Origin of the sequence: Pseudarthrobacter sp. WHRI 8279 (assembly GCF_040224115.2) — a bacterium.
Taxonomy (GTDB): domain Bacteria; phylum Actinomycetota; class Actinomycetes; order Actinomycetales; family Micrococcaceae; genus Arthrobacter.
Window position 1 is genome coordinate 455188 of record NZ_CP168162.1, and the last position, 230686, is coordinate 685873.

201 protein-coding genes, 3 tRNA genes, 1 pseudogene and 2 riboswitches (2 of these 207 running past the window's edge) are annotated in these 230686 nt (G+C 66.5%); of the genes and pseudogenes, 149 read left to right on the plus strand and 56 right to left on the minus strand.

All coding sequences use genetic code 11. The features are described from left to right. The 3 genes from ABRP28_RS02070 to ABRP28_RS02080 all read left to right on the plus strand — a co-directional run. Nucleotides 1–776, plus strand: partial view of an NAD(P)H-quinone dehydrogenase gene (locus tag ABRP28_RS02070; protein ID WP_350003760.1) — the 3' portion only. Its footprint begins 640 nt before the window's first position; only the last 776 of its 1416 coding nucleotides appear in the window; the start codon falls outside the window, past its left edge; the stop codon is at nt 774–776. Between the two features lie 134 nt (nt 777–910). Further along, complete coding sequence (locus ABRP28_RS02075) at nt 911–1171, plus strand: hypothetical protein (RefSeq protein ID WP_231454381.1); 261 nt, start codon at nt 911–913, stop codon at nt 1169–1171. Nucleotides 1172–1180: 9 nt separating this feature from the next. Further along, the gene (locus tag ABRP28_RS02080) at nt 1181–1366 is read left to right on the plus strand and encodes a PspC domain-containing protein (RefSeq protein ID WP_231454382.1); all 186 of its coding nucleotides are present in this window, start codon (nt 1181–1183) and stop codon (nt 1364–1366) included. A gap of 51 nt (nt 1367–1417) precedes the next feature. On the opposite strand, the gene ABRP28_RS02085 is transcribed toward ABRP28_RS02080, so the two are convergent. Then, nucleotides 1418–1711 (minus strand): hypothetical protein, encoded by a 294-nt coding sequence (locus ABRP28_RS02085; RefSeq protein WP_350003759.1) that lies wholly within the window; start codon nt 1709–1711, stop codon nt 1418–1420. Between the two features lie 193 nt (nt 1712–1904). On the opposite strand from ABRP28_RS02085, the gene ABRP28_RS02090 reads away from it, so the two are divergent. Together ABRP28_RS02090 and ABRP28_RS02095 are read left to right on the plus strand one after the other, a co-directional pair. Then, nucleotides 1905–2501 carry a flavodoxin domain-containing protein gene (locus tag ABRP28_RS02090; RefSeq protein ID WP_350003758.1) on the plus strand — a complete coding sequence of 199 codons (597 nt, stop codon included), beginning with the start codon at nt 1905–1907 and terminating at the stop codon, nt 2499–2501. After that, a complete protein-coding gene (locus ABRP28_RS02095) occupies nt 2498–3109 on the plus strand; it encodes a hypothetical protein (RefSeq protein ID WP_350003757.1) in 612 nt (203 codons plus the stop codon). Before ABRP28_RS02090 ends, ABRP28_RS02095 begins: the two co-directional genes overlap by 4 nt. Here the strand turns inward: ABRP28_RS02095 and ABRP28_RS02100 are convergent, their stop codons facing one another. Genes ABRP28_RS02100 through ABRP28_RS02110 form a run of 3 tightly spaced genes read right to left on the minus strand, consistent with a single transcriptional unit; the run spans nt 3110 to nt 8359 of the window. Further along, on the minus strand, nt 3110–4666 hold the full coding sequence (locus ABRP28_RS02100) for an FAD-dependent oxidoreductase (protein ID WP_350003756.1): 1557 nt from the start codon (nt 4664–4666) through the stop codon (nt 3110–3112). Then, nucleotides 4663–6885, minus strand: a complete 2223-nt coding sequence (locus tag ABRP28_RS02105) for a molybdopterin oxidoreductase family protein (RefSeq protein ID WP_350003755.1) — start codon at nt 6883–6885, stop codon at nt 4663–4665. Before ABRP28_RS02105 ends, ABRP28_RS02100 begins: the two co-directional genes overlap by 4 nt. A gap of 1 nt (nt 6886) precedes the next feature. Then, nucleotides 6887–8359, minus strand: a complete 1473-nt coding sequence (locus tag ABRP28_RS02110) for an MFS transporter (protein ID WP_350003754.1) — start codon at nt 8357–8359, stop codon at nt 6887–6889. Nucleotides 8360–8635: 276 nt separating this feature from the next. Between ABRP28_RS02110 and ABRP28_RS02115 the strand changes: the two genes are divergently transcribed. Further along, nucleotides 8636–10045, plus strand: coding sequence for an MFS transporter (locus ABRP28_RS02115; RefSeq protein WP_350003753.1), 1410 nt, complete (start codon nt 8636–8638; stop codon nt 10043–10045). A 150-nt stretch (nt 10046–10195) separates the two neighbouring features. Here the strand turns inward: ABRP28_RS02115 and ABRP28_RS02120 are convergent, their stop codons facing one another. The 6 genes from ABRP28_RS02120 to ABRP28_RS02145 form a co-directional block, all read right to left on the minus strand. Continuing rightward, a complete protein-coding gene (locus ABRP28_RS02120; RefSeq protein ID WP_350003752.1) occupies nt 10196–10927 on the minus strand; it encodes a glutamine amidotransferase in 732 nt (243 codons plus the stop codon). 35 nt (nt 10928–10962) lie between these two features. Continuing rightward, on the minus strand, nt 10963–11397 hold the full coding sequence (locus ABRP28_RS02125; protein ID WP_350003751.1) for a nuclear transport factor 2 family protein: 435 nt from the start codon (nt 11395–11397) through the stop codon (nt 10963–10965). Nucleotides 11398–11412: 15 nt separating this feature from the next. After that, on the minus strand, nt 11413–13227 hold the full coding sequence (locus ABRP28_RS02130) for a biotin carboxylase N-terminal domain-containing protein (RefSeq protein ID WP_350003750.1): 1815 nt from the start codon (nt 13225–13227) through the stop codon (nt 11413–11415). Nucleotides 13228–13381: 154 nt separating this feature from the next. Beyond that, the gene (locus ABRP28_RS02135) at nt 13382–14035 is read right to left on the minus strand and encodes a nucleoside triphosphate pyrophosphatase (RefSeq protein WP_350003749.1); all 654 of its coding nucleotides are present in this window, start codon (nt 14033–14035) and stop codon (nt 13382–13384) included. Nucleotides 14036–14044: 9 nt separating this feature from the next. Continuing rightward, nucleotides 14045–16585 carry an MMPL family transporter gene (locus tag ABRP28_RS02140; RefSeq protein ID WP_350003748.1) on the minus strand — a complete coding sequence of 847 codons (2541 nt, stop codon included), beginning with the start codon at nt 16583–16585 and terminating at the stop codon, nt 14045–14047. 18 nt (nt 16586–16603) lie between these two features. After that, nucleotides 16604–17308, minus strand: coding sequence for a TetR/AcrR family transcriptional regulator (locus tag ABRP28_RS02145; RefSeq protein WP_350003747.1), 705 nt, complete (start codon nt 17306–17308; stop codon nt 16604–16606). 163 nt (nt 17309–17471) lie between these two features. On the opposite strand from ABRP28_RS02145, the gene ABRP28_RS02150 reads away from it, so the two are divergent. Next, nucleotides 17472–18035: a hypothetical protein gene (locus ABRP28_RS02150; protein WP_350003746.1), complete on the plus strand. Its 564-nt coding sequence runs from the start codon at nt 17472–17474 to the stop codon at nt 18033–18035. Nucleotides 18036–18206: 171 nt separating this feature from the next. Here ABRP28_RS02150 and ABRP28_RS02155 read toward each other — a convergent pair whose 3' ends face one another. The 4 genes from ABRP28_RS02155 to ABRP28_RS02170 form a co-directional block, all read right to left on the minus strand. Further along, entirely contained in the window at nt 18207–19664 is a 1458-nt protein-coding gene (locus tag ABRP28_RS02155) for a dicarboxylate/amino acid:cation symporter (protein WP_350003745.1), read from the minus strand. Nucleotides 19665–19917: 253 nt separating this feature from the next. Further along, nucleotides 19918–21603, minus strand: a complete 1686-nt coding sequence (locus ABRP28_RS02160; RefSeq protein ID WP_350003744.1) for a DUF885 domain-containing protein — start codon at nt 21601–21603, stop codon at nt 19918–19920. Nucleotides 21604–21635: 32 nt separating this feature from the next. Beyond that, a complete protein-coding gene (locus ABRP28_RS02165) occupies nt 21636–21872 on the minus strand; it encodes an acyl-CoA carboxylase subunit epsilon (RefSeq protein ID WP_350003743.1) in 237 nt (78 codons plus the stop codon). After that, complete coding sequence (locus ABRP28_RS02170) at nt 21869–23452, minus strand: acyl-CoA carboxylase subunit beta (protein WP_350003742.1); 1584 nt, start codon at nt 23450–23452, stop codon at nt 21869–21871. Before ABRP28_RS02170 ends, ABRP28_RS02165 begins: the two co-directional genes overlap by 4 nt. A gap of 222 nt (nt 23453–23674) precedes the next feature. Between ABRP28_RS02170 and ABRP28_RS02175 the strand changes: the two genes are divergently transcribed. The 21 genes and pseudogenes from ABRP28_RS02175 (at nt 23675) to ABRP28_RS02275 (ending at nt 61355) form a co-directional block, all read left to right on the plus strand. Then, entirely contained in the window at nt 23675–24562 is an 888-nt protein-coding gene (locus ABRP28_RS02175; RefSeq protein ID WP_350003741.1) for an NAD(P)-dependent oxidoreductase, read from the plus strand. 75 nt (nt 24563–24637) lie between these two features. Then, nucleotides 24638–25546, plus strand: coding sequence for a biotin--[acetyl-CoA-carboxylase] ligase (locus tag ABRP28_RS02180; protein WP_350003740.1), 909 nt, complete (start codon nt 24638–24640; stop codon nt 25544–25546). Beyond that, nucleotides 25539–26138 carry a PH domain-containing protein gene (locus ABRP28_RS02185; protein WP_350003739.1) on the plus strand — a complete coding sequence of 200 codons (600 nt, stop codon included), beginning with the start codon at nt 25539–25541 and terminating at the stop codon, nt 26136–26138. Before ABRP28_RS02180 ends, ABRP28_RS02185 begins: the two co-directional genes overlap by 8 nt. Further along, nucleotides 26128–27252, plus strand: coding sequence for an adenylate/guanylate cyclase domain-containing protein (locus tag ABRP28_RS02190; RefSeq protein WP_104185299.1), 1125 nt, complete (start codon nt 26128–26130; stop codon nt 27250–27252). The genes ABRP28_RS02185 and ABRP28_RS02190 overlap by 11 nt, the downstream gene beginning before the upstream one ends. A gap of 117 nt (nt 27253–27369) precedes the next feature. Beyond that, nucleotides 27370–33537, plus strand: a complete 6168-nt coding sequence (locus ABRP28_RS02195) for an Ig-like domain-containing protein (RefSeq protein WP_350003738.1) — start codon at nt 27370–27372, stop codon at nt 33535–33537. Nucleotides 33538–33694: 157 nt separating this feature from the next. Next, a complete protein-coding gene (locus ABRP28_RS02200) occupies nt 33695–39820 on the plus strand; it encodes an Ig-like domain-containing protein (protein WP_350003737.1) in 6126 nt (2041 codons plus the stop codon). Between the two features lie 81 nt (nt 39821–39901). After that, a complete protein-coding gene (locus ABRP28_RS02205) occupies nt 39902–40873 on the plus strand; it encodes a MoxR family ATPase (protein WP_350003736.1) in 972 nt (323 codons plus the stop codon). 50 nt (nt 40874–40923) lie between these two features. After that, nucleotides 40924–42255 (plus strand): DUF58 domain-containing protein, encoded by a 1332-nt coding sequence (locus ABRP28_RS02210; protein WP_350003735.1) that lies wholly within the window; start codon nt 40924–40926, stop codon nt 42253–42255. Beyond that, nucleotides 42252–44885, plus strand: a complete 2634-nt coding sequence (locus tag ABRP28_RS02215; RefSeq protein WP_350003734.1) for a transglutaminase domain-containing protein — start codon at nt 42252–42254, stop codon at nt 44883–44885. Before ABRP28_RS02210 ends, ABRP28_RS02215 begins: the two co-directional genes overlap by 4 nt. After that, nucleotides 44882–44962: pseudogene (locus tag ABRP28_RS02220) on the plus strand (zinc-ribbon domain-containing protein); the annotation flags it as partial. The gene ABRP28_RS02215 and the pseudogene ABRP28_RS02220, both read left to right, overlap by 4 nt. A 237-nt stretch (nt 44963–45199) precedes the next feature. After that, the gene (locus ABRP28_RS02225; protein ID WP_350003815.1) at nt 45200–46414 is read left to right on the plus strand and encodes an RDD family protein; all 1215 of its coding nucleotides are present in this window, start codon (nt 45200–45202) and stop codon (nt 46412–46414) included. Then, complete coding sequence (locus ABRP28_RS02230; protein ID WP_350003733.1) at nt 46411–47397, plus strand: protein phosphatase 2C domain-containing protein; 987 nt, start codon at nt 46411–46413, stop codon at nt 47395–47397. The genes ABRP28_RS02225 and ABRP28_RS02230 overlap by 4 nt, the downstream gene beginning before the upstream one ends. Next, the gene (locus tag ABRP28_RS02235; protein WP_350003732.1) at nt 47384–49351 is read left to right on the plus strand and encodes an FHA domain-containing protein; all 1968 of its coding nucleotides are present in this window, start codon (nt 47384–47386) and stop codon (nt 49349–49351) included. Before ABRP28_RS02230 ends, ABRP28_RS02235 begins: the two co-directional genes overlap by 14 nt. Further along, nucleotides 49348–51099, plus strand: coding sequence for a serine/threonine-protein kinase (locus ABRP28_RS02240; protein WP_350003731.1), 1752 nt, complete (start codon nt 49348–49350; stop codon nt 51097–51099). Before ABRP28_RS02235 ends, ABRP28_RS02240 begins: the two co-directional genes overlap by 4 nt. A gap of 145 nt (nt 51100–51244) precedes the next feature. Continuing rightward, the gene (locus tag ABRP28_RS02245; RefSeq protein WP_231454414.1) at nt 51245–51949 is read left to right on the plus strand and encodes a hypothetical protein; all 705 of its coding nucleotides are present in this window, start codon (nt 51245–51247) and stop codon (nt 51947–51949) included. Then, complete coding sequence (locus ABRP28_RS02250) at nt 51946–56391, plus strand: FtsK/SpoIIIE domain-containing protein (RefSeq protein ID WP_350003730.1); 4446 nt, start codon at nt 51946–51948, stop codon at nt 56389–56391. Before ABRP28_RS02245 ends, ABRP28_RS02250 begins: the two co-directional genes overlap by 4 nt. Before the next feature lie 132 nt (nt 56392–56523). Next, the gene (locus ABRP28_RS02255; RefSeq protein WP_350003729.1) at nt 56524–57123 is read left to right on the plus strand and encodes a hypothetical protein; all 600 of its coding nucleotides are present in this window, start codon (nt 56524–56526) and stop codon (nt 57121–57123) included. Nucleotides 57124–57147: 24 nt separating this feature from the next. After that, the gene (gene ligA / locus ABRP28_RS02260) at nt 57148–59496 is read left to right on the plus strand and encodes an NAD-dependent DNA ligase LigA (RefSeq protein ID WP_350003728.1); all 2349 of its coding nucleotides are present in this window, start codon (nt 57148–57150) and stop codon (nt 59494–59496) included. Then, on the plus strand, nt 59493–60302 hold the full coding sequence (locus ABRP28_RS02265) for an inositol monophosphatase family protein (protein ID WP_350003727.1): 810 nt from the start codon (nt 59493–59495) through the stop codon (nt 60300–60302). The genes ligA and ABRP28_RS02265 overlap by 4 nt, the downstream gene beginning before the upstream one ends. A gap of 119 nt (nt 60303–60421) precedes the next feature. After that, nucleotides 60422–60925: a GNAT family N-acetyltransferase gene (locus ABRP28_RS02270; RefSeq protein ID WP_350003726.1), complete on the plus strand. Its 504-nt coding sequence runs from the start codon at nt 60422–60424 to the stop codon at nt 60923–60925. 46 nt (nt 60926–60971) lie between these two features. After that, on the plus strand, nt 60972–61355 hold the full coding sequence (locus ABRP28_RS02275) for a RidA family protein (RefSeq protein ID WP_350003725.1): 384 nt from the start codon (nt 60972–60974) through the stop codon (nt 61353–61355). Between the two features lie 46 nt (nt 61356–61401). On the opposite strand, the gene ABRP28_RS02280 is transcribed toward ABRP28_RS02275, so the two are convergent. Both ABRP28_RS02280 and ABRP28_RS02285 read right to left on the minus strand, forming a co-directional pair. Next, nucleotides 61402–62067 carry a response regulator gene (locus ABRP28_RS02280; protein WP_350003724.1) on the minus strand — a complete coding sequence of 222 codons (666 nt, stop codon included), beginning with the start codon at nt 62065–62067 and terminating at the stop codon, nt 61402–61404. Beyond that, on the minus strand, nt 62060–63781 hold the full coding sequence (locus ABRP28_RS02285; RefSeq protein ID WP_350003723.1) for a sensor histidine kinase: 1722 nt from the start codon (nt 63779–63781) through the stop codon (nt 62060–62062). The genes ABRP28_RS02280 and ABRP28_RS02285 overlap by 8 nt, the downstream gene beginning before the upstream one ends. Before the next feature lie 169 nt (nt 63782–63950). Here ABRP28_RS02285 and ABRP28_RS02290 point away from each other — a divergent pair, with 169 nt between their 5' ends. The 5 genes from ABRP28_RS02290 to ABRP28_RS02310 all read left to right on the plus strand — a co-directional run bounded on the left by ABRP28_RS02290 (nt 63951) and on the right by ABRP28_RS02310 (nt 69806). Continuing rightward, nucleotides 63951–65444 (plus strand): CitMHS family transporter, encoded by a 1494-nt coding sequence (locus ABRP28_RS02290; RefSeq protein WP_350003814.1) that lies wholly within the window; start codon nt 63951–63953, stop codon nt 65442–65444. Between the two features lie 146 nt (nt 65445–65590). Then, nucleotides 65591–65887: an Asp-tRNA(Asn)/Glu-tRNA(Gln) amidotransferase subunit GatC gene (gene gatC / locus ABRP28_RS02295; RefSeq protein ID WP_059319419.1), complete on the plus strand. Its 297-nt coding sequence runs from the start codon at nt 65591–65593 to the stop codon at nt 65885–65887. A 3-nt stretch (nt 65888–65890) separates the two neighbouring features. Continuing rightward, complete coding sequence (gatA, locus tag ABRP28_RS02300) at nt 65891–67471, plus strand: Asp-tRNA(Asn)/Glu-tRNA(Gln) amidotransferase subunit GatA (protein WP_350003722.1); 1581 nt, start codon at nt 65891–65893, stop codon at nt 67469–67471. Further along, a complete protein-coding gene (gene gatB, locus ABRP28_RS02305) occupies nt 67471–68979 on the plus strand; it encodes an Asp-tRNA(Asn)/Glu-tRNA(Gln) amidotransferase subunit GatB (protein WP_350003721.1) in 1509 nt (502 codons plus the stop codon). Before gatA ends, gatB begins: the two co-directional genes overlap by 1 nt. 203 nt (nt 68980–69182) lie before the next feature. Then, nucleotides 69183–69806 carry a hypothetical protein gene (locus ABRP28_RS02310; protein WP_350003720.1) on the plus strand — a complete coding sequence of 208 codons (624 nt, stop codon included), beginning with the start codon at nt 69183–69185 and terminating at the stop codon, nt 69804–69806. Nucleotides 69807–69863: 57 nt separating this feature from the next. Here ABRP28_RS02310 and ABRP28_RS02315 read toward each other — a convergent pair whose 3' ends face one another. Continuing rightward, nucleotides 69864–70775: a LysR family transcriptional regulator gene (locus ABRP28_RS02315; protein WP_350003719.1), complete on the minus strand. Its 912-nt coding sequence runs from the start codon at nt 70773–70775 to the stop codon at nt 69864–69866. Nucleotides 70776–70904: 129 nt separating this feature from the next. Here ABRP28_RS02315 and tdh point away from each other — a divergent pair, with 129 nt between their 5' ends. From tdh to ABRP28_RS02345, 6 genes are all read left to right on the plus strand, one after another. Continuing rightward, nucleotides 70905–71951, plus strand: coding sequence for an L-threonine 3-dehydrogenase (gene tdh, locus ABRP28_RS02320; protein WP_350003813.1), 1047 nt, complete (start codon nt 70905–70907; stop codon nt 71949–71951). Between the two features lie 8 nt (nt 71952–71959). Further along, nucleotides 71960–73165, plus strand: coding sequence for a glycine C-acetyltransferase (locus tag ABRP28_RS02325; RefSeq protein ID WP_350003718.1), 1206 nt, complete (start codon nt 71960–71962; stop codon nt 73163–73165). Between the two features lie 31 nt (nt 73166–73196). Then, the gene (locus ABRP28_RS02330) at nt 73197–74330 is read left to right on the plus strand and encodes an FAD-dependent oxidoreductase (protein WP_350003717.1); all 1134 of its coding nucleotides are present in this window, start codon (nt 73197–73199) and stop codon (nt 74328–74330) included. Between the two features lie 11 nt (nt 74331–74341). Then, nucleotides 74342–75553, plus strand: coding sequence for an imidazolonepropionase (gene hutI / locus ABRP28_RS02335; protein WP_350003716.1), 1212 nt, complete (start codon nt 74342–74344; stop codon nt 75551–75553). A gap of 95 nt (nt 75554–75648) precedes the next feature. Further along, complete coding sequence (locus ABRP28_RS02340; protein ID WP_350003715.1) at nt 75649–76437, plus strand: DeoR/GlpR family DNA-binding transcription regulator; 789 nt, start codon at nt 75649–75651, stop codon at nt 76435–76437. Between the two features lie 105 nt (nt 76438–76542). Next, nucleotides 76543–77322 carry a CPBP family intramembrane glutamic endopeptidase gene (locus ABRP28_RS02345; RefSeq protein ID WP_350003714.1) on the plus strand — a complete coding sequence of 260 codons (780 nt, stop codon included), beginning with the start codon at nt 76543–76545 and terminating at the stop codon, nt 77320–77322. Between the two features lie 57 nt (nt 77323–77379). Here ABRP28_RS02345 and ABRP28_RS02350 read toward each other — a convergent pair whose 3' ends face one another. From ABRP28_RS02350 to ABRP28_RS02360, 3 genes are all read right to left on the minus strand, one after another. Further along, the gene (locus ABRP28_RS02350; RefSeq protein WP_350003713.1) at nt 77380–79002 is read right to left on the minus strand and encodes a DUF222 domain-containing protein; all 1623 of its coding nucleotides are present in this window, start codon (nt 79000–79002) and stop codon (nt 77380–77382) included. A 216-nt stretch (nt 79003–79218) separates the two neighbouring features. Beyond that, nucleotides 79219–79857 carry a VOC family protein gene (locus ABRP28_RS02355; protein WP_231454438.1) on the minus strand — a complete coding sequence of 213 codons (639 nt, stop codon included), beginning with the start codon at nt 79855–79857 and terminating at the stop codon, nt 79219–79221. A gap of 275 nt (nt 79858–80132) precedes the next feature. After that, nucleotides 80133–81959, minus strand: a complete 1827-nt coding sequence (locus tag ABRP28_RS02360; RefSeq protein WP_350003712.1) for a S8 family serine peptidase — start codon at nt 81957–81959, stop codon at nt 80133–80135. 248 nt (nt 81960–82207) lie between these two features. Beyond that, a riboswitch (SAM riboswitch) is annotated at nt 82208–82323 on the plus strand. A 42-nt stretch (nt 82324–82365) separates the two neighbouring features. Between ABRP28_RS02360 and ABRP28_RS02365 the strand changes: the two genes are divergently transcribed. The 4 genes from ABRP28_RS02365 (at nt 82366) to ABRP28_RS02380 (ending at nt 87851) form a co-directional block, all read left to right on the plus strand. Beyond that, on the plus strand, nt 82366–83691 hold the full coding sequence (locus ABRP28_RS02365; RefSeq protein ID WP_350003711.1) for a bifunctional o-acetylhomoserine/o-acetylserine sulfhydrylase: 1326 nt from the start codon (nt 82366–82368) through the stop codon (nt 83689–83691). Between the two features lie 120 nt (nt 83692–83811). Further along, nucleotides 83812–83927: riboswitch (SAM riboswitch) on the plus strand. A 13-nt stretch (nt 83928–83940) separates the two neighbouring features. Next, nucleotides 83941–85056 (plus strand): homoserine O-acetyltransferase, encoded by a 1116-nt coding sequence (locus tag ABRP28_RS02370; protein WP_350003710.1) that lies wholly within the window; start codon nt 83941–83943, stop codon nt 85054–85056. Between the two features lie 181 nt (nt 85057–85237). Continuing rightward, the gene (locus tag ABRP28_RS02375) at nt 85238–86620 is read left to right on the plus strand and encodes an MFS transporter (protein ID WP_350003709.1); all 1383 of its coding nucleotides are present in this window, start codon (nt 85238–85240) and stop codon (nt 86618–86620) included. Nucleotides 86621–86732: 112 nt separating this feature from the next. Next, nucleotides 86733–87851: an alcohol dehydrogenase catalytic domain-containing protein gene (locus ABRP28_RS02380; protein ID WP_350003708.1), complete on the plus strand. Its 1119-nt coding sequence runs from the start codon at nt 86733–86735 to the stop codon at nt 87849–87851. Between the two features lie 83 nt (nt 87852–87934). Here ABRP28_RS02380 and ABRP28_RS02385 read toward each other — a convergent pair whose 3' ends face one another. Continuing rightward, nucleotides 87935–88834, minus strand: coding sequence for a LysR family transcriptional regulator (locus ABRP28_RS02385; RefSeq protein WP_350003707.1), 900 nt, complete (start codon nt 88832–88834; stop codon nt 87935–87937). A 134-nt stretch (nt 88835–88968) separates the two neighbouring features. Here ABRP28_RS02385 and mmsB point away from each other — a divergent pair, with 134 nt between their 5' ends. Together mmsB and ABRP28_RS02395 are read left to right on the plus strand one after the other, a co-directional pair. After that, nucleotides 88969–89871, plus strand: coding sequence for a 3-hydroxyisobutyrate dehydrogenase (gene mmsB / locus ABRP28_RS02390; RefSeq protein WP_350003706.1), 903 nt, complete (start codon nt 88969–88971; stop codon nt 89869–89871). A gap of 66 nt (nt 89872–89937) precedes the next feature. Then, the gene (locus tag ABRP28_RS02395; RefSeq protein WP_350003705.1) at nt 89938–91422 is read left to right on the plus strand and encodes a CoA-acylating methylmalonate-semialdehyde dehydrogenase; all 1485 of its coding nucleotides are present in this window, start codon (nt 89938–89940) and stop codon (nt 91420–91422) included. 98 nt (nt 91423–91520) lie between these two features. On the opposite strand, the gene ABRP28_RS02400 is transcribed toward ABRP28_RS02395, so the two are convergent. Beyond that, a complete protein-coding gene (locus tag ABRP28_RS02400) occupies nt 91521–92054 on the minus strand; it encodes a hypothetical protein (RefSeq protein WP_350003704.1) in 534 nt (177 codons plus the stop codon). A 58-nt stretch (nt 92055–92112) separates the two neighbouring features. Next, on the minus strand, nt 92113–92982 hold the full coding sequence (locus tag ABRP28_RS02405; RefSeq protein ID WP_374152912.1) for an SGNH/GDSL hydrolase family protein: 870 nt from the start codon (nt 92980–92982) through the stop codon (nt 92113–92115). A gap of 78 nt (nt 92983–93060) precedes the next feature. Between ABRP28_RS02405 and ABRP28_RS02410 the strand changes: the two genes are divergently transcribed. Then, nucleotides 93061–93711: an alpha/beta hydrolase-fold protein gene (locus ABRP28_RS02410; protein WP_350003703.1), complete on the plus strand. Its 651-nt coding sequence runs from the start codon at nt 93061–93063 to the stop codon at nt 93709–93711. A gap of 42 nt (nt 93712–93753) precedes the next feature. Here the strand turns inward: ABRP28_RS02410 and ABRP28_RS02415 are convergent, their stop codons facing one another. Then, entirely contained in the window at nt 93754–93981 is a 228-nt protein-coding gene (locus ABRP28_RS02415) for an RNA-binding S4 domain-containing protein (protein ID WP_139028643.1), read from the minus strand. 33 nt (nt 93982–94014) lie between these two features. On the opposite strand from ABRP28_RS02415, the gene ABRP28_RS02420 reads away from it, so the two are divergent. The 3 genes from ABRP28_RS02420 to ABRP28_RS02430 all read left to right on the plus strand — a co-directional run bounded on the left by ABRP28_RS02420 (nt 94015) and on the right by ABRP28_RS02430 (nt 97621). After that, on the plus strand, nt 94015–95022 hold the full coding sequence (locus ABRP28_RS02420; protein WP_350003702.1) for a DMT family transporter: 1008 nt from the start codon (nt 94015–94017) through the stop codon (nt 95020–95022). Nucleotides 95023–95198: 176 nt separating this feature from the next. After that, nucleotides 95199–96584 carry a glycine--tRNA ligase gene (locus ABRP28_RS02425; protein WP_104185255.1) on the plus strand — a complete coding sequence of 462 codons (1386 nt, stop codon included), beginning with the start codon at nt 95199–95201 and terminating at the stop codon, nt 96582–96584. Nucleotides 96585–96586: 2 nt separating this feature from the next. Beyond that, nucleotides 96587–97621, plus strand: a complete 1035-nt coding sequence (locus ABRP28_RS02430; protein ID WP_350003701.1) for a GNAT family N-acetyltransferase — start codon at nt 96587–96589, stop codon at nt 97619–97621. A gap of 66 nt (nt 97622–97687) precedes the next feature. Here ABRP28_RS02430 and ABRP28_RS02435 read toward each other — a convergent pair whose 3' ends face one another. Continuing rightward, on the minus strand, nt 97688–98512 hold the full coding sequence (locus tag ABRP28_RS02435) for a lysophospholipid acyltransferase family protein (protein WP_350003700.1): 825 nt from the start codon (nt 98510–98512) through the stop codon (nt 97688–97690). 9 nt (nt 98513–98521) lie between these two features. Continuing rightward, a complete protein-coding gene (locus ABRP28_RS02440) occupies nt 98522–99274 on the minus strand; it encodes an alpha/beta fold hydrolase (RefSeq protein ID WP_350003699.1) in 753 nt (250 codons plus the stop codon). Nucleotides 99275–99416: 142 nt separating this feature from the next. On the opposite strand from ABRP28_RS02440, the gene ABRP28_RS02445 reads away from it, so the two are divergent. The 6 genes from ABRP28_RS02445 (at nt 99417) to ABRP28_RS02470 (ending at nt 105702) form a co-directional block, all read left to right on the plus strand. After that, complete coding sequence (locus ABRP28_RS02445) at nt 99417–100808, plus strand: YibE/F family protein (protein ID WP_350003698.1); 1392 nt, start codon at nt 99417–99419, stop codon at nt 100806–100808. An 88-nt stretch (nt 100809–100896) separates the two neighbouring features. Further along, entirely contained in the window at nt 100897–102075 is a 1179-nt protein-coding gene (dusB, locus tag ABRP28_RS02450; protein ID WP_350003697.1) for a tRNA dihydrouridine synthase DusB, read from the plus strand. Then, nucleotides 102059–103357: a deoxyguanosinetriphosphate triphosphohydrolase gene (locus ABRP28_RS02455; protein WP_231455322.1), complete on the plus strand. Its 1299-nt coding sequence runs from the start codon at nt 102059–102061 to the stop codon at nt 103355–103357. Before dusB ends, ABRP28_RS02455 begins: the two co-directional genes overlap by 17 nt. An 82-nt stretch (nt 103358–103439) precedes the next feature. Next, on the plus strand, nt 103440–105380 hold the full coding sequence (dnaG, locus tag ABRP28_RS02460) for a DNA primase (RefSeq protein ID WP_350003696.1): 1941 nt from the start codon (nt 103440–103442) through the stop codon (nt 105378–105380). 52 nt (nt 105381–105432) lie between these two features. Next, nucleotides 105433–105505, plus strand: a tRNA-Asn gene (locus ABRP28_RS02465). A 124-nt stretch (nt 105506–105629) separates the two neighbouring features. Beyond that, a tRNA-Asn gene (locus tag ABRP28_RS02470) sits at nt 105630–105702 on the plus strand. Nucleotides 105703–105755: 53 nt separating this feature from the next. On the opposite strand, the gene ABRP28_RS02475 is transcribed toward ABRP28_RS02470, so the two are convergent. The 3 genes from ABRP28_RS02475 to ABRP28_RS02485 all read right to left on the minus strand — a co-directional run bounded on the left by ABRP28_RS02475 (nt 105756) and on the right by ABRP28_RS02485 (nt 107668). Next, nucleotides 105756–106163, minus strand: a complete 408-nt coding sequence (locus ABRP28_RS02475; RefSeq protein WP_350003695.1) for a hypothetical protein — start codon at nt 106161–106163, stop codon at nt 105756–105758. 85 nt (nt 106164–106248) lie between these two features. Beyond that, on the minus strand, nt 106249–106440 hold the full coding sequence (locus tag ABRP28_RS02480; protein ID WP_231455325.1) for a hypothetical protein: 192 nt from the start codon (nt 106438–106440) through the stop codon (nt 106249–106251). Between the two features lie 4 nt (nt 106441–106444). After that, nucleotides 106445–107668: a multidrug effflux MFS transporter gene (locus tag ABRP28_RS02485; RefSeq protein WP_350003694.1), complete on the minus strand. Its 1224-nt coding sequence runs from the start codon at nt 107666–107668 to the stop codon at nt 106445–106447. A gap of 177 nt (nt 107669–107845) precedes the next feature. On the opposite strand from ABRP28_RS02485, the gene ABRP28_RS02490 reads away from it, so the two are divergent. From ABRP28_RS02490 to ABRP28_RS02510, 5 genes are all read left to right on the plus strand, one after another. After that, nucleotides 107846–108697 (plus strand): phage holin family protein, encoded by an 852-nt coding sequence (locus tag ABRP28_RS02490; RefSeq protein ID WP_350003693.1) that lies wholly within the window; start codon nt 107846–107848, stop codon nt 108695–108697. Nucleotides 108698–108793: 96 nt separating this feature from the next. After that, on the plus strand, nt 108794–109417 hold the full coding sequence (locus ABRP28_RS02495; protein ID WP_350003692.1) for a CDP-alcohol phosphatidyltransferase family protein: 624 nt from the start codon (nt 108794–108796) through the stop codon (nt 109415–109417). Beyond that, on the plus strand, nt 109417–110325 hold the full coding sequence (locus tag ABRP28_RS02500; RefSeq protein ID WP_231455329.1) for a DMT family transporter: 909 nt from the start codon (nt 109417–109419) through the stop codon (nt 110323–110325). Before ABRP28_RS02495 ends, ABRP28_RS02500 begins: the two co-directional genes overlap by 1 nt. A 130-nt stretch (nt 110326–110455) precedes the next feature. After that, nucleotides 110456–111652 (plus strand): glycosyltransferase, encoded by a 1197-nt coding sequence (locus ABRP28_RS02505; protein WP_350003691.1) that lies wholly within the window; start codon nt 110456–110458, stop codon nt 111650–111652. Nucleotides 111653–111723: 71 nt separating this feature from the next. Beyond that, nucleotides 111724–111797 (plus strand) — tRNA-Ile (locus ABRP28_RS02510). Here ABRP28_RS02510 and ABRP28_RS02515 read toward each other — a convergent pair. After that, nucleotides 111757–114537 carry an AAA domain-containing protein gene (locus ABRP28_RS02515; RefSeq protein ID WP_374152965.1) on the minus strand — a complete coding sequence of 927 codons (2781 nt, stop codon included), beginning with the start codon at nt 114535–114537 and terminating at the stop codon, nt 111757–111759. The two genes, ABRP28_RS02510 and ABRP28_RS02515, sit on opposite strands and share 41 nt — an antisense overlap. 274 nt (nt 114538–114811) lie before the next feature. Here ABRP28_RS02515 and ABRP28_RS02520 point away from each other — a divergent pair, with 274 nt between their 5' ends. Then, a complete protein-coding gene (locus ABRP28_RS02520; RefSeq protein WP_350003690.1) occupies nt 114812–116002 on the plus strand; it encodes an acyl-CoA dehydrogenase family protein in 1191 nt (396 codons plus the stop codon). A gap of 37 nt (nt 116003–116039) precedes the next feature. On the opposite strand, the gene ABRP28_RS02525 is transcribed toward ABRP28_RS02520, so the two are convergent. Next, a complete protein-coding gene (locus tag ABRP28_RS02525; RefSeq protein ID WP_350003689.1) occupies nt 116040–116618 on the minus strand; it encodes a M23 family metallopeptidase in 579 nt (192 codons plus the stop codon). Between the two features lie 466 nt (nt 116619–117084). Here ABRP28_RS02525 and rpsB point away from each other — a divergent pair, with 466 nt between their 5' ends. The 6 genes from rpsB to ABRP28_RS02555 all read left to right on the plus strand — a co-directional run bounded on the left by rpsB (nt 117085) and on the right by ABRP28_RS02555 (nt 122074). Continuing rightward, nucleotides 117085–117951, plus strand: coding sequence for a 30S ribosomal protein S2 (gene rpsB, locus ABRP28_RS02530; RefSeq protein WP_350003688.1), 867 nt, complete (start codon nt 117085–117087; stop codon nt 117949–117951). A 128-nt stretch (nt 117952–118079) separates the two neighbouring features. Continuing rightward, complete coding sequence (gene tsf, locus ABRP28_RS02535) at nt 118080–118916, plus strand: translation elongation factor Ts (protein ID WP_350003687.1); 837 nt, start codon at nt 118080–118082, stop codon at nt 118914–118916. A 139-nt stretch (nt 118917–119055) separates the two neighbouring features. Then, nucleotides 119056–119793 carry a UMP kinase gene (pyrH, locus tag ABRP28_RS02540; RefSeq protein WP_174178863.1) on the plus strand — a complete coding sequence of 246 codons (738 nt, stop codon included), beginning with the start codon at nt 119056–119058 and terminating at the stop codon, nt 119791–119793. 127 nt (nt 119794–119920) lie between these two features. After that, nucleotides 119921–120478, plus strand: coding sequence for a ribosome recycling factor (frr, locus tag ABRP28_RS02545; protein WP_066274709.1), 558 nt, complete (start codon nt 119921–119923; stop codon nt 120476–120478). After that, the gene (locus tag ABRP28_RS02550; protein WP_350003686.1) at nt 120478–121401 is read left to right on the plus strand and encodes a phosphatidate cytidylyltransferase; all 924 of its coding nucleotides are present in this window, start codon (nt 120478–120480) and stop codon (nt 121399–121401) included. The genes frr and ABRP28_RS02550 overlap by 1 nt, the downstream gene beginning before the upstream one ends. An 88-nt stretch (nt 121402–121489) precedes the next feature. Next, a complete protein-coding gene (locus ABRP28_RS02555; protein ID WP_350003685.1) occupies nt 121490–122074 on the plus strand; it encodes a DivIVA domain-containing protein in 585 nt (194 codons plus the stop codon). A gap of 23 nt (nt 122075–122097) precedes the next feature. On the opposite strand, the gene ABRP28_RS02560 is transcribed toward ABRP28_RS02555, so the two are convergent. The 4 genes from ABRP28_RS02560 to ABRP28_RS02575 form a co-directional block, all read right to left on the minus strand. Next, nucleotides 122098–123564, minus strand: a complete 1467-nt coding sequence (locus ABRP28_RS02560) for a cation acetate symporter (RefSeq protein WP_350003684.1) — start codon at nt 123562–123564, stop codon at nt 122098–122100. Between the two features lie 7 nt (nt 123565–123571). After that, a complete protein-coding gene (locus ABRP28_RS02565) occupies nt 123572–123922 on the minus strand; it encodes a hypothetical protein (RefSeq protein ID WP_350003683.1) in 351 nt (116 codons plus the stop codon). After that, entirely contained in the window at nt 123919–124635 is a 717-nt protein-coding gene (locus ABRP28_RS02570; RefSeq protein ID WP_350003682.1) for a LytTR family DNA-binding domain-containing protein, read from the minus strand. The genes ABRP28_RS02565 and ABRP28_RS02570 overlap by 4 nt, the downstream gene beginning before the upstream one ends. A 66-nt stretch (nt 124636–124701) precedes the next feature. Beyond that, nucleotides 124702–125898 (minus strand): histidine kinase, encoded by a 1197-nt coding sequence (locus tag ABRP28_RS02575; protein WP_350003681.1) that lies wholly within the window; start codon nt 125896–125898, stop codon nt 124702–124704. 182 nt (nt 125899–126080) lie between these two features. Here ABRP28_RS02575 and ABRP28_RS02580 point away from each other — a divergent pair, with 182 nt between their 5' ends. Both ABRP28_RS02580 and ABRP28_RS02585 read left to right on the plus strand, forming a co-directional pair. Continuing rightward, nucleotides 126081–126461 carry a DUF485 domain-containing protein gene (locus ABRP28_RS02580; RefSeq protein WP_066274718.1) on the plus strand — a complete coding sequence of 127 codons (381 nt, stop codon included), beginning with the start codon at nt 126081–126083 and terminating at the stop codon, nt 126459–126461. Further along, nucleotides 126458–128074, plus strand: coding sequence for a sodium/solute symporter (locus tag ABRP28_RS02585; protein WP_350003680.1), 1617 nt, complete (start codon nt 126458–126460; stop codon nt 128072–128074). The genes ABRP28_RS02580 and ABRP28_RS02585 overlap by 4 nt, the downstream gene beginning before the upstream one ends. 100 nt (nt 128075–128174) lie before the next feature. On the opposite strand, the gene ABRP28_RS02590 is transcribed toward ABRP28_RS02585, so the two are convergent. Together ABRP28_RS02590 and ABRP28_RS02595 are read right to left on the minus strand one after the other, a co-directional pair. Continuing rightward, nucleotides 128175–128726 carry a hypothetical protein gene (locus ABRP28_RS02590; protein WP_350003679.1) on the minus strand — a complete coding sequence of 184 codons (552 nt, stop codon included), beginning with the start codon at nt 128724–128726 and terminating at the stop codon, nt 128175–128177. 165 nt (nt 128727–128891) lie between these two features. Continuing rightward, complete coding sequence (locus ABRP28_RS02595) at nt 128892–129365, minus strand: Lrp/AsnC family transcriptional regulator (RefSeq protein ID WP_350003678.1); 474 nt, start codon at nt 129363–129365, stop codon at nt 128892–128894. 195 nt (nt 129366–129560) lie between these two features. Between ABRP28_RS02595 and pdhA the strand changes: the two genes are divergently transcribed. The 4 genes from pdhA to ABRP28_RS02615 all read left to right on the plus strand — a co-directional run bounded on the left by pdhA (nt 129561) and on the right by ABRP28_RS02615 (nt 134499). Further along, nucleotides 129561–130730, plus strand: coding sequence for a pyruvate dehydrogenase (acetyl-transferring) E1 component subunit alpha (gene pdhA, locus ABRP28_RS02600; protein WP_350003677.1), 1170 nt, complete (start codon nt 129561–129563; stop codon nt 130728–130730). Then, complete coding sequence (locus ABRP28_RS02605) at nt 130730–131740, plus strand: alpha-ketoacid dehydrogenase subunit beta (protein ID WP_350003676.1); 1011 nt, start codon at nt 130730–130732, stop codon at nt 131738–131740. The genes pdhA and ABRP28_RS02605 overlap by 1 nt, the downstream gene beginning before the upstream one ends. A gap of 8 nt (nt 131741–131748) precedes the next feature. Then, a complete protein-coding gene (locus ABRP28_RS02610) occupies nt 131749–133227 on the plus strand; it encodes a 2-oxo acid dehydrogenase subunit E2 (protein WP_350003675.1) in 1479 nt (492 codons plus the stop codon). Between the two features lie 87 nt (nt 133228–133314). Then, nucleotides 133315–134499: an IS30 family transposase gene (locus tag ABRP28_RS02615; protein ID WP_374152913.1), complete on the plus strand. Its 1185-nt coding sequence runs from the start codon at nt 133315–133317 to the stop codon at nt 134497–134499. A 73-nt stretch (nt 134500–134572) separates the two neighbouring features. On the opposite strand, the gene ABRP28_RS02620 is transcribed toward ABRP28_RS02615, so the two are convergent. Then, nucleotides 134573–135244: a TetR/AcrR family transcriptional regulator gene (locus ABRP28_RS02620; protein ID WP_350004720.1), complete on the minus strand. Its 672-nt coding sequence runs from the start codon at nt 135242–135244 to the stop codon at nt 134573–134575. Nucleotides 135245–135388: 144 nt separating this feature from the next. Here ABRP28_RS02620 and ABRP28_RS02625 point away from each other — a divergent pair, with 144 nt between their 5' ends. Genes ABRP28_RS02625 through ABRP28_RS02655 form a run of 7 tightly spaced genes read left to right on the plus strand, consistent with a single transcriptional unit; the run spans nt 135389 to nt 143484 of the window. Then, entirely contained in the window at nt 135389–136996 is a 1608-nt protein-coding gene (locus ABRP28_RS02625; RefSeq protein ID WP_350004718.1) for a carboxyl transferase domain-containing protein, read from the plus strand. A gap of 8 nt (nt 136997–137004) precedes the next feature. Next, nucleotides 137005–139269, plus strand: coding sequence for a biotin carboxylase N-terminal domain-containing protein (locus tag ABRP28_RS02630; protein ID WP_350004716.1), 2265 nt, complete (start codon nt 137005–137007; stop codon nt 139267–139269). Between the two features lie 2 nt (nt 139270–139271). Continuing rightward, nucleotides 139272–140447 carry an acyl-CoA dehydrogenase family protein gene (locus tag ABRP28_RS02635; protein ID WP_350004714.1) on the plus strand — a complete coding sequence of 392 codons (1176 nt, stop codon included), beginning with the start codon at nt 139272–139274 and terminating at the stop codon, nt 140445–140447. 49 nt (nt 140448–140496) lie between these two features. Beyond that, nucleotides 140497–141306, plus strand: a complete 810-nt coding sequence (locus ABRP28_RS02640) for a CoA transferase subunit A (RefSeq protein WP_350004713.1) — start codon at nt 140497–140499, stop codon at nt 141304–141306. 2 nt (nt 141307–141308) lie between these two features. Then, nucleotides 141309–142076, plus strand: a complete 768-nt coding sequence (locus ABRP28_RS02645; protein WP_350004711.1) for a CoA transferase subunit B — start codon at nt 141309–141311, stop codon at nt 142074–142076. Continuing rightward, entirely contained in the window at nt 142073–142648 is a 576-nt protein-coding gene (locus ABRP28_RS02650) for a MaoC family dehydratase (protein WP_350004709.1), read from the plus strand. Before ABRP28_RS02645 ends, ABRP28_RS02650 begins: the two co-directional genes overlap by 4 nt. After that, nucleotides 142645–143484, plus strand: coding sequence for a CoA ester lyase (locus ABRP28_RS02655; protein ID WP_350004707.1), 840 nt, complete (start codon nt 142645–142647; stop codon nt 143482–143484). Before ABRP28_RS02650 ends, ABRP28_RS02655 begins: the two co-directional genes overlap by 4 nt. A gap of 24 nt (nt 143485–143508) precedes the next feature. On the opposite strand, the gene ABRP28_RS02660 is transcribed toward ABRP28_RS02655, so the two are convergent. Continuing rightward, on the minus strand, nt 143509–144978 hold the full coding sequence (locus ABRP28_RS02660) for a lipase maturation factor family protein (RefSeq protein WP_350004705.1): 1470 nt from the start codon (nt 144976–144978) through the stop codon (nt 143509–143511). 101 nt (nt 144979–145079) lie between these two features. Here ABRP28_RS02660 and ABRP28_RS02665 point away from each other — a divergent pair, with 101 nt between their 5' ends. From ABRP28_RS02665 to ABRP28_RS02725, 13 genes are all read left to right on the plus strand, one after another. Then, nucleotides 145080–145823: a TSUP family transporter gene (locus ABRP28_RS02665; RefSeq protein ID WP_350004703.1), complete on the plus strand. Its 744-nt coding sequence runs from the start codon at nt 145080–145082 to the stop codon at nt 145821–145823. 117 nt (nt 145824–145940) lie between these two features. Next, complete coding sequence (locus ABRP28_RS02670) at nt 145941–147026, plus strand: FAD-binding oxidoreductase (protein WP_350004702.1); 1086 nt, start codon at nt 145941–145943, stop codon at nt 147024–147026. Between the two features lie 34 nt (nt 147027–147060). Beyond that, nucleotides 147061–148245 carry a 1-deoxy-D-xylulose-5-phosphate reductoisomerase gene (dxr, locus tag ABRP28_RS02675; RefSeq protein WP_350004700.1) on the plus strand — a complete coding sequence of 395 codons (1185 nt, stop codon included), beginning with the start codon at nt 147061–147063 and terminating at the stop codon, nt 148243–148245. A gap of 17 nt (nt 148246–148262) precedes the next feature. Beyond that, nucleotides 148263–149594 carry a site-2 protease family protein gene (locus tag ABRP28_RS02680; RefSeq protein ID WP_350004698.1) on the plus strand — a complete coding sequence of 444 codons (1332 nt, stop codon included), beginning with the start codon at nt 148263–148265 and terminating at the stop codon, nt 149592–149594. Between the two features lie 55 nt (nt 149595–149649). Further along, nucleotides 149650–150330 carry a hypothetical protein gene (locus ABRP28_RS02685; protein WP_350004696.1) on the plus strand — a complete coding sequence of 227 codons (681 nt, stop codon included), beginning with the start codon at nt 149650–149652 and terminating at the stop codon, nt 150328–150330. A gap of 87 nt (nt 150331–150417) precedes the next feature. Continuing rightward, nucleotides 150418–151095, plus strand: coding sequence for a MarR family transcriptional regulator (locus ABRP28_RS02690; protein ID WP_350004694.1), 678 nt, complete (start codon nt 150418–150420; stop codon nt 151093–151095). Continuing rightward, nucleotides 151092–151607, plus strand: coding sequence for a hypothetical protein (locus tag ABRP28_RS02695; protein ID WP_350004692.1), 516 nt, complete (start codon nt 151092–151094; stop codon nt 151605–151607). The genes ABRP28_RS02690 and ABRP28_RS02695 overlap by 4 nt, the downstream gene beginning before the upstream one ends. 91 nt (nt 151608–151698) lie before the next feature. Next, nucleotides 151699–151992, plus strand: coding sequence for a YciI family protein (locus ABRP28_RS02700; protein WP_231455361.1), 294 nt, complete (start codon nt 151699–151701; stop codon nt 151990–151992). Nucleotides 151993–152025: 33 nt separating this feature from the next. Continuing rightward, complete coding sequence (gene ispG, locus ABRP28_RS02705; protein ID WP_013600504.1) at nt 152026–153192, plus strand: flavodoxin-dependent (E)-4-hydroxy-3-methylbut-2-enyl-diphosphate synthase; 1167 nt, start codon at nt 152026–152028, stop codon at nt 153190–153192. After that, complete coding sequence (locus ABRP28_RS02710; protein WP_350004730.1) at nt 153155–154045, plus strand: GNAT family N-acetyltransferase; 891 nt, start codon at nt 153155–153157, stop codon at nt 154043–154045. Before ispG ends, ABRP28_RS02710 begins: the two co-directional genes overlap by 38 nt. A 330-nt stretch (nt 154046–154375) precedes the next feature. After that, nucleotides 154376–156187 carry a proline--tRNA ligase gene (locus ABRP28_RS02715; protein WP_350004689.1) on the plus strand — a complete coding sequence of 604 codons (1812 nt, stop codon included), beginning with the start codon at nt 154376–154378 and terminating at the stop codon, nt 156185–156187. Between the two features lie 7 nt (nt 156188–156194). Further along, nucleotides 156195–156989 (plus strand): TSUP family transporter, encoded by a 795-nt coding sequence (locus tag ABRP28_RS02720; protein ID WP_350004687.1) that lies wholly within the window; start codon nt 156195–156197, stop codon nt 156987–156989. A gap of 55 nt (nt 156990–157044) precedes the next feature. Next, complete coding sequence (locus ABRP28_RS02725; protein ID WP_350004685.1) at nt 157045–158436, plus strand: pyridoxal-dependent decarboxylase; 1392 nt, start codon at nt 157045–157047, stop codon at nt 158434–158436. Nucleotides 158437–158491: 55 nt separating this feature from the next. Here the strand turns inward: ABRP28_RS02725 and ABRP28_RS02730 are convergent, their stop codons facing one another. The 3 genes from ABRP28_RS02730 to ABRP28_RS02740 form a co-directional block, all read right to left on the minus strand. Further along, on the minus strand, nt 158492–159532 hold the full coding sequence (locus ABRP28_RS02730; protein ID WP_350004683.1) for an aminoglycoside phosphotransferase family protein: 1041 nt from the start codon (nt 159530–159532) through the stop codon (nt 158492–158494). Nucleotides 159533–159600: 68 nt separating this feature from the next. Next, on the minus strand, nt 159601–160368 hold the full coding sequence (locus ABRP28_RS02735) for a VIT1/CCC1 transporter family protein (RefSeq protein ID WP_350004682.1): 768 nt from the start codon (nt 160366–160368) through the stop codon (nt 159601–159603). A 199-nt stretch (nt 160369–160567) separates the two neighbouring features. Next, nucleotides 160568–161872 (minus strand): DUF4439 domain-containing protein, encoded by a 1305-nt coding sequence (locus tag ABRP28_RS02740; protein ID WP_350004680.1) that lies wholly within the window; start codon nt 161870–161872, stop codon nt 160568–160570. A 107-nt stretch (nt 161873–161979) separates the two neighbouring features. Between ABRP28_RS02740 and rimP the strand changes: the two genes are divergently transcribed. The 5 genes from rimP (at nt 161980) to rbfA (ending at nt 167917) form a co-directional block, all read left to right on the plus strand. Next, a complete protein-coding gene (gene rimP / locus ABRP28_RS02745) occupies nt 161980–162594 on the plus strand; it encodes a ribosome maturation factor RimP (protein WP_350004678.1) in 615 nt (204 codons plus the stop codon). Then, on the plus strand, nt 162594–163574 hold the full coding sequence (nusA, locus tag ABRP28_RS02750) for a transcription termination factor NusA (RefSeq protein ID WP_350004674.1): 981 nt from the start codon (nt 162594–162596) through the stop codon (nt 163572–163574). Before rimP ends, nusA begins: the two co-directional genes overlap by 1 nt. Before the next feature lie 179 nt (nt 163575–163753). Continuing rightward, nucleotides 163754–164095, plus strand: coding sequence for a YlxR family protein (locus tag ABRP28_RS02755; protein WP_374152914.1), 342 nt, complete (start codon nt 163754–163756; stop codon nt 164093–164095). 152 nt (nt 164096–164247) lie between these two features. After that, nucleotides 164248–167163 (plus strand): translation initiation factor IF-2, encoded by a 2916-nt coding sequence (infB, locus tag ABRP28_RS02760; RefSeq protein ID WP_350004670.1) that lies wholly within the window; start codon nt 164248–164250, stop codon nt 167161–167163. A gap of 244 nt (nt 167164–167407) precedes the next feature. Further along, on the plus strand, nt 167408–167917 hold the full coding sequence (gene rbfA, locus ABRP28_RS02765) for a 30S ribosome-binding factor RbfA (RefSeq protein ID WP_350004668.1): 510 nt from the start codon (nt 167408–167410) through the stop codon (nt 167915–167917). Between the two features lie 72 nt (nt 167918–167989). On the opposite strand, the gene ABRP28_RS02770 is transcribed toward rbfA, so the two are convergent. Next, on the minus strand, nt 167990–169117 hold the full coding sequence (locus ABRP28_RS02770; protein WP_350004666.1) for a ScyD/ScyE family protein: 1128 nt from the start codon (nt 169115–169117) through the stop codon (nt 167990–167992). 180 nt (nt 169118–169297) lie between these two features. Here ABRP28_RS02770 and ABRP28_RS02775 point away from each other — a divergent pair, with 180 nt between their 5' ends. Further along, nucleotides 169298–169783: a nucleoside deaminase gene (locus ABRP28_RS02775; RefSeq protein WP_350004663.1), complete on the plus strand. Its 486-nt coding sequence runs from the start codon at nt 169298–169300 to the stop codon at nt 169781–169783. A gap of 2 nt (nt 169784–169785) precedes the next feature. Next, the gene (trxA, locus tag ABRP28_RS02780; protein WP_350004661.1) at nt 169786–170223 is read left to right on the plus strand and encodes a thioredoxin; all 438 of its coding nucleotides are present in this window, start codon (nt 169786–169788) and stop codon (nt 170221–170223) included. A gap of 54 nt (nt 170224–170277) precedes the next feature. Here trxA and ABRP28_RS02785 read toward each other — a convergent pair whose 3' ends face one another. Next, a complete protein-coding gene (locus ABRP28_RS02785) occupies nt 170278–171435 on the minus strand; it encodes a pyridoxal phosphate-dependent aminotransferase (protein ID WP_350004659.1) in 1158 nt (385 codons plus the stop codon). A 93-nt stretch (nt 171436–171528) separates the two neighbouring features. Here ABRP28_RS02785 and truB point away from each other — a divergent pair, with 93 nt between their 5' ends. The 12 genes from truB to ABRP28_RS02845 all read left to right on the plus strand — a co-directional run bounded on the left by truB (nt 171529) and on the right by ABRP28_RS02845 (nt 183216). Continuing rightward, nucleotides 171529–172467: a tRNA pseudouridine(55) synthase TruB gene (truB, locus tag ABRP28_RS02790; protein ID WP_350004657.1), complete on the plus strand. Its 939-nt coding sequence runs from the start codon at nt 171529–171531 to the stop codon at nt 172465–172467. 2 nt (nt 172468–172469) lie between these two features. Continuing rightward, on the plus strand, nt 172470–172823 hold the full coding sequence (locus ABRP28_RS02795; protein WP_350004655.1) for a hypothetical protein: 354 nt from the start codon (nt 172470–172472) through the stop codon (nt 172821–172823). A gap of 19 nt (nt 172824–172842) precedes the next feature. Next, nucleotides 172843–173301, plus strand: a complete 459-nt coding sequence (locus tag ABRP28_RS02800; protein WP_350004653.1) for a hypothetical protein — start codon at nt 172843–172845, stop codon at nt 173299–173301. A 195-nt stretch (nt 173302–173496) separates the two neighbouring features. Beyond that, nucleotides 173497–174528 (plus strand): TerC family protein, encoded by a 1032-nt coding sequence (locus ABRP28_RS02805; RefSeq protein WP_350004651.1) that lies wholly within the window; start codon nt 173497–173499, stop codon nt 174526–174528. Between the two features lie 21 nt (nt 174529–174549). Then, complete coding sequence (locus ABRP28_RS02810) at nt 174550–174915, plus strand: winged helix-turn-helix domain-containing protein (RefSeq protein WP_350004650.1); 366 nt, start codon at nt 174550–174552, stop codon at nt 174913–174915. 121 nt (nt 174916–175036) lie between these two features. Further along, nucleotides 175037–176020 (plus strand): bifunctional riboflavin kinase/FAD synthetase, encoded by a 984-nt coding sequence (locus ABRP28_RS02815; protein ID WP_350004648.1) that lies wholly within the window; start codon nt 175037–175039, stop codon nt 176018–176020. A 37-nt stretch (nt 176021–176057) separates the two neighbouring features. Continuing rightward, entirely contained in the window at nt 176058–176912 is an 855-nt protein-coding gene (kynA, locus tag ABRP28_RS02820; protein WP_350004647.1) for a tryptophan 2,3-dioxygenase, read from the plus strand. A 62-nt stretch (nt 176913–176974) separates the two neighbouring features. Continuing rightward, a complete protein-coding gene (kynU, locus tag ABRP28_RS02825) occupies nt 176975–178195 on the plus strand; it encodes a kynureninase (RefSeq protein WP_350004645.1) in 1221 nt (406 codons plus the stop codon). A 185-nt stretch (nt 178196–178380) separates the two neighbouring features. After that, nucleotides 178381–178650 (plus strand): 30S ribosomal protein S15, encoded by a 270-nt coding sequence (rpsO, locus tag ABRP28_RS02830; protein WP_013600532.1) that lies wholly within the window; start codon nt 178381–178383, stop codon nt 178648–178650. Between the two features lie 242 nt (nt 178651–178892). Continuing rightward, entirely contained in the window at nt 178893–181154 is a 2262-nt protein-coding gene (locus tag ABRP28_RS02835; protein WP_350004728.1) for a polyribonucleotide nucleotidyltransferase, read from the plus strand. Nucleotides 181155–181279: 125 nt separating this feature from the next. Then, a complete protein-coding gene (locus ABRP28_RS02840; RefSeq protein ID WP_350004642.1) occupies nt 181280–182623 on the plus strand; it encodes a pitrilysin family protein in 1344 nt (447 codons plus the stop codon). Nucleotides 182624–182691: 68 nt separating this feature from the next. Beyond that, complete coding sequence (locus ABRP28_RS02845) at nt 182692–183216, plus strand: DUF1579 family protein (protein WP_350004641.1); 525 nt, start codon at nt 182692–182694, stop codon at nt 183214–183216. Between the two features lie 47 nt (nt 183217–183263). Here ABRP28_RS02845 and ABRP28_RS02850 read toward each other — a convergent pair whose 3' ends face one another. Then, on the minus strand, nt 183264–183530 hold the full coding sequence (locus ABRP28_RS02850) for a MoaD/ThiS family protein (RefSeq protein ID WP_350004639.1): 267 nt from the start codon (nt 183528–183530) through the stop codon (nt 183264–183266). Nucleotides 183531–183535: 5 nt separating this feature from the next. Further along, nucleotides 183536–184663 carry a GTP 3',8-cyclase MoaA gene (gene moaA, locus ABRP28_RS02855; protein WP_350004638.1) on the minus strand — a complete coding sequence of 376 codons (1128 nt, stop codon included), beginning with the start codon at nt 184661–184663 and terminating at the stop codon, nt 183536–183538. 105 nt (nt 184664–184768) lie between these two features. Here moaA and ABRP28_RS02860 point away from each other — a divergent pair, with 105 nt between their 5' ends. The 7 genes from ABRP28_RS02860 (at nt 184769) to ABRP28_RS02890 (ending at nt 190553) form a co-directional block, all read left to right on the plus strand. Further along, nucleotides 184769–186364: a molybdopterin-dependent oxidoreductase gene (locus ABRP28_RS02860; protein ID WP_374152915.1), complete on the plus strand. Its 1596-nt coding sequence runs from the start codon at nt 184769–184771 to the stop codon at nt 186362–186364. Between the two features lie 23 nt (nt 186365–186387). Further along, the gene (glp, locus tag ABRP28_RS02865) at nt 186388–187707 is read left to right on the plus strand and encodes a gephyrin-like molybdotransferase Glp (protein WP_350004636.1); all 1320 of its coding nucleotides are present in this window, start codon (nt 186388–186390) and stop codon (nt 187705–187707) included. Continuing rightward, nucleotides 187695–188189, plus strand: coding sequence for a cyclic pyranopterin monophosphate synthase MoaC (gene moaC, locus ABRP28_RS02870; RefSeq protein WP_350004634.1), 495 nt, complete (start codon nt 187695–187697; stop codon nt 188187–188189). Before glp ends, moaC begins: the two co-directional genes overlap by 13 nt. Next, nucleotides 188186–188716: a MogA/MoaB family molybdenum cofactor biosynthesis protein gene (locus tag ABRP28_RS02875; protein ID WP_350004632.1), complete on the plus strand. Its 531-nt coding sequence runs from the start codon at nt 188186–188188 to the stop codon at nt 188714–188716. The genes moaC and ABRP28_RS02875 overlap by 4 nt, the downstream gene beginning before the upstream one ends. Continuing rightward, a complete protein-coding gene (locus tag ABRP28_RS02880) occupies nt 188706–189185 on the plus strand; it encodes a molybdenum cofactor biosynthesis protein MoaE (protein ID WP_350004630.1) in 480 nt (159 codons plus the stop codon). Before ABRP28_RS02875 ends, ABRP28_RS02880 begins: the two co-directional genes overlap by 11 nt. 114 nt (nt 189186–189299) lie before the next feature. Beyond that, the gene (dapB, locus tag ABRP28_RS02885; protein WP_350004628.1) at nt 189300–190070 is read left to right on the plus strand and encodes a 4-hydroxy-tetrahydrodipicolinate reductase; all 771 of its coding nucleotides are present in this window, start codon (nt 189300–189302) and stop codon (nt 190068–190070) included. A 3-nt stretch (nt 190071–190073) separates the two neighbouring features. Further along, entirely contained in the window at nt 190074–190553 is a 480-nt protein-coding gene (locus ABRP28_RS02890; protein WP_231456904.1) for a hypothetical protein, read from the plus strand. 20 nt (nt 190554–190573) lie between these two features. On the opposite strand, the gene ABRP28_RS02895 is transcribed toward ABRP28_RS02890, so the two are convergent. Beyond that, the gene (locus ABRP28_RS02895; protein ID WP_350004626.1) at nt 190574–191809 is read right to left on the minus strand and encodes a heparan-alpha-glucosaminide N-acetyltransferase domain-containing protein; all 1236 of its coding nucleotides are present in this window, start codon (nt 191807–191809) and stop codon (nt 190574–190576) included. A gap of 86 nt (nt 191810–191895) precedes the next feature. Between ABRP28_RS02895 and ABRP28_RS02900 the strand changes: the two genes are divergently transcribed. The 7 genes from ABRP28_RS02900 (at nt 191896) to ABRP28_RS02930 (ending at nt 200097) form a co-directional block, all read left to right on the plus strand. After that, on the plus strand, nt 191896–192270 hold the full coding sequence (locus ABRP28_RS02900; RefSeq protein ID WP_350004624.1) for a hypothetical protein: 375 nt from the start codon (nt 191896–191898) through the stop codon (nt 192268–192270). A 356-nt stretch (nt 192271–192626) separates the two neighbouring features. Continuing rightward, nucleotides 192627–193535, plus strand: coding sequence for a 4-hydroxy-tetrahydrodipicolinate synthase (gene dapA, locus ABRP28_RS02905; protein WP_350004622.1), 909 nt, complete (start codon nt 192627–192629; stop codon nt 193533–193535). 41 nt (nt 193536–193576) lie between these two features. Next, nucleotides 193577–195268 (plus strand): ribonuclease J, encoded by a 1692-nt coding sequence (locus ABRP28_RS02910; protein WP_231456908.1) that lies wholly within the window; start codon nt 193577–193579, stop codon nt 195266–195268. 135 nt (nt 195269–195403) lie between these two features. Next, entirely contained in the window at nt 195404–198334 is a 2931-nt protein-coding gene (locus tag ABRP28_RS02915) for a DNA translocase FtsK (RefSeq protein ID WP_350004620.1), read from the plus strand. A gap of 23 nt (nt 198335–198357) precedes the next feature. Then, nucleotides 198358–199002 carry a CDP-diacylglycerol--glycerol-3-phosphate 3-phosphatidyltransferase gene (gene pgsA, locus ABRP28_RS02920; RefSeq protein WP_350004618.1) on the plus strand — a complete coding sequence of 215 codons (645 nt, stop codon included), beginning with the start codon at nt 198358–198360 and terminating at the stop codon, nt 199000–199002. Then, entirely contained in the window at nt 198999–199493 is a 495-nt protein-coding gene (locus ABRP28_RS02925; RefSeq protein ID WP_350004616.1) for a CinA family protein, read from the plus strand. Before pgsA ends, ABRP28_RS02925 begins: the two co-directional genes overlap by 4 nt. A 151-nt stretch (nt 199494–199644) precedes the next feature. Further along, nucleotides 199645–200097 (plus strand): helix-turn-helix transcriptional regulator, encoded by a 453-nt coding sequence (locus ABRP28_RS02930; protein ID WP_350004614.1) that lies wholly within the window; start codon nt 199645–199647, stop codon nt 200095–200097. A 79-nt stretch (nt 200098–200176) separates the two neighbouring features. Here the strand turns inward: ABRP28_RS02930 and ABRP28_RS02935 are convergent, their stop codons facing one another. Continuing rightward, entirely contained in the window at nt 200177–200707 is a 531-nt protein-coding gene (locus tag ABRP28_RS02935; RefSeq protein WP_350004612.1) for a MarR family transcriptional regulator, read from the minus strand. Between the two features lie 41 nt (nt 200708–200748). Here ABRP28_RS02935 and ABRP28_RS02940 point away from each other — a divergent pair, with 41 nt between their 5' ends. The 6 genes from ABRP28_RS02940 to dapF all read left to right on the plus strand — a co-directional run bounded on the left by ABRP28_RS02940 (nt 200749) and on the right by dapF (nt 206304). Beyond that, a complete protein-coding gene (locus tag ABRP28_RS02940; RefSeq protein ID WP_231456913.1) occupies nt 200749–200973 on the plus strand; it encodes a DUF3046 domain-containing protein in 225 nt (74 codons plus the stop codon). A 190-nt stretch (nt 200974–201163) separates the two neighbouring features. Continuing rightward, nucleotides 201164–202219, plus strand: a complete 1056-nt coding sequence (recA, locus tag ABRP28_RS02945; RefSeq protein WP_079595873.1) for a recombinase RecA — start codon at nt 201164–201166, stop codon at nt 202217–202219. A gap of 135 nt (nt 202220–202354) precedes the next feature. Beyond that, nucleotides 202355–202846: a regulatory protein RecX gene (locus ABRP28_RS02950; RefSeq protein WP_350004724.1), complete on the plus strand. Its 492-nt coding sequence runs from the start codon at nt 202355–202357 to the stop codon at nt 202844–202846. A gap of 18 nt (nt 202847–202864) precedes the next feature. Further along, the gene (miaB, locus tag ABRP28_RS02955; protein WP_350004609.1) at nt 202865–204424 is read left to right on the plus strand and encodes a tRNA (N6-isopentenyl adenosine(37)-C2)-methylthiotransferase MiaB; all 1560 of its coding nucleotides are present in this window, start codon (nt 202865–202867) and stop codon (nt 204422–204424) included. Nucleotides 204425–204427: 3 nt separating this feature from the next. After that, nucleotides 204428–205327: a tRNA (adenosine(37)-N6)-dimethylallyltransferase MiaA gene (gene miaA / locus ABRP28_RS02960; RefSeq protein WP_350004607.1), complete on the plus strand. Its 900-nt coding sequence runs from the start codon at nt 204428–204430 to the stop codon at nt 205325–205327. Between the two features lie 32 nt (nt 205328–205359). Continuing rightward, nucleotides 205360–206304 carry a diaminopimelate epimerase gene (gene dapF, locus ABRP28_RS02965; RefSeq protein WP_350004605.1) on the plus strand — a complete coding sequence of 315 codons (945 nt, stop codon included), beginning with the start codon at nt 205360–205362 and terminating at the stop codon, nt 206302–206304. On the opposite strand, the gene ABRP28_RS02970 is transcribed toward dapF, so the two are convergent. Next, on the minus strand, nt 206276–206899 hold the full coding sequence (locus ABRP28_RS02970) for a class I SAM-dependent methyltransferase (protein ID WP_231456917.1): 624 nt from the start codon (nt 206897–206899) through the stop codon (nt 206276–206278). The two genes, dapF and ABRP28_RS02970, sit on opposite strands and share 29 nt — an antisense overlap. A 447-nt stretch (nt 206900–207346) precedes the next feature. Between ABRP28_RS02970 and hflX the strand changes: the two genes are divergently transcribed. Both hflX and ABRP28_RS02980 read left to right on the plus strand, forming a co-directional pair. Next, nucleotides 207347–208930, plus strand: a complete 1584-nt coding sequence (gene hflX, locus ABRP28_RS02975; RefSeq protein ID WP_350004603.1) for a GTPase HflX — start codon at nt 207347–207349, stop codon at nt 208928–208930. Beyond that, nucleotides 208923–210980, plus strand: a complete 2058-nt coding sequence (locus ABRP28_RS02980) for an ATP-dependent DNA helicase (RefSeq protein ID WP_350004601.1) — start codon at nt 208923–208925, stop codon at nt 210978–210980. Before hflX ends, ABRP28_RS02980 begins: the two co-directional genes overlap by 8 nt. A 98-nt stretch (nt 210981–211078) precedes the next feature. Here the strand turns inward: ABRP28_RS02980 and lexA are convergent, their stop codons facing one another. Beyond that, entirely contained in the window at nt 211079–211813 is a 735-nt protein-coding gene (gene lexA / locus ABRP28_RS02985; RefSeq protein ID WP_350004599.1) for a transcriptional repressor LexA, read from the minus strand. A gap of 323 nt (nt 211814–212136) precedes the next feature. Here lexA and ABRP28_RS02990 point away from each other — a divergent pair, with 323 nt between their 5' ends. The 8 genes from ABRP28_RS02990 (at nt 212137) to ABRP28_RS03025 (ending at nt 218441) form a co-directional block, all read left to right on the plus strand. Further along, a complete protein-coding gene (locus ABRP28_RS02990) occupies nt 212137–212553 on the plus strand; it encodes a LysM peptidoglycan-binding domain-containing protein (protein WP_350004598.1) in 417 nt (138 codons plus the stop codon). Nucleotides 212554–212683: 130 nt separating this feature from the next. Next, on the plus strand, nt 212684–213802 hold the full coding sequence (locus ABRP28_RS02995) for a histidinol-phosphate transaminase (RefSeq protein WP_350004596.1): 1119 nt from the start codon (nt 212684–212686) through the stop codon (nt 213800–213802). Nucleotides 213803–213862: 60 nt separating this feature from the next. Then, a complete protein-coding gene (gene hisB, locus ABRP28_RS03000; protein WP_066274905.1) occupies nt 213863–214489 on the plus strand; it encodes an imidazoleglycerol-phosphate dehydratase HisB in 627 nt (208 codons plus the stop codon). Next, nucleotides 214486–215253, plus strand: coding sequence for an imidazole glycerol phosphate synthase subunit HisH (gene hisH, locus ABRP28_RS03005; protein WP_350004594.1), 768 nt, complete (start codon nt 214486–214488; stop codon nt 215251–215253). Before hisB ends, hisH begins: the two co-directional genes overlap by 4 nt. Next, complete coding sequence (locus ABRP28_RS03010) at nt 215254–215412, plus strand: hypothetical protein (protein ID WP_181038237.1); 159 nt, start codon at nt 215254–215256, stop codon at nt 215410–215412. A gap of 39 nt (nt 215413–215451) precedes the next feature. Then, nucleotides 215452–216198: a bifunctional 1-(5-phosphoribosyl)-5-((5-phosphoribosylamino)methylideneamino)imidazole-4-carboxamide isomerase/phosphoribosylanthranilate isomerase PriA gene (gene priA, locus ABRP28_RS03015; protein WP_231456923.1), complete on the plus strand. Its 747-nt coding sequence runs from the start codon at nt 215452–215454 to the stop codon at nt 216196–216198. Nucleotides 216199–216212: 14 nt separating this feature from the next. Then, complete coding sequence (locus tag ABRP28_RS03020; protein ID WP_350004592.1) at nt 216213–217088, plus strand: SseB family protein; 876 nt, start codon at nt 216213–216215, stop codon at nt 217086–217088. A gap of 54 nt (nt 217089–217142) precedes the next feature. After that, on the plus strand, nt 217143–218441 hold the full coding sequence (locus tag ABRP28_RS03025; protein WP_350004590.1) for an MFS transporter: 1299 nt from the start codon (nt 217143–217145) through the stop codon (nt 218439–218441). Nucleotides 218442–218618: 177 nt separating this feature from the next. Here ABRP28_RS03025 and ABRP28_RS03030 read toward each other — a convergent pair whose 3' ends face one another. Beyond that, nucleotides 218619–219017: a DUF1844 domain-containing protein gene (locus ABRP28_RS03030; protein WP_174180349.1), complete on the minus strand. Its 399-nt coding sequence runs from the start codon at nt 219015–219017 to the stop codon at nt 218619–218621. A 387-nt stretch (nt 219018–219404) separates the two neighbouring features. Here ABRP28_RS03030 and infC point away from each other — a divergent pair, with 387 nt between their 5' ends. From infC to ABRP28_RS03050, 4 genes are all read left to right on the plus strand, one after another. Next, complete coding sequence (gene infC, locus ABRP28_RS03035) at nt 219405–220400, plus strand: translation initiation factor IF-3 (protein WP_374152966.1); 996 nt, start codon at nt 219405–219407, stop codon at nt 220398–220400. A gap of 115 nt (nt 220401–220515) precedes the next feature. Then, a complete protein-coding gene (gene rpmI, locus ABRP28_RS03040; RefSeq protein ID WP_009358635.1) occupies nt 220516–220710 on the plus strand; it encodes a 50S ribosomal protein L35 in 195 nt (64 codons plus the stop codon). Between the two features lie 119 nt (nt 220711–220829). Continuing rightward, nucleotides 220830–221216 (plus strand): 50S ribosomal protein L20, encoded by a 387-nt coding sequence (rplT, locus tag ABRP28_RS03045; RefSeq protein ID WP_066274920.1) that lies wholly within the window; start codon nt 220830–220832, stop codon nt 221214–221216. A 63-nt stretch (nt 221217–221279) separates the two neighbouring features. Next, a complete protein-coding gene (locus tag ABRP28_RS03050; protein WP_350004583.1) occupies nt 221280–222191 on the plus strand; it encodes an RNA methyltransferase in 912 nt (303 codons plus the stop codon). Nucleotides 222192–222310: 119 nt separating this feature from the next. On the opposite strand, the gene ABRP28_RS03055 is transcribed toward ABRP28_RS03050, so the two are convergent. After that, nucleotides 222311–222586, minus strand: coding sequence for a GlsB/YeaQ/YmgE family stress response membrane protein (locus ABRP28_RS03055; RefSeq protein WP_009358633.1), 276 nt, complete (start codon nt 222584–222586; stop codon nt 222311–222313). Nucleotides 222587–222739: 153 nt separating this feature from the next. Further along, nucleotides 222740–223948: an MFS transporter gene (locus tag ABRP28_RS03060; protein WP_350004582.1), complete on the minus strand. Its 1209-nt coding sequence runs from the start codon at nt 223946–223948 to the stop codon at nt 222740–222742. A 162-nt stretch (nt 223949–224110) separates the two neighbouring features. Here ABRP28_RS03060 and ABRP28_RS03065 point away from each other — a divergent pair, with 162 nt between their 5' ends. Beyond that, a complete protein-coding gene (locus ABRP28_RS03065; protein WP_350004580.1) occupies nt 224111–224560 on the plus strand; it encodes a (deoxy)nucleoside triphosphate pyrophosphohydrolase in 450 nt (149 codons plus the stop codon). Here the strand turns inward: ABRP28_RS03065 and ABRP28_RS03070 are convergent. The 3 genes from ABRP28_RS03070 to ABRP28_RS03080 form a co-directional block, all read right to left on the minus strand. Further along, nucleotides 224557–225690, minus strand: coding sequence for an Rv2578c family radical SAM protein (locus tag ABRP28_RS03070; RefSeq protein ID WP_350004578.1), 1134 nt, complete (start codon nt 225688–225690; stop codon nt 224557–224559). The genes ABRP28_RS03065 and ABRP28_RS03070 overlap by 4 nt on opposite strands. 82 nt (nt 225691–225772) lie before the next feature. After that, nucleotides 225773–226465 carry an SIMPL domain-containing protein gene (locus ABRP28_RS03075; protein WP_350004574.1) on the minus strand — a complete coding sequence of 231 codons (693 nt, stop codon included), beginning with the start codon at nt 226463–226465 and terminating at the stop codon, nt 225773–225775. 3 nt (nt 226466–226468) lie between these two features. After that, nucleotides 226469–226954 (minus strand): hypothetical protein, encoded by a 486-nt coding sequence (locus ABRP28_RS03080; RefSeq protein ID WP_350004572.1) that lies wholly within the window; start codon nt 226952–226954, stop codon nt 226469–226471. A gap of 212 nt (nt 226955–227166) precedes the next feature. On the opposite strand from ABRP28_RS03080, the gene pheS reads away from it, so the two are divergent. Together pheS and pheT are read left to right on the plus strand one after the other, a co-directional pair. After that, a complete protein-coding gene (gene pheS / locus ABRP28_RS03085) occupies nt 227167–228228 on the plus strand; it encodes a phenylalanine--tRNA ligase subunit alpha (RefSeq protein WP_174180341.1) in 1062 nt (353 codons plus the stop codon). A 2-nt stretch (nt 228229–228230) separates the two neighbouring features. Continuing rightward, nucleotides 228231–230686, plus strand: the 5' portion of a protein-coding gene (pheT, locus tag ABRP28_RS03090; RefSeq protein WP_350004567.1) for a phenylalanine--tRNA ligase subunit beta. The gene runs 88 nt beyond the window's last position; the window shows 2456 of its 2544 coding nt (coding positions 1–2456); the start codon lies at nt 228231–228233; the stop codon falls past the right edge of the window.

Sequence of the window (230686 nt, forward strand, 5' to 3'; positions counted from 1 at the left end):
TTTCCAGCCGTGACAGGGTGCTTCCCGGGTCCGATGTGGATGCGGCAGTAGTCCTGGAGGAAGTGTTCGAGCGCCGCGGCGTCCGGGTCCTGTCCCGTTCCCGCGCCGAGACGGTGGAACGGACGGACGACGGCGTTGTGGTCACGCTCAGCGACGGGTCCAAGGTCACCGGCAGCCACTGCCTGCTGTGCCTGGGCTCCATTCCCAACACCGCCGGGATCGGCCTCGAAGAGGCCGGCGTGGCGGTCAGCGAGAGCGGCCACATCAAGGTGGACGGCGTCTCCCGCACCTCAGCCCCCAACATCTACGCCGCCGGTGACTGCACCGGCGTGCTGCCGCTCGCCTCCGTGGCGGCCATGCAGGGGCGCATCGCGGTGGCGCACTTCATGGGTGACACCGTCACCCCGCTCAAGCTGCACCAGGTGGCATCGAACATCTTCACCTCCCCGGAAATTGCGAACGTGGGCGTCTCCGAAGCCGAGATTGATTCGGGCAAGTACCAGGGCGACATCATCAAGCTCTCGCTGCGCAGCAACGCCCGCGCCAAGATGCGGAACCACAAGGACGGTTTCGTAAAGATCTTCGCCCGCAAGGGTTCCGGCACCGTCATCGGCGGCGTGGTGGTGGGACCGAACGCCTCGGAGCTGATCTTCCCCATCTCCATCGCGGTGAAGCAAAAGCTGCACGTGGACGACGTCGCCAGCACCTTTACCGTCTACCCATCCCTGAGCGGATCGATTTCCGAAGCGGCGCGGCGCCTGCACGTCCACCTGTGAGGCGTTTATAGGGGCTCCTGAGTCTGGACCCCTCCCACGCCACGTGCATAGACTCCTCAAAGGAACGGCCGGGAACTCCGTCAGCGGACTTTCCCGGCCGTCCCTGGCCCAGCCACCAACGCAAGGAGCAGCCCGTGGAACTGAATGACGTCAAGTGGAACGAACAGGCGCGCGAAAAGATCCTCCTGGACGCTGACCGGGCCCTGCAGGAAGCGGTCCGTGAAGCAAGCTCGTCCTTGGCGGACGCTGATAAGGACGAAGTGTACAAGTTCCTGTTTGAGCAGCTGAAGGACCAGTTCGTCGACTTCCAGCCCGGCCCGGACCTCACCCGCTACGCGGAGGCGGTAGCAAACGGTGACTTTGGCTCCAACGGTTCAACCGGCACGGAAAGCTAGGTGGGGGCAGTGACAACAGCTCTCGTCAGGCCCCGCAGCGGCAAGATCATTGGCGGGGTGTGCGCGGCCCTCGCAGCCCGCTTCGGGCTCCCGAAGTTCCTGGTCCGGCTTGGCTTCATCATTTTTGGCCTGGTGGGGGTTGGGGAACTGGCCTACATTGTGCTCTGGATCCTCATTCCCAAGGCCCCGGCCTGACCGGGCCGTGTCGAAGGGTTGGCCCCCAAAGCGGGGGCCAACCCTTTGGCGTTAGTGCTCCTCCATCGGGGGAGTGTTCGGGTTGCAGGCCAGGCCGGGATTCGGGAATTCGGCTTTGACGCCCCGCTTAACCAGTTGGCCGTACGACTGGACCAGTCCGTCGAACGGGAAGGCCTCCTCGGGATCGTCATTGAGCCCCGAGTAGGCACAAATGGACTTTGCCGTGTCCACGCCCTGTTCCACCTGCCCGGGGACGTCGTGTCCTGCGGCTGACGCCGGGCCCGCGCCCAGGCCCACGAGGGCGAGCGCACAGACAGCAGCGCCGAGTAAAGACTTTTTGTGCATGGCATTCCTCAATCTCTAGGAGTTCTCCACCGAACCGGGACGAGGCCCGTGCCGGGAAGCCTACGGGGGCCCGGCCGCAAGGGGTATGAGGCGGGAGCCGCCCTGTGGAAAGCCGCAGAAAGTGTGCGGCCTGCCGTCCCTGCCAGGCCGTTGGTCCCTGTTGCCCGCAGGCACCCCAAGGGCACAGTTGAGTATGGCCACAATCTATATTGCGTACGGCAGCGTTGAAGGGCAGACAGCCCATATCGCCGAGTACATCGCCGAGGTGATCCGGGCGCACGGGCACCAGGCCGAAACCGCGGACCTCAAGCATTCCGCGGACACCATTCCGGCCGGACAGGACGGCGTCATCGTGGCGGCGTCGGTGCACGTGGGCAAGCACGAGGGCTATGTGGCCGATTTTGTCCGCAGGAACCGCGGCGACCTGGAAACTCTACCTTCCGCCCTGGTGTCCGTCAGTCTGGCTGCCCACGGCGACGAGGCAGGCGCCGAGGGCTACGTGGCAAGGTTCGAGGAGGAGACCGGCTGGCATCCCCGCCAGGTAGCGATGTTTTCCGGTGCGCTCCAGTACACCCAGTACAACTTCCTCAAACGCCAGCTGATGAAAAAGATCGCCAAGGACAAAGGCTCCCAGGACCTGGACACCTCCCGTGACTACATCTACACCGAGTGGGACGGCGTAAAGCACTTCACGGAGGAGTTCCTGGCCGGCGTGGCTGCCCCCGGAGGCCAGGGTACCGGGACAGCTCCACCAGAAATTCCTGGGTCCCCGGCAGGCTTCAACCCGTGAGAAGCCCCGCAGCCGTACCCGTCCTGGTCCTTGCTGCGTCCGCTGTTCTTGGCGGATGTTCACAGCACGGGAACCAGGTTGAGCCGGCACCCGGCACCTCCACCGGTGCAACCAGCCCTGCCTGTGACCTCATCACGCCCGAAATCGCGGCGAAAGTCGTACCCGGGATCATGCCTGCAGGCCAGAACAGCAGCGACAGGCCGCCCGGAAGCAAGGCCTATCTCTGCACCTATTCGAGTAAGTCCATGGAGGGAGGCCTAACAGCATTGTCGGTGGCCCTCATCTCGCCCGCTTCCCCGCAGGACATCTCCGAAGCCGAGTCGGCGTCCGACTGCTCACCCCTCACCGGAATCGGTGACTTCGCCTGCCTGCAGTGGACCGGCTACTTCCGCGGTGAGGCCGGGGGCGCGTCCGCGAACGTTGTCCTCACGGCTGTCCGGGGCGACGAGACGCTCGAAATGCCCTATGTAACCTCCGCGCCCATGAACGGCGCGCCTGCGCCCGACGGCGACGCGATGGCCCGCGCTCTTGCACAGGCAGCAGTGGACGCGGGTTGGGGCAACGGCACCCCGCTCGGCGTTCCCGCTGCCCCAGCCCCAGCTTCCTAGTCAGGCGGCCTGGACCGCCCGGAAGTGTTTTTCGATAAGCCCCTTGATGTCCTCATGGCAGCCGCCGCAGCCGGTTCCGGCGCGCGTTGCCTTGGAGACCTCGGCCACGGTTGAGCAGCCCTCTTCCACGGCGCCCTGAATGGAGGATCCGCTGACTCCGGCGCACCGGCACACGGTGCCGGTGGGATCAGCGGCACCCGTACCCGGCAGCTGGTCCGGGCCGTCAAGCCGCAACAGCAGGGACCTGTCCGCGGGGAGTTCGGCACCGCGTTCGAACAACCCCACAAGCTCGGCTGCCGTGCGGGGCATGCCCACCGCCACCAGGCCCTCTAGCACCCCGCCACGGGTGGTCATTTTGACGTAGCGTCCGTGCTCCGGGTCCGCCCATTGCGAAACCTGGAGGCGCGGGCGCCCGTTCACCGCGCCGGCAGCGAGGGCGTCCTCGTCCCAGGGCTCCGCCGAATTGTCACCGGCCACGGCCATGTTCATGCCGCGTGCCTTCAGGACAATGACACCCGGCTGCTCCGCCGGCAGCGCCGGCAGCAGGGCGGAGTCCCCGCCGTCAGCCAGCAGGGTCAGGTATTCGGCGAGCCACTCGGCCTGCCGCCAGCCCGGCCCCACCAGGCCAGAGGGTCCCTTCGCGTAGCGGCAGGGCGCGCACTCCGGATCCGGGCAGCGCACCTCGGCGCAGTCACCAATGGCAAAGATGTGCGGCTCGTGGTGGGCGCGGAGCTTGTGGTCCACCAGGATGCCCGCCCCCGTGGAGAGCCCGCAGCCCTCGGCGAGCTCAGTGCGGGGACGGACACCGCAGGAGAGCACCAGGAGGTCGCCGTCAATCGCGGACCCGTCGTCGAGCAGCAGCGCCGAGAAACCGCCATCGGGCGCGTTGTGCTCCACGCCCGTGGAGCGCGCGTTGCCGGCCATCCGGACGCCGCAGCGGCGCAGGCTCGCCGCCAGCACTGAACCGCCGCCGCGGTCGATGTTGCGGCCCAGCGGATGCGGGCCGTTGTGCACCACCGTGACGGTGGCTCCTTCTTCGGCCGCGGCCAGCGCTGTCTCCAGGCCCAGGACGCCGCCGCCCAGCACCACCACCCGCTTGCCGCCATCCACGGCCTGGCGCAGCACCCCGGCGTCGCGAAGGTCGCGGAGCGCGGTGACGCCGGCGGGGAGGACCGGGTGGGTGGGGTCGGGGTTGATGCCCGTGAGGTTGGGAATGACCGGGCGCGAGCCCGTGGCAAAGACCAGCCGGTCGTAGTGGACGGCGCCGCCGTCGGACAGCAGGACCTGTTGCCGGGCCCGGTCCACGCGCTTCACCCGCACACCCAGGCGGATGTCCACGCCGTCCCCGGCCAACTCCGCGGCGTCGGAGAGCGCCAGCGCCTCGGCGGTGGTGCGGCCCACGCCGAGATCGGCTACGAGCACGCGGTTGTAGGCGGCTTCGGCTTCCTCGCCCACCACTGTCATGCCCACCTTGCCGCTGCGGACGGCAGGCAGGAGTTCGTCGACCAGCCGGGCCGCCACTGGGCCGAATCCCACAATGACAATCTGCTCGCTCATGAGGCCTCCGTCGTTTGAAGCACGCTGGTGGAAAGGGGCGCGGCCACGGGCCGGACCCACACAGTGTTGAATTTGAACTCCGGCATCCCGGAGATGGGGTCCGTGGCCGCTTCCGTGAGGCGGTTCGCGCTCTCGAGCTCGGGGAAGTGGAACGGCAGGAAGACAGTCTCGGGGCGGATGGTGGTGCTGAGCTGCGCCCGGCACTCCACCTCGCCGCGCTCGTTGGCCACGGACACGAGCGCCCCTTCGGTGATGCCCATGGACGCCGCGGCTGCCGGATGGATCTGCACCCTTGCTTCCGGCTGCGCCGCCAGCAGTTCCGACACCCGCCGGGTCTGCGCGCCGGACTGGTAGTGCTCCAGGAGGCGGCCGGTGATGAGGGTCATGGTTTTGGCGGCGGCTGTGCCGTCTCCTGCAGGTGGCCCGGCAGGAGTACGACGGCGGCGGGGCGTCACCGGGGTCATCACGGCTTTGCCGTCCGGGTGCGCGAAGTTGTCCTGGAACAGCCGGGGCGTTCCGGTGCTGCCGGTGGGGTAGGGCCAGTAGGCAGCCTCTCCGCGGTCAAGCATGGCGTAGTCGATTCCGGAGTAGTCCGCCAGGCCTCCGGCGGAAGCGAGGCGGAGTTCCTCGAACACGGTCTCGGGGTCCTCGCTGTACGTGGACGGGGCGTTAAGGGCCTCGGCCAGCCGCGCCATGATCCACAGCTCACTGCGGGCGCCGGCCGGCGGCGTCAGGGCCCGGCGGCGGCGCAGCACACGGCCCTCGAGGTTGGTCAGGGTTCCCTCCTCCTCAGCCCACTGGAGAACAGGAAGGATGAGGTCCGCCTCTGCGGCGGTCTCGGACATGAAGAAGTCACAGACCATCAGGAAGTCCAGGCTCCGGAGTCCTTCGATCACGGCGTTGGCGTCGGGGGAAGCCACCGCGATGTTGGAGGCGTGGACAAAAAGGCAACGGACGCCGTCGGCCTTGCCCAGCGACTGAAGCAGCTGGACGGCCGGCAGGCCGGGGCCGGGAATGAGGTCCTCGGCCACGCCCCAGACCTTCGCCACATGGGCGCGGGCGGCGGGGTCGGTGATCTTGCGGTAGCCGGGGAGCTGGTCCGCCTTCTGGCCGTGCTCGCGCCCGCCCTGCCCGTTGCCCTGGCCGGTCAGGGTGCCGTAGCCGCTCCGGGCCGAGCCGGGCAGGCCCAGCAGGAGGCTGAGGTTGATCGCTGCCGTGGCGGTGTCGGTGCCGTCCACGTGCTGTTCCACACCGCGGCCCGTGAGGATGTAGCTGCCGCCTTCACGTGCGCCCCGGGCCAGTCGGCGTGCTGTTTCGCGGATGAGTTCGGCCGGGACGCCGGTGAGGGACTGGACCCGTTCTGGCCAGAAGGAGTTCACGCTGCGGGCTACGGCGCTGTAGCCGGAGGTGCGTTCAGCAAGGTACGCGGCATCCACCAGGTTCTCGTGGATGACCACGTGCGAGATGCCCAGGAGGAGGGTGAGGTCGGTGCCCGGAAGGGGCTGAAGGTGCAGGCCGCCGCCGTCGGCCGTGAAGGCGGCTGTGGCGGAACGGCGCGGATCCACCACGATCAGCCCGCCGGCGTCGCGCGATCCCTTAAGGTGCTGCACGAACGGCGGCATGGTTTCGGCAACGTTGGAGCCGAGCATCAGGATGGTGCTGGCCGTGTCCAGCGCTTCGAGGGGGAAAGGGAGCCCGCGGTCAACGCCGAAGGCCCGCATCCCTGCCGCTGCGGCCGAGGACATGCAGAACCGGCCGTTGTAGTCGATGCGGGAGGTGCCAAGGGCAAGCCGGGCGAACTTGCCCAGCATGTAGGCCTTTTCGTTGGTGAGCCCGCCGCCGCCGAAAACGCCCACCGCGTCAGCACCGTAGCGGGCCCGGGCGTCCTTCACCGCGGACACGGCGAGGTCTAGGGCCTGGTCCCAGCTGATGGGCCGGTGGACGCCGTCGGGGCCCTTCAGGAGCGGCTCGGTGATCCGGCCGGGATGGTTCAGGAGACTGGGGGACGTCCAGCCCTTGCGGCAGAGGCCGCCGCGGTTGGTGGGGAAGTCCCGGCCGCTTACTTCGAGGGGTGCCGCCAGGGGGATTCCGGGGGCGGCAGCTCCCGGCACGGGGACTGACCCCGGCTGTGAAGCCGGGGTCAGTGCCGTGGGAGACGTGAGCGTCATGGCGCACTGCAGGGCGCAGTAAGGGCAGTGCGTGTCGGCGCTTTTGGTCATGTTAGACGTGTCCCATCGCATTTCGGTTGGCGTTGCGGATGTAGCAGGCCCAGCACACCACCAGCATCAGGACGTAGGCCCCGACGAAGCCGTAGAAGGCGGGGGTGTAGGAGCCGCTGGCGGAGTTGGAGGCGTTCAGCACCTGCGGGATCACGAAGCCGCCGTAGGCGCCGATGGCGGAGATGAGGCCCAGGGCGGAGGAGGCGAGGCGCTGGGTGGCCACCGAGCTGGCACCGTTCCGGGCAGCGCGGCTGTTGGTGGCAAAGATGATGGGGATCATCCGGTAGGTGGCGCCGTTTCCGAAGCCGCTGGCGGTAAAGAGCATCAGGAAGAGGACCAGGAAGAGCCAGAAGTTCTTCAGCGGGAGGGTCCAGACCATGGTGAGCGTGATGACGGCCATGGCGGCGAAGGCGGCCACGGTCATGCGGGCGCCGCCCATCCGGTCAGCCATGCGTCCGCCATACGGGCGGGCCAGGGAGCCTACCAGCGGGCCGAGGAAGGCCAGGGACAGCGCCACGGTGCCCACTCCGATGGAGGAGAAAGCCGGGAAATAGTCCTTGATCAGCTTGGGGAAGACACCGGCGAAGCCGATGAAGGAGCCGAACGTGCCGATGTAGAGCAGTGCCATGATCCACAGGTGCGGTTCTTTCAGCGCTGCGATCGAGCCTGCCACGTCGCCCTTGGCACTGGTGAGGTTGTCCATGAACTTCCAGGCACCGAAGGCGGCGACCAGGATGAACGGGACCCACATCCAGCCGGCCAGGGGCAGGTTGACGGTGCCCACGGCGAGGAGGGTGATGGCGATCGGTACGGCCAGCTGTGCCACGGCGGCACCCATGTTTCCGCCGGCGGCATTCAGGCCCAGGGCCCAGCCCTTTTCGCGGGCGGGGTAGAAGAAGGTGATGTTGGCCATGGAGCTGGCGAAGTTGCCGCCGCCGAAGCCTGCCAGGGCGGCCACCAGGAGCATGACGCCGAACGGGGTTTCCGGGTTGGAGACGCACAGGGCCAGGCCGATGGAGGGGATCAGGAGCAGCAGGGCGGAAACGATGGTCCAGTTGCGGCCGCCGAAGCGGGGGACCATGAAGGTATAGGGGATGCGCAGGGTGGCACCCACCAGGCTGGGCATGGAGATCAGCCAGAAGATCTCGGAAGTGGAGAAGGTAAAGCCTGCTGCGGGGAGCTGGACCACCACGATGGACCAGAGCTGCCATACGACAAAGCCGAGGAACTCGGCGAAGATTGACCAGTTGAGATTGCGGCGTGCAATGGAGCGGCCTGCGGTCTCCCACTGTTCCTTGTTCTCGGCATCCCAGTTGGCGATCCAGCGGCCGGGGCGGAATTCAAGGGCGGGGGCGACTGTGGTGCGGGTAGGGCCGGGCTGTGCGCTGGCGGATGCGGCGGTTCCGGGCATGGCGGAATCTTCGAGATCAAGGGAACTTCCGGTGCCGGCATCGGCGGTGCGGTCAACAGTCACGGGGTACCTCCTTCTGGGGGATGTTGTTCCTCCAAGGTAGGGAAGCCGCGTTTCATGGACCGACGCCGCGTGTTAACGCGCTGTGACATTTGCCTATCGGCGGGCGTTGGGGGACGTGAGGCGGGCAGGTTGGACCAGTAAGTGAGACGCACCGCACAGGTCCGCATACTGGACCTTACGTCCATTGACTGGACTGGGGGAACTAATATTGAACTCTGACTATTTCGAGCCGTTCCCTTGCCCGGGTCCGGCCGGTCCTCACGAAAGCGTTTACCTATGTCATCCACCCATACCTCCACGGTGCCCGGGTCCCAGCCGGTGAACTCACGCGGACGCGTGATTGTTGCCAGCCTCATCGGCACCACGGTCGAGTTCTACGACTTCTACGTCTACGCCACCGCTGCGGTGCTTGTTTTCCCGCAGCTGTTCTTCCCCAACCAGAACGAAACAACCCAGCTCCTGAGCTCGTTCGCAGTCTTCGGCGTGGCCTTCGTCGCCCGCCCGCTCGGCTCGATCGTCTTTGGCCACTTCGGCGACAAGTTCGGCCGCAAGGGCACCCTGGTGGCATCCCTCCTGACAATGGGTATTGCGACGTTCCTTATCGGCTGCCTGCCCACCGCCCTTGTGCCCGGCTGGGAGTTCTGGGCTCCGGCCCTGCTGGTGGTCATGCGTTTCGCCCAGGGCCTGGCCCTGGGTGGCGAATGGAGCGGCGCCGCGCTGCTGGCCACGGAGAACGCCCCCGCCAACAAACGCGCCATCTACGGAACCTTCCCGCAGCTGGGCGCCCCCATCGGCTTCATCATCGCCAACGTGATCTTCCTGGTGTTCAGCTACGCGCTCTCTCCGGCAGACTTCCAGGCCTGGGGCTGGCGCGTGCCGTTCCTGCTCAGCGCCGTCATGGTGATCATCGGCCTGTACGTCCGCCTGAAGCTGATCGAAACGCCCGCCTTCACCAAGGTGATCGAGTCCAACGAGGTAGCCAAGCTTCCGCTGGGCCGGGTATTCAAGACCAGCTGGCGCCAGCTCATCCTGGGCACGTTCATCATGCTCGCCACCTACGTGCTCTTCTACCTGATGACCACCTTCACCCTCACCTACGGCACCCGGCCCGCCACGCTGGACGCAGCCCGGGCGGCGGCGGAAAAGGCCGGAAAGCCGATGTCGGAAGCGGCTGCTGCCGCGTTCGTCCCCGGCCTGGGCTACACCCGCAACGACTTCCTGTGGATGCTCATTGCCGGCGTCGTGTTCTTCGGCATCTTCACCCTCGTCTCCGGGCCGCTGGCCGAGAAGTACGGCCGCCGCAAGATGCTCCTGGCCGTCACGGGCGGAATCTTCGTCTTCGGCCTGCTCTTCGTCCCGCTGTTCAGCGGCGGATTCGTGGGCACCATGGCGCTCCTGGTGATCGGCTTCTCCCTGATGGGCCTGACGTTCGGGCCCATGGGTGCGCTCCTGCCGGAACTGTTCCCCACCAACGTCCGGTACACCGGGTCCGCCGTGAGCTACAACTTCTCCAGCATCCTCGGCGCAGCGGTGGCACCGTTCATCGCCGTCGCGCTGTGGGAACTCGCGGACGGCAGCCCCGTCCTGGTGGGCATCTACCTGACCTCCATGGCCGTGCTGACGCTCATTGCCCTGTTCGTGAGCAAGGAAACCCGCGACCTGGACTACGAAAACAACGTGGCCTAGCTTCACAGGCTGTACGTTCCAGCCCGGTTCGTGGCTGAGGTGCCCGGTGCGTTTCCCGTCAAAAGGGGAGTGCGCCGGGCACTTTTGTGTCCAGGAGCGGAGCAAGCGGGCGGGAACGCACGACGGCGGCGCTCGGGGCCGTCCGCGAGGTTACCGGGCGTAGCGGTCCACGAAGTTCCGCAGCACCTTCATGGGTTCGGTAACAGTAAACTGCCGGGCATTCTCCATCAGGTCTTCAGCCGACTCCGGTGGGAAGTAGCCGGCGTTGCGGTAGATGTCGATGCGGGTGACCAGGCCGTCCACGTCCAGCTCGGGGTGGAACTGGGTGGCATAGAGATTCGTCCGGATCCGGAACATGTGCACCGGGCAGGCCTCGGAGCGGGCGAGCAGCACGGCGTGCGGCGGCAGGGCGGTGCAGGCCTCCTTGTGTCCCGTGAAGGCGGTGAAACTGCCCGGCATCCCCTTCAGGACCGGGTCCTCGAGCCCTGCCTCCGTGAGCTCAATTTCCACTCCGCCCAGGGGCTCGCCGTAGGTCCTGTCGATGACGGCGCCCTGGTGCGTTCCCAAGGTGCCCACGCCGTAGCAGGCGCCCAGGAACGGGAAGTCCCGGGCCACCAGCACGTCCAGCAGCCCGGACAGCTCACGCTCCACCCGATGCTGGACGGGGGACTTCTGTTCCGGCGGATCGCTGGAGGTGAAGGGGCTCCCGCCCACAATCACGCCCGAGTACTGCGCAAGGTCCAGGTCCGGCAGCGGGGCAGCCTCCAGCCGGACGCGGCGCAGCTCCCGCTCTTCCAGCCCGCCATACCGCAGGTAGGCGGCGTACTCGTTGTCGGCGGCGGCGTCCTCCGCCCGGGAGGCGAGGAGCAGGAAAGGCAGCATCTGCTAAGTGTGCCGGTTCGGGCCGGACCTGTCAGCTAGGCCGGGGGCTGGGTGAGGGAGCGGCGGGACTGTGGCCGCGCGGCAGGATCAGCGTGCCGGTGGACGAGCTTCCAGTAGCCTTCCTCACGCCGGAAGATGCTGGTGACCCGGAGCGCAAACTCCTCCACGGCACTCCCGTCCAGGCGGGCACGGAAGTGTTCGGTCTCCACCAGGTAGGCGGTATCCCGTGCAGTGTAGGACGTGATGGTGTCGAACCCCAGCATCTCGCCGTCCTGGAACTGCCGGGCAGCCTGGTCCAGCCTTGCCTCCACCTGCGCCCAGCCGCGCGCGATGCCGCCAAAAGGATTGGCCAGCGTGACGTCGTCAAGCCTGGAATAAAGCTCCTTGACGGGCTCGGGATTGCCCCGGGTAATTTCGGGGACGGCCAGGTGGTACCGGCCCACTTCTTCCTGGAAACTGGGTGCGAGCATGGGTGCCTCCGGCGCTTACTGGTCTTCGATGATGGCGATGATGGCGCCGGCGGACACTGTTTCGCCGGATGACGCCTCAAGCCCGATGACGATTCCGGAGCGGTGCGCCGTCAATGGCTGCTCCATCTTCATCGCCTCGAGGACCACCACCAGGTCGCCCTCGGAGACGACGTCGCCGTTGGATACGGCAACCTTGACGATGGTTCCCTGCATGGGGGACGTCAGGGCATTGCCGGTGGCCGCTGCAGGACCGCCGGAGCGGGAGCGCTTCTTCGACTTTGCCGGCTTCGCAGCCGCCGCCCCTCCCGTCCCCAGGGAACCCAGGGATGCGGGCAGGACCACTTCCAGGCGCTTGCCGCCCACTTCGACCACCACGCGCTGGCGGTCTTCTGCCACAGCGTCGGCATCGGCGGAGCCGTCCGGAGTCCAGGCCGGAAGGTTGTTGACGAATTCTGTTTCAATCCACCGGGTGTGAACCGTGAACGGGCCCTCGGCCGGGGCGAACGCAGGATCGGACACCACCGCGAGGTCGAACGGGATGACGGTGGGGATACCCTCCACCACCATTTCCTCAAGCGCGCGGCGGGCACGCTGCAGGGCCTGGGGGCGGTTGGCCCCGGTGACGATCAGCTTGGAAAGCATGGAGTCGAAGTTGCCGCTGATCTCGTCACCCTGTTCGACGCCGGAGTCGATGCGGACTCCAGGGCCGGTGGGGTTCTTCAGCACGCGAATGGTACCGGGGGCAGGCATGAAGTTCCGGCCCGGGTCCTCGCCGGTGATGCGGAATTCGAAGGAGTGCCCGCGCACCTCGGGATCGCCGTAACCGAGCTCTTCGCCGCGGGCCAGCCGGAACTGCTCGCGCACCAGGTCGATGCCGGTCACTTCCTCGGAGACGCAGTGCTCCACCTGCAGGCGGGTGTTCACTTCAAGGAAGGAGATGGTGCCGTCCTGGCCCACCAGGAATTCACAGGTGCCGGCGCCCAGGTAGCCTGCCTCCTTGAGGATCGCCTTGGAGGACTCGTAGAGCCGGCGGTTCTGCTCTTCGGTGAGGAACGGCGCCGGGGCTTCCTCGACGAGCTTCTGGTTGCGGCGCTGGAGCGAGCAGTCACGCGTGGAAACAACCACCACGTTGCCATGGGCGTCCGCCAGGCACTGGGTCTCGACGTGCCGGGGAGCGTCAAGGAAGCGCTCGATGAAGCACTCGCCACGGCCGAACGCGGCGATGGCCTCCCGCACGGCGGATTCAAACAGTTCGGGGATTTCCTCGCGGGTGCGCGCCACCTTGATGCCGCGTCCGCCGCCGCCAAAGGCAGCCTTGATGGCCACGGGCAGGCCGTGCCGGTCCACGAATTCCAGGATTTCCTCGGCGGACTCCACGGGGTCAGCGGTGCCGGGAACCTGCGGGGCGCCGACCTTCTCTGCAATGTGGCGGGCCTGGACCTTGTCGCCGAGGGCGGAGATGGCTTCGGGGGAGGGGCCGATCCAGGTGATGCCCGCGGCGATCACCTTCGCGGCGAACTCGGCGTTTTCCGCCAGGAAGCCGTAGCCGGGGTGGATGGCGTCGGCACCGGACTGGCGTGCGGCGTCGATGATCTTGTCCATGACCAGGTAGGACTCCGCGGCGGTGTTGCCGCCCAGGGCGTAGGCCTCGTCAGCGAGGCGGACGTGCAGGGCGTCACGGTCCGGGTCTGCGTAGACGGCCACTGAGGCGATGCCTTCGTCGCGGGCGGCCCGGATGATGCGGACGGCAATTTCACCGCGGTTGGCGATCAGCACCTTTGTGAGGGTCGACTGCGTGGTTCGTGCGGACTGCTCCAAATTTGCTGACAAGGCGTCTCCTTCTTTCCTTCAGGGAGCCTAGCGCGGTTTTGAGGGTTCCGCCGATATTACTTGCGGAATCCGCGTGTAAACCGGCCAAGCTTTGTAGGGAAGCTACAAGGGCCCGCCAATTGCGGCGTTTTTGTTGCAGGCGGTGCAGGTAGCGTCAGCCGTGCCACAGGTCCGTGATGCGCACGTTGGCGGCGGCAAGCAGGCCGCGGAGCGTGGAGACGGAAAGTCCGACGACGGTGTGCGGGTCCCCGTCGACCTTACGGATGAACGCCCCGCCCAGGCCGTCGATGGTGAAGGAACCGGCACAGTGCAGCGGCTCGCCCGTGGCGATGTAGGCGTCAATTTCGGCCGGATCCATCTCCAGGAAGGTGACCTCGGCTGAGGCCACCGTCCCGAGGGTGGCGCCGGTGCCTGCACCGTCGTCGTCGTCGTCGTCGTCGTCCGTATCCGTGTCCCGGCAGTCCACCAGCCAGTGGCCGGTATGCAGCACCCCGGCATTGCCGCTCATCCGCAGCATCCGCTCGCGGGCGACGGCGGCGGTGTAGGGCTTGCCGTGCGCCTCGCCGTCGAACTCGAAGACGGAGTCGCAGCCCAGGACCAGCGCCCCTTCAGCTTCCGGCAGCGCCGCCACGGCCTCGGCCTTGGCCCGGGCCAGCAGCAGCGCGGTGTCGTGCGGATCAGTGACGCCGTAATGGGCCTGGACGGCGTCCTCGTCCACGTCGGACACCAGGATGGAGTGCCGGATGCCGGCCTCGGCCAGGAGCTTGGTGCGGGCGGGGGACTGGGATGCGAGAATCAGGCGGACCACAAATCCAGCCTAATTGACCGGTCCGGCCTGGTGGACCAGTTCCCCGGACACCGGTGCCGCCTCGGTCCGGTTGAGCTTGGCGCCCTCCACATCGACGTCAGGCAGGATCCGGTCCAGCCACCGCGGCAGCCACCAGGACTTTTCACCCAGCAGGTACATCACGGCCGGGACGATGGTCATGCGCACCACGAAGGCGTCCAGGAGCACACCGAACGCCATCGCAAAGCCCAGCGGCCGGACCATGGTGAGGTGGCTGAAGATGAAGCCGGCGAACACGCTGACCATGATGATCGCGGCAGCGGTGACCACAGCGGCCGCGTGGCGGAAGCCCACCCGGACGGCCTCCTTGGCGGTGGAACCGTGCATGTACGCCTCGCGCATGCCGGAGGCGATGAACACTTGGTAGTCCATGGCCAGGCCGAACAGCACGCCGATCAGGATGATCGGCAGGAAACTCAGCACCGCGCCGGGATTGGCGACATCGAACACGCCGCCGAGCCAGCCCCACTGGTACACGGCAACCACGGCGCCGAAGGCTGCGGCGAGCGAAAGCAGGAATCCGCCCGTTGCCAGCAGCGGCACCACGATGGAGCGGAACACCAGCAGCAGCAGGATCAGGGAAAGTCCGACGACGATCGCCAGGTAGGGCGGAAGGGCGTCGCCCAGCTTGGTGGAGACGTCGATGTTGCCGGCCGTCTGCCCCGTCAGGCCCATTGCCACCCCGTGCTCGGACTGGATTTCATCATTGAGGCCGCGGAGTTCGGACACCACGTTGACGGTGCTGGCGCTGGCCGGGCCTTCCTTGGGGATGACCTGGAAGACGGCTGTCCGGCGGTCCTCGCTGAGGGCGACCGGTACGGCAGCAACCACATTGTCCACGGCGCGGAGCTTGTCGGCGACGTCGTACTGCAGGGTCTGTGCCTGGGCCTCATCGAGGCCGGCCGGGAACTCGCCTACCGCGACGATGGGGCCGGTGACGCCTTCGCCGAAGCGCCGGGCCGTGAGGTCGTACGCCTGGTAGGCCTCGGAGTCCACAGGTTCGGATCCGCCGTCGGGCAGTGCGAGCTGCAGCTGGGTTGCCGGCAGCGCAAGGGTGCCCAGGAGGAGCACGCCGGCCAGAAGCGCCAGGATGGGGTGCCGGGTGACCAGGCCGCCCCAGCCGCGGGTGCTGCGCTCGCGGTCCTTGGCTTCATCGGCTGCTTCATGGCCGGGCTCCGCGTTGTGGGCATTGGCCTTGGCCCAGGCACGCCGGGAAATGATGCGGCGGTCGATCAGGGACAGCATGGCGGGCGTCAGGGTGATGGCCACCAGGACGGCCACGGCAACGGTGCCGGCCGCGGCCAGGCCCATGACGGTGAGGAACGGCAGGCCGGGGACTACGAGTGCGGCGAGCGCGATGATGACGGTCAGGCCGGCGAAAACCACGGCGTTGCCTGAGGTGCCGGTGGCCCGCGCCACGGATTCCTCCGGGTCCATTCCGGCAAGGAGCTGGGTCCGGTGGCGGTTGACGATGAAGAGGGAGTAGTCGATGCCCACGGCCAGGCCCAGCATGAGGGCCAGCATGGGGGAGATGGAGCTCATGTCGAAGAGGCCGGACAGCGCGAACGTGATGCCGACACCCACGCCGACGCCCACCACGGCCATCAGCAGCGGCAGCCCGGCGGCAACCAGCGTGCCCAGCATCAGGATCAGGACCAGGGCCGCGACGGCAATGCCGATGACCTCGGCAGCGCCGAAGAGTTCCGAGATGTCCTCAGTGATTTCCTTGCTGGCGTAGGCGGTGACGCCGGCAGCGGACGTCTCGTGGGCGATGTCCTGGACCTGCTGGCGGACCTCGGGGCTGAGGCCGTTGATGGAGGTGTTGAACTGCACCTGGGCCACTGCCGCCTGTCCGTCTTCTGATACGAACCTGATGGCGGAGGACGCTTCGGCCTGGCGCTTGCCGAGTTCGAGCTTTGCCTTGCTGGACTCCAGCTCCTGGACGCCTGCCTCGAGCCTGGCCTGGCCTTCGGCCAGTGCGGCCTTTTGCTGGCCCAGCTGGGCCTCGATGAGGGCCGCTGGCGCGCCGGCTGCGGCAAGCTGCTGTTCTGCTGCGGCCAGCTGTGCCTGGCCGGCTTCAAGCTGGGCGCGGGAGGCGTCCAGCTGGGCCTGGCCCGCGGCAAGCTGCTGCTCGCCGTCGGCAATGGCCTGTCCGGCCTGGTCCACCTGGGCCTGCGTGGCGAAGGGATCCACGGTGCCGCGGACGTCCGGAATGGCCTCAAGTTCCTTGAGGGAGTCGGTGACTGCGGCCCGGCTCTCGGCGGTAAAGCCGCCGTCGGGAGCTTCAAAGACGATGGTGGCGGTGCCTCCTGAAGCAGAGGGGAGCTCTTCCTTCAGCTTGTCCGCGATCCGCTGCGTCTCCGTGCCGGGAATCTGGAAATTGTTGGACAGCGTCCCGTGGAAGGCTGCGGCGGCACCGCCCACGGCCAGCAGGGCGGCAAGCCAGAGCGAAATGACCAGCCAGCGCCGGCGGTAGGAAAACTTGCCCAGGCGGTAAAGGAACAGTGCCATGTGAGGTGACCGATCTGATCAGGAGGGACGGGAGGCTGGGGATGAGGGGGCGGGCGTGGTGCCCGTGGTGAAACCGGAGCCGAGCAGCGCCATGGCGTCGATCAGGAGGTGCCGGAGCTCGGCGAGGGATGCAGGGGAAAGGTCCGCGCCCCGGCGGGAGAACCAGACCTCCATGGCGGCCTTGCCGCAGGAAATCACGGATCCCGCCAGGGCGCGGAGGTAGAGCTCGTCCACTGCGCCAGGTGTTGCGGCCGCACGCTCGCGGGCTACTTCGGTGATCTGTTCCCGGCAGTGGTCCCAGGCTTCCAGCTCGGAATGGGACATCAGGCTGCTCTGCTGGGTCAGCGTGAACAGTTCAGCCAGCGGGGCCACCGTCATCGGATCCGCAAGCGCCATCAGCGCCTCCTGGGCGGACTGGAGGATGGGTTCGTCCGCGGGCCGGAGTTTGAACTGCTGGATGGCGTTGTCCAGGAATCCATGGGTGACCGAGGCCAGTGCGGCATCGGTGCTGCCGAAGTAGTTAAAGAAGGTTCGGCGCGAAATGCCGGCGGCGTCTGCGATGTCCTCGGCGGTGAAGTTCCCTGGCCCCTTGCTGCGCAGGAGGGTCAGGGCGGCGTCCGTGATGGCCTGGCGGGTGGCGGCTTTGTTCAGCTCACGGCGTGAGAGCGGCACGGATTCGTGGGGGGAGGGCCCGGCCGAAGCCTGGCCTGCGGAAACTGTCACGCTTTTACACTACGTGCAACTTTGCACTCTGGGCAACTTGCTTTCATAGGAGAATGAAAGGTTCCGGACAGCTCTCCCATGACTTGCCCGCGGATGCTGGAAATGTCCCGAAAAGGACTAACGATCAGCAGCCGTCCCGGACGGCAGTACCAGGAGACAAGAAATGTCACGCACAAAGAAAATGACCCTCGGCCTGTCAGCTACGGCGCTGGCCCTTGCTTCCGGAATCGGCCTCGCCGGCATGGCCTCCGCTACAACACCGGCTCCCGCCCCGAGCGCGAGCTCCAGCGCCTCGGCTGACGGGAGCACCAGCACCATGCCCGGCGGCGGCATGGGCAAGCACGGCGGCCGGGGCGGTGAGCGGGGAATTGCCCAGGCGTCCGCACTGGCGGAGAAGCTGGGCGTTGAGGAAGCAAAGGTGACGGAGGCCCTGCAGGCCTTCCGCGAGGCCAACAAGCCCGCCGGTCCTCCGGCGGAGGGGGAGAAGCCTGATGCAGCGACCCGCGAGGCTGCCCTTGCAAAGTCGCTGGCCGAATCGCTTGGGATCGAGGAGTCAGCGGTCACTACGGCGCTGGAGGAACTCCGCAGCGAACGGCAGGCAGAGAAGGCGGCGGGGCTGAAAACCCGGCTGGACCAGGCCGTCGCGGACGGGAAGCTGACCCAGGCCGAGGCGGATGCCGTCACCAAGGCGGTGGAGAACGGCGTGATCGGCGGAGGCGGGCACTGACCGCACTCCCTGCTGGATAGCCCGGGCACAGAACCCAGTGCCTGGCACGGAACCCAGCGCCGGGCACGGAGCCTAGCCCCCTGTACGGAAAATAGCGCCCACACAGAAAGAAGTCCCCGGGGAACGGTCCAGTTCCCGGGGACTTCTTTCGTGATGGGTGAGCAGGGACCCTTAGGCCTTCGCGTCCTCCAGATGGCGCGGAGCGGTGTCCGTGGTGGTCCCGTCCGACGGTGCGGCGGCCGGCGTACCGGAGTCGGCAGCGTCGAAGCTGTCGTCAACAAACGGCGTGCCGTTGCGGGGAGCGTTGTACAACTGCTCGTCCAGGATGCCCTGGCGCTTGGCCACAATGGTGGGGACCAGGGCCTGGCCGGCCACGTTGACCGCGGTGCGGCCCATGTCAAGGATCGGATCGATGGCCAGGAGGAGACCGACGCCGGCCAGCGGCAGTCCCAGCGTGGACAGCGTCAGCGTAAGCATCACCACGGCGCCGGTGGTGCCGGCCGTGGCAGCGGAACCCAGCACGGAGACCAGGGCGATCAGGAGGTACTGGGTGAAGTCCAGCTGGATGCCGAAGAACTGGGCCACGAAGATGGCGGAGATCGCGGGGTAGATCGCGGCGCAGCCGTCCATCTTGGTGGTGGCGCCCAGCGGCACGGCGAAGGACGCGTAAGCGCGGGGGACGCCCAGGCTGCGTTCGGTGACGCGCTGGGTCAGGGGCAGGGTGCCCACGGAGGAGCGGGAGACGAAGGCGAGCTGGACGGCGGGCCACACGCCGGAGAAGTACTGCTTGACGGAGAGGCCGTGGGCACGGATCAGGATGGGGTACACCGCGAAGATGACCAGGGCCAGGCCCACGTAGATGGCGAAGGTGAACTTGCCCAGGGAACCGATGGTGTCCCAGCCGTAGACGGCAACGGCGTTGCCGATGAGGCCCACGGTGCCGAGCGGCGCGATGCGGATGATCCACCACAGCACCTTCTGGATGACGGCCAGCGCAGAAGCGTTCAGGTTCAGGAAGGGTTCGGCAGCCTTGCCCACCTTGAGCGCGGCAACGCCCACGGCGATGGCGATCACGAGGATCTGGAGCACGTTGAAGCTGACGGAGGTGGTGACGGCGCCGGATTCGGCAACGGTGGAGCTGGCGCCCAGCCCAAGGAAGTTCTTGGGGAACAGGCCCACCAGGAAGGCCCACCAGTCACCGGACTTGCCTGAGTACTTGGCTTCCTCGGAGATGCCGGTATTGGCGCCGGGCTGAAGCAGGACGCCCAGGCCGATACCGATCAGCACGGCGATCAGGGACGTGATGGCGAACCACAGCAGGGTGTTCCAGGCGAGCTTGGCAGCGTTGGACACCTGGCGCAGGTTCGAGATGGAGCTGACAACTGCGGTGAAGATCAGGGGTACGACGGCAGTCTGCAGCAGTGACACATAGCTGGAGCCGATGGTCTGCAGGGTGGCGCCGAGGGCATTGGGGCTGGCCTTGGTGCTGCCGGTGTACTTGGCCAGCAGGCCGAGGCCAAGCCCCACGATGAGGGCGGCAATGATCTGGAAGCCGAACGAGCCAGCCCACTTGGGCAGCTGGAAGCCGGTCTTTCCTGCGGGGGAAGGGGTGCTTATCTGAGTGCTCACCCGAATACGCTAGGGCCACGGCGCATATCACGGCGAACGAACATTGAGAAATATTACGCGCCTTGAGTTTCCGCCCTGACCTAATTTCCCCGTGAGGACAAGGGTTTCAGCCAGCTATGTTAAGTATTCCCGCCCCGGGTGTGCTTAACATCTCCCGCAGCAGCGGCAGCGAGGGGCCCGTCCGGCAGCGCGCGTCAGGGCGACGAAGGAGCAGCGCGCCGAGGACGGGCCCCTGGGGGCCGCGGAGTCAGGACTAGGAAAGCAGCGCCCGCCGGAGCGTGTCCAGTCCGACCGAACCTACGTTCAAAGCCTTCGTGTGGAACTCTTTCAGGTCGAAACCGGGGCGGGCCTCGAGTTCGGCGCGGATCTGTTCCCAGAGCCGCTGCCCGACTTTGTAGGAGGGCGCCTGGCCCGGCCAGCCCAGGTAGCGGGTGAACTCGAAGTTGAGTTGTCCTTCGCTGATGGGCAGGTTCTCCTTCAGGAATTGGTAGCCCTTGTCCGGGGTCCAGGTGCCGGAGCCCCAGCGTTCCGGGACTTCGAGTTCAAGGTGGACGCCGATGTCGAAAACCACGCGGGCGGCCCGCATCCGTTGCATGTCCAGCATGCCCATGTGGTCGCCGGGATCGTTCAGGTAGCCCAGTTCCTGCATGAGCTTTTCAGCGTAGAGCGCCCAGCCTTCGCCGTGGCCGGAAGTCCAGCAGACGTTGCGCCGCCACTTGTTCAGCAGTTCCCGGCGGTAGGTGGCGGTGGCCACCTGGAGGTGGTGGCCCGGCACGCCCTCGTGGTACACCGTGGTGGTTTCGGCCCAGGTGGTGAAGGTGTCCTCGCCGGCGGGCACGGACCACCACATGCGGCCGGGGCGGCTGAAATCATCGGAGGGGCCCGTGTAGTAGATGCCGCCCTCGTCGGTGGGGGCAATCAGGCATTCCAGCTTCTTCATGACGTCCGGGATGTCGAAGTGGACGCCGGCGAGTTCGGCCACGGCTTTGTCCGAAAGCTCCTGCATCCACTCCCGCAGCGACTCCTTCCCTTTCAGCTGGCGCTCGGGATCGTTGTTGAGGATCTCCTTGGCCTCGGCGATGGTGGCACCGGCCTTGATGGTGTCCGCCACCTGTTCCTGCCGGGCGATGAGCCTGTCCAGTTCCTCCACGCCCCAGGCGTAGGTCTCTTCCAGGTCAACTGTCGCGCCAAGGAACGAGCGGGAGGCGAGGGCGTAGCGCGCCCTGCCCACGGCGTCCTTCTCGGGCGCGGCGGGCAGCAGCTCCGTCCGAAGGAACTCCGCCAGCCCGGAGTAGGCGGCCCGGGCGGCGGCAGCGCCGGCGTCGAGCTCTTCCTGGACGGAGGCGGGCAGCGGCCCGGCCGCTGTGGCTGCCCCTGCCGCCAGCTTCGCAAAGAAGCCGTCCCCGGCGGCGTACTTGGTGACCTGCTCAATGACGATCTCTACCTGGCGCACCGCGGCAACCCGGCCGGCGTCTTTCGCCTGCCGCAGTGATTCGGTGTACCCGGCGATGGCGGCGGGTACGTTGGAGGCGCGGCCGGCAATGTGCTGCCAGTCCTGCACGGTCTCCGTGGGCATGAGGTCGAAGATGGCGCGGATGTCCTGTGCCGGGGAGGCGATGTTGTTCAGGTCGGCGTAATCCCAGCCCGAGGCGTGGATCAGCAGCTGCAGGCCCAGCCGCTCCTGCATGGCGTCCAGCGTGACGGCGTCAACATCGTCCTCCGGTTCGAGGCCCTCGAGGTCGGTCAGCGCCTTGCGCGCGGCCTCTGCGAATTCGGCGATGCCCGCGGGGGAGAAGTCCTGGTATTCGGTTTCGTGCCCGGGAACGCCGAGGGTGGTGGCGAAGGACGGGTTGAGCTTGATAAGGGTGTCGGTGTAGTCATCTGCGACGGCGTCGATGCGGGTGTGCGGGCGGGCGGCAGGAGAGGTGTCTGTAGTCACACTCCGAGACTAGCGCCTCGGGATGTGGGGATTCAGCCGCGGCTCCGCTTCCACGCGCCGGGACCCGGGGTGGGATCCAGCCGCAGCTGCTGGCGGCGGACCCAGTGCCGGACCGGCGGCTTGTCCGTCCCGGTTTGCTGGACTCCGCCAAGGGACAGCACGACGGCGGTGAGCGCCGCCAGCTCCTCGGCTGTCGGCTGCCCCTTTACCACCGAGAGAAGGGGCGCGGCGGGTGCGTTGCTTTCGTCAGCAGGCTCGGTGGGGGTCACAGCGGAATGTTCCCATGCTTCTTGGTGGGGAGGCTTGCGCGCTTGTCGCGCAGCGCGCGCAGGCCCCTGATGATCTGCAGCCGGGTCTCGGAGGGGGCGATCACAGCGTCAACGTACCCGAGCTCCGCCGCCTGGTAGGGGTTGAGGAGCTCTTCCTCGTACTGCCGGATAACCTCGGCGCGCCGTGCCTCGACGTCGCCGCCGGCTTCCGCCACTGCCGCGAGGTCGCGGCGGTACAGGATGTTGACGGCGCCCTGTGCTCCCATGACGCCGATCTGGGCGGTGGGCCAGGCCAGGTTCAGGTCCGCGCCGAGCTTCTTGGAGCCCATCACAATGTAGGCGCCGCCGTAGGCCTTGCGGGTGATCACGGTGAGCTTGGGAACCGTGGCCTCGGCGTAGGCGTACAGGAGCTTGGCCCCGCGCCGGATGATGCCCTGGAATTCCTGGTCCTTGCCGGGCAGGAAGCCGGGCACGTCCACCAGGGTGATGATGGGAATGTTGAACGCGTCGCAGTGCCGGACGAACCGGGCCGCCTTTTCCGAGGCTGCGATATCCAGGGTGCCGGCGAACTGCAGGGGCTGGTTGGCAACGATGCCCACCGTGTGGCCCTCCACCCGGCCGTAGCCGATCATGACGTTCGGTGCGTACAGCGCCTGCATTTCCAGGAAGTGGCCGTCGTCCACGATCTGCTCAACCACCGTGCGCATGTCGTAGGGCTGGTTGGCGGAGTCGGGGATGAGCGCGTCCAGGGCGAGGTCGTCGTCGCCAAGTTCCATTTCCTGGGTGTGCTCCAGGACGGGCGCCTCGGACAGGTTGTTGGAGGGCAGGAAGTCCAGCAGTTCGCGCACGAACTCGATGGCGTCGCCTTCATCGGAGGCAAGGTAGGTGGACGTTCCTGTGGTGGCGTTGTGCTGCCGGGCGCCGCCGAGGGTTTCCATGTCCACGTCCTCGCCGGTCACCGTTTTGATGACGTCCGGGCCGGTGATGAACATGTGGGAGGTCTTGTCCACCATCACCACGTAGTCGGTGAGGGCGGGGGAGTAGGCGGCACCGCCGGCCGAGGGGCCCATGATGAGGGAGATCTGCGGGACGACGCCGGAGGCGTGGACGTTGTTGCGGAAGATGTCCGCGAACATCGCCAGGGAGGCCACGCCTTCCTGGATGCGGGCTCCGCCGCCGTCAAGGATGCCGACGACGGGGCAGCCGTTGCGCAGCGCAAACTCCTGGACCTTGACGATCTTTTCGCCGTTGACCTGGCTGAGCGAGCCGCCATAGACGGAGAAGTCCTGGCTGTACACGGCCACCAGGCGGCCGTCCACGGTGCCGTAGCCGGAAACCAGGCCGTCGCCCAGGGGCTTTTTCTTCTCCATGCCGAACGCGGTGGAGCGGTGCACGGCCAGGGCGTCGAACTCCACGAAGGAGTCTTCATCCAGCAGGAGGCCGATGCGCTCGCGGGCGGTGTTCTTGCCGCGCGCGTGCTGCTTTTCGATTGCTTCGGGGCCGGAGGGCTGTTCGGCACGCGCCTGGCGGTCGCGGAAATCGGCGATCTTTCCCGCTGTCGTTGTCAGATCGTGGCTCATCAAGTGTCTCCGGCTCTGTAGCAGATTGATTCTGTGGTGCTAAGTTTGCTGGCCGGCTGTTGTGCGGGGGTTAAGTAGCTTCCACACAAAAGACGAACCCTGCTGGCAAGTCTAGTGACGCTTCAGGCCGCCGCAGCTGTAGGGAACCTACAATTTTCTGCGCCGTCATCGCCAGCAATGTCATGTTACTCATCAGTAACTTAGCTGGGTTAGAGTGGTGCCATGACTTCGAGCAATGACGCTTCCCACGCTCCCGCGGGCCCGTACCAGGCTGCCGGCTCCCTTTCCGGGCGGACCCTCCTTGTCTCCGGCGGAAGCCGCGGAATCGGCCTCGCCATTGCCCTTCGGGCAGCCCGCGACGGCGCCAACATCGTCCTGATGGCCAAGACGGGGGAGCCCCATCCCAAGCTCGCCGGGACCGTCTATACAGCGGCCCGGGAGATCGAGGCTGCCGGCGGACAGGCCCTTCCCCTGGTGGGCGACGTCCGCGACGACGGCGATGTGGCCCGCGCGGTCTCCTCCGCCGTCGAGCGCTTCGGCGGCATCGACGCAGTCATTAACAACGCATCCGCCATCGACCTTTCCAACACGGACGACGTGGACATGAAAAAGTACGACCTCATGCAGGACATCAACGTCCGCGGCACGTTCCTGATGTCCAAACTCGCGCTGCCGGCGCTGCGGGCCTCGGATGACGCCCATATCCTCACGCTCTCGCCTCCCCTGAACCTCAGCCCGCACTGGGCCGGGAAACACCTGGCGTACACCATGGCCAAGTACGGCATGAGCCTGACCACCCTGGGGCTCGCCGAGGAATTGAAGGCGGATGGCATCAAAGTGAATTCGCTGTGGCCGTGCACCCTGATTGATACAGCGGCCATCCGGAACATGCCTCATGGGGAGCGCATTGCCCAGGCGGCGCGCGGCCCGGAGATCATGGCTGACGCGGCACATGCAGTGCTCACCGGCAGCAACCTGGAAAGCGGCGGCCGGCCCAGTGGAAACTTCTACACGGACGAAGCCGTGCTCACGGCCGCTGGAGTCACTGATTTCCAGCCGTACAGCCTGGGGGCTCCGGAAGACCGCCTGGCGCCGGACATCTTCCTCTAGCCCGGTCCTGGGCCCGTCCCGCAGGTCCACCCACGGCAGGCAGCCGGGACCGGGCCGGGTCGGTACAGTTTAGGTATGGACGACGCACATGCCCCCGGTACCCCGCTGGACCGGAGCGATCTCGCGGACCAGGACTTCCTGTCCGCCACCGGCATCGCACGGCTCGACGTGGTGGACTCCACCGGATCCACCAATGCGGACCTGCTCCGGTGGGTGACCGTGGATCCGTCGGCCTGGCCGGACATGTCTGTGCTGACTGCGGAATACCAAACGGCGGCCCGGGGGCGCCTGGACAGGCATTGGGAAGCGCCGCCCCTGAGTTCGGTCTCCGTTTCGGTGGTCCTGAGGCCCGCGAACGCCGAAGGCAGGCCGCTCCCCACCCAGAGCTACTCCTGGCTGTCCCTCATCGGGGCCCTGGCGCTGCGCGAAACCCTGCTGGAAACGGCCGGTCTGCCCGCGGAGCTGAAATGGCCCAACGACGTCCTGGTCCGCGGCAAGAAGATTGCCGGAATCCTGGCCCAGCTGGGTCCCATGGTGGATGGCTCGGTGCCGCCCGTCATCCTCGGAACCGGCCTGAACGTCACCCTCCGGCAGGAGGAGCTCCCGGTGCCCACCGCCACGTCCGTGGTCCTGGAGGCGCCGCGGACGGCGGACCGGACCGAACTGCTCAAGAGCTACCTTTCGCACTTTGCCGTGCTCTACCGCAGCTTCTGCAACGCCGACGGCGATCCTGCAGCGGGCCTGGCCGGCGGACCGTCGCTGCATAAGCGGATTGAGGCCGTCATGACAACACTGGGCAAGCAGGTGCGGGCCCAGCTTCCCGGCGACCACGAAATTATTGGCCACGCTTCCCGGCTGGACGAGTACGGCTCACTGCTGGTGGTTGACCGCGAGTCCCGCGAGCACGTGGTGACCGCCGGCGATGTTGTGCACCTGCGTCCGTGGACCTCACCGGATGCCTCCGGCCAGGGCGGTTATGCGTAAAGACCTCGTCCCGGGCGAGCAAGTGATTGTCACCACCCGCCCGCAGCCGAGGAAGCTGGCCGGGGCAGCAGCGGCCTTCATACTGTCTCCGGCACTTGCCGCGTTCGCTTCCGCATGGGTGGTCCGCGGGGAAGCCGTAAGGGTCATCCCGGGCCTCGAAGCCCGGTGGACACCGGCGCTGGTGGCAGGATGCATCCTTGCTGCCGCCGGCGTTTGGCTGGGTTACTGCCTTCCGCGGCTCCTCCGGTGGCAGGGTACCCGGTACACGCTCACCAGCCGCAGGATCATTTCCCGGTCCGGCCTGGTGCGGCGGCAGGACCAGCAGGTGAACCTGGCCTCCGTGCGGCACCTGACTGTCCACGAGTCGGTACTTCAGCGCCTGTTGCGCTCCGGGAATATATCCTTGGAAACCGGGTACCAGGGTGTCGTGACTTTCCGGGATGTGCCGGAGGTTGCCAGGTTCCGGGATTTCATCCTTGATGCCCTGGAGGACCTGCCCGACGAACGCGACGGCCAGTCCGGCGGGGAAAAGGACTACCCGGCCGGAGCATTGCCATGGGAACTGAGAGAAGGTGGACGGGATGAACGATGAGGACCAGCAGGAACGCGTGGACTCCATCACGCCCCCGCCCGCGATGGATGCCCATCCCGCCACGGGCACCATGTCAGCCGAAAGGCTCGCCATGAAGGCGCTGGAAGCGCGCCTGCTCGGCGGGGAACGCAAGCTCCGCCGTCGTGAAGTCGCCGCCGGCGCGGGTCTCTCCCTGTTGTCCGCACGCAAGCTGTGGCGTGCCCTGGGCTTTCCCAACTTCGGCGATGAGGACGTCGCCTTTACCGAACGCGACCAGGCCGCCCTCTCCACCGTGGTGGACCTGGTGCGCTCCGGCAAGCTGACGGAGGAGGCCGCCATCTCCGTCACCCGCTCCATCGGGCAGATGACGGACCGGATGGTGGTGTGGCAGATCGAAGCCCTGGTGGAGGACATGGTCCACGAGCAGGGGGTCACGGACGCCGTGGCTCGCAAGCGGCTGGTCAACGAACTGCCCGCGCTGGTGGACGCCCTCGAGGAAGTGCTGGTGTATTCCTGGCGGCGCCAGCTGAACGCCGGCGTTCAACGGCTCGCCGTCCGCGCGGAGGCCGGGCTCCAGGCCAGCGAGGAAGGCCGGGAGGGCGATGAGGACGACGCGCCGCTGCCGCTGGCACGCGCCGTAGGTTTCGCGGACCTGGTCTCCTATACCAGCCTGTCCCGGCGCATGAACGAAAAGACCCTCGCCCGGCTGGTCCAGCGCTTCGAGAACAAGTGCGCGGAAATCATCTCCGTAGGCGGCGGCAGGCTGGTGAAAACCGTGGGGGACGAAGTCCTCTACATAGCTGAAACCCCCGCTGCCGGCGCCGAGATCTCCCTTGCCCTGGCCCAGGCCTTCACGGAGGACGAAATCCTTCCCGAAGCGCGGGTGGCCATGGTGTGGGGAAGGATCCTGTCCAGGCTCGGGGACATCTACGGTCCCACCGTGAACCTGGCAGCCCGGCTTACCACGCTTGCCGACCCCGGGACTGTGCTGGTGGATTCAATGACGGCCTCGGCGCTCGAGCATGACGAACGCTTCGTGCTGGAGCCGCAGCCGCCCGAAAACGTCCGCGGCTTCGGCGAGATCCGCCCGGTGCGCCTGGAGCGCGGGCTTGGCAAGGGGCTCGTCCTGGACTAGGACACCGGGAAGCCGGGAGTTTATCCATTTGTTGGCCAATCACGCTATATTTGTTGTGCCCGGCTTTCGCAAGCCGGAAGCCGGCCATCGCCGGGATCTACCTGGGGGAACCGATCAATGAATTTTCGCGGACGAACACGCGCGCAGGGCGCCGCATCCGCAACGGCGTTCCGCGGCCGAATCCTTCGCTCCCGGCTCTTCAGCGGCACAGTATATGGGCTGGTGCTCACTGTCGTGGTGACCGGCGCCGTGCTCTATCCGGGGTTCAAGACCACCGAGGTGGAGCTGAACGACGGCGGCGTGTGGGTGGTCTCGAAGTCCAAGAACGCGGTGGGGCGGCTGAATTATCCTTCGCGTGTTCTTGATGGGGCGGTGACGCCGGCGTCGACGACGTTCGACATCCTGCAGGACGCGGGTGATGTCTTTGTCGACGATGAGACGGGCTCGACGCTGAACCAGGTTTCGCCGGCGAACATGCGGTTGGGCGGGGACAAGCAGCTGCCGGGGTCGGCGGACGTCAGTTTCGGCTCCGAGGTGATCTCGGTGACGGACGCGGCATCGGGCAAGGTGTGGGCGGTGTCACCGTCCACGGTGAACGGTTTTGACGAGGAATCGTCCGAGCCTGTCATGGTGGGTTCGGAGGGCATCGTCTCGGCGGTGGGCGATGATGACCGGATTTATTCGGCGGATCCCAAATCCGGTGTTGTGACGGTGACGGCTGTTGAGGCCAACGGTGAAGTGACGTCTTCGGAGTCTGAGACCTGGGCGGAGCTTAAGGGTTCTGGGGACCTGCAGATCACGGTGGTGGGGGACAGCCCGGTTCTCCTCGATGCGGCCGCCGGAAAGCTGTTCCTGCCGGGCGGCAAGCGCCTGCAGCTGGACAACGCGCGCGAGGCCAAACTGCAGCAGGGCGGCCCCGCCAGCGGCTTTGTTGCCATTTCCACGCAGAAGGCGTTGCTGAAGCAGCCGCTGGACGGGTCCACAGCAAACACGGTGACGTTCGACGGCGAGGGTGTGCCGGCTGCGCCTGTCCAGTTGGGCGGGTGTGTTCATGCGGCGTGGTCCGGTGCGAACAAGTATGTCCGGGACTGTGTGAACGATGCCGATGACAAGAACGTCGACGTGCCCAAGGCGAGTGCTTCGCCGTCGTATGTGTTCCGGGTGAACCGTGACCTGGTGGTCCTGAACGATGTGAATTCCGGCAACGTGTGGCTGGTCAACCGGAACATGCAGCTGGTCAACAACTGGGACGACGTCATTCCGCCCAAGGAAACCTCCGACGACGCCGACAAGGACTCCGCGGATGAGGTCCAACAGACGGTCCTGCCGGACCGCACGAAGCCCAACACCCCTCCGGTGGCCAACCCGGACACGTTCGGCATCCGTGCCGGAAGGACGGTCATCCTGCCCGTCCTGGATAACGACACAGACGCCGACGGCGACATCCTGACGGTCCGTGCCGACCCCATCGAGTCCGGAGTGCTTGCCCCGATCTACGGCTCCACGGGTTTCCAGGTCACCGTGCCGGCGGACAGGTCCGGTTCCGAGACTTTCCCATACACAGTGGACGACGGGCGCGGTCTCTCCGCCTCTTCCAGCGTCACCCTCAACATCATTCCTCCGGGGGAAAACTCCGCCCCGCGGCAGAAGCCGAACCGCAACACCACCCTGGTGCTGCAGGCCGGGAAAAGCCTCTCGCAGAACATCCTTTCCGACTGGAGCGATCCGGACGGCGATGACCTCTATGTCGTGGGCGCCACGGGCAGCGACCCCCGCGACCAGGTCAAGGTGCGGCCGGACGGGCTCCTGAGCTTCCAGGACTCAGGTTCGGAGCCGGGCCGCAAGACCATCACCGTGACAGTTTCCGACGGCCAGTCGACAACGGACGGCCAGGTCACCGTTGACATCCGTCCGGCCGGGGCACTTCCACCCGTCGCCAACGCGGATCACGTGGTGGCAGTCGCGGGTGTAGACACCGTCGTTGCACCGCTCAAGAACGACCTTGACCCCCAGGGCGGCGGGCTTCGCCTGGCCCAGGTGACACCGGACGGGAATTCCACGGTGTCCATGGGGGCGGACCAGCAGACGTTTACTTTCAACTCCACGGGCCAGGGAGCGCACTATGTGTCCTACCTCGTGACCAACGGCCCCGCCAGCGCCCAGCAGCTGGTCCGCGTGGATGTGGTGCCCGGCAACGGCAGCGGCGCTCCGGTTGCGGTGCGGGATACGGCGCTGCTGCCCAGCGGTGGAAGCGTTTTGGTGGACGTCCTCGGCAACGATTCGGACCCTTCCGGCGGCGTCCTGGTGGTCCAGTCCGTTACCGCCGCGGACGGACTGCCCGTCAGCGTCTCCGTGCTTGACCATTCAGTGGTCCGAATCACCGATGTCCGCGCCCAGGGCACGCTCAACGTCAACTACACCATTTCGAACGGAACAGCGTCGGCGAGCGGCGACATCGCAATACTGGTGGTTCCCGCACCGGCCAAGCTCCAGGCCCCGCAGGCCAAACCGGATGAGGTCTCGGTGCGTGCAGGTGACGTTGTCACCATCCCGGTACTTGCCAACGACACGGACCCCAACGGCGGCAAGCTCACCCTTGAGCCCGAACTGGCGCAGAAACCTGATGAAACCGCCGGGCGGATCTTCCAGTCAGGCAGCACGCTGCGCTTTCTTGCCGGCGGGACGCCCACAACGGTTTACGCCATCTACAAGGTCACCAACGAGTCGGGCCAGTCGGACTCCCAGCAGGTCGCCATCCGCATCCGTGCCCGGGATGACGAACGGAACACCCGGCCCGAGCCGGGGAACCTGACCGCCCGGGTCATCGCCGGAATGGCAGTGCGCATCCCGGTCCCGCTGGACGGCATCGATGCCGACGGCGACTCGGTCCAACTGGTCGGTATAGACAAAGCCCCCGCCATGGGCACCGCAGTGGTCAAGGACGGGTACCTGGAGTTCACTGCCACCGGAACCGCCGCCGGCACGGATACCTTCACCTACCGTGTCCGTGACCGGATCGGCGCCGAGAACACAGGCACGGTGATCGTCGGCATTGCACCAGCGGCGGCCAACAACCAAAAGCCCATCGCCGTGGACGACGCCGTGGATGTCCGCCCCGGCCGCAAAATTGCAGTGGAGGCGCTGGTTAACGACACCGACCCCGACGGGGATCCGATCGGGCTGGTGGCTGACGCCTTCGAGGCCAGGCCCGAACTAGGGGTTGAGACGGCGGATGGGGGCAAAGTACTGCTCACGGCGCCGGGTGCCGCAGCCAACGAAAGCGTCAGCTACAAGATCCAGGACGACAAAAAAGCCCAGGGCAGCGCAGTGATCCGCGTCCTGGTAAGCCCTGACGCCGCACTCAAAGCTCCGGCTGCCAAGGACGACGTCGTCACCCAGGCCGAGACGCTCGGTAAGTCGGCCGTCGACGTCCCTGTCCTCAAGAACGACTCCGACCCAGACGGTGTGGCTGCAGACCTCAAAATCAGCCTCCCGGACGGCAACCCCAATGCACGCGTCGGAACCGACGGAAACGTGGTGGCCGCCCTCACGCAGGCAGACCAGTTGATTCCCTACACCGTGACTGATCTTGACGGCCAAGGCGCAACGGCCGTGATCTGGGTGCCCGGCCAGGGCGAACAGCACCCCACCCTGGCCCGGACCGACGTCATCGAGGTCATGGCCGGCCGGGAAGAGACCATAGATCTCCGCGAATATGTCCGGGTGCGGGAGGGCCGGACGCCGCGCATCACCCAGGCTGACAAGGTCCGTGTGCAGGGCGGGGACGCCGGCAACGTCATCGCAGGCAATGGCGATGTGCTGCGGTACTCGGCCTTGCCGGACTATGTGGGCCCCGGCTCCCTCACTTTCGAGGTCACCGACGGCTCCGGCCCCGAGGATCCCCAGGGCCTGAAATCCACCCTGACCCTTATCACCAGGATTGTGCCGGACCCCGACGCGAACCATGCGCCCACGTTCAGCGGCTCCGGGCTTGAAGTTCCGGTGGCGGAAGCTGCCAGCCTGGAGCTTGGCAACCTCGCAAGGGACGTGGATGCCGGTGACCAGGAGAAACTTGAGTTCGCCATCGATGGTGCCCTCCCTGAGGGGTTCGCGGCCTCGATTGAAGGACAGAAACTCACGGTCAGGCCGGCGCCCGGGTTGTCGGCAGGCCGCAAGGGAACCATTCCGCTGAAGGTCACGGACAACCGGTCGGATCCGGTAAGGGCAGCCGTAGAGGTTACCGTCGTGGCCTCCACCCGTCCGCTCCCCACGGCCAACGAAGATGTTGTGGAGAAGGCCAACGCGGGCCGGAGCGAAACCGTCAACGTGCTGGCCAACGATTTCAACCCTTTCAGCGAGACCCCGCTGAAGATCGTTTCAGCGGCCGTGGAAACAGGTTCGTCCGCCGCGCCGCCGGCCATCGGCGGGGATTCCATCACCTTTACACCTGCAGACGGGTTCAAGGGTGTGATGGTGATCCGGTACACCGTTGCAGACAAGACTGACGATCCGTCCCGCCAGGTCAACGGCAGGGTTCGTGTCACGGTGCGGGACAAACCGGACGCGCCCTCAGCCCCGGCGGCCACCGATGTGCGCAGCAGGACCGCAGTACTGAAGTGGTCACCGCCCTCGGACAACGGGGCACGGATCACCAAGTACACGGTGCGCTCCAACGGTTTCAGCCAGGAATGCCCCACCACCACTTGCACGCTCACCGGCCTGACCAATGACGTCAAGTACGTCTTTACCGTCACCGCCACCAACGAGGTCAACGAGTCCGAGCCCTCGCCTCCCTCCAACGAGATCCGGCCCGACGAAAAGCCGTCACCGCCGGAGGCCCCCGCGGTCAAGGCCGGCGATAAAACCATGGAGATCACCTGGGCGCCGGCCCGGACTGAAGGGTCGGCCGTCAAAAGCTACAACCTGGAGATCTCTCCGCCTCCTGCCGGCGGGATAGCGGCGAAAAACGACGTGACCGGCCTTAACTACACATGGCCGGGACTCACCAACGGTGTCCGGTACAAGGTGCGGGTCCAGGCTGTCAATGAGCTCGGACCATCCGAGTGGGGACTGTTTTCAAGCGAGGACAACCCCGCCGGCGTCCCAGCTGCTCCTGCCGCCCCGACGTCTTCAGTGGCCTCCTCCGTGGGAGCCACCAACCAGCTGCGGGTGAACTGGTCCGAGCCCGACACCAACGGTGACGCCATCAGGAGTTACTTTGTGACGATGAACGGAGGCGGCGCAGCTCCGCAGACGCAGGTGGTTGCCGGTACGGTGCGCACAGCCAACTTCACGGCAAATAACTCCGAAACGGGCTACACCTTCACGGTCCAGGCGGAAAACAAAGCCGGAAAGGGAGCCGTCAGCCAGCCGTCCGCGCCGCGGCGCGCCACGGGCAAGCTGGGCCAGGTTTCTGGAGTCACTGCAACGCCGGCCGACACTGGGGGAGCCGGGCGGCAGGTGACCATCAGCTTCAAGGAACTGACCGCGGCGGAGCGCAACGGCTCCGCCCAAAGTGAGGTTACATACAGCTACAACTCCAGCACCGGCCAAAGCGGTCCCATCAGGCCGGGCCAGACCGTTGCCGGGTTCACCAACGGGGCAGCCACCACCATCACGGTGATCGCGCATTCAACCGCGGCCCCGAGCTCCGATGCCAGTGCCGGGGCGCCGGCAACACCTTACGGGTCCCCCGGTATACCGTCCGCCTCCGGACAAGACGGCGCAAGGAACCAGAAATCCCTCACCTTGAGCTGGGCCTCACCTTCCACCGCCACCAACGACGTCGCTGCCACGCTGATCAGGATCGACAACGGCGGATGGGAACGTGTTGCCGCGTCCGGGAGCAGGGTCATCAACACGGGCGGCTTCAGTGAGACCCACCGCATCGAGGTCAAAACGGTCAACTCGCTGGGGTCGGAAAGCGGCGTCGTCTCAGCATCAGCCGCGTCGGGTGCGCAGGGAGAGTGGATCACCACCGTCGTCAAGGGCACCGACCTGGTGCGGACCTGCACGTTCGAGTACGGGAAGGCCAGCTACCGGCCGGCACCCTACTTCGATTGCCAGGGAGTCAACAACGGGGATACCCCGCCCTGGTACTACGTCAACACCGGCGAGCGGATCGTTGTCCATTGCTACGTCATGATGAACGACCACTGGACGAACACTCCGGACCAGCCGTTTTATCGGATCGAACCGGGGTCCAACCGAAACGTGGGCTACTACATGGTTGCCGGACACTCGCAGCTCGGCCAGCCCTACTCCCACGGGATCCCGCGATGCTGATTACGGGAATGAACGCATGCGCAGGCGGTGGGGAGCTCTGCCCATCGCAGCCCCGAGGCGCGTTGGGTAAGCTGGCCCGGGGAACGGAGAGCCTTGTACCGGCTTTTCAGGGGTGCGGGCCTGAGGGCCATCGCAACAAATCGAGGGAATTTACGCTGTGACAAGTCTGCTGGGGAAACTTGGGCTCAAACGGCGCCACAAAAAGATCGTCAACGGCACCGCGTTCGGTGTAGCCGTGGCTGTCGTGGTGACCGGCGCCGTGCTCTATCCGGGGTTCAAGACCACCGAGGTGGAGCTGAACGACGGCGGCGTGTGGGTGGTGTCGAAGTCCAAGAACGCGGTGGGGCGGCTGAATTATCCTTCGCGTGTTCTTGATGGGGCGGTGACGCCGGCGTCGACGACGTTCGACATCCTGCAGGACGCGGGTGATGTCTTTGTCGACGATGAGACGGGCTCGACGCTGAACCAGGTTTCGCCGGCGAACATGCGGTTGGGCGGGGACAAGCAGCTGCCGGGGTCGGCGGACGTCAGTTTCGGCTCGGAGGTGATCTCGGTGACGGACGCGGCATCGGGCAAGGTGTGGGCGGTGTCGCCGTCCACGGTGAACGGTTTTGACGAGGAATCGTCCGAGCCTGTCATGGTGGGTTCGGAGGGCATCGTCTCGGCGGTGGGCGATGATGACCGGATTTATTCGGCGGATCCCAAATCCGGTGTTGTGACGGTGACGGCTGTTGAGGCCAACGGTGAAGTGACGTCTTCGGAGTCTGAGACCTGGGCGGAGCTTAAGGGTTCTGGGGACCTGCAGATCACGGTGGTGGGGGACAGCCCGGTTCTCCTGGATGCGGCCGCCGGAAAGCTGTTCCTGCCGGGCGGCAAGCGCCTGCAGCTGGACAATGCGCGCGAGGCCAAACTGCAGCAGGGCGGCCCCGCCAGCGGCTTTGTTGCCATTTCCACGCAGAAGGCGTTGCTGAAGCAGCCGCTGGACGGGTCCACGGCAAAAACGGTGACGTTCGACGGCGAGGGTGTGCCGGCTGCGCCTGTCCAGTTGGGCGGGTGTGTTCATGCGGCGTGGTCCGGTGCGAACAAGTATGTCCGGGACTGTGTGAACGATGCCGATGACAAGAACGTCGACGTGCCCAAGGCGAGCGCTTCGCCGTCGTATGTGTTCCGGGTGAACCGTGACCTGGTGGTCCTGAACGACGTGAATTCCGGCAACGTGTGGCTGGTCAACCAGAACATGCAGCTGGTCAACAACTGGGACGACGTCGTTCCGCCGAAGAACGAGTCCGACGAGCAGGACCAGGAGTCCGCGGACAACAACACCATCAACGTCCTCCCGGACCGCACCAAACCCAACCGTCCGCCGGAAACCAAGCCCGACGCCGTCGGGGTGCGCCCCGGACGCACCACCATCCTCAGCGTCCTGGACAACGATTCGGACCCCGACGGCGACGTGCTCACCGCGGCCGTGGGAACCTCCGGACCCCAGGCCGGGAGCCTCCAAAACATCTACGGCGGCACCGCCTTCCAGGTCTCGGTGCCCGCTGACGCGAAACCCGGCACTGAAACATTCAGCTACAGCGCCTCGGACGGCCGCGGGCTCTCCGCAACCGGCCAGGTCACGCTCAGCGTGGTTGGTGCGGACGAAAACAAGCCGCCGCAGTTCAAACGCGGCGACAACGCCACCACCATGCTGGTTGAGCAGGGCAAGACAGTCAGCCAGAACATCCTCACGGACTGGATCGATCCCGACGGCGACGACCTGGTGCTGCTCGACGCAAAGGCAGACAACGACCAGGACCAGGTAAAGGTCCGCCGGGACGGCCTGCTCACCTTCCAGGACTCCGGCGCAACAGCCGGCAAGAAGACCGTGGAAGTCACCATCTGGGACGGCCGGGACACCGTTACCGGAAAAGTCGTGGTCAACGTCCAGCCGCCGGGAGCCCTTGCGCCCGTTGTCAACGCCGACCACGTCACGGCGGTGGTTGGCCAGGACCTGGTCATCTCTCCGCTGAAGAACGACGTAGACCCCAACGGCGGCGCCCTCCGGCTGGCGCAGGTCGAGGCCAACGGCCCCGCGGAACTGGGTCCTGTGACCGACGGCGGCACGTTCACTTTCCGCAGCACCACCCCCGGCCCGGTCTACCTGACATACATCGCCAGCAACGGCCCGCAAAGCAGCCAGGGGCTCATCCGGGTTGACGTGGAATCCGGAGACGAGGCCGGCGACCCCGTCGCCGTCCATGACGTGGCCCTGATGCCCACCGGCGGCAGCGTGCTGCTGGACCCGCTGGCCAACGACTCCGACCCCTCCGGCGGCGTCCTGGTGCTGCAGTCCGTAAAGCTGCCCGAGAATTCGACCGCGTCGGTCAGCGTGATCAACCACGGTGTCCTGCGCATCACCGACATCCTGGGCACCAAGGACCCGATCCTCTTCGAATACACCATGTCCAACGGGAAGAAGTCGGCCACGGGCAGCGTCTCCGTGGTCCCCGTCCCGGCCCCCGCCGTCGTGGAAGCACCCCAGCCGAAACCTGACGAGGTCAACGTGCGGGTCAACGACGTCGTCACCATTCCCGTACTCGAAAACGACACCCACCCGCAGGGCCAGGAGCTCACGGTGGATCCTGTCCTGCCGCAGGGCGTGGACCCCGTGGACGGAAAGAGCTTCGTCTCCGAGAACACGCTGAGGTTCATCGCCGGCCCGCAGCCCAAGACGGTCCGTGCCATCTATAACGCCGTGGACCCGCAAGGCCAGAAGAGCGCCGCCGCGGTGACCATCCACATCCTTCCGCTCGAAGGCGCCGAGAACTCCCGTCCGCAGCCGCGCAACCTGACCGCCCGTGTGGTGGCCGCCGGCACAGTGCGTATTCCCGTCCCCCTGGACGGCATCGATCCGGACGGCGACTCGGTCCAGCTGACCGGCATCGACAGCACGCCGTCGATGGGAACGGCTTCCGTGGGCAGCAACTTCATCGACTTCACGGCTGCCGGTGACGGCGCCGGAACCGACACGTTCCGCTACAAGGTGGTGGACCGGCAGGGCGCCGTTAACACCGGCACCGTCACCGTGGGCATCGCGCCCCGCGGCGAGGTCAACCAGAAACCCACCCCCGTGGACGACGAGGTAAGGGTCCGCCCGGGCCGCCAGATCGCCGTCGACGCCACCGGCAACGATACCGACCCCGACGGCGACCTCATCCGCATCCTCAGCGACGGCATCGAAGCCGACCCCGCGCTGCAGGCCACCGTGAGCAAAACCAGTGGCCGGATCATCCTGCTGGCGCCGGAAGAAGCCGGAACCGTCAACGTCCGCTACACCATCGCCGACGACCGGGACGCCACCGCGCAGGCCACCATCCGCGTGGTGGTGGACAACGAGGTGCCCCTCAAGGCACCCGTCGCCCGTGATGACAGGGTGACCTCCGCCCAGACCATGGGGAAGACCGCCGTGGATGTCCCCGTCCTGAAGAACGACGAGGACCCCGACGGCGTCGGCGAAAACCTGAAGATCAGCACCGAGGCCGCCACCGCCAGGCCCGGGCCGGACGGCACCATGATCGTTGACCTCACCGAGCAGCCGCAGCTCATCCCGTACAACGTGGAGGATGTTGACGGCCAGCAGTCCACGGCCGTGATCTGGGTGCCGGGCCTCGGCCAGCAGGTGCCCACCCTGGCCAAGGACGAAGTCATCGAGGTCGTCGCCGGGCAATCAGCGGACGTTGACCTCGACGAGTGGGTCAAGGTGCGTGAAGGCCGCTCGCCGCGGCTCACCCAGACCGACCGCATCAAGCTCATCGGTGCAGACGGCGGCGATCCTGTCATCGCTGACGGCACGGGCCTGAAGTACACGGCCGGCACCGACTATGTGGGTCCCGGCTCGCTCACCTTCGAGGTCACGGACGGTACCGGCCCGGACGACCCCGAAGGCCTCAAATCCACCCTCAGCATCCGCACCAAGGTCCTGCCCGACCCCAACAAGAACAATCCGCCTGAGCTGCTGGGCGCAAACGTGGACGTGCCCAAGGGGGACTCCGCCAGCGCCGACCTGGGCAAGCTGACCTCGGACCCGGACGCGGACGACGTCGAAAAGATGAAGTACGAACTGGTGGGCGGAGCGCCTGCCGGGTTCAACGCCAGCATCGACGGCAGGACCCTCAAGGTCTCCGCGGCCGATTCAAGCGGCTCCGGAACCACCGCCGCCGTCCAGGTCAAGGCCAGGGATCCCCGCGGGCTTGAAGCCACTGCCACCTTCCAGCTGAAGGTGACTGCCTCCAACCGGCCGAAACCGGTGGCGAACGACGACGTGCAGGACAACGTTGCCGCGGGCAAACCCGTGACAGTCAACGTGCTTGCCAACGACGCCAACCCGTTCCCGGAGACGCCGCTGAAAATCATTGCGGCCGCCGCGGAAACCGGCAGCGGCAACGTGGACGTGAACGGCGATTCCATCACGGTGACTCCCGCGCCAGGCTTCACCGGCACCATGGTGGTCTCCTACACGGTGGCGGACAAGACGGAGGACCCCTCCCGCCAGGCAACAGCCCGCGTCCGCCTTACGGTCAAGGACAAGCCGCAGGCCCCCGCCACCCCGCAGGCCCAGAGCGTGGGGGACCAGACGGCCCTCCTGAACTGGACGGCGCCCGCAGACCGTGGCTCGCCCATCACCACGTACACCGTGTACGGCGAGAACGGGTTCGAGCAGGATTGCCCGGCCAACACGTGCACGCTCAACGGGCTGGTCAACAACACCAAGTACCACTTCCAGGTCACGGCAACCAACGAGTTTGGCGAGTCGGACAGGTCGCCGGCTTCTGCCGAAGTGCGTCCCGACGTGAAGCCCGACACCCCGCTGGCGCCGTCCATGAAGTTCGGCGACAAGGAGCTGTCCATCAACTGGTCTGCCCCTGCCAGCAAGGGCTCACCGGTGAAGTCCTATGACCTGGAGATTTCGCCCCCTCCCGCCGGGCAGAACGCCCAGATCCAGAACCTGACAGCGGTCAGCTACGTCTGGAAGGGACTGCAGAACGGCGTCTCCTACAAAGTCCGGGTCCTGGCGCGCAATGATGCCAAGGAACCGTCCGAATGGAGCCCGTACTCTGCAGCCGAGGTTCCCGCCGGCGTTCCGGCTACGCCTGCTGCACCATCTGCGGCGCAGGCGGGTTCAGTGGGTTCACAGAGCCAGCTGAAGGTGAGCTGGGCAGCCCCGAACAACAACGGCGACGCCGTCTCCGCCTACACCCTGACCACCCTCCGGGGCGGCGCGGTGGTGGCCAGCCAGCAGGTCACCGGTACATCGCAGAACGTGACGGTGGACAACTCCGAAACGAACTACACCTTTACCGTGTCCGCCACGAACAAAGCGGGCACCAGCGGCACGAGCGCCCAATCGGCAGCCATCCGGGCAGTAGGTAAACCGGGAATGGTAGGCACGCCTACCGCCACACTGGTGGACACAGGAGGGAATGGCGGAAAGATCGATGTCCGGTTCCCGGTATTGAACGCCGCCCAGCGCAACGGTTCGACCGCCGACGAGATTACGTACAAGTACAGCCTGACGTCGGGCGGGGGCAGCGGCAACATCCCTGCAGGCGGCGGGACTGTGGCGGCAGCCAACGGCACCCAGACGGCCGTTGTGGTGTGGGCCGTGTCGTCCCGCAGCTCTACGGCCGGCGATGCCAGCCCTGCGTCGAATTCCGTCAATCCCTACGGCCTCGCTTTCGCTCCGAATGTTACTGGCAGCAACAGCAGCGGCGTAGGGGACAAGACGGTGTCCTGGACGTGGAACCAGCCGGACGGCAACGGCCGCGCGGTGACCGGTTACCAGTACAGCCTGGACGGCGGCAACTGGCAGGACACGCAGGAGCGGCGCTTCTCCAAGACCGTAGGGTTCAGCGAGACGCACACTCTCCGGGTTCGTGCCATCAGTGCTGGTCAGCCCGGCCGGATCGGCAGCGACACGTCCCGCAGTGGCGCGGAACCGCCGCCTCCGGTACCCACCTCGTGGAACATCACGGCAACCCCGGTCCGCAGCTGCACCGAACCCCGCAAGGGGACCGACAGCTACGTCGCCGGCAACCCGTCACAATGCAACGGCGAGGGCAAGTGGCTGGACGCCGGGGCTGCAGCAACGACGGACCGCTACCAGGTCTGGTACAAGACGTCCAACAACCCCAGCGGCATCTGGTACCACCTGACCTCCGGCATGGCGGCTGGCAACTGGATCCGTTGCGACACCTCGAACCTTGGGTGCAACCCGCCCAACGGCATGCCAAACCGCTAGTCCACCACCTCCGCGACGCTGGGGCCCGGCCTTCCGGGCCCCAGCAAGAACTTGAAACCTTGAGAAGGAAGAAGCCACACCATGACCATGACCCCCGAGCAGGCCGCCTGGTTTGCAGACACCTTCGAGAAGCTCGTTGCCAACGTGGGCCAGGCCGTGTTGGGCAAGGAGCACGTCATCCGGCTCACCTTCACGGCCATGCTGGCCGAGGGCCACGTGCTGTTCGAGGACGCTCCCGGCACCGGCAAGACCTCCCTGGCCCGGGCACTGGCCGCCACCGTGCAGGGCTCCAACAACCGCATCCAGTTCACCCCGGACCTGCTCCCTTCGGACGTCACCGGTGTGACCATCTACGACCAAAAGACGCAGAAGTTCGAGTTCCACAAGGGCCCGATCTTCAACAACATCGTCCTCGCGGACGAAATCAACCGCGCCTCGCCGAAGACCCAGTCGGCGCTGCTGGAAGTCATGGAAGAGTCCCGGGTCACGGTGGACGGCGTCACCTATGAGGCAGGGCGGCCGTTCATGGTGATGGCCACGCAGAACCCCATCGAGCAGGCCGGCACCTACCGTTTGCCGGAGGCGCAGCTGGACCGCTTCCTGATCAAGACCTCCATTGGCTACCCGGACCACGCCTCCACCGTCCGGCTGCTGGGCGGCTCCAACCTCAAGGACCGGTCCCAGGAACTCTCCGCCGTCATCACCACCCAGGCGGTGGCCGACATGGCAGACCTCGCTGCCACCGTTCATGTGGATACCGCTGTGCTGGAGTACATCTCCAGGCTCTGCGAAGAGACCCGCAACGCTCCCGAAACCCGGCTTGGCGTCTCCGTGCGTGGCGCCCTGGCCATGGTCCGGGCAGCAAAGGTCTGGGCAGCCGGGCAGGGCAGGAACTTCGTCCTCCCGGACGACATCAAGGAACTGGCTCCCGTGGTGTGGACCCACCGCTTTGTCATGGATCCCGAAGCGGAGTTCTCCGGAGCCACCGCCGATGCGGTGCTGGCGCGGATCCTGGCGGACATCGCAGCTCCCCAGCAGCGCACCAACGCCTGACCCCCGGCCCGGACCCCCACCACTTTCCACGCAACAACGAAGGCACACATATGTCCAGCGGCACCCCGTTGACCCGGCTCACGGAGCGTCTGAAGCAACCTTTCGCCAGGAACGGCAGTCCCGGCGCCCTGCACCCCTCAGCCGTCTGGGCCGAGGCCAGGAACACCGCAGCCATGGCGTCGGCGCCCGCCTGGCGTGCCGTCCGGACCGTGTGGCTGACGTATGCCTGGCCCGTGCTGTCAGTGGTCAGCGTCCTGGGCTGGTCGGTCCTCGCGGCCGCAATCCTGCTCTGGGGAACAGGGCAGGCGTTCGGCTGGCAGGAGGCCAAGGCAGCTGCCATCGCGGCGTTCGTGATGTTCGTGATTGCGGTGGCGTTCGTCCTGGGCCGCTCGTCCTACGGCGTAGTCCTTGACCTGGCTCGCACCCGGGTGGCCGTGGGCGACAGCGCTGTGGGCAGTATCGCGGTGTCCAACACTTCCGCCCGGCCGCTGCTGCCGGCAGCCCTGGAACTGCCTGTGGGCAGTGCCACCGCCGTGTTCCACCTCCCGCGGATGAAACCGCAGCAGGTCCACGAGGACCTCTTCACCATTCCCACCGCGCGGCGTGCCGTGATCGTCGTGGGCCCCGTGAGGTCGGTCCGGGCAGATCCGCTGCACCTTTTGCGCCGCCAGGTCCTCTGGACCGAACCCGAGGACCTGTTCGTCCACCCGCGCACAGTGGCACTTGCCGGATCGGCTGCTGGATTCATCCGGGACCTCGAAGGCATGCCCACCACGGACCTCTCCAGCGCCGACGTATCCTTCCACGCGCTGCGCGACTACGTGCCGGGGGATGACCGGCGGCACATCCACTGGAAAACAACGGCACGGACCAACAAACTCATGGTGCGCCAGTTCGAGGAAACCCGCCGCGCCCACCTGGCCATCTCACTGTCCATCAACACCGACGAATACGCGTCGGAAACCGAGTTTGAGATGGCCATCTCCGCCGCTGCCTCCATCGGCAGGCAGGCCATCCGTGAGCAGCGCGAGCTGGACGTCCTCACCCAGAAAGGCCCGCTGCGCTGCGAAACCGGGCGGAATCTGCTGGACGACATGACCCGGATTGTCGGCGCTCCCATGCGCCGGACCGCCGTCGACCTGGCCAGGACCCTGGCCGACACCGTCCCCAACGCCTCCGTGGTGTTTTTTGTGGTGGGCAGCAATGTGACCGCCACGCAGCTGCGTTCCGCAGCAGCCTCCGTGCCGCCGGGGGTCCGCAGCCTCGCGGTCCGGGTAGAGGCCGGCGCCTCGCCCACGCGGGCAAACATCGCAGACCTCACCGTGCTGACGCTCGGCGACCTGACTGACCTGGCCATTGTGCTAAGAAAGGCCGCAGCATGAGCTCCACAGAAGGCATGCGCCCGCGCAGCACGCGCCCCCGCACTAAACAAACCCGCACCAAACAAGCCCGCTCCGCGCAGCCACGCACCATCCGCACCGCACCCCGGGACCAGGCGGACTCCGCCTTTGCCAACGGGCAGCCGTTGTGGCACTTCATGCTCGACGCCGGCGCGCTGACGGTGCTGCTCGGGCTGGGCCTGCTCGGGTTTGGGCTCAGCTTCGGAGGGGACCCCTATTACCTGCTGTCCGGCTTCGGCGGGATTATCCTGGGGCTGGCACTGGGCGCCCTGAACGCGCACCTGCGTCTGGGGCTGCTTATCACCACGGCCCTGGCCCTGGGCGCCTACCTGGTCTTCGGCACGCTGCTGGCGGTTCCAGATTCCGCCATCGCCGGTTTCGTCCCCAGCCTGGACTCGCTCCGCATCCTCCTGCTGGGCATCGTGTTCGCCTGGAAGGACATGCTGACGGTCGGTGTCCCTGTCGGTACGGCGGGCGGTGTGCTGATCGTTCCGTTCCTGAGCTCCATGATCACCGCGCTGGTGGCCGCCGTCCTGACCTGGCGGCTTCGAAGCCCGTACTTCCCGCTCCTTCCGGTGCTGGTCCTGTTCGTCACCGGCATCGCTTTCAGCACCAACGCCGCCTTCCTCACTGTGGAACGCGGCATCGGCCTCACCGTGCTGGGGATCGCCTGGGCCACCTTCCGCAGGGACGCGCTCCGGAAGAACTCCACCCGAAGGGTGTCCGTCAACAACCCGCAGACGGACACCGCCACCGCGCAGCGTGCCAGGCTCCGCCGGCTGGGAATGGCGGCAGGCGTGATCGCCGTCAGCGTGGCCGTGACGGCGCTCGCCGCACCCCTGGTCACGGCGGGCAATGACCGGAAAGTCCTCCGGAATGTCGTGGTCCCGCCGTTCGATCCCAAGGACTACATCACACCCCTCGCCAGCTTCCGGACCTTCGTCAAGGACAAGAAGGACGACACCCTGTTCGTGGTCAAGGGTCTGCCCCGCGACGGCCGTGTCCGGCTGGGGGCTCTGGATGCCTTCAACGGCACCAATTACACGATGGACCCGAACGGTTCGGGAAACTTCAGCAAAGTGGGGGACACCGAATCGATCAACACCCTTGCCGATACCTCGGGTGTTGTTCCCACCAACGATTACGCCATCAACATCACTGTTGAGGACTACCAGGGTTTCTTTGTTCCCGGCGGCCGCAAGACCACCGGGCTGAGCTTCGACGACTCCGCTTCCGCCGCGGCGTCGGGCCTCTACTTCAACTCCGGCACTGACACCGCCGTCACCACCAACGGGCTCTCCCGCGGCGATTCCTACAGGGTCCAGGTCTCGGACCCCGTGAAGCTGGAACACGGGCAGCTGGCGCAGTACGACTTCGCTAAACTGTCCCTTCCCGATGCCGTGGAAGTGCCACCGGTGGTGGGGGCGCAGGCCAACGACCTCTCCTCCGATGCGCCCACGCCCATTGACCGGGTGCGCCAGGTTGAGGCCCATTTCCAGAAGACCGGGGCCTTCAGCAACGGGCTGGTCAGCGAAGGCCAGCTTCCCAGCGTCTCCGGGCACGGATCTGCCCGGATCAGGAACCTCCTCACGGCCAAGCAGATGCTCGGCGACGACGAGCAGTACGCCGTGGCCATGTCCCTGATGCTGCGCCACCTCGGCATCCCGTCCCGCGTGGTGATGGGTTTCTACCCTGAACCCACCAGCCCCGAAAACGGTGCGGGCGAGGTCAGGATCACCGGCAAGGACGTCCACGCCTGGGTTGAAGTGGCGTTTGAACGGGTTGGCTGGGTGAGCTTCGATCCCACCCCTCCCAAGGACAACATCCCCATCCCGCCGGATCCGGAGAACAAGTCCAAGCCCAAACCACAGGTGCTGCAGCCGCCGCCTCCGCCGCAGGAACCGGCGGACCTCCCGCCGGACTCGTCACCGGACGCGCTGGACGCCGATGAGAAGAAAAACAACCCCTGGCTCTTCTGGGGTGCCCTGCTGGGCGCGCTGGGCATCGTCCTGATCCCGCTGGCCGTCCTTGCGCTGCCGCTGCTGCTGATCGCACTGCTGAAATCCCGGCGTCGGAAGTCGCGGTTCACCGAGGGCCACCCTGCGCAGCGTGTGGGCGGAGGCTGGAGCGAGGTAGTCAGTTTGGCCACGGACATGGGCGCGGCGGTTGATTCCCGGGCCACCCGCCGCGAAAGCGCCGCAGTCCTTGCCGAGGCGTTTCCCGCAGCGGGCAGCACCACTACCGTGCTGGCCAGGCGTGCGGACGCGTCCATCTTTGGCGCGGGCCAGCCGAGCGAGGACGAAGTTCGCGAGTACTGGACCATCGTGGACAGCTCCCTGAAGGAGATGACCTCGACGGCCGGCTTCTGGCGCCGGCAGCAGGCGAGGTTCTCGCCGCGCTCGCTCCTGGCGGACGCGCGGAACGCCCTGGCCCTGCGGGGCCCGCTGGCACTTCCGTCCCTCAATGCACTCAACCCGGCGTCCCGGCGTCGTAAGGGCACGGCGGCCCCAGGACCGCACGGGACTGCACCGCAGGGGAACGCGCCGCAGGGGACTGCGGAACAGGAACGCACGACGCCGGAACCTCCCACGCAGGGACCCACGGCCCAGTGACGGCGGAGCTTCAGACATGCCCCCGCTGCCGGCAGTCCATCCGCGCGGGGGCGGCGTTCTGCACCTCCTGCGGAGCGCCCCTGCCCAACCGTGCGGCGCGCAGCAACCGAACTCTGCACCCCGGCGGGACTGCCGGCGGTGAACCCCTGCCGGGGGCTCCGGCTGCCCATGGAACAGGGATTCCCGGTACTATCCCGGTAGTACAAAGATCCCCGGCATCCCAGGCTGCGGATCCAGCACACGCAGGCACCGGGCGGGGGAGCGCCGGCGGTTTCACCGCGAAGTCGGTTGCCGTCCCAGGGGGAGGAACGGGAATGGGAGTGAACCTTCAGCTTGTCCCGGCCACGGCCGGCAAGCGGCTTGGCGCTGCCGTCATTGACTGGCTGCCGCCGCTGGCTGTCCTGGTGGTGACGTTCGCCATCGGCTTTGCCGGGATCACCCGTACCCGCAGCGGCCAATACATCACCTATGACACGGCATCACTGGTCTTGTCCGGCGGCATCGGCCTGGGACTGACGGTTGTGTACCTCTTTGCTGTCATGGGGATCGAGGCCCGGACAGGCAAGACGCCCGGGAACCTTCTGATGGGGATCCGCAGCGCGGACAACGACGGCTATGCGCCGGGCGCCGGCACCGTGTTCCTCCGCGGACTTATGACCGGTGCCGGGATCATCCTTTCGCTGCTGGCCGCTATCCTTGTAGTGGTCTTCAGGTGGTTCGAACCCGCCCTGTTCATCCTTGCGCCCCTGGTGTTAGCCGGCGCTGCCTGGGCTGTGCTGGTGGTGGTGTCCAACCACTGGGACAAAAACAGCGGCCTGCGCGGCTGGCACGACAAAGCAGCCAAGGCCCTCGTCTTCGATGTGAAGGCCGGCCGCGATCCCATCACCACCGGCGGCATCCAGGGCCCGTACAGCTTCGCCCCGCTGGACCTTCCTCCTGTGCAGCAGGTGCTGTCCCCGGTGGCTGGTCCCCAGTCCGCTTCGGGGCAGGCAGCGCCGCCAGCAGTCCCTTCCGTGCACCCCTCGCCTGCCCGGACACCGTCGCAGACCATGCCGTACGCCGCGCCGGCGTCCTTCGCGCCGCCGGGGACTGACGCGCCCGCCGGCCCGCCTATTCCCGTCCAGGGCGGGCAGCACCACGTGGACGACGACGTCGAACGCACCCAGGTGCGTCCGGGCTCCGGCGGCCCGGCGCCTGTAGCTGTGCTGCGCATCCGCCTGGACGACGGCCGCGACTTCCAGCTGGACCGGAGCGTCCTGGTGGGCCGCAACCCCGTGGGCCAGTCCGGCGAACAGCACGCCCAGCTCCTCGCCGTCGACGACCCCGGCCGCTCTATTTCCAAAACCCACCTCCACCTGCTGACAGACGGCGCGGGGATCTGGGTGACGGACAGGAATTCCACCAACGGCAGCGCCGTAACCACCCCCAACGGCGCCAGGACACCCCTTGCCCCGGGGGTCCCCACTTTCGTTACGCCGGGATCCAGTGTCCACTTCGGAGACCGGACCTTTTACCTAGGACAGGCATGAACCAACAGCCCGCCAGCGTTCCCTCCACCTTCCAGCCGGGCCTCAGCCTGAGCTACGGCTACGGGACAGACCGGGGACTCCGCCGGGAGCTGAACGAGGACTCCTACATCGCTTCCGATCCTGTGTTTGCCGTGGCGGACGGAATGGGAGGCCATGAGGCCGGCGAAGTGGCCTCCGGCATGTGCGTCCGGGCCCTCGCTGCGATACCGCAGCTCGCCACCGGTGAACGGAGCGTCACCGCAGCCATCCTGCAGCAGTACCTGCTCCAGGCGGACACCTCCATCCGCGAGGCCACCGGTGCACGCGCCGGAACCACCCTGGCCGGAGCCGTGGTGGTGGAACAGATGGGCATGCCGTACTGGCTGGTCATGAACATCGGCGATTCCCGCACCTACCGCCTCAGCCAGGGCCGGTTTGAGCAGATCAGCGTGGACCACTCCGAGGTGCAGGAACTTGTGGACGCAGGCGAGATCACCGCGAAACAGGCCACCGTGCACCCGCGCCGCCACGTTGTGACCCGCGCGCTTGGCACGGGAGACGAGACCGAGGCCGATTATTGGCTGCTTCCCGTGGAGGAAGGCGACCGGGTCCTGGTCTGCTCCGACGGCCTCACCGGCGAGCTGACGGACGAGCACATCCTCCGTATCCTCAGCACGGTGGGAGACCCGCAGGACGCCGCCGACGCCCTGATCCAGGCCGCGCTCCGGAGCGGGGGCAGCGACAACATCACGGTGATCGTGGTTGACGCGAGGAATGTCCTGAACGACGCCGGTGCAGCCACCACCGCACCCCGTCGCGACCCCGACGTGGTGGATGAAGATACGCTGCCCCGGGCGCAGGCGGGACAGAAGGCGCAGGCGGAGCAGGGACAAAAGGCACAGGCGGAGCAGGGACAGAGGGCGCAGGCGGCGCAGGCTGAGCCCCTACACGGCAGCGACGATGCCGCGGACCAGGACGGGGAGCCCTCCGATGACCGGCACTAGTTACGTTCCGGGCACCTGGCTGGGAATAGTCCGTGGACGCACAGCCGTCCTCCTCGGCCCCGACACTCCGCCGGCCCTCGCGGGTGCGGTGTGGGACCTGCTGGGCACCGATCCCGAAGTCCATGAGGTACTCCACGCCGTCACCAGCAGTTCAGGGGGCTCGCTGGCGCAGATGCCGTCCTTTGGCATCCTCGATGCCACCGGACCCTTGCGCGTGTTCCTCCGCGGCGACCTCGACCTTGCAGTGGACCTGCCGGACGGCAGCGTGGAGCTCGACGGGCGGGACGTCACCACCTGGAACGAGCGCCGTTTTGCCCTCCCGGGGTCATGCCGGCTTGCCATTCCGGCTGCCGGCCCCGCAGGGCAGCCGGAACTGCCGCTGGGGGAGGGTGTTGTCCTGCTGCAGTCGCTGGCGCTGGTCCTGGCCCCGCGCCAGCCGGAACTCGCACCGCCCTCAGCACCCCCGGCCTCTGTTGTGGTGGACTCCGCAGGCATCGCCGACGTCAGGGATGCGGATACCGATGCCGACGGCTCGGCGGAGCTGACCATTGCGCCGGATCACGAGGCATCGGCGGAGACCGTTGCGCCAGAACACGGAGCCTCAGCTGAGACTGTTGTCGGCGTGCTCGACGACGACGACCTGCCAGCCGGCGACGGTCAACTGGAAGCGGAGGAAAGCGGCGCACAGGCGGAAAATGACGGTGCGACCGTTGACCCGGCGAACTCCGGCGCGGAGAACAAACGTGGTCATGAGCCTTCATCCGGCTCCCCGGCGGCAGACCCACTTCCGGCAGAAGCCTTGGCGGAGGTCCATCAGGCAGAATTCCAGCAGGCGGGATCCGTTCCCGTGGAGCCGGCAGTTCCCGCAGAGGCGGCGCCCCCCGCCAGCGACCACACCAGTTCCTACGACCACCTGTGGGAACGGACTGTCGTGCGGAGCATCGAGGACGCTGCGGTGCGGGACGACGCCGATGCAGAAATCGACGGAACACCCGACGCAGGTGCGGAGGCCGGGGAACAGGCCGCAGCCCCCGTCCCCGGGCAGCCCGAGGAACAGGAACTTCCGATGCCGGCAGCTGCGGCGGGTGCGGATGCGCCGGCTGCCCCTCCTGTACCTCCCGGCACTTCCGCCTTTGCGGCGCCTCGCCCCGCTGCCGGGGTGCTCATCGACTCCGTTCCGTGGAAGAAGGCTGGGGGCAACGCCGAGGGCAGCGCCCCGCAAGTGCACGTCCCGCAAGGAACTACCCCGCAGGCAAATGTCCCGCACGCCAGCGCCGAGCCACGGCCCGCCCCGGCACCAGCTGGCGTCCTGCCTTCCGCAGCGGGTGCCCCGTCGTCCGCGGCTGGCGGTGTTGCGCCGGCCGCTGCCGTACAACACCCCCATCCTGGCGGCGCCGTCTTCGACGCTGACCACGACGGCCAGACGGTCATGAAGAGCAGCCTCGCGTCCTCGGCCGGACAGCCTGCCAGGCCGGTGGCGGAGGATCCGGCTGCCGGGCCCACCGTCCTTGCCAGGGTCTGCAGCCAGGGACATGCCAACCCGCCCACCCGGGCGCAGTGCACCGCGTGCGGCGCCGGGCTGCTCCCGGACGCCGTCCAAGTGGCCCGCCCCCGGCTGGGACGGGTGCGGGTATCCACCGGGGAACTTCTGGACCTCGACCAGTCGCTGGTCATCGGACGGCAGCCATCAGTGTCCCGGGTCCAGGGCGGAGTTATGCCCCGGCTGGTCCAGGTTCCAAGCCCCGAAGGCGATATCTCCCGGTCCCATGTGGAGGTCCGGCTGGAGGGCTGGCACGTCATGCTGTGTGACCTCAAGGCCACGAACGGTACGGTCCTGGTGCGTGAAGGCCAGTCTCCCCGCCGCCTGGCACAGAACGAGATGGCCATCCTGCTCGATGGTGACATCGCTGAACTGGGCGACAACATTTCGCTGCGTTTTGAGGAGATTCCTTGAGTTCCAAACGGCCCGTCGCGCCGCCTCCCCGCATCCAGGGGTTCACATACATCAGCCTGCTCGGCTCCGGCGGGTTCTCCGACGTCTACCTTTACGAACAGGACCGGCCGCGCCGCAAGGTCGCAGTCAAGGTGCTGCTCTCGGACCTGAAGACGGAAGGTGCCCGGCGCAGGTTCGAATCCGAGGCGAACCTGATGGCCCAGCTGTCCTCGCATCCGTACATTGTCACCATCTTTGAAGCGGAAGTGACCGACGACGGACACTCGTACCTGGCAATGGAGTACTGCTCCCGGCCCAGCCTGGACGTCCGGTACCGCAGGCAGCGTTTCAGCGTGGATGAAGTCCTGGCCGTCGGCATCCAGGTGGCCTCCGCCGTCGAAACCGCCCACCGCGCCGGCATCGCCCACCGCGACATCAAACCCGCCAACATCCTGGTCACGGACTACAACCGCCCTGCCCTCACGGACTTCGGCATCTCCGGCACCCTGGCGGGGGACACCGACGAAGATTCAGGGATGTCCATCCCCTGGTCCCCGCCCGAGCAGTTCACCGACGGTGCGGTGGACGGGGTCATGGTGGATGTGTGGGCCCTCGGCGCCACGCTCTACACCCTGCTGGCAGGGCGGTCGCCGTTTGTGATGCCGGGGGCGGACAACTCGCAGCGGGAACTGATCAACCGCATCAGCAACACGCCCGTACCGCGCCTGGGCCGCGCTGACGTCCCCGAATCCCTGGAGCTTGCCCTCTCCACCGCAATGGCAAAGTCGCCGCAGTCCCGCTACTCCTCTGCGCACGCCTTCGCCCTTGCCCTGCAGCGCATCCAGGCGGAACTCAACCTCTCCGTCACCCCCTTTGAAGTGTTGGAAGAGCCGCACCACGAGGACAGCCAGCTGGACGACGGCGTCGAGGAGACCCGGGTCCGGAGCATCGCGGCGATTGATCCGGAACGGACCGGCAGCGCCCCCACCTTCCCTGCGCGCACCTGGCCCCAGGCCGGTAGCGGCCCAAGCGGTGGCGCGCAGGACCGGGGCCGGCAGGACCGGATCGGGCAGGGCACCGCAGCCGGGGCCCCGCCGTCGGGCTCTACCCCCACGCCCGCGCCGGCCCCGTTCCAGCCCCCGGCCGCCTCGGCCCCGCAGCCGCAGGAATGGGCCAACGCAACGGTCCTGCGCGGTTCCGGCGGCAACGCCGGTGCAGGCAGGGATGAGGGCACGCTGCCCGGAAGCCGTCCCGTCGCTGGCGCCGACGCCGCGGACACTACCGTCCACCGGCCAGCCAGGGTGGAGGAGCCCGCAGCTGCGGGTCCCACCACGGACCACAGCAAGCGCAACCTCTGGCTGGCAATCTCCGGCGGCACGCTGCTGGCTGTCTCTGCGGTGGTGGGCCTGGTGGTAGCCAACGCCTCGCCCGAAAAGCCTGTGGCAGTGGAGACCCAACAGGCCAGCAGGCCGCCGGCCGATGCGCTGGACAACGGGACCGTGCCGGACGTCGAAGGCCTCACGGGGACAGCGGCAGGGGACGGCAATGCCTCCTTCACCTGGGTGAACCCGCAGCCCAAAGAGGGAGACACCTACAAGTGGCGGGTCTACACCATTGGCGGCGGCGGCGAATACCAGTCCATCGACCAGCCGCCGGTCAAGGTCACGGCCAATCCGTCGGGGGAGACCTGCATCCAGGTCATGATCGTGCGGTCGGACGGGGCATTCTCCCCGCTGGAGGAAGGCTCCATTGCCTGCACCGGCACATGAGCCGAAGCTCCCATCCCAGCAGCAATACGACGACGAAACGCACCATATGGCCGAACGGCAGGTCGCCGGCCGGCAGCATGTCCAGGAAATTTTGCACGGTGAAACTTTGCACGGTGAAGTTTTGCCCAACGAGGAGGCACAGAAAATGGGGGATCTAGCAATAGATTTCTGTGGTGAGTGGTATGAGCCATCGGACGAGGACGTCTTCAACATCGGGCGCGAGGGCGACCTCGAAGTTGACGACAACCCGTACCTGCACCGGCAGTTCCTGCAGGTGGCCCGCTACGACGGGATCTGGTGGCTCAGCAACGTGGGCAGCATGCTTTCGGCCACGGTGGCGGACGCCTCCGGCGGAATGCAGGCCTGGCTTTCACCGGGCGCCCGGATCCCGCTTGTCTTCAGCCACACCAACATCATCTTCACAGCGGGGCCTACTACCTACGAGTTCGCGGTGCACCTGAAAACGCCGGCCTTCCGGCAGGAGTCGCGCGAGGGCGACAGCAACGGCGACACCACCATCGGCCCGGTGGTGTTCACGGACTCCCAGAAAGCCCTCATCGTGGCGCTCGCTGAACCCATGCTGCGGAGGGAAGGAACCGGCTTCAGCGCCATTCCCTCCTCGGCCGCAGCCGCCAAGACCCTGGGCTGGGCCCTGACCCGCTTCAACCGGAAGCTGGACAATGTATGCGACAAACTCGACCGCGTGGGTGTGGTGGGACTGCGGGGAGGCGGGGGAAAACTGGCCACCAACCGGCGCGCCCGGCTGGTGGAGCACGCCGTGACGTCGCACCTGGTGACCCCTGAGGACCTGTACCTGCTGGAGCGGATGAGGGGCGTGGACGAAGGATGAGGATACGCCTGACCCTTCGCAGGGATCCTGCGGAAACCAAGGACCTGGCCGTCACGGTGGACGGCCTGGCCACGGTGGCCGATACCGCTGCCGTGCTCTGGGCCGCGGACCCGGGCCGCAAGGGCATCCCGGCCCCGGACAACCTCTCCCTGCGGATCGAGGAAGCCTTCGTGGGCGCGGGCCTGAGCGGGAACGTGCTCACCAGGACCGACAACCTCCTGGAGTCCGGCCTGCGCCCCGGCTCCGTGGTGTCGCTGGCACAGGTGAGCACGCAGTTCGACGTGCCCGGTGCGGGCCGCGGTCCGGCCGCGGCCACCCTCCGGGTCCTCTCCGGCCCTGACGCCGGCCGCGAGTTCTCCCTGCCCACCGGCACCAGCTACATCGGCCGGGACCGCGGCGTGGACATCCGGCTCTCGGACCCCCTGACGTCCAAGCGGCACGCCCGGATCACGGTGGGCGACGGCGTGGAAATCGTGGACACCAACTCCGCCAACGGACTTTTGATGGACGGGCTTCCGGTAACCCGTGCCACCCTGAATTCCTCGGACACGGTCACCCTGGGCGACACCACCGTGACCGTAGTGCCGCTGGGGCACAGCCACGCGGCAGCACCGACGTCGCCCCTGGTCAGCTTCAACCGGTCACCCCGGGTGGTTCCCCGCTTCGAGGAGCCAAAGCGCGTGGTCCCGTCCGGACCCAAACCGCCCGAGGACAACCCGTTCCCCTACATCATGATGATCGCCCCGCTGATGATGGGCGCCGTGATCTTTGCCGTCACCGGCAACCCGCTCTCGGTGCTGTTCATGCTCATGATGCCGCTGTTCATCCTGGGCCATTACGTGGACCAGAAGATGCGGACCAGGCGCCAGCAGAAGGAACAGCTCAAGCAGTTCCGCGCCTCCATGGCCGCCTTCCGCCAGGACCTCACTGAAGTGCAGCAGGTGGAACGCGCCGTCAGGCTCCAGGAGGCACCTTCGGTCAGCGACACCGTTGACGCCATCTACAAACTGGGTCCGCTGCTGTGGACCCACCGCCCGGAACACCGCGGGTTCCTGGGCCTTCGGTTCGGCCTGGGCACGGCACTTTCCCGGGTCCTCCTTGAGGAGCCGCAGAACAACGACACAGAGGTCCAGTACGCCAGGGAAATCCAGGACTGCCTGAAGCAGTTCCGCGACATTGAAGGCGTTCCCGTGGTCTCGCAGCTGCGGACCTCCGGCTCCCTGGGCGTTGCAGGTGCCCGCGGCCTGGTGGATGACGTGGCCCGCGGCATGGTGCTGCAGCTCGTGGGGCTCCACTCGCCCGCGGAAGTGGTCCTCACGGCCATCACGTCGGCCCAGTCGCGGGAACGGTGGAACTGGCTGCAGTGGCTGCCGCACGTGGGCTCGGGCCACAGCCCCCTCGCCGGCGACCACCTGGCAGCCGGCTCGGCCGGCGGGGCATCCCTGCTGGCCCGGCTCGAGGACCTCCTCGACGCCAGGGAAGCGGCGGCCAAACGGTCCGGCGCCGACCTCCGGCCGGAACTTGACCCCACCAAGCATGACGTGGCGGAACCGGTGCTGCCGGCCGTATTGGTGATCGTGGAGGACGACGCCCCGGTGGACCGCGGCCGGCTCACCCGGCTTGCAGAGCGCGGCCCCGACTCCGGCGTCCACGTGATCTGGGTGGCCACCGACATCCAGTCGCTTCCCGCAGCCTGCCGCGACTTCATGGTGGTGGACGGCGACCACGGCACCACCACCGGGCAGGTCCGCCTGGGCAGGCACACGTACCCCGTCAGCTGCGAGAGCGTTGACGCGGACCTGGCTGCCCAGCTGGCCAGGATGCTGGCGCCCGTCATGGATGTGGGCAAGCCCGTGAACGACGACTCCGACCTTCCGCGGGCTGTTTCCTATGCCACCCTGATTGGCAAGGACTTCCTGGACAACCCCCAGTCCGTCGCCGAACGCTGGACGGAAAACAACTCAGTGCACGCCAGCGCCGTGGCCAACCGCAAGGACAACGGAACCCTGCGGGCTTTGGTGGGCTCCAAAGGCGTCGAACCGCTGTACCTGGACCTGAAGAACGAGGGGCCGCACGCGCTGGTGGGCGGCACCACCGGTGCGGGCAAGTCCGAATTCCTGCAGTCCTGGGTCATGGGAATGGCCGCCGCCTACAGTCCGGACCGGGTCAGTTTCCTGTTCGTGGACTACAAGGGCGGCGCCGCGTTCGCCGACTGCATCAACCTGCCCCACACCGTGGGCCTGGTGACCGACCTTTCGCCGCACCTGGTCCGGCGTGCCCTGACCTCGCTGCGCGCCGAACTGCACTACCGCGAGCACCTGCTGAACCGGAAGAAGGCCAAGGACCTGCTGGCCCTGCAGCGCGAGGCCGACCCCGACGCGCCGCCCTACCTGGTGATCGTCGTCGATGAGTTTGCGGCGCTGGCCAACGAGGTGCCTGAATTCGTTGACGGCGTTGTGGACGTCGCAGCCCGCGGGCGGTCCCTGGGGCTGCACCTCATCCTTGCAACCCAGCGCCCGGCGGGCGTCATCAAGGACAGCCTGCGGGCCAACACCAACCTGCGGGTGGCCCTGCGGATGGCTGATGAGGACGACGCCACGGACATCCTGGGCGTGCCGGACGCCGCCTATTTCGATCCGTCCATTCCCGGCCGCGGCGCCGCGAAGACCGGGCCGGGCCGGATCCAGGGCTTCCAGACCGGCTACGCGGGCGGCTGGACCACGGAGAAGCCGCAGCGGCCGCAGATCGACGTTGTTGAGATGGCCTTCGGCTCGGGACCCAGCTGGGAGGCGCCGGCTCCGGAGAAACCCGAGGCGGCAGGGCCCACCGGCCCCAACGACATTGCCAGGATGACCGCAACCATCGTCCGCGCCGCCGACAATCTCGCCATCAACGCCCCGCGCAAGCCCTGGCTGGATGAACTGGCCAAGACCTACGACTTTTCCAGGCTGCCGAACCCCCGCACGGACGAACAGCTCCTCCTCGGCGTTGCGGACGACCCCGCCCGCCAGTCACAGCCCACCGTGTTCTACGAACCCGACAAGGACGGGAACATGGCCATCTACGGCACCGGCGGGTCAGGAAAGTCCGCCGCGCTGCGCGGCATCGCCATTGCCGCGGCCATCACGCCGCGCGGCGGGCCGGTGCACGTCTACGGCATCGACTGCGGCTCCTCCGGGCTGGGGATGCTGGAAGAGCTTCCCCACGTGGGCGGCATCATCAACGGCGACGACGTCGAACGCGTCGGGCGCCTCCTGCGCCTGCTGCGGGACATCGCGGAGCAGCGCTCTGCCCGGTTCGCCGAGGTCCGCGCCGCCACGATCGTCGAATACCGCAAGCTCGCCAACAGGCCCGACGAAAAGCGCATCTTCGTGCTGGTGGACGGCATGTCCGCGTTCCGCGAGGCCTACGAACACAGCAGGCTCTCCGCGCTGTGGGACATCTTCCTCCAGCTGGCAACTGACGGCCGTGCCGTCGGTATCCACCTTGTGGTCACCGGCGACAGGCCGAACGCCGTGCCGGCGTCGCTGCTCGCCTCCATCCAGCGCCGCCTGGTGCTGCGGCTGTCCTCCGAGGACGACTACATGTCCCTGGATGTGCCCCGGGACGTCCTCAACGCCGCCTCGCCGCCCGGACGCGGACTGCTGGACGGGCTCGAAGTCCAGCTGGCCGTCCTCGGCGGGAACTCCAACCTTGCGCTGCAGGCCCGCGAGGTGCACAAGCTCAGTGAGGCCATGCAGCGTCAAGGACTGGATGCCGCCCCCGTCATCGAGAGGCTGCCGGAACAGGTGGACCTGGAGGTCCTGCCCGCAGGCAGCCAGGGCCTTCCGGTCATTGGCGTCGACGACGAAACGCTGCAGCCTGCCGAGATCCTGGCCCGGGGACCGCTGCTCCTGGCAGGCCCTCCGGGCGCGGGGCGTACGGTGGCCCTGGTGACCCTCGCCTACGCGCTGCGGCGGTCCAGCCCGGACACGGAGCTGATCTACGTCGGATCGCGGCGCTCCGCCGTCGCCTCCCTGCCCATCTGGAACCGTTCCATAGTGGGCGCGGACGACCTCGCGGAGGTGGTGGAGGACCTGGTTGAACACTCCTCCGGGAATCCGGGCGCCCTGGGCATCTTCATCGAAGGCCTCACCGAGTTCACTGACACCCTGGCGGAATCGGGCATCGCACAGCTGGTGACCGCCTCCATCAAGGCGGACCAGTGGGTGGTGGGGGAATCCGAAACCTCCACCTGGTCCTCTGCCTGGTCCCTGGCACAGCCGTTCAAATCCGGCCGCCGCGGGCTGCTGCTGAACCCCGGCGACATCGAAGGCGACAGCCTGCTCAACACCTCGCTGGGCCGTGTCAGCCCGGACTTCATTCCGGGCCGCGGCTACGTGGTGGGGCGCGGCAAGGCCCGGAAAATCCAGGTGGCGCTGCCCCCTGAAAACCGGGACTGACGCACCTCTTCGTCCCCGGCGTCAGGGAGGGCCGCAGGTCCGGCGGATTTGCGGCCCTCCCTGAAGGTATAGAAAACTACCGGGGACACCAGAAAGCCGCAGTGGGGGACTGCGCGCATCGAAAGGTAGCAAATGTCCCCGTCCTTCCCAGTACTCCGCGGTGTTCCGGCGGCGGCATCGGCAGCCGTCCTGGCGCTCGCAGTGAGCCTGTCCGCGGCCGGGGCCGCAGCGGCTGACTCTCCCGATCCCACCGCCACAACGAGCCCCACCTGCGGTGAATCCTGCGCGGCGGAGCCCACCGAAACGAAACCCGGCGAAGGCCGGACGGACAAGCCAAAGGGATCCGACGAGCCGCCTGGACAGCCCGGCGGACCCGTGCCGGCGCCCCCGGCGGTGTCCCAGCCTCCTGCAACCTCCTCCGAGGCACCCCCGCCCGCCGCGACGGCTCCCGCGGCTCCTGACCCCGCGGAGGCGTTGCCCGAGGAGACCACCACCCCGGAGCCGACGGCTGCCGCACCCGGCACCACGCCGTCGGCCCCTCCCTCCACGGAATCAAACTGGACCAAGCCCGTCACCAGGCCGGCCAGAACCCAGGCCGCAGCCGTTTCCCCCGCCGGCGGTCCGGGACCGGGAGGACCGGATCCCCTGACCATCACGGCCGGTGTCCTGCTGGTGGGAGCCGCGGGACTTGCGTTCGCCTGGTGGGGCAGGACCCGCTTCCGGGCACACTGACGGACGGTGAGGCAAGATAGGTCTGTGACTACAGGACCTGGCCCCGCAGAAAAGACCGCCTCGATGTCCCCGCACCGGACACCCGGTGCCGGAACAGCCACCGGCCGGACACCAAAGGAACCTGAAGCCGTCCCCACCGAAGCGGTCCGCGAGGAATACGAGAACCTCGTGGACCTGGTCAGGAAGTACCGGTTCGCGTACTACCAGGAAGACGCACCGCTGGTTTCCGATGCGGAATTCGATAACCTCTTCCGCCGGCTCGAGGAGATCGAGGCCCTCCACCCCGAACTCGTGGCGAACGACTCGCCAACCCAGGAGGTGGGCGGGGAAGTCTCCGCCGCCTTCGCCGCCGTGCAGCACCTGCAGCGGATGTACAGCCTTGAGGATGTGTTTTCCCTCGAGGAACTGGAAGCGTGGCTCGCGAAGGCGGAGGCCGGCATCGGCAAGCTGGGCGACGGGACCCCTGCCGCAGCCTGGCTGACGGAGCTCAAGATCGACGGCCTGGCCGTGAATCTCCTGTACCGCGACGGGAAGCTGGTCCGGGCAGCCACCCGGGGCGACGGCACCACCGGTGAGGACATCACCCACAACGTCCTCACCATCAAGGAAATCCCGCAGCAGCTCCAGGGCGGGGATTTTCCGGCCGAAATGGAAATCCGCGGGGAAGTGTTCATCCCGTCCCAGGCCTTCGCCGAATTCAACGAAGCCTTGATTGAAGCCGGCAAAGCGCCCCTGGCCAACCCCCGCAACGCCGCCGCGGGTTCGCTCCGGCAGAAGGATCCGGCCGAGACAGCCAAGCGTCCGCTCAAAATGTTCGTCCACGGCATCGGCGCCCGCGAAGGGCTCCAGGCGCACAGCCAGTCGGAGACCTACAGCCTGCTCAAGGAGTGGGGCCTTCCCGTCAGCCCCTATTCGGAGGTGCTGGGAAGCCCCGGGGAAGTCCTGGATTTCATCAAGCGCTACGGCGAGCAGCGCCACAAGCTGCTGCACGAAATCGACGGCATCGTCATCAAAGTGGACGACTTCGCCACGCAGCGGGCCCTGGGCTACACCACCCGGGTTCCGCGCTGGGCTGTGGCGTACAAATATCCGCCTGAGGAAGTGCACACCAAGCTGCTCGACATTTTGGTCAACGTGGGCCGGACCGGCCGCGTAACGCCCTTCGGCATGATGGAACCGGTCAAGGTGGCCGGCTCCACGGTGGAAATGGCCACCCTCCACAACCAGGACGTGGTCAAGGCCAAGGGCGTGAAGATCGGCGACATCGTGATCCTGCGCAAGGCGGGGGATGTCATTCCCGAGATCGTGGGCCCAGTCCTGGCGCTGCGCGACCAGCAGGATCCGCCGGTGCGGGACTTCCTTATGCCCACCGAATGCCCCTCCTGCGGCACGCCGCTGGCTCCGGCCAAGGAGGGCGACGTGGACATCCGCTGCCCCAACGCGAAATCCTGCCCGTCCCAGCTGCGTGAGCGGGTGTTCCACCTGGCCGGCCGGGGAGCCTTCGACATCGAGGCCCTCGGCTGGGAGGCCGCAATAGCGCTGACCCAGCCTGCCGAGCCGGAGGTTCCGCCGCTCACTTCCGAAGCCGCGCTGTTCGACCTCACCCGCAAGGACCTGGCGGAGGTCCGCATCCGGCGGGAGAAGCGGTCCAAGGGCGTCCCCACCGGCGAATACGAACTGGTGCCCTACTTTTACAGCAAGGGCACGGCCAAGGAACCGTCCAAGCCCACGGCCACCACGGAAAAGCTCTTCAAGGAACTGGAGAAGGCCAAAACCCAGCCGCTGTGGCGGGTGCTGGTTGCGCTTTCCATCCGGCACGTGGGTCCGCGGGCCTCCCGTGCCTTGGCGACGGCCTTCGGCACCATGGACGCCATCCGCCAGGCGTCGGAGGAGGACCTGGCGCACGTTGACGGGGTGGGCCCCACCATCGCTGCGGCCCTGAAGGAGTGGTTCGCGGAGGACTGGCACCAGGAGATCGTGGACCGCTGGGCCGCCGCGGGGGTCCGGATGGCGGATGAACGCGACGAGTCCATGCCGCGCACGCTCGAAGGGCTGACGGTGGTTGTCACCGGCTCACTGCCGAACTTCAGCCGGGATGAGGCCAAGGAAGCCATCCTGGTCCGGGGCGGCAAAGCGGCGGGTTCCGTTTCCAAGAACACCAGCTACCTGGTGGCCGGCGAGAGCGCCGGAACCAAGCTGGACAAGGCCGAGCAGCTGGGTGTCCCCGTGCTGGACGAGGACGGCTTCCGCCAGCTCCTGGCCGGCGGGCCGGCAGCACTGGAGGCCGGCGCTGAACCGGAGGCCGGGGTTGAAGGAGAGGGGCCTGAATCTGCGGCCCCTTCAGAACACACTGACGCGGAGGTAACAGCATGACCAGTCCTGCAGCCCTGTTGGAGGTGGCGAAAGCGGCAGCGGCGGCCGGCGCCGCGGTGCTGGCCGGCCGCAACACCGAGGCCCTCCAGGCCAGCAACAAGGGCGACGCCGGCGACTGGGTTACGGCGTTCGACGTCGCGGCAGAGCACGCAGTCCGGGACGTCATCGCGGCCGCCCGCCCCGGGGATGCCATCACCGGCGAGGAACACGGCACCACCAGGCCTGCCGAGCCCACCGGCTACCGCTGGTCCATCGACCCCCTGGACGGCACCACCAACTTCATCCGCAACATCGTCTACTACGCCACCTCCGTGGCAGTCGCCGATGCCGACGGCGCCTGGCTGGCCGGCGTCGTCAACGCCCCTGCGTTGAGCCGCGTCTATTACGCCGCACGCGGCCAGGGAGCCTGGCTGGAAGAAGCAGGCAGGGTGACCAGGCTTGAGGGGCCCGTCCCGGGCCGGAAGGGCCAGATCCTGGCCACCGGATTCAGCTACGATCCCGGGGTCCGGGCCGAGCAGGCCGCCTTCCTGGCCGGACTGATGGACGGCTTCGCCGACGTCCGGCGGCTGGGATCTGCCGCCCTGGACTTGTGCCTCGTGGCAGACGGGACCCATGATGCCTACGGTGAACGGGGCCTGAACGAGCACGATTTCTCGGCCGGCGCCCTCATCGCGGAAGAAGCCGGCTGCTGGGTCCGGCGGCCGCGCCTTGCCAGCCCCCTGGAGGGCGGGCCCGCCGACGCCGACCGCCTCGAGGCCTGGACCTGCGCCGGCGGCCTGGAACTGTCGGGCAAATTCCCGCTGTGACGCCCGGTACTGTCCTGGAAGTCCGGACTTGGTGAGTGCCTGCCCACCACACTGATAGTTCGCTCACGAAAAGCGCAGGTTTGCCAGGTGTTACCGGCGGGTACCACTACCATTGACGGGTGCAGCCGCAGATAAGAGTCCGTCCCGCCGTCGAAGCAGATTACGACGCCGTTGCCCGCATCACGCGCGATTCCTACCTCGCTGCGGGCTACTTCGAGGACGCCGACCACCCCTACATGCGCAAAGTCCAGGACGTTGCGCTGCGGGCCGGGCATGCCACCATCTGGGTGGCCGAGCGGGACGGAGTAGTGGTGGGCTCGGTGACACTGGCCCGCGCGGGGGAGCCGTACGCAGACATCGCCCTTGAGGATGAGCTGGAGTTCCGCATGCTGGTGGTGGATCCTGCCGTGCAGCGGAGCGGCGCAGGCAAGGCCATGGTGGAAGCCATCCTGGACTACGCCAGGCGGCTCGAGGGCGTTAATGCCGTTGCGCTCACCACCGGCCAAACCTGGGAAAGCGCCCACGGCCTGTACCGCAAAACAGGCTTCCACCGGGTGCCCGAGCGTGACTGGCTGGTCCCCGGAACTGACATAAAGCTGCTGGTTTACCGCCTCGACGTGTAGCCGCCCTACAGTGGTGCCGACCCAATCCAGCAGTGAAAGGCCCACCATGCGCAAAACCTTCGGCACCGGCTCCGTCTGGGAACAGACCCTCGGCTACTCCCGGGCCGTCCAGGTGGACAACACCCTCTACATCTCCGCCACCGCCGCAAGCGGCGAGGACGGAATCGTGGGGGACGACTTCTATACCCAGACGCAGTACATCCTGCAGAAACTCGGCAAGGTCCTGGCTGACGCCGGCTTCGGCTTCGAGGACGTCGTCCAGTCCAAGCTCTACCTCACTGACATCAGCAAGTGGGAAGACGCCGGCCGGGCCCACGGCGAGGTCTTCGGTGACATCCGCCCCACCCTGTCCCTGGTGCACGTCCTGCCGTTCCTCGACCCGAAGATGCTCGTCGAGATCGAGCTGGTGGCGCAGAAGAGCAGCAGCTAGGAGACCTGCCCTGGACGGGGGCTTGGCAGGAACCTGCCGGACCCCTCTAGGGCGTGGCGGGGAGCCCGTAGCGGTGCTCCGGCCTCCCCGTCGTTCCGTAACGCAGCTGGATGTCCACGGCGCCGTCGTCCGCCAGGGAGGACAGGTACCGCTGCGCGGTGGCGCGGGAAACCCCCACCCGCCCGGCCACCTCGGCGGCCGAGTACTGCTCGCCGGGTACCAGGGATTCCAGCACTGCCGCCTCGGTGGCCGAGCGCGGCCTTGACGACGGCGTGACGTCCCCGGGGATCAGGGCGCGCTTGGCGCGCTCCACCGCCTCCTGGTCCAGGGCGCCGGGGTGCCCCAGCAGGCGCCGGTACCGCGCATACGACCGCAGCTGCTGGGACAGGGCATCGGAGGTGAATGGCTTCAGCAGGTAACCCAGCGCGCCCCGGCGGAAGGCCACCCGGACAGAGACGGCGTCGGAGGCAGCCGTGAGCATAATGGTGTCCACATCCAGCTGCTGGAGCAGGTCCAGCCCGGACGCATCCGGAAGGTAGACGTCCAGCAGCACCAGGTCCGGCCTCAGGCTGTGGATGGACTGCAGCGCCAGCGACGCGGTGCCCACCGGGGCCAGCGCCATGAACCCGGCCACGGAGTCCACGTAGGCGGCGTGCAGCTTGGCTACGTGGAAGTCGTCGTCAACGATCAGCACCCGAAAATCTTCAGGCATTGGTGTCCTTTCCGGCTGTGGTTGTCCTGCCCGGCGTTCCTGCCGTGGTTCCCGGCAGGGTGGCCATGAATACTGCGCCCGGTCCGCCCGGGCTGCCGGGCTCCAGGACTTTGACGACCCCGCCGCGCCGCCGGGCCAGCTGGCGCGCGAGGGCCAGCCCGAACCCCTGGCCGCCGCTGCCGTTCCGGGCAAGCGGTCCGGACGCGGTGCTGAAGCCTTCCGCAAAGATAGCCTCCGGGTCCGTTCCCTGCGCCAGCCCGTCGCCGGAGTCGGCGACGACGATGTGCAGCGTGCCGCCGTCGTCGTCCGGCTCGTCCAGCACCTCAAGCTCCACCCAGCGGTCCGTCGAGGAGCCCGCCACTGCGGCGTTCACCGCGTTGTCGATCAGGTTGCCGAGCACTGTGGTGACGTCCTGGGCCTCCGCCACCTGGCCCCTGACCAGGGTCTCCGGGCCGATCCGCAGCGCCACACCGCGCTCATCCGCCTCCACACCCTTCGCGCCCACGAAGGCCTGCAGGTACGGGTCCTGGAGCAGCTCGGCCTGGTCCACCGGGAATTTCAGCGGCCCGGTGGCTGCCAGCCGGGCCAGGTATTCCCGGGCCTGCTGGTGCTGGCCGATGCTCATGAACCCGGCAATGGTGTGCAGCTGGTTGGCGAACTCGTGGCGCTGGGCCCGCAACGCCGTGGACATGGTTCCCACGGCATCGAGCTGCCGGGTGAGCTGCTGAAGCTCCGTGCGGTCGCGGAGCATCACCACCCAGCCGAGGTCCTCCCGCCGGTGAAGGGCTTTGCGCGCATTGGCCACCAGCACGCGCCCGCCCGCCACCAGCTCAACCGCGCCGGCGCTGGTGGAGCCTGCCCGGGTGAGGGACTTCAGCTGGTAGGGCACCGGAGCGTCCTCCCAGCGGCTGCCGGCCAGGTCCGGCAGTTCCAGCAGCCGTTGGGCGGCGGCGTTGAACACCGTGATCCGGCCGTCGGCGGAGACGCCGATGACGCCGTCGTCCACGCCCTGGAGGACCGCCACCTGGTCATGGACCAAGGTGCTGATCTCCTCAGGCTCCAGCCCCAGGGTGAGCCGCTGCAGCCGGCGGCGCAGCAGGAAGGAACCCAGCACGCCCGCCAGCAGCGCCCCGGCTGCGGTGAGGGCAACGGGGCCGATATCCCGTGCCACGCTCTGGCCCACCGTTTCCATGGAGTAGCCCACGCTGACCTCGCCCACCACGGTGCTGCTGCCCGGCGCGTAGACGGGAACCTTCGCCCCGGCGGAGGGCCCCAGCGTTCCCGTGTTGCGGGTGGTGACCTCCCGGCCGGCCAGGGCCTCGGACGGATCGGTACTGACCTTTTCGCCCAGGCGCTCCGGGTCCGGGTGGGCCAGGCGCAGGCCGGTCTCGTCCGTGATCACCACGAACAGGGCGCCCGTGCGGACCCGGGCCGCTTCGGCCGCTTCCATCAGGGGGCCCGCCGCGAGCTCGGCCGGCGGGGGAGTGCCGGGCTGCTCGCTGATCGCCAGCACGTCCGCCCGCACCGAGGCATCGGAGGCCACGGTCCGCGCCAGTGTCAGGGCCTGGTTCTCCGCTTCGCTGCCAATCCTGTCGTAGGTGAGCCAGGCGTGTACGGCGGCGCTGAACAGCACAGCCAGCAGCACCACGGACAACTGGAGCAGGAGGGTCTGGGTGGAGAACCGCAACGGCCGGCGGGGCGCGGAACGCTGCATGATCCTCCTTGACGGTTTTCGCGGCAGGGCCGGCGGCAGGCGCTGGCAGCACAATGAGCGGGTGAGCACAATGAGCAAAATGCTCCCAATAAGCAGTATGCCAATCAATTGAGCCAAAGGCACGGCCGTGACGGCCGCCACCCTACAGTCTGTAGCACGCGTCACACCGCTGTGCCGCTGTTCACATAGTAAGGAGCCGGCCGTGCTGGTATTACTTGGATTCGCAATGATCGCGGTATTCATGGTGCTGATCATGACGAAGAAGTTGACGCCAGTGCTGGCGTTGATCATCGTCCCCACTGTTTTTGGCCTCTTCGCCGGGGCCGGCCTGGGCATAGGCGACATGGTCATGGAGTCCATGAAGTCCATGACCTCAACCGCAGCCCTGCTGATGTTCGCCATCATCTACTTCGGCCTGATGATCGACGTCGGACTGTTCGACCCCCTGGTCCGGTTCATCCTCCGCAAGCTCGGCAACGACCCCGCCAAGGTGGTCCTGGGAACCGCCATCCTCGCAGCTGCCGTCTCCCTCGACGGCGACGGCTCCACCACCTTCATCCTCACCACCGCAGCCATGCTGCCCATCTACCTCCGGCTGAAGATGAGCCCCGTGGTCCTCACCTGCGTGGCCGGCCTGGCCAACGGCACCATGAACATCGTGCCGTGGGGCGGCCCCACCGCCCGCGCCGCCAGCGCCCTGAACATCGACGTCAACGACGTCTTCGTCCCAATGATCCCGTCCCTCCTGGCCGGCATCACCGTGGTCTTCGCCTTCGCCTGGCTGCTCGGCCTGCAGGAGCGCAACCGCCTCCGGGCCACCCAGCCGGAAATCTGGGGAGTGCCTGATACCGCTGAGGCGTTCGACGGCGACAAGCCCGCCGGCGGCGCAGGTACCGGCCGCGGACGCAACGGGACCAGCCCCGGCGGAGCAGCCCCCGCCGTCGGAAGTTCTTCCGTTGCCGTCCTGGAACGCACCGAGGACCTGGTGGACGACCACGACACCGCCATGGCGGACACCGCCCTGGACCCTAACCGCAAGACCCTGCGTCCCAAGCTGCAGTGGTTCAACCTGGGCCTCACTGTCGCCGTCATGGGCATGCTGATTGCCGACCTCGTGCCGCTGCCGTACGTCTTCATGGTGGGTTCCGCGATCGCCCTGCTGGTCAACTTCCCCAACGTCAAGGACCAGGCCGCGCAGATCGTGGCCCACGCACCGTCTGTTGTCGCCGTGGTGAGCATGGTCATGGCCGCCGCAGTCCTCACCGGCGTCCTCACCGGCACCGGCATGGTGGAAGCGATGTCCGCGTGGCTGGTCCAGATCATCCCCTCCAGCATGGGCCCGCTCATGGCCGTCATCACCGGCGTCCTGAGCATCCCCATGACGTTCTTCATGAGCAACGACGCCTTCTACTTCGGTGTGCTGCCCGTCCTCAGCGAGACGGCCGGCCACTACGGAATCAGCGCCGCCGAGATGGCCCGCGCCTCCATCACGGGCCAGCCGTTCCACATGCAGAGCCCGCTGGTTCCCGCCATCCTGCTGCTGGTATCACTGGCCAAGGTTGACCTGGGCGACCACCACAAGAAGGTTCTGTGGCGCAGCGCCGTGGTCTCCCTGGTCATGCTGGGAATTGGCATGCTGACCGGAGCCATCGGAATCGGTTAGTCTATAGCTGCCGTGCTGACGCCATTCGTTGGCGGAACCCGGCATAAAGGTGCCCGTCTGACGCCCGCTGGGGGATGTCAGACGGGCATCATTGTTTCCCCACTAGAATGGATCGGAAATCAATTCGAACTTTGCAGGGGAGATCCATGGCTGCGATCAACCGTGACGACGTCGCGCATCTCGCGCGGCTCGCTCACATTGAGATGAGTGACCAAGAGCTGGACAGGATGGCCGGAGAACTCGCCGTCATCGTCGATTCGGTCAAATCCGTCAGTCAGGCCGCCGGAGACGATGTCCCGGCCACCTCACATCCCATCCCGCTGAGCAACGTGTTCCGCGAAGACGTTGTGGGCCACACCTTCACCGCGGAACAGGCGCTCTCAGGAGCCCCGGATTCCGATGACAACCGTTTCAAGGTCCCGGCAATCCTGGATGAGGCATAACCCATGACTGAAACCCACGAACTGATCCGCCTCTCTGCAGCGGAGCTTGCGGAAAAGCTGGCAGCCGGCGAGGTCACCTCCGTCGAGGTTACCCAGGCCTACCTGGACCGGATTGCGGAGGTCGACGGCGGCGAACGCGGCGTCAACGCCTTCCTGCACGTCAACGCCGAGGAGGCGCTCGCCGTCGCCGCCGAGGTGGACGCCATCCGCGCCGCCGGCGGCGCCGGGGCCGAGGCGCTGCATGTCCTGGCCGGCGTCCCCATCGCCGTCAAGGACCTCATCGTCACGGTGGGACAGCCCACCACCGCGGGCTCCAAGATCCTCGAGGGCTGGCACAGCCCGTACGACGCCACCGTGGTGGAACGCCTGCGCGCGGCGAAGATGCCCATCCTGGGCAAGACCAACCTGGACGAGTTCGCCATGGGCTCCTCCACCGAGCACTCGGCGTACGGTCCCACCCGCAACCCGTGGGACCTGGACCGCATTCCGGGCGGCTCCGGCGGCGGTTCCGCGGCTGCGGTCGCCGCCTTCGAGGCACCCCTCGCACTGGGCACGGACACCGGCGGCTCCATCCGCCAGCCCGGTGCCGTCACCGGAACAGTGGGCGTCAAGCCTACGTACGGCAGCGTGTCCCGGTACGGCGCCATCGCCATGGCGTCCTCCCTGGACCAGATCGGCCCTGTATCACGGACCGTGCTGGACTCCGCGCTCCTGCACCAGGTCATAGGCGGGCACGATCCCCGCGACTCCACCTCGCTCCCGGACCCGCTGGCGGACCTCGTGGCCGCAGCCAAGACCGGCAACGTTGAGGGCATGCGGATTGGCATCATCAAGGAACTGCACGGCGAGGGTTACCAGGCCGGCGTCGAAAACCGCTTCAATGACTCCCTGGAGCTCCTCAAGGAAGCCGGCGCGGAAATCGTTGAGGTCTCCTGCCCCAACTTCCAGTACGCCCTGGGCGCCTACTACCTGATCATGCCCTCCGAGGCCTCCTCCAACCTCGCCAAGTTCGACGGCGTCCGGTACGGCCTGCGCGTCCTGCCAGAGGATGGCCCCATGACCATCGAACGCGTCATGGGTGCCACCCGCGCCGCCGGCTTCGGCGACGAAGTCAAGCGCCGCATCATCCTGGGCACCTACGCGCTGAGCGCCGGCTACTACGACGCCTACTACGGCTCGGCCCAGAAGGTCCGTACTCTGGTGCAGCGCGACTTCGACGCCGCGTTCACCGTGGCGGACGTGCTGATTTCCCCCACCGCCCCCACCACGGCCTTCCGCCTCGGCGAAAAGCTGGACGACCCCCTGGCCATGTACCTCAACGACGTCGCCACCATCCCGGCGAACCTCGCCGGCGTGCCAGGCCTGTCCCTGCCCGGCGGCCTTGCAGACGAGGACGGCCTGCCCGTGGGCATCCAGTTGTTGGCCCCCGCCCGCGAGGACGCCCGCCTGTACCGCGTGGGCGCCGTGCTCGAGTCGCTGCTTGAAGCCAAGTGGGGCGGACCCCTTCTGGCGCAGGCACCCGAGCTTGCCGCCGCCGCGGCCGGGCCCGTCGACACCCTTGTTGGAAGCCAGGAGGCAAAGTAATGAACACAGAGGCAATCCTGAGCTTCGAAGAAGCCATGGAGAAGTACGATCCCGTCCTGGGGTTCGAGGTCCACGTGGAGCTCAACACCAAGACCAAGATGTTCTCTTCCGCGCCCAACGTCTTCGGTGACGAGCCCAACACCAACGTCAACGAGGTGGACCTGGGCATGCCCGGCGTCCTGCCCGTGGTGAACAAGACGGCGGTGGAGTCCTCCATCAAGATCGGCCTGGCGCTCAACTGCAAGATCGCCGAGAACTGCCGGTTTGCCCGGAAGAACTACTTCTACCCGGACACCCCCAAGAACTTCCAGACGTCCCAGTACGACGAACCCATCGCGTACGACGGCTACCTGGACATCGAACTCTCCGACGGCACCGTGTTCCGGGTGGAGATCGAGCGCGCCCACATGGAGGAGGACGCCGGAAAGCTGACCCACATGGGCGGCGCCACCGGCCGCATCCACGGCGCAGACTTCTCCCTGGTGGACTACAACCGCGCTGGCGTCCCGCTCGTGGAAATCGTCACCAAGCCCATTGAGGGAGCAGGCTCCCGGGCGCCCGAACTGGCCAAGGCCTACGTTGCGGCGGTCCGGGAGATCGTCAAGAACCTCGGCGTCTCCGATGCCCGGATGGAACGCGGAAACGTGCGCTGCGACGCCAACGTTTCGCTGCGCCCGCACGGCCGTGAAAGGTTCGGCATCCGGTCCGAAACCAAGAACGTGAACTCGCTGCGCGCCGTCGAACATGCCGTCCGCTACGAGATCCAGCGCCACGCCGCCGTCCTGGACGCCGGCAACCCGGTAGTGCAGGAAACCCGCCACTGGCATGAGGACACCCGGACCACCACGTCCGGCCGGCCCAAGTCCGACGCCGACGACTACCGCTACTTCCCGGAACCGGACCTGGTTCCCGTGGTGGCCTCGCGCGAATGGGTTGAGGAACTGCGCGCCACCCTGCCCGAGCCGCCGGCCGCCCGCCGGAAGCGCCTGCAGGCCGACTGGGGCTACTCGGACCTCGAATTCCGCGACGTGGTGAACGCCGGCGTCATGGACGAGATTGAGGAAACCATTGCCGCCGGGGCCTCGGCCTCCGTGGCACGCAAGTGGTGGATGGGCGAGATCGTGGGCCGTGCGAAGAACGCGGACGTCGACCCCGGCCAGCTCGGCGTCCAGCCCGCCACCATCGTGGAGCTCGCACGCATGGTGGAAGAGGGCAAGATCAACAACAAGATGGCCACGGAGGTCCTGGACGGCGTCCTGGCCGGCGAAGGCACCCCGGCTGAGATCGTGGAGAAGCGCGGCCTGGCCGTGGTCTCCGACGACGGGCCCCTGCTCGAAGCCATCGACGCCGCGCTGGCCGCCCAGCCCGGCGTCGCGGACAAGATCCGCGGCGGCAAGGTCCAGGCTGTTGGCGCGATCGTGGGCGGAGTCATGAAAGCCACCCGCGGCCAGGCCGACGCCGCCCGCGTCCGGGAGCTTATCCTGGAGAAGCTGGGCGTCACCGCCTAGCCCCTCCTGCCCAACCGGGTAGCAGCAGACGTCGTTTGAGCCTTCATAGCGACACCTGCTGCTACCCGGTTTTGTTTAAGTAGTACTCGCATCCCACTGCCCGCGCACTACTCGTGTGCGGCGGTGCAGCGCGGCCCTACACTGAACCACCAGGGCGCAGGGCCAAGGGAAAATGCCCTGCCGTTGTTGTGGGAGGTATGGGTATGCCGGTAAGGAAGCCGCTGGGATTCCGCAAGGCTGCGCTCGGTGGAGCGGTGGCACTCGCGCTGACCGGAACTGGGGTGGTGTTCGCCTGGGCCGCGAACGAGCCTCCGCCGCCTGCACCGCCGTCGTCCTCGCCGCCGGGAAAGTCAGGCAATGCCCCTGGACAGAACAAAGTGCCGGACCAGGGCAAGGCGCCGGGGCGGGACAAACCGGACAAGGCCCCGCGCCCGCAGCACCTGCACAGTGAGAGCGTGGTCAAACAGGCTGACGGGACTTTCGAAACCGAGGTGAGCCAGCGCGGGACGGTGGAGTCAGTCAGCGACACCTCCATCACTGTCAGGAGTGAGGACGGCCATACCCAGGCTTACGCCGTCAACGCCGAGACGAAGGTGGCACAGATGCCACCTGCCCCGGCGGACGGCGCGGCTGCAAAGGACGACGGCGGCAAACGGCTGAAGCCTTCAGCCGGTACCATCGCGGACATCGCCACGGGCGACGTTGTCCGGATCTTCGGAGCGAAGAACGGCGAAACCGTGACGGCGCAGCGGATCATCGAAGGTGCAGGCGGGGGTCCCGGATTGGGACTGGGCCGCGGCCAAGGACACGGCAGGGGCCCCAAGTAGGTAGCAGCAAATATCGTACTCAGCCTCATAACGACATCAACTGCTACCCGGTATGGGTCAGCCCTGTTCCACCAGCTCCGCCATGATGCCCTGCAGCGCCTCGCACACCATGGTTACGGACCGCCGCTTCAGGTTTTCCGGCCTGGCCAGCAGGTCGATCCGGCGCCGCGTGCTGATTCCTTCGAGCGGCCGCAGCACGATGCCGGGGTTCAGTACCGGCCCCGCCGTGTATCTGGGGAGCAGACCCACCACGCCGCCGGCGGCAACCAGGGCTGCCACCGTGGAGTAATCGTTGATCCGGTGGACAATGTTCAGTTCGCGGCTGGAAACGGCGGCGACGGCGGTCAGCACATCGGCGGGGGAGTAGCCGGCGTGGCTGGTCACCCAGGCCTCACCGCCGACGTCGTCCGCTGTCACGGCGGCCTTGGCGGCGAGGGGGTGCCCGGCAGCCAAAGCCACATCCAGGGGTTCGTGGGCCAGCGGGATCACTGTCACCCGCTCAGCAGGCCAGCGGGGGCTGTGGTCCATGCGGTGCGCGAGCACCAGGTCATAGCGTGCGGTAAGGGCGGGAAAGTCCTGCTGGGCCACGTCCTCGTCCGAGAGTCCTATCCGTGGCTGTCCCGGGGCGGCGAGGATCCGGGCAAGCGGGGCGAAGAGTGCCTGCCCGGCGCTGTGGAATCCGCAGAGGCTTACTTTGCCGGCAGCGGAACCGTGGTAGTTCCCGATCGCATCCTTGGCGTCTGCCATGGCGCTGACGACGGCGGCCCCCGCGTCGGCGAGCACCTGGCCTGCCTCCGTGAGCACCAGGGTGCGGCCCTCCTTGCGGGTGAGGGGCACCTCGACTTTCCGCTGCAGCAGGGCCAGCTGCTGGGAAACCGCAGAGGGGGTCACCATGAGGGTGTCGGCCACTGCCTTCACGCTTCCGAGGGCGCCCAGTTCCCGAAGGATTTCAAGCTGGTGGATCTCCATTCCAGCATTTTACGCATTAGGAATAGCTACATCGTCGATTGAGTATTTTGCTGTTGTGCTAAAGCTTCTTCCTCGCTGTAATGAGGGAGGCAGGACCTGCCAATGATCAGAGAAAGAGTGAGGAAGCCGATGAAGGCCTTGTACAAGCCAGGACCGCAGGCCGGCTTCGAGCTGGTGGACCGCCCCGAGCCCGTGGCTGGGCCGGCTGATGTGAAGATCCGGGTCATGACCACGGGCATCTGCGGCACCGACCTCCACATCCAGTCGTGGGACTCCTGGGCGCAGGGGATCATTGAAGCTCCCCTCATCCCGGGCCACGAGTTCTATGGCGAAGTGGTGGAAATCGGCGAGGACGTCCGGGACGTCAAAGTAGGCGACCGTGTGTCCGGCGAAGGCCACGTGGTGTGCGGGATCTGCCGGAACTGCCGCGCCGGCAGGCGGCAGATGTGCATCCACACCGTCAGCGTGGGCGTCCAGCGTGACGGTGCGTTCGCGGAATACGTGGTGATCCCCGAAACCAATGCCTGGGTCCACCATGATCCCTCGGTCACTCCCGAGCTCGGTGCCATCTTCGATCCCTTTGGCAATGCCGTGCACACCGCACTGAGCTTTCCCCTGGTTGGCGAGGACGTGCTCATCACCGGTGCCGGACCCATCGGGCTGATGGCCATCGCCGTCGCCCGCCACGCAGGCGCCCGCAAAATCGCTATCACCGATGTCTCGCGTCCGCGCCTTGAGCTTGCCCGCCAGCTGGGAGCGGACCTAGCCATCGACGTTTCCACCACCCGCGTGCGGGATGCCCAGCGGGACCTGGGCATGCGTGAGGGCTTTGACATCGGCATGGAAATGTCCGGCCACCCGGGGGCGCTGCCGGAGATGATCGACAACATGAACCACGGCGGCCGGATCGCCATGCTGGGACTTCCCAGCCAGGACATCATCATCGACTGGGGCAAGGTGGTCACCCACATGCTCACGCTCAAGGGCATCTACGGCCGTGAAATGTACGAAACCTGGTACGCCATGAGCGCCATGCTCTCGTCCAACCCCGTGCTGCATGCCGGGATTTCCGCCGTCGTCACGGACACGCTCCCTGCCGGCCAGTGGGAAAAAGGCTTCGACCTTGCCCGCAGCGGCGCAGGTGGCAAAGTTGTCCTCGACTGGACCCAACTCTAAGGAACACCATGTACACCTCGATCAAGGACCAGCTGCGCACCGAGCTGGACGACATCCGCAGCGCGGGCCTCTTCAAGACCGAACGCCGCATCAGTTCCCCGCAGTCCAGCCACATCACGGCCGGACAGATCGGGCAGCCGGGCGCTGACGTGCTGAACTTCTGCGCCAACAACTACCTGGGCCTGGCGGACCACCCGGACATCATCCAGGCGGCCAAGGCGGCCATGGACGAGCGTGGCTTCGGCATGGCCAGCGTGCGGTTCATCTGCGGCACCCAGGACCTGCACCTGGACCTCGAATCCCGGGTCTCCCGGTTCTTGGGCACCGAGGACACCATCCTGTTCTCCAGCTGCTTCGACGCCAACGGTGGGGTCTTCGAATCGCTCTTCGGGCCTGAGGATGCCATCATCTCGGATGCGCTGAACCACGCGTCCATCATCGACGGGATCCGCCTCTGCAAGGCACAGCGGTACCGGTACGCCAACCAGGACATGGCGGACCTCGAGGCGAAGCTCGTTGAGGCGAAGGATGCCCGCCGCAAGATCATTGTCACGGACGGCGTCTTTTCCATGGACGGTTACCTGGCCCCGCTGCAGGCCATCTGCGATCTCGCCGAGAAGCACGACGCACTGGTCATGGTGGATGACTCCCACGCCGTCGGCTTCATGGGTGCCACCGGCGCCGGCACGCCCGAACACGCAGGCGTGTCCCACCGGGTGGACATCTACACCGGCACGTTCGGCAAAGCGCTGGGCGGAGCGTCCGGAGGATACGTGTCCGGCCGCGGGGAAGTGGTGGCCATGCTCCGGCAGCGGGCCCGCCCGTACCTCTTCTCCAACTCGGTTGCTCCGGCCATTGTCGCGGCCACCATCAAAGCCCTGGACCTCGTGGAGAACTCGGCGGGCCTGCGGCGCACGCTTTTCGAGAACGCGGCCCTGTTCCGGCGCCGGATGACCGACGAGGGCTTCGACCTCCTGCCCGGCGAACACGCCATTGTGCCGGTGATGTTCGGAGACGCCGTGCTGGCCGCGAAGGTGGCTGACCGGATGCTGCAGCACGGCGTCTTCGTCACAGCCTTCAGCTTTCCCGTGGTTCCGCGGGGCGCCGCGCGGATCCGTGTGCAGCTATCGGCCGCGCACTCAGCGGACGACGTCGAAACCTGCGTGCGTGCTTTCGTCGCCAGCCGTGACGAGGCGGCAGGCCAGGAACAGTAGCGCTGGAAGCCAAGTCTGCGAGGATGGAGAAATGGCAGCACATTACGATGTCCTGATTGTCGGCGGCGGCATTGCCGGACTGTCCCTTGCGTCCGCGCTGGCTGGCAGGTGCAGCGTGGCGCTGGTGGAGGCGGAGCAGGAACTGGCGTACCACACGTCGTCCCGCTCGGCCCGGCAGTTCATTCCCAGCTACGGCCCGCCCGTGGTCCAGGAACTCACTGTCCGGACCCTTGAGCTGCTCGCCGCGCGTGATGCTGAACTGCCCGAACCCATCCTGACGCCCCGCAGCTTCATGCTGATCGGCACGGAGGACGGGGTGGCCGCGGAAGGCAGCGGACTGATGCGTTCCATTACCCCCGCTGAGGCGTTGGAGCTGTGCCCGGCGCTGGTCCCCGGAACGTTCCAGGCCGCAGGACTGGATGAGGGGTCCTTTGGCTGCGATGCGCCGCTCCTGCTGGCAGACCACCGGCAGCGCGCTGAGGCTGCCGGGGTGGACATCATTACCGGCGCCAGGGTGCACACAGCCCAACGTCTTGGTTCCGGGTGGCAGGTGGGTGCCGGCACCGAGGGCTTCCAGGCAGGTGTCATGGTCAACGCTGCCGGAGCCTGGGCGGACGAGCTTGCCGTCATCAGCGGCGTGGAAAAGCTCGGACTCCAGCCGTACCGGCGCACGGCGGCGATTGCCGCCGTCGACCATCCCCTGCCTGAACACAGCCCGATGGTGGCGGCGGCGGACAAATCATTCTATTTCCGGCGCGACGGGGACGACGTGCTCATTTCGCCCTCCGAATCGGAGCCCAGCGGGCCTGAGGATGCCCGGCCCCGGCCCGGCGACATTGAGCGGCTGGTGGGCAAGTTGAACGAAATCACCACGCTGGGAATCACGGAAGTCCGCAGGGCATGGACGGGGCTGCGCACGGAGGCGGCCGACGGTGTACCGGTGGCGGGGTTCGACGCCGAAGCGCCGGGCTTCTACTGGCTCGCCGGCCAGGGCGGCTATGGCTTCCAAACGTCCTCGGCCATGGCTGAGCTCGCGGCCGCCCAGATTTTGGCGGGCCAGGGCGGTGCGGGACAAGGGACTGCAGCCCCGGCAGCCGGGACGGCGGGTCCGGAATCCCGGACAGCGCAGGCACTGGCAGCCACCCGCTGGTCCGTGCGGCGCTGAAGAATGGCTTTATGAGTACCTTGATCACCAATATCGCCGAGTTGATGACGCAGGACCTGGAACACCGGGTCCTGAAGGACGCTGCGGTGGTGATTGAGGGCGAGCGGATTTCATGGATCGGCGCCGCTGCCAGTGCCCCGGCCGCCGATGACGCCGTGGATGCGGGCGGCCGGGCCGTGCTGCCCGGCTGGGTGGACTCCCACACGCACCTGCTGTTCGCAGGGGACCGGACTGCCGAGTTCGAGGCGCGGATGGCGGGGGAGTCCTATGCGGCCGGCGGCATCGCGGTCACTATGGGCGCTACCCGGGGCACCTCGGATTTTGACCTGACCCGCCTGGCGCTTGGCCGTGTTGACGAGGCCGTGTCGCAGGGGACCACCTATGTTGAGACGAAGACCGGCTACGGCCTGGACGTTGAGCACGAAACCCGGAGTGCACGGATTGCCTCCACCGTGGCGGACCAGGTCACGTTCCTGGGGGCCCACCTGGTTCCCGCCGGGCAGGACCCGGAGGAATACACCGACCTGGTCTGCGGTCCCATGCTGGCGGCTGTCCGGCCTTTTGTGCAGTGGGCAGACGTCTTTTGCGAGGAAGGCGCCTTCACGGCGGAACAGTCCCGGCGGGTCCTGCTGGCTTGCCGTGACGCCGGCCTGGGGCTCCGGGTCCATGGAAACCAGCTGGGTGAAGGCCCGGGCGTGCAGCTCGCGGTAGAGCTCGAAGCCGCCAGCGTGGACCACGTGAACTACCTCAACGCCAGGGATGTTGACGCTTTGGCCGGGACCTGGACCGGCTGGGATGCGGCAACCGGCAGTGGCAGCCGAGGCACGGTTGCCACCTGCCTGCCGGCCTGCGACCTTTCCACCCGCCAGACGCTGGCTCCTGCCCGTGCGCTCCTGGATGCCGGCGTCCAGGTTGCGCTGGCGTCCAACTGCAATCCCGGCACGTCCTACACGAGTTCCATGGCGTTTTGTGTGGCCACAGCCGTGCTGCAGATGCGCCTCAGCGTCCATGAAGCTGTCCGGGCGGCCACGTACGGGGGTGCCCTGGCGTTGCACAAGGACAAAGGGAACGACGCCGACGGCGAGCGGGCGGTGGGGTCCCTCGCCGTCGGCCATCGGGCGGATCTGCATGTCCTCAATGCGCCGTCGGCCACGCACCTGGCTTACCGGCCGGGCATGCCACTGACATACGCTGTATGGCGGGCGGGGAAACAGGCGCGGTAAGCGCCCGGCTCGTATGACGTTAGGTGATCGTTTTGGGTCTGTTACGATCAGAAAACGTCATCTAAATGGGTGGCGGGAGTATCTGGAGGCCCTGCATGACCCGCACCGATCGATTGACGGCAATCCTCGACCTCCTCGCGCGGACCGGCCAGGTGGAAGTCGAAGAGATTGTCACCACCCTGAATGTCTCGCCGGCCACCGCCCGGCGCGATCTGGACAGCCTTGCCAAACGCCGGCTGCTCACCCGGACCCGAGGCGGTGCCACCACCGGAGCCCTTGCCTACGACCTGCCTGGCCGCTACAACCGTGAGGATCACGCCGAGGCCAAGGAACAGATTGCCCAGGCTGCTTCAGCGCTGATAGCCCCAGGCGCCGTCATCGGATTGTGCGGCGGGACTACCAGCACCGCACTGGCGCAGATCCTGGCAACCCGGGAAGACCTTAACGCACCTTCCAACCAGCCCACGCTGACAGTTGTTACGAACGCCATCAACATCGCGTCGCAGTTGGCGGTCCGGCCCAGCATCAAAGTGATGGTTACAGGCGGGATCCTCAATCCACGGTCCTATGAGCTGGTGGGTCCGTACACGGACATCATCATGCAGAAGGTGGTGCTGGACATCGCCTTTATCGGCGTGAACGGCATTGATCCCGAAGTGGGGCCAACCAACACGGGAGAGGGTGAGGCCTCAGTTAACGCCCTCCTTGCAAGCAGGGCACGGGTGTCCTATGTCCTGGCGGATTCGTCCAAGGTGGGCGTGCGCGCCTTCGCCACTATGGACGGGTACAACTTCACCCGGCTGATTACGGATTCCGGAATCTCGGCGCAGGACAAGGCTGCCTTCGAAGCCAACGGCACGGAAGTGATCGTCGCCGCCGGCTGACCGGCACCCGGCCCTGCGGTTCCCCTGGTGGCATACAGGCCTGTGCCTGCGTGACACTGGAAGGGCAATCAGCCCTGATCCAGAAACTGAAGGCAAGATGGGAACATGCTGGTTCCCTCCCGCCGTCGCCTGCGGCTTGAAGTCTGGATTGTCCTGGGCCTGTCTTTGGGGCAGTCTGCTGTGTACTCCGTGGTGCAGCTCCTGGACAAGATGACCCGGGCGCCGCTGGCTGAAGGCACCTCTACGCTTAACCGCTCGCAGAGCACCCGCGAATATTTTGACCTGACGTACCAGTTGCTGGACATCCTCTTCGCGCTGGTTCCCGTGCTGCTGGTGCTCTACTTCCTCACCGACCAGCGGCAGGCGCCGTCCGGCCATGGCAGCAACCCGGGTTCAGCCTTCCAGAAGCTGGGCTTCAACTTCGCCCGCCCCCGCCGGGACCTGCTCCAGGGCCTGGGTCTGGCAGCCCTGATCGGCGTTCCTTCCCTGGGCCTGTACGCCGCAGGCAGGGCCTTGGGGATTACGACGGCCATCATTCCCAGCGCACTGGACGCTTACTGGTGGACGGTGCCGGTGCTGATCCTGTCCGCGCTCCGCCATGCCGTGGTGGAGGAGGTCATCGTGGTGGGTTACCTGATGAACCGCTTCGGAAGGTTCGGCTGGAGCATTCCGCTGTCAATCATGGCAAGCTCGCTGCTTCGCGGCACCTACCACTTGTACCAGGGCTTCGGCCCCTTTATCGGCAACGTGGTGATGGGCATCGTCTTCGCGTGGCTGTACACCCGCACTCGCCGTGTGATGCCGCTTGTCATAGCCCACGCGCTGCTCGACATCGTGGCCTTCGTGGGCTTCAGCCTGTTCGGCAAGGCTGTCGGCCTGGGCTAAGCCTTCGCGGCAACCTCAGGCACTTTTGTCAACACGACGGCGGGCAGGAGGTGCCGGCTAAGTCAGTGCCGGGTCCCGGTCCCTGATCGGGTCCCAGTCGCTCATGGGGTCCTGGGGCAGGACGGGCGGCAGGGCGTAGAAGTCGTCCCAGAGGGGGTCGTCCACGGGTATGTCGTCCAGGTCTATGAGGTTGTCATCTTCAGGTTCCTCTAGTGGTGGTTCCGGGTATGGGAGGTCTGCGGCAGGGCAGGCACACGCGCCGGGCATGGGCGGGTAGGGCAGCATGCCGGGGACTTGCCCGTTGTGATGCTCCCCCGGATTCAACCCCGCCGGCATGGCGGACAGGACAGATTCGGGCCAGTGGGGTGGTTCCCAGTCCTGGTGTTCGCTTTTGTAGTGCCGGCCGGTGGGTGAGGTCCAGCCGGGTGGTTCAGTTTTGGTGGCTGGTGTCGGTGTCCAGCCGGTGGTTTGTCTGAGTTTGTGGTGTTTGGGGCAGGGTTGTCCGAGGTTGCTGATCCCGGTGGTCCCGCCGTGCTGCCAGGCGAGGAGGTGGTCTGCCTCGTTATCCAGTGAGTTGTTGCTGCAGCCGGGGAAGGGGCATTTGCCGTCCCGCAGCCGCAGCCAGTTCCGCATCGCCTTGGTGACCCGGTAGCTGGTCCGCCCGATCTCCAACGGCGCCCCATCCCTAGGGTCGACAAGGACCCGGTGGAACGAATCGGCACCATTCGCAACCAGGTCCCTCGCCATCGACGGCGGGATCGGCCCGAAGCCGTCGAGCATGGCCGGCTCATCGGTCTCTCCCGTCAGGGAGAATACCGGCACGGTGACGAGGACCTGCGCACGGACCGCCGACGAGTGGGCAGGATTGCTGCCGCTGGTGAGGATCGCTTCGGCGAACTCGTCTGCCCGGATCTGGGTGAGGGTGCGGGGCTCGTCGGGTCCTTGTGCGGCCCGGGCGAGGGCGTTAAGCCGGTTCCAGCCCGCCACGGCCTGATGCGCGGGGAGGTAGGCCGAAAGCCAGGCCATGCCGTCCTGGTCCGGCCGGCACTCAACCCGCCGGTCCGCCACGCCCCTGGCGTGGCGCTTCTCGATCGATTCGGGATGGTGGCGTTCACGCCAGGTCCTGGCCTTGGCCTTGAACCGGTAGGCGGGCATCTCCCCGACCGTGGCGGCGGTGGCGGGTCTTGGTGTGTTGGGGTCGAGGAAGTGGGCCTCGAGGGCCGCGGCGCCGGCGGGGTCGAGGGTGGCGGCCTCGTCCGCCAGGGCCAGTGCGTGCTGCCACGAGATTGCTCCGGCCTGCAGGGCCGAGAGGGTCAGGGGCAAGGTCGTGTCCAGGGCGTGGGACGCGACCAGGAACGAGCTTGCGGCCCGCGGCCCGATGGCCAGTACTGCGCCGATTTCCGCGGTGATGGACATTTCCTGCGCCTGCACCGGCGCCCCGGGAGGGGCAAGGGCATGGGCGGTGTCCGCGTACTTCATGGCGGCGCGGGCTTTCAGGCCTGCGAGCCCGGCTTCGGCCTCCTTGGCACCGGCGAGAATATCCAGGGTCCCATCGGCCAGCCCGGCCAACGGATCAGCAGCCGAGAACGGCTCTGAACCACACGCGTCCACCTCAGCGTTGAGCACAGCGAGGGCGGCGCGGATGTCCGCAAACGCCTTCTCCACCGCTTCGCTGCCCATGCACTAATCATGGGGGGAGGGTCTGACATTTACGCCGGAAGAGGCCGGGCGCGCGGGAAACCAGGCAAACCAGATCTGCTCGGAGACGAATTCGGCCGCCATCGGCGGGTGACGCCGTTGTCACCTGCTGATGGCGGCCGAAGCTTAGGCGGGCAGTCTCAAGTATCTGCCCGGGTTGATACCCGGCGGGGGCGAACCCATGCCGGGAGGGGAGAATCAGATAGTGACTGCCCCGTTGGCGGTCTCGAAAGTCACCGAAAGGATTCCGGGTGTTCCGTGCGGTGCCACCCACTCCACGGCAACGTCTTCCAACGGCTTCTCCACGGGTTCACCCAGCCACTCGGTTACCCGGGCGGCAGAGCCGGCTATGGTGAGGCAGCTCATCTTGACGTTGCTCTCGTAAGCGTTGGAGGGGTGCAGGGAAGGATCGCCCTCCCACTTGAGCATGTACGGGACCTGTGGGTCTGCGATCAGGCCGAGGATGCCGATCTGCTTCCAAACGAGTTCGCGGCCGTCAGGGAATTTACGGTTGCCGTTGACTGAGGAGCGGCCCAGGCGTTCCTCGAAGGGGGCCAGGTCATCTACCTCGACGCACCAGCCCATCCAACCGCCGCCGGCTGCAGACCGTGCACGCACTGCCTGGCCGAAGGGCGCCTTGTCCGAAGCCGGGTGGTCCAGGACCTCAACGACCTCAAGGTACTTGTGCCCCGCGAGTGGGATGATCATATTCCGGGTTCCGAACCGCGGGTGGACTCCACCCTTTACTGCCTCGACGCCGAGGGCAGAGGAAATCCGGTCAGTGGTGGCAGCCAGGCCATCGTGTTCACAGGCGTAAGAGACGTGATCCATGCGCATGGCAACATCTTGGCACTTTGTGATCGGGCTCTCAGCTAAGGGTAGCCTTACTGGGCTCCGGGCTTTCAGTCGTGCTGAAATTCACGCCCACAACAAGCCGAGGGTCCGATTGTTGCCAGCCCTGGACACTGTTACCAGACGTGCTGGCGATGAGGCGGACGGTGCCGCTGCAACTCCTGCAGCTGGCATCTGTGGGGCTGCCCGGGGGGCACGCCGGTAGTTTTGAGCGATTGTCGTCGCTTCGCCGGCATCGCAACGGCACGCCATCAACACCTTTAGAGCCGTTCGGTCCATATGCTTCCGTTGGACCAGTAGATGATGCCGTTTTCGAAGCGCTGGGCACGAGTATACGTATTCAAGGAGTACTCGTCCGTGACCGGGCGCCCGATAAAGGCGTAGCCTCCTCTCCGCTCATACTCCCAGCGGATGGCCCCCTGCAGCAGCCTGGTTCCATACTGAGGTGTGAAGTAAAAGGTTCCACCCTGGAAAGCCTGGACCGCACCTCCCTCAAGCCAGCGGCTCTCATCGGACACAGGGTAACCGGCTACGCCGGTCTGGCCGCCCTTATTCCACCATGCCTCCCGGATTCCGGCGCCGATGTAGTGAAGGCCAATTTGCGGTGTGTAGTACATGGTTCCATTCGTGAAGTGCTGGGCTATGGCTCCGCCGCCCAGAGACTCCTCGTCCCGGATGGGGTAGCCCGAGTCATGCCCGTTGAACCACTTCTTCTCAATGGCACCCCACAGCGGGTGTGCCCCACCTGCAGGCGACCAGAAAATCAACCCATATTGGAACTGTTGCTGCGCTCCGCCCTGGACTGTTTGTTCCTGGCTGATGGCCGCGCCCAGCTGGGACGCTGGTCCGCCCAGTGAGTCGTACTTGGCCCCGATCGCCCCCGCCACCGAAAAGTTGTTGACGGAAGCTGATCCGGTGTACAGCAGACGGTTCGGCGTTCCACTTCCGGATCCTGCAACCTTTCCTCCGGTCGCGGACGAGAGCAGCCGATCGGTCACCTGGCTGGGTGTCAAAAGCGGGTTGCCTGAGAGGAGGACAGCGGCAGCACCAGCCACATGCGGCGTAGCCATGGACGTTCCGCTGAGTGACGCCGTGGCCGTTGCGGAAGTATGCCAGGCGGAGCTGACGCCGACACCCGGCGCGTAGAGGTCAACGCATTTGCCGAAATTGGAGAAGGAGGCCTGGCGGTCCGAAGAATCGCTTGCCGCGACCGTGATCGCCGACGTCGTGCGGGCTGGAGAAGCCGTGCAGGCGTCAACGGCGTTGTTCCCCGCTGAGACAATGGCCGGGAGGCCGTTGGTGATGACGGCCTGGACTGCTGCGTCGAGCACGCTGCTGGTGGGTCCGCCGATGCTCAGGTTAACTACGGCCGGGGTGCCAGGGCGGTGGTGATCTGCAATCCAGTCCAGCCCTGCGATGATGTCCGAGTAGAGGCCGGAGCCATCGCATGCGAGTGCCCGCACCGGAATGAGGGTGGCGGATTTGGCCACGCCATGGACGGCGCCGCCGATGACTCCTGCCACGTGCGTGCCATGGCCGTTGCAGTCGCTTGATCCCAGGCCGTCAGCCTTTGCTGTCCATCCGGCGCTGACCCGGCCGCCGAAATCGGCGTGGGATGCCAGGATCCCGGTGTCTACTACGTAGACGCTGACGCCCTGGCCGGAGGCGGCAGGTGTGTAGGAGCCGGAGAGGGGCAGCGCCTGTTGATCGATCCGGTCGAGGCCCCAGGGGGCATTGCGCTGCACCTCGGAGACCGTGACCGCGTGGTCCGGCTCCACTGTTGCGGCCCGGCCTGAGCGCAGCAGGGCGGCAGCCTGCCCCGGCGTGGCCTCGATGGCCGCGCCCTTCACCGCCTTCGTAAATGTTCTGTTGACGCCGATTCCCTGGGCGCGGAGGGCTGCCGCCTCGGCCGCGACGTCCTTGCCCGGAGCGAATTGCACAAGGTAGCGGCCGCCATCGTCCACAGCGGCAGAAGGAGCGGCGTGTGCTGCGGATGCCGGCCAGGGACCGGCTGCCACCGCGCCTGAGCAGAGGGCGACGGCGGAGAGCAGGACGGTGCGACGTGCCAGGCGAGAGAACTGGGGCAACTGAAGTGTTCCTTTGGTATGGAAGCTGAAAGGCGATGAGACGGGTTCCCGGCTCAAATCTAACGGGGGACCGGTGGCAAACGGCCAAACTTCGCGCAATCCTGCGCATCTTCTGCGGAACCTTGGGAAATCAACATACGGTGCCTCCCAGCGCTGCGTCCGGCGGGGTGCGTCCCGCAGGAGGGCGGGGAAGTCACAACCGGTCACACTCATGGCGGCGGGCACATGCTGTTCCTACACTGGGCTCAGGTCATGAGCGCCAGCACCAAGCCCCGGCTTGCTGGCCGGCAACCCTCCTTCCGCGGTGGGGTGCCCCGGGTGAGGACCTGGCTGTCCGGCAAAGGCCGGACAGCAAGCGCGGCCCGCGGTGCTTTGAGCATGCCGGGCCCAGTCAAAGGAGCCTTAGATGTCCAACGGATGGTCATTCGAAACCCGCCAGATCCACGCAGGCCAGGAGCCGGACAGTGCCACGGGCGCCCGTGCACTCCCTATCTACCAGACCACGTCCTTCGTGTTCCCCAGCGCCGAGAGCGCCGCCAACCGTTTCGCCCTTGCTGAACTGGCACCTATCTACACCCGCATCGGCAACCCCACCCAGGAAGCCGTGGAACAGCGGATCGCCAGCCTTGAAGGCGGGCTCGGGGCACTGCTGCTCAGCTCAGGCCAGGCCGCTGAAACCTTCGCTGTCCTGAACATCGCGGAAGCCGGCGACCATATCGTCGCAAGCCCCAGCCTTTACGGCGGAACCTACAATCTCTTTGCCCATACCCTGAAGAAGTTCGGCATTTCGGTCACCTTCGTGGCGGACCCGGACAACCTGGAGCAGTGGCGCGACGCCGTGCAGCCCAACACCAAGCTCTTTTTCGGGGAAGTGGTCTCCAACCCCCGCCAGGACGTCCTGGACATAGAAGGTATCTCCCAGGTGGCCCACGATGCCGGGGTGCCCCTCATTGTGGACAACACCCTGTCCACCCCGTACCTGATCCGGCCGCTGGAATGGGGAGCGGACATCGTGATCCATTCGGCAACCAAGTACCTGGGCGGCCACGGTTCCGCCATTGCCGGCGTGATCGTGGACTCCGGGAAGTTCGACTTCGGCAAGGACCCGGCGAAGTTCCCGGGCTTCAACACCCCGGACCCCACCTACAACGGGCTGGTGTACGCCCGGGACCTCGGCAAGGACGGTGCCCTGGGCGCCAACCTGTCCTACATCCTCAAAGCGCGCGTCCAGCTGCTCCGGGACCTTGGTTCCGCCGTCTCCCCGTTCAACGCCTTCCTCATTGCCCAGGGGCTGGAAACGTTGAGCCTGCGCGTGGAGCGTCACGTTGCCAACGCCCTGGACGTGGCGCAGTGGATGGAAGCGCGTGACGACGTCGAATCGGTCGCCTACGCGGGGCTGCCCTCCAGCCCCTGGTACGAGAGGGGCCGCAAATATGGCCCCAAGGGCACGGGCGCGATCGTGTCCTTCAACCTCGCCGGCGGGGCGGAGGCCGGCAAGCGCTTCGTGGACGCGCTCGAACTGCACTCCCATGTGGCCAACATCGGTGACGTCCGCTCCCTTGTCATCCATCCCGCGTCGACCACCCACAGCCAGCTCTCCCCGGAGCAGCAGGCGGTGGCCGGGGTAACGCCCGGCCTGGTCCGGTTGTCTGTGGGAATCGAACACATCGATGACATCCTGGCCGACCTGGAAGCGGGCTTCCGTGCCGCCAAGGCGGCCACGGGCGCCTGAGCAGGAGCAAGGGCCGACGGCGGGGTCCCGGGCCGGGCGGGCGTGCCTGCCGGGCCCGGGACCGTCACAACCAGTCACACTCTTGGCGGCAGGCGGGTGCTGTTTCGTACACTCGAACCAGGTCATGAGTGCCAGTGACAGCCCCGGCTTGCTGGCCGGCAACCCTCCTTCCGCGGTGGGGTGCCCCGGGTGAAGACCTGGCCTGCCGGTCATTCGACGGCAGGCAAGCGCGTAAGAAGAGGTCTTGCCATGACGGTTACCGTCGCCCGTACCACCGTTTCCGGACACGGAATAGTCCGCTATGCCTCCATTGGGGGACTGGAACTTGAAGCCGGCGGCTACCTGCCGGACGTCACGCTGGCTTATGAAACCTGGGGCACCCTCAACGAGGACGCCAGCAACGCAGTCCTGATCGAACATGCACTGACCGGCAGTACGCACGTCACCCGTGGCGATACCGACGAACAGGGCTGGTGGGAGCAGCTGGCCGGGCCGGGTGCTCCGGTGGACACGGACCGTTTTTTTGTAGTGTCCATCAACATTGTGGGCGGTTGCTACGGATCCACGGGGCCGTCCTCGCCGGCACCGGACGGGGTTCCCTGGGGATCCCGGTTTCCCCTGGTCACGCTGCGGGACAGCACTGCGGCGGAAGCCCGGCTGGCCGACCAGCTGGGAATCAAGAACTGGTTTGCGGTGCTGGGGGGTTCCATGGGCGGAGCCCGCGCACTTGAGTGGGCCATCACCTTCCCGGAACGGGTGCAGCGCTGCGGAGTGATCTCCATCGGCGCGGCCAGCACGGCCGAGCAGATTGCCTTTGCCCAGGCACAAACCCTGGCGATCCGCCAGGATGCGAATTTCAACGGGGGCGATTACTACGGCGGCCCCTTTCCCGAGGATGGCCTGGCCCTGGCCCGGCGGATTGCGCACATCACCTACCGCTCCGCGGCGGAACTGGAAGGCAGGTTTGGCCGCGCACCCCAGGCTCCGGAGTCACCCCTGCAGGGCGGGGTCCTGGCCAACCGAGGCCGCTACCAGGTGGAAAGCTACCTGGACCACCAGGGGAACAAGCTGGTCCGGCGGTTTGATGCCAACAGCTACATCGCCATCACCGAGGCCCTGATGAGCCACGACATCTGCCGGGGGAGGGGGCCGCTTCCCGAGACCCTGGCGCGGTCAGGTGCGCGTTTCTTCGTGGCAGCCGTGGACTCGGACCGCCTCTACTTCCCGGCCCAGTCCCGCGAACTTGCCGCAGCCCTCCCCGGAGAAGTGGACGTGCACCTCATCACAGCGCCGATAGGCCATGACGGCTTCCTGACGGAAATAGGCCAGCTGGGCCACCAGCTCAGGGCACATCTCTCGGACTAAAACCGAGGTTCGCGGGCAAGTGGATGTGCATTTATGCAGATAGCCTCTGCATGATTCGCCGTTGAGCTTGGCGTTCAGGCGGACCATACTCGTTGGGACCCGGCGGTTCGTGGCCAAAATCACACGTATCCGCCACAGCCTGTCCCAGTGGTGTCGAAGAAGACGCCGAAGGAGTTCATCAATGAGTACGGAAAAGTCCGCCGCGCGGCGGCCCGAGGAAACCGATGTCAAGGCCTCCGGCCTGAAGAAAGTCGTCACGGCCTCCATGGCCGGCACCGTGGTTGAGTGGTACGAGTTCTTCCTTTACGCCTCCGCCGCCACCCTGGTGTTCGGCAAGCTGTTCTTCCCCAACTCCGGAACAGAGCTGGACGGCATCATTGCAGCCTTCGTCACCTACGCCGTCGGCTTCGTTGCCCGCCCCATCGGTGGCATCGTCTTCGGCCACTTTGGCGACAAGTTCGGCCGCAAGCAGTTGCTGCAGCTGAGCATCATCCTGGTGGGTGTTGCCACCTTCCTCATGGGCTGCCTGCCCACATTTGCGCAGATCGGCTACTGGGCCCCTGCCCTGCTGGTGTTCCTGCGCTTCGTCCAGGGCTTCGCAGTAGGCGGCGAATGGGGCGGCGCTGTGCTGCTCGTCGCCGAGCACAGCCCGAACAAGTCCCGCGGTTTCTGGTCCAGCTGGCCGCAGTCCGCCGTCCCCATGGGCAACCTGCTCGCCACGGCCGTGCTGTTCACCCTGTCCTCCACCCTTTCCCCCGAAGCCTTCCTCGGCTGGGGCTGGCGCGTAGCCTTCTGGCTCTCCGCAGTGATCGTCATCATCGGCTACTACATCCGCACCAAGGTCCAGGACGCGCCAATCTTCCTGGAAGCCCGCAAGGAAGTCACCGTCGAGAACAAGGGCTACGGTGTGGCCGAGGTCTTCCGCCGGTACCCGCGCGGCGTGTTCACCGCCATGGGCCTGCGCTTCGCGGAGAACATCCTCTACTACCTTGTTGTCACGTTCTCCATCACCTACCTGAAAGTGGTTGTGCAGACGGACACGTCCCGCATCCTGCTCCTCCTGCTGGTGGCACACTTCATCCACTTCTGCGCAGTCCCGCTGGTGGGCAAGATGTCGGATTCCCTGGGACGCCGCCCGGTCTACATGGCCGGTGCAATCCTCGCCGGAACCTGGGGCTTCTTCGCTTTCCCCATGATGGACACCGCCAACGATCTCATCATCCTGGCTGCCATCACCATCGGCCTGCTGTTCCACGCCCTGATGTACGCCGGCCAGCCGTCCATCATGGCGGAAATGTTCCCCACCCGCATGCGGTATTCCGGCGTTTCCCTCGGTTACCAGGTGACCTCCATCGTGGCCGGTTCCCTGGCGCCGATCATCGCCAGCTCGCTGCTGGGCAGCTTCGGTTCGTCCCTTCCGGTGGCGTTCTACCTCCTGGGCGCCTGCGTGGTCACCGCGGTCTCCGTCTTCTTCCTCAAGGAAACCCGCGGCATCTCACTTCATGATGTCGATGCCGCCGACGCGAAGGGCACGGCCGATCTTCTGGCCGCCGCCAAGAAATAAAGCCGACAGGCATTCCTCACGGCACAGCACCACGGACAGGGCGGCTGCCCGGACCTGCACGCACCGCAGGTCCGGGCAGCCGCGTGTCCACACACCTAAGGTCAGGAACACCATGCGAGCAGCAGTCCTCTATTCCACAGTTCCTTCAGGCACCAGCTATGCCGAAGCGCAGCCCCTGGTGGTCCAGGAGCTCAGCCGTCCCGAACCGCGCGCGGGCGAGCTGGGTGTCACAATCACCTACTCCAGCCTGTGCCACTCAGACCTGTCGGTCGTGGACGGATCCCGCGTCAGGCCGCTTCCCATGGCGCTGGGCCACGAGGCCGTGGGGCGGGTGGCCTCGGTGGGCGAGGGCGTCACCGACGTGTCCGTGGGGGACCACGTGGTCCTTGTCTTCGTTCCCAGTTGTGGCTCCTGCCGGGCCTGCCGGGCAGGGCGGCCTGCGCTCTGCCACCGGGCCGCCGAGGTCAACGGCTCCGGTGACCTTTTGCACGGCGAAGCCCTGCTGCGCACGCCTGCGGGCGAGCGCATCAACCACCACCTTGGGGTTTCGGCCTTCGCGGATTATGCGGTGGTTGCCCGCGAGTCAGTGGTGGTGATTGACGACGACGTCCCCGACACGGTCGCGGCGATGTTCGGCTGCGCCGTGCTCACCGGAATGGGCGCAGTCCTCAACACGGCCGCCATCCAGGAAAGCCAGTCCGTGGCAGTTTTCGGGCTCGGCGCGGTGGGGCTTTCGGCCGTTATGGCTGCGGCGCTCGCCGGTGCTTCCGCCGTTATTGCGATTGATCCCAACACCGCCAAGCATGGGCTGGCCATGGAGTGCGGTGCAACAGCGGTGGGGACTCCGGAGGACGCCGCCCGCCTGATCGCCGAAGCCGCCGGTGACGGTGTGGACATCGCAGTTGAGGCCGTGGGCTCGGCCCGGGTGATCGCGTCCTGCCTTGGGCACGTGACGAGGGGCGGCGCCGTCGTCTCCGTCGGCCTCCCGCACCCCACCGCAGAGCTGACAGTACCTGCCCTGCAGTTCGCCGGGGCGGGCAAGCGGCTGCTGGGCTCGTACATGGGCGACGCTGTACCGGACCGGGACATTCCCCTCTACCTGGGGTACTGGCGCGACGGCCGGTTGCCCGTGGAGCTGCTGCACACCGACACCAGGCCCCTCGCCGAGATCAACGAAGGACTCGACGCGCTCGCAGCCGGGCAGGTGGTGAGGCGGCTTTTCCAGGCGTGAAGCGTGGCCGGCTGCCAGCTCCCTGGTGGCTGACTCCCAGGTCGCTGAAGGACAGGTTACTGGCACGTCAAGCCGCCAGCAGGTCACGCGGCCAATAGATCCTGGCGTTCCGCCACCTCCTGCTGAAGCGCACCAATCACGGCCTGGACCCGGGCGGACCGCAGCGATTCCGGCCGTGCCACTGCCCAAATGGGGACCTGGCGCTGGAAGGCGTCAGCGAGCACCGGAACGAACTCCGGGTTGTGCGCCACCATGAAGTTCGGCAGCAGGCCGATTCCGGCGCCCCGGCGCACCGCCTCCACCTGGGCAAAGATGCTCGTTGCCTGGAAACTTGATTTCGGCATGGGCAGCTGGGAGGAGCGGTGCCCCAGCTCGGCAACCTGGAGCGCCGACTCAACGTAGGAGACGAATCCGTGCTGCCCCACGCCGTCGGGCGTCTCCGGCAGGCCGCGCTCCGCGGCGTAGGCGGGGCTGGCGTAGAGCCGGAGGAAGTAGTTGGTCAGGAAGATGGCCTGCGCGTTGCTCACATCGGTGCTGCCCACCACCACCTCCAGGTCCACACCGGAGCGGTTCTGGCTGACCCGCCGCGTGGCGCTCAACATCTCCACGTTCAGCATCGGGTGCCGCTGCTGGAGGCGGACCAGCGCGGGCGTTACGAATTCGGCGCCAAAACCGTCCGAGGTGCTGATGCGCACCATGCCGGACAGGGCGTCCCGGTCCCGGTTTGTGGCAGCGGCCAGGGAGCCGAGCGTTTCCTCGATCCTTTCCGCCGCGGCCACGGCTGAAGCCCCGAGCTCCGTCAGTTCCCACCCGTGCGGGCTGCGCTCCAAGGTGCGGCCGCCCAGTTGCCTGTCCAGTGCCAGGATCCGGCGCGAGATGGTGGTGTGTGTTGTGCCCAGCGTTTCGGCAACGGCGTTAAAACGCCCAAGCCGGGCCACCGTCAACAGAATGAGTAAGTCGTCCGGACTCGGAAGCTGTGCCATCCCTACCTCCCAGCCGTGTGCATCCATGCACATGGCCTCTGTGAATTTTTACCTTGATTGCACTTTAGCGGGATGTGAGGGTGGACACAGACCTTGCGGCCGTCGGCCGGAGAAAAAGCGAAGGAGCTTATGCCATGGCAGTCATTGGTTGGATCGGTTTGGGAAACATGGGCGGTTCCATGTCGGCGAACCTCGCAAAGGCCGGGCACGACGTACGGGGGTTCGACCTCAACCCGGCCGCCCTCGCCGCCGCGGTAACCGGAGGGGTTAAGCCGGCCGGCAGCATCGCAGAAGCCGTGGCGGGCGCCGACGCCGTCTTCACCATGCTTCCGAAAGGCGAGCACGCAAAGGCGGTCTACCTCGGCGGGGACGGGGTGCTGGCGCACGCCGACGCGCGTACCCTCCTCATCGATTCCTCCACCATCGATATCGCCGCGGCGAAGGAACTGCACGACGCCGCCGCTGCCGCCGGCTTCCGCTTCGTCGACGCCCCGGTTTCGGGCGGGATGAGCGGCGCAAAGGCCGCAACCCTGACGTTCATGGTAGGCGGCGAACCTGGCGCCGTGGAGGAGGCCAGCAGCTTCATCGAGCCGATGGCCGCCAATGTCATCCCCACCGGCGGACCCACCACGGGGCAGGCGGCCAAGATCTGCAACAACCTGATGCTCCTTATCAACCTGGCGTCCACGGCGGAGGGTGCCGTGCTGGCCGACAGGCTGGGCCTGGACAAGAAGGTGTTCTGGGACATCGCCTCGGTCTCCTCCGGCGACAGCTGGGCGCTGCGGACCTGGTATCCCGTTCCGGGCGTCGTTCCCACCGCCGCGTCCAACAATGATTTCGCACCAACGTTCACCGCGGAACTGGCGAACAAGGACATCGGCCTGGCCATCAGCGCCGCCGAGGACACCGGCACACCGCTGGAAATCGGCAGGCACGTGCAGCAGCTGTACCAGCGCCTCATTGACGCAGGCGAGTCCGGAAAAGACTGCTCCATGATCATCAGGCTTGCCGATGGATCGCTTGATCCAGCGAAGTAGCCGCCTTGGCGGGGACCCGTCCGCAGGCACCACAGCCATTCTGAACTCCCTTAGAAAGAGACCTCCGTGCACACCATTCCGCATTACATCAACGGCAGCCGCGTCACCGATGCCGAGCGGTTCGGCCCCGTCTTCAACCCTGCCACCGGCAAGCAGGAAAAGCAGGTGGCGCTTGCCTCAGCGGCCAGGGTTGAGGAAGCCATCGCCGCCGCCAAAGCCGCGCTGCCGGCCTGGCGGGCTGCGAGCCTCGCCAAGCGGACCAACATCTTTTTCCGCGTCCGCGAAATACTCAACGATCGCAAGTCCGAGCTCGCCGCCATCCTGACCAGCGAGCACGGCAAAGTCCTCTCCGACGCCGAGGGGGAGATCTCCCGCGGACTGGAGAACATCGAGTTCGCCACCGGCCTCTCCCACATGCTCAAGGGCGAACGCTCCGAACAGGTGTCCAGCGGCGTGGATGTCCACTCCGTCCGGCAGCCCGTGGGCGTGGTGGCCTGCATTACGCCGTTCAACTTCCCCGCCATGGTGCCGCTGTGGATGATCGGCAGCGCCCTGGCCTGCGGCAACACGGTGCTTTTGAAGCCCAGCGAGAAGGACCCGTCCTCCGCCGTGTTCATCGCAGAGGTCTTCGCCGAGGCAGGACTTCCGGCCGGTGTGCTGAACGTGGTCCAGGGTGATAAGGAAGCTGTTGACACTCTCCTGGAACATCCGGAGGTCAAAGCGGTCAGCTTCGTTGGATCAACGCCCATCGCCCAGTCGATCTACAAGAGGGCAGCGGACCACGGCAAACGCGTCCAGGCCCTGGGCGGAGCCAAGAACCACATGGTGGTCCTGCCAGATGCGGACCTGGACATGGCAGCGGACGCCGCCATCTCCGCGGCCTATGGCTCTGCGGGCGAGCGATGCATGGCAGTGAGTGTGCTCGTGGCCGTGGGCAGCATCGCCGATGACCTCGTGGCTGCGGTCAAGAGCCGGATGGCCACCCTGAAAATTGGACCCGGCACGGACCCGGCTTCCCAGATGGGTCCGCTGATCACGGCCGAACACCGCGAGAAGGTTGCCTCCTACGTTGCCGGCGCCGAAAACGAGGGCGCCACCGTAGTTGTGGACGGGCGAACACAGCAGTTCGATTCGAACGGGTTCTTCATCGGCGTCAGCCTGGTGGACCACGTCAAGCCCGGCATGAAGGTCTACGACGACGAAATCTTCGGCCCGGTCCTGTCCGTGGTCCGGGTGGACAGCTACAGTGACGCTGTCCGCCTGGTCAATGACAATGAGTTCGGCAACGGAGTTGCCATTTTCACCCGCGACGGCGGCGCAGCGCGGCAGTTCGAGTTCGACGTCGAGGCCGGGATGGTGGGCGTGAATGTGCCCATTCCGGTGCCGGTTGGCACCTTCTCTTTCGGCGGCTGGAAGAACTCCCTGTTCGGTGACACCCACATGTACGGGCCGGACAGCATCCGGTTTTACACCCGCGGCAAGGTAGTGACAACCCGCTGGCCGGACCCGGCAACGTCGGTCATCGACCTGGGTTTCCCGCAGGTGGATTGAGTCAGCAAGTGGACTAGGTCAGCAGGTGGACTAAGCCGGCGGAGCTGGATCCCGGAGCTACGCGCACGCTGCTCGTGTCCGGTGGCAGTCAGTGGCAGTCAGCCGTTCATGATCTCGCTGCGGCGGGTCATGTACTCCTCGACGGACAGCTCACCGTTGCTGTACTGCTGGTCCAGTTCCGCGAGCTTGCGCGCCCGGAACCCCTGCGGGGCCGACGGCGGCGGGGGAGTGGCCGGGGCTGAAGGCTGCTGCGGGGCTTCTTCGTGCTGGTTCTGCCCGTAGGGCTGCTGCCCGTACGGCGGAAACTGCTGGTCCGTGGGCGGGAACGGCGGGACGGGCTGGATCGGCGGCAGGGGCTGGTTGGGCGGGAGCGGCGCAGGCCGCTCTATCTGGCGGAAACCGCCCGCGAGGTAGTCCTGCTGGGTGAAGCCGTCCCGCGGTTGCTTGCTCTGCGGACCGTTGGAGCCAAAGCCTCCAGCCCCGGGGAATTGACCGGCGCCGGGGAACTGCTCCGGGTACCGCCCCGAGAAGGTTTGCTCCTGGTTCCGGCGGGCCACAGACTTCCGGTACATCCGCATGGCCATCGGAATCACGAATGACAGGATGATGATCCAGAAAAACAGGTTGCTCACGGTGCTAAGCCTCTCGTGTGTGTCCCTCCAGCTTAACCCCGGCGCGTTAACAACGGACTCAGTTCCGGCTTCCCGCGGCCTGCCCCAGCGGACCCTCGCCGGACCCCAGGGGAACGCCCGGACCAAAGACGGGACCCGGCGTCGGCCGCTTTGCCGTGATGCCGTCCCCTGACGACTGGTTGCGCAGCCGGCGCAGCACCCATGGCACAAAATACTGGCGGGCCCACACCAGGTCCCCGGACCGCGCCTCCCGCCAGCTCCGGGGCGGGAACGGCTTTGGCTGGAGGGGCTGCAGGGTGTGCTCCACGTTCAGTGAATCAAGCACCATGGCGGCAATCGTGTGGTGGCCCAGGGGCGAGAAATGAAGCCGGTCCTCGTCCCACATCTGGGGGTCGCCGAGCTGGCGGAGGGACCACATGTCAGCAATGACGGCGTCGTGCCGGGCGGCGACAGTCCGCAGGTTCTCGTTGTAGATGGCCACCTTGCTGCGGATCCTGCCGAGCACGGACGTGCCGGTGTCCGGGCCGTTGAAAAGCACCACCGTGGCACCGCCCATGGTGAGGATCTGAACCACGGAGTCCAGTTTCCCGGCGAGGACATCCGGATCCCCGCCCCGGCGCAGGAGGTCGTTGCCGCCCGCGGAGAGGGTAACCAGGTCAGGCTTCAGCGCAAGGCACGGGGCGAGCTGCTGGTCCACGATCTGCTGCAGCAAACGGCCCCGGACCGCAAGGTTGGCATAGGCGAAGTCCGGCTGGATCCGGCCCAGTTCCTCGGCAACGCGGTCCGCCCAGCCGCGGTAGCCGCCCGGGCTTGAAGGCTCGGGATCCCCGATGCCCTCCGTGAAGGAGTCACCCATGGCCACATACCGGGTCCACGGGTGGGAGCCGGCGGTCATGGATGGGGTCTCGATGGCGCTTGTGTCACTCACGGTCCTATCCTGCCTTTCGCTTCCCTGGCTACGCCAACGTAGGTAGTTACCTGTGGGTAACTGGTATGAATGGAAACCATGACTGACGCCGAAGTATTTCCTGCCCCTGTTGTCCTGTGGTCCCATCCGGAGGACCAGCGCGATGGCAAGCCCCTGCTGGTGCTTTTGCACGGCTATGGCGCAAACGAACAGGACCTGCTGAGCCTGGCCGACCTGCTGCCCGGAGGCTTTGCCGTCGCGTCCGTCCGCGCCCCCATCGCCATGGGTCCGGGGTTCACCTGGTTCCCGCTCACGGCCTCCATCGACTACTCGCTGGACCGCGTCAAGGAAGCATCGGCCTACGTGCTCGAATGGATCGACGCCATCAAGCCAGGGCACCCGTCCGTGTCCCTGCTGGGCTTCTCCATGGGCATGGCCATGGCCACCACGCTCCTGCGCCAGCGGCCCACGGACTTCGCCGCCGTCGTCGGACTTTCAGGCTTCGTGGTGGACGCCGGCGACGATCCCAGCTTCAAGGACTCCGAGCTGGACGGCACCGTGCCCCTGTTCTGGGGCCGGGACCAGCAGGACCCCGTGATCACGCCGGACAAGATCGACTTCACCATGGGCTGGGTGCGCAAGCACGTCAAGCTCACCAAGGTCCTCTACACCGGCATGTGGCACGGTATCAACCAGCAGGAGATCGGGCACGTGGGGGAGTTCCTCACCCACGAGGTCCTGAAGAAGTAGGAAGAACGACGGCGGGCGGCGGCCCAGTGCCGCCCCGCGCCGTCAGGCTGCGGGCGCCACCACGCGCACGGTCTGGCCGTTCACCGTCACGGTGTCGCCATTGTGCAGCTGCCGGCCGCGGCGGTCGTCGATCTCCCCGTTGACCTTGACCAGCCCGTTCTTGATGAGCTCCGCGGCCTCCACGCCGTCCTCCACCAGGTTGGCGAGCTTCAGGAGCTGGCCCAGGCGGATCATGCTGTCGCGGATGGTGATCTCTTCAACATTGCTCATAGAAGCAATGATGCCTGACGTAGGGTTGATTCAATGACTTCCAGCCCCCGCCTGCCGCTGCTCGCAGGCCTTCCGCTCGCGGTGGGCGCGGGCCTCGCCATTCCCGTCCAGGGCCGGATTAACGGCGCCCTCGGCACACGCCTCGACGACGGCATCGCCGCTGCGGTGGTGAGCTTCAGCACAGGCCTGGTGGTGATGGTCCTGGTCTCGCTGCTCCTGCCGAGCGGCAGGGCCGGCCTGGCCAGGATCCTGCCCGCGGTCCGCAGCAGGGCGTTTCCGCGCATCTATGTCCTTGCCGGCGGCATCGGTGCGCTCTTCGTCTTCGCGCAGTCCTTCACGGTGGGCATCCTCGGCGTGGCGCTGTTTACCGTGGCAACTGTCACCGGCCAGACGGTCAGCGGCCTGCTGGTGGACAAGCTGGGCATTGGACCGGCGGGCCGGAAGCAAGTCACGGCCATCCGCGTCATCGGCTGCCTCCTGACCATCGCCGCCGTCGCCTGGGCTGTGTCACCACGGTTCGCCGCAGCAGGCGGCACTCCGGGCGTGGCGGCCGACGGCGGGGCAGGGCCAGGCGGCCCCGCAGCGCTCCTGGTCCCGCTCCTCCTGCCGGTGGCGGCAGGGTTCCTGATGAGCTTCCAGCAGGCCATGAATGGGACGGCCACCGTCCATTACGGCACACCCATCGCGGCCACCCTGGTCAACTTCATTGCGGGGTCCGTTGTGCTGTGGACGGCTTACGCGGTGAAGGTTACGGTGGCCGGACCGGGGAACCCTCTGCCCGCTGAGTGGTGGTACTACCTTGGCGGTCCCATGGGATGCGTTTTCATCGGCCTTGGTGCGCTGCTGGTCCGGAGCCTGGGCGTGCTGGTCACCGGGCTGGGCATGATCGCCGGGCAGTTGCTCGGCTCGCTTGCCCTCGATGTGGTGCTGCCAACGCCGGGATCAATCGTGGCACCGGCCACGGTCCTGGGCACCGTCCTGACCCTCGCCGCCATCATCCTGGCCACCCTGCCCTGGCCGCGGGGCGCCCTGCGCAGGTAGCGCCTGCCCAGATAACACCCGGGCAGGCAGCGGCCGGTAGGCTAGGGCACGCAGCTCTCTCGCATTTTTCCTTCACCCGCCCCGCCCCGCAGCCAGAGGTATTCCGCCGCTGGCTTCGCCGGGGCCAGAAACCGCGGACCGCACCCAGCGGCCCTGTAGAAATTGGAGTTACCCCCATGGCAGCAAAATCCGTACTCGACCAGGTCATCTCCCTCTCCAAGCGCAGGGGATTCGTGTTCCAGGCCGGTGAGATCTACGGAGGTTCGCGCTCTGCCTGGGACTACGGGCCCCTCGGCGCCGAGCTGAAGGAAAACATCAAGCGCCAGTGGTGGCAGTCCATGGTCCGCGGCCGCGAGGACGTGGTGGGCCTGGACTCCTCCGTGATCCTGCCCCGCCAGGTCTGGGAGGCCTCAGGCCACGTTGAGGTCTTTTCGGATCCGCTCGTAGAATGCCTTTCCTGCCACAAGCGCTACCGCGCGGACCACCTCGAGGAAGAGTACGAGGAAAAGAAGGGCCGCCCCGCCGAGAACGGCCTCAAGGACATCGCCTGCGCCAACTGCGGCACCCGCGGCGAATGGACCGAACCGCAGGAATTCTCCGGCCTGCTCAAGACCTACCTGGGTCCCGTTGCCAGCGAAGAGGGCCTGCACTACCTGCGCCCCGAAACGGCGCAGGGCATCTTCGTGAACTTCAACAACGTGCTCACCACGTCCCGGAAGAAGCCGCCGTTCGGCATCGGCCAGATCGGCAAGTCCTTCCGCAACGAGATCACCCCGGGCAACTTCATCTTCCGCACCCGCGAGTTCGAGCAGATGGAAATGGAGTTCTTCGTCGAGCCCGGCACGGACGAAGAGTGGCACCAGTACTGGATGAAGGAGCGCATGGCCTGGTACACCGGCCTGGGCATCCGGGAAGAGAACCTGCGCTTCTTCGAGCACCCGCAGGAAAAGCTCAGCCACTACTCCAAGGGCACCACGGACATCGAGTACCGCTTCGGCTTCCAGGGTTCCGAGTGGGGTGAGCTGGAAGGCATCGCCAACCGCACCGACTTTGACCTCTCCACCCACGCCAAGGCCTCCGGAACGGACCTGAGCTACTTCAACCAGGCCACCAACGAGCGCTACACCCCGTACGTGATCGAGCCTGCCGCGGGCCTGACCCGCTCCTTCATGGCGTTCCTGGTGGACGCCTACACCGAGGACGAGGCCCCCAACGCCAAGGGCGGCGTGGACGTCCGCACCGTCCTGAAGCTGGATCCGCGGCTGGCGCCGGTCAAGGCCGCAGTCCTGCCGCTGAGCCGCAACGAGGACCTGTCCCCGAAGGCGAAGGACCTCGGCGCCCAGCTGCGCAAGAACTGGAACATCGACTTCGATGACGCCGGCGCAATCGGCCGCCGCTACCGCCGCCAGGACGAGATCGGCACCCCGTTCTGCATCACCGTGGACTTCGACACCCTCGAGGACCAGGCCGTGACCATCCGCGAGCGGGACACCATGAGCCAGGAACGCGTCTCCCTGGACAAGGTGGAAGGCTACCTGGCCGCACGCCTGATCGGCGCCTGAGCATGGCCATCGAATACCGCGAATGGCGTGAAGGCGACGACCTGGCGCTGCTGGAAATCTGGGGCGGCCCCGAAACCCACCAGGCGCGCCAGTTCCGCGGCGCCCTGGCGGTTTCCTCTGCCGGGACCAACGGCACGCCGTGGCGGCGCTGCATTGTGGCCGAGGACGTGATCGACGGCGTCGGGATTCCGGTTGCCGCCGGCGTCGTTTACGAAGCCTCCCTGCATCCCGAGCGGCTCTGGGCCTACATAGAGGTGGCGCGGGACCACCGGCGCTCCGGCATTGGTGCCACCCTGCTGGCGATGTTGCGCCGCGAAGCTGAGCACTCGCCGTCGGGCGTTACCAAGCTCCGCGCCAAGGTGGAGCCGGGCACCCCGGGGGCCGCCTTCGCTGAAGCCTTCGAACTGGCACCCATCCAGCGGTCCCGGCTGGTGGTCATTGAACCGGGAGCCCTGCGGTTGCCGGTGTTTCCTGCCGACAGCAACGGCGGCGGGCCGGCCAACGACGAGAACGCCGGCTCCGACGTCGTGATGGACCTGGCCACGGGCTCCGTGGAGCTGACCGATGTGGTGGGCAGGTACTACACCTCCATCCACGGCTGGGATTCACCGGGCGTGCTGTCGGTGGGACAGGTGCAGAAGCTTTTCCTGGACGACCTCACCGGTGCGCACGGCGCAATCGTGCTGCGTGCCCGGCCCGAATCGGCTTTCGGGGCGGGAGTTGCTCCCAGCAAGAAGGGCCGGATCCGGGCTTTCGCCGTGAGCTATGCCGCGCCGGCAGACCCGGATGCGGCACCGGGCCAGGAGGATACCGGGGCGGAAACACCCACGGATGTCTTCGTCGGCCACGAGCCCGCGCTGGCCCCGGACGACGCCGCTGAAGCCGTCCGCGACATGCTCGCGCTGATCGCGTACCAGCACCCGGTCATGCTGGAACTGGACGACTCCATGGCCGCCCTCCGTGCCGCCGTCGAGCCCCTGCTCGACAACGGCAAGGCCCGGCTGGCAGGCGCGGAGACCCTAGTGGTCTCGGACTAGGCGCCGTTACCCAACCAGGCCGCAGCAGGTGTCGTTATGGAGCCCCATTTCGACACCTGCTGCTGCCTAGTTTGGGCGGGGATCACGACGGCGGCCCCTGGCTGCGTCCTGCGCGTCGAGTAGCTGCCGCTCAGGTTCGGTCGGTGCGCTGCCATCCAGGTGGGCGGGCATCCACCATGCGCCGGGCTCCGGCTGCAGCGGAAAGTCCACAATGCACTTCCCGATCCCGTCCTGGAGGCGGGCACGGAGTTCCTTAGTACCGGCCTCAACATCGTCGCCCGGCGCGAAGGCCAGCGGCTCACCCACATGGATCCGGACCGGTGCCCGCCATGTCCTTCCGGCCGAAAAACCGTGGCCGCGGGTAAGGACCCGGTGGGCGCCCCAGACGGAGACGGGGATGACCGGAACCCCGGCTTCGGCCGCCATCCGGACCGCGCCGGTCCTGCACTCGCGGACGGTGAAGCTGCGGCTCACGCCCGCCTCCGGGAACACGCCAACATACTCCCCGGCGCGCAGCTTGGCCACCGCGGCATCATAGGCGTCTGAACGGCCGCTGTACCCCACCACCACGTGGCCGGCAGCACTGATGGCCGGTCCGGCAAGCCAGTGATCGGCGGCGCCCTGATGGACCAGGAACCGCAGCTCCGCGCGCGAGTGCTCCCACAGCAGGAGCTCGGCGACGGCAAAATCGACGTAGCCAAAGTGCGTGATGGCAAAAACGGCGCCGTTGCCCGGAACCACAGCCCTGGAGGTGCCGGTCCTCGTCCCCGGAGGCGGCAGGTGTTCCGTCCCGCTGCTGATGATCCGGATCCGGAAGACCCGTCGAAGCAGGAGTGCACAGCGGACGATCACACGGTAGAAGGGGTCATTGGGTGCGGGACGCCATGCCATGGAAAGTCCCTACAGGGTCACCTGGACGGACGATTCCGGCAGCAGCCTGGTGAAGTCCGCGGGAAGGGGGAGCTCCTTGCCGATGCTTTCGGAGAATGCCTTCATCACAAAGCCGGTGGTCAGCGTCTGCCACACCCCGATTTTGCGGAGCATGAAGTGGCCTGCACCCTTGAGGGCAACGTACTGCATGCTGGCGGCCTCGGCGGAGGCGCGCCGCGCGAAGAGCAGGGACGCCGAAGCGCTGGTCCACCTGTCCGTGGTCCCGTGGACAATAAGCACCTTGCGGTTGGCGACGCCGGACGTGGGAGTTGACGGGTTGAGCCAGGGGGCAAGGGCGACGACGGCCTCCACCCCTGGGTGGTCCGCGGCGCACACGGCGGTGAGCCCGCCCATGGAATGGCCCACCAGGAACACCGGCACGTCAGGGTGCTGCTCCCGGATCCTTGCAAGTGCCCAGCGGGCGTCCTGCAGCGGGGACATGTCCGGGCCGTTCCAGCCGCGGACGCTGTTGCGGAGCGACCACACAGCCAGCCCGTGCTTCCGGCCGGCGCGGTGCAGGTCCCAGGCGAAGGGCACCATCCTGGCCGGGCTCAGGTGCCTGGCCTCCACGGGCTCACGGCTTTGGGACTTGCCCCCGTGCAGGACCAGGGCAACTCCCCGGGTGGGACCTGACGACTCCCGAACGCTGAGCACTGCCTCGTGGGCAGTGCCGGATGTTTCAGACGGGCGCGGGGCCCCCTTTTCCGAATTGCTGTTGGCCATACCTGGTACCTCCCAGTCCCCGATAATCCATTTATAAACCCTACGGTGCCGGACGTAGAGTTCAACGTATGAGGTTCTACAGCTGATGGGGTCCGGTCACTCCCACGCTTCCACAGGTCATTCGGAGCCGACGCCGCAGGCGATGGCTGCCCGGCGGAAGGCAAACCGCATCCTCGCGGCAGTGCTGATTCCGCTGACGCTCCTCACCCTCGCGGGGATGGCCATGCTCTGGCCCTCGGGCAGCAAGGAGGGTATTTCCCTGGCCAACCCCTACTCTGCGGCGCCCGGGGTCACTTTCGACACCGGCACCATCCAAAGCGTGGTGACGGAAAACTGCATGCAGGGCATTGCCCAGCAGGGCCCGGACGGCCAGGCCCAAAACCAGCAGGGCCAGCAAAGCCAACAGGGGTCCGACTGCACGTTTGCCTTTACGGAGCCGGACAAGGGCGGAAGCCCGGTCAAGGTGGTGATCAACCCGGACGTGGCCAAATCCCACGGGGTGAAGACCGGCGACCAGATCCGATACCTGAACCTGTCCAACGCCCAGGGCGCGTCCGCCGCCCAGGGGTCGCCCGCCTTCATCTTCGTTGACTTCGTGCGGACCCTGCCGATCGTCCTGCTGGCACTGCTGTACGCAGCGGTGGTGATAGCCGTGGCCCGCTGGAGGGGACTGCGCGCCCTGATCGGGCTTGTGGGCGCCTACTTCGTGCTGGCAAGCTTCATGCTTCCCGGGCTGGTGGAAGGAAAACCGCCGCTCCTGCTGGCCCTGGTGGGATCCACGGTAATCATGATCGGGGTCCTGTACTTCGCCCACGGCTTCTCCGCCCGGACCTCCACCGCACTGCTGGGCACCATGTTCGGGCTGGGGATCACGGCGCTCCTGGCCGCGTGGGCAACCGGTGCCGCCAACCTTGCCGGGGTGGGGAACCACGAGGCAACCACCCTGGTGAACACTTCCGCCAACATCTCGATTTCGGGCGTCATACTGTGCGGGCTCATCATCTCCGGCCTGGGCGTCCTCAACGACGTGACCATCACCCAGTCCTCCGCTGTGTGGGAGCTCTACGAACTGGCGCCGGGCAGCAGTGCCCGGAAACTCTTCACCTCGGCCATGCGGATCGGGCGGGACCACATCGCGTCCACTGTGTACACCATCGCCTTCGCGTACGCCGGCGCGGCCCTGCCCATCCTCATCATCGTGATGCTCTACGACCGCCCGCTCGCCGACACCCTTACCAGCGCGGAGCTCTCCGAGGAAGTCATCCGCACCCTTGTGGGCTCCATCGGCCTGGTCCTGGCCATTCCGGTCACCACGCTGATCGCCGTGCTGGTGGTCAAAGCCACAGGCGTCCGGGCAGGGGTCCCGGAGGCGCCGGCACCGCGGGCGCCGGAAGCAATCAGCCAGGATGAACCGGGGGTGACTGACACCGGGTCGCTGGCCGCCGCGGCCCTTGACCGCCAGTCACGCCTTCCCGCCGGAGACCAGGACGACGCACCAGCCACCAGACGGGGACGCCGGGCGGACCGCGGTTGAGCCACTCCGGTTGGCTCCACCTTCTGGCCACTTCAGTTGACCAACCCGGCCGGCAGCCCGATTTGCCCGGCTTTGCAACAATGGACAGGTGACTGTTGCAGCAACTCCTCCCGCCCCCAAGCTGGAACTCCCGCCCCTGAAGCTGGGTCCCATCACCGTGGACACGCCAGTGATCCTGGCGCCCATGGCCGGCATCACCAACTCCGCCTTCCGCCGCCTCTGCCGTGAATACGGCGGCGGAATGTACGTGGCGGAGATGGTGACGTCCCGCGCCCTGGTGGAACGGACGCCGGAATCGCTCCGCATCATTTCGCATGACGACGACGAAAAGGTCCGGTCTGTCCAGCTGTACGGCGTGGACCCGGTCACGGTGGGCAGCGCCGTGCGGATGCTGGTGGAAGAGGACCGCGCAGACCACATCGACCTGAACTTCGGCTGCCCGGTGCCCAAGGTCACCCGCCGGGGCGGCGGCTCGGCCCTGCCCTGGAAGATCGACCTTTTCACCTCCATCGTGCAGACCGCCGTCAAGGAAGCGTCGAAGGGCAATGTCCCGCTGACCATCAAGATGCGCAAGGGCATCGACGACGACCATCTCACGTACCTCGACGCCGGCCGCATCGCCCGCGATTCCGGGGTCGCCGCCGTCGCCCTTCACGGCCGCACGGCCGCGCAGTTTTACTCCGGACAGGCCGACTGGTCCGCCATCGCACGCCTGCGTGAGGCCCTGCCGGACATCCCGGTGTTGGGCAACGGTGACATCTGGTCCGCGGAAGACGCGGTCCGGATGGTCCGCGAAACCGGTGTTGACGGCGTGGTGGTGGGCCGCGGCTGCCAGGGCCGGCCCTGGCTCTTCGGTGACCTGCAGGCGGCCTTTGAAGGCAGCGACATCCGGCACAAGCCGAATCTGGGCCAGGTTGCCCAGGGCGTCTACCGGCACGCCGAACTGATGGTGGAGACCTTCGATGACGAGGGCAAGGCGCTGCGGGAGATCCGCAAGCACATCGCCTGGTACTTCAAGGGCTACGTGGTGGGAGGCGAACTCCGTACCCGGATGGCGCTGGTGAACAGCCTCGAGGAGCTGCGCGCCGCCCTGGACGAACTGGACACCGCCTCTCCCTACCCGGGTGTCGATGCCGAAGGCCCCCGCGGCCGCGCCGGCTCACCCAAGCGCCCCGCGCTGCCGAAGGACTGGCTCGAGTCCCGGGCCCTCAACGCCGACCAGTCGCGGGACATTTCCGCGGCGGAACTGGATGTTTCCGGTGGCTGAAACGCGCACTGCCGCCCCCGTCCTGCCGGGCTACGACACCCACGACTCTGCCCGGTGGGTGGAGGAGCCGCCCAAAAACGTCTACCGTTCCGACTTTGAACGGGACCGTGCCCGGGTGCTCCACTCCTCGGCGCTCCGCCGGCTGGGCGCAAAAACCCAGGTGGTGGCACCGGACACGGATGACTTCGTCCGCACCCGCCTGACCCACAGCCTCGAGGTCGCCCAGGTGGGCCGCGAGCTGGGGCGCTCCCTGGGCTGCGATCCGGACGTCGTGGACACCGCCTGCCTCAGCCACGACCTCGGCCATCCGCCGTTCGGACACAATGGGGAATCGGCGCTGAACGAGGTGGCCCACGCCATCGGCGGCTTCGAGGGCAACGCCCAGACCCTGCGGCTGCTGACCCGGCTGGAGCCCAAGGTGCTGACGCCCGACGGCCAGCCCGCAGGCTTGAACCTCACCAGGGCCAGCCTGGACGCGGCAGCCAAATACCCGTGGTCCGCGCTGGAAGCTCCGGTGATCCACGGCCAGCGCACCAGCAAGTTCGGCGCCTATGAGGACGACCTGCCGATCTTCAACTGGATCCGGGAGGGGGCTCCGGAGCGCCGCTCCTGCCTGGAGGCCCAGGTGATGGACCTTGCTGACGACATCTCCTACTCGGTGCACGACGTCGAGGACGCAATCGTGGCGGGGCACTTCCAGCTGCGCTGGATGGACAACCCGGACCACCGCGCCCGGGTGGTGGGGTACGCCAAGCAGTGGTACCTGCCGCACAACGATCCCGCCGCCATCGACGCCGCCCTGGCCCGGCTTGAAGCCACGGACGTGTGGGTGCGCGAGGCCGACGGCAGCCGCAAGTCCATGGCGGCCCTGAAGAACATGACCAGCCAGCTGATCGGCAGGTTCTGCCAGAGCGCGCTGGAAACCACCCGCGCCGTGTACGGTCCGGAGAACCTGACGCGCTTCAACGCCGAACTCATGGTTCCGGATGAGACCGTCATGGAGATTGCCGTCATGAAGGGCCTGGCCACCACGTTCGTGATGACCACCGAACACCGCCAGCCCATCTACGAGCGCCAGCGGGAGGTGCTCCACGCCCTGGTCACGGCCCTGAGCGCCACCGGTGACCGCCACCTGGAACCGATGTTCGCGGCGGACTGGCGGGACGCGCCCGACGACGGTGCACGCCTTCGCGTGGTGATCGACCAGGTGGCGTCGCTGACCGACGGCTCGGCACTGGCCATGTACGAGCGGCTGGTGGGGAGCCTGCCGTCACTGTGGTGATTGACGCTGTGGTGATGGGCGCTGTGGTGAGGTATCCCACGTGGCACCCGTCGCCGTCGTACCCCAAGGCTAGGATGGCTCTGTGCCAGGGCTGATCAAACGCGAAGATATTGACGAAGTACGCCAGCGCACGGACATCAAGGAAGTGGTTGACGGGTACGTCACGCTCAAGGGCGCCGGGCTGGGGACCTTCAAAGGCCTGTGCCCCTTCCACGACGAACGTTCCCCTTCCTTCACTGTCCGGCCGCAGGTTGGCCGGTACCACTGCTTTGGCTGCGGTGAGGACGGCGACGTCATCGCGTTTGTGCAAAAGCAGGATCACAGTTCGTTCCAGGAAGCCGTGGAGAAGCTGGCCGCCCGGATCGGCTACGAGCTGCGGTATGAGGACGGCGGAACCGGGCCCAACCGGGAGGAAGTGGGGCGCCGGCAGCGGCTGCTGGATGCCCACAAGATCGCCGACGAGTTTTTCCAGGGGCAGCTGCTGACGCCCGGGGCCGCGGAAGCGCGCACCTTCCTGCATGGGCGCGGCTTCGACCGGGCAGCCGCAGAGCAATTCGGCGTCGGGTACGCACCGCAGGGCTGGGACGCGCTCCTCAAGCACCTCCGCGGCCGGGGCTTCACTGACGCTGAGCTGAAGCTGACGGGCATGTTTTCCGAAGGCAACCGGGGGATTTACGACCGTTTCCGCGGTCGCCTGATCTGGCCCATCCGGGACATTGCGGGGGACACCATCGGCTTCGGCGCCCGCAAGCTGTATGAGGACGACCAGGGTCCCAAGTACCTCAACACCCCCGAGACCGCCCTCTACAAAAAATCCCAGGTGCTGTACGGCATCGACCTCGCCAAGCGCAGCATCGCCAAGGAGCGGCAACTGGTGGTGGTGGAGGGCTATACGGACGTGATGGCCTGCCACCTTGCAGGAATCACGACGGCGGTGGCCACCTGCGGCACCGCGTTCGGCACCGAGCACATCAAGATTGCCCGCCGCCTGCTCTCCGACGACGGCACCGGGGGAGAGGTCATCTTCACCTTTGACGGCGACGCCGCCGGGCAGAAAGCCGCTCTGCGCGCCTTCGAGGAGGACCAGCGCTTCACCGCCCAGACCTACGTGGCGGTGGAGCCCTCCGGCGCGGATCCCTGCGACCTGCGCCAAAGCAGGGGCGATGAAGCCGTGCACGCCCTGGTGCAGTCCCGCCGGCCGCTTTTCGAGTTCGCCATCCGGACCACCCTGAAGCAGTTCAACCTGGACACCGTGGAGGGGCGCGTCCAGGGCCTGAAAGCCTCCGTGCCGGTGGTTGCCGCCATACGGGACGCCTCCACCCGGACGGGCTACTGCCAGGCGCTCACGGGCTGGCTGGGGATGCCGGACCCCAACGAGGTGCTGCGCCTGGTCACGACAGAAGTCAAAAATGCCGCCAAGCGCGGCGACCAGGGTGGGGCCCCCGCTCCCGCGACCCGGACCTCCGCGACTCCCTCCGCCCCCGCAGCCGCACCGGGAGGTCCCGGCGTTGCTGCAGGGCCGCCGTCGGGAGCCGTGCCGTCCTACCACCGGCCCGACCCCCGGGACCCCGTGGCCTCCATGGAACGGCAGGCGCTGGAGGTTGCCCTGCAGGAGCCCGCGCTCCTGGTTGGCGGCGTCTGGGAACGCTTTTCGGCTGCCCGCTTTGCCACCCCCGCTTTCCAAGCCGTCCACGACGCCATGCGGGCCACGGACCCGGCCCTCGCCGCCGACCCCGTCCGGTGGGTCGAGCACGTGATGCACGAGGTTCCGGAACCGTTGCGCCCCCTGGTGTCCGAGCTTGCTGTTGTTCCGCTGCCCGCCAGCACCGAGGAAGCGGTGCAGAAGTATTGCCGGGACATCCTCTCCCGGCTGTTCGAGCTTCAGATCACGCGGGTCAAGGCGGACAAGATGGGCCAGCTCCAGCGGCTGGACCCTGCGGCTGACCCCGAAACGTACCAGCGACTCAACCGCGAACTCATGATGCTGGAGATGGAACGCCGGGCGCTCAGGTCTGATGCCTGACCCCCGATTTCGCTTCCAGCCGGGGTCTTTGCTAGGCTAATACCCGCTTCATTCCTCCTTAGCTCAATTGGCAGAGCATTCGACTGTTAATCGAAGGGTTGCTGGTTCAAGTCCAGCAGGAGGAGCGCGCAATCCCCGTTCCGGCCTCCGGAACGGGGATTTTTTTATGCCGGAAGCTGCCCTCCAGGGCCGTGGGGATGCCGATTTCACTTTGTCCGGAATCCTTTGCTAATGTCATACCTGCTTCATTCCTCCTTAGCTCAATTGGCAGAGCATTCGACTGTTAATCGAAGGGTTGCTGGTTCAAGTCCAGCAGGAGGAGCAAACCAAAAGAATCCCCGTTCCTCGCCTGTGAGGGACGGGGATTTTTGTTTTCTAGACGAAGTCCATTTCCACCTGGAGGAAGCGCTCCGCCTCCACGATCGCGCCCAGGAACGCCTCTTTCTCGGTGGGTGACTTCCGGGGCTGGCGGGGATTCCACTCGTGGGGGGCCGAATGGATGCGGACCACTCCTGCGTCTGGTGGCGCGTAGAAGATCCCGAAGCGCTGCACGGGCCATTCGGGGGAGGTCTCGGGGGCTACCAGCAGGGCGGCGTTGAAGGCGGGGTTGAACCACTGCGCGATGGGCCGGCGGCGGTCCTCAGTGAACAGCCCGGCGGCATAGAGCGCTGCAGACTGTTCGCCTGTCTGGGCACACAGCCGCTCCCACCACAGTGGCAGTATCCGGTTATCGCACCGTTGCCATGTGGCCGGAAGCGGCGGTTGTTCCTGCCAGGTGGGCACAAACACCATTTTATCGCGGGTACCCTGCAGGCGGCAGGCCATCCACGTCCGCCGCGCGCTTTGCCTGCTCCCGGTTGCGGCGGCGTCAGGGTCGGTTCCAGGGCCCCGGGTTGACCCGGTACAGCAGCGCCGAACCTGCAATCATGCCCAGGACAATGCCCATGGCGGGGTTGCCCATGGCCCTGCCCGCAAAGTAGCCCGCGACGGCGCCCAACACCGCGCCGAGGAAGAGTCCCCGGCGATTCCGGTGCGGCCTGCGCTTTGAGGTGTCCTTCATGGCGTCAGTGGATCGAGGGAACGGTACGTGGCCGGACCACCAGCCACAGGGCTGCCATGGCAAGCAGGATGCACGCTCCCTGCACCGCGCCCATGGGTGCGGCGCTGGTGATGCCCAGCCAGCCGACAACCGGGGAAATGAGCCCTGCCATCATGAACGTCGAGAATCCGAGCAGGGAAGCTGCGGTGCCGGCCTGGCCCGCATGGCCGGCCAGGGCGAGCACCTGAACGCAGGGGAACATGAAGCCAGTCCCCAGGATGTAGAACCACAAGGGAACCAGCACGCCCCAGAGGCCGAACCCCAGCTGGTCGAACACCACGATCAGCGTGGCCATCACGAACATCCAGGCAGTGGCAGCAGCGATGATCCACTGCGGCGGCACCCGGCGGATGAGGCGGGAGCTGGTTTGGATGCCGGCCACGATGCCCAGCGAGTTGATGCCGAACAGCAGGCCGTACTCCTGGGGCGAAAAGCCGAAAACGTCCTGGAACAGGAACGGGGAAGCGGACAGGTACGTGAACAGGCCGCCAAAGTTCAGCCCTGCCACAAACAGCAGCCCCACAAAGACCCTGTCGTTGAAAAGGATCCGGTAGCGCTGGCGGGCGGTCAGGCCGCTCTGGCGGCGCTTTTCAGGAGGCAGGGTCTCGCGGACCAGGAACAGGGCAGAGACGATCACCAGGGTCCCGTAGGCGGCAAGGAACACGAAGATCCCGGGCCACTCCATCACCAGGAGCAGCTGTGAACCGATCACCGGCGCCAAAATGGGTGCCAGGCCGTTCACCAGTGCCATGCGGGAAAACATCTTCACCATGGCATAACCCGAGAAAAGGTCCCGGACCATTGCCATGGCTACAACGCCGCCGCCGGCAGCCCCCACGCCCATCAGGACGCGGGAAATGCCCAGCATGGTGATATCCGTGGACAGGGCGGCACCCACGGACGCCGCGATGTGCAGTGCCGTTGCCAGGATGAGCGGGGTCCGGCGCCCGAACCTGTCGCTGAAGGGGCCCACCACCAGCTGGCCGATGGCGAAGCCCACGGTGGTGCCGGCCAGGGTCAGCTGGACCTGGGCCTCGGTCACGCCGAGGCTCTCCTCCAGGGCCGGGAACGCGGGAAGGTAAAGATCGATCGTGAACGGACCCAACGCCGTAAGGGCGCCGAGCAGCAGGATGTAAAGGAGTTTCCGGCGGCGGCTCAACAGGTCGCCCGGATTGCTGGGAATGGTCACGGAGATCAATCCTAGGCCCGGCGCTGCCTAATTTTGCAGCGTTGTAGGGCACGCCGCACGGCAAGCCCCGAAGTTCGCCCTTAACCTGAATGATAGTTTTGGTGCGGGGACTGTGCAGCTGCACTTTCCTGCAGCATACGGAAGCCGATTCGACCCATAACCAGTAAGGCGGAACCGATGAGCGGACGTCACAGCGGGCGTACCAGCCAGGGATTGCGCATCACTGCGCTGCCCAGGACGCTTAAACTCCTTTTCCGGTTGGCGCCGCGCCAGCTCAACGACGAAATCGCCTTCGCGAAGATCGAGCTCAAGCGCAAGGGAATCCAGGTCGGGGTTGCCGCTGCCTTTTTCGCCGTCGCCCTCGTTTTCCTTCTCTTCCTGGTGGTGGGCCTCATCGTCGCAGCCATCATGGGACTGGCAACCATCATGCCCGCCTGGCTGGCAGCCCTCCTGGTGTCCGCGGCCTTCCTCCTGATAGCGCTGATCGGCGGCCTGATCGGCGCCCGCAAGTTCAAGAAGGCCATGCCGCTCATGCCGGAGGAGACCATCCGCGGCATCAAACACGATATCGGTGTGGCCAAAGAAGGCTCTTCGTTCAACCCCGCTGTCCTTGATCCCAACAGTCCCGAGGCCAAGGCCGCGAAGGCCGCAAAGGATGAAGCGGCTGCCAAGGCCAAGGCCGAGAAGGCAGCCAAGGCCGCTGAGCACGACAAGGAATTCCCGCACGCCTCCGAGCCCGAGCTGGTACGCCGGCTCAGCCAGCGCCGCCACCACCTCACCGAAGTGCGCGACGAACTCGGCACCGAGCTGGACGTCAAGACCCAGGGAAGGTACCTGCTGGCAACGGCCCAGGACAAACTGCGGGAGGGCCAGGCCCTGGCCGGCCACGGCCGGGACATCGCCGGGCAGAAGTTCGCAGCATTGTCCGGATCCGCAGACCTGGAACAACGCTGGAAGCCGCTGGCAGCCTTCATCGCCGCGGGAACCGTCTTCCTGGTCCTGGTGCGCAAGCTCCTCCGGACGTACTAGCACCGGTAGCGGGCGGGCGTTCCGGCAGCCCGCGGAAGTTCAGGGAAAAACGGCAATAGCGCTCGCAGGGGGCAGCAGGAAGGAAAGGGGGACGGGGTGAAGTTCATTGGTGCCGGCTCCCGTCCCGGACGCCCCCAGGTTGACCACGACCTCGTGTTCACCATTCCCAACCTGCTCACCGTGGTGCGTTTCATGGGGGTGCCGCTCTTCATTTGGCTTGTCCTGGGCCAAAAGGAATACGGTGCCGCCGTTGTGGTCCTGGCCGTCATGGCCAGCACCGACTGGGTTGACGGGTACATCGCCCGCCGCTTCGACCAAACCTCCAAACTCGGCAGGGTCCTGGACCCCATCGCCGACCGCCTGGCGCTCATAGCGGTGGCTGTCACGCTGGTGATTGCCGGCGTCGTCCATTGGCTTTACCTGGCCGCCCTGGTGGTCCCGGACGCTGTCCTGCTGACCATGACGCTGTTCTTCTTCCGGGGCCACCCGGACCTTCCCGTCAGTGTGGTCGGCAAGGTGCGCACCGGCCTGCTGCTGCTGGGAACCCCTCTGCTGGTCCTCTCACGGCTGGACACAGGGTTCTCCACTGCATTGTTCGTCGCCGCGTGGATAGTCCTGGGCCTGGGCCTGGTTGGCCACTGGATTGCTGCCTACAACTACTTCTGGGCCATCCTGCGGAAGGGCAGAATGCAGGCACATCACGACGACGGGGCCGCCTGATGGTGTGGATGGCAGTCGGTCTTGCGCTGCTTGGCGCCTTCTGCCTCGCCCTTGGTGCGCAGCGCCAGGGGAGTGCCGTCAAAGCCGACACCGGCGGCCTTGCCCTGAGCTCCAATGGCTTCCTGCGCCTGCTCCGGAATCCGCGCTGGGTGTTCGGCCTGCTGCTGCTGTGTGCCGGCATGGCCATGAACGCCGTGGCGCTCGTTTCGGCCCCGCTGACGGTTGTGCAGCCCATAGGCGCCATCGCCCTGGTGATCACCACGATCATCAATGCCAAGGACCAGGACCTCACCATCAACCGGGCAACCGTGGTGGCTATCGCGGCGTGCGTGACCGGCTCCGCGCTCTTCGTCCTCCTGGCTGTCAACGTCACGCAGGAAAACCACGATGTAACCCTCGCCGACGAGGTCACCATCGTGCTGCTGCTGGCGCTCGCCGTCGGACTCTTCGGCACTCTGGCCGTTATGTTCAGGCACAGGATCAACGCTTTCGTCTATATCCTGGGTGCCGGGGTCCTCTTCGGGTTCGTGGCCGTCCTGACCCGGATCATCGGTAAACACCTGCTCGATCCCAACGGGCTGTTCCTGCTGAACGTGCAGTGGTACTCCGTGGTGGCCCTGATCGCGGCGGGCGGGCTGGGGTCGTGGTTCGTCCAGAGCGCCTACTCGTCGGGTCCGCCGGACCTGGTGATCGCAGGGCTCACCGTGATCGATCCGCTGGTGGGCATTGCGATCGGCATTGTGATCCTCGGCGAACTGCGGCCGGATGTCCACGCCGTGATGGCCATTGCCATGGGAACCGCCGCCTCCCTTGCTATCGTTGGGGTGATCGCCCTTTCCAGGCACCATCCTGAGGTCACGAAGCGCAAGAAGGACGCGCGGAAGGCCGTGGGCAGGGCGAGCCGCTAGCCACTGTCCACCCGATCCCATCCCTCATTCCGCAAGCAAGATTCACCACGAGGCCAGGCGCCACCGCGCCGCCGGCCAACTGTGCTGCCAGTACATGCTGTCCGCACCGTGACCATCAGGAGCTCTCCACGTGACCACGCCCGCAGACCAGCGTCCCCTGACCATCCTGATCGCTGCAGACACCTATCCGCCGCACGTCAACGGAGCGGCGCAGTTCGGCTACCGCCTGGCCAAGGGTATGACCGGCCGCGGGCACGACGTCCATGTGCTGGCCTGCCGCGCGGACAACGGAAAGAGCTTTACGGAGTTCCGGCCTGAGGGGACGGTCCACAGGCTCCGTTCCCACGGCGTCCCCACGCACGAGTACTTCCGTATTTCCCTGCCCTGGGAGATCAAGAAGGAAATCAGCCTCCTTTTTGACCGGGTAAAGCCCGATGTGGTGCACATCCAGAGCCACTACATGATCGGCGAGCACGTCCTGTACGAGGCCGTGAAGCGCGGCGTCCGGATTGTTGCCACCAACCATTTCATGCCGGAGAACCTTAACCCGTTCCTGCCGTTTCCGCAGTGGTTCAAGGACATTATCGGGAAGATCTCCTGGAAGGACATGGGCAAAGTGATGGGCAAGGCGGACGTGGTCACCACGCCCACCCCGCTTGCCGCCAAGGCCATGCACCAGCACGCCTTCCTGCGCAAGGTCCTGCCGTTGTCCAACGGTATTGACTCCGCCGCCTACGAACTCCAGCCCGGCGAGCAGATCGAACCCCATGAGCACCCCACCGTGATGTTCGCCGGCCGGCTGGCCGAGGAAAAGCACGTGGACGTGCTCATCGAAGCCGTCAGCAAGACTCCGCCGGAACTTAACGTCCACCTCGAGATTGTCGGCGGCGGCGAAGTCCGGTCCTCCCTGGAAGATGTGGTCCGCCGGCTGCGGATGACCGACCGGGTGAAGTTCCTGGGCCTCGCCAGCGACGAGGAGCTGCGCCGGGCCTACATCCAGGCCGATCTGTTCTGCATGCCAGGAACGGCAGAGCTGCAGTCCCTGGTTACGCTCGAGGCGATGTCTGCCTCCACCCCTGTGGTGCTGGCCGATGCCATGGCCCTGCCGCACCTGGTGCGCGACGGCGAAAACGGCTACCTGTTCACGCCGAATGACAGTGACGACCTTGCCAAGAAGATCACCATGGTCCTGGAGCTGCCGGCGGACCAGCGCGCCGCCATGGGCCAGGCCAGCCGGCAGATGGTGGAACCCCACAGCATCGAGGGCACGTTGCAGACTTTCGAGGACCTGTACCGTGGAGCACGCTTCGAAGACAAAGTGGTCTGAACGCTTTCCCGGATTTGCTAGAGTAATTTTGCCCTGCCACCGCGTACCGATCGCGGGCGGCCCGGGCATGGGGGGCTATAGCTCAGCTGGTTAGAGCGCGGGACTCATAATCCTAAGGTCCTCGGTTCAAGTCCGAGTAGCCCTACTTTCTGATACCGGCCGTTGGGCAGGGCTGTCGCAGCCGAGAGCCGCTGGCGAATCAGATGCGGTTCCCCGCTTCCGGTGGTCGGTAGCCGCAACAGCTGGATCCCGTGCGTACGGCAGATCTCGTCCTTCAGGTGGTCCCGGGCCTTCTGTGTCTGGTCGTCTTCATGGAAGGCAAACCCGTCAACCTCGATCGCGAGGACCGGCCTGTTGGTGATGCGGTTGTAAACCATGAAGTCAACGCTGGCCCGGTTCCGGACAAAGGTGGCCTGCTTGGTGGTGAGCCTGGACAGGTCAGGCAGCAGGTTACCCAAGAGGACCTGCGGGGCTACGGCCAAGTCCTTGAATGGCTCCTCGGCAATTATGTCGAGCAGCACTGTCCACATGATGTTCTCGGAAGCGAAAGTGGAAGTTGTCTGCAGACGGGCGGCTAAAGGCTGAAGCGATGCTGAATATTCTTTGTACAGGAGGTCGAAAACAGAAAGGACCCCACTCTCGAAGACACCGTCGTCTGGATCCTGGTAGTGGATGAAATGGACCAGGTCACGAAGATGGCGGCTGGCAGGGAGCATGTCGTGATTTGTCACCAGGACAAAACGCTTGATGGCCCGGGAAACCGCTACGTTGACCAGTTGTGGGCTATCCACGAAGTCGACCCCGGAGTTCCCGTCCCTGGTCTCGTCCAGGACCGTGCTCATTATGATGATTTCTTTTTCACGGCCCTGGAACTTATGGACTGTGTCAGCCTGGATGCTGTTGAGCAGGGCATCCGCCACTTTGTCCACCTGCCTGCGGTACGGGGTGACCACGCCGATATCCTCGTGCCGGGTGCCTGAGCAGAACCGTTCCAGAACTTCCTTCGCAATGACATCGGCTTCGCGCTGGTTGGTCCGCCCTCCGCCCAGGTGCTGCCGCATGTGATTACCGGGGGCCGTGCGCACCACTGCAAGTGCCGTCCCTTCTGGGTCACTCTTGGTGTAGGGCACAAGCTGCCCGCCGTAAAACTTCCTGTTGCAGAAGTCGATGATCGCAGGATCGCAGCGGTAGTGTTCGCGAAGCATCGTCCGGGGAACGTCGGCCCCGAAGCGCTCGATGATAGAAGACAGGATGTTGTGCCGCCCGTAGTCGTAGCTCGGCGCCGGTGCTGGGCTGGCACGTTTGGCAGCTCCCAAGTCTGCAATGTGTTGAAGCTGCTGCAGGTCTCCGACGACTAGCACATTGCGCGCGCAGGAGAGCGCCAGGCCTGCAGCGAGCAGGTCGACTTGGGAAGCCTCATCGATAATCAAGTAATCGAACAAGTATCCGTCAGGGACGCTTCTCCGCAAGGAGTGGCAAGTACTCAACACCACTGGATAGCTGTTGGTAAACGATGTGAACTGCCGGAGGTAGGAGTTGTCTGTGTAGTCCTGTGGCCGGACGCCGGCATAGCGGCGATACAGACTTGCCTTGAGCGACTCCTGCGATACATGCCGCAATTCATCCTCGAGCGCGGCAAAGTCGTTTTCGGCCAGATGTATGGCGGCCTGCTCAATCTGCTTATCCAATTCCGCAATCTTGATGTCGTAGTAGGCTGCCTGAAGACGCATGACTACGTCGGTGTCACCGTGATCTATGGTCCGGGTGGATCCGTACCGGAAACGGCTCCTTATTTTGCGAAACAGCCGTCGTAGCGGGGCCTCGTTCGCTGAAATTGAAGCTGTCTCAGCCAGGAACTCAAGGATGCGACTGGACGGCCCCTGCAGCAGGGCCAGGGCCGGCAGGGGAGCCGGATCGTGCTTGGCGACGTGGTGGCCGAAGTGGCGCTGTTCAAGCTTGTAGGCATCAAGTTCCTGGCGCTTTACTGCCAGTTCCCTGGCCACTACTTGTAACCGCTGCAGGCGCGAGTCGAGTTCCGATATCCCGCCAGCGTCTGGCATTGCAACAGGAGACGCTCCCGCGCTGCGTTGCATAGCCATATTCTGGGCGTGCTGTTGCTCGAAGAAATCGCGTCTTAGATCGGTCCGCCTCAAGTCTGCAACAACGTGACCGAATCCCTCCTTGGCCAATTTGTCGCGAACATTTTCCACGGCGGCATTGTTAGAGGACACGATGCCCACGCTCTTCCCCGGGTAGCGAATGATGTTTGCCACCAGGTTGAGGATTGTCTGTGTTTTTCCCGTGCCCGGCGGTCCGTCGATCACTGAGATACGGTGGGTGAGACCCTTTCTGAGGGCTTCCCGCTGGCTGATGTTGGAAGAGAACGGAAAGATATAGCCCTCACCCTCAGCCTCAGGATCGGGAGCGTGCCCGTGAAGGTAGAGATTGAGGACGCTTTCCTGCGGGACTGTGCGAAAGTTCGCGTAGGGTCCGCGCAGTGGATCGTCCTGCGCCAAGTGGGACACGACGTCCTGCCAGTAGCTCAGGATCTTGTGTGCATCACTCCCGGTGTCAGGGTTTTGGGCGATGCTGACTTCTTCATGACGACAAGTCCGGTAACTCTCGCCGGCCCTGTCTGGGAAGAAAGCCCTCCACCATGTCCCGGCCGGTCCGCGAAAGCACAACAGGTCAGTGACCCCATGGAGGGTCTGGCCGTTGAAACGCACGGAGGTCCCGCGGTCAATGTTTGTGCTGACGGGGTCACGGAGGATCGTCACGTTCCGTTCCGCATACCTGTAGCCACGGGGGCCCTTCGCCGTCCGGAAGGTGATGTGGATGACGTCCCCGTCGACTTCGTAATCCAGCACTTCAGACGTCTTGTCCACAATGCCCTGTTGGTCCCTGCGGCGGATCAGGACTGCCTCGCGGCGCGGATCAATCAAGACATTTCCCCCCAAGTGAAGTGTTTGCTCCGTTGCGCTCCGACGTTACAGAACTTCCTGGCACGATTCATCCGGAGGACCGTCCGCTGCGAGCCGGGGCGCGGGTTCACTGAGCCGTTGCGGCAGCGATATACATGCGGTAAGTTACTCACCAGTAACTTAGTGGGTCCAAAGGACCAATCCGGAGACCCTGCCGCTGATCACTTGTGAGGTAACCATGTCCACCACCGCTGCCGACCTCAACGACCTTCCCTATGCCGATGGCGACTTCTACGCCTTCGAGCAACTGCTCAGCGACAAAGAGCGGGACCGGCTGGCGGAGATCAGGGAATTCCTGGCCCGCGAGGTGCGGCCCATCGCGGTGGACTTCTGGAACCGGGGAGAATTCCCCATGGACCTCATCCCGAAGCTCGCTGATATCGACCTCGTCAGCCCGGTGCGCCGGCAGGGCCACTCGAACCTGTTCGCCGGCCTGCTCCACGCTGAGGTGACCCGGGCCGATGCTTCCATCGCCACCTTCATGGGAGTCCATGACGGACTGTTCACCGGTTCCATTGAAGCTCTGGCTTCGCAGGAGCAAAAGGATGCCTGGCTCCCGGACGTCTACAGCATGAAGAAGATCGGGGCTTTTGGCCTCACGGAGCCGCTTGGCGGCTCGGACGTTGCAGGCGGAACCCGCACTACCGCGCGCAGGGAGGGAGACTCCTGGATCCTGAACGGGGAAAAGCGCTGGATCGGAAATGCAACCTTCTCCGACTGGGTGGTGGTCTACGCCCGCGACCTGGCCGATGACAAGGTCAAGGGCTTCCTGGTTGATACGGCACTCGATGGTTTCAGCGCCAGCAAAATCGAGAACAAGATTGCGCTCCGCACCGTCCAGAACGCCGACATCAAGCTGGACAACGTGGTGGTGTCCGACTTCTTCAAGCTTGCCAACGCCAACAGCTTCCGCGACGTCAACAAGGTCCTGAAGGTCACCCGGCTCGGTGTCGCATGGCAGGCCGTCGGCCAGCAACTGGCTGCTTTCGACGTGGCCCGGCGCTATGCCGTGGAGCGCCACCAGTTTGGGCGGCCCCTGGCTTCCTTCCAGCTGGTGCAAAGCCAGCTGGTCCAGATCCTGGGCAATGCCGTCAGCTCCATGGGCATGATGGTCCGGCTCTCCCAGCTGGAGGACGCCGGGGAGGCCAAGGACGAGCAGTCCGCCCTGGCCAAGGCGTTCACCACTGCCCGGATGCGTGAAAGCGTGGCCATCGGCAGGAGCCTCCTGGGCGGCAACGGCATTGTGACGGACTTTGAGATGGCCAAAATCTTCGCCGATGCGGAGGCCATCTATTCCTACGAAGGAACGCATGAGATCAATACGCTGGTGACCGGCCGGGCGATCACCGGGATCTCCGCCATCGTCTAAGGCCCGCCCGGACGGCATGCTCCCCGGCCTGCTGCCGTTACCTGTCCAGCGGCAGCAGGATCGATGGCCTCAGGTCCATCACGAACTGCAGTGGATCCACGTAGTCTTCCCCGCGCCGGACACCCCAATGGACGCAGGGCGCGGCGGCGCAGTGCCCCGGGCGCACCGTGCCCATGACCTGCCCGGCTGCCACGGGTGCGCCCGCGGCCAGGGAGCTGTCAACCGGTTCAAAGCTGCTCCGCAGCCCATCCCCATGGTCGACGGTGATCACCGGCCGGTCCACCACCACGCCCACGAAGCTGACCGTGCCTGCCGCCGGGGCGGTGACCGGTGCGCCGTCGGCCGCTGCACCCAGGTCAACGCCCCGGTGGCCGCTGAGCCACGGCTTGGGTGGGGGATCGAAGTCCCGGAGCACCTGCGGGCGGGGAGCGAGCGGCCATTGCCACGAGGGTGCGGCGGTCTCCGAGAGTACAGCGGTCTCCGAGGGTGTGGCAGGCGCCGCGTGGTGACCCGCCTCTTGCGGGGAGTAGGCGGGTCCGTACGCCAGGGGCTCGCCTGCCGGGGACAGGGAGGCCGGCAGCAGGAGAAGGGCTGCGAGCCGCAGTGGTGGTTTCATGCCCCCAGAATGCTCCTGCTGTGAAGGCACCGGGAGAGCCCGCCTGGGCTATGTGGACAAGCCCCCTGCCGGCGTCGTTTCCGTCCCTGTCGGTGTCCTCCGGCTGAAGGTGCCTGTAGTACACTTGGTGGAGCAGTTTGCTGCGCCCTCAATGCTTTCGGTCCGGCGGATATCCCAGTGGTTTTTCCAACGGTATATGCCCGTGTCCGGAATGCGTCGGCACATCTCATTCAGGAGTGTGGGGGAGCAACGGCTGACTACGCGCATCCAGCCCTCCAGAAGCGACGCTCCGGCCTCGCCGACGGGGGATCAGGCCTCCTGCGGTCAGGACCATCGTCCTGATGGGAAGCATGGTGGATGCCAGGAGCACGGCCCAGCCTGGGCCACGCTAATCAACCGTCAACTATTGGCAGGGTAAGAAGCCTCCGGGCTCTCTCATGAATGACCTGCCGGAAGGAGCGTCGGCATGCCCGTCGTAACCATGCGCCAGCTGCTTGACAGCGGCGTCCACTTTGGACACCAGACCCGCCGTTGGAACCCGAAGATGAAGCGCTTCATCTTCACCGAGCGCAACGGCATCTACATCATCGACCTTCAGCAGTCGCTGTCCTACATCGACCGCGCCTACGAGTTCGTGAAGGCCACCGTTGCACACGGCGGCACCGTACTCTTCGTCGGCACCAAGAAGCAGGCCCAGGAAGCAATTGCCGAGCAGGCAACCCGCGTTGGCCAGCCGTACGTGAACCAGCGTTGGCTCGGCGGTATGCTGACCAACTTCCAGACGGTCGCCAAGCGCATCCAGCGCATGAAGGAACTCGAAGAGATCGACTTCGACGACGTCGCCGGTTCCGCGTACACCAAGAAGGAGCTGCTGCTCCTCAAGCGCGAACTCACCAAGCTGGAGTCCAACCTCGGCGGTATCCGCAACCTGACCAAGGCACCTTCCGTGCTCTGGATCGTGGACACCAAGAAGGAGCACCTCGCCGTTGACGAGGCCAAGAAGCTGAACATCCCGGTTGTGGCCATCCTGGACACCAACTGCGATCCTGACGAAGTCGACTTCCCGATCCCGGGCAACGACGACGCCATCCGCTCCGTGAACCTCCTCACCCGCGTTGTTGCAGACGCCGTTGCCGAGGGCCTGATCGCCCGTAACCAGCGCGCCACCGGCACCACGGAAGCCCCGGAAGAGCCGCTGGCTGAATGGGAGCGCGAGCTCCTCGAAGGCAGCAAGGCTGAAGAGGCTGCCGCTCCGGCCGCTGAAGAGGCTGCTGCTCCGGCTGCCGAGGAAGCTCCGGCCGCTGCCGAGGCTCCCGCCGAAGACGCCAAGTAACACAAGTACATCCGGATTTTCCGGCGCTGCCTGCAGCGCCGGAGCTGCTGACAGGATGGCGGCCCACCCGTGGGCTGCCGTCCTGTCAGTCCGTACACCACAACACATTTCTAGACAGAGGGGTTCACATGGCGAACTACACTGCCGCGGACATCAAGGCCCTGCGCGAGCGCACCGGCGCCGGCATGATGGACGTCAAGAAGGCTCTTGACGAGGCCAACGGTGACGCCGAGAAGGCCATCGAGATCATCCGCATCAAGGGCCTCAAGGGCGCTACCAAGCGCGAGGGCCGCTCCACCGCCGAAGGCCTGGTGGCCGCAAAGGTCAGCAACGGCGTCGGCGTCATGATCGAAGTCAACTGCGAGACCGACTTCGTGGCCAAGGCTGACAAGTTCATCCAGCTGGCTGACAAGGTCCTGGCCGTTGCCATCGAGTCCGGCGCTGCCGACCTCGAGACCCTGCTCGCCACCGATGTTGACGGCAAGCCCCTCTCCGAGGTCGTCGTCGAAGAGGGCGCCATCCTGGGCGAGAAGGTTGTTGTCCGCCGCATCTCCCGCATCGAGGGCGCAACGGTTGACGCTTACCTGCACAAGACCTCCAAGGACCTCCCGGCCCAGGTTGGCGTGCTGTTCGCTGTTGACGGTGAAGGCGAAGCCGCTGCCACCGCAGCCCACGACGTCGCAGTCCACATCGCTGCCATGGCTCCGAACTACCTGACCCGCGAGGACGTCCCGTCCGACCTGGTCGAGTCCGAGCGCCGCATCGCCGAAGAGACCGCCAAGGCCGAGGGCAAGCCCGAGGCTGCGCTCACCAAGATCGTGGAAGGCCGCGTTACCGGCTTCTACAAGGGTGAGGTCCTGGTTGACCAGGCATTCGCGAAGGACGCCAAGAAGTCCGTGGCACAGGTCCTCACGGAGGCCGGTGTCAAGGGAACCGCGTTCACGCGTTTCCGCGTCGGCTCCTAGTCGAAACTGCGAGGGGGTGGCCACTTCGGTGGCCGCCCCTTTTGCATGCGCGGGGGAGGCACCTGTGGGAGAGGCCCGTATAGGACCTTTGGCCGCGCAGCAGGATAACCTTTTTAGAGTCCACCAACGGGAAGGCATCATGGAAGCCGTCAACACTGTAATCCAGCCAGAGAAAAGCCGACGCCGGGTCCTCTTGAAGCTCTCGGGTGAAGTCTTCGGCGGCGGAAAGCTGGGCGTTGACCCTGAGACCGTCCGCGACGTCGCCAAGCAGATCGCCGCAGCCGTCCCCCAGGTGGAGGTGGCCATCGTCGTCGGCGGCGGCAACTTCTTCCGCGGCGCGGAGCTTTCCCAGAGCGGCATGGACCGTTCCCGCGCAGACTACATGGGCATGCTCGGCACCGTGATGAACTGCCTTGCCCTCCAGGACTTCCTTGAACAGGCCGGCGTCGAAACCCGGGTCCAGAGCGCCATCACCATGGGGCAGGTCGCCGAGGCCTACATTCCCCGCCGCGCCATCCGCCACATGGAAAAAGGCCGCGTGGTCATCTTCGGTGCCGGTGCAGGCCTGCCCTACTTCTCCACCGACACCGTCGCCGCCCAGCGTGCCCTCGAGGTCCACGCCGACGTGGTCCTCATGGCCAAGAGCGGCGTGGACGCCGTCTACACTGCCGACCCCAAGAAGGACCCCACCGCCGAGCGGCTGGAAACCCTCAGCTACGACGACGCCCTCCGCCGCGACATCCGTGTCATGGACCAGACCGCCATGACCATGTGCAAGGACAACGACCTTTCCATGGTGGTCTTCGGCATGGAAGGCGAAGGCAACGTCACCAGGGCCATCCTCGGCGAAAAGCTGGGCACGCTGGTCACCGCCTAGCTCCGGCTAGGATGATTTCAGGACTGTTCCGTCCCTGCCCCCGCGGGCAGGGACGGGCCAGCATCAAAGAACCACGATTGTGCATGGACCCGGCGCCCCGGACTGCACCAGAATCTGAGGAGAGACCGTGATCGAAGAAACCTTGCTCGAAGCCGAAGAAAAGATGGACAAGGCCGTAGAGGTAGCCAAGGAAGACTTCGCTTCCGTCCGCACCGGGCGCGCCAACCCGGGCCTGTACAACAAGGTCCTGGTGGAGTACTACGGTTCCCCCACCCCGCTGCAGCAGCTCGCCTCGTTCGCCATCCCGGACGCCCGCACCATCCTCATCACGCCCTTCGACAAGACGGCGCTGCGCGACATTGAGCGTGCGCTCAGTGATTCCGAGGTCGGTGCCAACCCGTCCAACGACGGCAACGTCATCCGGATCACCATCCCCGAACTGACGAAGGAACGCCGCAAGGAGTACGTCAAGATCGTCAAGACCAAGGGCGAGGACGCCAAGGTCTCCATCCGCAACATCCGCCGCAAGGCCAAGGAGACCCTGGACCGCCTGGTCAAGGACGGCGAAGCCGGTGAAGACGAAGGCACCCGGGCCGAAAAGGAACTGGACAGCCTCACGAAGGCGCATGTGGACGGCATCGATGAGCTGCTCAAGCGCAAGGAAGCAGAGCTGCTCGAAGTCTGATGGGCCAGGCAGATCAGGCCCCGGCACCCAGGGCGCGCACGCGGGGGAAGCAGCCCAGGAGCAACCCGACGCCGAAGGCAGGGAGGAACCTTCCGGCCGCCGTCGTGGTGGGCCTGGCCATGCTGTTCGCCGTACTGGGCGGACTGCTGCTGCTCCCGCTTGCCTTCGTTGCCGTAACCACCACGTTCGCCATTTTCGGCGTCTGGGAAATCTACCGTGCCCTGGAGGCCAACGGCACCAGGATGCCCATCATTCCGGTCATGAGCGGTACCGTGGCCATGCCGTTCGCCGCCTACCTCGGAGGCATCGAGAGCCTCCTTTTCGCGATGCTGCTGAGCTCCGTGGCCGTTCTCCTCTGGCGGTCCATCGAAAGTGCGGCCGGTTCAGCCAACAGCATCTTCGCTGGCGTCTTTGCGCTCGGCTGGGTGCCGTTCTTCATCAGCTTTGCGGTCCTGCCGCTGCACGCGGCCGGCGGTGCAACGCCGCTTGGCCTCTGGCCGGGCGGAACGGTTCCCGACGGTGCGTGGCAGGTGGCCGTGATGCTCCTGCTGGTGGTTTCCAACGACACCTTCGGATACCTGGTGGGGGCGTCCCTCGGCAAGCACCCCATGGCCCCCAAGATCAGTCCCAAAAAGTCCTGGGAGGGATTCGCCGGCTCCATCGGCGGCGCCATGCTGATTGGCATCCTGGCCTGCCTTTTCGTGCTGGACAAGCCCTGGTGGGTGGGTGCGGTGCTGGCGGTTGGCCTGGTTGCGGCGTCCACCGCCGGTGACCTGGCAGAGTCCATGGTCAAGCGCGAACTAGGCATCAAGGACATGAGCAGCATCCTGCCCGGGCACGGGGGAGTCATGGACAGGCTCGATTCAATCGTGTTCGCGTCCCCGGCCGCGTTCATCCTGTACGGACTGGTATCCGGCGCCTGAGACAAATCCTGCCGGATCCACCGAGGACCCCCGGCACAAATAAGCTGGTGCAGAAGCACTCCGGCTGAAGAGCATTGAAGGAAGCAAAGTGGCATTGGACATTCATCGGCAGATCCCTGCGTCCTTTGAGCGCGTGCAGCGCGGTGAGTACGGCTACAACGCCAAGCAGGTGGACCAGTTCCTGCAGCAGGCGCGGGTATCACTGGAGGAGCCGGAATCAGCGCCGCAGCCCCTCAACAGCGCGGACGTGAGGGCTGTTTCCTTCGACCCTGTAAAAGGCGGGTATTCCGCCGCCATCGTGGACGCCGCACTGGACCGGCTCGAGGATGCCTTCGCCCGCCGGGAGCGGGATGAGCTGATCGCTGCCCGCGGCGAAGAAGCCTGGCTCCGCGAGATCGGACACCTCTCAGGCATCCTGCGCGGCCGCCTGCACAGGCCGGACGGCGACCGCTTCCGCCGCCCCGCCAAGAAAAAGGTCCGCAGCTACAACACGGCCGACGTCGACAGGCTGTGCCGCGAACTGATCGCCTACCTTGAGCAGGACAAGCCGCTCAGCGTGGACAGCGTCCGCCGGGCGGTCTTCCGCCCTGCCGTGGGCCGGGACGGGTACGAGGAAGCCCAGGTGGACGCGTTCCTGGACAGGGTGGTCGAGCTGATGGCTGCCATCGACTGATCCTGCCGGCCCCGGCTCCGGGCTCACCGTTCGGTGGCGAGCGGCCGCTCGGGGGTATGCAGCCGGGTCATCACCTTCGACATGGTTTTCGGGATCCGCTGAGACGTTGCGCGGGACACGGTGACCATCACCGCAAAAGCCGCGGGAACCGTCCAGGCCGCCGGCTGGGCGAGCCAGCCGGGCGTGCTGGCCGCCCCGGCCAGGGCTCCGGTGATCATTGCCCCGCCGCACAGAACTGCGCCGGTGAGCATGCCGGCGATTGCGCCGGCGTCGGTAAGCCCGCGCCACCAGATGCCCAGCAGCAGCACCGGGCAGACGGTGGACGCTGTGAACGCAAAGACCAGCCCGACGCTCCCTGCGAGGGCGAACGAGTCGGTCATGAAGGCGAAGCCCAGCGGCACAACAGCGGAAATCACTGCCGCCAGCCGGAAGCTCCCCACACCTGCCCCCAGGACGTCCTGGCTGATCACGCCGGCCAGGGAAACCACCAGTCCCGACGTCGTGGACAGGAACGCGGCGAAGGCTCCCGCCACCACCAGTGCGGACAACAGGTCGCCTGCCGTCCCGCCCACCAGTTCCCCGGGGAGCAGCAGCACCATGGCGTCCGCCTGGCCGGCGGTGGCAAGGCCGGGAGCGAACATCCGTCCCACCAGCCCGTAAGCGGTAGGGAACAGGTAGAACACGGACAGCAGCCCCAGGACGATCAGCGTGGTGCGGCGGGCGGACTGCCCGTCCGGGTTGGTGTAGAAGCGCACCAGGACGTGCGGCAGGCCCAGGGTTCCGAATAGCAGGGCCACCAGGAGTGAGGCGTTCTGGTAGAGGCCGGCAGGCGGCGCCCCCGTGGGATTGGCCGACGGCGGTGCAAGCGCGGCGGTGCCGTTCCCGGCAAGGACGAAGATGATGAACAGGATGGGCACGGCCAGCGCCGTGAGTTTCAGCCAGTACTGGAACGCCTGGACGAACGTGATGGAGCGCATGCCGCCCGCCACCACGGTAAGGCACACCACGATCACCACCGCCACCGAGCCCACCCAGGACGGCAGTCCCGTGGTGATGCGGATGGTGAGGGCAGCACCGTGCAGCTGGGGCACGATGTACAGCCAGCCCACCAGCACCACCACCAGGCTGGTCACTTTGCGTACCGGCAGGGAGTCAAGCCTTGCCTCGGTGAAATCGGGAATGGTGTAGGCCCCGGACCGCCGCAGCGGCGCCGCGACGAACAGCAGCAGCATCAGGTATCCGGCCGTGTACCCCACCGGAAACCACAGCGCATCCGTCCCGGACAGCAGGATCAGGCCCGCTACGCCCAGGAAGCTCGCGGCCGAAAGGTACTCGCCGCCGATGGCCGAGGCGTTCCACCACGGCCGGACCGTCCGGGAAGCCACATAGAAGTCGCCCGTAGTCCTTGAAATCCGCAGGCCGTAGAAGCCGATAACTGCGGTGGCTACGGACACCCCTACCAAGGCAGCTATGGCCACTCCGGGGTTCACGGTACCCTCACCGGTCCTCGGCCAGGTCCCGGTAGCGCGCCTCGTTGCGCGCCGCCGTCCGGATGTACAGCCATGCACTGAGCCCGATGAGCGGATAGATGCCGGCTCCCAGCAGCAGCCAGTCGAACGGGATGCCCGCAACCCGGGTTTCCGCCAAACCGGGAACCGCCGCGAGCAGCAGGGGAAAGGCGCCCAGGATCAGCAGGAAACCCGCGGCCACCACCAGGGCAAGCCGCAGCTGGGACCTGATCAGGGACCTGACGAACACCTGGCCCACTTCGGAGTCCTGCGCGGCCTCCCTCGTCTCCTTTGCCGGACGCGCCGCAGTCCTCGGAGCCGTCACCCGCACCCTGGTCATGTATTGGGCCTGATCCGGGTGGCCTCAAGCTTCTCCCGCACCGTGGGCAGGTGCCGCCTGCTGATGGGCAGTCCCGCTCCCGCCACGGTGACGCTGGGACCGTCCGCGGCGAGTTTCATCGAGGTCACGTGCTTGAGGGCCACCAGGTAGGACCGGTGCGTCCGGATGAACCCCGCATCCGCCCACTGCTGTTCGAGGTCCGCAAGCGGAACCCGGATCAGGTAGCTGGCTTCGGCGGTGTGGAGCCGGGCGTAGTCCCCCTGCGCCTGGACGTACGTGACGTCGTCGCGCCTGATCATTTTGGTGGTCCCGCCCTGGTCCACCGTGATCATCTCCGGGGCGGCACCGCCGTCGCGCAGTTCACTGATGCGCCCCACGCAGCGCGCCAGGCGTTCTGCCCGCACCGGCTTGAGCAGGTAGTCCACGGCCGCGAGTTCGAAGGCGTCCAGGGCATGGTCCTCGTCCGCCGTCACGAACACGACGGCGGGCGGCCGGCTGCTCCCGGCGATGGCACGGGCAATGTCCAGCCCGGACACTGCCGGCATGTGGATGTCCAGGAAGACGGCGTCAACGGGGGCGGAGGCGAGCGCTTTGAGCGCATCACCTCCGGAGGTGGCGCGAAGGATTTTGCCCACACGGTCGTCCTTGCCCAGCAGGAAGGCCAGTTCCTCAACGGCAGGCAGCTCATCATCAACGACGAGGACGTTAATCATGCTCCTAGGGTAGCTTTCCGGAGCAGGGGTACCGTGCCGGCGCCAGCCTGTAAGACCCCGTCCGGGTCACGCATCGTGGCCCGGCTGGGACTTGGGGACCCGCATGGTGATCAGGGTCCCTTCGCCGGGCGCGGTCTCAATGACCAGCCCATGGTCATTGCCGTAGACCTGGCGGAGACGGGCATCGACGTTGCGCAGGCCCACATGCTCGCCGTCGGTGTGGCCGGCCAGCATGGACTGCAGCTGCGCCGGATCCATGCCCACGCCGTCGTCCTCGATGGTCACCTCCGCGAACGCGCCGGCGTCGTTGGCGGTGATGCTGATGTGTCCCGGCCCTTCCTTGGCTTCGAGTCCGTGCCGGACCGCGTTCTCCACCAGCGGCTGCAGGCTGAGGAACGGGATGACGGTGCTCAGCACCTCCGGCGCCACCCTCAGGCTGACCTGGACCCGCTCACCGAACCGGGCGCGTTCCAGCAGCAGGTACCGGTCGATGCAGCGGAGTTCCTCCGCGAGCGTGGTGAAGTCCCCGTGCCGCCGGAACGAATAGCGGGTGAAGTCAGCGAACTCAACCACCAGCTCGCGGGCGCGGGCGGGGTCTGTGTTGATGAAGGAGGCGATGGCATTGAGCGAGTTGTAGATGAAATGCGGGCTGATCTGGGCGCGCAGGGCCCGCACCTCCGCCTCCATCAGCTGGGTGCGGGAGGCGTCGAGCTCTGCCAGCTCCACCTGCACGGCCACCCAGTCCGCCACTTCGCTGGTGGCCCTCACCAGTCCCGCGCCGGCGGAGGGAGCGAACGCGGCGACGGCGCCCACCACCCGGGTGCCGGCACGCACCGGTGCGATCACGGCAGCGAGCGCGCCGCCGGTAGCCTCTGTGGCGGCGCCTGCATCCCCGGCGGGAAGGACAGCCGTCCGGCCGTTCGCGAGAACGCCGGCAGCAAGGTCCATCATCCGCGGCTTCAGGTCCTCGCCGGCGCCGTCCCACGCCAGGACGCCGGACGTGTCCATGATGGCCAGGGCGTCACAGCCAAGCAGGGTGCGCAGCTGGCGGCTGGCCTTGGCCGCGCCGGCGGGATTGAGCCCCCGGCGCAGGTGCTGGCCCGCCTGGGAAGCGGCATGCAGGGTGTGGTAGGTGGCGCGTTCAGCATCAGTGCCCAGGTCGCGGAATGACCTGAGCACCTTGAGCCCCACACCGACGACGACGGCGATGGCCATGGCGATGACGGCCACGGCCGCGGCGGTCAGGAGGGGGGAGTCCGGCATGGTGCCCAGCGTAGCCGCGGGTGCCGTTTGTCGCAGCATCCCGACCGTTGAGCGCCCGCAGGCCTGCAGGCACTGGAACTGGCGGGATGCAGCCCGCAGAGTGATTGCAGTCACATTTGCGGTATCCCGTCTTCCGGGCCGGCCGTTGGGTGTGTTCAGGCAAGTCTCAACGAGGAGGAACGATGGGTAACGATGCCCACACTCCGGACGCAGCGGCGTCCGTGGACTTCGAGCAGGTCCAGTCGACGGAGCAGTTCAAGGAACTGCGCAAGCGTCACCGCAGCTTTGTCTTCCCCATGGCAGTCGCATTCCTGCTGTGGTATTTCGCATATGTCCTGCTCGCCGACTATGCCGTGGACTTCATGTCCACCAAGGTCTGGGGCAACATCAACGTGGGCCTGATCCTCGGCCTGCTCCAATTCGTCTCCACGTTCGCCATCACCGGCTGGTACGTCCACTACTCCAACAAGCGGCTCGACCCCATCGCCAAGGAAATCCGGGACGAGATCGAGGGCCACGAATTCGATAAGCACGGAAACCGAGTAGGCGGAGTCACCAAATGATCAATATCGCAACAGCGGTGGACGTGGCCGCCCTCAAGGAAACCACGCTGCTCAACATGGGCATCTTCGGCATCTTCGTGGCCGTGACCATGGTGATCGTGCTCCGCGCCAGCCGGAACAACAAGACCGCCGCGGACTACTATGCCGCCGGCCGCTCCTTCACCGGCTCGCAGAACGGAACCGCCATCGCCGGCGACTACCTCTCCGCCGCCTCCTTCCTGGGCATCACCGGCGCGATCGCCATCAACGGCTACGACGGCTTCATGTACTCCATCGGCTTCCTGGTGGCCTGGCTCGTGGCACTGCTGCTCGTCGCTGAGCTCCTGCGCAACACCGGCAAGTTCACCATGGCCGATGTGCTGTCCTTCCGGCTGAAGCAGCGGCCCGTCCGCATCGCCGCCGCCATCTCCACCCTCGCCGTCTGCTTCTTCTACCTGCTGGCCCAGATGGCCGGCGCCGGCAGCCTCATCTCTTTGCTGCTGGGCATCAGTGACTGGACCGGGCAGGCCCTGGTGATCATCGTCGTCGGCGCCCTGATGATCATGTACGTCCTGATCGGCGGCATGAAGGGCACCACCTGGGTGCAGATCATCAAGGCCATCCTGCTCATCGCAGGCGCAGCCGTCATGACCCTGTGGGTCCTGGCCATCTACGGCTTCAACCTCTCCAGCCTCCTGGGCGCCGCAGTGGAGACGGCCAACAACCCGGCCGTCCTGAATCCCGGCCTGCAGTACGGCAAGACGGAAACCTCGAAGATCGACTTCATGTCACTCGGCCTCGCCCTGGTCCTGGGCACCGCAGCGCTGCCGCACGTACTCATGCGCTTCTACACGGTCCCCACGGCCAAGGAAGCCCGCAAGTCCGTGGTGTGGTCAATCTGGCTGATCGGCCTGTTCTATCTCTTCACCCTGGTGCTTGGTTACGGCGCAGCTGCCCTGGTTGGTGCCGAGACCATCAAGGGCGCACCGGGCGGCGTGAACTCGGCTGCCCCGCTGCTGGCCTTCTACCTGGGCGGTCCGCTGCTGCTGGGCTTCATCTCGGCCGTGGCGTTCGCCACCATCCTGGCCGTCGTGGCCGGCCTGACCATTACCGCGGCGGCATCGTTCGCCCATGACATCTACGCCAGCGTCATTTCCAAGGGCAAGGCCGACGCCGACACTGAAGTGAAGGTGGCCCGGCGCACCGTTGTGGTCATCGGCGTCCTCGCCATCCTGGGCGGCATCCTCGCCAACGGACAGAACGTGGCGTTCCTTGTGGCGCTTGCATTCGCCGTCGCCGCCTCCGCCAACCTGCCCACGATCGTCTACTCCCTGTTCTGGCGGAAGTTCACCACGCAGGGCGCAGTCTGGAGCATGTACGGCGGCCTGGGTTCCGCGATCATCCTGATCATCTTCTCGCCGGTGGTCTCCGGCGGAGCAACATCCATGATCAAGGACGCCAACTTCGCGCTCTTCCCGCTGAGCAACCCGGGCATCGTGTCCATCCCGCTGGCCTTCTTCCTGGGCTGGCTCGGAACGACGCTCGACAAGAATCGGGAGGACACCGCCAAGCAGGCCGAAATGGAAGTCCGCTCCCTCACCGGCGTGGGTGCCGAAAAGGCGGTCGACCACTGAGCTGACGGCAATAACAGCTGACGGCATTAACAACAGAGCCTCCGCACCGGGGAACAGTTCCCCGGTGCGGAGGCTTTGTTTGTTGTGCCTGTGGCTTTCGTTACCCTGCCGGCCGCAGCTTGATTTCGGTCATCTTGAGTTCTTCGGTGCCCTCGAAACGGTAGGCGAGGTCCACCTCTTTGCCGTCGCAGGCGATGAGCCCGGCAACATTTGCCGACTTCACGCCGTTTTCGGTGACCACGTTGAGGTCCCTGTAGTCCGGTGTGCAGGTTTCATCCATCCCAAGACTGCTAACCCCCTCAATGAACGCTTCCTTGGACAGCTGCTCCTGGAGGGCGGGGTCAAGGTATTCGTCGTAGGCCCTTGAGTTGTCTCCGGCGAGGACCAGCTTGGTGAAGCCGTCAGCCAGTCCCCGGGCCTGGTTGGTGGCGCTGCCCACCACGTTCACCAAAATGACTATGCCCAGGACCACCAGGAGGAGGACGCCGCCGGCGCCCGCCAGGATGATCCACAGCTTCCGCCGGCTCCTGGGCGGAGGCTGCCCCGGAAGCCCGAATGGTGATGCCTGTTCCTGCCCGTAGTAGGGAGGCTGCAGCTGCGGGGACGCCGGGCCTGCGTGGCCCGGCTGAAACGGTTCCTGGGGAGTGCTCAAGGTGGAGCCTTTCCGGAAAAATGGTGCAGCGCACCGCCTGGATGCGGGGCAGCGCTGGGCCTGTCCCGCCGATTAACTGGCATTCAGCCTATAGCGCGGCCCGCCTGGTCCGAACTCCAGCCCCGCCCGCCGCCGTCGTGCTTTCCGCCATAGGGGCGCCCGCTGCTAAGCCCGCCCGGGACCGCGTTGAAGCAAAGGCTGGACGCGGAAGGGAATAAGTTCGCCCATGGCCAGCGCCGTGTCGGTCCGGTCCACGCCTTCGCAGGCCAGGATCTTCCCGTTGATCCGGAACAGGTCCTCGGCGTCAAGCGCCACCACGCGCAGCAGCAGGTCCGCTGAACCTGTCAGGCCGTAGCCCTCAAGAATTTCGGGAATGTCAGCGAGTTCCTTTGCCAGCAGGGCAAGCCTCTGCTGCTGGACATGGACGGAGATGAAGGCCATCAGCGGGTAACCCAGGGCCGCTGGATTGATGCGGCGTTCGAAGGACAGGAAAACGTGTTTCTTCTCCAGCTGAGCCATCCGCGCCTGCACGGTGTTGCGGGAGAGGCCGAGCTTTTGGGCCAGTGCCACCACCGTTTTTCGGGGATCCTGCGCCAGGGCAGAGAGCAGGCGGGCGTCGGTGCCATCCAGGGCTTGCATAATGCGCAACGCTAGCACGGTCCCGGGGCCGCCCGCAGAGCATTTTGCTCAGTGATCGCGCCGGTGGTTGTACCTCTTGAGCATTGTGAGTAGGGTCACAAATATCCGGGGCAACGGCGCCCGGGCGGCCGGCGGCTGAAGGGGCCACAAGTCCCAAAACCGGAGGTCAACGACGTGAGAAGGTTGCGGGCTATCGTGTCTACAGACGAAACGGGCCAGGGCGGACCAGCCGCCCCCAACAGCGCCCGGCATCCCCATGGGCAAGGACGGGATCTGGTCCAGCTGGTCACCCCAGCCGGAGAGCGGATCAGCCATCCGGAGTTTGATTACTGGGTCAGGGACGTCACCGACGAGCAGTTGTGTTCCCTCTTCGAGGACATGACCGTGATCCGGCGCATCGACGTCGAGGCAACGGCCCTGCAGCGGCAGGGCGAACTTGCCTTGTGGCCGCCGCTGCTGGGGCAGGAAGCCGCGCAGATCGGTTCGGGGCGGGCACTCCGGACGGACGACTTTGTCTTCTCCAGCTACCGCGAGAACGGGGTGGCGTACTGCCGCGGAGTGGACCTGACGGACATCGTCCGGGTCTGGCGCGGCAATGCGTCCTCGGGCTGGGATCCCTACGCCATCAACATGGCCACCCCGCAGATCATCATCGGCGCCCAGACCCTCCACGCCACGGGCTACGCGATGGGCATCCAGAATGACGGCGCTGATTCCGTGGCCGTGACCTATTTCGGTGACGGCGCAACCAGCGAGGGCGATGTCAACGAGGCCATGGTCTTCGCGGCAAGCTTCCAGGTGCCCGTGGTGTTCTTCTGCACCAACAACCACTGGGCCATCTCCGAACCCGTCCGGCTCCAGTCGCACATCCAGCTGTCCGACAGGGCCGCCGGGTTCGGCATCCCCAGCCTGCGCGTGGACGGCAACGACGTCCTGGCCGTGATGGCAGCCACCCGCGTGGCCCTGGACCGCGCACGCCGCGGCGGCGGCCCCACGTTCATCGAGGCCGTCAGCTACCGCATGGGACCGCACACCACGGCGGATGACCCGACGCGCTACCGCGACGCCAACGAACTCGAGGACTGGGCGGCCCGGGACCCGATCAGCCGGATCGCCGCTCTCCTTGAGCGGAAGGGCCTGCTGACGGAGGAACTCCAGCAACAGGTCAAGGACAAGGCCGACGCCGTGGCACGCGAGATGCGGACGGGCTGCACCACCATGCCGGACCCGGAGCCCCTGGACGTCTTCAAGAACGTCTACAGCACGCCCAACTCCTGGCTGGACCGGCAGCAGGACCACTACGCCCGTTACCTGGCCACCTTCGGTGATCCCGCAGGAGCCGCTTCAGAAGAAGGTGCACGCTGATGACCCAGATGACCTTTGCCCGCGCGATCAACGCGGGCCTGCGCAAATCACTGGAGAACGATCCCAAAGTCGTGCTGATGGGGGAGGACATCGGCACCCTCGGCGGCGTGTTCCGGGTAACCGACGGGCTGCAGAAGGACTTCGGCACGCACCGGGTGGTGGATACGCCCCTGGCCGAATCCGCCATCGTGGGCACCGCCGTGGGCCTCGCCTACCGCGGCTACCGTCCGGTGGTGGAGATCCAGTTCGACGGATTCATCTATCCGGCATTCGACCAGATCGTCAGCCAGGTGGCCAAACTCCACTACCGCACCCGCGGGGCGGTCAAGATGCCCATCACCATCAGGGTCCCGTTCGGGGGCGGAATCGGCTCACCTGAGCACCACTCCGAATCTCCGGAGGCCTACTTCACGCATACGTCCGGCCTGCGCGTCGTCACGGTGTCCAGCCCGCAGGACGCCTACACCGTGATCCAGCAGGCCATCTCCTGCGACGACCCCGTGCTCTACTTCGAGCCGAAACGGCGCTACCACGACAAAGGCGAGGTGGATGAGTCCCTTGACCACACCGCCCCGGTGCCCATGGGCCAGGCACGCGTCCTCACCCAAGGCGGTGACGTCACACTGGTGGCATACGGTCCGCTGGTCAAGACGGCCTTGGACGCCGCGTCGGCCGCCGCCGATGAAGGAGTCTCCATCGAGGTCATCGACCTGCGCTCGCTGGCACCGGTGGACTACGAAACCGTTGTGGCTTCAGTCCGCAGGACCGGGCGCCTGGTCATCACCCACGAGGCCGCACAATCGGGCGGCCTCGGGGCGGAAGTGGCCGCCAGCATTACCGAGCGGTGCTTCTACCACCTGGAGGCGGCACCCGTCCGCGTCACCGGGTTCGATATTCCCTACCCCTACTCGAAGCTTGAGATGCACCACCTGCCGGGCCTGGACCGGATCCTGGACGGCGTGGACCGTGCCCTGGGCCGGCCGAACTCACTTAGCGGGCTGGAAGGATGAGCGGGACCATGATCAAGGAATTCCGGCTGCCGGACCTGGGGGAGGGCCTCACCGAATCGGAGATCCTCAGCTGGAAGGTGGGCGTGGGCGATACCGTCACCCTCAACCAGGTAATCGCCGAGGTTGAGACTGCCAAGGCGGTGGTGGAGCTCCCGTCCCCGTTTGCAGGGGTAATCAAGGAGCTCCATGAACAGCCGGGCACCGTCGTGGAGGTGGGCAAGCCGATCGTCTCCTTCGAGGTGGCGGACGACGTCGGCCCGGCACCTTCCGGGGCGGGCGGTCCTGCCGCTTCGGTCAAGGACGAGGCAGCGGGTCAGGCGGTGGGGCAGGACGCGGGGGAGAGCGCGGCCGGGACGCCCAAGAGGGAACCCAACCTCGTTGGCTACGGCGCCGTCGTCGAAAGCACCGGCCGGCCCGCACGGCGTCCGCGGACCTTCCCTGTGGCCGGACCCGCCGGCACCATGCCCGGCGGCGCCATGCCTGCCGGCCCCATGCCCGGCGACACCGTGTCCACGGCAGCCTTGCCTGCGGAAACTCAACCCCCGGCCGTTGAGCACGCCGAGGCCGCACCGGACCAGCCCGCAGGTGAGCGCCCGCGGTCCACCCCGCCGGTCCGGAAGCTGGCCAAGGACCTCGGGGTGGACCTGGCCAGGGTCACTGGTACCGGCCCCCAAGGACTGATTACCCGGGAGGATGTCCAGCACTTCATGGACAGCCGGTCCTCGGAGCCAGGGCAGCCCGGTATGCCGGCCGCGGACCATGCGGGAGTGCAGACCGGCGGGGGCGGACGGGAAACCCGCACCCCCATCAAGGGGGTCCGCAAGTTCACGGCCGCCGCCATGGTGCAGAGTGCTTTCACCGCGCCGCATGCCACTGAATTCCTGACCGTCGACGTCACTCCCTCCATGGAGCTGCTGGCCAGGCTTCGGGACAGCAGGGAGTTCGCGGGCGTCAAGCTCACTCCGCTGACCCTGGCCGCGAAGGCGGTGCTGATCGCCCTCAGGCGCAATCCTGCGCTCAACTCGCGCTGGGACGAAGAGAACCAGGAGATCGTCACGTATAACTACGTGAACCTGGGCATAGCAGCCGCCACGCCGCGGGGGCTGACGGTACCCAACATCAAGGACGCGGATTCGCTGTCCCTGATCCGCCTGGCGGAAGCGCTCTCGGCGCTCGCGGACACAGCCCGTGCCGGCAAAACCGCGCCGGCCGATCTGTCCGGCGGGACAATCTCCATCACCAATATCGGCGTTTTCGGCATTGATGCCGGCACCCCCATCCTGAACCCGGGGGAAGCGGCGATCCTTGCCCTGGGGGCCGTGCGGAGGACGCCTTGGGAGTATCGCGGGGACATCGCACTGCGCCAGGTGATGACCCTCAGCCTCTCCTTCGACCACCGGCTGGTGGACGGCGAACAGGGCTCCCGCTTCCTTGCCGACGTCGGAGCCCTCCTCGCCGATCCCGCCATGGTGCTGACCATGGTCTAAACCCCAGGAGTTTTTGTCCAGATACGCACGGTTGGGGACGGGCAGATTCATATGGTGGTTGCAACGCTCTGATTGATGGAGCGTTTGATGCCGAAGTTGTTTCCTGTCCATGTTCGTGATGATTTTCTTGATTTGGTGTGCTCCGGCGCGTCCGTCAGTGAGGCTGCACGGCGTGTCGGAGCCTCGCGCGGGACCGGGAAGAAGTGGTGGGCCGAGTCTGGTCAGATGACGCTGAGCATCTCGGCCCATGGCGGCCTGGCAGATCCTGCCCCGTCCGTGGAGGTCTCCTGCGGGCGGGCACTAAGCGAAGCCGAGAGGGGGATGATCCAGATGGGCCGGCAAGCCGGGATGAGCTACGCGAAGATCGGTGCGGCCATCGGACGGGACAAGTCCGTCATCTGGCGGGAGGTCAACCGCAACTGTGACGCCGAGGGCAGGTACAACGCTAAAGTCGCGCACACCAGAGCCCATCAGGCACGCCGCCGGCCCAAGCCCTTCAAGCTCATCGAGGACGAGGATTTGTGCCGGCTGATCGCGGTGTGGATGGACGATGGGTGGAGTCCGAAGCTGATCTCGTCGATGCTGGCGTTTTACTTTGCCGGTGACCAGACTATGCAGGTGAGCCACGAGACGATCTACCAGGCCCTGTATGTCCAAACCCGCGGAAGCCTGCGGAAAGACCTGGCCGAAAACCTCAGCCTGAAACGTAAACAACGCATCCCCCACACCGCCGACCGGCTCAAGAGCAGCCCCTACAAGGAGGCGTTCAAGATCAGCGAACGCCCCGCCGAGGTCCAGGACCGGGCGGTCCCCGGGCACTGGGAAGGTGACTTGATCATCGGTTCTGACGGGACCGCGATCGGCACTCTCGTGGAGCGCTCAACCCGGTTCACGATCCTGCTGCACCTGCCCGGGGACCATACCGCCGAAACCGTCGCCGCCGCGATGATCCGGGAAATGGCGAACCTCCCGGAGCACCTGCGCCGCTCGATCACCTGGGACCGCGGCACAGAACTCGCCGGCTACGCGAAGATCCAGACCGCGCTGGAAACCACGCTCTATTTCTGCGACCCGCACTCGCCCTGGCAGCGCGGCACCAATGAAAACACCAACCGGCTCCTGCGGTTCTGGTTCGAAAAAGGCTCCGACCTCTCGGCCCATACCCCTGAGGACCTCAACCGCATCGCGGCAAAGCTCAACCGCCGCCCCCGACCGACCCTCAACCTCGACACCCCAGCCAACCGGCTAACCCAGCTGCTGCAAGCGGCCTAACCACCCCGCGTTGCTCCCACCACTTGACATTGCCACGGTTTAAGCCGGCATATCCGGACAAAAACTCCGGGCTCTAAGGGGTGGTTCGGGAGTCTGCCAGCAGCGCAGCCAAGGCCATGTTCTCGAGCAGGGGCCGGGCCGTTCCGGACGCCATTTTCCTGCCGTGGCTGCGGACGGAGTGCGGGGTGGAGTTGATGAGTCCGAACGTGGCATGGGCCCGCATCCGGAGCCCCGAAGCGTCCGTCTCGGGATGGAGCCGCGCGAGGACCTCCACCCACACCTCCACATAGCTGCGCTGGAGGGTCCTGACTGCCGCCTGGTCCTCATCGGAAAGGCAGCTGAAATCCCTGTCCTGGACCCGGATGACGTCAGGCTTGCCCAGCGCGAAGTCCACCTGGAACTCCACCAGGCCACGCAGGGCCGCAAGGGGATCGGCATTGCAGGCTGCCACCCGGCGCCCGCCGTCCAGCAGTTCCTGGCTGACGGTGACCAGCAGGTCCGCCAGGACCGCCTGCTTGCCGGGAAAGTGGCGGTAAACGGCCGGGCCGCTGACGCCGGCGGCTGCCCCAAGGTCCTCAAGGGAGACCCGGCTGAAGCCGTGCAGCGCAAACAGCGACGCCGCAGCGGACAACAGCGCCTGGCGGCGGTTCTGCTTTGCCCGGCTCCGCTGTGTTGGGCTACCGGGCTGGGGTGCGCTGCCGGGCTGGGTCGTGCTGCCGGCTGCAGCGGCGTCAGTGCTTGGCACAATTCCTCCTCGGACCCCGGAAGTCTAGCAAGGCAGCTGCTGTGTTGGACATCACAGTTAATCGAGACTAACCTGAATTTCAGTTATTGATCACTAACCGAGTGGGCTTCTTGGCCCCGGCCGGAACAGGAGCAGGACGCGTCGATGGAGACCCTTGCCAGCAGGATCGACCCCGCCAGCAGCACTTTCCTGGCGAACCGCGATGCGCAGCTGTCGCTGACGGAGGACCTGCGGAAAAGGCTGGCGGACGCTGCCCTGGGCGGACCGGAAAAATCTAGGCAGCGGCACGTGGCCAGGGGCAAGCTCCTGCCCCGCGAGCGCATCGACCAGCTCCTGGATGACGGCAGCCCGTTCCTGGAAATCGCTCCGCTGGCTGCCAACGGGATGTACAACAACGAGGCCCCCGGCGCGGGGGTCATTGCAGGCATCGGCCTGGTCCATGGCCGCCACGTGCTGGTGATTTCCAACGACGCCACCGTCAAAGGCGGGACGTACTATCCGCTGACGGTGAAGAAACACCTGCGGGCCCAGGAGATAGCCCTCGAGAACAGGCTTCCGTGCATCTACCTGGTGGATTCCGGCGGGGCCTTCCTGCCCAAACAGGACGAGGTTTTCCCGGACCGGGATCACTTCGGCCGCATCTTCTACAACCAGGCCCGGCTCTCGGCGGCCAAGATTCCCCAGATCGCCTCGGTGATGGGGTCCTGCACGGCCGGCGGCGCCTATGTGCCGGCCATGAGCGATGAAACAGTCATCGTCCGGAACCAGGGCACCATTTTCCTGGGCGGGCCGCCGCTCGTGAAGGCGGCGATCGGTGAGATCGTCACGCCGGAGGAGCTCGGCGGAGGGGACGTGCATTCGAGGATCTCCGGCGTCACCGACCACCTCGCCGAAAACGACGAACACGCGCTGCAGATCATCCGGGACATCGTGTCCACGCTCCCGCCTCCGGCGCCGCCCGCCTGGGAGGTGGATGCCGCCGTCGAACCTTCCGCGGAACCGGAGGAGCTCTACGGCGCCGTTCCCACGGACGTCAACGCCGCCTACGACGTCCATGAGGTTATCGCCCGGCTGGTGGACGGCAGCCGGTTCCACGAGTTCAAGAAGGAGTATGGCGCCACGCTGGTCACCGGGTTCGCCCGCCTGCACGGGCATCCCGTGGGGATCGTAGCCAACAACGGCGTGCTCTTCAGCGAGTCCTCCCTCAAAGGCGCCCACTTCATCGAACTCTGCGACCAGCGCGGCATCCCGCTGGTTTTCCTGCAGAACATCTCCGGCTTCATGGTGGGCAAGGACTCGGAACAGGGCGGGATCGCCAAGAACGGCGCCAAGATGGTCACCGCCGTGGCCACGGCCCGGGTGCCCAAACTGACGGTGGTCATCGGCGGGTCCTTCGGCGCCGGCAACTACTCCATGTGCGGGCGCGCCTATTCCCCGCGGTTCCTCTGGATGTGGCCGGCCGCCCGGATCTCGGTCATGGGTGGCAACCAGGCCTCCAGCGTCCTGGCCACGGTGAAGCGCGACCAGTACGAGGCAGCAGGCCAGGAATGGTCCGCCGAGGACGAGGAAGCCTTCAAGGCCCCTATCCGCCGGCAGTACGAGGACCAGGGCAGCCCGTACTACTCCACCGCCCGCCTCTGGGATGACGGAGTGATCGATCCGGCCGACACCCGCACCGTCCTGGGCCTGGCACTGGACGTGGTGGCCCGCACGCCGTTGCCGGAAACCTCCTTCGGCCTCTTCAGGATGTGAGCGAGCAAATGACCACCCCTTCCCTGGCCGGCGCCCCCACCGCCACCCGGCCCATGTTCGGCACCGTCCTGGTGGCCAACCGCGGCGAGATTGCCTGCCGCGTGATCCGAACGCTTAAAGCCTTAGGCATCCGGCCGGTGGCCGTCTACAGCGATGCCGACGCCGGAGCCCGGCACGTGCGCGAAGCGGACACTGCCGTCCGGATCGGCCCGGCAGCGGCAGCGGAGAGCTATCTGAACATCCAGGCGATCATCGGGGCCTGCCGGAAGACCGGGGCGGAGGCAGTGCACCCCGGTTACGGGTTCCTCAGCGAGAACGCGGACTTTGCCCGGGCCCTGGAACAGGCCGGGATCGCGTTCATCGGCCCGGGGGTGGAAGCCCTGAACATTATGGGCGACAAGATCCGGTCCAAGAACCATGTGGCCGGCTACGGCGTCCCCGTGGTGCCCGGCGTGGCACAACCCGGTATGACGGACGGGCAGCTGGTTGACGCAGCCGCCGGCGTGGGGTTTCCGCTGCTCATCAAGCCTTCCGCCGGCGGGGGCGGCAAGGGCATGCACGTGGTGCAGCGTCCGGAGGACCTCCCGGCGGCGCTGGCCACGGCCAGGCGGGTAGCAGCCAGTGCCTTCGGCGACGACACCCTGTTCCTGGAACGCCTGGTCACCACCCCGCGGCACATCGAAGTGCAGGTCCTGTCGGACAACCACGGCAACGTCATCCATCTGGGCGAGCGTGAATGCTCGCTGCAGCGGCGGCACCAGAAAGTCATCGAGGAGGCACCGTCGCCGTTGCTCGAAGCCCTGCCGGACGGCGCCGCCATCCGCGCCCGGATCGGTGAAGCGGCCTGCAACGCGGCCCGGAGCGTGAACTACAGCGGCGCCGGAACAGTCGAATTCCTCGTCTCCGACGACGCGCCGGACCAGTTCTACTTCATGGAGATGAACACCCGGCTGCAGGTGGAGCACCCGGTCACCGAGATGGTCACCGGCATCGACCTCGTCGAGTGGCAGGTGCGGATCGCCGCCGGCGGGGAACTCACCGTCCGGCAGGCCGACGTCGAACTTCACGGCCACGCCGCTGAAGCGCGCGTCTACGCGGAGGTCCCGGAGAAAAACTTCCTGCCCTCCACCGGGACTGTGCTGCTGCTGGACGAACTGCCCAGGGGGACAAGCGGCAAAGTCAGGGTGGATTCTTCCCTGGTGGAAGGCCTGGAGGTTTCCTCCAGCTACGACCCCATGATCTCCAAGGTCATCGCGTGGGGGGAGGACCGCACAGCCGCCCTGGACACCCTGGATGCGGCGCTCGCCGGCTATACGGCGCTCGGCCTGGACACCAACGTGGAATACCTGCGGCTGCTGATCAATGATGCCGATGTCCGCGCCGGGCGGCTGGAAACCGGGCTGATCGAACGAAAGCTGCCGGACCTGGCCTTCCGCAGGGTTGCCGACGCGGAACTGGCGGCGGCCGCGCTCTTCACCCTCGCCATGGAGGAACAGAACAACACTCCCTCATCGCCGGGACCCTGGCATGCGCGCAACGGTTGGCGGCTTGGGGCGCCGGCGCCGCGCCTGGTCAGCCTGGGAACGCCCGACGGCGGCGTGGCAGCCGTGCGGATCAGCAGCGCCGCGGAGGTGGGCGCGGAGGGGGACGGCCCTGTCCGAGGCGGCGCTGTCCCCGGTAGCGCCGGTTCCGGAAGGGTGTTCCTCGTTGCCGTGGGGGACGGGCCTGCCCGTCCGGCACAGCTGGAGTTCGCCTCCCGGCGGCAGGCAACGCTGACCCTCGACGGCCACGCCAGCACCTATTCCATCGCGCCGGTCTTCCGCGGCCCGGCGGCCCCGACGCGTGATTCCCCGGCACCCGGCGTGCCCGCAGAACTGTTCCTGGGTACCGGGGGCTGGTCCTGCCGGCTGGCAGTCCTGGGCCGGGAAGCGCGGCTTGAGCGGGTGCTTGCGGCCCTCCACCGGGAGGAGGGCGCCGCCGATCCCGCCGTGCGTTCGCCCATGCCGGGAACAGTGGTGTCGGTTCCGGTCAGTGATGGCGACACCGTGGCGGCCGGCGAGCTTCTGGTCTCGGTCGAGGCCATGAAGATGGAGCACCAGCTGGTGGCCCCGCTGGACGGGACGGTACACCTCAGCGCCCGCCCCGGCGACCTGGTGAAGGCGGACCAGGTGCTGGCCACCGTCCATCCCCACACAGCCGCCGCAAGCGAAGATACAGGCGCAGATACGGGCGCAGATACAGGCACAGACACACTCAATGGCGAAGGAGCCTAGGCATGGCAGGGTTTGAACTCAGCGAGGAATACCAGGACCTCAGCGACACGGTCCGGGACTTCGCGGACACCGTGGTGGCGCCGGTGTCCGCCAAGCACGACGAGGAGCACAGCTTCCCGTACGAGGTGGTCAAGCAGATGGCGGAGATGGGGCTGTTCGGCCTGCCCTTCCCCGAGGAATTCGGCGGCATGGGCGGGGACTACTTCGCCCTTGCCCTTGCCCTGGAGCAGCTGGGCCGGGTGGACCAGTCCGTGGCCATCACCCTGGAGGCCGGCGTCTCCCTGGGGGCCATGCCCATTTACCGTTTCGGCACGGACGCCCAGAAGCAGGAGTGGCTGCCCATGCTCGCGTCCGGCCAGGCGCTCGCCGGATTCGGGCTGACTGAACCGGAAGCGGGATCGGACGCGGGCGGCACCAAAACCACGGCGCGGCGCGAGACCGTTGGAGACAAGACTGGGTGGGTGATCAACGGCAACAAGGAGTTCATCACCAATTCCGGGACGGACATCACGCGGCTGGTGACGGTCACTGCCGTCACCGGGCAGAAGGAACGCGCGGACGGGACGGTGCAGAAGGAAATCTCCACCATCCTGGTGCCCACGGACACCCCCGGTTTCAAAGCGGAGAAGCCCTACAACAAGGTGGGCTGGAACGCCTCGGACACCCACCCGCTGACGCTGAAGGATGTCCGCGTTCCGGAAGAAAACCTGCTGGGAGTGGAAGGCCGCGGCTACGCGAACTTCCTGTCCATCCTCGATGAAGGGCGGATTGCCATCGCAGCGCTGGCTGCCGGCGCGGCCCAGGGCTGCGTGGACCTCTCGGTCAAGTACGCCAAGGAGCGCAGCGCCTTCGGCCACCAGATCGGCAAGTACCAGGCCATCTCCTTCAAGATCGCCCGCATGGAGGCCCGGGCCCACACCGCCCGCCTGGCCTACTACGATGCGGCGTTCCGCATGCTGGCCGGAAAGCCGTTCAAGACCCAGGCGGCCATCGCTAAGATGGTGGCAGGCGAGGCAGCCATGGACAACGCGCGGGATGCCACCCAGGTATTCGGCGGCTATGGCTTCATCAACGAGTTCACCGTGGCGCGCCACTACCGCGACTCCAAGATCCTTGAAGTGGGGGAGGGCACCACGGAGGTGCAGCTGATGCTCATCGCCCGCGAACTGGGTCTGTAGTACTGGCACTGTAGTAACTGGCACCGTAGCCGGCCTGAGAGGATCACTGATGATTGACAAGGTTGTTGCCAGCGCTGACGAAGCCGTAGCGGACATCCCGGACGGAGCGTCCCTGGCCGTGGGCGGTTTCGGGCTCTGTGGAATCCCGGTCGCCCTCATTGACGCACTGCACCGGGCAGGGACAACAGACCTGGAAACCGTCAGCAACAACTGCGGCGTGGACGACTGGGGGCTCGGCATCCTGCTCCGGGACGGGCGGATCCGCCGCACCATCAGCTCCTATGTGGGCGAGAACAAGGAGTTTGCCCGCCAGTACCTGGCCGGCGAACTTGAGGTGGTGCTCACCCCGCAGGGCACCCTGGCTGAGAAGCTGCGCGCCGGCGGCGCCGGGATCCCCGCCTTCTATACCAAGGCGGGGGTGGGCACCCAGGTGTCGGAGGGCGGGCTGCCCCAAAAGTACGACGCCGGCGGCGGGATTGCCGTGGCGTCCGCACCCAAGGAGGTGCGCTCCTTCGGCGGGGTTGACTATGTGCTGGAGGAAGCCTTGACCCCGGACTTCGGGCTGGTCCATGCCTGGAAAGGGGACCGGCACGGAAACCTGGTCTTCCACGCCACCGCCATGAACTTCAACCCGTTGTGCGCCATGGCCGGCAGGGTCACCATTGCCGAGGTGGAGGAACTCGTGGAGCCGGGCGAGCTGGACCCGGAACACATCCACACCCCCGGCATCTTCATCCAGCGCGTGGTCCTCGCCGCCAACGCGGAGAAACGCATTGAAAAACGGACCGTGGCCCTGGCGCGGCCCGGACAGGCAGCATCCGCACACGACGCCGGCAGCACCCGGCAGGCAGGAGCATAGCCATGGACCCCAACAGCCCCGACGCTCCCCGGCCCGAAGGCGTCCGGCCCGGGTACCGCCGGGCCGCCGCCCAGCAGCACGAGATGCCGGCTGACGGAGCCGGCGCCAAAGGGTGGACGCGGAACGAGCTGGCCGCCCGGGTAGCCAAAGAGCTCAGCAACGGCCAGTACGTCAACCTGGGCATCGGCATGCCGACGCTCATCCCCAACTACATCCCCGAGGGTGTGGAAGTGGTGCTCCACTCGGAGAACGGAATCCTCGGCGTCGGCCCCTATCCGGCGGAGGACGCCATTGATCCGGACCTGATCAATGCGGGCAAGGAGACTGTCACCGTCAACAAGGGGGCGGCGTTCTTCGATTCGGCATCGTCCTTCGGGATGATCCGCGGCGGCCACGTGGACGTGGCCGTCCTGGGCGCGATGGAGGTGGCGGCGAACGGTGACCTGGCCAACTGGATGATTCCGGGCAAGATGGTCAAGGGCATGGGCGGAGCCATGGACCTGGTGTTCGGCGCCAAAAAGGTGATCGTGATGATGGAGCACGTGGACCGCAACGGGAACCCCAAGATCGTCCAGCAGTGCTCCCTGCCGCTGACCGGCAAAGCCTGCGTGGACCGGATCATCACGGACCTGGCCGTCATCGACGTCGTCACGGATGAATACGGGTCCCGGCTGGTGCTGCGCGAACTGGCGCCCAACGTCTCAGCGGAGGACGTTGCCGCGGCCACCGGGGCCGAGCTGTTCGAAGAGGACCAGGAACTGACCGTATGAGCGGCGGCGGCATGGACGGCGGCGCTGCGACGGGCCCGGCCAGCGGGGGGCCGCGGGTGATCGAACAGCGCGGGCTCTATTTCGAGGAGCTTGAGGAAGGCGTCACCTACGCCCACCGGCCCGGGCGGACGGTGACAGAGGCGGACAATGTCCTGTTCACCACGCTCACCATGAACACCCAGGCGCTGCACCTGGATGCCGCCTGGAGTGCCGGGCAGCCCTTCGGGCAGCGGCTCATGAACTCCATGTTCACGCTGGCCACCATGGTGGGACAGTCCGTTTCCCAGCTGACACAGGGGACCATCATTGCGCAGCTTGGCCTCACTGACGTTTCCTTCCCGCACCCGCTCTACCACGGTGACACGCTCTACACCGAGACCGTGATCAGCGGAAAGCGGCTCTCGGGCTCCCGGCCCGGGCAGGGGATCGTCACCATGGAGCACACGGGCCGCAACCAGGACGGCACGGTGGTGGCACTAGCCACGCGGAGCTGCCTGATGTGGACGCGGGAAGCCCATGCGGGCCGGCCCGGCAGCGGGCAGGGGAACGGACAGGAGACAATGCCGGTATGACATTCGTGATGGGTCCCGCCCTGCTGTTCTGCCCCGCCGACCGGCCCGAGCGCTACCAGAAGGCTGCTGCCAGGGCGGACGCCGTGATCCTGGACCTTGAAGACGCGGTGGCGCCGGCGGACAAGCAGCGCGCCCGCGGCGCCATCCTCGCCCAGCTGGGAACCACGGGGGTGGAACCGGAGCTTGAACCCAGCTGCACCATCGTGCGGGTGAATCCCGCGGGCACCGAGGAGTTCGAGAAGGATCTTCACTGCCTTGCCCACACCCCCTACCGGACGGTCATGCTGGCCAAGGCGGAAAACGTCCAGCAGCTCGAAGCCCTGGAGGGCTACAAGGTGATCGCGCTGTGTGAAACAGCGCTGGGAGTCCTCAACGCCCCCGCCATTGCAGCCGCCCCCAACGTGGTGGGCCTGATGTGGGGGGCAGAGGACCTGCTGGCATCGCTGGGCGGTACGTCCAGCAGGAAGGCCGACGGCGGCTATCGGGCCGTGGCGCAGCACGCCCGTTCCGCCGTGCTGCTGGCTGCGCGCGCCCACGGCAAGGAGGCGGTGGATGCGGTGTACACGGACATCCCGGACCTCACCGGGCTGGAGGAGGAAGCTGCCGACGCCGTGGCTTCCGGCTTCAGCTCCAAAGCGTGCATCCATCCGAGCCAGGCCGCCGTGGTCCGGGCCGCCTACGCACCCTCCGACGCCGACGTCGCGGCTGCCGAAGCGCTCCTGGAGGCTGCAGCATCGGCCGGCTCGGGCGTGTTCCAGCACCAGGGGAAGATGATCGACGGCCCCATCCTCAAGCACGCCCAGGAAATCATCCGCCGCGCCCAGGCCATCGGTTAGCCGGCCTTCCCAGCGCGGCCGCCTTCACCCCATCCGCCCGGGTGAGCGCCGCAGTGACAGCGGCGGAATCGGCTCGTAGAGCAGCGTCCGCACCCAGCGGTTCCCGGTCTCCCTGAACTCTTTCCGGCTGGCAAAGCGGTAGTGGGAGCTGCGCACGCGCACCCAGCGCGGCGGCGCGCCGTCGAACGGGTCATGGCGGAGGAGCCGCAGGGTCTGCCGGTCCGCCTCCAGCAGCTTTCCCAGGAAGGCGTAAAACCACTCCTCGTGGACGGTCCTTAGCGGCAGGAACCACATCAGCCAGTCAAGCCGCAGGTGGTAGGGCGCCCACTGGCGGGGGAGCCTGCGGACATCGCCGGGCTTGCCCCTAAAGCCGTACTCCCGCCAGCCGGAGGCGCTGTCCGGCTCCTCATCAAGGGTTCCCTCCACCACGATCTCGATCCGCTGCTTGGTCACGGTGCCGAACGCCCCGTAGGTATTGACCAGCTGCCACCGGTTGAAGCTGGCATTCATCAGCTGGCTGCGGGAGAAAAGGTTGCGCAGCGGCCAGTAGCTGAGGACCACCAACAGCAGCGTTGCCGCCAGGGTGACGGCCAGCCACCACAGGGGAGTCTCCCTGTCTGCGCCGGCCTGGCCGTGCCAGTCCAGCGGGATGGCCGGCAGCACGGCGTGCGCAACGGGATCGCTGACGGCAGCGAAAGCCAGCACAATGGCGATCCAGTTCAGCCAGGCGAAGTTGCCGCTGGCCACCAGCCACAACTGGGTGAAAATGACGATCCCCGCGGCCACGCTGGCAACGGGCTGGGGCGCGAACAGGAAGAACGGCACCACCAGCTGGGCGAAGTGGTTGCCGATGACTTCAACCTTGTGCAGGGGCTTCGGCAGCAGATGCGCCTGCCTGCTCAGCGGCCCCGGCATCGGCTGGGTCTCGTGGTGGTAGTACAGGGCCGTCAGGTCGCGCCACTCCCCGCCGCCGCGGATCTTGATCATCCCGGCACCGAACTCCAGCCGGAACACCAGCCACACGATCAGGATCAGGATGGTGCGCGGCGGATCTGTCTGGTCCGAGCCCAGGAAGGCCACGGTAAAGCCGGCCTCAAGGAGCAGCATCTCCCAGCCGAAGCCGTAGAAGGTCTGCCCCACGTTGACGATGGACATGTACAACAGCCAGAGGAGCAAAAACGCGATGAGCGGGACCCAGGGCGGGCCCTGCTGCGGGATGCCCGCCACCAGGAGCGCCGAAACCAGCAGCCCGGTGGCGCATACCCAGCGCAGCAGCCTGTCCGAATACCGCCAGCGGAACAGGGACGGCCGCCGCAGGCGGCTGAAACCGGAAAGGTATTCAGGTACCGGGAGGAGGCCCCGCTCACCCAGGAGCGCCGGGAACTGGTTCAGCGAGGACAGGAACGCGACGAAATACAGTGCCGCCACGCCCCGCTGCAGCACCTGCCGGGCAAATTCGTATTCCGGCGCATCAAACCAGGAGAGCCAGTCCACGCACTCCACGTTACGCCCGGCTCCCGCAGGGATGCTACAGCGGGAATGCCACAGGGGCCGCCTGGGAGATCCCGCCAATACGTTGCCACTAGGATCGAGGGATGTTCGTGCTGGTGCTGATCGCCGTTATTGCAGGCGCGCTGGCCCAGCGGATCGCGGGCCTGGGCTTTGGCCTGCTCGTTTCCCCGGTGCTCGTGGTGCTCCTGGGCCCCTTCGACGGCGTGATGATCATCAACCTGTGCGGCGCCACATCCTCGCTCCTGATCCTCTCCCGGGTGTGGAGGCATGTGGCCTGGAAGAAGTACTTCGGGTTGGCGCTCGCAGCACTGGCGGGGGTGTTGCCCGGCGCCTGGCTGGCAAGCAACGTGCCGGAAGCCCCGCTGGAAATCTGCATCGGCGTCCTGCTCATCATTGCCCTGCTCGCATCCCAGCGGCTGACCAGGAGTTCCTGGCGTGCCAGCGGACCGGTCCCCATGGCATCCCTGGGATTTTCCAGCGGCCTCATGAATGCCGCAGCGGGTGTTGGCGGCCCGGCCATCACGGCCTATGCCATTGCTACCCGCTGGGAGCAGAAAAGCTTCAGCGCCACCCTGCAGCCCTACTTCATCACCACCGGCTTCACATCGCTGCTCAGCAAGTACGTGCTGTCCGGCGGGCACGTCCCTGCCCTGGAGGGCTGGCAGTGGCTGGCGATCCTGGCGGCCATGGTGACCGGCATCGTGGCGGGCGACCTGCTCGCCGGCCGGGTCCGCCCCTTGTCAGCCCGCCGCATCGTCACGGTGATTGCCTACCTCGGCGCCGTGGCCACCCTGGCCAAGGGCCTAATTGAACTGGCTGCCGCCTGAGCGCTGCGCAGGATACCTCGTCCGGCGCTCGCGCCTGCTGGAATGAATCCGGCGGCGCACCCGCCCTCAACAAGCACCCGCCTGCGCCGGGCTGCACAAACATGTTTTGCTGGACCCATGACACGTGTTGCAGTGGTAGGTGCAGGGATCGTCGGGCTGTCCACAGCCCATGCCCTCCGACAGGCGGGTGTGGACGTCACCGTCTACGAGTCCGGGACCCCGGGTTCGGGGCAATCGGCCGGGGAATCGAGGATCTTCCGGCACGCGCACGACGACGTCCGGCTGGCCGCGTTCGTGGGTCACAGCCGCACCCTCTGGCGGGACTGGGAGGCTGACTTCGGCGTAGAGCTGGTCTCCGGTGCCGGTGCGGTGGCCATCGGGGACAGCGTGGAGGACAAGCTCCGCGTTCTCAGCGGCCTGCCGGAGATTCCGGTGAGGTTGCTGGCACCGGCAGAACTTGCGGCGGCGCTGCCGATCCTTGCGGACTTCCAGGGCAAGGCGATGTTCGATGCCCAGGGCGGGGCAATCCGCACCCGCGCCGCGTTCCGCGCCCTGGCCGGGACACTGGAGGACGCCCTCGTGGCCGACCACGTGCTGACTGTCCGGCCCGCCGGCCGCAGTGTGGAGGTCCGCACCGGGACACGGGTAGACCGGTTCGACCATGCGGTCCTGTGCGCCGGCCGCGGGACGGCAGCCCTGGCCCGGGGCGCGGGGCTGGACATACCCGTTGAACACGCCGCGCATGCCCGGGTGACGTTCCGTGTGCGGGATGGCGCGTCCGCTCCGCTGCCAACATTCCAGGACGGCAGCGGGGTCTTCGGGGAAACCGGCGTCTATGCTGCGCCCTCGGCCGACAACCGGCGTTACGCGGTGGGCCTGAGCGAAACAACAGACGTGCGCCAGGACGGGAGCCTCGCCGATCCGGCTGCCCTGGAATCCCTTTCGGCCCGTGCGGCGGCCTACGTAAGGACGGCACTGCCCGGCCTGGATCCCGAACCGGACGGCTACGTCCACTGCTGGGTGACGCGACTGCCGTGGGGCGATGACGGCGTGGGCATCTGGTCTGCCGGCAACGTCAGCGCGGTGGCCGGGCACAACCTCTTCAAACAGGCGCCGGCGCTGGGGGAGGCGCTGGCAGAAACAGCGCTGTCCGGCGTCGTCCCCGCTGTCCTGCGGCCGGAATCACAGCTCGGAAGGTCCTGAGCGGCCTGGCAGCACGGTGCGCGATACTTAAGCAATGCAGCCACGCAGAATCGTCCTCCTCGGATCCACCGGTTCCATCGGCACCCAGGCGATCGACGTCGTCGACGGCGCCCCGCACCTTTTCGAGGTAGTGGCCCTCAGCGCCGGGGGAGGGAACCTGGAGCTCCTCGCCGGCCAGGCGGTGCACACCGGCGCGTCGGTCATCGGCATCGCCGGCGGTGACCCCGGAAAGCTGGCGTCGCTCATTGCCGACGCTGCCGCGGCGGCGGGAAAGCCCGGCTACCGGCCGGAAATCATCGCCGGACCGGACGCCTCCACCCGGATCGCCGGCGTTGAAGCGGACGTGGTGCTCAATGGAATCACCGGATCGATCGGCCTAGCACCCACGCTGGCGGCCTTGCATTCCGGGGCCACGCTTGCCCTGGCCAACAAGGAATCCCTCATCGTGGGCGGATCGCTGGTGAAGGCGGCAGCCCGGGAGGGCCAGATCGTCCCCGTTGACTCCGAGCACTCAGCGATCTCGCAGTGCCTGCGCTCGGGCTCGGCCGCGGAAGTGGAAAAACTGATCCTCACAGCATCCGGCGGTCCCTTCCGCGGCAGGAGCAGGGACGAACTGCATGGGGTGACCCCCCAGGAAGCCTTGGCCCATCCCACCTGGGACATGGGCCTCATGGTCACCACCAACTCGGCCACACTGGTGAACAAGGGCCTGGAAGTCATTGAGGCGCACCTGCTCTTCGATGTGCCGCTGGACCGGATCGAGGTGGTGGTCCACCCCCAGTCCGTGGTGCACTCCATGGTGCAGTTCATTGACGGGTCGATCATCGCCCAGGCGTCCCCGCCGGACATGCGCCTTCCCATTGCACTGGGACTGGGCTGGCCGGACCGGGTGCCGGGAGCGGCGGCCGCCTGCGACTGGACGCGCGCGGCCACCTGGACGTTCGAGCCGCTGGACACGGAAGCCTTTCCCGCCGTCGGACTCGCCAAGCACGCAGCGAGGCAGGGCAGCACGTTCCCCGCCGTGTTCAACGCCGCGAATGAGGAAGCCGTGACAGCCTTCCACGCCGGGCGCATCAGGTTCACGGACATCGTGGACACAATCGATGCCGTCCTCAGCGAACACCCAGGGTCCTCCGGGCTGACAGTGGAGTCAGTGCTGGATGCTGAAAGCTGGGCACGTGCCCGCGCCAATGAACGTTTAGCAGTCAGAAGTCTCTAGGAAGCAGCAGCACGTCAATGACCCCCGTCCTCCTTTTTGTCCTCGGCGTCGTCTTTGTGGCGATCGGCATTGCCGTGTCCATCGCGCTGCACGAAGTAGGGCACCTGGTGCCCGCCAAGCTGTTCAAGGTGCGCGTCACCAAATACATGATCGGCTTCGGCCCCACCCTGTGGTCCAGGCGGAAGGGCGAAACCGAATACGGGGTGAAGGCCATTCCGCTGGGCGGCTTCGTCTCCATGATCGGCATGTACCCGCCCAACAAGGACGACGGCTCCGTCCGTCCGTCCAGCACCGGCATGTTCCAGACCCTGGCTACCGAAGCCCGGTCCATGGCCCACGAGGAAGTGGGGCCGGGTGACGAAAAGCGGGTGTTCTACCGGCTTCCGGTCTGGAAGAAGGTCATTGTGATGCTGGGCGGCCCGGCCATGAACATGGTCCTTGGCGTCCTCCTCACCGCGGTGCTGCTCATGGGCTTTGGTATGGCCACGGCCACCACCACCATCTCCGAGGTTTCCAAGTGCCAGGTGGCGGCAGGGGAGACCGTCGATCCGGATTCGGCGAACTGCCAGCCCACCCCTGCCGCAGCGGCCGGCCTCAAACCGAACGATAGGATCACCTCCTTCGACGGCAAGGCCGTAACGGGCTGGGACCAGTTGACGGAATGGATCCGGGCCTCCGCAGGGCGCGAAGTGGGCATTACCGTTGAGCGGGACGGCGCCCTGGTGTCCACCACGGTGACCCCGGTGCTGTCGGCCCGGCCCGTCATCGGGGCGGACGGCCGGCAGGAAACGGACGACGCCGGCACCCTCCGCTACCAGGACGTCGGCTTCCTGGGCATCGGCTCCCAGACAGAACTCGTGGCCCAGCCGGCGTCGTCCGTCCTGCCCATGGCGGGGGAAAACATCCGCCAGGTGGCAGGGGTGGTGTTCAACCTTCCCGCCCGCGTGGTGGGCGTGGCGAAGGCTGCCTTCAGCGAGGAACCCCGCGACCCCAACGGCCCCATCAGCGTGGTGGGCGTGGGACGGGTTGCCGGCGAAGTAGCTGCCATGGAAGAAATCCCGGTACAGTCCCGGCTGGCCGCACTGATCGGGCTGCTTGCGGGCCTGAACTTCGCGCTCGCGGTCTTCAACCTGATACCGCTGCTGCCCTTAGACGGCGGGCATGTTGCCGGAGCCCTCTACGAGGGGGCGCGGCGGCAGGTGGCCAGGCTGTTCGGCAAACCGGACCCTGGTGCCTTCGACATCGCCAAGCTGCTGCCGGTGACCTATGTGGTGGCCGCGTTGCTGATGGGCATGAGCGCGCTCCTTATCTACGCCGACATCGTGAAGCCGGTGAATCTCTTCGGCTGACACTTGCCGCTCCATCCGGACGGGTGCCGTGCAGCCACTGAGGAAGGGCGGACACATGAATCCGCAGGACACCGGCCGGTGGGTCCGAGTGGGTCTCTGGACGCTGCCTGCGTCCTGGCTCCTCACCGCCTGGTCTTCCCTTGAGCCCCAGCCGGACCAGGCGGCGGATCCCGGCGCCTGGGCAAGGTTTGTCAGTACGGACTCCTACGAGGTCAGCCACCTCATCGGCAGTACGGGAGGCACCATCCTGGCTGTCTTCGGCCTCTTTGCGCTGGGCTGTTACCTGGCCGGCAGCCGGTCGGGACGCCTGGCGCTGGGAGCAGCGGTCACCGCGGCCGCGGGCACTGCCTTGCTGTTGGTGCCTGCAGTCATTTCCACGTTCGTAACTCCCGCCGTGGGCAGGGCCTACCTGGCGGGAAACCAGGACATCATGCAGCTCGAATTCCCCGGATCGATGACGGCAGCGTTTATGGCCGGGCTCCTGCTTGCTTTTGTTGGGACTGTCCTGCTGGGTGTCGCCGTTTGGCAGTCACACGTACTTCCGCGGTGGGCAGGGGCACTGTGGGTGGCCGGTGCCGTGGTGTTCTATGCCCTCGGAGTCGTCCTGGGGCAGGCCACCACCGGAAGCAGCCTACCAACCCAAAGCGCGGGAGCCGCGCTGCTCGCAGTTGCCGGCGGATGGATTGCCTGGCGTGGTTCCCCCCAAGGGCACCCCAGGGGATCCCCTGCAGGGTGATTGCACGAAATCAGCCTATTCCGGCTGATATCAATTAATCAGCCGAATATGTTTGATTAATGAACATCAGCTGCGTACGGTTAGGGCATGTACGTCCTCACGATCGACCAGCAGGGCAGCACGACGGATGTGGACCGGGTCCCGGACCTGATCGCGGCGCTCCGCAACCTCACGCCCGTGCCCTTTGAACGATCAGTAGGGGACGAGCTCCAGGGAGTGGTGGAGGACGCCGCCGATGTGGTGGACGTGGCCCTGCACGCGCTCCGCGGCGGGCACTGGTACGTCGGGATAGGAATCGGGGTGGTCGGCCTGGCGCCCGGTGCCAGCCCCCGGGAGGGCTCCGGAAGCGGGTTCGTGGCGGCCCGCAAAGCCGTGGAACTTGCCAAGGGCGCCGCCGGACAGGTGCCGTTGTCAGTGGTGTCCGGCAGTATGGTCCGCGGTAAGGATCTTCAACCCCATGCCCAGGAGGATGCCGTGGCCAGCGCAAATGCCCAGGCGGTGCTTCGCCTGATCGGACGCCTGGTGCAGCAGCGCACCGAGGCCCAGTGGCGGGTGGTGGACCGGCTGCGGGCCATCCAGGGCGAGGTCAGGCATGGCAGCCAGAAACAGGTGGCCCGTGAGCTGGGAATAACCGAACAGTCGGTGAGCCGCACCGTCCTCAGGTCCGCATGGCAGGAAGAATGGGCGGCGAGGCCGGCAGCGGCCATGCTGCTGGACCATGCCCATTCCCTGGCGGCCCGCACTCCAACGGAAGGAAACCGGTGAACGCACTCTGGATCGCGGTTGCGCTGCTCGTCGCCGGATTCGCCGGCTGGCCCGTGACGGCCCTGGTATTCCGGCTGGCCAGGACAATCGATGACCGGGCGGACGCGGCCAAGGCTGCGGAGGAAGCCAAGCGGGCCGCTGAAGATCCGTCCGCGGATGTGACTGTTGACCCGCCCTCCGCTGGCGGCTCCCAGGGCGTCGACGGCGAGCTGACCGCAGCAGCCGACGCGCCGCCGTCGGGCCCTCCCGGTTCCGGACCGGCCGCTCCCACGCAGCGGATCCTTCGGGGCGGTGCCATCATCGGGATCCTCGAGCGGCTGGGAGTGTGCCTTGCCATCCTGACCGGCCAGCCGGTTGCCATTGCCTACATTGTGGCGATCAAGGGCCTGGGCAGGTTCGCGGAGCTTAAGGAAACCCCGGTGGCGGCCGAAAGGTTCATTATCGGAACGCTTACGTCCATGCTCTGGGCTGCCGGAACAGCCGCAGCCATCAAGGTCATCTTCCTGGCCTGAGCGCGTCCAGGTCCGGGCCCCCTGCCCTGGCGGCCGGGCGCGTCCACGCTCCGGATGGGTGCGAAGGCGGGCAGGGCGATAGGGTAGCGGTATGACTGTTTTTGCCGTTGAGTACGTTTATGCCGCAGAGTCCACAGAAGACCGCAACGCCGCCCGGCCCGCGCACCGCGAATGGACTGCCGGCCTGGCGCAGGACGGCGCCATCCTGGCCAGCGGCCCGTATGGCGACGGGGCCGGTGCGCTGCTGATTTTCAAGGCTGACAACGAGGCCGCCCTCAATTCGATCCTCAAGCAGGACCCGTTCGCAGCCGCCGGGGTGATCGCCGGAACCCGGATCACCGAATGGTCGCCCATCACCGGCGTGCTTGCCGGCCTCGCCGCCTAAGCCTCCTCCCGCTTTCAATCTCTAGGAGTCCTCGTGACCTCGGTCAGCCTGGGAATGCCCTCAGCACCGCCACCCGTCCTTGCCCCCCGCCGCAAGACCCGGCAGATCAAAGTCGGTTCCGTGGGTGTTGGATCGGACTCGCCCATCAGCGTGCAGTCCATGACCACCACGCCCACCACGGACATCAACGCCACGCTGCAGCAGATCGCCGAACTGACGGCGTCCGGCTGCGACATTGTGCGCGTGGCCTGCCCGTCCGCCGATGACGCCGAGGCGCTGCCGATCATCGCGCGGAAGTCGCAGATCCCGGTCATTGCGGACATCCACTTCCAGCCCAAATACGTCTTCGCGGCGATCGAGGCCGGCTGCGCAGCGGTACGCGTGAACCCCGGCAATATCCGCAAGTTTGATGACCAGGTCAAGGAGATCGCCGCTGCGGCGCGCGATCACGGCACGTCCATCCGCATCGGCGTCAACGCCGGATCCCTGGAGCCGGGCATCCTCAAGAAGTACGGCAAGGCAACCCCTGAAGCACTGGTGGAATCCGCCGTCTGGGAGGCGTCCCTCTTCGAGGAGCATGGTTTCCACGACTTCAAGATCTCGGTTAAGCACAATGACCCCGTCATCATGGTGGCGGCCTACGAGATGCTGGCGGAGAAAGGCGACTGGCCCCTGCACCTCGGCGTCACCGAGGCCGGCCCGGCGTTCCAGGGAACCATCAAGTCGGCCACGGCCTTCGGCGCGCTCCTGTCCAGGGGCATCGGCGACACCATCCGGGTTTCCCTTTCGGCCCCGCCGGTGGAGGAAATCAAGGTTGGAAACCAGATCCTGCAGTCCCTCAACCTGCGTCCCCGCAAGCTCGAAATCGTCTCCTGCCCCTCCTGCGGCCGCGCCCAGGTGGATGTGTACACCCTCGCCGAGCAGGTCACTGCCGGGCTGGAAGGAATGGAGATCCCGCTGCGCGTCGCGGTCATGGGCTGCGTGGTGAACGGACCCGGTGAGGCCCGCGAAGCCGATCTTGGTGTTGCCTCAGGCAACGGCAAGGGCCAGATCTTTGTGAAGGGCGAAGTCATCAAGACTGTCCCCGAGAGCCAGATTGTTGAGACACTGATCGAAGAGGCCATGCGTATCGCGGAAGAGATGGGGGAGGCCGATGGCGAAGATGCTGTCAAGGGTAGCCCCGTGGTTAGCGTCTCGTAAGGACGTCCCCGACCCGCCGGGGATTTCCGTCCGCACCCTTGACGGGGACGACACCGCTGCCCTTGTGCTCCTGGCGCAGCGTGATCCGGTCTCTAACGCGTTTATCCTCGCGCATCTGCGCGCCACCGGCACCGCGGCTCCCACCAGCGGCGGTGCCGGCGTCCTGGGAGTGTTCGACGACGGCGTCCTGGCAGGTGCCTGCTGGGCCGGCGCCAACCTGGTGCCCATCCAGCTGGAGCCTACCCTGGCCGGAGTGGTGGCCGCGGCCGCCAACAGGTCCGGCCGCCGCTATGCCTCCGCCTTTGGGCCGGCCGCCGCCGTGCTGGCCCTGCATGCCGAGCTGGTTGACCTGGGGCACCGGGCCCACGAGGTGCGCCCGGACCAGCCTTTGATGACCATCAGTGAAGGGCCCTCCGTGGAGCCGAACCCGGGGCTGGCGTTGGGAAACCTCGCGGACTTCGACCGCATCCTGCCGGCCTGCGCCGCCATGTTCGAAGAGGAAGTGGGGTACTCGCCCTTCTTGGGCGGCAGGGAGTTCTACAGCCGCCGCGTGGAGGGCCTCATCCGGCAGGGCCACTCCCTGGTGCACTTGAACGAGGCCCGCGAAGTGGTGTTCAAGGCTGAACTGGGTGCCGTCACCTCCGATGTCACGCAGATCCAGGGTGTCTGGATGAACCCGCTGTACCGCGGCCAGGGCCTGAGCGCCGGGTACATGGCTTCCGTGGTGGAGCAGGCGCGGAAGGTCGCGCCCGTCACCAGCCTCTACGTCAACGGTTTCAATACCCGTGCGCGCGCCACCTACGAGCGGGTGGGCTTCAGCCAGGTTGGGACGTTCGCGACGGTGCTCTTCTAGGACACTTTCCGGGCGCCGGAAAGGCCCCAACCTGGATCCTGGTGTCGGGAATGTGGGAAGCACTTGTCATCGTGCGCTGGATCACATAGGTTCGATCTAGCTGCGCTGGAGTGGCGTGGGCGGTCTCACCAGTCCTCACCAGTACTTGGGCGATAACGGCGTCGAGCCACGCCCGGATGCGATGACCAGCCTCTTGGGGGGCCAGGGGCTTTGCATGTCCGGGCGTGGCTCAACTGCGTTCCGGGCTCCCGCAAGCCGGTAGATTAGTACCCAGACGAAACGCCCGGCTTGCTGTTGCCCCAGCACCTCCCCAGAAACGGATACCCACCCGTGGTTACAAGACTGTCCCAGCTGTTCCTCCGCACCCTGCGTGAAGATCCCGTCGACGCCGAGGTGGCCAGCCACCGGCTCCTGGTCCGCGCAGGCTACATCCGCCGCGCGGCCCCGGGCATCTACACCTGGCTGCCGCTGGGATTGAGCGTCCTGCGCAAAGTGGAAGCCATCATCCGTGAGGAGATGGCCAACATCGGGGCGCAGGAAGTCCACTTCCCGGCCCTCCTGCCCCGCGAACCGTATGAGGCCACCAACCGCTGGACCGAATACGGAGAGGGCCTGTTCCGGCTCCAGGACCGCAAGGGCGCCGACTACCTGCTGGCGCCCACCCACGAGGAGATGTTCACGCTGCTGGTCAAGGACCTGTATTCGTCCTACAAGGACCTGCCGCTGAGCCTCTACCAGATCCAGAACAAGTACCGCGATGAGGCACGTCCCCGCGCCGGCCTCCTGCGCGGACGCGAGTTCATCATGAAGGACTCCTACTCCTTCGACGTTGACGACGCCGGCCTGGACGCCAGCTACGCCGCCCACCGCGGCGCCTACCTGCGCATCTTCGAGCGCCTTGGCCTGGAGGTCATTCCGGTCACCGCGACCGCCGGTGCCATGGGCGGGTCCAAGAGCGAGGAATTCCTGCACCCCACGGACATCGGGGAGGACACGTTCGTGCGCTCCGCCGGCGGCTACGCGGCGAACGTTGAGGCCGTCACCACGGTTGTCCCGGCGGACATCGACTTCAGCGCGGCTCCCGCCGCCGAGGTCCGAGACACCCCGGACACCCCCACCATCGACACGCTCGTGGCTGCCTCCAACCAGATCGCGCCCCGCAGCGAGGCCGACGGCGGCGCCTGGACTGCCGCCGACACCCTGAAGAATGTGGTGCTCGCCGTCACCCTGCCCACCGGGGAGCGCCAGCTGGTGGTCATCGGCGTTCCTGGCGACCGCGGCGTGGACCTTAAGCGCGTTGAGGCGAACATCGGCTCGTTCCTGCCCATGGGCGGCGAGATCGGCCTGGAAGCGGCCAATGACGACGACCTCAAGAAGCAGCCGCTCATCGTCAAGGGCTACCTGGGCCCCGGCCTGTCCCTGGACGAGCCCCTGCTGGGCGCCGAAAGCCCAACGAAGCTCCTGTACCTGGTGGACCCCCGCGTGGTCCGCGGCACTTCCTGGATCACCGGCGCCAACCAGGCCGGCAAGCACGTGTACGGCCTGGTGGCCGGACGCGACTTCACCTGGGACGGCGTCATCGAATGCACCGAAGTCCGTGAAGGCGACCCCGCCCCGGACGGTTCCGGCCCGCTGGAGACCGCCCGCGGTATCGAGATGGGGCACATCTTCCAGCTTGGCCGCAAGTACGCAGAGGCCCTGGAACTGAAGGTCCTGGACCAGAACGGCAAGCAGGTCACCGTCACCATGGGCTCCTACGGCGTGGGCGTCACCCGCGCCGTGGCAGCACTGGCCGAGTCGAACCACGACGCCCGGGGGCTTGTCTGGCCGCGCGCTGTCGCCCCTGCAGACGTCCATGTCGTGGCGGTTGGCAAGGGCGAGGAGATCTTCGCAACCGCCGAGCGCCTGGCAGCCGAACTTGAGGCAGCGGGGCTCGACGTCCTCCTCGATGACCGGCCCAAGGTTTCTCCCGGGGTCAAGTTCGGGGACGCGGAACTGGTGGGCGTTCCCACCATCCTTGCCGTTGGCCGCGGCCTGGTGGACGGGGTTGTGGAGATCAAGGACCGCCGCAGCGGCGAGGCCGAGAACGTGGCGGTGGACAAGGCTGTTGACTATGTAGTCAACGCTGTCCGCACCCACTGACGCAACAGTGGAGTTTGGACTCGAATCCCTCGGGCTCACAACGCTCCTCTTGATCGTCCTGGCCGGTTTTGCCGCCGGATGGGTTGACGCAGTGGTGGGCGGGGGCGGGCTGATCCAGCTCCCGGCCCTGCTGCTGGTCCCGGGGATCACGCCCGTGCAGGCGCTGGCCACGAATAAGATGGGGTCCATTTTCGGCACCGCCACCAGCGCCGCCACGTACTACCGCCGGGTGGGGCCCGATCTCAGGACGGCCCTGCCCATGGCCGTGATCGCCCTGGCGGGCAGCTTTGGCGGCGCCGTCCTGGCGGCAAACCTGCCCGCCAGCGTCTTCAAACCCATCATCGTCACGGCGCTGGTCGCCGTCGCGCTTTTCACAGCCCTGAAGCCGGGCGTCGGCGGCATCACCGCACTGCGCCACGCCGGCCACAAGCACTATGTGGTGGCCTGCCTGATCGGAGCCATCATCGGGTTTTACGACGGCCTCATTGGGCCGGGAACGGGCTCGTTCCTGGTCATTGCGCTGGTCTCCGCCATGGGTTATGCCTTCCTCGAGGCAAGTGCCAAAGCCAAGATCGTCAACATGGCCACCAACGCGGGGGCGCTGTTGTTCTTCCTGCCCCACGGGTCCATCCTGTGGGGCGTGGGCCTGCTGCTGGGGGCGGCGAACATGGCCGGCGGCTACCTGGGAGCCAGGACGGCCGTGAAGCAGGGCAGCCGGTTCGTCCGGGTGGTCTTCCTGCTGGTGGTGTCGGCACTGATCATCAAGCTCGGCTACGACGTCTGGCAGGAAAACTTCGCCTGACACTGCCCGCCACCAGGGCCTCGTGGGCGCTGGCGCTGAGGCGTAGCATGCAGGTATGTCACACGGCGACGACGAGTACGCCCCGGCCCTGACAGCAGCGGTCCGGCACTCCACAGCCTGGCTTGGCAGCCTTCCGGACCGGCGGGTGGGACCGGTGGCGGCAGCCCACGATCTTGCAGAGGCTTTTGGCGGGCCGCTGCCCCGGGGTGGAATGCCGGCCGAGGAGGTAGTTGACCTCCTGGCCGCAACGGCGGAACCAGGGCTCATGGCCATGCCCTCCGGCCGGTTCTTCGGCTGGGTGATCGGCGGGAGCCTGCCCGCCGCCCTGGCCTCAGACTGGCTGGTGAGCGCCTGGGACCAGAACGCCGGGCTGCGGTATGCCACCCCCGCCATGGCGGCCATCGAGGAGGCCGCGGGCAGTTGGCTCCTCGAGCTTCTAAGTCTCCCGGCGGCCTCCGACGTCGGCTTCGTCACCGGCGCCACCATGGCCAACTTCACCGGGATGGCCGCTGCCCGGTGGCGGCTTCTCAGCGACGCAGGCTGGGACCTGGACCGTGACGGGCTGTTTGGCGCTCCCCGGATCCGCTGCTTTGTGGGAAGGGAAAGGCACGACACCGTGGATCTTGGCCTGCGCTACCTGGGCCTGGGCAAGCCCACGGTGGTGGACGCCGACAGCCAGGGACGGTTGATCCCCGAAGCCCTGGACGCGGCACTCGCCCAAGGTTCGGGCCCGGCGCTGGTCTGCCTGCAGGCAGGGAACCTCCATTCCGGCGCTTTTGATCCTTTCCCCGAAGCCATCCGCGTTGCCCGCAAGCATGGCGCGTGGGTGCATGTCGACGGCGCTTTCGGCCTCTGGGCAGCCGCAGTGCCCGAACTGCGCGGCCTCACCCGGGGGTACGAGGAAGCCGACTCGTGGGGCACCGATGCCCACAAGACGCTCAACGTTCCCTACGACTGCGGCATAGCCATAGTCCGGGACGCTTCAGCCCTCCGCTCCGCCATGGGCCTGCACACCAGTTACCTGGTGCACGACGCCGAAGGTCCCGGCGATCCGTTCGAGAAAGTCCCCGAACTGTCGCGGCGCGCACGCGGCGTGCCGGTATGGGCAGCGCTGAAGAGCCTCGGCAGCGACGGCGTGGCAGCGCAGGTGCGGGGGATGGCTGCGGCTGCCGCGGACATTGCAGCAGGCCTCGGTGGGGTGGACGGCGTGGAGGTGCTGAACGACGTCGGCTACACCCAGGTGTGCCTGGCATTCGGCGGCGACGAGACCACCCGCGCCGTGACCGCGCGGATCATCGCGGACGGCAGGGTGTGGATGTCCGGCTCCCGCTGGCGGGACCGGGACATCCTGCGCGTCTCGGTCAGCAACTGGCATACCGGGGAGGATGAAGTCCGCACCGCGGTGGATGCCGTCAAAGCCGCTCTCTCCGCCGTGCGCCCCGGCTGACCGCTGCGTGTTCCCTGCCACCCAGCGTGCAGCGGAGAGCGTGCCCATCCAGGCGTCAGGCCACGGACGCCTGGCCGGGCTCCGGCAACGCATGGGCCGGCGGCAGTCCCTCAAGGGTGCGGCCGGCAAGGGTGCTGGCAACCCAGAGTGACCGCGCCAGATCGCCGCGGTGGCCCGGCATTCCGGCGTACCACAGCGCGTTAGCCACTTCCCGGGCCAAGCCCCACTCCCGTGCGGCGTCGGGGTCAAGCCCGGCAGCGGAGCTGAAGTCCGTGCAGCGCTGCCGCAGGCCGGCTCCAGGATGGTTCAGCGGGAGGTCCTGCAGCCTGTTCCACAACAGCGGCGCCACCGCGAACTCGGCCTCACCGATCATGGGCTGCGGATCGATGGCGGCGAACGCGTCCGCCGCCGGTTTCCCCGCTTTTGCCGCAGCATCCGGCCTGGCCAGGATGTTGAGGTAGTGCAGGTCGGTGTGGACCAGGACGTCCCGGCCCGCGCGGCGCCCCACCGCGCCGCGGGTCTGGCACACCTCAAGCGCCGCTTCCAGCAGCCACCGTGGAAAGGGGCGGCCAAGCTGTTCCCAGTCCGCGGGAAGATCGTCGCTCCACTGCTCGGCGCGGGCAGCGATGTGCTCGAATTCCCCCCACTGCGGCCGGCCGTCGGGAACAAGGCTCAACTGCCGGACAAGGCCGCCCCAGACTGCTACGGCATCAGCCAGGGGGACGGTAGCCAGGGAGTGCCCGGCGTCGAGCCTTTCGAGGAGCATGGAACACGTGCCGGCGTCGGCTCCCAGCAGTTCGACGGCACCGTGCCCGCCCCACAAGGCCAACGCATGGCGCTCAACGCGCGCTTCGTCGTGCGGGAAGGCGATCTTGAGGGCCGCCGGCCGGCCGTCCTTCCGGGTCACGGGCACCACTACCGCTCCGTGGCCGTTCCACGGGAGGGAGCCAGGGGCGAGTTCCGGTGCGAGCTGCCACCGCTCCAGCAGGCCGGAGATGATGCCGGGCAGGGAGGCGAGCCACTCCCGTCCTGCTGTGGTGCGTGAGTAGCGCCCGGAAAGGTCCGGCGGGATTGGTACTGCCGTTGGCTGGCTCATCGGTTCCAGCCTAGGTGCATCGGGGCCCTGGCGTTTGGCTTCCGGCCAGCCAGGTGCCGCAGGCAGGCCTACACCACGCCTGTCGCGCCGAGCAGGGTGCCGATGCTGAAGGTGGCAGCGAGCGCCAGGGCACCGCCCACCACCACCCGGACCGCTGCCCGGGTTTTCGACCCACCGCCGATCCAGGCGCCCAGCGTTCCCGTCAGTGCCAGCGCCACCAGGACTGCGGCGAAGGTCAGGGTAACCCGGATCCCGGGCGGAGGGAGAAGGATCGCCAGCATCGGGAGTACGGCGCCGATGACAAAAGCCACGGCGGAGGCGAAGGCCGCGTGCCAGGGGCTCACGATATCCGTCTCGTCGATGTTCAGTTCCGCGGAGAGGTGCGCCGCCAGCGGATCGTGGGCGGTCAGTTCCTCAGCAACCTTCCCTGCCGTTTCCGGGCTCAGGCCCTTGGCTTCGTAGATGGCGGCGAGTTCGGCGAGTTCCTCTTCCGGCTCCTCGGCCAGCTCCCGGCGTTCCTTCTCGATCAGGGCCCGCTGGCTGTCGCTTTGGCTGCTCACGGAGACGTACTCGCCGAGTGCCATCGATACAGCTCCGCCCACCAGCCCGGCAGCGCCGGCGGCGAGGATGGGACCCGTTTCCGAGGTAGCCCCAGCCACGCCCACCACGATCGCCGCGACGGAGACGATGCCATCGTTAGCGCCCAGGACGCCGGCCCGGAGCCAGTTCAGCCGCTGGGCAATGTCCGTGCCGTGCGGTTCGGTCTCCAGATGGCGGCGCAACCCCGGGTTCGGAGCGTCCGTTCTTGCTGGCTGGGACTGGTCGTGTGCATCCATGCCTTCAGCAAACCATCATGGGCCCCTCCAGGCCAGCCTGCCCGGCGATCAGGACGGCTGAGCCAGTCTCGGAAGGCGGTACCGGCAGGCGGGAGTCACGGCCGGGCAGGAGCCATGGTCCGGCAGGCCGTGGCCGCTGCCGCGGGAGTCACCGTCGGGCGGGAGTCACGGTCGGGCGGGAGCCAGGGTCGGGCGGGAGTCACGGTCGGGCGGGAGTCACCGTCGCACGGGCCGGGGTTTCGGCGGGCGCGGACACGGGACTGGCCGGAAGCTCCGGGAGCTGGTCCTGGTCAAGCAGGACACCGGGAACCGGCCCCAGAGCGCCGTCCCAGTGTGCAGCGCGGCGTGCGGCGGACTGCAGGGCAGCGATCGCCCAGGCGCGCAGCCCGCCGTCGGCCCGCGCAATGATGTCACCATAGGCAGGCAGGGATGCCAGTTCCAGGCTGGCCAGTCCGTTGCCAGGCGCCGCGAGGAAGTCCGGCCCCAGCACGAAGCCGGGCTGCTGCGGCTGCGGGGCACTGCAGACGGCACGGGCGTACGCCGCGGCCTCGGCCGCGAGTTCCCGGTGTTGCCCGAGGAAGGCCTCCGCCGCCGGGGAATCGCCGGGTCCCAGCCGGGGGAGTGCCGCTTCGTAGGCGTAGGTGCCCTGCTGCCCGGCGGCCACAGCCGCGGACAGTGCGAGGCCCAGGCCGGCTGGGGTGTCCGCGGCAGCTTGTCCCTGTCCTGCAGCGCCGTGTCCTGCGGTGTCTTGCCCCGCGACGTCTTGTCCTGCAGCGACCTGCCCTGCGGTGTTTTGCCCTGCGGTGGCCTGTCCTGCCGCAACACCGGGTTCCGCTGTGGCGCCGGGGCCTGTAGTACCGGGCGCCGGAAAAGGGGACGGACAGGCGGACGCCGTCCTATCGGGTGCAGGCGCTGACGGGCTGGCGGCAGGCGGCGCTGCTGCGCCGGCGTGGGGAAGCGTTTCCGGGGCGATTCCTGCTGCGGCGGCGAGGTTCTCCGCCGCCAGTAGTTGGGCGGTGCCGGCGCCGGCCAGCAGGCGCGCCATCCCGCCGTCGGCCTCTGCCGCATCGGTGAGGCGTTGCACACCACTGGCCGACAACGCTGAAGCCAGCCCCGCGGGGGTGGACTCCTGCGTCGCCCAGGGCTCCGCCGGCGGCCCGGACGGCAGGGGAGTGGCGGACGCTGATGCATCATCCGGCGGATAGGAATCCGCCGGTGAAAGGAGGGCGCGGGCCTGCAGGGTCAGCAAGGTCACAGTCCAGCCCGCGGCGGCGGGAGTCCCGTCGCCCGCAGCGGATAGACGCCCGGCCGCGGCGCGCAGGGCCAAGGCATCCTGCAGCGCAGCCACCCTGGCCTGCTCGGAGAACGGGGGATCCTCGGGTTCCGGCGGATCAGCGGGAACAAGCGAGAATCCGAGGCTGAGCACAATCAGGGCTGTGAAGGAAATAACGGCGTACCGGAAATAGCGCAGCTTTGGGCGGTTTTCCGGATCGTCTTCTTTCACAACAGACCATGGTGTCACGCCGTCGGGGGAATCTCCGCCCCACCGGACCGGTAAAATAGCTACGCTAGTACACACAACATCATCTATAAGGGAGGCGGCGCGGCATCGTGAGCAACGCAGAAGCCACGGCTTCATCAGACCAAACCGGAACGGGTAAGGCTGAAGCCGCCCCCGCACACAACCCGGAAGCTGACCGGCTCCGCGCACTCCTTGAACCTGCGGTGCAGGCGAACCGCCTCTACCTGGAGGACGTGGCCATCGTGGCCGGTTCCCACCGCGTGGTCCACGTCGTGGTGGACCTTCCCCAGGAGGAAACCGGCGGCGTCAGCCTCGACGTCATCGCCGACATCTCCAAGATCCTCTCCGACGTCCTGGACAATGATCCCGCGGACGACGGGCGGCCCTACGACCTCGAGGTGTCCTCTCCCGGCGTCGGGCGCCCCCTGACGGAGCCGCGGCACTGGCACCGCGCCAAGGGCCGCATGGCCAGGATCAACGTTATCCAGGGCGAGAACGTCATGGGCCGGATCACATCGGTGGACGGTGGCGGCGTAACCATCATCCCCGAGATCGCCGTAAAAAAGGGCATGAAGCCCAAGCAGGGCGACCCCATAAAACTTCCTTTCGACAGGATCCGCAACGGAAAAGTCGAGATCGAATTCAGCCACCTGAACGGGGATGGTCTGGAACCTGAACACAATGGACCTTCTGAGGAGGCCTGATGGATATTGACATGAGCGCACTGAGACTTCTGGAGCGTGAGCGTGAAATCCCGCTGGACCTCCTGATCCCCACCATTGAGCAGGCGCTCCTGGTGGCGTATCACAAGTCTCCCGGCGCCTTCGAAAAGGCCCGTGCCGAGCTGGACCGCAAGAGCGGCCACGTGACCATCTGGGCTGTGGAGATTGATGACGACGGCGCCCCCGTCGGCGAGTTCGAGCACACCCCTGAAGGCTTCGGCCGGATCGCCGCCAGCACCGCACGCCAGATCATCCTGCAGCGCCTGCGCGACGTTGAAGACGACAACGTCCTGGGCGAGTTCAAGGGCCGTGAAGGCGAGCTGGTGTCCGGCACCATCCAGCAGGGCAATAATCCGCACATGATCCAGGTCAATTTGGGTTCCGTGGAGGCGCTGCTGCCGCCGCCCGAGCAGGTTCCCGGGGAAAAATACATCCACGGCAACCGGCTGCGCGCTTTGGTAATCGACGTCCACCGCGGTTCGAAGGGCCCGTCCGTCACGCTGTCCCGGTCCCATCCGGGCCTCGTTCGGAAGCTTTTCGAACTGGAAGTGCCCGAGATTGCCGACCGCTCCGTCGAGATCGTTGCCCTGGCCCGTGAAGCCGGCCACCGCACCAAGATCGCAGTCAAGGCAAACGTTCCCGGCATCAACGCCAAGGGCGCCTGCATTGGCGAAATGGGGTCCCGCGTCCGCGCCGTGATGACCGAACTCAATGACGAAAAGATCGACATCGTCGACTTCAGCGAGAATCCGGCCACCTTCATCGCCAGCGCCCTCTCGCCGTCGCGCGTGAATTCGGTCACAATCACCGATGAAGCCACCCGGTCAGCGCGCGTTGTAGTCCCGGACTACCAGCTGTCCCTGGCCATCGGCAAAGAGGGCCAGAACGCCCGGCTGGCGGCCAAGCTCACCGGCTGGCGGATCGACATCGTGTCCGACGCCGCGGCTGCCCGCGACAACTGAACAGTTTCTGATGACCTCCCGGCCTCGAATCGCCCGCGCAGTTTCGGGCAGGAAGGTCGGGAGGGGCTAGAATAGTAAAGACCGCGCCTAACGGCCGGCAGCCGTGCGCCCTGGGCGCGCCCCATTTCGTTCACGCGGAGGAGGGCCGTCCGCGGCCAGCAGATATGAACGTCAGGAAGATGACCGTGCCAGTAGCAAGCGGGAATCAGCCGGAGCGTACCTGCATCGGGTGCCGGCAGAAGGGCAAGCGGAATGAGTTACTCCGGCTCGTCGCCGAAGGCAGCGGATCAAACGCTGTCCTGGTGGATGAACGACGCCGGATGGCTGGCCGGGGTGCATGGCTGCACCCCAGCGAATCGTGCCTGGCTCTGGCGTTAAAGCGGCGAGCATTCGGACGCGCCCTGCGGGGAGCGGCCGGTACCGCCGCCGTGGAACGCCGGATCACATCAGGCGCGAGCGTTGCACGCGTTCCGGCAACTGCAACACCAACCGTCCAACCTGAAAGCGGGTCAGAAAACTGATGGAAACCCGATGAGTTCCCAGCGATGAGTGCGCAACGATGACAACTTTGTTGCGCTCTGCAATGGGCCCTTCTGCAGCATTTGCGGCTTGGGCCCGCAGTAAGAAGTAGACGGTTCGTGCCTGGCTCGGTGCGGACCGAGACAGGAGAAATGTGGCCAAGGTCCGCGTACATGAGCTCGCCAAAGAGCTCGGTATTACTTCCAAAGATGCAGTGACAAAACTGCAGGAACTGGGCGAATTCGTTCGCTCTGCCTCTTCAACCATTGAGGCCCCCGTTGTGCGCAAGCTGCGCAACGCCTTCCCCGACGCCGCCCCCAAGGCTGCAGCACCGGCAGCAGCGCCCAAGGCGCCCGCCCCGGCGGCAGAGGCGCGTCCCTCAACACCCGCACCCGGTCCGGCAGCACCGAAAGCCCCGGCCCCCAAGGCTGAGGCCCCCGCGCCTGCGGCTCCGGCAGCACCGGCACAGGCAGCTGCTCCGGCAGCGCCCGCTGCCAGTGCGCCCGCCGCTCCGGCTGCACCGGCCCCGGCCGCTCCGTCCACTGGAGCGAAGCCCGGCGCACGCCCGGCACCCAAGGCTGAAGCACCCGCTGCACCTACCCGTTCCGGCGGCTCAGGGCAGGGTGGCTCCGCTCCCCGTCCCGGCGGTCCCCGTCCGGGCAACAACCCCTTCGCCACGTCCCAGGGCATGCCCCGCGGCCGCGGCGGGGACGGCGAGCGTGCTCCCCGTCCCGGCAACAACCCGTTTGCCACCTCGCAGGGCATGCCCCGCCCGGGTGGAAGCCGCACCGACGGCGACCGTCCCGGTGGTCCGCGCCCCGCAGCAGGTGCCGGCGGCCCCCGTCCCGGTGGTCCGCGTCCGGCAGCAGGCGCAGGCGGCCCCCGTCCCGCAGCCGGTGCCGGTGGTCCCCGTCCGGGTGCACCGCGTCCCGGTGGTGCCGGTGGAAACCGTCCTACTCCCGGCATGATGCCCAACCGCACTGAGCGTCCCGCACCCGCTGGTGCAGGGCGTCCCGGTGCCGGCGGCCGTGGTCCCGGACGCCCGGGTGGCGCTCCCGGAACCGGTGGTCCCGGTGGCGGCGGCGGTGCTCCCGCCGGCGGTGGCTTCGGCAAGGGCGGCCGCGGCCGCGGCGGTACCCAGGGTGCCTTCGGCAAGGGCGGCGCCGGTCGTGGCAAGCAGCGCAAGTCGAAGCGTGCAAAGCGCCAGGAACTTGAGCAGATGAGTGCCCCGTCGCTGGGTGGCGTGAGCGTACCCCGCGGCGACGGCAACACCGTCATCCGGCTGCGCCGCGGCTCGTCCATCACGGACTTCGCCGACAAGATCGAGGCAAACCCCGCCGCACTGGTGACCGTCCTCTTCCACCTCGGTGAAATGGCCACGGCCACGCAGTCGCTGGATGAAGAGACCTTTGCCCTGTTGGGCGAGGAGCTTGGGTACAAGCTCCAGGTTGTGTCCCCGGAAGACGAGGAGCGCGAGCTGCTCTCCGGCTTCGACATCGACTTCGATGCCGAGCTCGAAGCCGAAGGCGATGAAGAACTCGAGGCACGTCCTCCGGTTGTCACCGTCATGGGCCACGTGGACCACGGTAAGACCCGTCTGCTCGACGCCATCCGCAAGTCCGACGTCATGGCCGGCGAGCACGGCGGCATCACGCAGCACATCGGTGCCTACCAGGTCACGCACAACCACGAAGGCGACGACCGCAAGATCACCTTCATCGATACCCCGGGCCACGAGGCGTTCACCGCCATGCGTGCCCGTGGTGCGAAGGTCACCGACATTGCCATCCTGGTGGTCGCAGCGGACGACGGCGTTATGCCGCAGACCGTTGAAGCCCTCAACCACGCACAGGCGGCCAACGTGCCGATCGTCGTGGCCGTGAACAAGATCGATAAGGAAGGCGCCAACCCGGACAAGGTCCGCGGCCAGCTGACCGAGTACGGCCTGGTTCCGGAAGAATACGGTGGCGACACCATGTTCGTAGAGGTCTCTGCCCGCCAGAACCTCAACATCGACGAGCTGCTCGAGGCTGTCCTGCTGACCGCAGACGCTGCCCTGGACATGCGCGCCAACCCGAACAAGGACGCCCGCGGTATCGCGATCGAAGCCAACCTGGACAAGGGCCGCGGTGCGGTTGCCACCGTCCTGGTGCAGTCCGGTACCTTGCGCGTCGGTGACACGATCGTTGCAGGCACGGCCCACGGCCGCGTCCGTGCAATGTTCGACGACGACGGCAGCGCGCTGACCGAGGCCGGCCCGTCCCGCCCCGTGCAGGTGCTGGGTCTGTCCAACGTGCCGCGTGCAGGCGACACCTTCTTCGTGACCGCTGACGAGCGCACCGCCCGCCAGATCGCCGAGAAGCGTGAAGCAGCCGACCGCAACGCCGCCCTGGCCAAGCGCCGCAAGCGCATCAGCCTGGAAGACTTCGACCAGGCAGTGGCCGACGGCAAGATCGACACCCTCAACCTCATCCTCAAGGGTGACGTGTCCGGTGCCGTGGAAGCCCTCGAAGACGCCCTGCTCAAGATCGACGTCGGCGAAGGCGTGCAGCTGCGCGTTATCCACCGCGGTGTTGGTGCCATCACGCAGAACGACGTCAACCTGGCAACAGTGGACAGCGCCGTCATCATCGGCTTCAACGTCAAGCCTGCCGAGCGCGTTGCCGAACTGGCAGACCGCGAAGGCGTGGACATGCGCTTCTACTCCGTCATCTACTCCGCAATTGATGACATCGAGATGGCGCTCAAGGGCATGCTCAAGCCGGAATACGAAGAATTCCAGCTGGGCACCGCCGAGGTCCGCGAAGTCTTCCGCTCCTCCAAGTTCGGAAACATCGCAGGCTCGATCGTCCGCTCGGGCATCATCCGCCGTAACACCAAGGCACGCATCAGCCGCGACGGCAAGATCATCGGTGACAACCTCACCGTTGAGACGCTCAAGCGCTTCAAGGACGACGCCACCGAGGTCCGCACGGACTTCGAGTGTGGTATCGGCCTTGGCTCGTACAACGACATCAACGAAGGCGACATCATCGAGACCTTCGAGATGCGTGAGAAGCCGCGCGTCTAACGTGTTCGTTTAGGTGGGTGCCGTCGGAATTTTCCGGCGGCCCCGCCCCTACGCTGGGCGGCAACGGATCTTGCGATCCTTTGCCGCCCAGCTCCGGTAGGCCCGATGCCACTCCCAGGCCGCCGGAAAATTCCGACGGGTCCGTTCGTGACTCACGTTGGGTGTGTGGCCAAAAACCAGACGTGCGCGCAGTCCATTGGGGCGCCGTTGTACGTCCCAATTTTTCTTCTTATAGGAGTTGTTCATGGCTGATCCGGCACGTGCTGCCAAGTTGGCGCAGCGGATTAAGGTTGTTGTTGCTGAGGCCCTGGGCCGGAAGGTTAAGGATCCCCGGCTGGAGGGCATTACTGTTACCGATGCCCGGGTGACCAATGATTTGCAGCATGCCACTGTGTACTACACCGTTTTTGGCGACCAGGCCGTGCAGGCTGATGCTGCCAAGGGACTGGAGAAGGCCAAAGGCGTGCTTCGGCAGGAGGTTGGCCGGAACATTACCGTTCGGCTCACCCCCAGCCTTGAGTTCGTTGCGGACCAGATTCCCGTGGTTGCCTCCAACCTTGAGGAGCTGTTGCGCGAGGCGAAGAAGCGTGACGCAGAGGTTGCCGCACTGGCTGCCCAGGCCAAGCACGCAGGCGACGCCGATCCGTACAAGGGCGACGTAGCGGCAGAGGTGGACATCGACGAGGACGACTTCGACGAAGAGGACCTCGACCTCAGCGACGATGAAGACCTTGACGAGGACGGCAACAAATAGCCTTCAGTAACGCCAAAATGCCCGGACCGCACATGCGGTCCGGGCATTTCGCTGCTCCGGATACAACCGGCACTACCCGATGCCGGCTTTGATCACCTTGCCTTGGGTGGGATCGGCGAAACTGAACCCAACTGTGGCGTAGAGCGTCTGTCCGCGGACTTCCACTGCCGCAGGCCCGTCCACCGCGAGGAACTGCTTCCTGGGGCTGCCCGAATCATCGATCTCGATGATCTCGTTGCCAAACATGGACGCCACGTACACGTCGCCGTCGTCAGCGATTGCCAGGCCCGTCGGGCTCAGCAGGTCCTCCGCCCACACCTTCGTGCTGCCGGTCGAAGGGTTCACGCGGAAGATGGCTCCCCGGGCTCCCAGGGAAGGATCCTCCGGCCCGCCGGGAAGGGAGGTGACGTACAGCCGGCCATCCGGTCCGAACTCCAGATCCGTCGGTACGGGTTCAAACGCGTATTCGTGCCCAACAACACACGCGGGAACCTCCACGGTGTTGCCCGCCATATCCACGGGGATCCTGGTCCCGGCAGGGATCACCGCAGGTCGGGGCGGCAGGACTGCCAGCGTGTCAACATCCCCTGTTTCGATGTCCACTTCCAGGATTGCGTTTGCTCCCGCATCCGCCACGTACGCCTTATCGCCCCTTATGGCCACGGCGTAGGGATTCGAGTCCAGGCCGCCCTGGTAGCGGGCCGGCGGAAACGCTGGCCACTCGGCCAGGCATGCGTCCGGGACCTCGGATCCGAAGCCGTAATGCTGGGCGCCGTCCGGGTTCTTTTCCCGTTCGTAGCTGGCGAGGTCGGCAAGATCATGGACGTCGCCGTCTGGTTCCAGGGACTTCAACCAGCCTTTAAGGGCGGCCGGGTCGCCCTCCCCGGCGCCCGCGTTCTCCAGGAAGTACCTCGTGCCGTGCCGGGTCTCAACGCCTCCCACGCCCCAGCCCTCTGCGCCTTGATAGAGGGGCGTGGTGGACCCGTCACCGTTGACGCGGCTGAGGATGCCGGCGAAATTCTGGGTCACCAGGACGGTTTTCTCATCGTAAGTTACGGTCAGGCTGAGGGGCCCTGCCAAGCCCTCAGCCAAAGTGCGTGGCATCGCATGGTCGGGATCGGAACCCGCCCCTGCAGGACCGGCAGGAACAACCAGCGCGGCAGCGGCGAGGCCTGCAGCGAGGGCGAACTTAGTTTTCATTTGGGTACTCCGGGTTGGCGCCCTCGACGGGCCGGATATGGGAGCCTCCCATGGAGGCTGTAAATGCGGACACCCCCGGCGCCAGAGTATTCCTGCACGGTTGGAATGTCGCCGGGATTTCCCCCTTTCCGCCCCCTAATGCCATCCCCTAACGGCAGCCCCAATGACTAGGATCTAGCTATGACCGAGCCGAATGACACCCACCACACCGCGAAGTACCTCGAACAGGCCGTGGAGCTGGCCACCAGGAACGTCGGCGCAGGAGGGGGGCCGTTCGGCGCGCTGGTGGTGACCGCCGACGGGCGGGTGCATGAAGGCGTCAACCGCGTAACCCTGGACAACGATCCCACCGCCCACGCCGAAGTGGTGGCCATCCGGGCCGCCGCAGCGGCGATAGCCAACTATGACCTGCAGGGGGCGGTGCTCTATGCCAGCTGCGAGCCCTGCCCGCTGTGCCTGGCGTCCGCCCTGTGGGCAAGGATCGACCGCGTCTACTTTGCCGCCGACCGCCACGGCGCCGCGGACGCAGGGTTCGACGACGCAGTCTTCTACGAGTACTTCGACGGAACCCGGCCGGAACTGTTGCCCGTCACACGGAGCGACATCCCGTCGTCGCACGCGCCGTTCCAGGCGTGGGGAGACTTTGCCGGCAGGAAGGAATACTAGGAATGGAACCGGCACTCACAACCTGTCCAGCCTGCGGAAAGACCAACAGGGTCCCTGCCCAGGCGGCAGGCAGGCCGCGCTGCGGCAACTGCAAAGCGGACCTGCCCTGGATTGTGGCCGCGGGGGATGCGGACTTCGCGGCCGTCGCCGAGCAGTCACCCGTTCCCGTGCTGGTGGACTTCTGGGCTGCCTGGTGCGGCCCCTGCCGCATGGTGAGCCCGGTGCTGGACAAGCTGGCCAGGGAGCGGCCCGGCCGGATCAAGCTCGTCAAAGTGGACGTGGACAAGTCTCCGGGCCTGTCGCGGAGATTCGACGTACAGGCGATTCCCACCCTGATGGTGATGGTTGACGGAAAAGTCGCAGCCCGCCAGGCAGGAGCAGCCCCCGCGGAGGTACTGCGTTCATGGCTGGACGGTGCGCTGGCGGGTAGGGGAAACTAGCCCGCCCTGCCGGCACTCACAGGCTGGCCGGCCCGGCGGCCCGCCAAAAGCCGTTTATTCAGCCCTGTCCGGCAGCCTGCCCAGGCCCTCCACCAGGTCTTCCTGCCGCCCGCACAGCGCTACCCGGACCCACCCTTCACCGATGGAACCGAAGGCAGTCCCCGGCGCCAGGGCAACACCCGAGTCTGCGAGGAACCGCCGCACCCAGCTGCGGACGTCCCCGCCGGTTGCATGGGAGACATCCGCCCACAAATAGAAGGCCCCTTGCGCCTTGAGGTAGGGAATTCCCTTCGCGTCAAGAACGGCGGACGCCGCATCGCGGTTCGCCCGGTAGTGCCCGTGCGCATGCTCCACATAGTCCTGCGGCCCGGTCAGGGCAGCGAGTGCAGCGTACTGGGAAGGCGAGGCGACGCAGGAGACAATCGCCTCCATCACGTTGTCCATCTTCTGCTTGATGCCCGGCGGGCAGACCAGGGCGCCGATGCGCAGCCCGGTGAGTCCGTAGGTCTTGGACAGGGTCAGCGAGGTGAAGACGCGCGCATCACCCGGCGCATCGCCGTCGAACTTTGCGGGGCTGACGTGCGGCACATCGTAGGTAAACGCTTCATAGCATTCATCGGAGATGACCCAGAGATCATGACGGCGGGCCATTTCTATCAGGTCCCGGGTCAGGTCCTCGCCCAGCACGGCGCCGAGCGGGTTGGAAGGGGAGTTCAGGACCAGCACCCGCGTGCGGTCCGTGACGAGCGCCTCGATGTCCGCGGACCGCGGCTGGAATCCGTGATCCGGGTAGAGCGGGTAGCCAACGGGGACTGCGTTCAGCAGCCGGGCGGTCATCGCGAAGGTGGGATAGCCGGGGTTGGGGACCAGGATTTCGTCGCCGGGGGAGAGCAGGAGGCTCATGGCAAAGTGCAGGCCCTGCTGTGCCCCGTCCACCACGTACACCCGGTCGGCGGCAATATCGATGCCCTGCTGCTCCCGGAATCGGGCCGCGAACGCCTCGCGCAACCCTGGAATGCCCGCGTTGGGCGTGTAGTTGGTCTCGTCCCGGTCCAGGCAGGCAATGCCGGCGTCCAGGACATGCCGCGGCAGCGGAAAGCCCGGCTCGCCGATGCTGAGCACCAGGGCGCCCGGAGTGCGCCACGCGGCCTCGGTGATTTCGCGGATCTGGTTGACGGGCACGTCGCGGACATGGGCAGCAAGCTCAGGCATGCCTGCCATCCTAGCTGGCGCCGGGACAGCCTCCCGGGTGCCGGGGCCCGGGCGTGGGCAGGGGCCGGGACCGGCGCCGATATACTGGGAGGCGTGCTTTCTGGACTGGTGATAGTGGACAAGCCGCAGGGATGGACCAGCCATGATGTGGTTGGCCGGATGCGGCGCCTCGCAGGTACCCGGAAAGTAGGGCATGCCGGAACGCTTGACCCCATGGCCACCGGCGTCCTGGTGGTGGGGATCAACAAGGCAACCCGGCTGCTGACCTACATCGTGGGCACGTCCAAGACCTACACCGCCACCATCCGCCTGGGCCAGTCCACGGTAACGGACGACGCCGAAGGGGACGTCACTGCCACGGCCGGCACCTCAGTGGTCAGCGAGCAGGCAGTGTACGACGGCGTTGCGGCCCTTACCGGCGACATCCAGCAGGTGCCCAGCAGCGTCAGCGCCATCAAGGTCAACGGGGAACGCGCCTACGCGCGGGTGCGGTCAGGCGAAGACGTGAAGCTCGCCGCCCGCCCTGTCACCATCCACCGGTTCGAGGTGCACGCGATCCGGCGGGATCCGGAGGCAGACGTGGTGGACCTGGACGTCACCGTGGAGTGCTCCTCCGGCACGTACATCCGGGCCCTCGCCCGCGACCTGGGCAATGCACTGGGAGTGGGCGGACACCTCACCGCGCTCCGCAGGACCCATGTGGGGCCCTACTCGCTGGACCAGGCCCGCACCCTGGACCAGTTGGCCGAGGAGCTCAACGTCCTGGAAATGTCCCAGGCGGCGCGGGCGCTGATGCCCAACCGCGAGCTCAGCGCCGAGGAAGCCACTGAGATCTCCTTTGGCCGGCGCATCGCTGCCGGCGTCGCACCTGGAAGTCCCGGTGCCGCCACCGCCGACCACCCAGCAGCCGCCTTCGCGCCGGACGGAAGCCTGGTGGCACTCGTGGCCGATGCGGGCAGCTTCGCCAAACCCGTGCTGGTGTTCGCGCCCGGCAACGGCGCCCCCTCAACCGGCAATACGGCGGAGGGCTGACGGTGGACGCGTATTTCTACATCATCCTGGTAGTGGGGCTCCTTTCCACGACGGTGTGCCTGGCAGCGGGCATCCTCAAGAAGGCCCCGAATGATGTCACGATCCTGTCCGTGGCTGCGGTGGAGGTTGCCCTCCTCGTCTACCTGGTGGGATCTGTCGTCCGGGTCGTGGCCGGCGAACCCATCGCCGGGGAGGCGTGGGAGTTCTGGGGCTACCTGGTGACTGCCATGCTCCTGCCCCCGGCCGCCGTGTACTGGTCCATCCTGGAAAGGACCAGATGGAGCAACTTTGTCCTGGCCGCCGTCGGCGTTACCGCGCTGGTCATGGCCGCCCGCATGAACCAGATCTGGTACTGAAGTGGAAGAAGCACGCAACGTGAAAGACCAGCAGACCACTGCCGCCGGGCACAGCCAGGCGGGTAGCAGCGCGTCCAACAGCCGCAACACCGGCCCCGGGCGGCTGCTGATCGCCGTCTACGCCGTCTTCGCTATCTCGGCCTCCGCGCGCGCGGGCTACCAGATCCTCACCAAGTTCTCCGAGGCGCCGCTCGCTTACCTGCTCTCCGCCTTCGCAGCCATTGTGTACGTGGTGGCAACCATCTCGCTGGCCAAGGCCGGAAGTACCTGGTTCAAGGTCTCGGTTGCCGCTGTGCTGGTTGAACTGCTCGGCGTTCTGGTGGTGGGAGCCCTGAGCCTTTTCGACCCCGTCCAGTTCCCGCATGAAACCGTCTGGTCGCTGTTCGGCCGCGGCTATGCCTTCATTCCGCTGCTGCTGCCCATCCTGGGACTGGTGTGGCTGTACCGCCGGCGCCCCGGTGCACGGACCGCCGCCTGAGGAACTTTCCTCCTGGACCGGCGGCCCCTTGCCGGAACACATGAAATATGTTTCACTGTTCCGTGTGGAGGGGAGTATCCCCCGAATGCCTCGTCGTCAGTCCGGCCGCCCCTGAGCGGCCCGGCGGGGCAGGCTCCCGAAGGGAGCCGGGAAAGACCTCCAGTTGGTACATCTGACTGGAAGCGGGTTCCCCTGATGAACGTTCCCTTATGGGCCTGGCTGGCCGTACTTCTCTTCATCGTCCTGATGCTTGCCCTTGACCTCTTCGCGCACCGCAAAGCGCATGTGATCGGGGTGCGGGAGGCAGCATTGTGGTCCGCGGTCTGGGTCGCCTTCGGTGTCGGCTTCGGCGTGCTGGTGTGGCAGTTTTACGGTGCCGAGTTCGGCCAGCAGTATTTTGCGGGCTACCTGATCGAGAAGTCCCTTGCGGTGGACAACGTCTTTATCTGGGCCATCATTTTCACCTACTTCGCGGTGCCCAGGGAGTACCAGCACCGCGTCCTGTTCTTCGGCGTCCTGGGCGCCCTGGTGTTCCGTGGCATCTTCATCGCCGCAGGCTCTGCCATCATCGCCAGCGCGGGGTGGGTGCTCTACATTTTCGCGGCGTTCCTTCTTATTACCGGCTACCGAATGATCCGGCACCGGAATGACCACCTGGACCCGGAGAAGTCCCGGGTGTTGAAACTGTTCCGCCGCCACGTACCCATGACCGATGACTTCCACGGGCAGCGTTTCCTCATCCGGCGGCGGGGCGTCCTCCTGGCCACCCCGCTGCTGGCAGTCCTGGTCCTCGTCGAGGCCACGGACATCATCTTCGCCGTCGACTCCATCCCCGCGATCTTCGCCGTCACCGACGACGTGTTCCTGGTGTTCACCGCGAACGCGTTCGCGATCCTGGGCCTCCGGGCCATGTACTTCCTCCTGGCGGACCTCATCCACCGGTTCATCTACCTGAAAACCGGACTGGCGCTCGTCCTGATCTGGGTGGGCATCAAGATGTTCCTGAAGATCGACATCTACTACATCCCCACGCCGGTTTCCCTGGCGGTCATTGCCGCCATCCTTCTCGTATCGGTGGCAGCCAGCCTGTGGGCAACGCGCGGCCAGGGCCGCCGGCCGCTTCCCGCGCCGGAGCGTGCACCGTTCGGGACAGCATCACCCGAGGAGATGGCAGCCCTTGAACCGCTATGGGGCCGCCGGGAACCAAGCAGAACCAACCATCCATGACCCGAATACAACGGAGCATCCATGACAGCTGAAAGTTCCATCCACAGCGGCCAGGAAGCTCCACGTCCAGGCGGGCCCGCCCGGCCCGCCTGGACGTTCCTCACCAACCACGGCCATGTCCTGCTTTCCGTGGCGAGGGACCCGGACATGCGGGTAGCTGACATCGCCACGCGCGTGGGCATCACCACCCGGGCCGCACTCCAGATCCTCAAGGACCTCGAGAGTGCCGGCTACCTCCAGCGGGCAAGGGTGGGGCGCCGGACCCACTACACCATCCGCCCCCATCAGCACTTCCGTCATCCCGCAACTGCGGCGCAGGAAGTGGACGGGCTGATCCGCCTGTTCGCCGGACCCGCTCCGGACGAGCGGCCGGCGGCGGAACAGTAACAGCCCGGCGCGCGGCCTTCCCGGCGTCCGGGCGGGCCTCCGAATGCAGGTAATCTTAGAGAGTTCCGCGGCCGGTACCAGGCCCGAACATTGATACTTGCAAGCGGTTAAGGCGAGGGTGATGGTCTACATCTGGAACGATCCGTCCGAGGTCCCGGCGGACTTCGGCCCATCTGTTGTCACCATCGGAAACTTCGACGGCGTGCATCGGGGACACCAGCAGGTGCTGTCCGAACTGATCCGTACGGCCCGGATCACAAGGTCCAAAGCAGTTGTGGTCACCTTCGATCCGCACCCTGCCCTGGTCCACCGTCCGGAGTCGGCGCCTGAGCTGATCATGGGGCTGCAGGACAAGCTGGAGGCCCTGGGGGAGTTGGGCCTGGATGCCATCCTGGTCATGAAGTATTCGCTGGACCTCGCCAGCCTCACTCCAGAGGAATTCGTGGAGCAGTACCTCGTGGACTGCCTGCATGCCGGCCATGTTGTCATCGGCCACGATGTACGCTTCGGCCGCGGCAACTCCGGGGACCTGGATACCATGCGGGAGCTCGGCCGGAAGTTCGGTTTCGAGGTGCAGGTGATCAGGGAGTTCGGTTCCGAGGGCTACCCCCTGCATGACGACGACGGCGAGGACCGGCGTTGTTCCTCCACCTGGGTGCGGGAAGCCTTGCAGGAGGGGGACGTTGCGACGGCGTCCGCTGTCCTGGGACGCCCGCACCGGATGCGCGGCGAGGTTGTCCACGGCGCCGCACGCGGCCGGGCGCTCGGTTTTCCCACCGCCAACCTGGCCAGCAGCGCCAGCGGACTCATTCCTGCCGACGGTATCTACGCCGGCTGGCTGGTTGACCAGGCCGGGACACGGTGGCCTGCGGCTATCTCTGTGGGCTCAAACCCCACCTTCGACGGCGTCAGCCGCCAGGTGGAAGCCCATGTGATCGACCGGCCCAAAGAGGACGTGGAAGATTTCGATCTGTACGGCCAGACAGTAGTTGTGGAATTCGTTGCCCGCCTCCGGGGCATGGTGGCCTACCGTGGACCGGAAGCACTCGTGGAACAGATGCGCCTGGACGTCGTCCAGGCACACGAGCTGCTGGCCAGGCGCTGAACCGGCCGGAAGGGCGCCACCAGGGAAAGGCAGCACCGTGTCCGTCGAAAAGAACACCCGGAAGCTGGACAAGGGCATCGTCCGCGACTTCAGCTCCCGGATGAGCTACGCCTCCTACCTGCAGCTGCCAACACTCCTCAGCGCCCAGCAGCCGGTCAGCGAGCCGGAGCACCATGACGAAATGCTCTTCATCATCCAGCACCAGACCACCGAACTGTGGCTGAAGCTGGTCCTGCACGAACTGCGCAGCGCGGCGGCCTGGCTGCGGGCCGATGACCTCGGGTCGGCGCTCAAGGGCATCGCCCGGGTCAAGCACATCCAGAAAACCCTGACCGAGCAGTGGTCCGTCCTGGCCACGCTGACCCCCACCGAGTACTCCCAGTTCCGCGGCTTCCTGGGCAACTCCTCCGGCTTCCAGTCGAGCCAGTACCGGGCGGTTGAATTCGTGCTGGGCAACAAGAACCGCAAAATGCTCCCGGTGTTCGAGTCCGACCCCGAAGCGCACGCCATGCTGGAGGAACTGCTGGCAGCCCCCAGCATCTACGACGAATTCCTGGCCTACCTCGCACGGCAGGGCTTCGATGTGCCGGCGGCGGTCCTCCAGCGGGATGTGACCAGGGCCCATGAGTACACCCCGGAACTCGTGCCGCTGTTCAAGCACATCTACGAGAACTCCGCCGCAAACTGGGGCGCCTACGAGGCCTGCGAAGAACTGGTGGACCTTGAGGACAACTTCCAGCTGTGGCGGTTCCGGCACCTCCGGACCGTCCAGCGGACGATCGGCATGAAGTCGGGCACCGGCGGCTCGAGCGGTGCCGCCTTCCTGCAGAAGGCCCTTGAGCTGACGTTTTTCCCGGAACTGTTCGCGGTCCGGACGGAAATCGGCCAGTGACCATGCACCACGGGGGGACTTCGGCCGCGCACCAACCACCAGCAGTCCACGGGAAGGCAGCCATGACCTTGCAGCAGCGCGCAGAAGAGCTGGACATCCAGGATCCGCTGGCCCACTACCGCCACCACTTCATTGGCGCGGACACCCCGTTGTCCTACCTGGACGGCAACTCCCTGGGCCGGCCCCTCAAGCGGACCGCCGACGATGTTGCCGCCTTCATCCGCGACGACTGGGGAGGGCGCCTCATCCGCGGCTGGGATGAACACTGGCTCGCGATGCCCCAGGCCATGGGTGACCAGCTGGGCCGGGCGGTGCTGGGCGCTGCCCCCGGCCAGACCATCATTGCGGACTCCACCACCGTGGTGCTGTACAAGCTGATCCGTGCCGCCCTGGCCGCAGTGGCCAGCCCTGACCGCAACGAGCTGGTCCTGGACACCGAAAACTTTCCCACGGACCGCTACCTGGTCGAAGGCATAGCGCTCGAAGAGGGGCTGACCCTCCGCTGGATCCAGGCGGATCCGGCTGCCGGGGTGACCGTTGAGCAGGTGCGCGAGGCAACCGGGCCGCGTACCGCCGTCGTCCTCCTCAGCCAGATCGCCTACCGCTCTGGCCACCTTGCCGACCTGCCTGCCATTACCGCCGCCGTGCACGACGCCGGCGCGCTGGTGGTGTGGGACCTGTGCCATTCCGCGGGGTCGGTGGAGATCGGGCTGGATGCTGCGGGTGTGGACTTCGCCGCCGGCTGCACCTACAAGTACCTCAACGGAGGACCGGGGTCGCCGGCCTTTGCCTACGTGAACCAGCGGCACCTGCCATCGCTCAACCAGCCCATCTGGGGGTGGATGGGGCGCAAGGACGCCTTTGAGATGGCGGCCGGATACGAGCCGGCCGCCGGTATCCGCGGATTCCTCAGCGGGACGCCGGCCATCTTCGGCATGATCGCCATGCAGGGCACCCTGGACGTGATCGAGGAGGCGTCCATGGCGGCCATCCGGGAGAAGTCGGAGAAGCTGACGGCCTTCGCCGTCGAGGTTTTCGATGCCCTGCTGGCTCCCCTCGGGGCGGAGCTGGCAACACCCCGGGACCCTGCCCGGCGGGGCAGCCACATCACGGTGGACCACGCCGAGTTCACGAAGGCAACGGTGGAGGCGCTTTGGGACGGGGACGTTATTCCCGACTTCCGTGCGCCGCACGGCATCCGCGTGGGCCTCTCCCCGCTGAGCACCAGTTTCCGGGAGGTCCTGCAGGGCATGGAGGAAATACGGAACCGCCTCCAGGCATGACGAAGGCCCCCCTTTCGACAAGATTAGGCAGCGGCCGGTAAACTAAACGATGGATCCGGCTGCAGTCCGTGGCGGCTGGTTCCTGTTGCGTACGGCGCTGACCGGTTTCCGGTTGCCAGCCGCGGCAGCAGACCCGGCAGTGAAGTACTGACCTGGGCCCTCACGGCACATCCCAAGGAGATATTGTGGCACTTGACGCCGCTGTAAAGCAGTCCATCATCAAGGAATACGCAACCGGCGAAGGTGACACCGGTTCACCCGAGGTCCAGGTTGCTGTCCTGACCCAGCGGATCAAGGATCTGACTGAGCACATGAAGGAGCACAAGCACGACTACCACACCCAGCGCGGTCTGCTGGCCATGGTTGGTCGTCGCAAGCGCATGCTGAGCTACCTCAAGAAGACTGACATCGCCCGCTACCGTTCGCTCATCGAGCGTCTCGGCCTGCGCCGCTAGTCACACTTTGGGGCGGCCCTTTCCCCCGTGGAACGGGCCGCCTTCTTCACCTGAATAACTAAACAGGAGGATCAACCGCATCACGCATTCGCGGTCCTCGGTAGTGATCCCCGGGAACGGCTCCCTTGAAGGCAGCCCCGGCCCGTGGGTCTCGATCGATGACCGGGTGCAGGGCCAGTAGACAGATGCTGGCTGGGTTGATGCGGCTGGACTTCCGTAAAACAGAAACGGAGGTGACTCTCTTGGAGGGTCCCGAAATCCAGTTCTCAGAAGCAGTCATTGACAACGGCCGATTCGGCAAGCGGGTTATCCGCTTTGAAACCGGCCGCCTTGCCAAGCAGGCAGCCGGCGCAGCAATGGTGTACATCGACGACGACACCGCACTGCTGTCCGCCACCACTGCCGGCAAGCACCCGCGTGAAGGCTTTGACTTCTTCCCGCTGACGGTCGACGTCGAAGAGCGCATGTACGCTGCCGGCCGCATCCCGGGCTCGTTCTTCCGCCGCGAAGGACGCCCGTCCACCGAAGCCATCCTGGCCTGCCGCCTGATGGACCGTCCGCTGCGCCCCGCTTTCATCAAGGGCCTGCGCAACGAGGTCCAGATCGTGGTCACCGTCCTGGCCATCAACCCGGACGAGCTCTACGACGTGGTGGCCATCAACGCTTCCTCCATGTCCACGCAGCTTTCCGGCCTGCCTTTCTCCGGCCCCATCGGCGGCGTCCGCGTTGCCCTGGTCGCCGACGAAAACGGTTCACAGTGGGTTGCCTTCCCGAAGCATTCCCAGTTGGAAAACTCCGTGTTCAACATGGTGGTTGCCGGGCGCGTTGCCGGCGACGACGTCGCCATCATGATGGTGGAAGCCGAAGCCACGGACAACTCCTGGAACCTCATCAAGGAACAGGGCGCCACCGCACCCACCGAAGAGGTTGTCTCCGAGGGCCTCGAGGCTGCCAAGCCGTTCATCAAGGCACTCTGCGACGCCCAGGCGGACCTGGCAGCCCGCGCCGCCAAGCCCACCGTCGAGTTCCCGGTCTTCCTGGACTACGAGGACGACGTCTACGCCGCTGTGGAAGCCGCCGCCGCCGAGAAGCTGGCTGCTGTCTTCCAGATCGCCGACAAGCAGGAGCGCGACAACGCTTCCGACGCCCTGAAGGACGAGGTCACCTCTTCCCTGGCTGGCCAGTTCGAAGGCCGCGAGAAGGAGCTGTCCGCAGCATTCCGCTCGGTCACCAAGCACGTTGTGCGCCAGCGCATCCTCAAGGACCAGATCCGCATCGACGGCCGTGGCCTGACGGACATCCGCCAGCTCACCGCGGAGGTTGAGGTCCTGCCCCGCGTCCACGGCTCGGCCATCTTCGAGCGCGGCGAGACCCAGATCATGGGTGTCACCACGCTGAACATGCTGAAGATGGAACAGCAGATCGACTCGCTGTCACCGGTCAAGACCAAGCGCTACATGCACAACTACAACTTCCCGCCGTACTCCACCGGTGAAACCGGCCGCGTGGGCTCGCCCAAGCGCCGCGAAATCGGCCACGGTGCCCTGGCAGAGCGCGCACTCGTGCCGGTCCTGCCGTCCCGCGAGGAATTCCCCTACGCCATCCGCCAGGTATCCGAGGCCCTCGGTTCCAACGGTTCGACGTCCATGGGTTCCGTCTGCGCCTCCACCCTCTCGATGCTGAACGCCGGTGTGCCCCTGAAGGCCGCCGTCGCCGGTATCGCCATGGGCCTGGTCTCCGACCAGGTTGACGGCCAGACCCGCTACGCGGCACTGACCGACATCCTCGGCGCCGAAGACGCCTTCGGTGACATGGACTTCAAGGTCGCCGGTACCTCAGAGTTCGTCACGGCCATCCAGCTGGACACCAAGCTCGACGGCATCCCCGCCTCAGTGCTGGCAGCAGCCCTGAAGCAGGCCCGCGAAGCCCGCCTGCACATCCTCGAGGTCATCGACTCGGCCATCGACACCCCGGACGAGCTCTCCGAGTTCGCACCGCGCGTCATCGCCGTGAAGATCCCCGTGGACAAGATCGGCGAGGTCATCGGCCCCAAGGGCAAGATGATCAACCAGATCCAGGAAGACACCGGCGCCGACATCTCCATCGAGGACGACGGCACGGTCTACATTGGCGCCACCAACGGTCCGTCTGCCGAGGCAGCACGCTCCGCCATCAACGCCATCGCCAACCCGCAGGTCCCGGAAATCGGCGAACGCTACCTGGGCACGGTCGTCAAGACCACCACCTTCGGTGCCTTCGTATCGCTGACCCCGGGCAAGGACGGCCTCCTGCACATCTCCGAGCTGCGCAAGCTGGCCAACGGCAAGCGCGTGGACAACGTCGAGGATGTTGTTTCGGTCGGCCAAAAGGTCCAGGTGGAAATCACCAAGATCGACGACCGCGGAAAGCTCTCGCTCGCCCCCGTAGTTGCCGAGGAAGAAGGTGCCTCGGATGAGACCGAGCGTGCCCACGCCACGGAGCCTGCTGAAGGCGCTGACGTCTAGCAATCCGCCGTGCGGGCACAGCCTGCAGGTTGAAGTATGAATCGGCGGGGCCGGTGGATGATCCACCGGCCCCGCCGCTGTTACGATGGCAGCCAGATCCCGGCTGCCCCTTTTGAAAGGCCTCAATGACTGTTGTACCCCTGCCGCTTGAGCAGAACCACCCCGGCGACACCCTGGTCCACGGTTCCGACGGCGGCTCCGAAGTCCGGCGTTCGGTGCTGCCCGGGGGAGTGCGGGTACTCACCGAGGCGATGCCCGGGCAGCGGTCGGCCACTATTGGTTTCTGGGTGGGGGTCGGTTCGCGGGATGAGGCACCGGGACAGCACGGCTCCACCCACTTCCTGGAGCACCTCCTGTTCAAGGGCACCAGGCGGCGCACCGCGCTGGAGATTGCCTCTGCCTTCGACGAGGTGGGCGGCGAGTCAAACGCTGCCACAGCCAAGGAGAGCACGTGCTACTTCGCACGGGTCCTGGATACCGACCTGCCCATGGCCATTGACGTCATCGCGGACATGATCACCGGAGCCGTCCTGGATCCTGCCGAGATGGAGCAGGAGCGCGATGTCATCCTGGAGGAAATCGCCATGGACAGCGATGACCCCACCGACGTCGCCCACGAGCACTTTGTGGCTGCCGTTCTTGGCAGCCACCCCCTGGGCCGCCCCATCGGCGGCACCCCCGACGCCATCAAGGCTGTAGCCCGCGACTCGGTGTGGGAACACTACCAGCGGTACTACCGGCCCGATGAACTGGTCATCACGGCAGCTGGGGGACTGGACCACGACGTCGTCTGCAACCTCGTGGTGGATGCCCTCCAGTCGGCAGGCTGGTCGCTTGAATCCCACGCCGCACCGGTGGAACGCAGGTCCACCGACCGCGCGCTCATTACGGGGACGGCTGGGCTGCACGTGGTGAAGCGGGCCGTAGAGCAAGCCAACATCATCATGGGCTGCCCCACGATCGTTGCCACGGACGAGAGGCGCTACGTCATGAGCGTCCTGAATGCCGTGCTGGGCGGCGGCATGTCCTCGCGCCTGTTCCAGGAGATCAGGGAGAAGCGCGGCCTCGTCTACTCCACCTACTCCTTTGCGTCTTCCTATGCAGATGCAGGCTATTTCGGCATGTACGCCGGGTGCACACCGTCCAAGGTCCGCCAAGTGCTCGAGCTGTTGGCTGTGGAGCTGGACAAGCTCGCGGAGCACGGGATTTCCGAGGACGAGCTCCGCAAGGCGGTTGGCCAGCTGGGTGGCGGGATCGTGCTGGCGCTGGAGGACACCGGTTCCCGGATGTCCCGGCTGGGCCGCGCCGAGCTCGTCTCCGGCGAATACCAGGACATCGATGAAACGCTCCGCCTCATCAAGGCTGTCACCGCCGAACAGGTTCAGGAACTTGCCGCCGAATTGGCTGCAGCACCGCGGACCGTGACCGTGGTGGGACCGTTCGAGGAGACTGAAACCTTCGGCTTCTGACTTCAGGGCCGCAGGCTTAGGATGAACCCCTGAGGGCAGCTCATTGCCCGGGCGAGGGGAGGACGACCATGGGCCGGCCCCGAAACGATCCTGGCCACCCGGCCCTGGCGAACCTGCTGGGCCGCTGGCGGGGAACCACGCGGCTCGAACGCGGCCCCTGGGGCCCGGAACGGACAGTGGACGCGGAAATGACGTTCACTTTGGTTGCCGGCGGTTTGGCTGTGGTGCAGAGCTACCGCCACACTGAGTCCGACGGCGCCCACTTCGAAGGCCACGGCATCTTCACTGTTGACCCGGACCGCCAGGACGTCCTCTGGTACTACGTAAACAGCATGAGCCCGGCCCCGGCGGCCCCGGCGCGCTGCACCTGGCATGACGGGGTCCTTCAGGTGGAGCGCCACACCGGAGCGGGTTCCACGCGCCATACCTTGAGTGTCAGCGACGGAGTCCTCACTGATGTAGCCGAGCAACGCAAGGAAGACCCAACGGACACTCATCTCCGCGGCCGGGCTGCCGCGGACGGGGCCATGGCCTCATACAAGCCCTTCATGACCTCCCGGTACCGGCGGGATCCCGGCGCACAACAGATGTGATGACCGGCGGCCGGGACGTATTTCCGGAACTCAGGAAAAAACGCTCCCTAGCCTCCGGCGAAAGGAGGCAGGACGTCCACCACGTCGTCCGCTTTTAACACAACTGAGTGGTCACGCACCGCCACTTCATTGAGCAGGAAACTGCTCCGGGACAGGAGGCGGGGCAGCGGGGGAGTGCCGGCAGGAGGCTCGGGGCGCTCCATGGACCGTACCGCGTCCAGAAGGTCCGCAACGGTGGCGCCCGGCGCCAGGTCAAAAGTCTCTTCCTCCGTGCCGGCAGCAGCGCGTGCGGCAGCGAAGTAACGTACGTTCAAAGAATTCAGCCCCCGATGGCGCTCATGCTGCGGTCCGGCTGGACGAAGTCCGGAGCATCAAGTCCCACATGGTCCATTCCATGGGCTTTCGGCTTAAGCCACATTGCGTCCTGCCACCGCTGGGCAAGGGCTTCATCGCTCGCCCCGCTGCGCAGGAGGCCCAGCAGATCGAACTCCTCGCGGGAAAACAGGCAGCTCATGATTTTGCCCTCTGCGGTGATGCGGGTGCGGCGGCAGTCGGAACAGAAGGGCTCCGTCACGGACGCGATGATCCCAACGGTTCCCAGCACCGGACCGGACCCATGATCGGACCCTGCCGTTCGCCGTCGTACTTCAAAACGTTCTGCAGGCGCACCGTCACGGGCGCGGGAATCGGGGCTGAGGACAAAGTCAGCCGAGAGCAGCTGCCGGATTTCGGCAGCCGTGATCATGTTCCGCCTCGTCCAGCCGTGGTCCGCGTCCAGCGGCATCTGCTCGATGAAGCGAAGCTCGTAGCCGCGGCCCAAGGCCCAATCCAGGAGGGACGGTGCCTCGGCGTCGTTGATTCCACGCATCAGCACCGCGTTGAGCTTGACCGGCCCAAGGCCCGCAGCCCACGCGGCATCCACGCCCGCCAGGACCTGGTCCAGGAACGGCCGGCGGGTCAGCTGGGTGAAGGTTTCCTCATGCAGCGAGTCAAGGGACACGTTGATCCGGGTCAGTCCGGCAGCCTTCAGGGCGGCAGCCTTCTTGGCCAGGCCTACGCCGTTGGTGGTCATGGAGATCGGCAGGTCCGGGTGGTTGCTTCGCAGGGCGGCAATGATGTCCACGAGATCGTGCCGGACCAGCGGTTCGCCGCCGGTCAGCCGCAGCTCGCGGACTCCCAGCTGCCCCACCCCAATGCCTACGATGCGGACGATCTCCGCAGCGGTCATCACCGCCTGCTTCGAAAGCCACTCCAGGCCTTCCGCCGGCATGCAGTAGGTGCAGCGCAGGTTGCATTTGTCAGTCAGGGACAGCCTCATGTCCGTCGCCCGGCGGCCATACCGGTCTGCCAGCCCTGCCGGCGCATCCCCCGGGCGTGCGGCCGGAACTGACGGCGGGGGCGCGTCTGCTTCCTCCCGCGGCTGCGGCATGCCTAGCTTGACAGTCATGAATTCAGGCTACGCCACCTTGGGGCGCACATCACACCCGGTCCGGCGAACGCCGGAAATACAAACCCGGGAGCCATGCGGCGTCCGCGAATCTATGCTGGAGGAGTGAGCAGCTCCGAGCCAGGGCAGGCAACGCACGACGGCGGGCCGCGGCAGCCAGCGCGTGCGGCAGCAGCCGCCGGCGTGGTTGCCGTGGGAAGCGCCGCAGTGCTGGGGGAACTGCTGGCCGGATTCTTCAGTCCCTCGCTGTCACCCGTCACAGCTGTCGGCGGTGCCGTCATTGATGCCGTGCCTCCCGGCGTCAAGGACTGGGCGGTGACCGTGTTCGGCACGGCGGACAAGGCAGCACTCCTGGTTGGCATCGCCCTGGTGATGGCCTTGGCGGCCGCCCTGGCAGGAGTCCTGGAATACCGCAAGCGCTTCACCGGCACTACACTGATCGGCCTCGTTGGCATGGTGGGCCTGGCCGCCGTTTTAACCCGGACCCAAGCCAGTGCCAGCGCGGCAGTGCTGGCGGTGCTCGCCGCCGTCGTCGCCGTACTTCTGCTGAGGTTCCTGGTTCGCAGGCTCCAGGATTGGGATACCCAGAGGACGCAGGAGCCGGCAGCCGTACAGGCAGCCGGAGCGCCGGCGGCACGCCGCCGTTTCCTCCAGGTGCTGGCCGGGGGCGCGGTGTTCACGGCGGCTGGAGGTTTGCTGGCAGGAGCCTGGCGGGGTGCCGCAGCCATTGCCAGCGAGGCCAGGAGCCGCGTGGCGCTGCCGGTTCCCGCATCCCCGGCGCCCGCCATACCGGCGGCGGCGGAGGCCAAGGTGGACGGCATGCAGCCGCTGGTCACGCCCAACAAAGACTTCTACCGGATCGATACCGCCCTTGCCGTCCCCGCCGTGGACCCTGCCACGTGGGTTCTCAGAGTCACCGGACTGGTGGACCGGGAGGTGGAACTGACCTTTGCCGAGCTCCTGGCCAAACCCTTGATTGAACGCCACATCACCATCGCCTGCGTGTCCAACAATGTGGGGGGAGACCTGATCGGCAATGCCCGCTGGCTGGGCTGGCCGGTGCGCGAACTGCTGGCACTGGCCGGGCCCCGGGCCGGTGCGGACATGGTGTTGTCAAAGAGTGCCGACGGCTGGACTGCCGGCACGCCGCTTGAGGTACTCAGCGACGGCAGGGACGCCCTGCTCGCCGTCGCCATGAACGGCGAACCGCTGCCCCTGGAGCACGGATTCCCCGTCAGGCTGGTTGTGCCCGGCCTGTACGGATACGTGTCCGCCACCAAGTGGGTCACGGAGCTGAAAGTCACCCGGTTCGCGGATGACGCCGCCTACTGGACGCCCCGGGGGTGGTCAGAGCGCGGACCCATCAAGATTTCCTCGAGGATCGACGTGCCGCGGAACGGCCGTTCAGTGCAAGCCGGAACAGTACTGTTTGGCGGTGTGGCGTGGGCACAGCACACAGGGATCGGAAAAGTGGAACTGCGGCTGAATCGTGGACCGTGGCAGCAGGCGGACCTGGCGCAAGGCATCTCGGTGGACACCTGGTACCAGTGGAAACTGGGCGTGGAGCTGACGGAGGGCCGGTATGAAGTCCAGGTCCGTGCCACCGACCTTGCGGGACAGGTCCAGGACGAGCGGAGCCGGCCGGTTGTCCCGGACGGAGCCACCGGCCTCCACACGATTAGAGTGGACGTGACACCCTGAACGCTCCAACTGAAGGCGGAACCATGGCCAGCCCGCAACCGCATGGAACGCCTGCAGCGCCGGCAACGCACGGGACGGAGCACCCGCGGCAGCACGCCAACACACAGCACGCCAACACACAGCACGCAGCGAGGTCCGTGGCGGACCACGCAGCAGCCGTCTCTGCCCTGTTGGAGCCTTTGCGGAACGTGCACCGGACGGAAACGTTGCCCCTGGCCCGTGCGCTGGGCCGTGGTTTGGTGGCGGACGTGCGTGCGCCCATCAGCTTGCCGCCCTTCGCCAACTCCCAAATGGACGGCTATGCCATCCGTTCAATGGACGTGCCCGACGGCGGTGCAGAGCTGGGCATTATGCCTCCCGTTCCAGCGGGCGCAAGCCCTGCAGCACTGCAACCCGGCATGGCTGCCCCGATCATGACGGGAGCAATGCTCCCCTCGGGGGCCGACGCTGTCGTCCCTATTGAGCGGGCCGTTCCGGACCGCTTCCTGCCAGCCGCTGCACAGGCAACGGAACTTGCCACGGTGTGGCTGCCGCCGGCGTCTGCAGGCACGTTTGTCCGGGCTGCAGGCAGCGATGTGCAGGCCGCCGGGACGGCCCTGGCGGCGGGCGCCTTCCTTGGCCCGGCCCAACTGGGACTCCTGGCCGCGCTGGGCATCCCGGAGGTGACCGTCTACCAGACCGTGACGGTCCTGCTGGTCACCACCGGTGACGAAGTGGTGGAGCCCGGCGCGGAACTCCCGGCCGGGAAGATTTACGACTCCAACGGGACGCTGCTGGAAGCCGCAATGGAACAGGCGGGACTACAGGTCCGCCGTACCGGCATCGCCACGGACAACCCGGAGCGGCTCAGGACGCTGCTGAGGGAAGAGGGCGCGGGAGCGGACCTGATCGTGACCACCGGCGGGGTCAGCAAGGGCGCCTACGAAGTGGTCCGGCAGGCCATGGCGGACCAGCCGGTCGAGTTCCTCCACGTGGCCATGCAGCCGGGCGGTCCGCAGGGGATCGGCACCTTCGAAGGCCGGCCTTTCCTGGGGTTCCCCGGCAACCCCGTCAGCTGCCTGGTGTCCTTCGAAATGTTCCTCCGCCCCGTCCTTGCCGGCCTGGTGGGTACCCCCGCGCCGCGCCTGCCGGTCCGCGCCCGCCTCAGCCGGCCGCTGACTTCCCCCGAACACAAGCACCAGGTCCGCCGCGGCACGTTGCAGCCGGATGGAACCGTGCAGTTGCAGGGCGGGGAAAGCTCGCACCTGATGCATGCGCTCGCCGGCTCCAATGTGCTGGTCCATGTTCCGGAAGGAGTGGCCGCGCTCGCGGCAGGGGCGGAGGTGGAAGTATGGATGCTGTGAATGCAGAACAGACCCCGGCCGCGCTGACGCACCTGCGCCAGGACGGCAGCGCCCAGATGGTGGATGTATCCGCCAAAGCCGAAACCACCCGTGAGGCCACCGCCACCGCCACGCTCCGCACCACCGCCGAGGTGATGGGCCTGCTGGGCTCGGGCGGCCTGCCCAAGGGGGACGCCCTGGCCGTGGCACGGGTTGCCGGGATCATGGCCGCCAAGAAAACCCCTGACCTGATTCCGCTGTGCCATCCGCTTCCCCTGTCCAAGGTCACCGTGGACTTCGAGCTGGCACCGGACTCCGTTGCCATCCTCGCCACGGTCAAGACCCGCGGCGTTACCGGCGTGGAGATGGAAGCACTTACTGCTGCCTCCGTTGCCGCGCTGAGCGTGTACGACATGGTCAAGGCAGTGGACAAGCATGCCGTCCTCACCGACATCAAGGTGCTGGCCAAAAGCGGCGGCAAGAGCGGGGACTGGACACTGTGAGCAGCCCCGGCACTTTGAATGCCCCCGAGCCGCACCGCCACGGCGACGTGCAGGGCCGCAAGGCCGGCGTCGTTATTGCTTCCACCCGTGCAGCCGCCGGGATCTACGACGACGAAACCGGTCCCGTGATCACCGACTGGCTCACCGAACACGGCTTTGACGTATTCCCCGCCATGGTGGTCCCCGACGGCGAGCCGGTCGGCGCAGCCATCCGCGCCCTCCTGACCCAGCGCCCCGCCGTCGTCATCACCAGCGGCGGCACGGGCCTCAGCCCGGACGACCGGACCCCCGACGTCACCCTGCCCCTGCTGGACCGCGAGATTCCCGGCATCATGGAAGCGGTCCGCCGTGCCGGAGCCGCGAAAACCCCGCTGGCGGCCCTCAGCCGCGGCTATGCCGGTGCGGCCGGAAGCACGTTCATCATCAACCTGCCCGGATCACCGAAGGGCGTCATGGACGGGCTCACCGTCCTGGACCCGGTGATCGGGCACCTTTGCGACCAGCTGGAAGGCGGACATGGGCACTGAAGCAGCTTTCGAGGTAGTCAACGCGGTCCTGAGCGCGGAACCCATCTCGGTGGACCAGGCCATTGCTGCGGTGGAAAGTGACACCGCAGGCGCGGTAGTCAGTTTCAGCGGTGTGGTGCGCAACCACGATGGCGGCAAGGCAGTTGAGCGGCTGAGCTACAGCGCGCACCCCACGGCCCACCAGGTGATGGCCGACGTCGTTGCCCGCCTTGCGGCCGAGCAGCAGGCCCAACGGGATGGCGGCGCCACCGGCCCGTCCCCGCAGCCAGTGCGGATCTGGGCGGCGCACCGGATCGGCATGCTGGACATCGGCGATCCCGCGCTGGTGTGCGCCGTGTCCGCGGCCCACCGCGGGCAGGCTTTTGCCGTGTGTTCGGAACTGGTGGACAGGATCAAGGAGCAGGTGCCCATCTGGAAGGAACAGTTCTTCGTTGACGGCACTGTTGAATGGGTGGGTGCCGGCAGCTGACGCTGCTGCTCCGGCTGGTGGATCATCGAAGGGGTGACACCCGCCCTGTTCCTGCGAGGTAATGCACAGTCCCTGGTTCCTCCGCGTCAAGGCCCCGCCGGTAGGGTTAAGGCCATGACCGAACAACTCCCTGCTCCCATGCCAGTTGCCGTGCTGGGCGCGAACGGGCGCATGGGCGCCGAAGCCGTTAAAGCCATTGAAGCAGCGACAGACATGAAGCTCGTGGCGGCCCTGGGCCGGGGCGATTCGCTGGACCGGATCACCGCCGCCGGCGCGCAGTATGTTGTGGACCTGACCGTGCCGGAAAGCACCGAAGCGAACGTCCGCTTCGCCGTCGAGCATGGTATCCACGCCGTAGTGGGCACCACCGGTTGGGATGCAGAGCGCCTGTCCGGGCTGAAAGGCCTGCTGGCAAACCACCCGGAAACGGGCGTCCTGATTGCTCCGAACTTTGCCCTGGGTTCCGTGCTCGCTTCAGCCTTTGCGGCCAAGGCATCCAAGTACTTTGAATCCGTGGAGATCATCGAGCTCCATCACCCGGACAAGGTGGATGCCCCCTCCGGTACCGCGGTCCGCACGGCGCAGCTGATCGCGGCAGAACGCAACGCCGCAGAGATTCCCCCGAGCCCGGACGCCACCACATCTGAGTTGGCAGGAGCACGCGGCTGCGAGGTTGACGGCGTGCGCGTGCACAGTGTGCGCCTCCGGGGACTGGTGGCACACCAGGAAGTCCTGCTGGGCGGTTCCGGCGAGCAGCTGACGCTGCGCCACGACTCCTTTGACCGCGCTTCCTTCATGCCGGGCGTGCTCCTTGGCCTGCGCAACGTGGCTGCCCACCCCGGACTGACGGTGGGCCTGGACGGCTACCTGGACCTGGGGCTCTAGGCCATGGGCGCCCTGCTGGCCGGGTTCCGGAAGAACCGCACCAAGATCTGGGTTGGGGCGGTAACCCTTTTGCTGGTCTTCTACCTGGTGGTGTCCTTCCAGCGTTCCATCCTTCTCCTGACGGACAGCAACCTGGCGGCCCAGGCGATCGGGGCTGCCTATCTGGTGCTTCCGGTTATCGGCGCCTGGGCCCTGATCAGGGAACTGATGTTCGGCGCCCGGACCGAGCAGATGGCAAAGGTCCTGGAAGCCGAGGGCGGCCTGCCGGTGGATGAACTGCCCAGGACGCCTGCCGGCCGGATTGTCCGCTCGGCAGCGGATGCCGAGTTCGAGAAGTATAAGGCCGAGGCCGAGGCTGCCCCGGACGACTGGCGTTCCTGGTTCCGGCTGAGCTGCGCCTATGACGCCGCTGGGGACCGCAAGCGTGCCCGGGCCTCCATGCGTGACGCCGTCAGGCTCTTCCAGGGCAACGCCCCCGCCTAGGCTTCGGTAACGCCAGGCCCTTACCGGACAGCCCTGACGTTTCCCCGGCCCACCTGGTTTGCCGCGTGCCCCAGCCACTCGAGAGGGCCGCGCCACTTCAACAGCACGAACACCATGCCCACGATGACGGCAGTGGCAGCCTGGGCAAAGTACATCCCATCCTCGGTCCAGCCGGCGGGCAGGGGCTTGAGGTAGAACCCGGAGACCACCCACACGTGGACCGTGTACAGGGTCAGGGTCATTGCACCCGCACCCCGCAACGGCAGCAGCAGGTCCAGGTCCACCCACTCAGCCAGCCGGCCCAGCAGGAGGCATGCGCCAATCACTGCCACGGCCACGGCGGACGTGTGCAGCAGGTCAAGTGTCGTTGCCGAGTGCGGCGCCGCGGACGCCAGCCACCACCACGAACCCTCCTGTGGAATGCCCGTCAGGTTGACCTGCAGAACGCTGCCCAACGGATAGCCGGGGGAATTGAGGACGTCCTCCAGGGCAGCGCGGCCGCCCCAGCTTTCCATCGCGGTGACGCCCAGGGTTTTGGCCAGGACGGCAACCACCGAACCGGCCACCAGGAGGACCACCGGAAGCATCGCCCTGGCCAGCACCAGCCTGCCAACAATGAGCCCCACCAGCAGGTAAGAGAGCCACTGGAACACGGGGTAATACCCGGTGAAGAACAGGTCAGCCAGCAGCCGTGACGGGGTGGCAAGGTCCTCCCAGGACGGGTTGTGGCCCAGCTTGAGCGGAGGCTCGGCAGCCAGGAGCCACGGGCGCAGCAGGTACGCCAGGATGGGGGAGCCCAGGATCCAGCCGCCCGCCCAGGCGCAGAGCCGCTTCAGCCCCATGCCCAGGAAGGGCAGGACGCACAGGAACAGCACGGCGTAGTGGACCAGGATGATGGCAAGGTTGACTTCCAGCCCGCCCAGGCTAAGTCCGACGGCGGCAATCACCAGAGCACGCAGGGCGATGCCGCGGCGGGCGGCGGAGAGGTCAGGGCCCTGCAGCGGCCTGTGCTTTCCCGTGGACAAGGCCAGGCCCACCCCTGCCAGGACGGCGAACAGCGCCGCCGCCCTTCCCGAAAACGTGAGGCCGATCCAGGTGGGGGTCAGCTCGGCGTTGGATTCGAAGGTGGGGAGCAGATGGGTGGCCATCATTCCCAGCAGGGCGAGACCACGGGCCGCGTCGATGCCGTGGAGGCGCCCCGTGACGGGCTGCCCGCCGGATTTCCGGGACGTTCTGGCCGCATTACGGGACGTCATGACCAGATCGTCTCACACCTGCCTGTACCGGACCTGCCGGCACGACCTCCTTGTATTCGAATATATGTTCGAATAAGATTGCCGCCATGTACACTCCATCATCCGGAAGCCCTGCGGATCAGCCCGGCGCTGCCGGGCTTGCAAGGGCCATGAGTCCGGGGGTCGTTGACTACCTCTTCCGTCAGCTGGTGGCCGGCCGGCCGCCCGAGGATGTCCAGTGGCAGCGGGAGGGCATCAGCCTCGCCGCCCAGCCGGAGGGCGCAGAGCTGGCGCGGCGCCTCGCCGAGACAGACATCGATGCCCTCACACCCGTAGAGCTCTTCCATTACGTCAGGGCCGCCCAGCGGCTGTCGTCCTGGGCCGAGGACCTGCGCCAGGCCGCCGTCGGACGGTATTGCCACCCGCCGGAGTGCCAGGCGCCGGCGGAGGCAGCCCGCCCTGCCCGGCACTCCGCCTCCTAACCTGCGGCAGCTCAGGGCACCAAGGTCGGCGGTGCATCGTTTCCTGACAGCCGGTGTATCCGCTTCCTGACCGCCGGCTGCTCCGGTCGTGGTTCGGCGGCGCATCGCTTCCTTGCCGCCGGCAGCTCAGGTTGCCAGGTTTGCCGGCCGCGGGCTTTCCGGCAGTGGGCTTTGCGGCCGTGGGCTTTCCGGCCGGTAGGCCCGGCGGCCGCGTCAGGAGGGCGGGTCAGTGCCCGGAAAATGGTGGACGGTGGGGGCGCCGCCGGCGTGCCGGAGGCGAAACCAGTCGGTTATTTGACGTGCATCACGCCCCGGGCATTGTCCTAACCAGCGCCGGACAGGGTAACGTTTTTTCCATGGCTGACACATCCGCGCATCTCCCTGCCCTTGGTACTCTTCTGACCGCCATGGTCACACCGTTCACCAAGGACGGCGCAGTGGATTATGAGCAGGCCGCAGCCTTGGCCAGCAAGCTGGTGGACGACGGCTGCGACGGCCTGGTGGTCACCGGAACCACAGGCGAAACATCCACCCTCACCGACGAGGAAAACCTCGGCATGTTCCGCGCCGTCAAAGACGCGGTCGGCGGCCGGGCTGCGATCATCGCCGGCACGGGCACCAATGACACCGCCCACTCGGTCCACCTGTCCCAGCAGGCAGCAGCCCTCGGCGTCGACGGCCTCCTCCTGGTGACGCCTTACTACAACAAGCCAAGCCAGGCCGGTGTCCGCGCGCACTTCGAAACCATCGCCAACGCCGTGGACGTACCCGTCATGCTGTATGACATTCCCGGCCGCTCCTCCATCCCCATCGAGCCCGACACCATGATCCGGCTTGCCCAGCACCCGAACATCGTGGCTGTGAAGGATGCCAAGGCCGACTTCGTCGCTGCCTCCCGCGTCATGGCCGAGACGGACCTCCTGTTCTATTCCGGTGACGACGGACTGACCCTTCCGTGGATGGCCCTGGGCGCCGTCGGACTCGTGGGCGTAACGACGCACGTGGCCACGCGCCGCTTCCGTGAGCTCATCGACGCCGTCAACGCGAACGACCTCAGCACCGCCCGGAAGATTAACTTTGAACTCCTGCCCGTAGTACGCGCCACCATGACGCGGGTCCAAGGGGCCGTTGCGGCCAAGCAGATTCTTAAATGGCAGGGAGTCCTGCCCAACTCGATTGTCCGTTTGCCCCTCGTGGAGCCGGACGAAGCCGAGATCGAAACCATCCGCGGGGATTTGGCGGAAGCGGGGCTGGTCTTTTCCTGAGGAGTAAGACCAGCACCCTTCCGCCTGGAAAGTAGTGCAATATGACCCAAACTGCCCTTACCGGCCTTGTCACCCCTCCCCGCCTGCCGCAGGGGACGCTCAGGATTGTTCCGCTGGGCGGACTGGGGGAGATCGGCCGGAATATGGCCGTGTTCGAGATCGACGGCAAGCTGCTGATCGTGGACTGCGGCGTCCTCTTCCCCGAGGAAACCCAGCCCGGCGTTGACCTGATCCTGCCCGATTTCTCCTACATCGAGGACCGGCTGGACGACGTCGTGGCCGTGGTCCTTACCCACGGACACGAAGACCACATCGGAGCCGTTCCGTACCTGCTCCGGCGCCGCAACGACATCCCGCTTGTGGGCTCCCAGCTCACCCTCGCCCTGATCGAGGCGAAACTGCAGGAGCACCGAATCCGGCCTTACACGCTCACGGTTGAGGAAGGGCAGGTGGAGAAGTTCGGCCCCTTCGAATGTGAGTTCGTGGCCGTCAACCACTCCATTCCCGACGCCCTGGCGGTGTTCATCCGGACAGCCGGCGGCACTGTGCTGCACACCGGCGACTTCAAGATGGACCAGCTTCCGCTGGATGGACGCATCACGGACCTCCGCCACTTCGCCAAGCTCGGCGAGGAAGGCGTGGACCTCTTTATGTCCGACTCCACCAATGCGGACGTCCCGGGATTCACCACTGCCGAAAAGGAAATCGGCCCCACGCTGGAACGTCTTTTCGGCCAGGCCACCAAGCGCATCATTGTCGCGTCCTTCTCCTCGCACGTGCACCGGGTCCAGCAGGTCCTGGACGCAGCCGCCAAGCACAACCGCAAAGTGGCCTTCGTGGGCCGCTCCATGGTCCGCAACATGGCCATTGCCGAAAAACTTGGCTACCTGGACGTCCCGGCGGGGCTCATCGTGGACATCAAGAACATCGACAACCTGCCGGACAACCGCGTGGTGCTGATGTCCACCGGTTCCCAGGGCGAGCCCATGGCAGCCCTGTCCCGGATGGCCAACGGCGACCACCGGGTGGTGGTGGGCGACGGAGACACCGTCATCCTCGCCTCGAGCCTCATCCCCGGCAACGAGAACGCCGTCTTCCGGATCATCAACGGGCTGCTGAAGCTGGGCGCCGACGTGATCCACAAGGGCAACGCCAAGGTGCACGTCTCCGGCCATGCCGCGGCGGGGGAGCTCCTGTACTGCTACAACATCCTCGAGCCGCTGAACGCCATGCCGGTGCACGGTGAAACCCGCCACCTCATCGCCAACGGCAAGATCGCCATCGAGTCCGGCGTTCCCGAAGCAAGCGTCATCCTCGCCGACAACGGCACGGTCATCGACCTCAAGGACCACCGCGCTGACGTGGTGGGACAGGTGGAAGTCGGCTTCATCTACGTGGACGGCTCCAGCGTGGGCGAGATCACCGATGCCGACCTCAAGGACCGGCGGATCCTCGGTGACGAAGGGTTCATCTCCATCATTACGGTCATCCACCGGGCCACCGGCAAGGTGGTGTCCGGGCCGGAGATCCACGCCCGCGGCGTGGCAGAAGATGATTCCGTCTTCGACGACATCATCCCCAAGATCAACGCCGCGCTGGAGGAAGCCGTCCTCAACCACGCGGACCACACCAGCCACCAGCTCCAGCAGGTGGTCCGCCGCGTGGTGGGCACCTGGGTCAACCGCAAGCTGCGCCGCAAGCCCATGATCATTCCCGTGGTGCTCGAGGCCTGACATCGGCCGCCTGTACCGGCCCGCGCTCCCGTTCCCAACGGGGCCGCGGGCCGGCGGCGTTTAAGGGCCGCAAACCGGGGACCGGCGGCACCCAAATCCCCGGAAATCCGGCCCAACTCGGGTACCGTGGCTACTATGGCCACTCGTACTACTTCCGCGCCCAATGGATCCAGCAGGGGCCGCGCCGGCAGCAAAACCGGCAGCTCCTCAGGCCGCGGCGCTGGCTCTGCGGCCGCCAAATCCGGGCGTGCCGGCGGCTCCTCCAGCACGGCCCGCACCCGCCAGCTACCCGCCGTCGAGCACCACCAGCCGTGGCTGCTGCGCGTGGTGGGCGGGGCGTGGCTGGGCCTCGGCCACCTGGTGGGCGGCGGCGTGCGGCGCATCGGCCATGACGTCAGCGACCTGCCGGCAGAGGACCGCCGGGACGGCGCGGCCCTGTTCAACCTGGCACTCGGGATCTTCATAGCCACCTTCGCCTGGTGGGGCCTCACGGGCTGGTTCCCGGACGCCGTGTATGCCGTGGTCAACGGGACATTCGGCTGGATCTCCCTGCTGCTTCCGCTCATGCTGTTTGTCTGCGCGTTCCGGCTCTTCCGCCAGCCATCCGACGGCCGTGGCAACAACAGGGTTGGCATCGGCTTCCTGATCATGACGTTTGCCGGCTGCGGGCTGGCGCACATGCTGGGCGGGGAGCCCACAGTTGCCCAGGGTTTTGACGGGCTCCGCCAGGCGGGCGGAATGCTCGGATTCCTTGCCGCCTCGCCCCTGGCCGCCATCCATTCCGCTGTTCCTTTGGTGCTCTACTCGCTGCTGGCGTTCGTCTCAATGCTGATCATCACCGCCACCCCGTTCACTGCGATCCCGCGCAGGCTGCATGCCGCCTACGAACACCTCATGGGCATCGACCTGCTGGATGAGCAGGACCGGGACAAGCATGACCGGGACAAGCATGACCGCAGCTACCTGGAACGGACCCCTGCGGCCGCGGCCCCCAAGAACGACAGGAAGAAGAAGCGCCGCTTCTTTGGCAAGGATGAGGAAGACGGCGACGCCGGCCTGGAAGGCTACGTGGGCGACGAAGCCTTCGAGCACGCAGTGATCGACGACGACGACGCAAAGGGAGGCCAGGAGCCGCGCCCGGCTCCTGGTGTCCGCCGTCCCACCCAGGCGGAAATCGCCGTCGAAAAGATCAAGGCAGCCCAGGGACTGGGCGCAGGCGCCTCGGCAGCTCCAGGGGAAAACGCCACCGAAGCCATCCCCATGATCACCCCCGGCATGGCCCCGCCTGCCGCAAAACCGGCAGCCGCGCCCACCGTGCCTTCCAACCCCGTGGCACCCGCGCCGCCGCCTGTTCCCATCCCGCAGCGCACTGAGCAGCTGTCGCTGGCTGGCGACGTTACCTACACGCTCCCGGCCTCGGACTACCTGACGCCCGGATCCATCCCGAAGGAGCGCACGGAAGCGAACGACGCCGTCGTCGCAGCCCTGACGGACACCCTTCAGCAGTTCAACGTCGACGCCACGGTCACCGGCTTCAGCCGCGGTCCCACCGTCACCCGGTACGAGATCGAGCTGGCCCCGGGAACGAAGGTGGAACGGGTCACCGCACTGTCCAAGAACATCTCCTACGCCGTGGCGTCCAGTGATGTGCGTATCCTCAGCCCCATCCCCGGCAAGTCCGCCATCGGCATCGAAATCCCCAACACCGACCGTGAGACCGTCTCCCTGGGCGATGTCCTCCGCAGCCAGAACGCCCGCCGGACGGACCACCCCATGGTGATGGGTGTGGGCAAGGACGTGGAGGGCGGCTACGTGGTGGCCAACCTCGCCAAGATGCCGCACCTGCTGGTGGCCGGCGCAACCGGTGCCGGTAAATCATCTTTCGTGAACTCGATGATCACCTCCATCCTGATGCGCGCCACGCCTGATGAGGTGCGCATGGTCATGGTGGACCCCAAGCGCGTGGAACTCACCGCGTATGAGGGCGTCCCGCACCTCATCACGCCCATCATCACCAATCCGAAGAAGGCCGCCGAGGCACTCCAGTGGGTTGTCCGTGAGATGGACGCCCGCTATGACGACCTCGCCAACTACGGCTTCAAGCACATCGACGACTTCAACAAGGCTGTCCGTGCCGGCAAGGTCCAGCCGCCGGTGGACTCCAAGCGCGTCATCCGCCCCTACCCGTACCTGCTGGTGATCGTGGACGAGCTCGCCGACCTGATGATGGTGGCTCCGCGCGATGTTGAAGACTCGATTGTCCGCATCACCCAGCTCGCCCGCGCAGCCGGCATCCACCTGGTCCTGGCAACCCAGCGGCCCTCCGTGGATGTGGTGACCGGCCTCATCAAGGCGAACGTGCCCTCACGCATGGCCTTCGCCACGTCCTCGGTAACAGATTCGCGCGTGGTCCTGGACCAGCCCGGCGCCGAAAAGCTCATCGGTCAGGGTGACGCCCTGTTCCTGCCCATGGGTGCCTCGAAGGCCATGCGCGTCCAGGGCGCGTGGGTCACTGAATCCGAAATCCACAAGGTGGTCGAGCACGTCAAGGGACAGCTCCAGGCCACCTATCGCGACGACGTCGCCGCGGAAGCGCCGAAGAAGCAGATCGACGACGACATCGGGGACGACCTCGAAGTCCTGCTGCAGGCCACCGAACTGGTGGTCACCACGCAGTTCGGCTCAACGTCGATGCTGCAGCGGAAGCTGCGCGTCGGCTTCGCCAAGGCAGGGCGGCTGATGGACCTGCTGGAATCACGGGGCGTGGTTGGTCCCTCCGAGGGCTCCAAGGCCCGGGACGTCCTGGTGAAGCCGGACGACCTCGCACCGGTCCTTGCCGCCATGAAGGGCCAGGAGGCCCCGGCAGCGCCCGACTCGCAGACCGCCGCGCTGAGCGATAACGCCAACGCCAACATCGCCCAGGGCGGCTACGCCGAAGACCTGGTGGCCGCAGACCTGGACCAGCGGAAGCAGAACGTCGAATATTACGACGGCTCGGATTCCCCGCCAGGCGGCTATGACGACGAGGACGGCTCCGAGGACGCCTGGTCCCTGACCGGTCGCTAGCCCGGGGACTGTAGCCTAGGAACGTGACTAGCACCGATGCAACCGCCGCCGGCCCGGGCCGTGCCGGGGTCTGGAACCTTCCCAACATCCTGACCATGATCCGCATCGCGCTGGTGCCGTTTTTTGTCTGGTTCCTCATTGCGGACGCCCCGGGGCTGCGCAGTGAGGCAGGCGTGTGGCGCTGGGCCGCGGTCCTTGCGTTCGCCGTCGCCATCTACACGGACAAGCTCGACGGCGACATCGCCAGGAGCCGGAACCTCGTAACTGACTTCGGCAAGATCGCTGATCCGATTGCCGACAAACTCCTTATCGGTTCGGCGCTGGTGATGCTTTCAGTGCTCAGCGAACTGCCATGGTGGGTTACCGTCCTGATCCTGGTCCGTGAATGGGGCGTCACCGCCCTGCGCTTCTTTGTGATCCGCTACGGCGTAATCCCGGCCTCCCGCGGCGGCAAGCTGAAGACCGTTGTCCAGACCGCGGCGATCTTCCTCTACCTCCTGCCGCTTGGCTCTTTTGCCCCGTGGCTGGTGTGGGTGGCATTCGCGGTGATGATGGCCGCTGTGGTGATCACGGTGTGGACGGGCGTGGAGTATGTAGTGGAAGCGCTGCGGATCCGGGCCAAGGGAAAGCTGCAGGCACGCACAGATAAAGGCCAGGAGCCCGCATGACCAACCTCCACCATTTGTCCGCTGACGCGGTCCGCAAGGCGCTCGACGCGGGCCGGACCGTTGCCACAGCTGAGTCATTGACCGCCGGAATGGTGTCGGCCGTCCTTGCCGATACGCCCGGCGCTTCCGGCATCCTGCAGGGCGGGGTGGTTGCCTATCAGAACTCCGTCAAGGAAAGGGTCCTGGATGTCCCGTCGGTGCTGCTGGCACGCGTCGGATCCGTGGACCCGGACGTCGCGGCGGCCATGGCTGCAGGAGCCCGGTCCGTCCTTGGCGCTGACATCGGCGTCTCCACCACAGGCGTTGCCGGGCCCGAAGCGCACGACGGGAAGCCCGTCGGCACCGTCTACATCGGCATAGCCACCGCAGCCGGGACCTCGGCCTTCGAATATGCCTTCTCGGGAAGCCGTGCCGAGATCCGCGGACAGGCCTGCGGTGCAGCCTTGGAAAGGCTCCTCGAAGCCCTGTCCGGCCAGGCCCGCCGCCCCTAAGTTACTGGGCGTAAAGTTGCCGGGAACAAAAGCCGGTACCGATTAGTTATTACTTTGTGTCGCTTCCGAAGAGCGGAGGCGCCTAGGATGAAATGACCACGACGGTTCGCCTTGCGGCGGACCTGACCAATGAGGGAGCAAGGCGATACAGATGGTAAAGCAGCCCGTATCCGTAAACGGCGTTGTCCGCTGGAAGGATGTGGGCCTCGCCGATCAGGGCAAGAGCGAACAGAAGGAGCGCAAGATGGTTGTACTTCGTCACGAAATTGGTGATGTCCTGCGCGATGTCCGCCAGCGTCAGGGGCGTACGCTCCGTGAAGTTTCGCACAGCGCCCGTGTCTCCCTGGGTTACCTCAGTGAAGTGGAGCGCGGCCAGAAGGAAGCATCATCCGAGCTGCTGTCTTCGATCTGCTCGGCCCTGGACGTTCCGTTGTCCAGCATGCTCCGCGAAGTGAGCGACAGGGTGGCTGTTGCAGAAGGCGTTGCCGTTCCGGACACCGTTCCCCAGGAATTCTCCCAGCGTTATGGCCGCGACCTTGAGCGCGACCTCAACACTGAACTTAACGACGAACTGTCCGCGGGCCTTCTTTCCGGCGCCCGGTAGGGTCCCGCCCGAAGACGGCTCCCGGAACGTAATACATTGAAGCCCCCGGCCGCGGCCGGGGGCTTCAGTGCATTTTGTGTTACTTGTCTTCACCGGTGGGCGCCGTGCCGTCCTTCGGGAAGCCGTCACGCTCGTAGGTGGAGTTCAGCTTGGCCATGCAGCGGGCCAGCTCCTCCAATTCCGCAACCGGCCATTCCCCCAGGCGTTCGCGGAACACCTGCCGCCGGGCGTCCTGGACCTGATGCATTTTTTCCTCACCTTTGGGTGTCAGCCGGATGGCCTGCGCCCGTCCGTCCAGGGGATCAGCCTCCTTGGACACGAGCCCCAGGCTCTCCAGGAAAGCAATCTGCCGGCTGACGGAAGGCTTTCCGACGCCGATGTTCATCGCCAGGTCGGTAAGGCGGATCGGCCCCTCCCGGCGGATGACCGTCAGGAGGCCGTACGCCGCAGGTTCCATATCCGGATGCACCTGGCGGGAAAGCTGGTTGGAGATCGACCGTGCGCGCCGCCAGAAAAGACTGATCTGGTGTTCCACGTTCTGCACCGCGGCGTCCACGGTGGCTTCGTCGTGGCGGCCCTGCAGGGACGGGACATCAGGGGAGTTGCTCATGGCAACAATTCTAGTGCGCGGGATCATGAGAGACTTTTCTGGTGCGAATCAGCGATTATTGGCGACTCATGGACGACGAATTCGGCGCCGGGTACTCGCGGGTCCTCAGCAGCACCCTTGTCCTGGCAGGAGTGGGCGGGCGCACCGCGGACCAGGCGCTTGCCGCCGGCATAGAGCCCCGCAGGGTGTGGCTGGCCCTCTGTGATGTGCAGGATGTTCCCGCGGAGCGCCGGCTGGGCCGGGACATCAAGCCCCGCACGGACTAGCCGGTTTCTCCTGACACGCCGTGCGGTTGTTCGAATACCTGTTCGGGTAAAGCTATGCTTTTCATAGCGGGTTATCCACATAGCCGCCCTCACCCGGCCGGAATGTCAGTGGGTCCCAGTAGCGTCAGAGATGACCAATAAACGGCCGCTGAGGCCACTCCAAAGCGAGAAAGCATTAGAGGTGTGAACCATGGCGGCAGCCCCGGATCGTGCAAAAGCGCTCGAAGCAGCGCTGGCCCAGATCGACAAGCAGTTCGGTAAAGGCTCGGTCATGCGGCTCGGCGATGAAGTCCGGGCCCCGATTGAGGTCATCCCCACCGGCTCCATTGCATTGGACGTTGCCTTGGGAATTGGCGGCCTTCCCCGTGGCCGTGTTGTTGAGATCTACGGGCCGGAATCGTCCGGTAAGACCACCGTAGCCCTCCACGCCGTGGCCAATGCCCAGCGCCAGGGCGGGATCGCCGCCTTCATTGACGCCGAGCACGCCCTTGACCCTGAATACGCCGCCAAGCTCGGCGTGGACACGGACGCCCTCCTCGTCTCCCAGCCGGACACCGGTGAGCAGGCCCTGGAAATCATGGACATGCTGGTGGGCTCGGGGTCGCTGGACGTCATCGTGATCGACTCCGTCGCAGCCCTGGTGCCGCGGGCCGAAATCGAAGGCGACATGGGTGACAGCCACGTCGGCCTCCAGGCCCGCCTCATGAGCCAGGCCCTGCGTAAGATCACCGGGCGCCTGAGCCAGACCAAGACCACCGCGATCTTCATCAACCAGCTCCGCGAGAAGATCGGCGTTTTCTTCGGCTCCCCGGAAACCACCACCGGTGGTAAGGCCCTGAAGTTCTACGCCTCCATCCGTATCGACGTCCGCCGTATCCAGACCCTGAAGGAAGGCGCCGATTCCGTCGGCAACCGGACCAAGGCGAAGATCGTCAAGAACAAGATGGCTCCGCCCTTCAAAGTGGCCGAATTCGACATCATCTACGGCCAGGGCATTTCCCGTGAGGGCGGCATCATCGACATGGGCGTGGAACACGGCATCATCAAGAAGTCCGGCTCCTGGTTTACCTACGACGGCGACCAGCTCGGCCAGGGCATGGAAAACTCCCGCAGGTTCCTCCGGGACAACCCAGAGCTTGCTGCCGAACTTGAGCGGCTGATCAAGGAAAAGCTCGGCGTGGGCGTCAAGCCTGCAGAGCCGGAGTCCAAGGACTCCCCGAAGCTGAAAGCCGTTGACGGGTTCTAGCAGTTGACGGATTTTGACACTCCGCGTCCCCGCCGTGCGAAAGCCGGCGGGCGGCGCGGCGTTTCACCTGGCGGCCCGTTCCAGGACGGTCCGGATCCAGGTTCCTCCGTTGCCGGGGATGCCGAGGCGGATCCGGTGTCCGTCGCACAAAACATCATCTATCGGCAGCTGACCGCTTCGGCGAAGAGCAGGCTGCAGCTTGCCAGGAAACTCGCCGAGCGGAACATCCCGGACGACGTCGCCGAGGCGGTGCTGGACAGGTTCGAGGAAGCACGCCTGATCAACGACGCCGACTTTGCCGACATGTGGGTGAGGAGCCGCTCCCAGTCGCGGAAGCTGGCCAAGGGAGCCCTCCGCCGCGAACTCGCGGAAAAGGGCATAGACCAGGACACCGCGGCCGCAGCGTTGGAACAGTTGACGGATGCGGATGAGGAAGCCGCCGCACGGCAGCTTGTGGAGCGGAAGCTCCGCCCGGGAACGGATTTCGAGGACCGGGCGGAGCGGGACAAGGCAACCCGGCGGCTTGCATCAATGCTCGCCCGGAAGGGCTATCAGCCCTCGCAGGCGTTCCGGATTGTCAACGAGGTCCTGGAGTCCTGCGCCGGACCCGATAGTGCGAACCTGTAAAACCGGTACCCTTAACAGGTGAGTTTGACCATCCCTTCCCCCCTTTCCGGTACCAGCCCCTCCGCAGAAGCTGAAGGTGCACCGCAAGCCGGTGGCCCTAGGCCCCGCACGTACCAGGTGCGTACGTTCGGCTGCCAGATGAACGTCCATGACTCAGAGCGGATGGCCGGCATGCTGGAGGACGCAGGGTATGTGCCTGCGGAGGACGAACAGGCTGACGTCGTGGTGTTCAACACGTGTGCGGTCCGGGAGAACGCTGACAACAAGCTCTACGGCAACCTGGGCATCCTGGCTCCGGTGAAGGCCGCAAACCCGGGCATGCAGATCGCGGTGGGCGGCTGCCTGGCGCAGAAGGACAGGGAGACCATCCTGAAGAAGGCGCCGTGGGTGGACGCTGTCTTCGGCACCCATAATGTTGGCGCCCTGCCCGCACTGCTGGAACGTGCGCGGCACAACAACGAGGCGCAGCTGGAAATCCTGGAGTCGTTGGACGTCTTCCCGTCCACGCTTCCCACCAAGAGGGACTCCGTCTACTCAGGCTGGGTATCCATCTCCGTCGGCTGCAACAACACCTGCACCTTCTGCATCGTGCCCGCCCTCCGCGGCAAGGAGAAAGACCGCCGGCCCGGAGACATCCTTGCCGAGATCCAGGCACTGGTGGACGACGGCGCCATCGAAGTCACCCTCCTGGGCCAGAACGTCAACTCCTACGGTGTGGAGTTCGGCGACCGGCAGGCCTTCTCCAAGCTCCTCCGGGCCTGCGGGGACATTGAAGGCCTGGAACGGGTACGGTTCACCAGCCCGCACCCCGCCGCGTTCACCGACGACGTCATTGATGCCATGGCCGAGACCCCCAACGTGATGCCGCAGCTGCACATGCCGCTGCAGTCGGGGTCGGACAAAGTACTTCGGGACATGCGGCGTTCCTACCGGTCCAGCAAGTTCCTGGGCATCCTGGACAAAGTGCGCGACAAAATCCCGCACGCTGCAATCTCCACCGACATCATTGTTGGGTTCCCCGGCGAAACCGAAGACGACTTTCAGGCAACACTGGACGTGGTGGAGAAGTCACGCTTCGCCACCGCCTTCACGTTCCAGTACTCCAAGCGCCCGGGCACCCCTGCCGCTGACTTGCCCGACCAGCTGCCCAAGGCCGTGGTGCAGGAGCGGTTCGAGCGACTGACCGCCCTTCAGGACCGGATTGCGGCGGAGGAGAACCGGCGCCAGCTCGGACGCCGGGTTGAGGTCATGGTCACGGCGCAGTCCGGACGGAAGGCAGGGGAGACGCACAGGCTCTCCGGCCGTTCCCAGGACCAGCGGCTTGTGCACTTCTCGGTCCCTGAGGGTGCGCCTGCTCCACGGCCTGGAGACCTGGTCACTGTCACCATCACCGAGGCCGCAGCTTTCCACCTTGTCGCCGATCCCGCCCCCGGGGATTACAGCCTTCGCCGCTCCCGCGCCGGTGACGCCTGGGACAGGTCGCAGGCAGACTCCTGCGGAGCACCCGCACCGGGGTCCGGTGCCGGCGGCAAGGGCGTATCGCTGGGCATGCCCTCGTTGCCCGTCCGCACCCGCTGACCGGTGGGCTCACCGCCTGTCATCGCCGTCGTTGGTCCCACTGGGTCCGGCAAGTCTGACCTTGCCGTCAACCTTGCCCTGGAACTGGACGGCGAAGTCATCAATGCCGACGCCATGCAGTTCTACCGGGGCATGGACATTGGCACGGCAAAAATCACCGACGCTGAACGCAAGGGCGTTCCCCACCACCTGCTGGACATCCTGGAGGTAACCCAGGAAGCCAGCGTGTCGCAGTTCCAGCAGCAGGCCCGGGAGCTCATCACGGACATTCACGCCCGCGGCAAGCGCGCCATCCTGGCCGGCGGCTCCGGCCTCTACGTGCGGGCCGCGCTGGACATCCTCGAATTCCCGGGCACTGATCCGCGGGTACGCCAAAGCCTGGAATCCGAACTCGCCGCCCAGGGGACCGCGGTGCTGCTGGAGCGGCTGCGGAAGGTGGATCCGGTGTCCGCCGGCCGGCTGTCAGATGACCGGAGGGTTATCCGCGCCCTGGAGGTCCATCAGCTCACCGGACGGCCGTTCAGTTCCTTCATGCCGCAGCGTGAGTACTTCCAGCCTGCCGTCCAGGTTGGCCTGGCGGTGGACCGTGAGGCGCTTCGGGACCGGCTTGGCCGGCGTGTGCACGGCATGGTGGAGGCCGGCCTGCTCGCCGAGGTCCAAGAGCTGGACGCCCGCGGGCTGCGGCAGGGTAAGACTGCCCCCCGCGCCCTGGGGTACTCGCAGTTCCTGCGTGTTATCGACGGCGAGTGGACTGTTCCCGAGGCCGCTGAGGACACCATCGTGGCCACCCGCCAGTTCGCCCGGCGCCAGCTCACCTGGTTCCGGGCCGATCCGCGCATCCACTGGCTGGACTGGCAGGATCCGGCCCTGCTGGCCACAGCAGTGGGGCTCTGCCGTTTTTAGGGCTGCACCGCACGGCCGGTACCCTTGGAACCATGGACACAACCCTCGCAGAAACCACCGAGCCGGCCTTAAGCACCCTGAGCGGGCTCCGCTTCTCCAAGGGGCACGGCACCGGCAATGACTTCGTCCTGGTGGCTGATCCCGAGGGCGTCCACACCATCACGGCCGAAGCCGTTGCAGCCCTGTGTGACCGGCACCGCGGGATCGGCGGGGACGGCCTCATCCGGGCAGTCCCGTCGCGGTTCCTCCCGGAAGGCCGCGAGTTGATGGCTGCCGCACCCGAGGCTGAGTGGTTTATGGACTACCGCAACGGGGACGGCTCGCTGTCCGAAATGTGCGGCAACGGCGTCCGCGTCTTTGTCCATTTCCTCCGGACCGAGGGCCTGATCGAGCTGCCCGACGGCGGCGCCCTCACCATTGGTACACGGGCCGGGGTCAAAACCGTGGTGCGGACGGGGGAAGGCTATGCCGTGGACATGGGGCCGTGGGAGTTCATCTTCCCGGGCGAGGCCACGGCCAAGGCCATGGATTCACTGGTGACCGCCGAGGGCCTGGAGGTTCCACGCCCCGCCCTTTCGGTCAGCATGGGCAACCCGCACACGGTTGTTGCCCTCGCCGAGCTTTCCGAACTCGCGGGAACACGGCTGTTCACCGCGCCCGTGGTTGACCCCGTCCCAGCCAACGGGACCAACGTGGAATTCGTGGTTCCGTCCGAGCCGCTGGTCCACGACGGCGTTGGCTCGGTAACAATGCGCGTGCATGAACGCGGCGTGGGGGAGACCCAGTCCTGCGGAACGGGTGCCTGCGCCGCCGCTGTGGCCATCCGCCACTGGGCGGGCGCGGAAGCCCCGGACGCCTGGCGCGTCCACGTTCCCGGAGGCGTGGTGGGAGTCAAGTTCTTCGCCGGTCCAGGAGGCCACGAACACGTGGAGCTCAGCGGTCCGGCAGTTATTGTGGCAAACGGGACGCTTTCCTGACCTTCAGGATCCGGAACGACTTCGAGGTTGACTCCCGGCTGACCGTGAACGATTCGTCCAGTTCAGCTGCAAGCCACCGCTGAAGCGAGTCGGCCCCGAGGTTCTTCTGCACCACCAGCCAGGCCGTCCCGCCCGGAGCCAGGCGCGGAATCCACAGCTTCAGCAGTGAGTGCAGTTCGTCCTTGCCGATCCGGATGGGCGGATTGGACCAGATCGTGTCAAAGCGCAGCTCGGGATCCACGGCGTCGGGGGTGCTGGCTGTCACGTTGGCAAGCCCCAGTGCTGCGGCGTTCTCGTTCGTCAGCGTGATGCAGCGCTCGTTGACGTCCACGGCGTAGACCCGGGCGGAGGGCGCCTTGAGGGCCATGGTCAGGGCAATGGGTCCCCAGCCGCAGCCGATGTCCAGGAGGTTTCCCTGGGGCGCGGGAGCGGGAACCTCGCTGAGCAGGATCGCCGTGCCTTTGTCGATCCCGTCGGGGCTGAAGATGCCGGAGGAAGTCTGCAGCCTGCGCGTCTGCCCGGCGAGCTCAACAGCCAGGGGCTTGCGGGTGAAAGGGCCGGCGGGTGTTGCGCTGAAATAATGTGCGGACTCCATAACTGGCCAGAGTAGTTCCCCTTGCAGCGTAAAGGGAAACCGCGGGTATGGCCCTCTGCTAGGCTGGAGGGCATGTTCCTGATCTTCGAGTAGCCGGCACGGGCCACGCCCGTCCCGAAGCCTGTCCTCAAGCGACAGCATGTCCCACCCAGCGATGCGGTTTCTCCGAATCTTCCGCTGTGTGCACCGGACCACGCGGAATCCGCCTGTTCCGGTCGCCGGACCACACTCGAAAGCCAGCTTCCTGCTGGACTTATCGCCGTTTCCGGCTGTTTCCTTCTCCGCTACGAACCACCACGTGGCACCCCTGCCGTTGCTGCTGTCCGCAGCGCCGGCCCAGCAAGCCAGGAGCCTTGGATGACCGCAGGCCGTCAGCCCACCGCGAATACTTCCCCAACCACCAGCAATCGGCACTATTCTGGAGCTGCCGAATCTTCAAAGGAGACCATGACCAGCCAGCCCAACACCGGATCAGATCCAGCCGCCCAGGACATGAGTCCCGAGGAAATCCAGGCTGTCATTGACCGGATTCTCTCCAAGGACGTACCGGCCAGGACCCCCAGCCCGCACAGCGGCGAGGCGAAGGGCAGCGACGGAAGGGCAGTGTTCGGCAAAGCCCAGGCAATTTCCCGCCTGGACGAAGAACATTCAACGTACGACGGCGACCAGCAGGACCTCGAGGAACGCCGCGCCCTGCGCCGTACCGCAGGACTGTCCACCGAACTGGAAGACGTCACTGAGGTCGAGTACCGCCAGCTGCGCCTTGAGCGCGTGGTCCTGGCGGGGCTCTGGTCCGAAGGCACCCTGGCCGACGCCGAGAACTCGCTGCGGGAACTCGCCGCCCTTGCCGAAACTGCCGGCTCCGAGGTCCTTGACGGACTGGTCCAGCGCCGTGACAAGCCGGACCCCGGGACATTCCTGGGCTCGGGCAAGGCGCTTGAGCTCCGGGACATCGTAATGTCCACCGGCGCGGACACCGTTGTTGTGGATGCCGAGCTTGCACCCTCGCAGCGCCGTGGCCTGGAGGACATCGTCAAGGTCAAGGTCATCGACCGGACAGCCCTGATTTTGGATATCTTCGCCCAGCACGCCAAGAGCCGCGAAGGCAAGGCGCAAGTGGAGCTGGCGCAGCTCGAGTACCTCCTGCCGCGCCTGCGCGGCTGGGGCGAGTCAATGTCCCGCCAGGCCGGCGGGCAGGTGGGCGGCGCCGCGGCCGGCATGGGCTCGCGCGGTCCCGGTGAAACGAAAATCGAGCTGGACCGCCGTCGCATCCGTACCCGGATGGCCAAGCTGCGGCGGGAGATCGCCGCAATGAAGCCGGCACGCGAGACCAAGCGGGCCAACCGCCGTCGTAATTCCGTGCCGTCCGTTGCGATCGCCGGCTACACCAACGCGGGCAAGTCCTCGCTGCTCAACCGCCTGACCGACGCCGGAGTCCTGGTGGAGAACGCCCTGTTCGCCACCTTGGACCCCACTGTCCGCAAGGCCGAAACTGCGGACGGGCTGGGCTATACGCTCGCGGACACTGTGGGCTTCGTCCGGTCGCTGCCTACGCAGCTGGTGGAGGCGTTCCGCTCCACGCTGGAGGAAGTTGCGGACGCGGACCTCATCCTCCACGTGGTGGACGTCTCGCACCCGGACCCGGAAGGACAGATAGCTGCAGTCCGCAAGGTCTTCAGCGAAGTGGACGCCCGCAAGGTGCCGGAGATCATCGTGCTCAACAAAGCCGACGCCGCCGATCCCTTCGTGGTGGAGCGGCTCAGGCAGCGCGAGCCGCGGCACGTAGTGGTGTCCGCCCGAACGGGCGAAGGCATCGCGGAGCTGCTCAAGGCGATCAGTGACGCCATTCCCAGGCCAGGCGTCAAGCTGGAGCTGCTCATTCCGTACGATCGCGGAGACCTGCTCAGTAAACTCCACGAGTCTGACGCCGAGATCATCAGCGTGGACCACGTGGAGGAAGGCACCCGGGCCGTGGTGATGGTCCGGGAGGGCTTTGCGGCCGAACTGGAACCCTTCGTCAGCAATGACTGACCTCGTGGCCCCGGAAGCCATGGAGACGGCCGGCGAGCAGTTCGTGATCGAACTGCTCGACCGGGCCGTTGCAGGCATGGGCGGACAGAGCCGTGAGGGCCAGCATGAGATGGCCAGGCAGGTGGCCCGTGCGCTGGGAACGGGGGACCACCTCCTGGTCCAGGCAGGCACGGGCACCGGCAAGTCGCTGGCCTACCTGATACCCCTCATCGCCCACGCCCTGGAAAGCAACAAGCCCGCCCTGGTGTCCACGGCCACGCTTGCGCTCCAGACGCAGATCGTTGGCCGGGACCTGCCCCGGCTGCTCAAGGCCATCACTCCCGCCCTGGACAGGCCGGTCAAGGTGGCGCTGGTCAAGGGGCGGTCCAACTATGTCTGCCGGCACAAGCTGGAAGGCGGCTTCCCCAGCGAGGAACCTGCGGAAGGCCAGCTGTTCAGCCTGGGCGAGGACACCAGTGTGCCGCACTTCGCGGCCTCCGTTGGCGGCCCTTCGTCCCAGCTCGGCAAGGAAGTGGTACGCCTGCGGGAGTGGGCGGAGAAGACCGCCACTGGCGACCGCGACGAGCTGCTGCCGGGCGTTACGGACCGCGCCTGGCGCCAGGTGTCCGTGACCTCCATGGAGTGCCTCGGCGCCCAAAAGTGCCCCATGGCAGCAGAGTGCTTCAGTGAACTTGCCCGGCAGGACGCTGCGGAGGCGGACGTCGTGGTCACGAACCACGCGATGCTCGCCGTCAGCGCCTTTGAGGGGCTGGCGGTCCTGCCCGAGTACGACGTCGTGGTGGTGGACGAGGCGCACGAACTCCAGGACCGGGTCACGGGGGCGGTCTCCGGACAGCTGTCCGTGGCCATGGTCCATGCGGCTGCCGCCGGAGCCCGCAAGCACACCGCCATCACCGTTGACGCGCTCAACGCCGCGGCCGCCAACCTGGAACTTGCCCTCGCCGCAGTGCCGAACGGACTGCTGCCCAACGGGCTGAATGAAGAACAGCTGGACTGCGTGGACCAGCTGCGTGATGCCTGCCGCGCCGCCCTCTCGGATTCGAAGGGGGACGGCAATGCCACGCCCGACGGCGGGAGGCAGCTTGCGCGGTCCCGCCTGATGCTCATCCTGGAACTTTGCGAACGGCTCCTCGCTGCCCGGGAGAACCGCGAAGTGGTGTGGTTTTCCCGCGCCAGCGCCTTTGATCCCGCGCAGGAATTTTCCCAGCCGGATGAGACGGCGCCGGCTTTGATCAACATTGCGCCGCTGTCCGTGGCCGGGCGGCTGCGGGAAGGCCTGTTCTCCGGGCACACCGTTGTACTTACTTCTGCCACGCTGGCCATTGGTTCAGCGTTTGAGCCTGCCGCCGGCGGGCTGGGACTCGTGGGCGAGGGTGCCCCCCGCTGGAAAGGCGTGGACGTGGGGTCGCCCTTTGACTACCCCAAGCAGGGCATCCTCTACGTTGCCGGGCACCTGCCGAAGCCCGGAAGGGGCGCATCCCCGGAAGCACTTGACGAACTCGAGGCGCTCATCCGCGCTTCCGGCGGCGGCGCACTGTGCCTGTTTTCCTCCCGGCGCGCCGCAGAGGAAGCCGCCGAAGCCCTCCGCCCCAAGCTGGACATGACGGTCCTCTGCCAGGGCGATTCCACCATGACCGCCCTGGTGAAGCAGTTCGCCGACGAGCCCGATACCTGCCTGTTCGGAACCATGTCCCTGTGGCAGGGCGTGGATGTCCCTGGCGGGTCCTGCCGCCTTGTGGTGATAGACCGGATTCCCTTTCCGCGGCCGGACGATCCCCTCATGACGGCGCGCTCCCGGGCCGTGGCACAGGCTGGCGGCAACGGCTTCATGTCGGTTTCGGCCACCCATGCCGCCATCCGGCTCGCCCAGGGCGCAGGCCGGTTGATCCGCTCCACAGGGGACAAGGGAGTGGTGGCTGTGCTTGACTCACGGCTTGCCACCGAGCGCTACGCAGGGTTCCTCCGGGAAGCGCTGCCGCCGTTCTGGTCCACAACGGACCGGAAGACGGCAATCGCGGCCCTGGAGAGGCTGGCCGGCGAGAACGCCTGACGCCTGGGCGGGGCAGTGTTTGGCCGAGCTGAGTGTTTGGCCCGGCAGGGCCCAACACTGCCGGAGCCTGCTGTGCCCCCGGGGCGGGGGGAACCTGGCTACAGGGAGCGGAGCACTGAAACGACCTTGCCCATGATGGTGGCGTGGTCTCCGAGGATTGGCTCGTACTGGGTGTTCTGGGGGAGCAGCCAGGTGTGGCCGTCACGCTGCCGGAATGTCTTGACGGTGGCCTCATCGTCGAGGAGGGCAGCGACGATCTCGCCGTTGGCTGCATCCGCCTGGCGGCGCACCACAACCCAGTCGCCATCACAGATGGCCGCGTCCACCATGGAATCCCCGGCCACCCGGAGCATAAACAGTTCGCCCTGGCCCACCAGCTGCCGGGGGAGCGGCATAACGTCCTCCACCTGCTGGTCGGCCAGGATGGGACCACCGGCTGCGATGCGGCCAACAAGTGGAACCATCGCAGTGTCAAGGGCAGTGGGCAGCTCCGTGACAGTGGCGCCACCGCTGGGGGGCACTGCTGATGGCTGGCTGGCGGGTTTGGCCGCACCGCCGTCCAAAGTCAGGGGCATCAGGACCTCCATGGCGCGCGGACGCTTCGGGTCACGGCGCAGATAGCCCAGTTTTTCCAGCTGGGACAGCTGGTGGGTGACGCTGGAAAGGCTGGCCAGGCCCACGGTATCTCCGATTTCCCGCATGGACGGGGGGTAGCCGTTCACATTGACGGAACGCTGGATCGTTTCCAGGATCTTTTTCTGCCGTGGCGTCAGGCCCTTGGCGGTCCTCTTCGGTTGCGCGGTTGCCCTGCCCCCGGCGGCTGCTGCTGCCATATTCGCCAATGCCTTTCGGTGTCCGCCGGGCCTATCCACGGCAAGGCCCTGGACGATCCCGCCCCATAATGTCAGACCCTGCTGATCGACTGTCCGGGTGGTTGTTCTTTCGTTCAAAACTAGGCCAGCCACACTGCTTTTTCAAACATTTGTTCTAGCGAGTCTCGACAATGTTCGTTGATAGGTGCTAAAACAGAAGAAGCAAAGTTCGAACATATGTTCTACTGCGAACGCCGGCCATTCGAAAGTGGCACCGGAAAGCCCTAGGGGGCGTCGGAGCAGAACATCCGGGCAGCACAGTATGGTCCAGGAGGGCTCAGTTCATGTCAGCTACATCTGTTTCGCGGGGTTCACGTCCACAGCTGCTCTCTGTGCAGCACCTTCTGTCCCGGCCTGAAGAGCGGCAGCCGGAACGGCCGGCCCCCCTTCCGCCCCTGCGGCTGACCCGGCGCGGCCGCATCGTGCTGATCGGTATTCCCCTGGTTCTTCTGGCCGCCCTGCTGCTCTCGCTGGCAGGCTTCTTCAACTCCCCGGCAAAAGCCTCCGACTCAGACGCGGAGCTCCAGACGACCTCCGCGGTCACCGTGACGGTCCAGCCCGGCCAGTCGCTGTGGGGGATCGCAGCCGCCGTGGCGCCTGATCGCGACGCACGCGATGTTGTGGCCGACATCGTGCAGCTCAACAACCTCTCCGCAGGCGCAGTCTTCCCCGGCCAGCAGTTGTTCGTTCCCGCCGGCTGAGCTGCCATAGCCGGCAGCAGGGTCCGGACCAGCGGGGGCTGCTCCATGGAATGGGCCGGGGGCGCATGCCGAGGGCGAACAGGAACCCGTCACATTTTCCGCCCTCCGGCACGGGCACTAAACTGTTCAGGTGAATGACCAGCTAGAACGCCTGAACCGGCTTCCCCTCCGCAGCAACCTCCGCGGGCTTACCCCTTACGGTGCGCCCCAGCTGGACGTCCCCATCCTCCTGAACGTCAACGAAAACACCCATGGTGTTCCGGCGGACGTAAGGGCGGCCATCAGTGCGGCAGTCACCGAAGCCGCCGCGGGCCTGAACCGCTACCCGGACCGGGAGTTCACGGAACTGCGCAAAGCGCTGGCGGAATATCTGGGCCACGGCCTCGATGAGACCAACCTCTGGGCTGCGAACGGCTCAAACGAGGTACTCCAGCAGATCCTCCAGGCATTCGGCGGTCCCGGACGCACAGCGCTCGGCTTTCCCCCCACGTACTCGATGTATCCGCTGCTGGCCAGCGGAACGGACACCGAATACATCGTCGGAGAGCGCGCCGAAGGCTACGGCCTCAGCGCTGAATCGGCAGCGCGGCAGGTCAAGGAACTGCAGCCCAACATCGTCTTCCTCTGTTCGCCCAACAACCCCACGGGGACCGGGCTGGGGCTGGATGTCGTGGAGGCCGTGTACGAGGCAGGCGAAGCAAGCCAGACCATCGTCATTGTCGATGAGGCATACCACGAGTTCGCACACGACGGGACGCCCAGCGCACTGACGTTGCTGCCCGGCCGGGAGCGGCTGATCGTGTCCAGGACCATGAGCAAGGCATTCGCGCTGGCCGGAGCCCGACTGGGCTACATGGCTGCCGCACCCGAAGTTGCCGATGCCCTCCGCCTGGTCCGGCTGCCGTACCACCTCTCAGCCATCACGCAGGCCACTGCCCTGGCTGCCCTCCAGCACCGCGAGGCACTGATGGCGGATGTGGAAGACATCAAGAAGCAGCGGGACCGCATCGTGTCGGAGCTGACGCGGATGGGCCTCAAGCCCGCAGCGTCGGACTCCAATTACGTCTTTTTCGGCGGACTGGAGAACCCGCACCAGGTCTGGCAGGAGCTGCTGGACGCCGGAGTGCTGATCCGGGACGTGGGGATTCCCGGCCACCTCCGGGTCACGGCCGGAACTGAGACCGAAACCACAGCCTTCCTCACATCCCTGGAAAGCATCCTTGCAAGCCAGGCCACGCTTCCCGCCTAGACTGGAAGCAGCGGCGCTGGACGCCCTGAACCACCCCATCTGCCCAAAAGGACCCAAAGCATGAGTACCACCGGATCGAACGTGGCTGCGGCCCGCACTGCGCGCATGGAACGTGCCACCAGTGAGTCGTCCGTGCTCGTGGAAATCAACCTGGACGGCACCGGCACCTCGGACATCGACACGTCGGTACCTTTCTACGACCACATGCTCACGGCGCTCTGCAAGCACTCGCTGATCGACATGACCGTCAAAGCCACAGGTGACATCCACATCGATGTCCACCACACCGTGGAGGACGTAGCCATCACCTTCGGGGAGGTGCTGCGCACCGCGCTGGGAAACAAGGCCGGCATCCGCCGGTTTGGCGAGGCCACCGTTCCCCTGGACGAGGCCCTTGCGCACGCCGTCGTTGACGTTTCCGGACGTCCCTACCTGGTGCACGGGGGCGAGCCCGCCGGCCAGGAATACCACCTCATCGGCGGCCACTTCACGGGATCCCTGACCCGGCACGTCTTCGAGGCCATCACGCTGCACGCGGGTATCTGCCTGCACATGAACGTCATCGCGGGCCGCGATCCGCACCACATCGTAGAGGCCCAGTTCAAGGCGTTCGCGCGGGCGCTCCGTGCTGCCGTGGAACCTGATCCCCGTGTTGAGGGGATTCCCTCCACCAAGGGTGCGCTGTGAGCGGCCAGGTCCTTCGGGACGGTGCCATCGTCGATCCCTCCGCTTCCCACAAGCTGCCCTCGCCCGAGGGCAAGCCCACCGTCACCGTCCTGGATTACGGCTCCGGAAATGTCCGGTCCGCCGTGCGGGCACTGGAACGGGCCGGGGCGGAAGTCATCCTGAGCTCCAAGCCCGAGGACGTCCTGAACGCCGACGGCCTGGTGGTTCCCGGAGTCGGGGCCTTCGAAACAGTGATGCGTGAGCTCAAAGCCGTGGACGGCATCCGCCTCATCGGCAGGCGGGTGGCCGGCGGCCGGCCGGTCCTGGGCATCTGCGTAGGCCTCCAGGTCCTTTTTGAAGCCGGAGTGGAGCATGGCACCGAGGCTGAAGGCATGGGTGAATGGCCCGGCAAGGTGGAACTCCTGCCGGCGGACGTGGTTCCGCACATGGGCTGGAACACCGTCAAGGTGCCCGAGGGGTCGAAGCTGTTCGCCGGCGTCGAAAACGAACGCTTCTACTTCGTGCACTCCTACGGGGTCCAGGAATGGAACTTCGACGTCATTCAGCCGCGGATGGCCGCGCCCCTGGTCACATGGTCCGAACACGGCGCGCCGTTTATCGCTGCAGTCGAAAATGGCCCGCTCTGCGCCACCCAGTTCCACCCCGAGAAATCCGGTGACGCGGGCGCGCGCCTGCTGCACAACTGGGTGGATGCCCTGCGCAGGCCCTCCGCCGGCAGCCAGGCTCCCGGTGATGGGTCCTCGCCGGAAGAAGGCTCCGCCTAGATGTGGTCCGTTCTCCTGATGGGGCTCGCCGGCGTACTCGTCGGCGGCGCCCTGTCCTTCAGGCAGCAGCACAAGCCGCTGTGGACCCAGATATCGTTTTACGTTCTTGCGGGCATGTCGCTGCTCGCCGCCTACCTGCTGACGCTGCCGGGCAACTGACCGCGGCAGGCCATCCTGCCCCCATCCTGAGGATTCAACATGAGCACTGCAACCGACCTGCCCGTTCTCGAACTGCTGCCCGCCGTCGACGTCGTCAACGGCCAGGCCGTCCGGCTGGTGCAGGGCGAGGCAGGCAGTGAGACCAGTTACGGAACGCCGCTTGAAGCGGCACTGAACTGGCAGCAGCAGGGAGCTGAGTGGGTCCACCTGGTGGACCTGGATGCAGCCTTCGGCCGCGGCTCAAACGCGGAACTGCTGCGCGAGGTGGTGGGCCGGCTGGACATCAAGGTGGAACTGTCCGGCGGGCTCCGCGACGACGAAACCCTTGAAGCGGCCCTGGATCTCGGCGTTGCCCGCGTAAACCTGGGAACCGCTGCGCTGGAAAACCCCGAATGGACCCGCCGGGCCATCGAGCGGTTTGGTGACAAGATCGCCGTCGGACTCGACGTCCGCGGAACCACCCTGGCCGGCCGCGGCTGGACAAAGGAAGGCGGAGACCTCTGGGAGGTCCTGGGCCGCCTCGAGGAAGCAGGCTGCAGCCGGTACGTGGTCACGGACGTGACAAAGGATGGCACCCTGCAGGGGCCCAACGTGGAACTCCTTCGCCAGATGGTGGAGAAAACGGGCAAGCCCGTTGTTGCCTCCGGAGGCATCTCCAGCCTCGACGACCTCAAGGTCCTGCGTTCCCTGGTGCCGCTGGGCGTTGAAGGGGCGATCGTGGGCAAGGCCCTCTATGCCGGCGCCTTCACGCTGCCCGAAGCCCTCGACGTGGCCGGCCGCCGCTAAGGGCGCACGCCGTCATGGGCAACGAATCAGGCGCTACGCCCCGGCAGCTGCCGGGGCATATCGCTGCGGCACTGGCGGGCGCCGGCGGCGCCACGGACTCCGCAGGGCAGCCCTGGGCGGGGCGGAGCCTGGCCGGCGACGACGCCAGGATCCACAATTTCGAGAACGACGACGGGACGGCCAGCAGCGCCTACGCCGCCGCCATCGCGGCACTCCGGGAGGGAAGCGGGGACGAGGCGGGCGTCGTTGCCTCGCTCGCCACCGCACGCGTGTTTATCCCGATTGTTGCCCAGCTAGCGGAAGAAGCGGAAGGCCAGGACGGCCTGCAGGCAGATAAACAGGCCGACATGGCGCTGGTAACGCTCAAGGCCCCGGATGGCAGGACGGCGATGCCCGTCTTTACCTCCGCAGCGGCCCTGTCCGCCTGGCATCCGGACGCCAGGCCCGTTGCCGTGTACGCCGCCCGCGCCGCCCTCTCAGCCGTCTCCGAAGGTGCAGAGCTGCTGGTTCTTGACCCAGGCTCTGACTTCACCTTCGTGGTCCGGCGGCCGGCCGTGTGGGCGCTGGCCCAGCAGCAGCAGTGGACGCCTTCCTATAAGGACCAGGAACTCGCTGAAGAAATGGGGAGGGCCGCCGCCGGCTTTCCCGCCGTCCGGAACATGGAACTGGTGCCCGGCAGGGGAGTGGCCGCCCGTGCCGCCGATGGAACGGTGGCTGCCGGCGGCGGTGCCGGGCCTGAACTGCAGGTGGTGCTCTACCTTGAGGACGGGCTGGATGCCGCGGGGGTGCAGGAGCTCGTGTCCGGACTCCAGGCCCAGTGGTCCCGGAATGTATTGTTTGGGGAGCGCGTCGACTCGATCGACGTCAAGTTGAGGCGCGCAGACCACTAGCCGGCAGCCAGCGGGGTGATCCCCGGCTGCTGCGGCAGACCTAAGGATCGCTCCGTGAATTTCGCTCTCTACCGGGAGTTGCTCGCCGTCCGGCCAATCCGCCGGCTGTTGCTGGTGGGCATGGTTGCCCGCATTCCCCACTCCGCCGCCGGGGTGCTGCTGACGCTGCACATCGTCCTCACCCTTAACCAGGGGTACGCAGCCGCCGGCGCCGCCGCGGCCGTCATGACCATCGGCATTGCGGTGGGTGCGCCATGGCGTGGCAGGCGGGTTGACACCGTGGGCCTCCGGACAGCACTTATCCCCTCGGTGATCTCGGAAGCAGTTATCTGGTCCGTTGTTCCGCATGTGTCCTACCAGTGGCTCCTTCCGCTGGTGTTTGTGGGCGGGCTGCTCACACTCCCCATTTTCAGCGTGGTGCGCCAGTCCCTGGGCGTGCTGGCCGACGGCGACCAGCGCCGTACAGCCTTCGCCCTCGACGCAATCACCACTGAGGTGGTGTTCATGATCGGTCCCGCAGCAGGCGCAATCGTCGCCACCAGCGGCTTCACGGTGCTGGGCCTCACCATAGTGGGGGTCTCCACGTCCCTGGCCGGACTGTTCCTGATGTGGTTCAACCCGCCCACCCGAAGCCCTGCGCAGGACGGGGAACGCAGTGCCGACGAGCGCCACGCCGCCGAGGCCGCCGTGGTGTCCGCCGCCCCCGCGCACTTGCAGGAGGCTGCGGCAGAACTGGTCCCTGCGGGCACCGCGCGTCCCGGACCGGGCCTGCGCGGCAAAGTGGCCCACAACTTCGCCTGGTTCACCGCCACCGTGGCGGCCGTCTTCGCTGTGGCAGCAGGGGCGGGCATGGTGCTGAGCGGGACCGACGTCGGCATTGTCGCTGCCCTGGAAACGGGAGGACGCCAGGCCGAAATCGGCATCGTTTTCCTCTTTTGGTGCGCCGCGTCCGTGGTGGGAGGCCTGGTTTACGGGGCCATGCACCGCCCGGTCTCGCCGATCCTCCTGCTGCTCGGAATGGCGGCCCTGACCATCCCCATGGGGTTTGCGCACGATACCTGGTCGCTCGCGCTCGTCTCAATCCTGCCGGGGCTGCTGTGCGCGCCCGTGCTGTCCTCAGCATCGGAGAAAGTTGCGGACCTCGTGGCTGAGGAACGCCGCGGCGAGGCCATGGGCTGGTACGGCTCGGCCCTCACGGGAGGCGTGGCCCTGGGTGCGCCCCTCGCGGGCGTCTTCATCGACGGCACAGGGCCATCCGGCGGCTTCGTTGCGGTGGGCACAGCCGGCGTCGTGCTCTGCTTCGCAGGCCTTGTCCTCCAGCAGCGCCGCCGGGGGAAGATCAGGGCCCAGTAACTCCCAGCCCGGCAATTCCCAGCCCGGCAGGCCGAGTTTTTGTCCACATATGCAGACTTCCAAGGCGTTAAAGTCGGCATATCTGGACAAAAACTCCGTTAAATGGACGACGGCGGGACGACCTTTGAAGGCCATCCCGCCGTCGTCGGGGGTTTAGAAAAGGGTGTGGCGGTCCGGTCAGTTAACTGCCCCGGTGTACTTCTCGCCCGGGCCCTTGCCCGGGGCGTCGGGGATCAGGGACTCTTCGCGGAACGCCAGCTGCAGGGACCGCAGTCCGTCACGCAAGGGTCCGGCGTGCTGTGAGCCGATCTCCGGGGCGGCGGCGGTCACCAGGCCGGCCAGGGCGGTGATCAGTTTCCGGGCCTCGTCCAGGTCCTTCAGTTCCTCGGCATTGTCCTCGGCCGCCAGCCCCAGCTTCACTGCGGCTGCACTCATCAGGTGGACGGCCGCTGTGGTGATGACCTCGATCGCCGGCACTTCGGAAATGTCGCGGATCTGCTGCGAGACGTCGCCGGCGGCACCTGCCTCATCCGCCGCAGGCTCGAAAACGTATGAATTACTGTCTGGGGTGCTCATACTGGTAAGCTTGACACAGACCGACTGGATGTCGTTATTTCAGAGATTGTTCCAACGATCAAGGTTCCCACCGGCGCTGCACAGCGTTGACGGGAATTTTTTCTGTAAGATGGCATGCAGTTTGCAAGCGGAGTTCTCTCCCACCCGCGCCAGCCGCTGTTCCGGATTTTTTGGAACTCAAGGTTGCCGGGTACCTGGTTGGGCATGGCCCCGGCAACAGCCGGAGCGGTGTACGCAGTCCCTTCGCGGGATCCGCATCCGACCTATCAGAGGCCTTCGATTGCTCCGGCAATTGGGGGCCTTCTCTATTTGCCGGGATTCCACAACAACAACAGGAGCTTTAACATTAGCGAGCCAAGAATCAATGAGCGTATCCGCGTCCCCGAGGTGCGGCTGGTCGGCCCTGCAGGTGAACAGGTAGGAATCGTCCGTATTGAGGATGCCCTGCGTCTGGCTGCCGAGTCCGACCTTGATCTCGTTGAAGTTGCACCTCAGGCGAAGCCTCCGGTGTGCAAGCTGATGGACTTCGGCAAGTACAAGTACGAGGCCGCGGTTAAGGCACGTGAAGCGCGGAAGAACCAGACGAACACCGTTCTGAAGGAAATCCGCTTCCGCCTGAAGATCGACACCCACGACTACGAGACCAAGCGCGGGCATGCACTGCGCTTCCTCGGTGCCGGGGACAAGGTCAAGGCCATGATCCAGTTCCGTGGCCGCGAGCAGCAGCGTCCGGAGATGGGCATCCGCCTGCTCCAGCGCTTCGCCGACGACGTCGCCGAAGTTGGCGTTGTTGAGTCCAGCCCCCGCATCGACGGCCGCAACATGGTCATGGTGGTTGGTCCGCTGAAGAACAAGGCAGAGGCCAAGGCCGAAGCCCGCCGCGCTACGCAGCGTGCCGAAGCGAAGGCGCAGAACGAAGCCAAGGCTTCGGGCCGCGTTGACACCTCCGGCGACGACCAGGCACCCATGACCCAGTCACTGGCGGATCTGCTTCCCGAGGGATTCACCGTCTCGACCGAACCCGAGGCAGCAGTGGAGGCTCCTGTCCAGGAGCCGGCCGCCGTCGTCGAGCCCGCCGCAGCCGAAGCGCCGAAGCAGGAGGCCCCCAAGGCAGCTGCTCCGAAGCAGGAGGCCCCCAAGGCCGAAGCACCGAAGGTTGCCGCTGCACCCAAGGCGGCTGCTCCCAAGGCGGCAGAGCCCAAGGCCGCGCCGGCACCGAAGGCTGCTGCAGAGAAGCCTGCTGCAGCCGCACCTGCAGCGGCGCCGAAGCCCGCGGCAGTGCCTGCTCCGCCGAAGCCGGTGGCCAGGCCCGCTGCGCCGAAGCCTGCCGCACGGCCCGCCCCCAAGGCAGCGCCAAAGCCGGCCGGCAAGAAGACCACTTAGTCCACAGCTGCCGGAGGTCGCCCTCCGGCAGTCAGCAACCAGCACGCCGCCCTGAGGGGCAGCTGCGCGATAGAGCTGCAGGCCCAGCCTGCGGAACGTAAGGAGATCGGTTCCCATGCCGAAGATGAAGACCCACAGTGGTGCCAAGAAGCGCTTCAAGCTGACCGGCAGCGGCAAGCTGCGCCGCCAGCAGGCCAACCGCCGCCACTACCTCGAGCACAAGTCCTCCAGGCTGACCCGCCGCCTCGCCGGCGACAAGATCGTCTTCAAGGGCGACGCCAAGGTCATCCGGAAGATGCTCGGCATCTAGTTTCCAAGTTCTTTGACTGACCACCACCTGGTGTAAGTCACCTACCAAAAAGCCTTCTCAGGCCGCCGGGACTACCGGCAGTAGATGCTTGGGAGCAGAATTTTCGAAGGAGTACGCACGTGGCACGTGTGAAGAGGGCGGTCAACGCCCACAAGAAGCGCCGGGTTATTCTTGAACGCGCAAAGGGCTACCGTGGACAGCGTTCACGCCTGTACCGCAAGGCCAAAGAGCAGCTGCTGCACTCGTTTGTGTACAGCTACGGCGACCGCAAGAAGAAGAAGGGCGACTTCCGCCGCCTGTGGATCCAGCGCATCAACGCTGCATCCCGCGCCAACGGCCTCACCTACAACCGTCTGATCCAGGGCCTGAAGGCCGCTGAGGTTGAGGTTGACCGCCGCATGCTCGCCGAACTGGCCGTTTCCGACGCCAACGCTTTCGCAGCGCTGGTCAAGGTTGCCAAGGACTCCCTGCCTGCCGACACCTCCGCCAAGAAGGTTGTTGCCTAGCAGCTGACTGTTCCCGCCAGGGACGGTTCAAGAACCGGTGGCAGCAGCCACTAAAGTTCTTATATGAACGAAACCGGGCGCCCGCAAGATTTCCCACTGTCCAATCCCCGAGCTGATCGGGTGAGGGACGTGGCAAAGCTTGCCGGGCGCCCGGCCCGTTTAAAGCGCGGACAGTTCCTTGCTGAAGGGCCCCAGGCAGTGCGGGAAGCGCTCCGGCTCCACCAGCAGCGGGTGGCCGACGGCCGGCCCGGGGTGGTCACCGAAGTTTTCGCCAGCGAAAGCTGCCTGGACCGGTATCCGGAATTCGAGGAACTGTCCCAGGGGGTCAACGCCCGCCTGGCCACGGACGAAGTCCTTGCTGCCATGGCGGACACCGTCAACCCCCAGGGGATCATCGCAGTTTGCCGCTTCGTTGACGTTCCGCTGCAGGAAGTGCTCGACGCCGGGCCACGCCTGATTGCCGTGCTCTGCCAGGTCCGCGACCCCGGTAACGCCGGAACGGTCCTGCGCGCGGCGGACTCGGCCGGAGCCGATGCCGTGATCCTGACCGCCTCCAGCGTTGACATTTACAACCCCAAGGCCGTGCGCTCCACAGCAGGCTCCCTGTTCCACCTTCCCGTGGTGCTGGGCGCGGACGTTGGCGAACTTGCGGCCGCCTGCCGTGCCAGGGGGATCGGGGTATTGGCAGCGGACGGCTACGGGACCTTGAACCTGGACACCCTGCAGGACGAGAACGCCCGGCGCCGGCTGACCGGCGAAGGCCCGGAATCGGAGTATGCCCTGGAGCAGCCCACGGCCTGGCTGTTCGGCAACGAGGCCCAGGGGCTGTCGGAGGAAGAGCTCGCGCTTGCGGACCACCGGGTGGCCGTGCCCGTGTACGGTTCCGCGGAAAGCCTCAACCTGGGCACAGCGGCCACGGTCTGCCTCTACGCCAGCGCGCGTTCCCAGCACCTTCCGGTGCCGGTGACGGCCTAAGCATCCGGCGGCTCCAGCTTTCCAGGCCCACAGCCGTGCGAAGAATTGTGCACGCTTAAACATGTAAGGGCTCCGGTTCACCGGAGCCCTTGTTTGTTGATGTGCTTCGTGACAGCAGATCAGGGTGCGCGGGTAGCCTTGCCGCGGCCGGTGATTGCTCCGTAGATACCGGCCACAACCAGGCCGCCGACGATGGCGAGAATCCAGGTGCCGAGATCGAAGAAGGCAAGATCGCCCCTGTTGAACAGGAGGCTTCCAATCCAGCCGCCCACAATGGCGCCAACGACGCCCAGAACCAGGCTGGTTACCCAGCCGCCGCCAACCCGTCCGGGCATGACAGCCTTAACAATGGCCCCTACGATGAGGCCCAAAATAATCCAAGCAAGAAAACCCATGTCTCCTCCTTATTGTGACCGGGATCTCATGGTCCCGATGTGGCTCAAGCTAACATACGGGCCACGTAAAGTCAGCAGGACTGCAGGCAAGTAGACGCGGTGCTGTTGGCTTGGCAGCCCAGTGCGGCGCAGCGCCCGGTTGAGGCTCCAGGATCAGGCGGTCAGCGGCTTTTTCCGCTCCAGCAGTCCGCTGGCTATGGCGACGCCGAGCCCCAACAGGGCGAGGACGGCACCTACCAGGGCAGGGGCTGTGTAGCCCCAGCCCAGCGCGATCACCAGTCCGCCGAGGAATGCCCCGAGCGCGTTTGCGACGTTCAGCGCTGCATGGTTCAGCGATGATGCGAGGGAGGGGGCATCCGGCGACGCGTCCAGGAGCCGGGTCTGCAGCGCGGGGATCAGCATGGACCCGGAAGCGCCCACCACGAACACCATGACAAAGGCGGACCAGGGCCACTGTACGGCCACGGCGTACACCACCAAGGCAACGGCTATGCCGGGCAGCACCTTGTAGAGCGTGCCCATCACGGACCTGTCCGCAATCCGGCCGCCCACAATGTTGCCGGCCACCATCCCCAGCCCGTACAGGGCCACCACCATGGGAATCAATGAGGATGGAATGCCCGCCACCATGGTCATGGTGTGGGCGATGTAGGTGTAGGTGGCAAAGAAGCCGCCAAAACCAACAATGCCGATCAGAATGGCCAGCCACACCTGCAGGCGTTTGAGCGCACCCAGTTCACGCCGAATGCTCGCATCCGGATGGGCCTCATGGAAGGGGACAAACTTCCACACCAGGGCAAGGGTCAGCAGGCCGATCAGTCCCACCAGGATAAACAGGAGGCGCCATCCGTACGCCTGGCCCAACCAGGTGGCAAACGGAACTCCCACCACGTTGGAGATACTCAGGCCGGCCATCACCATGGAAATGGCCCAGCCCCGCCGTGTGGGTGGCACCAGGGAGGCGGCGATGACTGCCGCCACCCCAAAAAAGGCACCATGCGGCAGGCCGGCGGCGAAGCGCGAAACCAGCATTGCTCCGTAGTCCGGGGCCAGGAATGACGCCAGGTTGGCCACCGTGAAGAACATCATCAGTCCAACTGCCAGGTGCTTACGGGGAAGCCTGGCACCTACTGCGGCCAGCAGCGGGGCTCCCACGACGACTCCGAGGGCGTAGGCGGAGATGAGGTGGCCCGCTTCCGGTGTGGAAACCCCGAGGCCCTGCTCCACTTCCCTCAGCAGGCCCATCATGGTGAATTCGGTGACCCCGATGCCCACGCCGCCCATGGCAAGGGCGACGATGGCCATGGCCACGTTGGTGGATCGTGCGGGGGCTGCCGTGGACGTTTGGAGGACGCTGCTCATAGGCCTGCTTTTCGACGGAGGAAAGAAATAATGGACCAATGCCACGGCAGTGGGGCAGGAGAAGTCCGGACCCTGCAGACAACCCGGAAAGGGGAAGTGGTATTCCCCTTGCGGGAGGACCTATGCAGCTGGTCCTTTTATTGTCCCCCATAGAATGGGCCGGTGAATGGACTCATACAAGTGGTAGGCGGAGCCGTCTTGGACAGCCTGGTTGATCCCTCCATGCTGCTGGTGGCACGGCGCAGTGCGCCGGAGCAGTTGGCAGGGCTCTGGGAGTTCCCGGGCGGCAAAGTGGAATCCGGCGAGGAACCGAAGGCGGCGCTGGCGCGCGAACTGCTCGAGGAGCTGGGCATCGGTGTCCGGCTAGGCGCCGAGCTCGCGTCCCAGGTTCCAGGCGGCTGGCCCTTGAACCCTCGAGCGAGCATGCGGGTGTGGTTCGCGGAGATCGCCCACGGGGAGCCGAAGCCCCTGGAGGACCACGACGAACTTCGGTGGGTACAACTGGACAACCCTAGTGCGGTCCTGGACCTGCCGTGGATTCCCGCGGACTTCCCCATAGTCCGGGCCCTGCTTGACGTGGTCGCCGTAAAAACAGAAAGCACACTGCCCTAGAAGAGCGTTGCCTGCCCCCCGGAAGCACCGTTGCCCCCGGCTGCTGATGTGCCTGCGGCTGCTGACTTCCCTCGCGCGGCTGCCGCCTGAGGGATGATGCCTTCGGGATACTCGGCTTCCTCGCTCCGGGGATCATCCTCGAGGTCCCTGTGGCTGAAGCCGGACGTGTTGGTGAAACCGTGGCGGGCCTTGAAGTACCGGACTTTGCCCGCAAGCCACGAACGGTATTCCTTGGACGCGTACGAACCCGTTCCGTAGAGCCGGCGGTAGCGTCCCGCAAGCCCGGGATGGTTGGCGGCAATCCACTTCATGAACCACTCCCTGGTCCCCGGCTTGAGGTACAGGGCTCCGGCGGTGACGCCGGTGGCCCCCGCGGCAGCCAGGGATGCAAACAACGCGTCCAGGGCTTCGTCGCTGTCCGAGAGCCACGGCAGAATGGGCATGGCCATGACGCCGCAGGGCAGGCCGGCTTCACGGAGGCGGGAAACGAGCTTGAGGCGTGCCCGGGGACCGGGAGTTCCGGGCTCGATGGTCTCGGACAGGGCTTCGTCTGTCATGGCCAGCGAGATGCCAAGGCCCACGGGCACTTGGGCGGCCGCGCTCTTGAGCAGGGGAATGTCCCGGGCAAGCAGGGTGCCCTTAGTGAGGATGGACAGGGGAGTGCCGGACTCGGCTAGTGCGGTGATGATGCCCGGCATGAGCTGGTAGCGGCCCTCGGCCCGCTGATAGGGGTCCGTGTTGGTACCCAGGGCAACCTGCGGGCGCGTCCACGATGGTTTGCCCAGTTCCTTCCTGAGGACCTCGGCCGCGTTGACTTTCACTACCACCTGGCTGTCAAAGTCCAGCCCGGCGTCGAAATCAAGGTAGGTGTGGCTCTTGCGGGCGAAGCAGTACACGCAGGCGTGGCTGCATCCCCGGTAAGGGTTGATGGTCCATTCAAAGGGCATCCGCGAGCCGGCAGGCACCTTGTTAAGCACCGATTTGGCGGTGACCTCGTGGAAGGTGATCCCTGCGAACTCGGGGGTTGTGATGGAGCGGACCAAGCCGGCCAGGGGAAGCAATGCGGGGGTCGGGGCATTCGCAGCCGGTTCCGCGGGCCGGGCCATCAGTGCTTGGGCATCCCATCTCATGCCGTCCATTCGAATCTATGTTCGAAACAATGTCAAGCATAGGCGCGTTGCGGCGGCTCCTCAGCTCTTTCCGGGAGTGTGCTTACGTGTCCGCCAGGAGTTGCCACTCCACGGTCACTGCTGCGTCCACCACGGAATTGCCGGCCTCCACGCTGAGGGATTCCACGGCAGCAGCCCGCTGCATCCGCGGCAGCGGCACTGGACCCTGGACTGCGCCTTCCTCCGCTACCGAAAGCACGCGTCCCAGCCGGGCCGAGGCAAGCTCCGCATACTGCCGGGCAGTGCTGAGCGCGTCCAGCCAGGCTGCCTCGCGGGCGCGTGCCCGGACCGCCGCCTCATCGCTGAACATGAGTTCGACACCGCTCAGCCGGACGTCGTTCCCGCCCGCCTCAACGGCATCTGCGATGGCGGCCGAGGCGGAACCCGGGACCCTCAGCTTCACGGTGAAGGTGCTGGATGCCACGTACCCGGTGACTCGCTGTCCTTCACCTTCGCGCCAGGCGAGGTCAGCGCGGACGTTGAGGCCCGAGGTGCGGATATCGGAGCCGGGGACCCCGTGGCTGCGGAAGGAGGCAGTAACGGCGGCCAGGCCGGCTCCGGCCCGCGAGTACGCTTGCCCAACCGAATCGGCCCGGCACTCCACACCGATCGAAACCACTGTGAGATCGGGGGCAGCTTCCGCCGAACCCGTTCCCGATACGCGGACAGTGCCCGGGGAGGCGCCGGTGCGGGTGGCGCCTCCGGCCGTTTCATCGGTGTCATGAGCAGCGGGCATGCGTCAGGCCTCCACTTCAGGCCGGGGGCGGCGCGAGGGCCGGCGGCGGGTTTTGTGTGCTGGATATCCGCCGGCTTCCAGTCCGGCGTGGCGCTCAAAGGGATTGCGCGTCCCCGGGTTGCCGGTGCGCACCAGCGACCACCCTGCGGCCAGGAGATACAGGGGAAGGAACGGTGCGCCCAGGCACCAGGCGTATTGCGTGCAATGCTTTTCCTCGTGGCCCAGCAGGGCCGGCCTGGACAACAGCTCAGCGGAGCTGCACCGGCACAGCACCACGTTGCCCAATGTGAAGGCTCCGGCGAACGGCAGCCGCGGCCTGTACCCGGACGCCAGGATCAGGCCGCGTGGGCCCCTGCTGATCCGGGTGCGCGAGGCAAGGGCCACGGCGACGCCAAGGAAGGTGCTGCCGTTCGCCAGGTTCGCCGCCTGCCGCAGTCTCTGCGCAGCGGTGAGGCGCTTTTGGGTTCCCGGGCGCCGCGGCACTGTCATGAGGCTATGGTAGCCGGAGCCTTCAATTAGACTGGAGGGCAGTGGCCGCCGGCTCAGCCGGTGTGCCCTGACCTGGTCATTGAATGAACCGGAATGCACAGTTGGCATTGGGGACATTCATCCATGACCTGCCAGTGACGGACGCGCCCCCGGGAAACCGTGCAGGGCTGCCCCGTTCACCGGCAGCCACGACTCGTAGCTAAGAACAGTAGATGACTGAAACTTTGCCGGGCGCCGCCATCCCGAACCCCACGGATGAAGCCGCCATCACTGCCGCTGTAGACCAGGCCATCGCCGCCATTGCCGGCGCTGGCACCCTTGACGAGCTGAAGGCGGTGCGGCTCGCCCATACCGGCGAGAAGTCCCCGCTCAGCCTTGCCAACCGTGAGATTGGCAAGCTGCCCAAGGACCAGAAGGCCCTCGCCGGAAAGCTGATGGGCGCTTCGCGCGGACGGGTCAACAAGGCGCTCGCCGACCGTACGGCGGAGCTGGAAGCGGAAAACGACGCCCGGATCCTCCTGGAAGAGACCGTGGACGTCACCGCCGCGCCCCGCCGCCGCCGTGCCGGTGCCCGGCACCCGCTCTCCACGCTCCAGGACCGGGTGGCGGACATCTTCGTGGGTATGGGCTGGGAAATCGCCGAGGGCCCGGAAGTCGAGTCGGAATGGTTCAACTTCGATGCCCTCAACTTCAAGCCGGACCACCCCGCCCGCGAAATGCAGGACACCTTCTTCGTGGAGCCGCCCGAAGCCCACCTGCTGATGCGCACGCACACTTCGCCGGTGCAGGTCCGCTCCATGCTCGAGCGCGAGCTGCCCATTTATGTGCTGTGCCCGGGCAAGGTGTTCCGCACCGACGAACTCGATGCGACCCATACTCCGGTGTTCCACCAGTTCGAGGGCCTCGCGATCGACAAGCACCTGAGCATGGCTGACCTCCGCGGCACGCTGGAGCACTTCGCACGGCAGATGTTCGGCGACGAAGCCCAGATCCGGCTGCGGCCCAACTATTTCCCGTTTACCGAACCGTCAGCGGAGCTGGACATCTGGCACCCCGGGGCCAAGGGCGGCCCGCGCTGGATCGAGTGGGGCGGCTGCGGCATGGTCAACCCCAACGTGCTCCGCGCCGCCGGCATCGATCCGGACGTGTATTCAGGTTTTGCCTTCGGCATGGGCATTGAGCGCACCCTGATGTTCCGCAACGAAGTGGGGGACATGCGCGACATGATCGAAGGCGATGTACGTTTCAGCGAGCACTTCGGGATGGAGATCTAACAGTGCGTATCCCACTTTCCTGGCTGCGTGAATTCGCAGAAGTACCGGCCGGAGCAACGGCGGAAGACGTCATGACCGAGCTGGTCAAGGTCGGTTTTGAAGAAGAGGACGTCCACCGTCCCACGGACACCCTGCAGGGACCCATCGTGGTTGGCCAGGTCCTGAGCCTGGTCAAGGAACCCCAAACCAACGGCAAGACCATCAACTGGTGCCAGGTCCGGGTGGTTCCTGAAGGCCAGGAGCAGACCCTCACCGGTGACGGCATCGACCCCTCCGGCGTGCAGGGCATCATCTGCGGCGCCCACAACTTCGTTGAGGGCGACAAGGTGGTGGTCACCCTCCCGGGCGCCGTGCTCCCGGGCGACTTCCACATCTCGGCGCGGAAAACCTACGGGCACCTGTCCGCGGGCATGATCGCCTCCGTCCGCGAACTGGGCATCGGTGAGGACCACGACGGCATCCTGGTGCTGTCCCGCATCGGGCTGGATCCCGAAATCGGCACTGACGCCATGGAGCTCCTTGGCCTCTATGACCAGGCTGCCGAAATCAACGTGACGCCGGACCGCGGCTACGCGTTCTCGATCCGCGGGGTTGCCCGGGAGTACGCCCACGCCACGGGAACCACCTTCACGGATCCCGCGTCCCGCGTTACCGCTCCTGCGGAGCTTTCCGGCGGTTACGGCGTCAAGATCAATGACGATGCCCCCATCTACGGCAAGCCCGGATGCGACAGGTTCGTCGCCCGCACCGTCCGCGGCGTGGACGCCACAAAGCCCACGCCGCCGTGGATGGTTTCCCGGCTGCGCCTTGCTGGCATCCGTTCCATCTCCCTGCCGGTGGATATTTCCAACTACGTGATGCTGGAACTCGGCCAGCCCACGCACTGCTACGACCAGGACACGCTGTCCGGGGACATCGTGGTGCGCCGGGCCCTGGCCGGTGAGAAGATCACCACCCTCGATGGCAAGGAACGCGCGCTCGACGCCGAGGACCTGCTGATCACGGACGCCTCCGGGCCGATCGGCATCGCCGGAGTGATGGGCGGCGCCGCAACAGAGGTGGGGGATTCGACGTCGACCGTTCTGGTTGAAGCTGCGCACTTCGACGAGGTGTCCATTGCCCGTTCCCGGCGCCGCCACAAGCTGCCGTCTGAAGCGTCCAAGCGCTTCGAGCGCGGCGTGGACTGGCACGTGGCCGGCATCGCCGCCCAGCGGGTGGTTGACCTGCTCGTCGAGCTGGCCGGTGGAACGGCGGACCAGGCCGGAACCGATGTGGGGACCGCCCCGGACTCCGTCAGCATCGAACTGCCTGGGGCCTTCGCTGCCGCCCGTATCGGCATCGACTTCACCGAAGAGCAGATCGTTACGTCCCTGGAGGACCTTGGCGCGGCGGTGGAGAAGAACGACGGCGGTTGGACCGTTACGGCGCCCAGCTGGCGGAACGACTTGGAAACCAAGGAGGACCTCTCCGAGGAGATTGCCCGGCTGGTGGGCTACGACAAGATTCCCGCGACGCTTCCGGTGGCGCCTCCCGGGCGCGGCCTGACGCGGGTGCAGCAGCAGCGCCGCCGTCTGATCCAGGCACTGGCGGATGCAGGCCTCACCGAAGTCCTGTCCTACCCCTTCGTGTCCAAGGCGGCCAACGACACCTTCGGTGTAGCCGAACAAGGAGCGGACAGGGCCGCGGTCAAGCTCGCGAACCCGATCAGCGAAGAACAGGGTTTTCTGCGCACGTCCATCCTGCCCGGACTCATCGAGGTGGCCAAGCGGAACCATTCGCGCGGTTTCCGCGACCTGGCACTCTTCGAATCAGGCCTGGTGTTCCTGCCCGGCGGCACGGTGGGCACTGCCTCCATCCCGCCGCTCGGCGTCAAGCCCTCCGATGAGGTGCTGGACGGACTGTACGACGGCGTCCCGGTGCAGCCGTTCCACCTCGCCGCAGTGCTCACGGGACATGACTCGCCGGCAGCGGCCGGCCATGCGCCGCGGGCTTGGGACTGGGCTGACGCCCTGGACCTTGCCCGGGTTGCCGGGGACGTCCTGGGAGTGGAGGTCCTGGTCAGCCAGGGCAGCCACCAGGCTTTCCATCCCGGCCGTGCAGCCCGGTTGTCGCTGCGCAATGGTGAGGTGGTGGGCTACGCCGGTGAGCTGCACCCCAAGCTGCTGGCGGCATCGGACATGCCCGCCCGCTCGGTTGCACTTGAGCTTAACGCCGACGCGCTGTTCGACGCCGCCCCGGACGTGATCGTGGCGCGCCACATCTCCACGTACCCGGTGGCCACCCAGGACGTAGCGCTGGTGGTTCCTGCTGAAGTCCCCGCCGACGACGTCCTGGCGGTCCTGCGCGAAGGTGCCGGTGAACTGCTGGAGGACGTGGCGCTCTTCGACGTCTACGCAGGCAAGGGCATCGAGGACGGCAAAAAGTCCCTCGCGTTCGGGCTCCGGTTCCGCGCCAACGA

What these genes read in the sequence shown, in the direction of transcription:
- ABRP28_RS02085 (WP_350003759.1), bottom strand. Translation starts at nt 1,711, where the DNA reads ATGCACAAAAAGTCTTTACTCGGCGCTGCTGTCTGTGCGCTCGCCCTC.
- ABRP28_RS02090 (WP_350003758.1), top strand. Translation starts at nt 1,905, where the DNA reads ATGGCCACAATCTATATTGCGTACGGCAGCGTTGAAGGGCAGACAGCC.
- ABRP28_RS02100 (WP_350003756.1), bottom strand. Translation starts at nt 4,666, where the DNA reads ATGAGCGAGCAGATTGTCATTGTGGGATTCGGCCCAGTGGCGGCCCGG.
- ABRP28_RS02105 (WP_350003755.1), bottom strand. Translation starts at nt 6,885, where the DNA reads ATGACCAAAAGCGCCGACACGCACTGCCCTTACTGCGCCCTGCAGTGC.
- ABRP28_RS02115 (WP_350003753.1), top strand. Translation starts at nt 8,636, where the DNA reads ATGTCATCCACCCATACCTCCACGGTGCCCGGGTCCCAGCCGGTGAAC.
- ABRP28_RS02120 (WP_350003752.1), bottom strand. Translation starts at nt 10,927, where the DNA reads ATGCTGCCTTTCCTGCTCCTCGCCTCCCGGGCGGAGGACGCCGCCGCC.
- ABRP28_RS02125 (WP_350003751.1), bottom strand. Translation starts at nt 11,397, where the DNA reads ATGCTCGCACCCAGTTTCCAGGAAGAAGTGGGCCGGTACCACCTGGCC.
- ABRP28_RS02140 (WP_350003748.1), bottom strand. Translation starts at nt 16,585, where the DNA reads ATGGCACTGTTCCTTTACCGCCTGGGCAAGTTTTCCTACCGCCGGCGC.
- ABRP28_RS02150 (WP_350003746.1), top strand. Translation starts at nt 17,472, where the DNA reads ATGTCACGCACAAAGAAAATGACCCTCGGCCTGTCAGCTACGGCGCTG.
- ABRP28_RS02170 (WP_350003742.1), bottom strand. Translation starts at nt 23,452, where the DNA reads ATGAGCCACGATCTGACAACGACAGCGGGAAAGATCGCCGATTTCCGC.
- ABRP28_RS02175 (WP_350003741.1), top strand. Translation starts at nt 23,675, where the DNA reads ATGACTTCGAGCAATGACGCTTCCCACGCTCCCGCGGGCCCGTACCAG.
- ABRP28_RS02180 (WP_350003740.1), top strand. Translation starts at nt 24,638, where the DNA reads ATGGACGACGCACATGCCCCCGGTACCCCGCTGGACCGGAGCGATCTC.
- ABRP28_RS02185 (WP_350003739.1), top strand. Translation starts at nt 25,539, where the DNA reads ATGCGTAAAGACCTCGTCCCGGGCGAGCAAGTGATTGTCACCACCCGC.
- ABRP28_RS02190 (WP_104185299.1), top strand. Translation starts at nt 26,128, where the DNA reads ATGAACGATGAGGACCAGCAGGAACGCGTGGACTCCATCACGCCCCCG.
- ABRP28_RS02195 (WP_350003738.1), top strand. Translation starts at nt 27,370, where the DNA reads ATGAATTTTCGCGGACGAACACGCGCGCAGGGCGCCGCATCCGCAACG.
- ABRP28_RS02205 (WP_350003736.1), top strand. Translation starts at nt 39,902, where the DNA reads ATGACCATGACCCCCGAGCAGGCCGCCTGGTTTGCAGACACCTTCGAG.
- ABRP28_RS02210 (WP_350003735.1), top strand. Translation starts at nt 40,924, where the DNA reads ATGTCCAGCGGCACCCCGTTGACCCGGCTCACGGAGCGTCTGAAGCAA.
- ABRP28_RS02215 (WP_350003734.1), top strand. Translation starts at nt 42,252, where the DNA reads ATGAGCTCCACAGAAGGCATGCGCCCGCGCAGCACGCGCCCCCGCACT.
- ABRP28_RS02225 (WP_350003815.1), top strand. Translation starts at nt 45,200, where the DNA reads ATGGGAGTGAACCTTCAGCTTGTCCCGGCCACGGCCGGCAAGCGGCTT.
- ABRP28_RS02230 (WP_350003733.1), top strand. Translation starts at nt 46,411, where the DNA reads ATGAACCAACAGCCCGCCAGCGTTCCCTCCACCTTCCAGCCGGGCCTC.
- ABRP28_RS02235 (WP_350003732.1), top strand. Translation starts at nt 47,384, where the DNA reads ATGACCGGCACTAGTTACGTTCCGGGCACCTGGCTGGGAATAGTCCGT.
- ABRP28_RS02245 (WP_231454414.1), top strand. Translation starts at nt 51,245, where the DNA reads ATGGGGGATCTAGCAATAGATTTCTGTGGTGAGTGGTATGAGCCATCG.
- ABRP28_RS02250 (WP_350003730.1), top strand. Translation starts at nt 51,946, where the DNA reads ATGAGGATACGCCTGACCCTTCGCAGGGATCCTGCGGAAACCAAGGAC.
- ABRP28_RS02255 (WP_350003729.1), top strand. Translation starts at nt 56,524, where the DNA reads ATGTCCCCGTCCTTCCCAGTACTCCGCGGTGTTCCGGCGGCGGCATCG.
- ABRP28_RS02265 (WP_350003727.1), top strand. Translation starts at nt 59,493, where the DNA reads ATGACCAGTCCTGCAGCCCTGTTGGAGGTGGCGAAAGCGGCAGCGGCG.
- ABRP28_RS02275 (WP_350003725.1), top strand. Translation starts at nt 60,972, where the DNA reads ATGCGCAAAACCTTCGGCACCGGCTCCGTCTGGGAACAGACCCTCGGC.
- ABRP28_RS02280 (WP_350003724.1), bottom strand. Translation starts at nt 62,067, where the DNA reads ATGCCTGAAGATTTTCGGGTGCTGATCGTTGACGACGACTTCCACGTA.
- ABRP28_RS02285 (WP_350003723.1), bottom strand. Translation starts at nt 63,781, where the DNA reads ATGCAGCGTTCCGCGCCCCGCCGGCCGTTGCGGTTCTCCACCCAGACC.
- gatC (WP_059319419.1), top strand. Translation starts at nt 65,591, where the DNA reads ATGGCTGCGATCAACCGTGACGACGTCGCGCATCTCGCGCGGCTCGCT.
- gatA (WP_350003722.1), top strand. Translation starts at nt 65,891, where the DNA reads ATGACTGAAACCCACGAACTGATCCGCCTCTCTGCAGCGGAGCTTGCG.
- gatB (WP_350003721.1), top strand. Translation starts at nt 67,471, where the DNA reads ATGAACACAGAGGCAATCCTGAGCTTCGAAGAAGCCATGGAGAAGTAC.
- ABRP28_RS02310 (WP_350003720.1), top strand. Translation starts at nt 69,183, where the DNA reads ATGCCGGTAAGGAAGCCGCTGGGATTCCGCAAGGCTGCGCTCGGTGGA.
- ABRP28_RS02315 (WP_350003719.1), bottom strand. Translation starts at nt 70,775, where the DNA reads ATGGAGATCCACCAGCTTGAAATCCTTCGGGAACTGGGCGCCCTCGGA.
- tdh (WP_350003813.1), top strand. Translation starts at nt 70,905, where the DNA reads ATGAAGGCCTTGTACAAGCCAGGACCGCAGGCCGGCTTCGAGCTGGTG.
- ABRP28_RS02325 (WP_350003718.1), top strand. Translation starts at nt 71,960, where the DNA reads ATGTACACCTCGATCAAGGACCAGCTGCGCACCGAGCTGGACGACATC.
- ABRP28_RS02330 (WP_350003717.1), top strand. Translation starts at nt 73,197, where the DNA reads ATGGCAGCACATTACGATGTCCTGATTGTCGGCGGCGGCATTGCCGGA.
- hutI (WP_350003716.1), top strand. Translation starts at nt 74,342, where the DNA reads ATGAGTACCTTGATCACCAATATCGCCGAGTTGATGACGCAGGACCTG.
- ABRP28_RS02340 (WP_350003715.1), top strand. Translation starts at nt 75,649, where the DNA reads ATGACCCGCACCGATCGATTGACGGCAATCCTCGACCTCCTCGCGCGG.
- ABRP28_RS02345 (WP_350003714.1), top strand. Translation starts at nt 76,543, where the DNA reads ATGCTGGTTCCCTCCCGCCGTCGCCTGCGGCTTGAAGTCTGGATTGTC.
- ABRP28_RS02350 (WP_350003713.1), bottom strand. Translation starts at nt 79,002, where the DNA reads ATGGGCAGCGAAGCGGTGGAGAAGGCGTTTGCGGACATCCGCGCCGCC.
- ABRP28_RS02355 (WP_231454438.1), bottom strand. Translation starts at nt 79,857, where the DNA reads ATGCGCATGGATCACGTCTCTTACGCCTGTGAACACGATGGCCTGGCT.
- ABRP28_RS02365 (WP_350003711.1), top strand. Translation starts at nt 82,366, where the DNA reads ATGTCCAACGGATGGTCATTCGAAACCCGCCAGATCCACGCAGGCCAG.
- ABRP28_RS02370 (WP_350003710.1), top strand. Translation starts at nt 83,941, where the DNA reads ATGACGGTTACCGTCGCCCGTACCACCGTTTCCGGACACGGAATAGTC.
- ABRP28_RS02375 (WP_350003709.1), top strand. Translation starts at nt 85,238, where the DNA reads ATGAGTACGGAAAAGTCCGCCGCGCGGCGGCCCGAGGAAACCGATGTC.
- ABRP28_RS02380 (WP_350003708.1), top strand. Translation starts at nt 86,733, where the DNA reads ATGCGAGCAGCAGTCCTCTATTCCACAGTTCCTTCAGGCACCAGCTAT.
- ABRP28_RS02385 (WP_350003707.1), bottom strand. Translation starts at nt 88,834, where the DNA reads ATGGCACAGCTTCCGAGTCCGGACGACTTACTCATTCTGTTGACGGTG.
- mmsB (WP_350003706.1), top strand. Translation starts at nt 88,969, where the DNA reads ATGGCAGTCATTGGTTGGATCGGTTTGGGAAACATGGGCGGTTCCATG.
- ABRP28_RS02410 (WP_350003703.1), top strand. Translation starts at nt 93,061, where the DNA reads ATGACTGACGCCGAAGTATTTCCTGCCCCTGTTGTCCTGTGGTCCCAT.
- ABRP28_RS02415 (WP_139028643.1), bottom strand. Translation starts at nt 93,981, where the DNA reads ATGAGCAATGTTGAAGAGATCACCATCCGCGACAGCATGATCCGCCTG.
- ABRP28_RS02420 (WP_350003702.1), top strand. Translation starts at nt 94,015, where the DNA reads ATGACTTCCAGCCCCCGCCTGCCGCTGCTCGCAGGCCTTCCGCTCGCG.
- ABRP28_RS02425 (WP_104185255.1), top strand. Translation starts at nt 95,199, where the DNA reads ATGGCAGCAAAATCCGTACTCGACCAGGTCATCTCCCTCTCCAAGCGC.
- ABRP28_RS02430 (WP_350003701.1), top strand. Translation starts at nt 96,587, where the DNA reads ATGGCCATCGAATACCGCGAATGGCGTGAAGGCGACGACCTGGCGCTG.
- ABRP28_RS02435 (WP_350003700.1), bottom strand. Translation starts at nt 98,512, where the DNA reads ATGGCATGGCGTCCCGCACCCAATGACCCCTTCTACCGTGTGATCGTC.
- ABRP28_RS02440 (WP_350003699.1), bottom strand. Translation starts at nt 99,274, where the DNA reads ATGGCCAACAGCAATTCGGAAAAGGGGGCCCCGCGCCCGTCTGAAACA.
- ABRP28_RS02445 (WP_350003698.1), top strand. Translation starts at nt 99,417, where the DNA reads ATGGCTGCCCGGCGGAAGGCAAACCGCATCCTCGCGGCAGTGCTGATT.
- ABRP28_RS02455 (WP_231455322.1), top strand. Translation starts at nt 102,059, where the DNA reads ATGTTTCCGGTGGCTGAAACGCGCACTGCCGCCCCCGTCCTGCCGGGC.
- ABRP28_RS02480 (WP_231455325.1), bottom strand. Translation starts at nt 106,440, where the DNA reads ATGAAGGACACCTCAAAGCGCAGGCCGCACCGGAATCGCCGGGGACTC.
- ABRP28_RS02490 (WP_350003693.1), top strand. Translation starts at nt 107,846, where the DNA reads ATGAGCGGACGTCACAGCGGGCGTACCAGCCAGGGATTGCGCATCACT.
- ABRP28_RS02500 (WP_231455329.1), top strand. Translation starts at nt 109,417, where the DNA reads ATGGTGTGGATGGCAGTCGGTCTTGCGCTGCTTGGCGCCTTCTGCCTC.
- ABRP28_RS02520 (WP_350003690.1), top strand. Translation starts at nt 114,812, where the DNA reads ATGTCCACCACCGCTGCCGACCTCAACGACCTTCCCTATGCCGATGGC.
- ABRP28_RS02525 (WP_350003689.1), bottom strand. Translation starts at nt 116,618, where the DNA reads ATGAAACCACCACTGCGGCTCGCAGCCCTTCTCCTGCTGCCGGCCTCC.
- rpsB (WP_350003688.1), top strand. Translation starts at nt 117,085, where the DNA reads ATGCCCGTCGTAACCATGCGCCAGCTGCTTGACAGCGGCGTCCACTTT.
- tsf (WP_350003687.1), top strand. Translation starts at nt 118,080, where the DNA reads ATGGCGAACTACACTGCCGCGGACATCAAGGCCCTGCGCGAGCGCACC.
- pyrH (WP_174178863.1), top strand. Translation starts at nt 119,056, where the DNA reads ATGGAAGCCGTCAACACTGTAATCCAGCCAGAGAAAAGCCGACGCCGG.
- ABRP28_RS02550 (WP_350003686.1), top strand. Translation starts at nt 120,478, where the DNA reads ATGGGCCAGGCAGATCAGGCCCCGGCACCCAGGGCGCGCACGCGGGGG.
- ABRP28_RS02565 (WP_350003683.1), bottom strand. Translation starts at nt 123,922, where the DNA reads ATGACCAGGGTGCGGGTGACGGCTCCGAGGACTGCGGCGCGTCCGGCA.
- ABRP28_RS02570 (WP_350003682.1), bottom strand. Translation starts at nt 124,635, where the DNA reads ATGATTAACGTCCTCGTCGTTGATGATGAGCTGCCTGCCGTTGAGGAA.
- ABRP28_RS02575 (WP_350003681.1), bottom strand. Translation starts at nt 125,898, where the DNA reads ATGCCGGACTCCCCCCTCCTGACCGCCGCGGCCGTGGCCGTCATCGCC.
- ABRP28_RS02580 (WP_066274718.1), top strand. Translation starts at nt 126,081, where the DNA reads ATGGGTAACGATGCCCACACTCCGGACGCAGCGGCGTCCGTGGACTTC.
- ABRP28_RS02585 (WP_350003680.1), top strand. Translation starts at nt 126,458, where the DNA reads ATGATCAATATCGCAACAGCGGTGGACGTGGCCGCCCTCAAGGAAACC.
- ABRP28_RS02595 (WP_350003678.1), bottom strand. Translation starts at nt 129,365, where the DNA reads ATGCAAGCCCTGGATGGCACCGACGCCCGCCTGCTCTCTGCCCTGGCG.
- ABRP28_RS02605 (WP_350003676.1), top strand. Translation starts at nt 130,730, where the DNA reads ATGACCCAGATGACCTTTGCCCGCGCGATCAACGCGGGCCTGCGCAAA.
- ABRP28_RS02610 (WP_350003675.1), top strand. Translation starts at nt 131,749, where the DNA reads ATGATCAAGGAATTCCGGCTGCCGGACCTGGGGGAGGGCCTCACCGAA.
- ABRP28_RS02615 (WP_374152913.1), top strand. Translation starts at nt 133,315, where the DNA reads ATGCCGAAGTTGTTTCCTGTCCATGTTCGTGATGATTTTCTTGATTTG.
- ABRP28_RS02625 (WP_350004718.1), top strand. Translation starts at nt 135,389, where the DNA reads ATGGAGACCCTTGCCAGCAGGATCGACCCCGCCAGCAGCACTTTCCTG.
- ABRP28_RS02630 (WP_350004716.1), top strand. Translation starts at nt 137,005, where the DNA reads ATGACCACCCCTTCCCTGGCCGGCGCCCCCACCGCCACCCGGCCCATG.
- ABRP28_RS02635 (WP_350004714.1), top strand. Translation starts at nt 139,272, where the DNA reads ATGGCAGGGTTTGAACTCAGCGAGGAATACCAGGACCTCAGCGACACG.
- ABRP28_RS02640 (WP_350004713.1), top strand. Translation starts at nt 140,497, where the DNA reads ATGATTGACAAGGTTGTTGCCAGCGCTGACGAAGCCGTAGCGGACATC.
- ABRP28_RS02645 (WP_350004711.1), top strand. Translation starts at nt 141,309, where the DNA reads ATGGACCCCAACAGCCCCGACGCTCCCCGGCCCGAAGGCGTCCGGCCC.
- ABRP28_RS02650 (WP_350004709.1), top strand. Translation starts at nt 142,073, where the DNA reads ATGAGCGGCGGCGGCATGGACGGCGGCGCTGCGACGGGCCCGGCCAGC.
- ABRP28_RS02655 (WP_350004707.1), top strand. Translation starts at nt 142,645, where the DNA reads ATGACATTCGTGATGGGTCCCGCCCTGCTGTTCTGCCCCGCCGACCGG.
- ABRP28_RS02665 (WP_350004703.1), top strand. Translation starts at nt 145,080, where the DNA reads ATGTTCGTGCTGGTGCTGATCGCCGTTATTGCAGGCGCGCTGGCCCAG.
- ABRP28_RS02670 (WP_350004702.1), top strand. Translation starts at nt 145,941, where the DNA reads ATGACACGTGTTGCAGTGGTAGGTGCAGGGATCGTCGGGCTGTCCACA.
- dxr (WP_350004700.1), top strand. Translation starts at nt 147,061, where the DNA reads ATGCAGCCACGCAGAATCGTCCTCCTCGGATCCACCGGTTCCATCGGC.
- ABRP28_RS02680 (WP_350004698.1), top strand. Translation starts at nt 148,263, where the DNA reads ATGACCCCCGTCCTCCTTTTTGTCCTCGGCGTCGTCTTTGTGGCGATC.
- ABRP28_RS02685 (WP_350004696.1), top strand. Translation starts at nt 149,650, where the DNA reads ATGAATCCGCAGGACACCGGCCGGTGGGTCCGAGTGGGTCTCTGGACG.
- ABRP28_RS02690 (WP_350004694.1), top strand. Translation starts at nt 150,418, where the DNA reads ATGTACGTCCTCACGATCGACCAGCAGGGCAGCACGACGGATGTGGAC.
- ABRP28_RS02700 (WP_231455361.1), top strand. Translation starts at nt 151,699, where the DNA reads ATGACTGTTTTTGCCGTTGAGTACGTTTATGCCGCAGAGTCCACAGAA.
- ABRP28_RS02710 (WP_350004730.1), top strand. Translation starts at nt 153,155, where the DNA reads ATGCTGTCAAGGGTAGCCCCGTGGTTAGCGTCTCGTAAGGACGTCCCC.
- ABRP28_RS02725 (WP_350004685.1), top strand. Translation starts at nt 157,045, where the DNA reads ATGTCACACGGCGACGACGAGTACGCCCCGGCCCTGACAGCAGCGGTC.
- ABRP28_RS02730 (WP_350004683.1), bottom strand. Translation starts at nt 159,532, where the DNA reads ATGAGCCAGCCAACGGCAGTACCAATCCCGCCGGACCTTTCCGGGCGC.
- ABRP28_RS02735 (WP_350004682.1), bottom strand. Translation starts at nt 160,368, where the DNA reads ATGGATGCACACGACCAGTCCCAGCCAGCAAGAACGGACGCTCCGAAC.
- nusA (WP_350004674.1), top strand. Translation starts at nt 162,594, where the DNA reads ATGGATATTGACATGAGCGCACTGAGACTTCTGGAGCGTGAGCGTGAA.
- ABRP28_RS02755 (WP_374152914.1), top strand. Translation starts at nt 163,754, where the DNA reads ATGACCGTGCCAGTAGCAAGCGGGAATCAGCCGGAGCGTACCTGCATC.
- rbfA (WP_350004668.1), top strand. Translation starts at nt 167,408, where the DNA reads ATGGCTGATCCGGCACGTGCTGCCAAGTTGGCGCAGCGGATTAAGGTT.
- ABRP28_RS02770 (WP_350004666.1), bottom strand. Translation starts at nt 169,117, where the DNA reads ATGAAAACTAAGTTCGCCCTCGCTGCAGGCCTCGCCGCTGCCGCGCTG.
- ABRP28_RS02775 (WP_350004663.1), top strand. Translation starts at nt 169,298, where the DNA reads ATGACCGAGCCGAATGACACCCACCACACCGCGAAGTACCTCGAACAG.
- trxA (WP_350004661.1), top strand. Translation starts at nt 169,786, where the DNA reads ATGGAACCGGCACTCACAACCTGTCCAGCCTGCGGAAAGACCAACAGG.
- ABRP28_RS02785 (WP_350004659.1), bottom strand. Translation starts at nt 171,435, where the DNA reads ATGCCTGAGCTTGCTGCCCATGTCCGCGACGTGCCCGTCAACCAGATC.
- ABRP28_RS02805 (WP_350004651.1), top strand. Translation starts at nt 173,497, where the DNA reads ATGAACGTTCCCTTATGGGCCTGGCTGGCCGTACTTCTCTTCATCGTC.
- ABRP28_RS02810 (WP_350004650.1), top strand. Translation starts at nt 174,550, where the DNA reads ATGACAGCTGAAAGTTCCATCCACAGCGGCCAGGAAGCTCCACGTCCA.
- ABRP28_RS02815 (WP_350004648.1), top strand. Translation starts at nt 175,037, where the DNA reads ATGGTCTACATCTGGAACGATCCGTCCGAGGTCCCGGCGGACTTCGGC.
- kynU (WP_350004645.1), top strand. Translation starts at nt 176,975, where the DNA reads ATGACCTTGCAGCAGCGCGCAGAAGAGCTGGACATCCAGGATCCGCTG.
- ABRP28_RS02840 (WP_350004642.1), top strand. Translation starts at nt 181,280, where the DNA reads ATGACTGTTGTACCCCTGCCGCTTGAGCAGAACCACCCCGGCGACACC.
- ABRP28_RS02845 (WP_350004641.1), top strand. Translation starts at nt 182,692, where the DNA reads ATGGGCCGGCCCCGAAACGATCCTGGCCACCCGGCCCTGGCGAACCTG.
- moaA (WP_350004638.1), bottom strand. Translation starts at nt 184,663, where the DNA reads ATGACTGTCAAGCTAGGCATGCCGCAGCCGCGGGAGGAAGCAGACGCG.
- glp (WP_350004636.1), top strand. Translation starts at nt 186,388, where the DNA reads ATGGCCAGCCCGCAACCGCATGGAACGCCTGCAGCGCCGGCAACGCAC.
- moaC (WP_350004634.1), top strand. Translation starts at nt 187,695, where the DNA reads ATGGATGCTGTGAATGCAGAACAGACCCCGGCCGCGCTGACGCACCTG.
- ABRP28_RS02880 (WP_350004630.1), top strand. Translation starts at nt 188,706, where the DNA reads ATGGGCACTGAAGCAGCTTTCGAGGTAGTCAACGCGGTCCTGAGCGCG.
- dapB (WP_350004628.1), top strand. Translation starts at nt 189,300, where the DNA reads ATGACCGAACAACTCCCTGCTCCCATGCCAGTTGCCGTGCTGGGCGCG.
- ABRP28_RS02890 (WP_231456904.1), top strand. Translation starts at nt 190,074, where the DNA reads ATGGGCGCCCTGCTGGCCGGGTTCCGGAAGAACCGCACCAAGATCTGG.
- ABRP28_RS02895 (WP_350004626.1), bottom strand. Translation starts at nt 191,809, where the DNA reads ATGACGTCCCGTAATGCGGCCAGAACGTCCCGGAAATCCGGCGGGCAG.
- ABRP28_RS02900 (WP_350004624.1), top strand. Translation starts at nt 191,896, where the DNA reads ATGTACACTCCATCATCCGGAAGCCCTGCGGATCAGCCCGGCGCTGCC.
- dapA (WP_350004622.1), top strand. Translation starts at nt 192,627, where the DNA reads ATGGCTGACACATCCGCGCATCTCCCTGCCCTTGGTACTCTTCTGACC.
- ABRP28_RS02910 (WP_231456908.1), top strand. Translation starts at nt 193,577, where the DNA reads ATGACCCAAACTGCCCTTACCGGCCTTGTCACCCCTCCCCGCCTGCCG.
- ABRP28_RS02915 (WP_350004620.1), top strand. Translation starts at nt 195,404, where the DNA reads ATGGCCACTCGTACTACTTCCGCGCCCAATGGATCCAGCAGGGGCCGC.
- ABRP28_RS02925 (WP_350004616.1), top strand. Translation starts at nt 198,999, where the DNA reads ATGACCAACCTCCACCATTTGTCCGCTGACGCGGTCCGCAAGGCGCTC.
- ABRP28_RS02930 (WP_350004614.1), top strand. Translation starts at nt 199,645, where the DNA reads ATGGTAAAGCAGCCCGTATCCGTAAACGGCGTTGTCCGCTGGAAGGAT.
- ABRP28_RS02935 (WP_350004612.1), bottom strand. Translation starts at nt 200,707, where the DNA reads ATGAGCAACTCCCCTGATGTCCCGTCCCTGCAGGGCCGCCACGACGAA.
- recA (WP_079595873.1), top strand. Translation starts at nt 201,164, where the DNA reads ATGGCGGCAGCCCCGGATCGTGCAAAAGCGCTCGAAGCAGCGCTGGCC.
- dapF (WP_350004605.1), top strand. Translation starts at nt 205,360, where the DNA reads ATGGACACAACCCTCGCAGAAACCACCGAGCCGGCCTTAAGCACCCTG.
- ABRP28_RS02970 (WP_231456917.1), bottom strand. Translation starts at nt 206,899, where the DNA reads ATGGAGTCCGCACATTATTTCAGCGCAACACCCGCCGGCCCTTTCACC.
- hflX (WP_350004603.1), top strand. Translation starts at nt 207,347, where the DNA reads ATGACCAGCCAGCCCAACACCGGATCAGATCCAGCCGCCCAGGACATG.
- ABRP28_RS02980 (WP_350004601.1), top strand. Translation starts at nt 208,923, where the DNA reads ATGACTGACCTCGTGGCCCCGGAAGCCATGGAGACGGCCGGCGAGCAG.
- lexA (WP_350004599.1), bottom strand. Translation starts at nt 211,813, where the DNA reads ATGGCAGCAGCAGCCGCCGGGGGCAGGGCAACCGCGCAACCGAAGAGG.
- ABRP28_RS02990 (WP_350004598.1), top strand. Translation starts at nt 212,137, where the DNA reads ATGTCAGCTACATCTGTTTCGCGGGGTTCACGTCCACAGCTGCTCTCT.
- hisB (WP_066274905.1), top strand. Translation starts at nt 213,863, where the DNA reads ATGAGTACCACCGGATCGAACGTGGCTGCGGCCCGCACTGCGCGCATG.
- ABRP28_RS03010 (WP_181038237.1), top strand. Translation starts at nt 215,254, where the DNA reads ATGTGGTCCGTTCTCCTGATGGGGCTCGCCGGCGTACTCGTCGGCGGC.
- priA (WP_231456923.1), top strand. Translation starts at nt 215,452, where the DNA reads ATGAGCACTGCAACCGACCTGCCCGTTCTCGAACTGCTGCCCGCCGTC.
- ABRP28_RS03020 (WP_350004592.1), top strand. Translation starts at nt 216,213, where the DNA reads ATGGGCAACGAATCAGGCGCTACGCCCCGGCAGCTGCCGGGGCATATC.
- ABRP28_RS03030 (WP_174180349.1), bottom strand. Translation starts at nt 219,017, where the DNA reads ATGAGCACCCCAGACAGTAATTCATACGTTTTCGAGCCTGCGGCGGAT.
- rpmI (WP_009358635.1), top strand. Translation starts at nt 220,516, where the DNA reads ATGCCGAAGATGAAGACCCACAGTGGTGCCAAGAAGCGCTTCAAGCTG.
- ABRP28_RS03050 (WP_350004583.1), top strand. Translation starts at nt 221,280, where the DNA reads ATGAACGAAACCGGGCGCCCGCAAGATTTCCCACTGTCCAATCCCCGA.
- ABRP28_RS03055 (WP_009358633.1), bottom strand. Translation starts at nt 222,586, where the DNA reads ATGGGTTTTCTTGCTTGGATTATTTTGGGCCTCATCGTAGGGGCCATT.
- ABRP28_RS03060 (WP_350004582.1), bottom strand. Translation starts at nt 223,948, where the DNA reads ATGAGCAGCGTCCTCCAAACGTCCACGGCAGCCCCCGCACGATCCACC.
- ABRP28_RS03070 (WP_350004578.1), bottom strand. Translation starts at nt 225,690, where the DNA reads ATGAGATGGGATGCCCAAGCACTGATGGCCCGGCCCGCGGAACCGGCT.
- ABRP28_RS03075 (WP_350004574.1), bottom strand. Translation starts at nt 226,465, where the DNA reads ATGCCCGCTGCTCATGACACCGATGAAACGGCCGGAGGCGCCACCCGC.
- ABRP28_RS03080 (WP_350004572.1), bottom strand. Translation starts at nt 226,954, where the DNA reads ATGACAGTGCCGCGGCGCCCGGGAACCCAAAAGCGCCTCACCGCTGCG.
- pheS (WP_174180341.1), top strand. Translation starts at nt 227,167, where the DNA reads ATGACTGAAACTTTGCCGGGCGCCGCCATCCCGAACCCCACGGATGAA.